Origin of the sequence: Halomonas getboli, assembly GCF_023094245.1 — a bacterium.
GTDB classification, from domain to species: domain Bacteria; phylum Pseudomonadota; class Gammaproteobacteria; order Pseudomonadales; family Halomonadaceae; genus Halomonas; species Halomonas getboli.
In genome coordinates this window covers 1-222,447 of sequence record NZ_JALMEW010000001.1, presented here as the reverse complement: position 1 = coordinate 222,447, position 222,447 = coordinate 1, and the positions used below count along the sequence as shown (strand labels likewise).

The 222,447-nt window shown below is 68.9% G+C and carries 213 protein-coding genes, 7 tRNA genes, 1 rRNA gene, 1 pseudogene and 2 riboswitches (1 of these 224 only partly in view); of the genes and pseudogenes, 93 read left to right on the top strand and 129 right to left on the bottom strand.

The window, feature by feature from the left end:
- The 7 genes from murA to MYL53_RS01075 all read right to left on the bottom strand — a co-directional run.
- A protein-coding gene (murA, locus tag MYL53_RS01105) for a UDP-N-acetylglucosamine 1-carboxyvinyltransferase (RefSeq protein WP_247851517.1) crosses the window boundary here: on the bottom strand, nucleotides 1-343 show its 5' end (the start). Its footprint begins 920 nt before the window's first position; only the first 343 of its 1,263 coding nucleotides appear in the window; it begins with the start codon at nucleotides 341-343; the stop codon falls past the left edge of the window.
- Between the two features lie 13 nt (nucleotides 344-356).
- Complete coding sequence (locus tag MYL53_RS01100) at nucleotides 357-611, bottom strand: BolA family protein (RefSeq protein WP_247851516.1); 255 nt, start codon at nucleotides 609-611, stop codon at nucleotides 357-359.
- 190 nt (nucleotides 612-801) lie between these two features.
- A complete protein-coding gene (locus MYL53_RS01095) occupies nucleotides 802-1,140 on the bottom strand; it encodes an STAS domain-containing protein (protein WP_247851515.1) in 339 nt (112 codons plus the stop codon).
- Nucleotides 1,137-1,793, bottom strand: a complete 657-nt coding sequence (locus tag MYL53_RS01090; RefSeq protein ID WP_247851514.1) for an MlaC/ttg2D family ABC transporter substrate-binding protein — start codon at nucleotides 1,791-1,793, stop codon at nucleotides 1,137-1,139. The genes MYL53_RS01095 and MYL53_RS01090 overlap by 4 nt, the downstream gene beginning before the upstream one ends.
- Before the next feature lie 5 nt (nucleotides 1,794-1,798).
- Nucleotides 1,799-2,263, bottom strand: a complete 465-nt coding sequence (mlaD, locus tag MYL53_RS01085) for an outer membrane lipid asymmetry maintenance protein MlaD (RefSeq protein WP_247851513.1) — start codon at nucleotides 2,261-2,263, stop codon at nucleotides 1,799-1,801.
- A 58-nt stretch (nucleotides 2,264-2,321) separates the two neighbouring features.
- The gene (mlaE, locus tag MYL53_RS01080; RefSeq protein WP_247851512.1) at nucleotides 2,322-3,104 is read right to left on the bottom strand and encodes a lipid asymmetry maintenance ABC transporter permease subunit MlaE; all 783 of its coding nucleotides are present in this window, start codon (nucleotides 3,102-3,104) and stop codon (nucleotides 2,322-2,324) included.
- Nucleotides 3,101-3,913: an ABC transporter ATP-binding protein gene (locus MYL53_RS01075; RefSeq protein WP_247851511.1), complete on the bottom strand. Its 813-nt coding sequence runs from the start codon at nucleotides 3,911-3,913 to the stop codon at nucleotides 3,101-3,103. Before MYL53_RS01075 ends, mlaE begins: the two co-directional genes overlap by 4 nt.
- Before the next feature lie 187 nt (nucleotides 3,914-4,100).
- Here MYL53_RS01075 and MYL53_RS01070 point away from each other — a divergent pair, with 187 nt between their 5' ends.
- From MYL53_RS01070 to MYL53_RS01025, 10 genes are all read left to right on the top strand, one after another.
- On the top strand, nucleotides 4,101-5,084 hold the full coding sequence (locus tag MYL53_RS01070) for a KpsF/GutQ family sugar-phosphate isomerase (RefSeq protein ID WP_247851510.1): 984 nt from the start codon (nucleotides 4,101-4,103) through the stop codon (nucleotides 5,082-5,084).
- Nucleotides 5,085-5,098: 14 nt separating this feature from the next.
- Nucleotides 5,099-5,656, top strand: coding sequence for a KdsC family phosphatase (locus tag MYL53_RS01065; protein ID WP_247851509.1), 558 nt, complete (start codon nucleotides 5,099-5,101; stop codon nucleotides 5,654-5,656).
- A gap of 4 nt (nucleotides 5,657-5,660) precedes the next feature.
- Complete coding sequence (lptC, locus tag MYL53_RS01060; protein ID WP_247851508.1) at nucleotides 5,661-6,245, top strand: LPS export ABC transporter periplasmic protein LptC; 585 nt, start codon at nucleotides 5,661-5,663, stop codon at nucleotides 6,243-6,245.
- A complete protein-coding gene (gene lptA / locus MYL53_RS01055; RefSeq protein WP_247851507.1) occupies nucleotides 6,242-6,769 on the top strand; it encodes a lipopolysaccharide transport periplasmic protein LptA in 528 nt (175 codons plus the stop codon). The genes lptC and lptA overlap by 4 nt, the downstream gene beginning before the upstream one ends.
- Nucleotides 6,766-7,491: an LPS export ABC transporter ATP-binding protein gene (gene lptB, locus MYL53_RS01050; protein WP_247851506.1), complete on the top strand. Its 726-nt coding sequence runs from the start codon at nucleotides 6,766-6,768 to the stop codon at nucleotides 7,489-7,491. Before lptA ends, lptB begins: the two co-directional genes overlap by 4 nt.
- A 158-nt stretch (nucleotides 7,492-7,649) precedes the next feature.
- The gene (locus MYL53_RS01045) at nucleotides 7,650-9,050 is read left to right on the top strand and encodes an RNA polymerase factor sigma-54 (RefSeq protein ID WP_247851505.1); all 1,401 of its coding nucleotides are present in this window, start codon (nucleotides 7,650-7,652) and stop codon (nucleotides 9,048-9,050) included.
- A 113-nt stretch (nucleotides 9,051-9,163) separates the two neighbouring features.
- Nucleotides 9,164-9,475, top strand: a complete 312-nt coding sequence (hpf, locus tag MYL53_RS01040; protein ID WP_247851504.1) for a ribosome hibernation-promoting factor, HPF/YfiA family — start codon at nucleotides 9,164-9,166, stop codon at nucleotides 9,473-9,475.
- Nucleotides 9,476-9,481: 6 nt separating this feature from the next.
- A complete protein-coding gene (locus tag MYL53_RS01035; protein WP_247851503.1) occupies nucleotides 9,482-9,967 on the top strand; it encodes a PTS sugar transporter subunit IIA in 486 nt (161 codons plus the stop codon).
- 27 nt (nucleotides 9,968-9,994) lie between these two features.
- Nucleotides 9,995-10,894 (top strand): RNase adapter RapZ, encoded by a 900-nt coding sequence (gene rapZ, locus MYL53_RS01030; RefSeq protein ID WP_247851502.1) that lies wholly within the window; start codon nucleotides 9,995-9,997, stop codon nucleotides 10,892-10,894.
- A gap of 4 nt (nucleotides 10,895-10,898) precedes the next feature.
- The gene (locus tag MYL53_RS01025) at nucleotides 10,899-11,168 is read left to right on the top strand and encodes an HPr family phosphocarrier protein (RefSeq protein ID WP_247851501.1); all 270 of its coding nucleotides are present in this window, start codon (nucleotides 10,899-10,901) and stop codon (nucleotides 11,166-11,168) included.
- Nucleotides 11,169-11,255: 87 nt separating this feature from the next.
- Here MYL53_RS01025 and pmbA read toward each other — a convergent pair whose 3' ends face one another.
- Nucleotides 11,256-12,596, bottom strand: a complete 1,341-nt coding sequence (gene pmbA / locus MYL53_RS01020) for a metalloprotease PmbA (protein ID WP_247851500.1) — start codon at nucleotides 12,594-12,596, stop codon at nucleotides 11,256-11,258.
- Nucleotides 12,597-12,721: 125 nt separating this feature from the next.
- On the opposite strand from pmbA, the gene yjgA reads away from it, so the two are divergent.
- Complete coding sequence (gene yjgA, locus MYL53_RS01015) at nucleotides 12,722-13,225, top strand: ribosome biogenesis factor YjgA (protein ID WP_247851499.1); 504 nt, start codon at nucleotides 12,722-12,724, stop codon at nucleotides 13,223-13,225.
- Between the two features lie 287 nt (nucleotides 13,226-13,512).
- On the opposite strand, the gene tldD is transcribed toward yjgA, so the two are convergent.
- From tldD to MYL53_RS00980, 7 genes are all read right to left on the bottom strand, one after another.
- Nucleotides 13,513-14,967 carry a metalloprotease TldD gene (tldD, locus tag MYL53_RS01010; protein ID WP_247851498.1) on the bottom strand — a complete coding sequence of 485 codons (1,455 nt, stop codon included), beginning with the start codon at nucleotides 14,965-14,967 and terminating at the stop codon, nucleotides 13,513-13,515.
- Nucleotides 14,964-18,863, bottom strand: a complete 3,900-nt coding sequence (locus MYL53_RS01005; RefSeq protein ID WP_247851497.1) for a YhdP family phospholipid transporter — start codon at nucleotides 18,861-18,863, stop codon at nucleotides 14,964-14,966. Before MYL53_RS01005 ends, tldD begins: the two co-directional genes overlap by 4 nt.
- Nucleotides 18,864-18,867: 4 nt before the next feature.
- Nucleotides 18,868-20,331, bottom strand: a complete 1,464-nt coding sequence (rng, locus tag MYL53_RS01000; RefSeq protein ID WP_247851496.1) for a ribonuclease G — start codon at nucleotides 20,329-20,331, stop codon at nucleotides 18,868-18,870.
- 68 nt (nucleotides 20,332-20,399) lie between these two features.
- On the bottom strand, nucleotides 20,400-20,999 hold the full coding sequence (locus MYL53_RS00995) for a Maf family protein (RefSeq protein ID WP_247851495.1): 600 nt from the start codon (nucleotides 20,997-20,999) through the stop codon (nucleotides 20,400-20,402).
- A gap of 12 nt (nucleotides 21,000-21,011) precedes the next feature.
- Nucleotides 21,012-21,500 carry a rod shape-determining protein MreD gene (gene mreD / locus MYL53_RS00990; RefSeq protein ID WP_247851494.1) on the bottom strand — a complete coding sequence of 163 codons (489 nt, stop codon included), beginning with the start codon at nucleotides 21,498-21,500 and terminating at the stop codon, nucleotides 21,012-21,014.
- Entirely contained in the window at nucleotides 21,500-22,378 is an 879-nt protein-coding gene (gene mreC, locus MYL53_RS00985; protein WP_247851493.1) for a rod shape-determining protein MreC, read from the bottom strand. Before mreC ends, mreD begins: the two co-directional genes overlap by 1 nt.
- 256 nt (nucleotides 22,379-22,634) lie before the next feature.
- On the bottom strand, nucleotides 22,635-23,672 hold the full coding sequence (locus MYL53_RS00980) for a rod shape-determining protein (RefSeq protein ID WP_016854442.1): 1,038 nt from the start codon (nucleotides 23,670-23,672) through the stop codon (nucleotides 22,635-22,637).
- A gap of 160 nt (nucleotides 23,673-23,832) precedes the next feature.
- Between MYL53_RS00980 and gatC the strand changes: the two genes are divergently transcribed.
- From gatC to MYL53_RS00955, 5 genes are read left to right on the top strand one after another with little or no spacing between them, the layout of a single operon-like run.
- A complete protein-coding gene (gene gatC, locus MYL53_RS00975; RefSeq protein WP_247851492.1) occupies nucleotides 23,833-24,120 on the top strand; it encodes an Asp-tRNA(Asn)/Glu-tRNA(Gln) amidotransferase subunit GatC in 288 nt (95 codons plus the stop codon).
- Between the two features lie 51 nt (nucleotides 24,121-24,171).
- A complete protein-coding gene (gatA, locus tag MYL53_RS00970) occupies nucleotides 24,172-25,632 on the top strand; it encodes an Asp-tRNA(Asn)/Glu-tRNA(Gln) amidotransferase subunit GatA (RefSeq protein WP_247851491.1) in 1,461 nt (486 codons plus the stop codon).
- Entirely contained in the window at nucleotides 25,632-27,098 is a 1,467-nt protein-coding gene (gene gatB / locus MYL53_RS00965) for an Asp-tRNA(Asn)/Glu-tRNA(Gln) amidotransferase subunit GatB (protein ID WP_247851490.1), read from the top strand. The genes gatA and gatB overlap by 1 nt, the downstream gene beginning before the upstream one ends.
- Before the next feature lie 55 nt (nucleotides 27,099-27,153).
- Nucleotides 27,154-27,705, top strand: coding sequence for a cupin domain-containing protein (locus MYL53_RS00960; RefSeq protein ID WP_247851489.1), 552 nt, complete (start codon nucleotides 27,154-27,156; stop codon nucleotides 27,703-27,705).
- Nucleotides 27,706-27,761: 56 nt separating this feature from the next.
- Complete coding sequence (locus MYL53_RS00955; protein WP_247851488.1) at nucleotides 27,762-27,971, top strand: tautomerase family protein; 210 nt, start codon at nucleotides 27,762-27,764, stop codon at nucleotides 27,969-27,971.
- Between the two features lie 134 nt (nucleotides 27,972-28,105).
- Here the strand turns inward: MYL53_RS00955 and MYL53_RS00950 are convergent, their stop codons facing one another.
- Genes MYL53_RS00950 through MYL53_RS00940 form a run of 3 tightly spaced genes read right to left on the bottom strand, consistent with a single transcriptional unit; the run spans nucleotide 28,106 to nucleotide 31,827 of the window.
- Complete coding sequence (locus MYL53_RS00950; protein ID WP_247851487.1) at nucleotides 28,106-29,623, bottom strand: aldehyde dehydrogenase; 1,518 nt, start codon at nucleotides 29,621-29,623, stop codon at nucleotides 28,106-28,108.
- A complete protein-coding gene (locus tag MYL53_RS00945) occupies nucleotides 29,620-31,014 on the bottom strand; it encodes an aspartate aminotransferase family protein (protein ID WP_247851486.1) in 1,395 nt (464 codons plus the stop codon). Before MYL53_RS00945 ends, MYL53_RS00950 begins: the two co-directional genes overlap by 4 nt.
- Before the next feature lie 39 nt (nucleotides 31,015-31,053).
- Nucleotides 31,054-31,827 carry a gamma-glutamyl-gamma-aminobutyrate hydrolase family protein gene (locus tag MYL53_RS00940; protein ID WP_247851485.1) on the bottom strand — a complete coding sequence of 258 codons (774 nt, stop codon included), beginning with the start codon at nucleotides 31,825-31,827 and terminating at the stop codon, nucleotides 31,054-31,056.
- Between the two features lie 259 nt (nucleotides 31,828-32,086).
- On the opposite strand from MYL53_RS00940, the gene MYL53_RS00935 reads away from it, so the two are divergent.
- Both MYL53_RS00935 and MYL53_RS00930 read left to right on the top strand, forming a co-directional pair.
- Nucleotides 32,087-33,463: a glutamine synthetase family protein gene (locus MYL53_RS00935; RefSeq protein WP_247851484.1), complete on the top strand. Its 1,377-nt coding sequence runs from the start codon at nucleotides 32,087-32,089 to the stop codon at nucleotides 33,461-33,463.
- Between the two features lie 146 nt (nucleotides 33,464-33,609).
- Nucleotides 33,610-35,100, top strand: a complete 1,491-nt coding sequence (locus MYL53_RS00930) for a Na+/H+ antiporter NhaC family protein (protein WP_247851483.1) — start codon at nucleotides 33,610-33,612, stop codon at nucleotides 35,098-35,100.
- 58 nt (nucleotides 35,101-35,158) lie between these two features.
- On the opposite strand, the gene MYL53_RS00925 is transcribed toward MYL53_RS00930, so the two are convergent.
- On the bottom strand, nucleotides 35,159-36,220 hold the full coding sequence (locus MYL53_RS00925; protein WP_247851482.1) for a substrate-binding domain-containing protein: 1,062 nt from the start codon (nucleotides 36,218-36,220) through the stop codon (nucleotides 35,159-35,161).
- A gap of 130 nt (nucleotides 36,221-36,350) precedes the next feature.
- Between MYL53_RS00925 and MYL53_RS00920 the strand changes: the two genes are divergently transcribed.
- Genes MYL53_RS00920 through MYL53_RS00900 form a run of 5 tightly spaced genes read left to right on the top strand, consistent with a single transcriptional unit; the run spans nucleotide 36,351 to nucleotide 42,359 of the window.
- Nucleotides 36,351-36,845, top strand: coding sequence for a formate dehydrogenase subunit gamma (locus MYL53_RS00920; protein ID WP_247851481.1), 495 nt, complete (start codon nucleotides 36,351-36,353; stop codon nucleotides 36,843-36,845).
- Nucleotides 36,842-38,398, top strand: coding sequence for a formate dehydrogenase beta subunit (locus MYL53_RS00915; protein WP_247851480.1), 1,557 nt, complete (start codon nucleotides 36,842-36,844; stop codon nucleotides 38,396-38,398). The genes MYL53_RS00920 and MYL53_RS00915 overlap by 4 nt, the downstream gene beginning before the upstream one ends.
- Nucleotides 38,395-41,274, top strand: coding sequence for a formate dehydrogenase subunit alpha (gene fdhF, locus MYL53_RS00910; RefSeq protein ID WP_247851479.1), 2,880 nt, complete (start codon nucleotides 38,395-38,397; stop codon nucleotides 41,272-41,274). Before MYL53_RS00915 ends, fdhF begins: the two co-directional genes overlap by 4 nt.
- Complete coding sequence (fdhD, locus tag MYL53_RS00905; RefSeq protein ID WP_425591726.1) at nucleotides 41,271-42,110, top strand: formate dehydrogenase accessory sulfurtransferase FdhD; 840 nt, start codon at nucleotides 41,271-41,273, stop codon at nucleotides 42,108-42,110. The genes fdhF and fdhD overlap by 4 nt, the downstream gene beginning before the upstream one ends.
- Nucleotides 42,111-42,113: 3 nt before the next feature.
- Nucleotides 42,114-42,359, top strand: coding sequence for a formate dehydrogenase subunit delta (locus MYL53_RS00900; RefSeq protein WP_247851478.1), 246 nt, complete (start codon nucleotides 42,114-42,116; stop codon nucleotides 42,357-42,359).
- Nucleotides 42,360-42,476: 117 nt separating this feature from the next.
- Here MYL53_RS00900 and MYL53_RS00895 read toward each other — a convergent pair whose 3' ends face one another.
- The 11 genes from MYL53_RS00895 to tdh all read right to left on the bottom strand — a co-directional run bounded on the left by MYL53_RS00895 (nucleotide 42,477) and on the right by tdh (nucleotide 55,449).
- Nucleotides 42,477-43,025, bottom strand: coding sequence for a glycine zipper 2TM domain-containing protein (locus MYL53_RS00895; protein ID WP_247851477.1), 549 nt, complete (start codon nucleotides 43,023-43,025; stop codon nucleotides 42,477-42,479).
- A gap of 229 nt (nucleotides 43,026-43,254) precedes the next feature.
- Nucleotides 43,255-44,547, bottom strand: coding sequence for an NAD(P)/FAD-dependent oxidoreductase (locus MYL53_RS00890; RefSeq protein ID WP_247851476.1), 1,293 nt, complete (start codon nucleotides 44,545-44,547; stop codon nucleotides 43,255-43,257).
- A gap of 182 nt (nucleotides 44,548-44,729) precedes the next feature.
- Nucleotides 44,730-45,803 carry an ABC transporter substrate-binding protein gene (locus MYL53_RS00885; protein ID WP_247851475.1) on the bottom strand — a complete coding sequence of 358 codons (1,074 nt, stop codon included), beginning with the start codon at nucleotides 45,801-45,803 and terminating at the stop codon, nucleotides 44,730-44,732.
- Between the two features lie 58 nt (nucleotides 45,804-45,861).
- A complete protein-coding gene (locus tag MYL53_RS00880) occupies nucleotides 45,862-47,226 on the bottom strand; it encodes a glutamine synthetase family protein (RefSeq protein WP_247851474.1) in 1,365 nt (454 codons plus the stop codon).
- A gap of 55 nt (nucleotides 47,227-47,281) precedes the next feature.
- Nucleotides 47,282-48,346, bottom strand: a complete 1,065-nt coding sequence (locus MYL53_RS00875; protein WP_247851473.1) for an ABC transporter substrate-binding protein — start codon at nucleotides 48,344-48,346, stop codon at nucleotides 47,282-47,284.
- Nucleotides 48,347-48,384: 38 nt separating this feature from the next.
- Nucleotides 48,385-49,182: an ABC transporter permease gene (locus MYL53_RS00870; protein ID WP_247851472.1), complete on the bottom strand. Its 798-nt coding sequence runs from the start codon at nucleotides 49,180-49,182 to the stop codon at nucleotides 48,385-48,387.
- Nucleotides 49,179-50,102 (bottom strand): ABC transporter permease, encoded by a 924-nt coding sequence (locus tag MYL53_RS00865; protein WP_247851471.1) that lies wholly within the window; start codon nucleotides 50,100-50,102, stop codon nucleotides 49,179-49,181. The genes MYL53_RS00870 and MYL53_RS00865 overlap by 4 nt, the downstream gene beginning before the upstream one ends.
- Nucleotides 50,103-50,112: 10 nt before the next feature.
- The gene (locus tag MYL53_RS00860) at nucleotides 50,113-51,237 is read right to left on the bottom strand and encodes an ABC transporter ATP-binding protein (protein ID WP_247851470.1); all 1,125 of its coding nucleotides are present in this window, start codon (nucleotides 51,235-51,237) and stop codon (nucleotides 50,113-50,115) included.
- Between the two features lie 30 nt (nucleotides 51,238-51,267).
- Nucleotides 51,268-52,557, bottom strand: a complete 1,290-nt coding sequence (locus MYL53_RS00855; RefSeq protein ID WP_247851469.1) for an NAD(P)/FAD-dependent oxidoreductase — start codon at nucleotides 52,555-52,557, stop codon at nucleotides 51,268-51,270.
- 476 nt (nucleotides 52,558-53,033) lie between these two features.
- Nucleotides 53,034-54,239 carry a glycine C-acetyltransferase gene (gene kbl, locus MYL53_RS00850; protein ID WP_247851468.1) on the bottom strand — a complete coding sequence of 402 codons (1,206 nt, stop codon included), beginning with the start codon at nucleotides 54,237-54,239 and terminating at the stop codon, nucleotides 53,034-53,036.
- 184 nt (nucleotides 54,240-54,423) lie between these two features.
- On the bottom strand, nucleotides 54,424-55,449 hold the full coding sequence (tdh, locus tag MYL53_RS00845) for an L-threonine 3-dehydrogenase (RefSeq protein WP_247851467.1): 1,026 nt from the start codon (nucleotides 55,447-55,449) through the stop codon (nucleotides 54,424-54,426).
- A gap of 157 nt (nucleotides 55,450-55,606) precedes the next feature.
- Here tdh and MYL53_RS00840 point away from each other — a divergent pair, with 157 nt between their 5' ends.
- Nucleotides 55,607-56,200 (top strand): helix-turn-helix domain-containing protein, encoded by a 594-nt coding sequence (locus MYL53_RS00840; protein WP_247851466.1) that lies wholly within the window; start codon nucleotides 55,607-55,609, stop codon nucleotides 56,198-56,200.
- A gap of 108 nt (nucleotides 56,201-56,308) precedes the next feature.
- On the opposite strand, the gene MYL53_RS00835 is transcribed toward MYL53_RS00840, so the two are convergent.
- The 5 genes from MYL53_RS00835 to hemA form a co-directional block, all read right to left on the bottom strand.
- Nucleotides 56,309-57,058, bottom strand: coding sequence for a HesA/MoeB/ThiF family protein (locus MYL53_RS00835; protein ID WP_247851465.1), 750 nt, complete (start codon nucleotides 57,056-57,058; stop codon nucleotides 56,309-56,311).
- Nucleotides 57,059-57,063: 5 nt separating this feature from the next.
- Nucleotides 57,064-57,564: an Lrp/AsnC ligand binding domain-containing protein gene (locus MYL53_RS00830; protein ID WP_247851464.1), complete on the bottom strand. Its 501-nt coding sequence runs from the start codon at nucleotides 57,562-57,564 to the stop codon at nucleotides 57,064-57,066.
- 244 nt (nucleotides 57,565-57,808) lie between these two features.
- Entirely contained in the window at nucleotides 57,809-58,651 is an 843-nt protein-coding gene (prmC, locus tag MYL53_RS00825; RefSeq protein WP_247851463.1) for a peptide chain release factor N(5)-glutamine methyltransferase, read from the bottom strand.
- Nucleotides 58,651-59,742: a peptide chain release factor 1 gene (gene prfA / locus MYL53_RS00820; protein ID WP_247851462.1), complete on the bottom strand. Its 1,092-nt coding sequence runs from the start codon at nucleotides 59,740-59,742 to the stop codon at nucleotides 58,651-58,653. The genes prmC and prfA overlap by 1 nt, the downstream gene beginning before the upstream one ends.
- 10 nt (nucleotides 59,743-59,752) lie before the next feature.
- Nucleotides 59,753-61,021 (bottom strand): glutamyl-tRNA reductase, encoded by a 1,269-nt coding sequence (gene hemA / locus MYL53_RS00815; RefSeq protein WP_247851461.1) that lies wholly within the window; start codon nucleotides 61,019-61,021, stop codon nucleotides 59,753-59,755.
- A 226-nt stretch (nucleotides 61,022-61,247) separates the two neighbouring features.
- Between hemA and MYL53_RS00810 the strand changes: the two genes are divergently transcribed.
- The 9 genes from MYL53_RS00810 (at nucleotide 61,248) to MYL53_RS00770 (ending at nucleotide 68,449) form a co-directional block, all read left to right on the top strand.
- Entirely contained in the window at nucleotides 61,248-62,987 is a 1,740-nt protein-coding gene (locus MYL53_RS00810; RefSeq protein WP_247851460.1) for a tetratricopeptide repeat protein, read from the top strand.
- Nucleotides 62,988-63,016: 29 nt separating this feature from the next.
- Nucleotides 63,017-63,637, top strand: a complete 621-nt coding sequence (gene lolB / locus MYL53_RS00805; protein WP_247851459.1) for a lipoprotein insertase outer membrane protein LolB — start codon at nucleotides 63,017-63,019, stop codon at nucleotides 63,635-63,637.
- Nucleotides 63,630-64,487, top strand: coding sequence for a 4-(cytidine 5'-diphospho)-2-C-methyl-D-erythritol kinase (ispE, locus tag MYL53_RS00800; protein ID WP_247851458.1), 858 nt, complete (start codon nucleotides 63,630-63,632; stop codon nucleotides 64,485-64,487). The genes lolB and ispE overlap by 8 nt, the downstream gene beginning before the upstream one ends.
- 51 nt (nucleotides 64,488-64,538) lie before the next feature.
- Nucleotides 64,539-64,613 (top strand) — tRNA-Gln (locus tag MYL53_RS00795).
- A gap of 61 nt (nucleotides 64,614-64,674) precedes the next feature.
- Nucleotides 64,675-65,616 carry a ribose-phosphate pyrophosphokinase gene (locus MYL53_RS00790; protein ID WP_247851457.1) on the top strand — a complete coding sequence of 314 codons (942 nt, stop codon included), beginning with the start codon at nucleotides 64,675-64,677 and terminating at the stop codon, nucleotides 65,614-65,616.
- 123 nt (nucleotides 65,617-65,739) lie between these two features.
- Nucleotides 65,740-66,399 (top strand): 50S ribosomal protein L25/general stress protein Ctc, encoded by a 660-nt coding sequence (locus tag MYL53_RS00785; protein ID WP_247851456.1) that lies wholly within the window; start codon nucleotides 65,740-65,742, stop codon nucleotides 66,397-66,399.
- A gap of 147 nt (nucleotides 66,400-66,546) precedes the next feature.
- A complete protein-coding gene (pth, locus tag MYL53_RS00780; protein WP_247851455.1) occupies nucleotides 66,547-67,131 on the top strand; it encodes an aminoacyl-tRNA hydrolase in 585 nt (194 codons plus the stop codon).
- A gap of 94 nt (nucleotides 67,132-67,225) precedes the next feature.
- Nucleotides 67,226-68,317, top strand: coding sequence for a redox-regulated ATPase YchF (gene ychF, locus MYL53_RS00775; RefSeq protein WP_247851454.1), 1,092 nt, complete (start codon nucleotides 67,226-67,228; stop codon nucleotides 68,315-68,317).
- Nucleotides 68,318-68,372: 55 nt separating this feature from the next.
- A tRNA-Met gene (locus tag MYL53_RS00770) sits at nucleotides 68,373-68,449 on the top strand.
- 161 nt (nucleotides 68,450-68,610) lie between these two features.
- Here the strand turns inward: MYL53_RS00770 and MYL53_RS00765 are convergent.
- Nucleotides 68,611-69,909 (bottom strand): M18 family aminopeptidase, encoded by a 1,299-nt coding sequence (locus MYL53_RS00765; RefSeq protein WP_247851453.1) that lies wholly within the window; start codon nucleotides 69,907-69,909, stop codon nucleotides 68,611-68,613.
- A 137-nt stretch (nucleotides 69,910-70,046) separates the two neighbouring features.
- Between MYL53_RS00765 and MYL53_RS00760 the strand changes: the two genes are divergently transcribed.
- Nucleotides 70,047-72,101 carry a carboxy terminal-processing peptidase gene (locus tag MYL53_RS00760; protein WP_247851452.1) on the top strand — a complete coding sequence of 685 codons (2,055 nt, stop codon included), beginning with the start codon at nucleotides 70,047-70,049 and terminating at the stop codon, nucleotides 72,099-72,101.
- A 196-nt stretch (nucleotides 72,102-72,297) separates the two neighbouring features.
- Here MYL53_RS00760 and MYL53_RS00755 read toward each other — a convergent pair.
- The 5 genes from MYL53_RS00755 to MYL53_RS00735 form a co-directional block, all read right to left on the bottom strand.
- Nucleotides 72,298-72,373 (bottom strand) — tRNA-Asn (locus MYL53_RS00755).
- 75 nt (nucleotides 72,374-72,448) lie between these two features.
- Nucleotides 72,449-72,524: transfer RNA gene (locus MYL53_RS00750), tRNA-Asn, on the bottom strand.
- A 62-nt stretch (nucleotides 72,525-72,586) separates the two neighbouring features.
- A tRNA-Asn gene (locus tag MYL53_RS00745) sits at nucleotides 72,587-72,662 on the bottom strand.
- Nucleotides 72,663-72,796: 134 nt separating this feature from the next.
- A tRNA-Met gene (locus MYL53_RS00740) sits at nucleotides 72,797-72,873 on the bottom strand.
- A gap of 88 nt (nucleotides 72,874-72,961) precedes the next feature.
- Nucleotides 72,962-73,906, bottom strand: a complete 945-nt coding sequence (locus MYL53_RS00735) for a choline ABC transporter substrate-binding protein (protein WP_247851451.1) — start codon at nucleotides 73,904-73,906, stop codon at nucleotides 72,962-72,964.
- 175 nt (nucleotides 73,907-74,081) lie between these two features.
- Between MYL53_RS00735 and betI the strand changes: the two genes are divergently transcribed.
- The 4 genes from betI (at nucleotide 74,082) to MYL53_RS00715 (ending at nucleotide 80,711) form a co-directional block, all read left to right on the top strand.
- Nucleotides 74,082-74,696, top strand: coding sequence for a transcriptional regulator BetI (betI, locus tag MYL53_RS00730; RefSeq protein ID WP_282103351.1), 615 nt, complete (start codon nucleotides 74,082-74,084; stop codon nucleotides 74,694-74,696).
- A gap of 12 nt (nucleotides 74,697-74,708) precedes the next feature.
- Entirely contained in the window at nucleotides 74,709-76,175 is a 1,467-nt protein-coding gene (betB, locus tag MYL53_RS00725) for a betaine-aldehyde dehydrogenase (RefSeq protein WP_247851449.1), read from the top strand.
- A gap of 254 nt (nucleotides 76,176-76,429) precedes the next feature.
- Complete coding sequence (gene betA / locus MYL53_RS00720; protein WP_247851448.1) at nucleotides 76,430-78,121, top strand: choline dehydrogenase; 1,692 nt, start codon at nucleotides 76,430-76,432, stop codon at nucleotides 78,119-78,121.
- A gap of 142 nt (nucleotides 78,122-78,263) precedes the next feature.
- The gene (locus MYL53_RS00715; protein WP_247851447.1) at nucleotides 78,264-80,711 is read left to right on the top strand and encodes an acyl-CoA dehydrogenase; all 2,448 of its coding nucleotides are present in this window, start codon (nucleotides 78,264-78,266) and stop codon (nucleotides 80,709-80,711) included.
- A gap of 81 nt (nucleotides 80,712-80,792) precedes the next feature.
- Here MYL53_RS00715 and MYL53_RS00710 read toward each other — a convergent pair whose 3' ends face one another.
- The 3 genes from MYL53_RS00710 to MYL53_RS00700 all read right to left on the bottom strand — a co-directional run bounded on the left by MYL53_RS00710 (nucleotide 80,793) and on the right by MYL53_RS00700 (nucleotide 84,700).
- On the bottom strand, nucleotides 80,793-82,637 hold the full coding sequence (locus MYL53_RS00710; RefSeq protein ID WP_247851446.1) for an SLC13 family permease: 1,845 nt from the start codon (nucleotides 82,635-82,637) through the stop codon (nucleotides 80,793-80,795).
- Between the two features lie 121 nt (nucleotides 82,638-82,758).
- Complete coding sequence (locus tag MYL53_RS00705) at nucleotides 82,759-83,343, bottom strand: carboxymuconolactone decarboxylase family protein (protein ID WP_247851445.1); 585 nt, start codon at nucleotides 83,341-83,343, stop codon at nucleotides 82,759-82,761.
- A 28-nt stretch (nucleotides 83,344-83,371) separates the two neighbouring features.
- Nucleotides 83,372-84,700, bottom strand: a complete 1,329-nt coding sequence (locus MYL53_RS00700) for an aspartate aminotransferase family protein (protein ID WP_247851444.1) — start codon at nucleotides 84,698-84,700, stop codon at nucleotides 83,372-83,374.
- Between the two features lie 69 nt (nucleotides 84,701-84,769).
- Here MYL53_RS00700 and MYL53_RS00695 point away from each other — a divergent pair, with 69 nt between their 5' ends.
- On the top strand, nucleotides 84,770-85,771 hold the full coding sequence (locus tag MYL53_RS00695) for a MurR/RpiR family transcriptional regulator (protein ID WP_247851443.1): 1,002 nt from the start codon (nucleotides 84,770-84,772) through the stop codon (nucleotides 85,769-85,771).
- A 78-nt stretch (nucleotides 85,772-85,849) separates the two neighbouring features.
- Here the strand turns inward: MYL53_RS00695 and MYL53_RS00690 are convergent, their stop codons facing one another.
- Nucleotides 85,850-86,827: a quinone oxidoreductase family protein gene (locus MYL53_RS00690; RefSeq protein ID WP_247851442.1), complete on the bottom strand. Its 978-nt coding sequence runs from the start codon at nucleotides 86,825-86,827 to the stop codon at nucleotides 85,850-85,852.
- Nucleotides 86,828-86,993: 166 nt separating this feature from the next.
- Here MYL53_RS00690 and azu point away from each other — a divergent pair, with 166 nt between their 5' ends.
- Nucleotides 86,994-87,470, top strand: a complete 477-nt coding sequence (gene azu, locus MYL53_RS00685; protein WP_247851441.1) for an azurin — start codon at nucleotides 86,994-86,996, stop codon at nucleotides 87,468-87,470.
- A gap of 45 nt (nucleotides 87,471-87,515) precedes the next feature.
- On the opposite strand, the gene MYL53_RS00680 is transcribed toward azu, so the two are convergent.
- Together MYL53_RS00680 and MYL53_RS00675 are read right to left on the bottom strand one after the other, a co-directional pair.
- A complete protein-coding gene (locus MYL53_RS00680) occupies nucleotides 87,516-88,100 on the bottom strand; it encodes a hypothetical protein (RefSeq protein ID WP_247851440.1) in 585 nt (194 codons plus the stop codon).
- A gap of 77 nt (nucleotides 88,101-88,177) precedes the next feature.
- Nucleotides 88,178-88,957: a YiiX/YebB-like N1pC/P60 family cysteine hydrolase gene (locus tag MYL53_RS00675; protein ID WP_247851439.1), complete on the bottom strand. Its 780-nt coding sequence runs from the start codon at nucleotides 88,955-88,957 to the stop codon at nucleotides 88,178-88,180.
- Nucleotides 88,958-89,215: 258 nt separating this feature from the next.
- Between MYL53_RS00675 and ugpB the strand changes: the two genes are divergently transcribed.
- The 5 genes from ugpB to MYL53_RS00650 all read left to right on the top strand — a co-directional run bounded on the left by ugpB (nucleotide 89,216) and on the right by MYL53_RS00650 (nucleotide 94,213).
- Complete coding sequence (ugpB, locus tag MYL53_RS00670; protein ID WP_247851438.1) at nucleotides 89,216-90,532, top strand: sn-glycerol-3-phosphate ABC transporter substrate-binding protein UgpB; 1,317 nt, start codon at nucleotides 89,216-89,218, stop codon at nucleotides 90,530-90,532.
- 71 nt (nucleotides 90,533-90,603) lie between these two features.
- Nucleotides 90,604-91,479, top strand: coding sequence for a sn-glycerol-3-phosphate ABC transporter permease UgpA (gene ugpA, locus MYL53_RS00665; protein ID WP_247851437.1), 876 nt, complete (start codon nucleotides 90,604-90,606; stop codon nucleotides 91,477-91,479).
- Between the two features lie 16 nt (nucleotides 91,480-91,495).
- On the top strand, nucleotides 91,496-92,341 hold the full coding sequence (gene ugpE, locus MYL53_RS00660) for a sn-glycerol-3-phosphate ABC transporter permease UgpE (protein WP_247851436.1): 846 nt from the start codon (nucleotides 91,496-91,498) through the stop codon (nucleotides 92,339-92,341).
- Nucleotides 92,342-92,369: 28 nt separating this feature from the next.
- The gene (locus tag MYL53_RS00655; RefSeq protein ID WP_247851435.1) at nucleotides 92,370-93,500 is read left to right on the top strand and encodes a sn-glycerol-3-phosphate import ATP-binding protein UgpC; all 1,131 of its coding nucleotides are present in this window, start codon (nucleotides 92,370-92,372) and stop codon (nucleotides 93,498-93,500) included.
- Entirely contained in the window at nucleotides 93,473-94,213 is a 741-nt protein-coding gene (locus tag MYL53_RS00650) for a glycerophosphodiester phosphodiesterase family protein (protein ID WP_247851434.1), read from the top strand. Before MYL53_RS00655 ends, MYL53_RS00650 begins: the two co-directional genes overlap by 28 nt.
- A gap of 39 nt (nucleotides 94,214-94,252) precedes the next feature.
- On the opposite strand, the gene panP is transcribed toward MYL53_RS00650, so the two are convergent.
- The 8 genes from panP to cbiE form a co-directional block, all read right to left on the bottom strand.
- Complete coding sequence (gene panP, locus MYL53_RS00645) at nucleotides 94,253-95,908, bottom strand: pyridoxal-dependent aspartate 1-decarboxylase PanP (RefSeq protein WP_247851433.1); 1,656 nt, start codon at nucleotides 95,906-95,908, stop codon at nucleotides 94,253-94,255.
- Nucleotides 95,909-95,955: 47 nt separating this feature from the next.
- Nucleotides 95,956-97,461, bottom strand: a complete 1,506-nt coding sequence (locus tag MYL53_RS00640; protein WP_247851432.1) for a cobyric acid synthase — start codon at nucleotides 97,459-97,461, stop codon at nucleotides 95,956-95,958.
- Entirely contained in the window at nucleotides 97,458-98,183 is a 726-nt protein-coding gene (bluB, locus tag MYL53_RS00635; protein ID WP_247851431.1) for a 5,6-dimethylbenzimidazole synthase, read from the bottom strand. The genes MYL53_RS00640 and bluB overlap by 4 nt, the downstream gene beginning before the upstream one ends.
- 464 nt (nucleotides 98,184-98,647) lie before the next feature.
- Entirely contained in the window at nucleotides 98,648-99,253 is a 606-nt protein-coding gene (gene cobO, locus MYL53_RS00630; protein WP_016854515.1) for a cob(I)yrinic acid a,c-diamide adenosyltransferase, read from the bottom strand.
- Between the two features lie 229 nt (nucleotides 99,254-99,482).
- Entirely contained in the window at nucleotides 99,483-100,280 is a 798-nt protein-coding gene (gene cobF / locus MYL53_RS00625; protein WP_247851430.1) for a precorrin-6A synthase (deacetylating), read from the bottom strand.
- Entirely contained in the window at nucleotides 100,277-101,098 is an 822-nt protein-coding gene (gene cobM / locus MYL53_RS00620; protein ID WP_247851429.1) for a precorrin-4 C(11)-methyltransferase, read from the bottom strand. Before cobM ends, cobF begins: the two co-directional genes overlap by 4 nt.
- Nucleotides 101,095-101,487 carry a cobalamin biosynthesis protein gene (locus MYL53_RS00615; RefSeq protein WP_247851428.1) on the bottom strand — a complete coding sequence of 131 codons (393 nt, stop codon included), beginning with the start codon at nucleotides 101,485-101,487 and terminating at the stop codon, nucleotides 101,095-101,097. The genes cobM and MYL53_RS00615 overlap by 4 nt, the downstream gene beginning before the upstream one ends.
- Nucleotides 101,484-102,704: a precorrin-6y C5,15-methyltransferase (decarboxylating) subunit CbiE gene (gene cbiE, locus MYL53_RS00610; RefSeq protein WP_247851427.1), complete on the bottom strand. Its 1,221-nt coding sequence runs from the start codon at nucleotides 102,702-102,704 to the stop codon at nucleotides 101,484-101,486. Before cbiE ends, MYL53_RS00615 begins: the two co-directional genes overlap by 4 nt.
- 1 nt (nucleotide 102,705) lies before the next feature.
- On the opposite strand from cbiE, the gene MYL53_RS00605 reads away from it, so the two are divergent.
- A complete protein-coding gene (locus MYL53_RS00605; protein WP_247851426.1) occupies nucleotides 102,706-103,470 on the top strand; it encodes a cobalt-precorrin-6A reductase in 765 nt (254 codons plus the stop codon).
- Here MYL53_RS00605 and cobJ read toward each other — a convergent pair.
- The 8 genes from cobJ to MYL53_RS00565 all read right to left on the bottom strand — a co-directional run bounded on the left by cobJ (nucleotide 103,428) and on the right by MYL53_RS00565 (nucleotide 115,112).
- Nucleotides 103,428-104,237, bottom strand: a complete 810-nt coding sequence (gene cobJ, locus MYL53_RS00600) for a precorrin-3B C(17)-methyltransferase (RefSeq protein WP_247852350.1) — start codon at nucleotides 104,235-104,237, stop codon at nucleotides 103,428-103,430. The two genes, MYL53_RS00605 and cobJ, sit on opposite strands and share 43 nt — an antisense overlap.
- A 103-nt stretch (nucleotides 104,238-104,340) precedes the next feature.
- Nucleotides 104,341-105,105 carry a precorrin-2 C(20)-methyltransferase gene (cobI, locus tag MYL53_RS00595; protein WP_247851425.1) on the bottom strand — a complete coding sequence of 255 codons (765 nt, stop codon included), beginning with the start codon at nucleotides 105,103-105,105 and terminating at the stop codon, nucleotides 104,341-104,343.
- Complete coding sequence (locus tag MYL53_RS00590) at nucleotides 105,102-105,731, bottom strand: precorrin-8X methylmutase (protein WP_247851424.1); 630 nt, start codon at nucleotides 105,729-105,731, stop codon at nucleotides 105,102-105,104. The genes cobI and MYL53_RS00590 overlap by 4 nt, the downstream gene beginning before the upstream one ends.
- Complete coding sequence (locus tag MYL53_RS00585; RefSeq protein WP_247851423.1) at nucleotides 105,715-106,923, bottom strand: cobalamin biosynthesis protein CobG; 1,209 nt, start codon at nucleotides 106,921-106,923, stop codon at nucleotides 105,715-105,717. Before MYL53_RS00585 ends, MYL53_RS00590 begins: the two co-directional genes overlap by 17 nt.
- Nucleotides 106,924-106,949: 26 nt before the next feature.
- Entirely contained in the window at nucleotides 106,950-110,846 is a 3,897-nt protein-coding gene (gene cobN, locus MYL53_RS00580) for a cobaltochelatase subunit CobN (RefSeq protein WP_247851422.1), read from the bottom strand.
- A complete protein-coding gene (gene cobW / locus MYL53_RS00575) occupies nucleotides 110,846-111,958 on the bottom strand; it encodes a cobalamin biosynthesis protein CobW (RefSeq protein WP_247851421.1) in 1,113 nt (370 codons plus the stop codon). Before cobW ends, cobN begins: the two co-directional genes overlap by 1 nt.
- Nucleotides 111,955-113,373: a cobyrinic acid a,c-diamide synthase CobB gene (locus MYL53_RS00570; protein WP_247851420.1), complete on the bottom strand. Its 1,419-nt coding sequence runs from the start codon at nucleotides 113,371-113,373 to the stop codon at nucleotides 111,955-111,957. The genes cobW and MYL53_RS00570 overlap by 4 nt, the downstream gene beginning before the upstream one ends.
- Complete coding sequence (locus MYL53_RS00565) at nucleotides 113,370-115,112, bottom strand: AAA family ATPase (protein ID WP_247851419.1); 1,743 nt, start codon at nucleotides 115,110-115,112, stop codon at nucleotides 113,370-113,372. Before MYL53_RS00565 ends, MYL53_RS00570 begins: the two co-directional genes overlap by 4 nt.
- Before the next feature lie 123 nt (nucleotides 115,113-115,235).
- Nucleotides 115,236-115,449, bottom strand: a riboswitch (cobalamin riboswitch).
- Between the two features lie 256 nt (nucleotides 115,450-115,705).
- Here MYL53_RS00565 and MYL53_RS00560 point away from each other — a divergent pair.
- The 5 genes from MYL53_RS00560 to MYL53_RS00540 are packed head-to-tail and all read left to right on the top strand — an operon-like array spanning nucleotide 115,706 to nucleotide 119,146.
- A complete protein-coding gene (locus MYL53_RS00560) occupies nucleotides 115,706-116,722 on the top strand; it encodes an ABC transporter substrate-binding protein (RefSeq protein ID WP_247851418.1) in 1,017 nt (338 codons plus the stop codon).
- 29 nt (nucleotides 116,723-116,751) lie between these two features.
- Nucleotides 116,752-117,807 (top strand): FecCD family ABC transporter permease, encoded by a 1,056-nt coding sequence (locus MYL53_RS00555; RefSeq protein ID WP_247852349.1) that lies wholly within the window; start codon nucleotides 116,752-116,754, stop codon nucleotides 117,805-117,807.
- Nucleotides 117,804-118,568 (top strand): ABC transporter ATP-binding protein, encoded by a 765-nt coding sequence (locus MYL53_RS00550; RefSeq protein WP_247851417.1) that lies wholly within the window; start codon nucleotides 117,804-117,806, stop codon nucleotides 118,566-118,568. Before MYL53_RS00555 ends, MYL53_RS00550 begins: the two co-directional genes overlap by 4 nt.
- A gap of 39 nt (nucleotides 118,569-118,607) precedes the next feature.
- Nucleotides 118,608-118,970 carry a hypothetical protein gene (locus tag MYL53_RS00545; protein ID WP_247851416.1) on the top strand — a complete coding sequence of 121 codons (363 nt, stop codon included), beginning with the start codon at nucleotides 118,608-118,610 and terminating at the stop codon, nucleotides 118,968-118,970.
- Complete coding sequence (locus MYL53_RS00540) at nucleotides 118,970-119,146, top strand: DUF1289 domain-containing protein (protein ID WP_247851415.1); 177 nt, start codon at nucleotides 118,970-118,972, stop codon at nucleotides 119,144-119,146. The genes MYL53_RS00545 and MYL53_RS00540 overlap by 1 nt, the downstream gene beginning before the upstream one ends.
- A 1-nt stretch (nucleotide 119,147) precedes the next feature.
- On the opposite strand, the gene MYL53_RS00535 is transcribed toward MYL53_RS00540, so the two are convergent.
- The 11 genes from MYL53_RS00535 to cobT all read right to left on the bottom strand — a co-directional run bounded on the left by MYL53_RS00535 (nucleotide 119,148) and on the right by cobT (nucleotide 129,606).
- Nucleotides 119,148-119,915: an ABC transporter ATP-binding protein gene (locus MYL53_RS00535; RefSeq protein ID WP_247851414.1), complete on the bottom strand. Its 768-nt coding sequence runs from the start codon at nucleotides 119,913-119,915 to the stop codon at nucleotides 119,148-119,150.
- Nucleotides 119,912-120,922 carry a FecCD family ABC transporter permease gene (locus MYL53_RS00530; protein ID WP_247851413.1) on the bottom strand — a complete coding sequence of 337 codons (1,011 nt, stop codon included), beginning with the start codon at nucleotides 120,920-120,922 and terminating at the stop codon, nucleotides 119,912-119,914. Before MYL53_RS00530 ends, MYL53_RS00535 begins: the two co-directional genes overlap by 4 nt.
- Nucleotides 120,909-121,832 carry a cobalamin-binding protein gene (locus MYL53_RS00525; protein WP_425591725.1) on the bottom strand — a complete coding sequence of 308 codons (924 nt, stop codon included), beginning with the start codon at nucleotides 121,830-121,832 and terminating at the stop codon, nucleotides 120,909-120,911. Before MYL53_RS00525 ends, MYL53_RS00530 begins: the two co-directional genes overlap by 14 nt.
- Nucleotides 121,829-123,655, bottom strand: coding sequence for a TonB-dependent receptor domain-containing protein (locus MYL53_RS00520; protein ID WP_247851412.1), 1,827 nt, complete (start codon nucleotides 123,653-123,655; stop codon nucleotides 121,829-121,831). Before MYL53_RS00520 ends, MYL53_RS00525 begins: the two co-directional genes overlap by 4 nt.
- 89 nt (nucleotides 123,656-123,744) lie before the next feature.
- A riboswitch (cobalamin riboswitch) is annotated at nucleotides 123,745-123,910 on the bottom strand.
- Between the two features lie 266 nt (nucleotides 123,911-124,176).
- A complete protein-coding gene (locus MYL53_RS00515; RefSeq protein WP_247851411.1) occupies nucleotides 124,177-124,599 on the bottom strand; it encodes a bifunctional adenosylcobinamide kinase/adenosylcobinamide-phosphate guanylyltransferase in 423 nt (140 codons plus the stop codon).
- Complete coding sequence (locus tag MYL53_RS00510; RefSeq protein WP_247851410.1) at nucleotides 124,551-125,189, bottom strand: histidine phosphatase family protein; 639 nt, start codon at nucleotides 125,187-125,189, stop codon at nucleotides 124,551-124,553. Before MYL53_RS00510 ends, MYL53_RS00515 begins: the two co-directional genes overlap by 49 nt.
- On the bottom strand, nucleotides 125,141-125,899 hold the full coding sequence (cobS, locus tag MYL53_RS00505) for an adenosylcobinamide-GDP ribazoletransferase (protein WP_247851409.1): 759 nt from the start codon (nucleotides 125,897-125,899) through the stop codon (nucleotides 125,141-125,143). Before cobS ends, MYL53_RS00510 begins: the two co-directional genes overlap by 49 nt.
- On the bottom strand, nucleotides 125,896-126,438 hold the full coding sequence (locus tag MYL53_RS00500; RefSeq protein WP_247851408.1) for a bifunctional adenosylcobinamide kinase/adenosylcobinamide-phosphate guanylyltransferase: 543 nt from the start codon (nucleotides 126,436-126,438) through the stop codon (nucleotides 125,896-125,898). The genes cobS and MYL53_RS00500 overlap by 4 nt, the downstream gene beginning before the upstream one ends.
- Nucleotides 126,435-127,568, bottom strand: coding sequence for a threonine-phosphate decarboxylase CobD (gene cobD / locus MYL53_RS00495; protein ID WP_247851407.1), 1,134 nt, complete (start codon nucleotides 127,566-127,568; stop codon nucleotides 126,435-126,437). Before cobD ends, MYL53_RS00500 begins: the two co-directional genes overlap by 4 nt.
- Nucleotides 127,565-128,545, bottom strand: a complete 981-nt coding sequence (gene cbiB, locus MYL53_RS00490; RefSeq protein WP_247851406.1) for an adenosylcobinamide-phosphate synthase CbiB — start codon at nucleotides 128,543-128,545, stop codon at nucleotides 127,565-127,567. Before cbiB ends, cobD begins: the two co-directional genes overlap by 4 nt.
- Nucleotides 128,542-129,606 carry a nicotinate-nucleotide--dimethylbenzimidazole phosphoribosyltransferase gene (gene cobT / locus MYL53_RS00485; RefSeq protein WP_247851405.1) on the bottom strand — a complete coding sequence of 355 codons (1,065 nt, stop codon included), beginning with the start codon at nucleotides 129,604-129,606 and terminating at the stop codon, nucleotides 128,542-128,544. Before cobT ends, cbiB begins: the two co-directional genes overlap by 4 nt.
- A gap of 253 nt (nucleotides 129,607-129,859) precedes the next feature.
- Between cobT and MYL53_RS00480 the strand changes: the two genes are divergently transcribed.
- From MYL53_RS00480 to MYL53_RS00470, 3 genes are all read left to right on the top strand, one after another.
- Entirely contained in the window at nucleotides 129,860-131,185 is a 1,326-nt protein-coding gene (locus tag MYL53_RS00480; protein WP_247851404.1) for a sulfite oxidase, read from the top strand.
- A 10-nt stretch (nucleotides 131,186-131,195) separates the two neighbouring features.
- The gene (locus tag MYL53_RS00475; protein ID WP_247851403.1) at nucleotides 131,196-131,627 is read left to right on the top strand and encodes a hypothetical protein; all 432 of its coding nucleotides are present in this window, start codon (nucleotides 131,196-131,198) and stop codon (nucleotides 131,625-131,627) included.
- Nucleotides 131,628-131,694: 67 nt separating this feature from the next.
- Nucleotides 131,695-132,765, top strand: coding sequence for a PA0069 family radical SAM protein (locus MYL53_RS00470; RefSeq protein ID WP_247851402.1), 1,071 nt, complete (start codon nucleotides 131,695-131,697; stop codon nucleotides 132,763-132,765).
- A gap of 21 nt (nucleotides 132,766-132,786) precedes the next feature.
- On the opposite strand, the gene MYL53_RS00465 is transcribed toward MYL53_RS00470, so the two are convergent.
- Nucleotides 132,787-133,719, bottom strand: a complete 933-nt coding sequence (locus MYL53_RS00465) for a LysR family transcriptional regulator (protein WP_247851401.1) — start codon at nucleotides 133,717-133,719, stop codon at nucleotides 132,787-132,789.
- Nucleotides 133,720-133,886: 167 nt separating this feature from the next.
- Here MYL53_RS00465 and aptA point away from each other — a divergent pair, with 167 nt between their 5' ends.
- Nucleotides 133,887-135,230, top strand: coding sequence for an omega-aminotransferase AptA (gene aptA, locus MYL53_RS00460; protein ID WP_247851400.1), 1,344 nt, complete (start codon nucleotides 133,887-133,889; stop codon nucleotides 135,228-135,230).
- Between the two features lie 180 nt (nucleotides 135,231-135,410).
- Nucleotides 135,411-136,901: a CoA-acylating methylmalonate-semialdehyde dehydrogenase gene (locus MYL53_RS00455; protein WP_247851399.1), complete on the top strand. Its 1,491-nt coding sequence runs from the start codon at nucleotides 135,411-135,413 to the stop codon at nucleotides 136,899-136,901.
- Nucleotides 136,902-136,958: 57 nt separating this feature from the next.
- Here the strand turns inward: MYL53_RS00455 and MYL53_RS00450 are convergent, their stop codons facing one another.
- From MYL53_RS00450 to MYL53_RS00415, 8 genes are all read right to left on the bottom strand, one after another.
- The gene (locus MYL53_RS00450; protein WP_247851398.1) at nucleotides 136,959-137,966 is read right to left on the bottom strand and encodes a zinc-dependent alcohol dehydrogenase family protein; all 1,008 of its coding nucleotides are present in this window, start codon (nucleotides 137,964-137,966) and stop codon (nucleotides 136,959-136,961) included.
- Between the two features lie 70 nt (nucleotides 137,967-138,036).
- Nucleotides 138,037-138,828: a DUF2797 domain-containing protein gene (locus MYL53_RS00445; protein WP_247852347.1), complete on the bottom strand. Its 792-nt coding sequence runs from the start codon at nucleotides 138,826-138,828 to the stop codon at nucleotides 138,037-138,039.
- Between the two features lie 31 nt (nucleotides 138,829-138,859).
- Entirely contained in the window at nucleotides 138,860-139,144 is a 285-nt protein-coding gene (locus MYL53_RS00440) for a YeaC family protein (protein WP_247851397.1), read from the bottom strand.
- 33 nt (nucleotides 139,145-139,177) lie between these two features.
- Entirely contained in the window at nucleotides 139,178-140,035 is an 858-nt protein-coding gene (locus MYL53_RS00435) for a rhomboid family intramembrane serine protease (protein ID WP_247851396.1), read from the bottom strand.
- Between the two features lie 194 nt (nucleotides 140,036-140,229).
- A complete protein-coding gene (locus MYL53_RS00430; RefSeq protein ID WP_247852345.1) occupies nucleotides 140,230-141,216 on the bottom strand; it encodes a metallophosphoesterase in 987 nt (328 codons plus the stop codon).
- 16 nt (nucleotides 141,217-141,232) lie between these two features.
- Nucleotides 141,233-142,144, bottom strand: coding sequence for an NAD(+) kinase (locus tag MYL53_RS00425; RefSeq protein ID WP_247851395.1), 912 nt, complete (start codon nucleotides 142,142-142,144; stop codon nucleotides 141,233-141,235).
- Nucleotides 142,145-142,208: 64 nt separating this feature from the next.
- On the bottom strand, nucleotides 142,209-143,078 hold the full coding sequence (locus tag MYL53_RS00420) for a carboxylate/amino acid/amine transporter (RefSeq protein ID WP_247851394.1): 870 nt from the start codon (nucleotides 143,076-143,078) through the stop codon (nucleotides 142,209-142,211).
- Between the two features lie 66 nt (nucleotides 143,079-143,144).
- Entirely contained in the window at nucleotides 143,145-143,717 is a 573-nt protein-coding gene (locus MYL53_RS00415; protein WP_247851393.1) for a YqaE/Pmp3 family membrane protein, read from the bottom strand.
- Nucleotides 143,718-143,961: 244 nt separating this feature from the next.
- Here MYL53_RS00415 and MYL53_RS00410 point away from each other — a divergent pair, with 244 nt between their 5' ends.
- Nucleotides 143,962-144,369, top strand: coding sequence for a CBS domain-containing protein (locus MYL53_RS00410; protein ID WP_247851392.1), 408 nt, complete (start codon nucleotides 143,962-143,964; stop codon nucleotides 144,367-144,369).
- 356 nt (nucleotides 144,370-144,725) lie between these two features.
- On the opposite strand, the gene MYL53_RS00405 is transcribed toward MYL53_RS00410, so the two are convergent.
- From MYL53_RS00405 to MYL53_RS00395, 3 genes are all read right to left on the bottom strand, one after another.
- A tRNA-Gly gene (locus tag MYL53_RS00405) sits at nucleotides 144,726-144,799 on the bottom strand.
- 63 nt (nucleotides 144,800-144,862) lie between these two features.
- The gene (gene fnr / locus MYL53_RS00400; protein ID WP_247851391.1) at nucleotides 144,863-145,591 is read right to left on the bottom strand and encodes a fumarate/nitrate reduction transcriptional regulator Fnr; all 729 of its coding nucleotides are present in this window, start codon (nucleotides 145,589-145,591) and stop codon (nucleotides 144,863-144,865) included.
- Between the two features lie 256 nt (nucleotides 145,592-145,847).
- Nucleotides 145,848-146,696 carry a Crp/Fnr family transcriptional regulator gene (locus MYL53_RS00395; protein ID WP_247851390.1) on the bottom strand — a complete coding sequence of 283 codons (849 nt, stop codon included), beginning with the start codon at nucleotides 146,694-146,696 and terminating at the stop codon, nucleotides 145,848-145,850.
- A 283-nt stretch (nucleotides 146,697-146,979) separates the two neighbouring features.
- On the opposite strand from MYL53_RS00395, the gene MYL53_RS00390 reads away from it, so the two are divergent.
- From MYL53_RS00390 to putP, 5 genes are all read left to right on the top strand, one after another.
- Nucleotides 146,980-147,357: a hypothetical protein gene (locus MYL53_RS00390; RefSeq protein ID WP_247852344.1), complete on the top strand. Its 378-nt coding sequence runs from the start codon at nucleotides 146,980-146,982 to the stop codon at nucleotides 147,355-147,357.
- 63 nt (nucleotides 147,358-147,420) lie between these two features.
- On the top strand, nucleotides 147,421-148,221 hold the full coding sequence (locus MYL53_RS00385; protein ID WP_247851389.1) for an AraC family transcriptional regulator: 801 nt from the start codon (nucleotides 147,421-147,423) through the stop codon (nucleotides 148,219-148,221).
- A 186-nt stretch (nucleotides 148,222-148,407) separates the two neighbouring features.
- The gene (putA, locus tag MYL53_RS00380) at nucleotides 148,408-151,599 is read left to right on the top strand and encodes a bifunctional proline dehydrogenase/L-glutamate gamma-semialdehyde dehydrogenase PutA (protein ID WP_247851388.1); all 3,192 of its coding nucleotides are present in this window, start codon (nucleotides 148,408-148,410) and stop codon (nucleotides 151,597-151,599) included.
- 42 nt (nucleotides 151,600-151,641) lie between these two features.
- On the top strand, nucleotides 151,642-151,764 hold the full coding sequence (locus tag MYL53_RS17230) for a hypothetical protein (RefSeq protein ID WP_282103350.1): 123 nt from the start codon (nucleotides 151,642-151,644) through the stop codon (nucleotides 151,762-151,764).
- Nucleotides 151,765-151,779: 15 nt separating this feature from the next.
- Nucleotides 151,780-153,273, top strand: a complete 1,494-nt coding sequence (putP, locus tag MYL53_RS00375; RefSeq protein WP_247851387.1) for a sodium/proline symporter PutP — start codon at nucleotides 151,780-151,782, stop codon at nucleotides 153,271-153,273.
- Between the two features lie 77 nt (nucleotides 153,274-153,350).
- On the opposite strand, the gene MYL53_RS00370 is transcribed toward putP, so the two are convergent.
- On the bottom strand, nucleotides 153,351-153,656 hold the full coding sequence (locus MYL53_RS00370; protein ID WP_247851386.1) for a hypothetical protein: 306 nt from the start codon (nucleotides 153,654-153,656) through the stop codon (nucleotides 153,351-153,353).
- Nucleotides 153,657-153,949: 293 nt separating this feature from the next.
- Between MYL53_RS00370 and MYL53_RS00365 the strand changes: the two genes are divergently transcribed.
- Both MYL53_RS00365 and MYL53_RS00360 read left to right on the top strand, forming a co-directional pair.
- A complete protein-coding gene (locus MYL53_RS00365) occupies nucleotides 153,950-154,558 on the top strand; it encodes an OmpW/AlkL family protein (RefSeq protein ID WP_247851385.1) in 609 nt (202 codons plus the stop codon).
- Between the two features lie 165 nt (nucleotides 154,559-154,723).
- Nucleotides 154,724-155,350 carry an OmpW/AlkL family protein gene (locus MYL53_RS00360; protein ID WP_247851384.1) on the top strand — a complete coding sequence of 209 codons (627 nt, stop codon included), beginning with the start codon at nucleotides 154,724-154,726 and terminating at the stop codon, nucleotides 155,348-155,350.
- Nucleotides 155,351-155,418: 68 nt separating this feature from the next.
- On the opposite strand, the gene MYL53_RS00355 is transcribed toward MYL53_RS00360, so the two are convergent.
- The 5 genes from MYL53_RS00355 to MYL53_RS00335 form a co-directional block, all read right to left on the bottom strand.
- Nucleotides 155,419-155,919, bottom strand: a complete 501-nt coding sequence (locus MYL53_RS00355) for a gamma-glutamylcyclotransferase family protein (protein WP_247851383.1) — start codon at nucleotides 155,917-155,919, stop codon at nucleotides 155,419-155,421.
- Between the two features lie 6 nt (nucleotides 155,920-155,925).
- The gene (locus tag MYL53_RS00350) at nucleotides 155,926-156,258 is read right to left on the bottom strand and encodes a YqcC family protein (protein WP_247851382.1); all 333 of its coding nucleotides are present in this window, start codon (nucleotides 156,256-156,258) and stop codon (nucleotides 155,926-155,928) included.
- A 65-nt stretch (nucleotides 156,259-156,323) separates the two neighbouring features.
- Nucleotides 156,324-157,070 (bottom strand): amino acid ABC transporter ATP-binding protein, encoded by a 747-nt coding sequence (locus MYL53_RS00345; protein WP_247851381.1) that lies wholly within the window; start codon nucleotides 157,068-157,070, stop codon nucleotides 156,324-156,326.
- Nucleotides 157,067-157,741 (bottom strand): amino acid ABC transporter permease, encoded by a 675-nt coding sequence (locus MYL53_RS00340; protein WP_247851380.1) that lies wholly within the window; start codon nucleotides 157,739-157,741, stop codon nucleotides 157,067-157,069. Before MYL53_RS00340 ends, MYL53_RS00345 begins: the two co-directional genes overlap by 4 nt.
- 15 nt (nucleotides 157,742-157,756) lie before the next feature.
- Nucleotides 157,757-158,515, bottom strand: coding sequence for an amino acid ABC transporter substrate-binding protein (locus MYL53_RS00335; RefSeq protein WP_247851379.1), 759 nt, complete (start codon nucleotides 158,513-158,515; stop codon nucleotides 157,757-157,759).
- Between the two features lie 324 nt (nucleotides 158,516-158,839).
- Between MYL53_RS00335 and MYL53_RS00330 the strand changes: the two genes are divergently transcribed.
- From MYL53_RS00330 to MYL53_RS00315, 4 genes are all read left to right on the top strand, one after another.
- On the top strand, nucleotides 158,840-159,865 hold the full coding sequence (locus tag MYL53_RS00330; RefSeq protein ID WP_247851378.1) for a DUF3549 family protein: 1,026 nt from the start codon (nucleotides 158,840-158,842) through the stop codon (nucleotides 159,863-159,865).
- Between the two features lie 23 nt (nucleotides 159,866-159,888).
- Nucleotides 159,889-160,326, top strand: a complete 438-nt coding sequence (locus MYL53_RS00325) for an ATP-dependent zinc protease family protein (RefSeq protein WP_247851377.1) — start codon at nucleotides 159,889-159,891, stop codon at nucleotides 160,324-160,326.
- Nucleotides 160,327-160,352: 26 nt separating this feature from the next.
- Entirely contained in the window at nucleotides 160,353-161,261 is a 909-nt protein-coding gene (gene rimK / locus MYL53_RS00320) for a 30S ribosomal protein S6--L-glutamate ligase (protein ID WP_247851376.1), read from the top strand.
- A gap of 89 nt (nucleotides 161,262-161,350) precedes the next feature.
- Nucleotides 161,351-161,797, top strand: a complete 447-nt coding sequence (locus MYL53_RS00315; RefSeq protein WP_247851375.1) for a hypothetical protein — start codon at nucleotides 161,351-161,353, stop codon at nucleotides 161,795-161,797.
- Here the strand turns inward: MYL53_RS00315 and MYL53_RS00310 are convergent.
- The 7 genes from MYL53_RS00310 to MYL53_RS00280 form a co-directional block, all read right to left on the bottom strand.
- Nucleotides 161,718-162,476, bottom strand: coding sequence for a SanA/YdcF family protein (locus MYL53_RS00310; protein WP_247851374.1), 759 nt, complete (start codon nucleotides 162,474-162,476; stop codon nucleotides 161,718-161,720). The genes MYL53_RS00315 and MYL53_RS00310 overlap by 80 nt on opposite strands.
- Nucleotides 162,477-162,560: 84 nt before the next feature.
- Nucleotides 162,561-163,133 carry a putative Fe-S cluster assembly protein SufT gene (sufT, locus tag MYL53_RS00305; protein ID WP_247851373.1) on the bottom strand — a complete coding sequence of 191 codons (573 nt, stop codon included), beginning with the start codon at nucleotides 163,131-163,133 and terminating at the stop codon, nucleotides 162,561-162,563.
- Nucleotides 163,134-163,151: 18 nt separating this feature from the next.
- Nucleotides 163,152-164,393, bottom strand: coding sequence for a cysteine desulfurase (locus MYL53_RS00300; protein WP_247851372.1), 1,242 nt, complete (start codon nucleotides 164,391-164,393; stop codon nucleotides 163,152-163,154).
- Between the two features lie 3 nt (nucleotides 164,394-164,396).
- The gene (sufD, locus tag MYL53_RS00295; RefSeq protein ID WP_247851371.1) at nucleotides 164,397-165,746 is read right to left on the bottom strand and encodes a Fe-S cluster assembly protein SufD; all 1,350 of its coding nucleotides are present in this window, start codon (nucleotides 165,744-165,746) and stop codon (nucleotides 164,397-164,399) included.
- Nucleotides 165,743-166,495 (bottom strand): Fe-S cluster assembly ATPase SufC, encoded by a 753-nt coding sequence (gene sufC, locus MYL53_RS00290; protein WP_247851370.1) that lies wholly within the window; start codon nucleotides 166,493-166,495, stop codon nucleotides 165,743-165,745. Before sufC ends, sufD begins: the two co-directional genes overlap by 4 nt.
- Nucleotides 166,496-166,574: 79 nt before the next feature.
- Nucleotides 166,575-168,017, bottom strand: coding sequence for a Fe-S cluster assembly protein SufB (gene sufB / locus MYL53_RS00285; RefSeq protein WP_247851369.1), 1,443 nt, complete (start codon nucleotides 168,015-168,017; stop codon nucleotides 166,575-166,577).
- A 69-nt stretch (nucleotides 168,018-168,086) separates the two neighbouring features.
- Complete coding sequence (locus MYL53_RS00280) at nucleotides 168,087-168,548, bottom strand: SUF system Fe-S cluster assembly regulator (protein WP_247851368.1); 462 nt, start codon at nucleotides 168,546-168,548, stop codon at nucleotides 168,087-168,089.
- A 394-nt stretch (nucleotides 168,549-168,942) separates the two neighbouring features.
- Between MYL53_RS00280 and MYL53_RS00275 the strand changes: the two genes are divergently transcribed.
- The 7 genes from MYL53_RS00275 (at nucleotide 168,943) to MYL53_RS00245 (ending at nucleotide 175,444) form a co-directional block, all read left to right on the top strand.
- Complete coding sequence (locus MYL53_RS00275) at nucleotides 168,943-169,608, top strand: ABC transporter permease (protein ID WP_247851367.1); 666 nt, start codon at nucleotides 168,943-168,945, stop codon at nucleotides 169,606-169,608.
- Nucleotides 169,609-169,653: 45 nt separating this feature from the next.
- Nucleotides 169,654-170,814 carry an ABC transporter ATP-binding protein gene (locus tag MYL53_RS00270; protein WP_247851366.1) on the top strand — a complete coding sequence of 387 codons (1,161 nt, stop codon included), beginning with the start codon at nucleotides 169,654-169,656 and terminating at the stop codon, nucleotides 170,812-170,814.
- Between the two features lie 4 nt (nucleotides 170,815-170,818).
- Entirely contained in the window at nucleotides 170,819-171,550 is a 732-nt protein-coding gene (locus tag MYL53_RS00265; protein WP_247851365.1) for an ABC transporter permease, read from the top strand.
- Nucleotides 171,551-171,613: 63 nt separating this feature from the next.
- The gene (locus MYL53_RS00260; protein ID WP_247851364.1) at nucleotides 171,614-172,495 is read left to right on the top strand and encodes a glycine betaine ABC transporter substrate-binding protein; all 882 of its coding nucleotides are present in this window, start codon (nucleotides 171,614-171,616) and stop codon (nucleotides 172,493-172,495) included.
- Between the two features lie 83 nt (nucleotides 172,496-172,578).
- A complete protein-coding gene (locus MYL53_RS00255) occupies nucleotides 172,579-173,889 on the top strand; it encodes an MmgE/PrpD family protein (protein ID WP_247851363.1) in 1,311 nt (436 codons plus the stop codon).
- Between the two features lie 45 nt (nucleotides 173,890-173,934).
- Nucleotides 173,935-174,777, top strand: coding sequence for a nitrilase-related carbon-nitrogen hydrolase (locus tag MYL53_RS00250; RefSeq protein WP_247851362.1), 843 nt, complete (start codon nucleotides 173,935-173,937; stop codon nucleotides 174,775-174,777).
- Between the two features lie 160 nt (nucleotides 174,778-174,937).
- Entirely contained in the window at nucleotides 174,938-175,444 is a 507-nt protein-coding gene (locus MYL53_RS00245; protein WP_247851361.1) for a gluconokinase, read from the top strand.
- Nucleotides 175,445-175,635: 191 nt separating this feature from the next.
- Here the strand turns inward: MYL53_RS00245 and MYL53_RS00240 are convergent, their stop codons facing one another.
- From MYL53_RS00240 to MYL53_RS00225, 4 genes are all read right to left on the bottom strand, one after another.
- Nucleotides 175,636-176,940, bottom strand: coding sequence for a TRAP transporter large permease (locus MYL53_RS00240; RefSeq protein ID WP_247851360.1), 1,305 nt, complete (start codon nucleotides 176,938-176,940; stop codon nucleotides 175,636-175,638).
- Nucleotides 176,940-177,536, bottom strand: coding sequence for a TRAP transporter small permease subunit (locus MYL53_RS00235; protein WP_247851359.1), 597 nt, complete (start codon nucleotides 177,534-177,536; stop codon nucleotides 176,940-176,942). The genes MYL53_RS00240 and MYL53_RS00235 overlap by 1 nt, the downstream gene beginning before the upstream one ends.
- An 82-nt stretch (nucleotides 177,537-177,618) precedes the next feature.
- Nucleotides 177,619-178,638, bottom strand: coding sequence for a TRAP transporter substrate-binding protein (locus tag MYL53_RS00230; protein ID WP_247851358.1), 1,020 nt, complete (start codon nucleotides 178,636-178,638; stop codon nucleotides 177,619-177,621).
- The gene (locus MYL53_RS00225; RefSeq protein WP_247851357.1) at nucleotides 178,635-179,438 is read right to left on the bottom strand and encodes a FadR/GntR family transcriptional regulator; all 804 of its coding nucleotides are present in this window, start codon (nucleotides 179,436-179,438) and stop codon (nucleotides 178,635-178,637) included. Before MYL53_RS00225 ends, MYL53_RS00230 begins: the two co-directional genes overlap by 4 nt.
- 200 nt (nucleotides 179,439-179,638) lie before the next feature.
- Between MYL53_RS00225 and MYL53_RS00220 the strand changes: the two genes are divergently transcribed.
- On the top strand, nucleotides 179,639-180,544 hold the full coding sequence (locus MYL53_RS00220; RefSeq protein WP_247851356.1) for a complex I NDUFA9 subunit family protein: 906 nt from the start codon (nucleotides 179,639-179,641) through the stop codon (nucleotides 180,542-180,544).
- Between the two features lie 41 nt (nucleotides 180,545-180,585).
- Here the strand turns inward: MYL53_RS00220 and MYL53_RS00215 are convergent, their stop codons facing one another.
- A complete protein-coding gene (locus tag MYL53_RS00215; protein WP_247851355.1) occupies nucleotides 180,586-180,924 on the bottom strand; it encodes a zinc ribbon domain-containing protein YjdM in 339 nt (112 codons plus the stop codon).
- 131 nt (nucleotides 180,925-181,055) lie between these two features.
- Between MYL53_RS00215 and MYL53_RS00210 the strand changes: the two genes are divergently transcribed.
- Nucleotides 181,056-181,259, top strand: coding sequence for a putative motility protein (locus tag MYL53_RS00210; protein WP_247851354.1), 204 nt, complete (start codon nucleotides 181,056-181,058; stop codon nucleotides 181,257-181,259).
- A 54-nt stretch (nucleotides 181,260-181,313) separates the two neighbouring features.
- Here the strand turns inward: MYL53_RS00210 and MYL53_RS00205 are convergent, their stop codons facing one another.
- Nucleotides 181,314-181,751: a nucleoside deaminase gene (locus tag MYL53_RS00205; RefSeq protein WP_247851353.1), complete on the bottom strand. Its 438-nt coding sequence runs from the start codon at nucleotides 181,749-181,751 to the stop codon at nucleotides 181,314-181,316.
- Between the two features lie 409 nt (nucleotides 181,752-182,160).
- On the opposite strand from MYL53_RS00205, the gene MYL53_RS00200 reads away from it, so the two are divergent.
- The 3 genes from MYL53_RS00200 to MYL53_RS00190 all read left to right on the top strand — a co-directional run bounded on the left by MYL53_RS00200 (nucleotide 182,161) and on the right by MYL53_RS00190 (nucleotide 186,931).
- The gene (locus MYL53_RS00200) at nucleotides 182,161-183,732 is read left to right on the top strand and encodes an arylsulfatase (protein WP_247851352.1); all 1,572 of its coding nucleotides are present in this window, start codon (nucleotides 182,161-182,163) and stop codon (nucleotides 183,730-183,732) included.
- Nucleotides 183,733-183,868: 136 nt separating this feature from the next.
- A complete protein-coding gene (locus MYL53_RS00195; protein WP_247851351.1) occupies nucleotides 183,869-186,268 on the top strand; it encodes a tetratricopeptide repeat protein in 2,400 nt (799 codons plus the stop codon).
- Nucleotides 186,269-186,349: 81 nt separating this feature from the next.
- Complete coding sequence (locus MYL53_RS00190; protein WP_247851350.1) at nucleotides 186,350-186,931, top strand: NADPH-dependent FMN reductase; 582 nt, start codon at nucleotides 186,350-186,352, stop codon at nucleotides 186,929-186,931.
- A gap of 19 nt (nucleotides 186,932-186,950) precedes the next feature.
- Here MYL53_RS00190 and MYL53_RS00185 read toward each other — a convergent pair whose 3' ends face one another.
- The gene (locus MYL53_RS00185; RefSeq protein WP_247851349.1) at nucleotides 186,951-187,235 is read right to left on the bottom strand and encodes a DUF2798 domain-containing protein; all 285 of its coding nucleotides are present in this window, start codon (nucleotides 187,233-187,235) and stop codon (nucleotides 186,951-186,953) included.
- A 132-nt stretch (nucleotides 187,236-187,367) separates the two neighbouring features.
- Here MYL53_RS00185 and MYL53_RS00180 point away from each other — a divergent pair, with 132 nt between their 5' ends.
- Complete coding sequence (locus tag MYL53_RS00180) at nucleotides 187,368-188,303, top strand: LysR family transcriptional regulator (RefSeq protein WP_247851348.1); 936 nt, start codon at nucleotides 187,368-187,370, stop codon at nucleotides 188,301-188,303.
- A gap of 18 nt (nucleotides 188,304-188,321) precedes the next feature.
- Here the strand turns inward: MYL53_RS00180 and MYL53_RS00175 are convergent, their stop codons facing one another.
- From MYL53_RS00175 to MYL53_RS00165, 3 genes are all read right to left on the bottom strand, one after another.
- Nucleotides 188,322-188,930, bottom strand: coding sequence for an O-methyltransferase (locus MYL53_RS00175; RefSeq protein WP_247851347.1), 609 nt, complete (start codon nucleotides 188,928-188,930; stop codon nucleotides 188,322-188,324).
- Between the two features lie 51 nt (nucleotides 188,931-188,981).
- Nucleotides 188,982-189,557 carry a retropepsin-like aspartic peptidase RloA3 gene (gene rloA3, locus MYL53_RS00170; protein WP_247851346.1) on the bottom strand — a complete coding sequence of 192 codons (576 nt, stop codon included), beginning with the start codon at nucleotides 189,555-189,557 and terminating at the stop codon, nucleotides 188,982-188,984.
- A gap of 193 nt (nucleotides 189,558-189,750) precedes the next feature.
- Nucleotides 189,751-190,263 (bottom strand): Hsp20/alpha crystallin family protein, encoded by a 513-nt coding sequence (locus tag MYL53_RS00165; protein ID WP_247851345.1) that lies wholly within the window; start codon nucleotides 190,261-190,263, stop codon nucleotides 189,751-189,753.
- A 262-nt stretch (nucleotides 190,264-190,525) separates the two neighbouring features.
- Between MYL53_RS00165 and MYL53_RS00160 the strand changes: the two genes are divergently transcribed.
- A complete protein-coding gene (locus MYL53_RS00160) occupies nucleotides 190,526-191,470 on the top strand; it encodes a zinc metalloprotease HtpX (RefSeq protein ID WP_247851344.1) in 945 nt (314 codons plus the stop codon).
- Between the two features lie 35 nt (nucleotides 191,471-191,505).
- On the opposite strand, the gene MYL53_RS00155 is transcribed toward MYL53_RS00160, so the two are convergent.
- The 7 genes from MYL53_RS00155 to MYL53_RS00125 form a co-directional block, all read right to left on the bottom strand.
- Nucleotides 191,506-191,790 (bottom strand): YrhK family protein, encoded by a 285-nt coding sequence (locus MYL53_RS00155; RefSeq protein WP_247851343.1) that lies wholly within the window; start codon nucleotides 191,788-191,790, stop codon nucleotides 191,506-191,508.
- A gap of 36 nt (nucleotides 191,791-191,826) precedes the next feature.
- Nucleotides 191,827-192,453 carry a cell division protein ZipA C-terminal FtsZ-binding domain-containing protein gene (locus MYL53_RS00150; RefSeq protein ID WP_247851342.1) on the bottom strand — a complete coding sequence of 209 codons (627 nt, stop codon included), beginning with the start codon at nucleotides 192,451-192,453 and terminating at the stop codon, nucleotides 191,827-191,829.
- Nucleotides 192,454-192,632: 179 nt separating this feature from the next.
- The gene (locus MYL53_RS00145; protein ID WP_247851341.1) at nucleotides 192,633-193,568 is read right to left on the bottom strand and encodes a ribose-phosphate diphosphokinase; all 936 of its coding nucleotides are present in this window, start codon (nucleotides 193,566-193,568) and stop codon (nucleotides 192,633-192,635) included.
- A gap of 19 nt (nucleotides 193,569-193,587) precedes the next feature.
- Nucleotides 193,588-195,171 carry a thymidine phosphorylase family protein gene (locus MYL53_RS00140; RefSeq protein WP_247851340.1) on the bottom strand — a complete coding sequence of 528 codons (1,584 nt, stop codon included), beginning with the start codon at nucleotides 195,169-195,171 and terminating at the stop codon, nucleotides 193,588-193,590.
- Nucleotides 195,172-195,378: 207 nt separating this feature from the next.
- Entirely contained in the window at nucleotides 195,379-196,884 is a 1,506-nt protein-coding gene (locus tag MYL53_RS00135; RefSeq protein ID WP_247851339.1) for a CoA-acylating methylmalonate-semialdehyde dehydrogenase, read from the bottom strand.
- Between the two features lie 121 nt (nucleotides 196,885-197,005).
- Nucleotides 197,006-198,289 (bottom strand): M24 family metallopeptidase, encoded by a 1,284-nt coding sequence (locus MYL53_RS00130; RefSeq protein ID WP_247851338.1) that lies wholly within the window; start codon nucleotides 198,287-198,289, stop codon nucleotides 197,006-197,008.
- A 90-nt stretch (nucleotides 198,290-198,379) separates the two neighbouring features.
- Nucleotides 198,380-199,264, bottom strand: coding sequence for a HalD/BesD family halogenase (locus MYL53_RS00125; RefSeq protein WP_247851337.1), 885 nt, complete (start codon nucleotides 199,262-199,264; stop codon nucleotides 198,380-198,382).
- 103 nt (nucleotides 199,265-199,367) lie between these two features.
- Between MYL53_RS00125 and MYL53_RS00120 the strand changes: the two genes are divergently transcribed.
- On the top strand, nucleotides 199,368-200,267 hold the full coding sequence (locus MYL53_RS00120) for a LysR family transcriptional regulator (RefSeq protein ID WP_247851336.1): 900 nt from the start codon (nucleotides 199,368-199,370) through the stop codon (nucleotides 200,265-200,267).
- Between the two features lie 71 nt (nucleotides 200,268-200,338).
- On the opposite strand, the gene MYL53_RS00115 is transcribed toward MYL53_RS00120, so the two are convergent.
- Nucleotides 200,339-200,815: a YbhB/YbcL family Raf kinase inhibitor-like protein gene (locus MYL53_RS00115; protein ID WP_247851335.1), complete on the bottom strand. Its 477-nt coding sequence runs from the start codon at nucleotides 200,813-200,815 to the stop codon at nucleotides 200,339-200,341.
- A 123-nt stretch (nucleotides 200,816-200,938) separates the two neighbouring features.
- Here MYL53_RS00115 and MYL53_RS00110 point away from each other — a divergent pair, with 123 nt between their 5' ends.
- Nucleotides 200,939-201,400 carry a flavodoxin family protein gene (locus tag MYL53_RS00110; RefSeq protein WP_247851334.1) on the top strand — a complete coding sequence of 154 codons (462 nt, stop codon included), beginning with the start codon at nucleotides 200,939-200,941 and terminating at the stop codon, nucleotides 201,398-201,400.
- Between the two features lie 37 nt (nucleotides 201,401-201,437).
- On the opposite strand, the pseudogene MYL53_RS00105 reads toward MYL53_RS00110, so the two are convergent.
- Nucleotides 201,438-201,782: pseudogene (locus MYL53_RS00105) on the bottom strand (AMP-binding protein); the annotation flags it as partial.
- Nucleotides 201,783-202,000: 218 nt separating this feature from the next.
- Between MYL53_RS00105 and MYL53_RS00100 the strand changes: the two are divergent.
- The gene (locus tag MYL53_RS00100; RefSeq protein WP_247851333.1) at nucleotides 202,001-202,672 is read left to right on the top strand and encodes a GntR family transcriptional regulator; all 672 of its coding nucleotides are present in this window, start codon (nucleotides 202,001-202,003) and stop codon (nucleotides 202,670-202,672) included.
- Between the two features lie 92 nt (nucleotides 202,673-202,764).
- Here the strand turns inward: MYL53_RS00100 and fadA are convergent, their stop codons facing one another.
- Both fadA and fadB read right to left on the bottom strand, forming a co-directional pair.
- Nucleotides 202,765-203,943 carry an acetyl-CoA C-acyltransferase FadA gene (fadA, locus tag MYL53_RS00095; protein WP_247851332.1) on the bottom strand — a complete coding sequence of 393 codons (1,179 nt, stop codon included), beginning with the start codon at nucleotides 203,941-203,943 and terminating at the stop codon, nucleotides 202,765-202,767.
- 20 nt (nucleotides 203,944-203,963) lie between these two features.
- Nucleotides 203,964-206,129 carry a fatty acid oxidation complex subunit alpha FadB gene (gene fadB, locus MYL53_RS00090; RefSeq protein WP_247851331.1) on the bottom strand — a complete coding sequence of 722 codons (2,166 nt, stop codon included), beginning with the start codon at nucleotides 206,127-206,129 and terminating at the stop codon, nucleotides 203,964-203,966.
- A gap of 189 nt (nucleotides 206,130-206,318) precedes the next feature.
- Here fadB and MYL53_RS00085 point away from each other — a divergent pair, with 189 nt between their 5' ends.
- Nucleotides 206,319-207,479 carry a DUF5924 family protein gene (locus tag MYL53_RS00085; protein ID WP_247851330.1) on the top strand — a complete coding sequence of 387 codons (1,161 nt, stop codon included), beginning with the start codon at nucleotides 206,319-206,321 and terminating at the stop codon, nucleotides 207,477-207,479.
- Between the two features lie 71 nt (nucleotides 207,480-207,550).
- A complete protein-coding gene (gene slyA, locus MYL53_RS00080; RefSeq protein WP_247851329.1) occupies nucleotides 207,551-207,991 on the top strand; it encodes a transcriptional regulator SlyA in 441 nt (146 codons plus the stop codon).
- A 53-nt stretch (nucleotides 207,992-208,044) separates the two neighbouring features.
- Here the strand turns inward: slyA and MYL53_RS00075 are convergent, their stop codons facing one another.
- The gene (locus MYL53_RS00075) at nucleotides 208,045-208,575 is read right to left on the bottom strand and encodes a preprotein translocase subunit YajC (protein WP_247851328.1); all 531 of its coding nucleotides are present in this window, start codon (nucleotides 208,573-208,575) and stop codon (nucleotides 208,045-208,047) included.
- A 105-nt stretch (nucleotides 208,576-208,680) separates the two neighbouring features.
- On the opposite strand from MYL53_RS00075, the gene MYL53_RS00070 reads away from it, so the two are divergent.
- The gene (locus tag MYL53_RS00070) at nucleotides 208,681-209,133 is read left to right on the top strand and encodes a universal stress protein (protein WP_247851327.1); all 453 of its coding nucleotides are present in this window, start codon (nucleotides 208,681-208,683) and stop codon (nucleotides 209,131-209,133) included.
- A 76-nt stretch (nucleotides 209,134-209,209) separates the two neighbouring features.
- Here the strand turns inward: MYL53_RS00070 and MYL53_RS00065 are convergent, their stop codons facing one another.
- A complete protein-coding gene (locus tag MYL53_RS00065; RefSeq protein WP_247851326.1) occupies nucleotides 209,210-211,156 on the bottom strand; it encodes an ATP-binding cassette domain-containing protein in 1,947 nt (648 codons plus the stop codon).
- A 136-nt stretch (nucleotides 211,157-211,292) separates the two neighbouring features.
- Between MYL53_RS00065 and MYL53_RS00060 the strand changes: the two genes are divergently transcribed.
- Both MYL53_RS00060 and MYL53_RS00055 read left to right on the top strand, forming a co-directional pair.
- A complete protein-coding gene (locus MYL53_RS00060; protein WP_247851325.1) occupies nucleotides 211,293-212,174 on the top strand; it encodes a TatD family hydrolase in 882 nt (293 codons plus the stop codon).
- Nucleotides 212,167-212,649, top strand: coding sequence for a hypothetical protein (locus MYL53_RS00055; RefSeq protein WP_247851324.1), 483 nt, complete (start codon nucleotides 212,167-212,169; stop codon nucleotides 212,647-212,649). Before MYL53_RS00060 ends, MYL53_RS00055 begins: the two co-directional genes overlap by 8 nt.
- 4 nt (nucleotides 212,650-212,653) lie before the next feature.
- Here MYL53_RS00055 and MYL53_RS00050 read toward each other — a convergent pair whose 3' ends face one another.
- Both MYL53_RS00050 and MYL53_RS00045 read right to left on the bottom strand, forming a co-directional pair.
- Nucleotides 212,654-213,262, bottom strand: a complete 609-nt coding sequence (locus MYL53_RS00050) for an elongation factor P hydroxylase (RefSeq protein WP_247851322.1) — start codon at nucleotides 213,260-213,262, stop codon at nucleotides 212,654-212,656.
- Nucleotides 213,263-213,397: 135 nt separating this feature from the next.
- Nucleotides 213,398-214,822 carry an FAD-binding oxidoreductase gene (locus MYL53_RS00045; protein ID WP_247851320.1) on the bottom strand — a complete coding sequence of 475 codons (1,425 nt, stop codon included), beginning with the start codon at nucleotides 214,820-214,822 and terminating at the stop codon, nucleotides 213,398-213,400.
- 247 nt (nucleotides 214,823-215,069) lie between these two features.
- Here MYL53_RS00045 and MYL53_RS00040 point away from each other — a divergent pair, with 247 nt between their 5' ends.
- From MYL53_RS00040 to MYL53_RS00030, 3 genes are all read left to right on the top strand, one after another.
- Nucleotides 215,070-216,518: an MATE family efflux transporter gene (locus tag MYL53_RS00040; RefSeq protein ID WP_247851318.1), complete on the top strand. Its 1,449-nt coding sequence runs from the start codon at nucleotides 215,070-215,072 to the stop codon at nucleotides 216,516-216,518.
- Entirely contained in the window at nucleotides 216,490-217,518 is a 1,029-nt protein-coding gene (locus tag MYL53_RS00035; RefSeq protein ID WP_247851316.1) for a DUF3080 family protein, read from the top strand. Before MYL53_RS00040 ends, MYL53_RS00035 begins: the two co-directional genes overlap by 29 nt.
- Nucleotides 217,519-217,636: 118 nt before the next feature.
- Nucleotides 217,637-218,353, top strand: coding sequence for a hypothetical protein (locus MYL53_RS00030; protein ID WP_247851314.1), 717 nt, complete (start codon nucleotides 217,637-217,639; stop codon nucleotides 218,351-218,353).
- Between the two features lie 15 nt (nucleotides 218,354-218,368).
- On the opposite strand, the gene tusA is transcribed toward MYL53_RS00030, so the two are convergent.
- From tusA to rrf, 5 genes are all read right to left on the bottom strand, one after another.
- A complete protein-coding gene (tusA, locus tag MYL53_RS00025) occupies nucleotides 218,369-218,620 on the bottom strand; it encodes a sulfurtransferase TusA (RefSeq protein WP_247851312.1) in 252 nt (83 codons plus the stop codon).
- A 97-nt stretch (nucleotides 218,621-218,717) separates the two neighbouring features.
- Nucleotides 218,718-219,785, bottom strand: coding sequence for a 23S rRNA (cytidine(2498)-2'-O)-methyltransferase RlmM (gene rlmM / locus MYL53_RS00020; protein WP_247851310.1), 1,068 nt, complete (start codon nucleotides 219,783-219,785; stop codon nucleotides 218,718-218,720).
- Nucleotides 219,786-219,832: 47 nt separating this feature from the next.
- Complete coding sequence (locus MYL53_RS00015; protein WP_247851309.1) at nucleotides 219,833-220,288, bottom strand: DUF2721 domain-containing protein; 456 nt, start codon at nucleotides 220,286-220,288, stop codon at nucleotides 219,833-219,835.
- A 139-nt stretch (nucleotides 220,289-220,427) separates the two neighbouring features.
- The gene (locus tag MYL53_RS00010; RefSeq protein ID WP_247851307.1) at nucleotides 220,428-222,008 is read right to left on the bottom strand and encodes a BCCT family transporter; all 1,581 of its coding nucleotides are present in this window, start codon (nucleotides 222,006-222,008) and stop codon (nucleotides 220,428-220,430) included.
- Between the two features lie 318 nt (nucleotides 222,009-222,326).
- Nucleotides 222,327-222,441, bottom strand: a 5S ribosomal RNA gene (gene rrf, locus MYL53_RS00005).
- Nucleotides 222,442-222,447: the final 6 nt, after the last annotated feature.

Here is a 222,447-nt window from a genome sequence, read left to right as displayed (position 1 = left end):
CGGGCAGCGACACGTCGGCCTGGCCGAAGTGCGCCAGCAGCGGGCCGAGCACCAGGATCGAGGCGCGCATCTTCTTGACCAGCTCGTAGGGCGCGTGACAGTCGGTCACCTGGGCACCGTTGAGCTGGATGCTCATGCGTTCGCCCATCACCGGCTGCACGCCCATGTGGCCGAGCAGCTCCAAGGTGGTGGTGATGTCCTGCAGGTGCGGCAGGTTCCCGATGGTCACCGGCTCGTCGGCCAGCAGGGTGGCGCAGAGAATCGGCAGGGCGGCGTTCTTGGCGCCGCTGGCCCAGACCTCGCCGTCGACGGGGCCGTTGCCGGTAATGATCAGCTTGTCCATGTCACCTCGAGCCTCAGGCCCCCTTGTTCTCGGCGGCACCCTGCCACTGCTCGGGCGTGTAGGTCTTGATGGTGACGGCATGCAGCGCGCCGGAGGCGATCTCGTCGGACAGCGCGCCGTAGATCAGCTGCTGACGCTTGACGCGGGACAGCCCCTCGAAGACCTCGCCGACGGCGGTCACCTGAAAGTCGCAGCCCTCGCCCTGGATATGGAATTCGCAGCCATCGAGCCGGCTCTCGAGCAGCGCCTTGACCTCAGTGGGAAGCATCGAACCCTCGCTAGAAATTGGTTGATCCGTGAAAGCGCCATCGCGCGGGGCGATGGCGGGACGAACAGGCCGACCATGGTAATGAAAAGCGGCGCCGTTGGCGACGGGCATGTCGACAGGGGCGAGGAGGAAGGAGCGAGGCGCGAGGAACCTCTAACCTCGCCCCCTCCCCTGATCTCGAACCTCGAACCTAAGCCCCGACCCTCACCTCCACCGGCAGCAGGGCATCGACCCCGGCGACCTCGGTCAGCCGCGCCAGCGGTGCAGAGAGCCTGACCGACTCGACGTCGAGCCGGCTTTCCCGGCTCTGGCGTGTCCATTCCAGCAGCACGCTGACCGCCGCGCTGCTGACGCGCCCCACCCCGCCGAGGTCGAAGATCACGCGGCTGCCTTCGTTCAGGCCGGCGAGCCAGCGCTGGCCGGCCGCGGCAATCTCCGCCGCACCGTCGAAGTCGACCTCGCCGGAGACCGACAGCACCTCGCCGTCGACCTCGAGGCGATTGGCGCCGTTTTCCAGCAGCACGCTCATCCCTGGTCGCCCTGCTCCAGTTCGTCGACGGCGAGCTCCGGCGCCCAGCCGTCGATCACGGCGTCATAGTCGCGATTCTGGTCGCGCATGGCCTGGTCGAACTGGTTGCGGAAGGTCAGCCCCAGGTTGATGCCGTTGACGATGACGTTGACCACCTTCCACTGGTCGTCGTGCAGACGCAGCGAATAGCTCACCGGGTAGACGGTACCGTCGCTGGCCACCACTTCCATCTCGACGCTGGCCTGGTCGTCGTAGCGCGAGGCCTCCTGCTTGTCGAGGACGCGGATCTCCTGATAGTCAAAGGTCACCAGCCCCTTGGCGTAGGTGTCGATCAGCGTCTGACGGAAGGTGTCGACGAAGCGCGAGCGCTGCGCCGGCGTGGCGTTGCGGAAATAGCGCCCCATCACGCTGGCACCGATGTAGCGAAAGTCGGCCACGTCCTCGAGGCTGTCGTCGACCACGGCCTCGAGCTCGCCGGGATGCGCGCGGTAGTAGTCCTTGCGCCCCTCGATGTCGCCCATCAGCTCATCGACGCTGTCGCGAATCAGCTGCTCGGGGGTGTTGGCCTGGGCCATTGCCGGCAGCGCCGCCAGCAGCAGCGCCATGATCGCCATGGCGGCCGTCAGGCGCTTGGAAAGCATCGTTGCGTTCATGGTGTTCACTCCTTGGCCATGTTGGACACGAACTGCTGGATGAGTTCTTCCAGCACCAGGGCGGACTGGGTATCGCGGATGCGATCGCCGTCCGCCAGCGTATTGGGGGCGCCGCCTACCGACAGCCCCACGTACTGCTCGCCGAGCAGGCCCGACGTCAGGATCGCCGCGGTGCTGTCCTCGGGCAGCTTGTCCTCGAGCTCGTCGTCGAGCGTCAGCACCACCCTGGCGTCGTACCACTCGGGGTCGAAATCGATGCTCTCGACGCGGCCGACGGTGACCCCGGCCATGGTGACCCGGGCGCGCGGCTTGAGTCCGCCGACGTTGGCGAAGTTGGCCTCCAGGTGGAAGTCGTCACCCGGGGGCTCGAGGCTCAGGCCGCTGACCCTCAGGGCGAGGAACAGCAGCCCCAGGATGCCGGCCAGCATGAACAGGCCGACGCCCAGTTCCATCGTCTTGCTGCGCTTCATTCCATGTCTCCACAAATCCGCGGCGGCGCCAGGCCGCCGTGTTACCCGTCTTCGCGGCTCAGGAGAGCCCGCCGAACATCAGGGCGGTCAGTACGAAATCCAGCCCCAGCACCGCCAGCGAGGCGTACACCACCGTCCGCGTGGTGGCGCGGGCAATGCCTTCCGAGGTCGGCACCAGGGCATAGCCCTGGTAGACCGCGATCCAGGTCACCACCAGGGCGAACACCAGACTCTTGATCAGCCCGTTGAGCACGTCGTCGACGAAGGCGACGCTGGCCTGCATGTTGCCCCAGTAGGAGCCCTCGAAGACGCCCAGCCACTTCACCCCGACCAGCTCGCCGCCCCAGATGCCGATCACGCCGAAACCGATGGTCAACAGCGGCAGCGCGACGAAGCCCGCCCACAGGCGCGGGGCGACCACCCGGCGCAGCGGGTCGACGCCGATCATCTCCATGCTGGTGAGCTGCTCGGTGGCCTTCATCAGGCCGATCTCGGCGGTCAGCGCCGAGCCGGCGCGGCCGGCGAACAGCAGCGCCGCCACCACCGGCGCCAGCTCGCGCAGCAGCGACAGCGCCACCATCTGCCCGAGCGCGTCCTCGGCGCCGAAATCGACCAGGATGGTGTAGCCCTGCAGGCCCAGCACCATGCCGATGAACAGCCCCGAGACCAGCACGATGGCCAGCGACAGCACGCCGACGAAATACATCTGGCGCAGCCACAGGCGGACGCCCTCGCCGGAGGGCGCGCCGACGGCCGACTGGACGAGCAGCAGGGTGGCCTGGCCGAGCCCCTCGGTCAGGTCGCAGCCCAGGCGCCCCAGGCGCCGAATCAGAGCGGTCATCGCGGCCCTCCCGTGCCGAGCAGGTCGTCGTAGAAATCCCTGGCGGGATAGTGGAACGGCACCGGGCCGTCCGGCTCGCCGTGGATGAACTGGCTGACCCTGGGGTCGCGATCCACGTCCAGGCTCTGCGGCGTGCCCTGGGCCATCACCCGGCCGTCGGCGATCACGTAGACGTAGTCGGCGATGGACAGCGTTTCCTTGATATCGTGCGACACCACCACCGCGGTGAGTCCCAGGGCATCGTTGAGGCGGCGGATCAGCTGCACCAGCACGCCCATGGAGATGGGATCCTGGCCGACGAAGGGCTCGTCATAGAGGATCAGCTCCGGATCCAGGGCGATCGCCCGGGCCAGCGCCACGCGCCGCGCCATGCCGCCGGAAAGCTCCGACGGCATCAGCGCCCGGGCGCCGCGCAGCCCCACGGCCTGGAGCTTCATCAGCACCAGGTCGCGGACCATCGATTCGGGCAGGTCGGTGTGCACGCGCAGCGGGAAGGCCACATTCTCGAACACGTCGAGGTCGGAGAACAGCGCCCCGCTCTGGAACAGCATGCCCATGCGTCGGCGCAGCCGGAACAGCGCCTTGCGCGACAGCGCGTGCACGTCCTCACCGGCGATCCGCACCCGCCCGGCATCGGGCGCGAGCTGGCCGCCGATCAGCTTGAGCAGGGTGGTCTTGCCGGTGCCGCTGGGGCCCATGATCGCGGTGATCTTGCCGCGGGGCACCACCATGTCGAGGCCGCGGAAGATCTCCGTTTCTCCGCGAGAGAAGCGCAGGCCCTCCACCTCGATGAGAGGGGATTCACTCATCCATTGAACTTCCTTCAAGATTATCGAACATCGTATCCTAACCCGCCCCCGAGGCGCCAGCACGGCGCTTGCCCGGTTGCGCCACGCCCGCGCAAGGGGTTCAATGAGCGCCCTCTTGCGCGGCCCGCCTGCAGCGGCGGGAGCGACCGCCCTTGAGCCCAACACCGCAACAGGCAACAATCCCCCCATGACAGACGAATCCTCCTCCGCCGGCCTGCTGGCCAGCGCAGAACGCACCCTGCGCCTGGAGCAGCAGGCCATCGGCGCCCTCATCGAGCGCCTCGACGGCGACTTCGAGCGCGCCTGCGAGCTGATCCTGGCCTGTCGCGGCCGGGTGGTGGTCACCGGCATGGGCAAGTCCGGCCACGTCGGCGGCAAGATCGCCGCCACCCTGGCCAGCACCGGCACGCCGGCGTTCTTCGTGCATCCGGGCGAGGCCAGCCACGGCGACCTGGGCATGATCACTCCCGGCGACGTGGTGCTGGCGCTGTCGAACTCCGGCGAGACCGCCGAGGTCACCGCCCTGCTGCCGCTGCTCAAGCGCCTCGGCACGCCGCTGATCAGCATGACCGGCCGTCCCGGCTCGACCCTGGCCCGCCACGCCGAGGCCCATCTGGACGCCGGCGTCGAGCGCGAGGCCTGCCCGCTGGACCTGGCGCCGACCTCATCCACCACCGCCGCCCTGGCGCTGGGCGATGCCCTGGCCGTGGCGCTGCTCGAGAGCCGCGGCTTCACCGCCGAGGACTTCGCGCTCTCACACCCCGGCGGCAGCCTCGGCAAACGCCTGCTGCTCCAGGTCTCGGACCTGATGCACCAGGGCAGCCGGCTGCCGAAGGTGGCGCTGGGCAGCCCGTTGCGCGACGCCCTACTGGAGATCACCCGCCAGGGCCTGGGCTTCACCTGCGTGATCGCCCCCGACGGGCGGCTGGCCGGCGTCTATACCGACGGCGACCTGCGCCGCACCCTGGATCAGTTCAGCGACCTCTCGTCGCTGACGGTGGATCAGGTCATGACCGTGCCCGGCAAGCGCGTCGCGCCCGACACCCTGGCCGCCGAGGCCGTGAGGCTGATGGAGGACAATCGCATCACCGCGCTGGCGGTGGTGGACGACGACGACCGCCCGGTGGGCGCCCTGCACATGCACGACCTGCTGGCCAGCGGCGTCATCTGACCCTAGGAGATTCCATGACCCTCGACGCATTCCCGCTGCCCCCGGACCTGCTCGAGCGCCTGCGCCGGGTGCGCCTGCTGGCCCTGGACGTGGACGGCGTGCTCACCGACGGCCGCCTCTATTTCGAGGCCGACGGCGACAGCATCAAGGCCTTCCACACCCTCGACGGCCACGGCCTCAAGCTGGTCCAGCGCGCCGGCATCCAGGTGGCGCTGATTACCGGCCGCGACTCGCCGATGGTCAGCCGCCGCGCCAGCGCGCTCGGCATCAAGCATCTCCATCAGGGCGTCGAGAAGAAGCTGCCCACCCTGCGCCGGCTGTGCCAGGACCTCGGGCTCGACCTGTCCCAGGTCGCCTACTGTGGCGACGACCTACCCGACCTGGCGCCGATCCATCAGGCCGGGGTCGGTATCAGTGTGCCCGGCGCCCCGCGCTACATGCGCCAGCACGCCGACTGGGTCACCGAGCGCGAAGGCGGCCATGGCGCTGTGCGCGAGATCTGCGATGCGCTGCTCCAGGCCCAGGGCCATCTGGACGCCATGCTCGACACCTACCTGAACGGTCAGGGCTGACGCCATGCGCCTGCCCCGCCCCGGTTTTCGCACCTGGCTGTTCCTGCTGCTGCTCGCCCTCGGCGGCGGCCTGGCGCTGCTCGACCAGCGCTCCGTGGCGCCGCCCGGCCCCGCGCCACAGGGCGCCACCGGCGAGCCCGACTACTACCTCGAGAACGCCCACCTGACGCGCTTCGACGCCCAGGGCAGGCCCCATCAGCGGCTGACCACGCCGCGCCTGGAGCACACCCCCGAGGACGACGTCACCCGCCTGACCACCCCCCACGCCCAGCTGCGCGACAGCGAAGGCCGGCTATGGCTGGCCGACGGCAAGAAGGGGCGGCTAGAGAACGGCGGCCACCTGCTCACCCTCGAGGGCCAGGCGGTGCTGACCGCGCCCGAGGAGCGCTGGCGGCTCGAGACCGAGCGGTTGCACTATGACAGCGACACCGGCCACGCCTGGAGCGACACCCCGGCGCGGCTGAGCCAGCCGCCGCAGTGGATGCGCGGCGAACGCTTCGACGCCTGGCTCGATGACAACCGCGCCAGACTGACCGACAATGTGCGCGGCCACCACCCGCCGGACACCCAGGAGGACCCCGAGCCATGACGCGACCCTTCGCCTCGCTGCTCGCCGCGGCGCTGCTCACCACGGCGCTGACCGCCCCCGCCGCCCTGGCGCTGGAAGGCGATGCCAGCGCCCCCATCCAGGTCGAAGCCGACCGGCTGGACCTCGACGATCGCGCCGGCACCGCCGTCTATCAGGGCGACGTCAGCGTCCTGCAGGGCAGCATGAAGCTGACCGGCGACCGCGTCGAGATCCAGCGCAACGCCGCCGGCCAGCTGACCACCGCCACCGCTACCGGTCAGCGCGCCTACCTGGAGCAGAAGCCAGCGCCCGACGAGCCCATCGTCCGCGCCTGGGGCCGCACCGTGATCTATCACGTGGCGGAGCGGCGCATCGAGCTGGTCGACCAGGCCGAACTCCACAAGGGCGGCGACACCTTCGACGGCGGCTATCTGGAGTACTTCCTCGATCGCCGCGTCGTCCAGGCCCGCTCCGACGCCCAGGGCGTCGGCGACAGTCAGCGCGTGCGCATGACCCTGGAGCCGGCACAGCAGGACAACCCATGAAGACCCTGAGCGCCCAGCATCTGGCCAAGAGCTACAAGCGCCGTCGCGTGGTCCAGGACATCAGCCTCGAGATCCGGCAGGGCCGCATCGTCGGCCTGCTAGGCCCCAACGGCGCCGGCAAGACCACCTCCTTCTACATGATCGTCGGCCTGGTACGGGCCGATGCCGGCAATGTCAGCATCGACGACCGCGACCTGTCCGGCGCGGCCATGCACCAGCGCGCCCAGGCCGGCATCGGCTACCTGCCTCAGGAAGCCTCGATCTTCCGCAAGCTGTCGGTGGCCGATAACATCATGGCGATCCTCGAGACCCGCCGCGACCTCGACCGCGCCGGCCGCCAGGCACGCCTGGAGACGCTGCTGGAGGAGTTCCACATCACCCATATCCGCGACAACCTGGGCATGAGCCTGTCCGGCGGCGAGCGCCGACGGGTGGAGATCGCCCGGGCGCTGGCCACCGAGCCCGACTTCATCCTGCTCGACGAGCCCTTCGCCGGGGTCGACCCGATCTCGGTAGGTGAGATCAAGGGCATCATCCGCCAGCTCAAGGCCCGCGAGATCGGCGTGCTGATCACCGACCACAACGTGCGCGAAACCCTGGATATCTGCGACGCCGCCTATATCGTCGGCGACGGCCAGATCATCGCCGAGGGTGACGCCGAGGAGATCCTGGCCAATCAGCGGGTACGCGACGTCTATCTGGGTCAGGACTTCCGCCTCTGAGCTCAGCAAAGCTTCGCAAGTCACTGATATACTGTCGCCATGCACAGACGGGCACGGTGATTGCCATTGGCATACTAATTGCTTTACACGGACTTGCATCGCGCCCGCCCGCCCACTAGGGTGGAAGGCCCTTCGCCGCAGGACCGGACCGCTTTCCCATGGCCATGAAGGCATCCCTTCAACTGCGTGTCGGCACTCAGCTGACCATGACGCCCCAGCTGCAGCAGGCGATCGGCCTGCTGCAGCTCTCGACCCTCGACCTGCGCCAGGAGATCCAGCAGGCCCTGGAGGGTAATCCCATGCTCGAGCTCGAGGACGACTTCGGCGAGCAGGCGGTCGGCGAGACGCCGGAAGACGACTGGTCCGACGAGATCCCGGAAGAGCTCAGCGTCGACAGCGACTGGTCCGATACCTTCCAGGACGCCGGTGGCAGCGGCGAGGGTCCCGACTTCGAGCGCCAGGCCGCCGGGCAGAGCCTGCAGGGCCACCTCGCCTGGCAGCTGGCCATGAGCGAGCTCGGCGAGCGCGAGATCCGCATCGCCGAGAGCCTGATCGATGCCGTGACCCCGGACGGCTACCTGGACCAGCCGCTGGACGAGCTGCGCGACGGCCTGCGCGCCCAGGGCCTCGAAGGGCTCGCCACCCGCGAAGTGGAGGCGGTACTGCTGCGCCTGCAGCAGTTCGAGCCCACCGGCGTGTTCGCCCGCGACCTGCGCGAATGCCTGCTGCTGCAGCTCGCCACCCTGCCCGACGACACCCCGCTGCTGCCCCAGGCGCGGCGCCTGGTGCGCCAGTTCCTCGAGGCCCTGGGCGGCAACGACCGCAAGCTACTCAAGCGGCGCCTGGGGCTCGACGACGACACCCTCGACGAGGTGATCGGCCTGATCCGCAGCCTCGATCCGCGCCCCGGCAGCGAATTCTCGAGCGGCGACAGCGACTACGTGATCCCCGACCTGGTGGCTCGCCACACCCCCCAGGGCTGGCGGGTCGAGCTCAATCCCGAGGCGATGCCTCGGCTGCGCATCCAGCCGGACTACGCGGCACTGATCAAGCGCGCCGACAAGAGCGACGACAACCAGTTCCTCAAGGACCACCTGCAGGAGGCACGCTGGCTGATCAAGAGCCTGGCCAGCCGCAATGACACCCTGCTGCGGGTCGGCCACGAGGTGATGACCCGCCAGATCGACTTCCTCGAGCGCGGCGAGGAGGCCATGAAGCCACTGATCCTGGCCGACATCGCCCAGGCGGTGGAGATGCACGAGTCGACCATCTCGCGGGTCACCACCCAGAAGTTCATCCACACCCCACGCGGCGTGTTCGAGCTCAAGTACTTCTTCTCCAGCCAGGTCGGCGACGGCGAGGACGCACACTCCAGCACCGCGATCCGCGCCCGCATCCGCAAGCTGATCGAGGGCGAACCGCCGCGCAAGCCGCTGTCCGACAGCAAGCTGGTCACCCTGCTCGCCGAGGAGGGCATCGAGGTCGCCCGACGCACCGTCGCCAAGTACCGCGAGGCGATGCAGATCCCCTCTTCCAGCCAGCGCAAGCGGCTCGGCTGACAGGGCCTTCGGAGGGCGTCTCGGGGACGTGAAAACGGGCTCGGCGCAGGGGGTTTGCAAGGCACCAAAAAGGGTTACAATCGAGTCACCACCCAAGGAGCAAGGAGCGTGTCATGCAAGTGAACCTCACCGGACATCACGTGGAATTGACCGACCCGCTGCGTGACTACGTGCAGGAGAAGCTCTCCCGCCTGGAACGCCATTACGACAACATCACCACCGTTCAGGTCACGCTCTCCGTCGAGAAGGAACGCCAGCAGGCCGCCTGCACGCTGCATGCCGCCGGCGCCGATCTGCACGCCGAAGCGATGGACGCCGACATGTACGCCGCCATCGACGCCCTTGCCGACAAGCTGGATCGCCAGCTCGTCAAGCACAAGGAAAAGACCCAGGCCCGCGCCCAGGGCGCCGCAAGCGTCCGCTGAGCCATCATGTCACTCGAATCCATCCTGCCCCCCGAGCGCACCCTCTTCGGCGTGCCCGGGGGGAGCAAGAAACGGGTGCTGGAATTCTTCAGCACCTTCATCGCCCAGAACATTCCGAGTCTCGACAGCCAGGAGGTCTTCAGCCGGCTGATCGGGCGTGAGCGTCTGGGCAGCACCGGCATCGGGCACGGGGTCGCGATCCCGCACTCCCGCAACCCGCACTGCAAGGCGCCCATCGCCGGCTTCCTCAAGCTCGACGAGCCGATCGACTTCGACGCCATCGACGGCGAACCCGTCGATCTGGTGTTCGTGCTGCTGGTCCCCGAAGAGGCCGATGACGCCCACCTCGCGCTGCTCGGCCAGGTCGCCAGCGTGATGAACGACGCCGAGACCCGCAGCGCCCTGCGCCGAGCCGGCAGCCAGCGCGAACTGCATGACTGCCTCCTCGAGGCCATTCGGCGGCAGGCACCGGCCCCCAGCGGACGCGGCTGACGTCCGGCCCGACCAGGAGACCCGTTCATGCAGCTCGTCATCATCAGCGGACGCTCCGGCTCCGGCAAGTCGATCGCCCTGCAGGCCCTGGAGGACCTGGGCTTCTACGCCATCGACAACCTGCCGGCGATGCTGCTGGGCCCCTTGATGGACGAGCTGCGCGACGGCCAGTCGCTACGCAGCGCCGTCGCCGTCAGCATCGATGCCCGCAACCTGCCCCACGCCCTGGAGCGGTTTCCGACGCTGCTGGAGGACGTGCGCTCCCGCGACATCCACTGCCAGGTGGTCTATCTGACCACCGACGCGCGCATCCTGCTGGAGCGCTACTCCGCCACCCGACGTCGCCATCCGCTGACCCGCGACACCGAGATGACCCTGGCCGAGGCGATCGACCGCGAAGAGGACGCCCTGGGAGAGATCCGCGACCTCGCCGACCTGCTGATCGACACCTCTCGGCTCTCGGTGCACGATCTGCGTGGCCGCATTACCGATCAGGTGGCCGGCCATCGCCGCGAGGGGCTGACCCTGACCCTCGAATCCTTCGGCTTCAAGCGCGGCGTGCCGCTGGATGCGGATATCGTGTTCGACGTTCGCTGCCTGCCCAACCCCTACTGGGACCCGCAGCTGCGCGACGCCACCGGTCGCGACGACAGCGTCATCGCCTTCCTCGAGCGCTATCCGGTGGTCGACGAGATGGCCGCCGACATCCTCGCCTGGATCGAGCGCTGGCTGCCCCGCTACCGGGCCAGCCAGCGCAGCTACCTGACCGTGGCGATCGGCTGCACCGGCGGCCAGCATCGTTCTACCTACCTGGCCGAGCGGCTGTCCCGTCGCCTCGCCGAGAAACACGCCGGCGTGCGCCTGCGTCACCGCGAGCTCGGCCTGCAACTCACCCTCCCTGCCCCGAACGACGCCAAGGACCGCTAGTCACGTGCCCAGCCGCAAGCTCACCCTGACCAACAAGCGCGGCCTGCACGCCCGCGCCGCCACCCGCCTGGTACAGTGCTGCCAGCCCTACGCCTCTCGGGTCATTGTCTGCCACGGCGACCAGCAGGCCGATGCCACCAATATCATGGCGCTGCTGATGCTGGCCGCCCCCTGCGGCACCGAGCTGGTCCTGAAAGCCGACGGCGACGACGGCGAAGCGGTACTGGACGCCCTGGAAGCGCTGTTCGAGGCGCGCTTCGACGAGGAAGCCTGACGAGGAGCGAGGAGCAATATGTTGTCCTGAAGCAAGGAGCCCGCGACTCTGTCGCGGGCTCCTTGCTCGAACCTCGAACCTCGAACCTCAGCTACCGGCCACGGTCATCTCGTCGATCAGCCAGCTGCCGGTGTGGATGCTGCCGCGGGTATCGATATCGTCGCCAACGCCGATCAATCCCTGGAACATCGTCGCCAGATTGCCGGCGATGGTGAACTCCTCCACCGGATGCTGGATGCGGCCGTTCTCGACCCAGAACCCCGCCGCACCGCGGGAGTAATCACCGGTGACGCCGTTGACGCCCTGGCCCATCAGCTCGGTGACCAGCACCCCGCGATCCATGCGCGCGAGCAGCGCCTCCCGGGACTCGAGCGGCGCGGTGAGGCGCAGGTTGCGGGCGCCGCCGGCGTTGCCGGTGGTCTCCATGCCCAGCCGCCGCGCGCTATAGGCAGACAGCATGTAGCTGGCCAACCGGCCCTGGTCGACGAAGACGTTGTCGCGGGTCGCCACGCCGTCGCCGTCGAAGGCGCTACTGGCCATGCCGCGCATCAGCTGCGGCTTCTCCTGCAGCGAGAACCACTCGGGGAAGAGCGCATCGCCCAGGCGGTCGCAGAGGAAGGACGACTGGCGATAGAGGGCGCCGCCGGCGATGGCGCCGAGGAAGCTGCCGACCAGCCCCGTGGCCAGGCTCGGATCGAACAGCACCGGCATCCGCCCGGTGGCCGGGCGCTGGCCGCCGAGGCGGCGCAGGGTACGTCGGGCGGCGCTCTCGCCCACCGCCTCGGGCGCCAGCAGCTCGCGGGGATCGCGGGCGCTGGTGTAGTCGTAGTCGCGCTGCATGCCGTGCTCGTCCTCGGCGATCAGCATGCAGGACAGCGAGTGGCGGCTGCCGCGCTGGCTGCCCAGGAAGCCGTGGCTGTTGGCGTAGACGCGCACGCCCTCGCCGCTGGACAGTCCGGCGCCATCGGAGCTCTTGATGCCCGCCTGACCGCGACCGGCGCTCTCGCAGGCCAGCGCCAGCTCGACCGCCTCCTCGGTGGACAGCGCCCAGGGATGATGGACGTCGAGGTCCGGCAGCTCCCGGGCCATCAGCTCGGCCGGGGCGAGCCCGGAGGCCGGGTCCTCGCCGGTGTAGCGGGCGATGGCCATGGCCTTCTCGACCACATCCCTGATCGACGCCTCGGAGGCGTCGGTGGACGAGGCGCTGCCCTTGCGCTGGCCGACGTAGACGGTCACCGCGATGCCCTGGTCGCGGGACAGCTCGACGGTCTCGACCTCGCCCTCGCGCACGTTGACGCCCACGCCCTGGTCGACGCTGGCGCCCACCTCGCAGGCATCGGCACCGAGCCGGCGGGCCAGCGCCAGGGCCGCCTCGGCGCGGGTTTCCAGCAGCGACTGCTGGGCGACGGCATCGAAAGCCTGTGTCATCGTCTTGACTCCTCACTCGACCGGCCACGCGGCCGATACACAACATGGTCGTTTGGCCAGCCCGACGCGGCGGGCTGGTATACTGGGCCGATGCCTAACGCCCCTCTCATGAATCAGGACGCCGCATGACCCAGGATGATTTCTCTCCGGCCGACGAACGGCCCAGCAAGTCGCAGCTCAAGCGCGAGATGCATGCCCTCCAGGAGCTCGGCGAACGGCTGATCGCCATGCGCGAGGCCGAACGCGACCGCTTCCCGCTGTCCGACGACCTGCTGGCGGCCATCGAGGAAACCGGCCGCATCCGCGCCCGCGAGGCCCGTCGCCGGCACATGCAGTACGTCGGCAAGCTGATGCGCCGCGAGGACCTCGAGGGCATCCAGGCGGTGTTCGACGAGATGGACCGCGAGCAGCTGCGCCGCGACCACGCCTTCCATCGCCTGGAGCAGTGGCGCGACCGCCTCATCGAGGACGACGACGCCCTCGAGGCCTTCATCGCCGACTACCCCGACGTCGACCGCCAGGCCCTGCGCCAGCTGATCCGCAACGCGCGCCGCGAGCGCGATCAGGGCAAGCCGCCGACCAACGCCCGACGGCTGTTCAAGCTGATCCGCGACACCGCCGAGCTGTAAGACACCTCAACAAGCTCCAGACGCTATCTCTCTGCCGACCAGCCATGGATGGGCTTTCCCGGCGACAAGGCCCGGGGTGCCGGACCATCGCGAGGCGCTGTGAACCCATCCCTGGGCGCTACTTTTGCCCTGCGACGCTCTCGCATCCTGCTTCGCTTGCAGGACCGGTTCTGGCCATCCATGGCCAATCCGTTCGGCGAGAATCACCTCACCCATGGCAAAAACCCTCGCTTCACCTTGTCCCCGGCGCCCATCCCCATCAGTTCCGTTCCGCAGCGGCTTCCGTGCTAGGACTGGGTGCCGCCGACCGTGAGCTCGTCGAGCTTCAGCGTCGGCTGGCCGACGCCCACCGGCACGCCCTGTCCTTCCTTGCCGCACACGCCGATGCCGGTATCCAGCGCCAGGTCATGGCCGATCATCGACACGCGGCCCATGGCCTCCGGACCGTTGCCGATCAGCGTCGCGCCCTTGACCGGCGCGGTGATGCGGCCGTCCTCGATCAGGTAGGCCTCGCTGGCCGAGAACACGAACTTGCCGGAGGTGATGTCCACCTGGCCGCCGCCGAAGCTCACGGCATAAATGCCGCGGGAGACGCTCTTGATGATGTCGGCGGGATCGTCCTGGCCGGCGCGCATGTAGGTGTTGGTCATGCGCGGCATCGGCATGTGGGCGAAGGACTCGCGGCGCGCGTTGCCGGTGGGCGCCATGCCCATCAGCCGGGCGTTGAGCTTGTCCTGCATGTAGCCGGTGAGGATGCCGTCCTCGATCAGCGTGGTGCACTGGGTCGCCGTGCCCTCGTCGTCGACCGACAGTGAACCGCGGCGATCGGCCAGGGTGCCGTCGTCGACCACGGTCACGCCGGGGGCGGCTACCCGCTCGCCCATGCGACCGGCGAAGGCCGAGCTGCCCTTGCGGTTGAAGTCGCCTTCCAGGCCGTGGCCCACCGCCTCGTGGAGCAGGATGCCCGGCCAGCCGGCGCCCAGCACCACCGGCATCTGGCCGGCCGGGGCGTCCACGGCGTCGAGGTTGACTAGCGCCTGGCGTACCGCTTCCTTGGCGAAGCGCTCGGGGGCGTGCTCGTCGCGCAGCCGCACCATCGGATGTCGGCCGCCGCCGCCGGCACTGCCGCGCTCACGGCGGCCGTCGCGCACGGCGATCACGCTGACGTTGAGCCGCACCAGCGGACGCACGTCGGCGGCCAGGGTGCCGTCGCTGGCGCGCACCAGCACCACCTCGTAGACGCCGGTCAGCGAGGCGCTGACCTGGCTCACCGAGGGATCGGCGGCCCGGGCCACGCGATCGGCCTCCTTGAGCATGGCGACCTTCTCGTCGGCGGACAGCCCGGCCAGCGGATCGATGCCGGCATAGCGAGACGTCGACGCCGTGACGACGCGCGGCGCGACGGCCTGCCGCTGGCCGCTGCGCACGATGCCGGCGGCGGTGCGGCCGGTCTCGGCCAGGGCTTCCATGGTGATCTGGTTGGAGTAGGCGAAGCCGGTCTTCTCGCCGGCCAGGGAACGCACGCCCACGCCGCCGTCGATGTTGTAGCTGGCCTCCTTGACCTCACCGTCCTCCAGCACCCAGGCCTCGTGCCAGCTGCGCTGGAAGTACAGATCGGCATAGTCGATGCCGGCCCCCAGCGCGTGGCCGAGGCCGGCGTCCAGGGCATCGAGGTCGAGCCCGCCGGGGGTCAGCAGCGCCTCGGCGGCCTGATCGAGCAGGGGTTGCGTGTGTGATGTCATTCGGCACTTTCCAGAGCGATGCGCGGCGAGGTCCAGGGCCCCTCCACGCGATAGTGAATTCGGGTCACGCGGTCGAGGGCGTCGCCGAACAGCTTGTCGGCGATGAACAGCGCCCCTCCGACCACCGGCGCCCCGGCGATCACCGCCGCCAGGGGCAGGTTGTTGCTCACCGGCAGTGTGACGCCCAGGCGCTGGTCGAGTTCCCGTCGGGCCAGGTCGACGCTGCCGTCGAGGGTGAAGTGGGTGGCCGGGCCGTCGATCTCGACCGGACCGCGGGTCTCCAGCACCCCACCATACAGGGTCGCCTCGCCGCTGACACGATCGAAGGCGGTGCCCTGCCCGGTGACGTCGGAGAAGTCCAGGGTCAGGCGGCGCAGCAGATTGTCGACGTTGAGCAGGCCGACCAGGCGTGCCGACGGCGACTCCAGATTGACGAAGCGACCGTCGCGCAGCTCCACCGCCAGGTTGCCCCGGGAACGCGCCAGGGCGAACTGCCAGGGCGCGCCGGGCCAGGCCAGCTGGCTGTCGACCCGGGTCTCGGCGCTGCGGATCGCCACCGGCTGGCCGAGCGCCTCCAGGGCCGTGCCCAGGTCGCGGCCGTCCACGCTCATGCGTGCCCGGGTCAGGCTGGCCTCGGCACCGGCGGCCTCCCAGGTCAGGTTGCCCCGAGCGTCGATCTCGCCCAGGGTCAGGGCCAGCGGATCGATCACCAGGCGGTCCGGCGCGACTCGCCACTCGGCGTTCAGCGGGCCGAACGTGCGGCCCTGATAGCTCAGCGCGTCGACGCTCAGCGTGCCTGCCGGCAGCGCGCCAAGCGACGCCGGCATGGCGGCCGGCGTCGGCGGCACCTCGAGCTCCTCGAGCAGGCGGCCGCCGCTGGCGGTATCGCCGCCTGACCCGGTGATCGATGCCGTCTCTGCCGGCAGCAGGCCGTCGAGACGCAGGCTCGACAAAGACACATCCAGCGGCTGCGACAGGCTCGGCCGATAGTCCAGCCGGCCGGTCGCCAGGCTGCCGTCCAGCGCCAGCTCCCAGCCGCCGGACACCAGCGGCTGTCCTTCGACGATCATCGAGCCCAGGCAGTGCTGCTCGACGCTCAGGCAGTCGGTATCCAGCATCAGGTGGGCGACGGAGCTGCGCGCCTTCGGGCTGCCGGTGGAACCGCCGAGCGCCTCGTTGGACAGCGGCGCCAGGGCACGGCCCCAGGCCTGCGCCTCGAAGCGCGGCAGATAGGCCTGCAGCGACCAGCCGGATTCCCCGGGCCAGGTCGCGGGCGCCTCGCGCCCCAGCCAGGCCTGGCCCTGACCGCCGCGCTCGGGGCGCCAGCGCCAACCCAGATTCGCGCCCAGACGGCCCGACCAGGGCCCGGACTCGGCCAGGGCGAAGGTCAGCCGCAGGTTCCGCGGCGTACCGGCCGCCTTGCCCAGCGGCGCCGGCAGGTCGATGACCAGGTCGCGAAGCTCGCTCGAGAGATGCAGGGTCGGCGTCGCGGCGTCGAGGTCGACGCCGCCGTGCCAGGCCAGCGGGCCACTCAGCACCTCCCCGATGCCGGCCGGCGCCCCCAGTTCGGTGAGCGCTCCGGCCTCGGCGGTACCCGACAGCGTGACGCGCCCCTCGCCGGTCGCGAGCTCGGCGCTGACCGGCCCGCCCAGCAGCCGCCCGTCCAGCCGGCCCTCCAGAGAGCCGTCTTCGCCACGCTGATGCCAGGCCAGCGGCCCCGAGATGTCCTGGAAGACCAGTCCGCTGGCCAAGTGGGTCAGCCGCGGCAGGTCGACGTCGCCGGCGATGTCCAGGCGCAGCGACCCCGGATCGTCCGGTGCCAGCTCGAGGTCGAGATCGGCCGCGACGCTCCCCTCGCCCTGCCAGTCGGACACCGCCCCGATGCCGTCCACCGGCAAGGCGGCGAGATAGTCGGTCAGCGCCGGCGCCTCGGCGACCAGCGGGCCGCGTACCGAGAGCCGATCGTCCTCGAAATGCACCCGGGCGTCATGGGTCTGGACACCCCGGCTCTCGGCGCGGTCCACCTCGGCGTCGAGGGTCTCGTCACGCAGCCGCAGCCGGCCGGCGACGTTCTCCAGCGCCGGCCAGCCGTCGGCATAGGGCAGCCGCCCCTCGTCGATCGCCAGGTCCAGGTTCAGCGTGGGATCGATGGGCGACAGGCCGGACGTCTTGTCGCTCAGCGGCACGTGCAGGCGCAGCGAGCCGTCGGCTACGCGGCCTGCCAGGCCACCGGCCAGCCAGTCGGCAAGCTCGGGCGTCTCCTTGCGCAGTACCACCATCGGCAGCCAGTCGGTCAGCGGCCGCGAGCGGGCGTCCACGTCGCGAAAGTCCAGCGTCAGGCCGAAGCCGCCGCGGCCCTCTCCGCCGGTGGCGAGGCCGAAGTTGCCGTTCACTTCCGCGCCGCGCCAGCCCACCGCCAGGTCGTGACCGCTGACGAAGCCGCGCTCGCCGTCATAGGTCCAGCTCACCTCGCCGCTGGCGTGGTCGAGCGACATCGGCTCGGCGAAGACTTCGGGGAAGAACAGCTCGGTATCCTCGTCGCCGGCGAAGCGCACCCGCGCGCTGTGGCCGTCGGCGGTCAGCCACAGCGCCAGGGGGCCGCCGCCCGGTGCCTCCTCCCAGGGGTCCACGCTCACCTCGTGGGCCGCGAGCCGGGCCTGCCACTTGCCGTCCTTGCGACCGGCGTCGAGGGCGTCGATGCGCCCCCGCGGGGCGAGCGACGCCACGCCACGATCCAGCGCCTCGGGCAGCGGCAGGCGCGTGCGCCAGGCGGCCAGGGCGGCGAGATCGAAGGGGCCGGTGGTGAGCCACCAGTCGCTGTCGTCGCCGCGCAGGTACCAATCCCGCGGCAGCGGGCGCGCCTCGGCGGAGGCCTCGGGGCCGGCGATCTGATCGGCATCGGCCTGTATCCAGGCCTGCCAGTCCTGGGCGCCGGCCTCACGCCGCCACTGACCGCGCAGCATGGCGTTGTCGAGCACGATCTCCGCAGACGCGGCCTCCTCCGAGCCCGCGACATCGCCTTCCGGCGCGCTCAGCGCCAGGCGCGGCGCGGTGACGTCGAGGCGCGCGTCGGCCAGGCGGCCGTGGGTCCAGCGCCCCCACAGCCGCGCCTCGCCGTTCAGGTCGTCGAAGCTCGGCAGCGACGCGACGCCGAGCAGCGACGACAGCCCGGTCAGGCTGTCGAGGCTCATGGTCGCCTGCAGGGCGGCGCCGAAATCGTCGAGCCCCTCGCCCGGCACCAGTTCCATGACCACCGAAGCCACCTCGCCGGCACGTCCGCTCAGCCGCACCTGGCCCTCGAGATGGGCGCTGCGGTCGTCGCCGACCATCAGCAGCCGCGGCGCTTCGAGCGTCGCCTCGCGCTCGCGGCCGTGGAGCACCAGCCGAATGTCCTCGGCCCAGGCGCGCTGGCGCAGCAGCACGCCGACCCAGTAGTCCAGGCGGTCGAGGCCGAAGCGACTCTCGGGGATCAGCTCGGGGGGGACGTCGGCGGGCCGAGGCCAATGCCAGCGGCCGTCCGCGGCCTGATAGAGATGAAGGGTGAGGCCGGACAGGCGCGCATCGGCCACCACCGGCATGCCGTCGCGCAGGCTGGCACCGGCATCGAGACGCAGTCGGGCATCGTCGAGCTGGAGCAGCGGACGATCGCCGTTGGCGGCGCGCAGCGACAGCCCGTGCACCTCGAGTTCGGGATCGAAGCCGGCCAGCCGGCCTTCGACGCCGTCCAGCCCCACGGCGGCCTCGAAGCGCGCCGAGAGCAGCGCTTCCAGCCGCGGCGTGAGCTGATCGGCCTGGCCGAGCAGCAGCCGCAGCACCAGGGTCAGCAGCGCCACCAGGGTCAGCGCCGCCGCCAGCAGCGTCAGGGTCCAGCGAATGGCCAGGCGGATCCTCGACATGGGCTCACATCAGCACGATGTCGTACTGCTCCTGGGAGTAGTGAGCCTCGACCTGAAAGCGGATGGTCTTGCCGATGAACTCTTCCAGGTCGGCCACCGCCGCGGACTCCTCGTCGAGCAACCGGTCGACCACCGCCTGGGAGGCCAGCACGGTATAGGTCTCGGCGCTGTAGGCCCGCTCCTCGCGCAGGATCTCGCGGAAGATCTCGTAGCACACCGACTCCGGCGTCTTGAGGGTGCCGCGCCCGTGGCACGACGGGCAGGCCTCGCACAGGGTCTGCTCGAGGCTCTCCCGGGTGCGCTTGCGGGTCACCTGCACCAGCCCCAGCTCGGTGACGCCGGTGCACTTGGTCTTGGCGTGGTCGCGCTCCAGCGACTTCTCGAGCACCCGCAGCACCTGGCGCTGGTGCTCGGGATCCTCCATGTCGATGAAGTCGATGATGATGATGCCGCCGAGGTTGCGCAGCCGCAGCTGGCGGGCGATGGCGGTGGCGGCCTCGAGGTTGGTCTTGAAGATGGTCTCCTCGAGGTTGCGATGCCCCACGAAACCGCCGGTGTTGACGTCGATGGTGGTCATCGCCTCGGTGGGATCGATCACCAGGTATCCGCCGGACTTGAGCTGCACCTTGCGGCCCAGCGCCTTCTGAATCTCGTCCTCGACGCTGAAAAGATCGAAGATCGGCCGCTCGCCGGCATAGTGCTCGATACGCTCCACCGCCGAGGGCATGAACTCCTCGGCAAATTCCAGCAGCTTGACGTGGTTCTCGCGGGAGTCGATGCGTACCTTCTCGATGTCGTCGCGCATCACATCGCGCAGGGTGCGCATGAACAGCGGCAGATCGTCGTAGATGACGCTGGGCGCCGAGGCAGTGATCTTGCGCTCGCTGACCTTGCGCCACAGCCGCAGCAGGAAGTGCATGTCGCCGGCCATTTCCTCCTGGCTGACGCCCTCGGCGGCGGTGCGCACGATGAAGCCGCCGGTCACCTCCAGGGTCTGCTGGGCCTGAGCGGCCTCGACCAGCTCGCGCAGCCGCTCGCGCTCACGCTCGTCCTCGATGCGTTGCGAGACGCCGTTGTGCGGCGAGTCCGGCATGTAGACCAGGTAGCGCGACGGCACCGAGAGATGGGTGGTCAGGCGCGCGCCCTTGGAGCCGATGGGATCCTTGGTGACCTGCACGACCAGCGACTGGCCCTCGTGGAGCAGATGGCCGATGGAGACCTGTTCGTCGGTCGGCGTACCGGACGGCATCACCTCGTGGGCGTGGATGAAGGCGGCCCGCTCGAGGCCGATATCGACGAAGGCGGCCTGCATGCCCGGCAGTACCCGGACCACCTTGCCCTTGTAGATGTTGCCGACGATGCCGCGGCGCCGGGCCCGCTCGATGAAGGCTTCCTGGAGCACGCCGTTCTCCACCACGGCGACCCGGGTCTCCATCGGGGTCAGGTTGATCAGTACTTCACCGCTCATGCGGAAATCCTTGTCCAGAGGAAACTCGAGGCATTATGACATAGCCCGGACCTGACGCGACGCGTTCCTCAGCTCTCGCACCACAAGGGCACGCCCTGCCGGGCCAGCAGCTCGGCGGTCTCGAACAGCGGCAGGCCGACCACCGCGGAGTGGCTGCCCTCCAGGCGCGACACGAACAGCGCCGCCCGCCCCTGGATGGCATAGCCGCCGGCCTTGTCGACGGGCTCGCCGGTGGCCCAGTAGGCGGCGATCTCGGCGTCCGATATCTCGCGCAGCGTCACCCGGGTGGTCACGCAGACGCTCAGCAGGCCCGCCGGACCGGTCACGGCCACCGCGGTCAGCACCCGATGGGATCGCCCGGACAGCGAGCGCAGCATGGCGGCGGCGTGCTCGCGGTCGCGCGGCTTGCCGAGGATGGCGTCGTCGCACACCACGGCGGTGTCGGAGCCGAGCGTCGGCAGCGCGCTGCCCGCCGCTCCGGCTCGGGCCTTCTCCTCGGCCAGGCGTTGCACATAGGCCTCGGGGGCCTCACCGGGCAGCGGCGTCTCGTCGAGATCGACCGGATGCACCTCGACCGGCAGGTCGATGCCGGCCAGCAGCTCGCGGCGCCGCGGCGAAGCCGAGGCCAGGCGGATCAGCGGCGCGTCGGGATCAGTCGTGTGGGGCATGGGCACCTCGTGTCACTCCTCGCTGGGGCGACGCCGAAAGACCCGGAACAGCGTGGTCAGCCAGGGCCACAGCAGCGCCCCGATCACCGAGGGCAGCAGGAAGGAAAGATGGATCGCGAACGGTCCCAGCAACGTGCGCAGCCACTGCTCCACCAGCTGCACCGTGCCCAGCAGCACCAGGATCAGCACCGCCTGCTGGAGCAGCGAATAGGCGCGGAAGCGCGGATAGACCAGAGCACACAGGAAAGCCAGCAGCGACAGCAGCAACGCATTCTGGCCCAGTGGCGCACCCTGAATCAGGTCGAGCAGGATACCCATCACGAAGCCGTGGAAGACCCCGACCTTCTGCGGCGCCTTCATGCACCAGTAGATCAGCATCAGGCCCAGCCAGTCGGGGCGCCATATCTGCCAGCCGTCGGCCAGCGGCATCACCTGCAGGCACAGCGCCAGCAGCAGGGTCAGCCAGATCCAGGGCAGGCTCGCCGTCGAACGCGTCGCCATCACTGCACCTCCTCGACGGGGCCGATCATCTGCAGCGCGGCCTCGACGGCCGCCGGGTCGAGCGCGACCGTCCAACCGCCGCGACCCGGCGCTTCGGGAGGCTCGGGCGGAAACAGCAGCAGGAAGTGGCGGGCACGCTGCAGCTGGGCCACCGGCCGCGCTTCCACCTGGGCGAAGGGCTCGCCGGGATCGTGCACCACCGAGGTGACCCGCCCCACCGGATAGCCGGGCGGAAAGCGCCCGGCCAGCCCCGAGGTCATCAGCAGGTCGCCCTCGCGAATGTCGGCGGTGTCCGGCACGTGCAGCACGCTCAGCGTATCGTACTGGCCGGTGCCCTGGAGGATGAAGCGCAGGCCGTTGCGATTGACCTGGACCGGCAGCGAGTGGCTGGCGTCGGACACCATCAGTACCCGGCTGGCGTAGGCCGAGACCGAGGTCACCTGCCCCACTAGCCCGGCGGCATCCATCACCGGCTGGCCGACGAAGACGCCGTCGCGGCGCCCGCGATCGACCACCATGCGATGGCTGAAGGGATCCGGATCGAGCGACAGCAGTTCGGCGGTGATGAAGGGAATATCATGCTCGCGGGTGGCATCGAGCAGCTCGCGCAGCCGAACGTTTTCGGCGGTCAGGCTGGCCATGCGCTGGACCCGATGCGAAAGGGTCAGGATCTGCTCGCGCAGCTGGCGGTTCTCGTCCAGCAGCTCGCGCTGGTCCGAGAACGCCAGCGCGCCCCAGTTGAGGGCGTCGCTGGGCAGGCTGACCAGCCACTGGATCGGCGCCACCAGGGTCGACAGCTGGGCCCGCACGGGCTCCATCCGCGTGAAGCGCAGATCGGCAAACATCAGGGCCACGGCCAGAAGCGCGCACAGCAGCATGCGATACCCCGGCACCGAGCCGTGCGAGAACAGCGGTTTGATGGCGTCCTCTCCCTATTTCCTTGCGGCGTCGGCTGCATGCCGAATCGCCCAAACCCCTAGCGTTTCTCGTTCCCGCGGGAGAGCGCTGATTCATGTCGTGAACGATGAGGAAGCGGGAGCGCCTGACATGGACAGGTTCGTTGCCGACGAACCTGGCCTTGCACACGCCCCTGTGAGCCATCGAGCGCCGCCATCAATCAGCGCTGCCCCGGGATCAGTCGCTGGAGAGCAGCTCGAACGTGTGCTGATCGATCATCTCGAGGGCCTTGCCGCCGCCCCGGGCGACGCAGGTCAGCGGGTCCTCGGCGACCACCACCGGCAAGCCGGTCTCCTCGGCGATCAGCTTGTCGAGATCGCGCAGCAGCGCGCCGCCGCCGGTCAGCACCAGGCCGCGCTCGGCGATGTCGGAGGCCAGCTCGGGGGGGGATTGCTCGAGCGCGCTCTTCACCGCGGCGACGATCGAGCCCAGGGTCTCCTGCAGGGCGTCGAGGATCTCGTGGGAATTCAGGGTAAAGCTGCGCGGAATGCCCTCGGCCAGGTTGCGGCCGCGCACGTCGATCTCGCGCAGCTCACCGCCGGGGTAGGCGCAGCCGATCTCTTCCTTGATCCGCTCGGCGGTGGACTCGCCGATCAGGCTGCCATAGTGGCGACGCACGTAGGCGATGATCGCCTCGTCGAAGCGGTCGCCGCCGACGCGGATGGACTCGGAGTAGACCACGCCGTTGAGCGAGATGATGGCGATCTCGCTGGTGCCGCCGCCGATGTCGACGACCATCGAGCCCTGGGCCTCCTCGACCGGCAGACCGGCACCGATGGCCGCGGCCATGGGCTCCTCGATCAGGAACACCTCGCGGGCCCCGGCGCCCTCGGCGGACTCCTTGATGGCGCGACGCTCCACCTGGGTCGACATGCAGGGCACGCACACCAGCACCCGCGGGCTGGGCGTCAGGAAAGTGCTCTGATGGACCTTGCGGATGAAGTACTGCAGCATCTGTTCGGTGACGGTGAAGTCGGCGATCACGCCGTCCTTCATCGGCCGGATGGCGGTGATGTTGCCGGGGGTGCGGCCCAGCATGCGCTTGGCGTCGGCGCCCACCGCGGCCACGCTGCGCATGTTGCCGGACTGGCGAATGGCCACCACCGACGGCTCGTCGAGCACGATGCCGCGCCCGCGGACATAAATCAGCGTATTGGCCGTCCCCAGGTCGATCGACAGATCGCTGGAAAACAGCCCCCTCAAACGTTTGAACATGAAGTCGTTACCTAGTGCGGACCGGGAACCCTGTGCGGGGGCAAACCGTATCACTGCACCCCCCGGGCGGCAAGCGCAGAGCCCACGGCCCCTGCCCGCCGTGACGCGAATGTGGTAACTTCTGCGGTCTTTTCCCCCACCCTTGCGAGGACACCCGATCATGGCGCTTGAACACGCAGACGTTCTCCGGGCCGCCCATCTGGCCCGACTCGGCCTGGACGAGGGTGAGGCCGACCGCTATCGCGACGATCTGGGCCGCATCCTGGAGATGGTCGACCAGCTGCAGTCGCTCGACACCGACGGCGTCGCCCCGCTCGCCCACCCGCTGGACGCCACCCAGCGCCTGCGCGCCGACGAGGTCACCGAGCCCGACCAGCGCGAGACCTTCCAGCGCTGCGCCCCGGCGGTGGAAAACGGCCTCTACCTGGTGCCGCGGGTCGTCGAGTGACCGCCTCCTTTCCTGTTCGTCAATGACCTGTCATCACGGAGCCCCGGCCCCATGCACGACCAGACACTGACCGGACTCGCCGCCGCCCTGACGGCCGGCGAGTTCTCCAGCCGCGAGCTGACCGAGCATCTGCTCGCGCGCATCGAGCGCCATGACGGCGCGCTCAACAGCTTTATCACCGTGACCGGCGACCAGGCCCTGGCCGCCGCCGATGCGGCCGACGCCGCCCGTGCCCGCGGCGAGGCCGGCCCGCTGACCGGCCTGCCGCTGGCGCTGAAGGACATCTTCTGCACCCGGGGCGTGAAGACCAGCTGCGGCTCGCGGATGCTCGACAACTTCGCCGCGCCTTACGACGCCACCGTGGTCGAGAAGCTCGCCGCCGCCGGCACCCTGAGCCTCGGCAAGACCAACATGGACGAGTTCGCCATGGGCTCGTCCAACGAAAACAGTCACTACGGCCCGGTGAAGAACCCCTGGGACCTCTCCGCCGTGCCCGGCGGCAGCTCCGGCGGCAGCGCCGCGGCCGTGGCCGCAGGCCTGGTGCCGGCCGCGCTCGGCACCGATACCGGCGGCTCGATCCGCCAGCCGGCGGCCTTCTGCGGCATCACCGGCCTCAAGCCGACCTACGGCCGCGTCTCGCGCTACGGCATGGTCGCCTACGCCTCGAGCCTCGACCAGGCCGGCCCCATGGCCCGCACCGCCGAGGACTGCGCCCACCTGCTCGGGGCCATCGCCGGCCACGACCAGCGCGACTCCACCAGCGTGGCGCGCGGCGTACCGGACTACGTCGAGGGCCTCGAGGCCCCGCTGTCCGGACTCAAGATCGGCCTGCCGAAGGAGTACTTCGGCGACGGCCTGTCCGCCGAGGTGGCAAGCGCGGTGCGCGAGGCGATCGCGGTCTACGAATCACTCGGCGCCACGGTGCGCGAGGTCAGCCTGCCGCACACCCACTACGCGATCCCGGCCTACTACGTGATCGCCCCGGCCGAGGCCTCCTCCAACCTGTCACGCTATGACGGCGTGCGCTTCGGCCACCGCTGCGAGAACCCGAGCGACCTCATCGACCTCTACAAGCGCTCGCGGGCCGAGGGCTTCGGCGAGGAGGTCAAGCGGCGCATCCTGATCGGCACCCACACCCTCTCCGAGGGCTTCTTCGACGCCTACTACAAGCAGGCGCAGAAGGTCCGCCGCCTGATCCGCCAGGACTTCCTCGACGCCTTCGAGGAGGTCGACGTGCTGATGGGCCCGGCCGCGCCGACCCCGGCCTTCGACCTGGGCGCCAACAAGGACCCGGTGTCGATGTACCTGCAGGACATCTACACCATCGCGGTGAACCTGGCGGGCATCCCCGGCATCAGCGTGCCGGCCGGCTTCGCCGGTGGCCGCCCGGTGGGCCTGCAGATCCTCGGCACCCACTTCGCCGAGGCCCAGCTGCTCAACGTCGCCCATCAGTTCCAGCAGGCCACCGACTGGCACCTGCGTCGTCCCGCCTTCGCCGAGGAGACCGCCTGATGCAATGGGAAACCGTGATCGGGCTGGAGGTCCACGTCCAGCTCGCCACCCGCTCCAAGATCTTCTCCGGCGCCTCCACCGCGTTCGGCGCCGAGCCCAACACCCAGGCCTGCGCCGTCGATCTGGGCCTGCCGGGCGTGCTGCCGGTGCTCAACGAGCAGGCGGTGGCCATGGCCGTGCAGTTCGGCCTGGGCATCCACGCCGAGATCCCCGAGGTCTCGGTGTTCGACCGCAAGAACTACTTCTACCCGGACCTGCCCAAGGGCTATCAGACCAGCCAGATGTATGAGCCGATCGTCGGCCCGGGCGAGGTCGAGATCCTGCTCGAGGACGGCGAACGCAAGACCGTGCGCGTGCACCACGCCCACCTCGAGGAAGACGCCGGCAAGTCGCTCCACGAAGACTTCCACGGCATGACCGGCATCGACCTCAACCGCGCCGGCACGCCGCTGCTGGAGATCGTCTCCGAGCCGGACATGCGCAGCGCGAAGGAGGCCGCCGCCTACCTCAAGGCGATCCACTCCATCGTCACCTATCTGGGCATCAGCGACGGCAACATGGCCGAGGGCTCGATGCGCTGCGACGTCAACGTCTCGGTGCGCCCCAGGGGCCAGGAGGCCTTCGGCACCCGCGCCGAGATCAAGAACGTCAACTCCTTCCGCTTCGTCGAGCGCGCCATCGAGTTCGAGGTCGAGCGCCAGATCGAGCTGCTCGAGGACGGCGGTACGGTGGTCCAGGAGACCCGCCTCTACGACCCCGAGGCCGACGAGACCCGCAGCATGCGCACCAAGGAGGAGGCCAACGACTACCGTTACTTCCCCTGCCCGGACCTGCTGCCGGTAGTGCTCGACCAGGCCTACGTCGACCACCTGCGCGGCCAGCTGCCGGAGCTGCCGGCCGCCAAGCGTGAGCGCTTTCAGGGCGAGCTCGGCCTCTCCGCCTACGACGCCGGCGTGCTCTCGGCGAGCCGCGCCATGGCCGAGTACTTCGAGCGGGTCCACGCGGTCTGCGGCGACGCCAAGCAGGCCGCCAACTGGGTCCAGGGCGAGCTGTCCGGCGCGCTGAACCGCGAGGGCCTGGCGATCGTCGACAGCCCGGTCAGCGCCGACCAGCTCGGCGGCCTGATCGTCCGCGTGCTGGACGACACCATCAACGGCAAGGCCGCCAAGCAGGTCTTCCAGGCGCTGTGGCACGGCGAAGGCGGGGACGAACACAACAGCGCCGACGCCATCATCGAGGCCAAGGGCCTCAAGCAGGTCACCGACACCGGCGCCATCGAGGCGATGATCGACCAGGTGATCGCCGACAGCCCGGCCCAGGTCGCCCAGTACCGCGACGCCGAGCCGGACAAGCGCGGCAAGATGATCGGCTACTTCGTCGGCCAGGTGATGAAGGCCTCGCGCGGCACCGCCAACCCCCAGCAGGTCAACGCGCTGCTCAAGGAAAAACTCGACGCCCTGTGCTGAGGGCCGCGGGGACGAGCCCTCGCCGGCTCGTCCCATCGATTTCAGAGGACGAACCATGGCAGACGATGTCGGCGCGCGGCTGCGCGCCCTGCGCAACCTGAGAGGCATCTCCCAGCGCGAGCTGGCCAAGCGCTGCGGCGTGACCCACTCCAGCCTGTCGCTGATCGAACAGGGCAAGGTCAGCCCCTCGGTGAGCTCGCTGAAGAAGATCCTCGACGCCATCCCCATGAGCGTCGGCGATTTCTTCACCATGGACCTGGAGAGCCGCGACCAGGTGTTCTATTCGGCCGACGAACTGGCCGATGTGGGCACCGGCGACGTGATCTACAAGCTGGTCGGCGGCAACCGGGCGACCCGGGCGCTCAACTTCATGGTCGAGACCTATCCCTCCGGGGCCGACACCGGCCGCGAGATGATCGCCCATCAGGGTGAGGAAGCCGGCGTGGTGCTGGAAGGCGAGATCGAGATCACCATCGGCGCGGAGACCCGCGTGCTGGGCCCGGGCGAAGCCTACTACTTCGACACCAACGTCCCCCACCGCTTCCGCAACGTCGGCGAGGTCGCCTGCCGACTGGTCAGCTGCGCCACGCCCGCCCGCAGCTTCTGATGCCGGCGACACCGCCCCGGCGCTCGCCATCCCACCCGGCACATGAGGAGACGCTTATGCCAAACGTCAATATCCAGCTGATCGAGGGCCGCAGCGCCGAGCAGAAGGAAGCGCTGATCGAGAAGATCACCGCCGCCTGCGTCGACGCCATCGACTGCACCCCGGAGAGCGTGCGCGTCGTGCTCTCCGACATCGAACCCCAGGACTTCGGCCTCAGCGGCGAGTCGGTCGCCAAGCGCCGCGCCGTCAAGGAAGCCGCGTCCTGACCGACCCCAGGCGCGCCAAAAAGGCCGGCCGCGGTTAACCGCGGCCGGCCTTTTCGTCTCGCGCGGGAGCGGCTCGGTTCACGTCTCGCGCCTTACTCCTCGCTCCTCACGCCTTTCTCCTCACACCTCGCTCCTCACGTCGCGAGCGTCATCCATACGCTCTTGAGATCGGAATACTCCTCCAGCGAGTGGTGCGACTTGTCGCGGCCGTTGCCTGACTGCTTGACGCCGCCGAAGGGCACCGTCTGGTCCATGTCCGCCCAGTTGTTGACGAACACCTGCCCCGAGCGCAGCTTGCGCGTGACGCGCATGATGCGATCGATGTCCTGGCTCCACAGCCCGGCCGCCAGGCCGTAGTCGCTGTCGTTGGCCAGCCGCACCGCCTCGTCCTCGCTGTCGAAGCCGAACACCGACAGCACCGGGCCGAAGATCTCCTCGCGGCCGATCGCCATGGCCTCGGTGACGCCGTCGAACACCGTCGGCGGAATAAACAGCCCCTTGCCCTCGATCGCGGCGGCCTCGCCGCCGGCACGCAGGGTCGCGCCCTCCTCCACGCCGCGGCGGATATAGTCGAGCACCCGCTCGTGCTGGGCCTGATCGACCATCGCGCCCATGAAACTGTCCGGGTCCAGCGGGTCGCCGGGCTGCATGCGCTCGGCGGCGGCCAGCACCTTGTCGACGAAGGCCTCGCGGATCGAATTCTCGACCAGCAGGCGCGAGCCGGCGATGCACACCTCGCCCTGGTTGTGGAAGATCGCCCCGGCGGCGTGCTCGGCGACCCTGTCGAGATCCTTGCAGTCGGCGAACACCAGGTTCGGGCTCTTGCCGCCACACTCCAGGAACACCTTCTTGAGGTTCGACTGGCCGGCGTACTGCATCAGCTGCTTGCCGACCCCGGTGGAGCCGGTGAAGGCCAGGCAGTCGACGTCCATCGACAGCGCCAGCGCCTTGCCCACGGTGTGGCCGAAGCCCGGCAGCACCTGGAACACGCCGCGCGGCAGGCCGGCCTCGCGGGCCAGGCTAGCCAGGCGCAGCGCCGACAGCGGCGACTTCTCCGAGGGCTTCAAGATCACGCTGTTGCCGGCGGCCAGCGCCGGGGCGATCTTCCAGGCGGTCATCATCAGCGGGAAGTTCCACGGCACGATGGAGGCCACCACGCCCAGCGGCTCGCGCAGCACCAGGCCCAGGGCATCGTTGCCGGTGGGCGCGACCTCGCCGTAGAGCTTGTCGATCGACTCGGCGTGGTGGCGCAGGCAGCCGATGGCGCCGGCCATGTCGCCCAGCGAGCTGGAAACGGGCTTGCCCATGTCCAGGGTGTCGAGCAGCGCCAGCTCGTGCCGGTGGGCCTCCATCAGCTCGGCCAGGCGCAGCAGCACGGCCTTGCGGCCGGCCGGGGCCAGGCGCGACCACTCGCCGGCGTCGAAGGCGCGGCGGGCGGCCGCCACCGCCGCCTCGGCGTCGGCGGCGTCGCAGCTCGCCACCTCGGCGAGCGTCTCGCCGGTGGCCGGATTGATCGTGGTCAGGGTCGCGCCATCGGCGGCGTCGACGAAGGCGTCGTCGACGTAGGCGCGGGTCTCGAGGCCTTGCTCGACCAGCGAGGCGGCCAGCGCCTGCCAGTCGGCGCGGGTGGTCGGTTGATTGTCGGCGCTCATGCGCGAATCTCCTCTCGTTGGGCGTCGGTCACCACATGCTCGGCCAGGCGGCGAGCCGTCTCGTCGAGCGCCTGGCGCGCCAGGCGCACCAGCTCGTCGATCTCGTCGCGGGTGATCACCAGGGGCGGCGAAATGATCATGGTATCGCCTACCGAGCGCATCACCAGCCCGGCCTCGAAGCACAGGTCACGGCACAGGTTGCCGGCGGCCAGCGACTTGTCGAAGCGGGTGCCGGCGACCTTGTCGGCGACCAGCTCCAGGGCGCCCATCAGGCCCAGCGAGCGCGCCTCGCCGACGATGGGATGCTCGGCAAGCGTGGCCCAGCGCCGGGCCAGGTAGGGCCCGACGTCATCGCGCACGCGTTCCACCACGCCTTCGGCCTCGAGCAGCTCCAGGTTCCTGAGCGCCACGGCGGCACAGGCGGGATGTCCCGAGTAGGTGAAGCCGTGGAAGAACTCGCCGCCCTCGTCGATCAGGGTATCGGCCACCCGGTCGCCGACCAGCACGCCGCCGATCGGCAGATAGCCCGAGGACAGCCCCTTGGCGATCGGCATCAGGTCCGGCTCGAGGCCGAAGTGCTGGCTGCCGAACCACTCGCCGAGACGGCCGAAGCCGCAGATCACCTCGTCGGCGACCAGCAGGATATCGTACTTCGCCAGCACGGCCTTGACCGCCGGCCAGTAGCTGTCCGGCGGCATGATGGCGCCGCCGGCGCCCTGCACCGGCTCGGCGATGAAGGCGGCGACGTTCTCCTCGCCGAGCTCGAGAATCTTGTCTTCCAGCGCCTCGGCGCAGTGGCGACCGAAGGCCTCCGGCGACAGGTCGCGCCCTTCACCAAACCAGTAGGGCTGCGCGACGTGGGCGATCTCGGGCACGCAGGGCCCACCCTGCTCGTGCATGGGCGCCATGCCGCCGAGGCTCATGCCGGCCACGGTGGAACCGTGGTAGCCGTTCTCGCGACCGATGATCCAGCGCTTGCCGGGCCGGCCCTTGAGCGCCCAGTAGCGTCGCACCATGCGCAGCACGGTGTCGTTGGCCTCGGAGCCGGAACCGGTGAAGAAGACGTGATTCATGTGCGCCGGCGCCAGCGAACAGAGCTTCTCGGCCAAGCCGAGCGCCGGCGGATGGGTCGTCTTGAAGAAGGTGTTGTAGTAGGGCAGCTGCTCGAGCTGGGACGTCGCCGCCTCGACCAGTTCCCGACGGCCGTAGCCGAGGTTCACGCACCACAGCCCCGCCATGCCGTCGAGAATGCGATGCCCCTCGCTGTCATGGATATAGACGCCCTCGGCGTGGGTGACGACACGACTGCCCTCCTCGCCCAGCGCCTTGAAATCGGTGAACGGATGCAGGTGATGCGCGCGGTCGCGGGCCTGATATTGCGATGTCTGCATGATGAGTCTCCTGTCAGAACGCCAGTCGGCTCGGGCCGATCAGGCCGGGGTCGCGTTAGAGGCGCCGACGCGCGCATGGTCGCGGCAGGCCGCGGCGAAACCGCGGAAGATGGCGTCGTAGAGTGGATGCTCGCGCGGCTGCCATTCGGGATGCCACTGCACGGCCAGGGTGAAGCCCGGCGCGTCGGTCACCGAGATGGCCTCGACCAGGCCGTCCGGCGCCCGGGCCTCGGCGGTCAGGCCCTCGCCGAGGCGATCGACGCCCTGCTGATGCAGGGAATTGACCCGCGACACGGTCTCGGGGTGCAGCGCCGCCAGGCGCCCGCCGGGCAGGATCGACAGCTCGTGCGCCGGGGCGTACTGCGCCGCCCGGTCGCCGGCCGGCTCGCGATGGTCAAACATGCCGGGCACGCTCTGCACCGCCTGGTGGAGGCTGCCGCCAAAGGCCACATTGAGCTCCTGGAAGCCACGGCAGATGCCCAGCAGCGGCAGGCCAAGATCCAGTGCCGCCGGTACCCAGGCCATGGCGGCAGCATCGCGGTGGCGATCGTCGCGCGTGTTCTCGGGAGCCCGCTCGGCGCCGTAGCGGGCCGGCTCGACGTTGGTGTAGCTGCCGGTCAGCACCAGGCCGTCCAGGCGCGCCAGCAGCGGTGTCACCCCGGCCGCGTCGAGATCCTCCCACACCGGCAGGACGACCGGCTCGAGGCCGTACTCCCGCAGGGCGCTCAGGTACTTGTCGGTGACCATGTGGGCGGGATGCCCCTCCACCTCGCGGCGACAGGCGATCACCCCCACCAGGGGTCGGCTCTGCATGGCAGCCTCCTCGAAACGACATGACAGAAAGTTGTTATGGTTTGCTCAACATATCTCGGTTGATTAATCTTGCCAACCCATACCAAGGAATCCATCCGAAAAAACAACAATAAATTATTGATTTTAAATATTTTTACCCCATGAAATTGCCATCATCTGCCACATCCCATCCCGACAAATTCGTAAAAGATTTGACAACAAACACTAACACCACCAATGATGACGACCATGCCAACGTCCGAAGGAAACAGGTGTCATCATGCCCTCTCACCCCGTCGACGAAGCCCGTGATTTCCTGGCCCGTCACCCCGACATCGCCAGCATCGACCTGCTGATCAGCGACCTCAACGGCGTGATGCGCGGCAAGCGCATCCCCCGCGGCAATCTGGAAAAGGCCTTCGAGCACGGCATCAACCTGCCGGCCTCGGTGTTCGCCCTGGACATCCTCGGCAATACCGTGGAAGCCACCGGGCTGGGCCTGGAAACCGGCGACGGCGACCGTGTCTGCCGCCCCGTGCCGGGCACCCTGATGTCCACGCCCTGGCTGCGCGACGGCCGCCAGGCCCAGGTGCTGATGACCATGGAAGACGGTCACGGCGGCCCCTATCCCGTCGATCCGCGCCAGCTGCTCGCCGGCGTGCTCGGCCGACTGCGCGGCAGCGGCCTCACCCCGGTGGTGGCGGTGGAAATGGAGTTCTACCTGGTGGATCGCGCCCGCAACGAGCTGGGCATGATCCAGCCGCCCTGCTCGCCGGCCACCGGCGAGCGCGCCAGCCACAGCCAGCTCTACTCGATCAGCGAGCTCGACGAATACGCGGACTTCCTCGAGGACGTGCACGCCGCGGCCGAGGCCCAGGCCCTGCCGCTGGATACCGCGCTCAAGGAATGCGCCCCGGGTCAGTTCGAGATCAACCTGATCCACTGCGACGACGCCCTGGCGGCCTGCGACAGCGCGGTGCTGCTCAAGCGCTTGATCAAGGGCGTCGCCCTGCAGCACGGCTTCGAGGCCACCTTCATGGCCAAGCCCTACGGCCAGGAGGCCGGCAACGGCACCCATGTGCACATCAGCCTGCTCGACGACGACGGACGCAACGTCTTCGCTGCCGAGGACGGCGACCCGCTCGGCACCCCGGCGCTCAAGCAGGCGGTCGCGGGGCTGCTGGCGATGATGCCGGCTTCCATGGCGCTGTTCGCGCCCAACCTCAACTCCTTCCGCCGCTTCCAGCCGGGGCTCTACGTGCCCATGGCGCCGACCTGGGGCTTCGACAACCGCTCGGTGGCCGTGCGCATCCCCTCCGGCCCCAACGCCGCGCGGCGCCTCGAGCATCGTGTCGCCGGCGCCGACGTCAATCCCTACCTGCTGGTGGCGACGCTGCTGGCCGCCATCGACCACGGCCTGCAGCAGCGACTGACCCCGCCGCCGGCCATCACCGGCAACGCCTACGACCAGGTTGCGCCCAGCCTGACCAACAGCTGGAGCCAGGCGCTGGATCTGCTCGAGGAAAGCGACGCGCTCACCGAGGCCCTGGGCCCGGAATTCCTGCGCGTCTTCCTCGCCAACCGCCGCGCCGAACGCGACCAGGCCATGCAGGCGGTCAGCAAGCTGGAATACGACTGGTACCTGCGCCACGTCTGAGCCACGCCGACGCCGCCCACGCACACCTCTACCGCGGACGATTCGGCCTTCCGCCGGGACGCGATGCCCGTCGCGCCACCCACGATGACAACGACCCCGGGCCCGACGCGGCCCGAACCTCACAACACCACAAGATGGAGGTCGTCATGAGCGCTTCCCAGCCCTCGCCACATCCCTTCTCGCCCTCGCTGCCCGCCCGCGACGGCAGCGGCCGCACCCTGCTGCTGGTGCTCGCCGTGCTGGGCACGGTCGCCGGCCTGACGCTGACCCACGACCCCGGCAACGACTACGGCTGGGCCAGCCTGGTGCCATCGCTGATCGTGCTGGTCGTCGCCATCGCCACCCATCGCACCCTCGAGGCGCTGGCCATCGGCGCCCTGTCGGGCCTGATCATGCTTCAGCCGCAAGACTTCGTCGGCGAGCTGGCCGACATCTCGCTATCGGTGATGACCAACGAGACCATCGGCTGGCTGATCCTGGTCTGCGGCCTGATGGGCGGCTTCATCGCCATGCTCGAGAAGTCCGGCTGCACCCTGAGCTTCAGCCACTTCATGACCAAGCTGGTCAAGACCCGCCGCCAGTCGCTGCTCAGCACCGCGCTGCTGGGCGTGCTGATCTTCATCGACGACTACCTCAACGCCCTGGCCACCTCCGCGGCCATGAAGCGCCTCACCGATCGCTTCGGCGTCTCGCGCGAGAAGCTGGCCTACATCGTCGACTCCACCGCGGCGCCGATCTGCATCCTGGTGCCCGTCTCCACCTGGGCGGTGTATTTCGCCGAACTGCTGGAGACCAACGGCGCCACCGAGGGCCCCGGCATGGGCCTCTATATCGCCTCGATCCCGTTCATGCTCTACGGCTGGGTCGCCATGGGGCTGGTGGTGCTGGTGGCCACCGGCAAGCTGCCCGATATCGGCCCGATGAAGGCCGCCGAGGCCCGCGCCCGGGCCGGCCAGCCGATCCCCGACGGCGCCCCGGACGAGCCGCTGGACACGGCGGCGCCGAGCCAGTCGCCCTGGCGCGGCGTGTTCAACTTCCTGGCGCCCATGGCGGTGCTGATCGGCGCCAGCGCCTACTTCGAGATCGACCTGCTCAAGGGCGTGATGGTCGCCACCCTGTTCACCCTGGTGCTCTACCTCGTCCAGCGTCTGGCCACCTTCGCCAGCCTGATGGACGGCATCATGGACGGCTTCCGCACCATGATGCTGCCGCTGGCCATCGTCGCGGTGGGCTTCGTGCTGCGCGAGGTCAACGATCAGCTCGGCATGACCCAATTCATGATCGACGCCCTGGCCCCCTATCTGACGCCGGCACTGCTGCCCGCCCTGGTGTTCGTCTCCATGGCCGTGGTGGTGTTCGCTACCGGCTCGTCCTGGGGCGTGTTCGTGATCTCGATCCCGATCGTGGTGCCGATGGCCCAGCACATGGGCGCGCCGATGCCGCTGATGGTCGGCGCCCTGCTCTCGGCCTCGAGCTTCGGCAGCCACGCCTGCTTCTTCTCCGACTCCTCGGTGCTGTCCTCCCAGGGCAGCGGCTGCCTGCCGATGCAGCACGGCCTGACCCAGTTCCCCTACGCGCTGATCGGCGCCCTGGTCACCGCCGCCGGCTTCCTGGCACTGGGCTTCGCCATGACCTGAGTCTCGCCTCTGCGTGACCTCCCCCCCGGCGCGGCGCCTCTCGGCGCCGCGCCAAGTGTCATTCCGGCCACAGGGCCTCCACGCCCTCCACCTCGCCGCAGCGATCCGGCGCATAGCCCGGCAGCGCGGCCACCTCCGACCGGAAGGCCTCGCTGGCCAGCACCCGACGCAGCGCCTCGAGCTTGGGCTCGGCCAGGCTGCGGCGATGGCACACCAGCAGGTAGTCCTCCCGCGCCAGCGGCACGAACTCGAGCCCGAAGCGCCGCGCCGCCGCCTCGACGCCGAAGCCGGCGTCCGCCATGCCGGCGGCGACGTAGGCCGCCACCGCCGAATGGGTGTACTCCTCCAGTGCATAGCCGCGCAGGCGCCGCCTCGACAGCCCGGCCTCGGCCAGCAGGCCATCCAGCAGCGCCCGGGTCCCCGAGCCGGCCTGGCGATTGATGAAACGGGCCTCGCCCGTGGCCAGATCACTCAGCCCCTCGATACCCAGCGGATTGCCTGCCGCCACCATCAGTCCCTGCCGCCGAGTGATGAAACGGATGACTCGATAGCTGCGCGGCTTGAGCAGGTCACGATACCCCCGGCTCACGCGACGGCCGACCTCGCCGTGGGGCAGGTGGAAACCGGCCAGGTCGCAGGCGCCACGGTGCAGCGCCGAGAGGGCCTCACGGGAACTACAATATTGGAGATCGAGGCGCAGCTCATCGAGATAGGTCGGCAGCCGCTCGATGGCGTAGCCATGGGTGGCGTAGAGCCGCAGCACCGGCTTGACGCCCTCCAGGGTCTGCTGGATCGCCAGGTTGAGCTCCGAGCCCAGGCTCTCCAGCTGCGGCCCCAGCCGGGCGATCACACGCTGTTCGGCCCACAGCAGCTTCTCGCCCAGGGCCGACAGCCGTGCTCCCCGGCCGCGCTCGAGATCGACCAGGCCGATGCCGAAGAACTCGCCCCACTTGTTGAGCAGGTTCCAGGCATGGCGATAGGAGACGCCGACGTCCTCGGCGGCCCGGGTCAGCTTGCCGTGGCGATGCACCGCCTCGAGCAGCGCGAACAGCTTGGGATCGAGCTGATTGCCGGCCTCATCGCTGAAGTGCCAGGCCGGCGTGATGCGGATTCGTTTCATGTGAAGCAAGTTTCATATTTTGCCGCCGAAACACCGATGCTAGCGTTACTGCGACCGTGATGCACGCGCCCCGATGAATATGAACAGTCGTGCCTATAAGATGCCAGCCAACAACAACCGGGGGGATTCGATGAACGATTCCCGAGAGTGGACGCCCCAGGCGGTCCAGGCCGAGATCGACGCCCTGAAGCACAAGCCCGGCGCCCTACTGCCGATCCTGCACGCCCTTCAGGACCGCTTCGGCCACGTGCCCGAAGGCGCGGTGCCGATCATCGCCGAATCGCTGGGCCTCACCCGCGCCGAGGTGCACGGGGTGATCAGCTTCTACCACCATTTCCGCACCGCGCCGCCGGGCCGCCACGTGGTTCAGGTGTGCCGCGCCGAGGCCTGTCAGGCCCGCGGTGCCCGCGCCCTGGAGGCCCATGCCCAGGCCACCCTCGGCGTCGACTACCATCAGACCACCGCCGACCGCGAGATCACCCTCGAGGCCGTCTACTGCCTGGGCAACTGCGCCTGCGGCCCCTCGGTCCGCATCGATGATCAGATCCTCGGCCGGGTCTCTCCCGACGCCTTCGATGCCCTGGTCGATGAACTCCGCACCCAGCCGCTGGAGGTGCTCGGATGAGCGTCCGCGTCTTCGTTCCCCGTGATACCACCGCCCTCTCGCTGGGCGCCGACGCCGTCGCCACGCGCCTGGAGCGCGAGGCCGAACAGCGCGGCCTCGCGCTGACCGTGGTGCGCAACGGCTCCCGCGGCCTGGCCTGGCTCGAGCCGCTGGTCGAGGTCGAGACGCCGGCCGGCCGCGTCGCCTATGGCCCGGTGACGCCCGCCGACGTGCCGTCGCTGCTCGACGAGGGCCTGCTCGAGGGCCGCGACGGCCACGCGCTGGCTAAGGGGCCGACCGAGGCGATCCCCTATCTCGCCCGCCAGCAGCGCCTGACCTTCGCCCGCATCGGCGTGACCGATCCACTGTCGGTCGAGGACTACAAGGCCCACGACGGCTTCCGCGGCCTCGAGGCCGCACTGGCGCTCGAGCCCCAGGACATCGTCGAGGAGGTCAAGGCCTCCGGCCTGCGCGGCCGCGGCGGCGCGGCCTTCCCCACCGGCATCAAGTGGCAGACCGTGCTCGACGCCCCGGCGGACCAGAAGTACATCGTCTGCAACGCCGACGAAGGCGACTCCGGCACCTTCGCCGACCGCCTGGTGATGGAGTGCGACCCCTACGTGCTGATCGAGGGCATGGCCATCGCCGGCCTCGCCGTGAACGCCACCCAGGGCTACATCTACCTGCGCTCCGAGTACCCGCTGGCCAAGCAAATCCTCGACGACGCCATCGCGCGCGCCGAGGCCGCCGGCTATCTGGGCGACGATATCCAGGGCAGCGGCCGCGTCTTCCATCTGGAAGTGCGCCTGGGCGCCGGCGCCTACATCTGCGGCGAGGAGACCTCGCTGCTGGAGAGCCTCGAAGGCAAGCGCGGCCTGGTGCGCTTCAAGCCGCCGCTGCCGGCCATCGAGGGCCTGTTCGGCCGCCCCACCGTGGTCAACAACGTGCTGTCGCTGGCCGCCGTGCCCTTCATTCTCGCCGAGGGCGCCCAGGCCTACGCCGACCACGGCATGGGCCGCTCCCGCGGCACCCTGGCGCTGCAGCTGGCCGGCAACGTCAAGCGCGGCGGCCTGATCGAGCTGGCCTTCGGCACCACCCTGCGCACCCTGATGGAAGACTTCGGCGGCGGCACCGCCAGCGGCCGTCCGCTGCGCGCGGTCCAGGTCGGCGGCCCGCTGTGCGCCTACCTGCCCGAGAGCCAGTGGGACATGCCGCTGGACTACGAGACCTTCGCCGAGGTCGGCGCGGGCGTCGGCCACGGCGGCGTGGTGATGTTCGACGACAGCGTCGACATGGCCGAGCAGGCCCGCTTCTCGATGGAATTCTGCAAGGAAGAGTCCTGCGGCAAGTGCACCCCCTGCCGCATCGGCTCGACCCGCGGCGTGGAGGTCATCGACCGCATCCGAGCCGGCCGTGATCGCGACGCCAACCTCGAGCTCCTCGGCGAGCTCTGCGAGACCATGGAAGACGGTTCGCTGTGCGCCATGGGCGGCATGACGCCCTTCCCGGTGCAGAGCGCCCTGAAACACTTCCCCGACGACTTCCAGCGCGCGCCGGAAGGAGACCGCTCATGATTCAGCACTTCGACCCCAGCCAGCACGACAAGGCGCTGGCCAAGGACCTGGGGACTCCGGCACCGGCCGCCGACGCGGCGCCGGTGAGCGTCGAGATCGACGGCGTCGAGATCACCGTGCCCGAGGGCACCTCGGTACTGCGCGCCGCGGCCCTGGCCGATATCAACATTCCCAAGCTGTGCGCCACCGACAGCCTGGAAGCCTTCGGCTCCTGCCGGCTGTGCGCCGTCCAGGTCGAGGGCCGGCGCGGCACGCCGGCGGCCTGCACCACCCCGGTCGCCGAGGGCATGAAGGTCACCACCCAGAACGACCGTCTGGCCCGGCTGCGCCGCAACATCATGGAGCTCTACATCTCCGACCACCCGCTGGACTGCCTGACCTGTCCGGCCAACGGCGACTGCGAGCTGCAGGACATGGCCGGCGCGGTGGGCCTGCGCGAGGTGCGCTACGGCTTCGAGGGCGAGAACCACTTGGCCGCCGAGACCGACCACTCCAACCCCTACTTCAGCTTCGACCCGAGCAAGTGCATCGTCTGCTCGCGCTGCGTGCGGGCCTGCGAGGAGGTGCAGGGCACCTTCGCGCTGACCATCGACGGCAGAGGCTTCGATTCGACCGTCGCCGCCGGCCAGGACGAGGCCTTCATGGACTCCGAGTGCGTGTCCTGCGGCGCCTGTGTCCAGGCCTGCCCGACCTCGACGCTGATGGAGAAGAGCGTCATCGACGCCGGCCAGCCCGAGCACAGCGTGGTCACCACCTGCGCCTACTGCGGCGTCGGCTGTTCCTTCGAAGCCCAGATGAAGGGCGATCAGCTGGTGCGCATGGTGCCCTGGAAGGGCGGCGACGCGAACCACGGCCACTCCTGCGTCAAGGGCCGCTTCGCCTTTGGCTACGCGACCCATCCGGACCGCATCACCACGCCGATGATCCGCGATGCCATCGACCAGCCCTGGCGCCCGGTCGAATGGGACGAGGCGATCGCCTTCGCCGCCAAGCGCCTGACCGCGATCCAGGACGAGCACGGTCGCGAGAGCATCGGCGGCATCACCTCCTCGCGCTGCACCAACGAGGAAACCTACCTGGTGCAGAAGCTGATCCGCGCGGCCTTCGGCAACAACAACACCGATACCTGCGCCCGGGTCTGTCACTCGCCCACCGGCTACGGCCTGAAGACCACCCTGGGCGAGTCCGCCGGCACCCAGACCTTCGACTCGGTGATGGAAGCCGACGCCATCATCGTGATCGGCGCCAACCCCACCGACGCCCACCCGGTGTTCGGCTCGCTGATGCGCAAGCGCCTGCGCCAGGGCGCCTCGCTGATCGTCGCCGACCCGCGTCGCATCGACCTGCTCAAGACGCCGCACCTGGCCGACGCCCAGCACCTGCCGCTGCGCCCGGGCACCAACGTGGCGCTGGTCAACGCCCTGGCCCACGTGGTGGTCAACGAGGGGCTCGAGGACCACGACTTCATCGCCGGCCGCTGCGACACCGAGGCGTATCGCGCCTGGCGAGACTTCATCAGTGAGGAGCGTCATTCCCCGGAGGCCACCGAGTCGGTCACCGGCGTGCCGGCCGAGGCCGTGCGCCGTGCCGCCCGCACCTACGCCACCGCCGGCAACGGTGCCATCTACTACGGCCTGGGCGTCACCGAGCACAGCCAGGGCTCGACCATGGTGATGGGCATCGCCAACCTGGCCATGGCCACCGGCAACATCGGCCGCGAGGGCGTGGGCGTGAACCCGCTGCGCGGCCAGAACAACGTGCAGGGCTCCTGCGACATGGGCTCCTTCCCCCATGAGCTGCCGGGCTACCAGCACGTCGCAGACGCCGATGCCCGCGGTCGCTTCGAGGCTGCCTGGGGCGTCAGGCTCGACGACGAGCCGGGCCTGCGCATCCCCAACATGTTCGACGCCGCCATCGAAGGCAGCTTCAAGGCGCTCTACGTGCAGGGCGAGGACATCGCCCAGTCGGATCCCGACACCCAGCACGTCGAAGCCGCGCTGCGCTCGCTGGACTGCCTGATCGTCCAGGACATCTTCCTCAACGAGACCGCCAAGTTCGCCCACGTGCTGCTGCCGGGCTCGAGCTTCCTGGAGAAGGACGGCACCTTCACCAACGCCGAGCGCCGCATCAACCGCGTGCGCAAGGTGATGCCGCCGCTGGCCGGCAAGGCCGACTGGGAAGTCACCGTCGACCTGGCCCGGGCACTGGGCTACCCGATGGCGTACACGCATCCGTCCGAGATCATGGACGAGATCGCGCGACTCACGCCGACCTTCGCCGGGGTCAGCTATGACAAGCTCGACGAGCACGGCAGCCTGCAGTGGCCGTGCAATGCCGAGCATCCCAACGGTACTCCGACCATGCACGAGGTGGACTTCCCGATCGGCCGTGGCCGCTTCGCGATCACCGAGTACGTGGCCACCGAGGAGCGCGCCAGCCGCCGCTTCCCGCTGCTGCTGACCACCGGGCGCATCCTGTCGCAGTACAACGTCGGCGCCCAGACCCGGCGCACCGACAACCAGGTGTGGCACGACGAGGACGTGATCGAGGTGCATCCCTCCGACGCCGAGGTGCGCGGCATCCAGGACGGCGACTGGCTGGGCGTCTCCAGCCGCTCCGGCCAGACGGTGCTGCGGGCGCGGCTCAGCGAGCGCATGCAGCCGGGCGTGGTCTACACCACCTTCCACCACCCGGGCAGCGGCGCCAACGTGATCACCACCGACAGCTCCGACTGGGCGACCAACTGCCCCGAGTACAAGGTGACCGCGGTGCAGGTCGAGAAGGTCAGCCAGCCGTCGCAGTGGCAGCGCCGCTTCGACGAGGACGATCGCCGGCAGCGTGAATACCTGGCCACGGCCCGGGAGGCCGCTTCATGACACGAGAGGCAGACACGCCGCTGCCGCTGATGCACCGGCGCGTCGAGGTGTATCGCGACGCGTCGGGCCAGGCCGGCGACGAGGCCGAGGATGCCCTGGCCCTGGAGGTGCCGGTGGCGCTGGTCTACAACGGCATCTCCCACGCGGTGATGATGGCCAGCCCCGCCGACCTCGAGGAGTTCGCGCTGGGCTTCAGCCTCACCGAGGGTATCCTCGCGCATCCCCACGAGTGCTACGACCTGGAGGTGCTGGAGGCGTCCGACGGGCTGACGGTGCAGCTGACCATCGCCAGTCAGCGGCTGGCGGAGCTCAAGCAACGCCGCCGCAGCCTGGCCGGGCGCACCGGCTGCGGCCTGTGCGGCACTGAGGCGCTAGATCAGGCGATCCGCCCGATCCCGCGGGTCCGGGCACCGGCACTGAGCGACGATGCTATCCAGCACGCCCTCGGCGCCCTTGCCGAGCACCAGCGGCTACAGGCGGCCACCGGGGCCACCCACGCCGCCGCCTGGTGCGACGCCGACGGCCGCATTCGCCTGGCACGCGAGGACGTGGGGCGTCACAACGCCCTCGACAAGCTGATCGGCGCCCTGGCCCGCCAGGGCGGCCCGAGCGAAGGCGGCTTCGCGCTGGTCTCGAGCCGCGCCAGCTACGAGATGGTGCACAAGAGCGCCAGCGCCGGCATCGGCGCCCTGGTGGCCGTCTCGGCGGCCACCTCGCTGGCGGTGGAACAGGCCCGCAAGGCCGGGCTGATGCTGGTCGGCTTCGCCCGGCCCGGCCGCCATCTGATCTATCATCGCCCCGCCGCCGTGGCGCCGGGGACCCTGGCCGAGGAGTAACCCATGTCCCACGATCGAGACGAGACCCTGGTGCATATGGTCAACCAGATCGCCACCAACCTGAGCGGCGGCCGCAGCGAGGCCGAGGCCGTGGAAGGTGTCTGCAGCCATCTGGAGAAGTTCTGGGCCAGGGCCATGAAGCAGCGCATCGTCGCCTGCCTCGACGAGCCCGATGCAGGCGGCCTGGAGCCGGTGGCTCGCCAGGCCGTGGCGCAGCTGGCCGAGCGCCAGACGCCCAAGGCCGGCTGACACCGATCACGCCGCTCCGTGGAGCAGGCACAACGCAGAAGGGCCGCCCCAATGGGGCGGCCCTTCTGTTTCCTGCCTTGGCCTTGGCGCCTGCAGGCGACAGACCTCACGGGCGAATCAGCCCTGGCTGCGGGGCTCGCCCCACTGCGGCTCGCCGTTCACGACGCGCACCGTCTCGCCCTGGGGGCGCTGGTCCAGTCGGCTGGTGTGGGACTGGCCGTCATAGCGCCAGCTGACCTCGTAGCCGGTGGTCTCCTGATGCGAATCGGTGACGGTGTGGCAGCGCTGCTCGGTGGTGGAGACGGTCTGGCCGGCCTCCACCCGCTGCTGAACCTCGCGACCGGCGAAGCCGCCGCCGATGGCGCCGGCCACGGTGGCGATCTTCTTGCCGCTGCCGCCGCCGACCTGATTGCCCAGCAGCCCGCCGACGATGGCGCCGGCCGCGGTGCCGACCACGCTGTGCGGATCGCGGGTCGGCGCCTGGCGCTGCACCACCACGTCCTCGCACACCTGGCGCGGCGTCTCCACCGTGCGGGTCAGGGTCTCCACGCCGGTAATGTCCGCGAACTGCGGCTGGCGGCTTTCCTGGACCTGCCAGGCGCCGAAGGCCATGCCACCGAGTCCCAGCACCGCCAGGACGCTACCCACCACGATCGACTTGCTCATGTCATCTACCTCTCGTCGGGCGCCTGGGGCGCCCTTCGCTGGAATCCGGGGAATGCGCTCCAGCGGCTGCGATGGTCGGCGAGGCCTCCTGCCCCGCGCGGATGACGACAGTATCGACCGCGCCCGCCCGCCGCTCCAGGCCTGACGACGAGGTTTCACACTTGCTGCGCCGCTGTCGGCCAACGGCGACATCGGCGCGAGTCCCGGCTGGCCGGGCTCGCCCCCAGGCTCAGATCCCCAGGCGGTCCCGGGTCTCGTAGTACCAGGCGCCCATGGCCGAGAGCGGCACGCGCAGCATGCGTCCGCCCGGGAACGGCAGGTGCGGCAGGCCGGCGAAGGCGTCGAAGCGCTCCTCGCGCCCGGTCATGGCCTCGGCGATCAGCCGGCCGGCCAGGTGGGTGCAGGTCACGCCGTGGCCGGAATAGCCCTGGGCGTAGTAGACGTTGTCGTTGATCACGCCGAACTGCGGCAGGCGGTTGAGCGTCATCAGGAAGGTGCCGCTCCAGGCGTAGTCGACGCGCACGTCCGAGAGGCCCGGAAAGGTCTTGAGCATCTTGGGCCGGATCACCGCCTCGATGTCGGCCGGATCCTGGCCGCCGTAGTTGACGCCGCCGCCGTAGATCAGCCGGTTATCGGCGGTCAGCCGGAAATAGTCGAGCAGATAGTTGCAGTCCTCGACGGCCAGGTTGTTGGGCAGCAGTGCCCGGGCGCGATCCTCGGCCAGCGGCTCGGTGGTGATGATCTGGGTGCCGCAGGGCATGGACTTGCCCTCCAGCGCCGGCATGATGCCCTGGTGGTAGGCATTGCCCGCCATCACCACCCGCTCGGCGCGGACCGTGCCGCGGGGCGTGGACAGCACCACCGGCGAGCCGTGCTCGATGTGGGTGACCGGCGTCTGTTCATGGATCACGCCGCCCAGCGACTCGATCGCCGCGGCCTGGCCCAGCACCAGGTTGAGCGGATGGATATGCCCGCCGGAGTGGTCGACCAGCGCGCCCACGTAGCGCTCGGTGCCCACCTCGCGCTTGACCTCGCGCCCCTCCAGCAGCTCCAGCTCGCGGTTGCCATAGCGCTCCCACAGCGCCTTGTGCTCCACCAGCCCCTTCATCTGCTTGGCATTGCAGGCGGCGAACAGGTTGCCCTCGCGCAGGTCGCAGTCGATGCCGTAGCGCGCGATCCGCTCGCGGATGATGCGATTGCCCTCGAAGGCCATGTCGCCCAGCGCGCGCGCCGTGCCGGCGCCGTACTTGTCCTCGATGACGTCCATGTCGCGGCTGTAGCTGTTGACGATCTGGCCGCCGTTGCGCCCGGAGGCCCCGAAGCCCACCCGCGCCGCCTCCAGCACCCTCACCTTGAGGCCTTTCTCGGCCAGATGCAGGGCCGCGGAGATACCGCTGAAGCCGGCCCCCACCACGCAGACGTCGCAGCTGACCTCGCCTTCCAGGGCGGGCCGCTCGGGGGCGGCATTGGCCGTGGCCGCGTACCAGGATCCGACGTGTTCGGTTTCGTTCGAGACGCTCATGGGGCCTCCAGAGTGGTTATTTTATTCAACACATGGACCCCATCATACGGCGCAATCGGGCACAATTCCAATAGTCGAGACATGCTTTTATTGCCACCACACCCCTCCTGGAAACGCAAAAGGGGCGCCGGCATGGCCGGCGCCCCAGAACAACCACGAGGAGCAGCACCGATGACGCGAGCTCAGCGACTGCGGGCCTCGCTCCAAAGCTGCTGCAGCAGCTGCAGCTGATCGCCGCTCACCGAGGGCGTGAAGAACAGGTGCTGTCGCGTGTCGGCCGCGGGCATCACCGGCGGCTCGCGCAGGGCGGGATCCACCAGGGGCAACGCCGCCTCGTTGGGCGTGGTGTAGAAGTTGTGGTTCGACAGGCGAGCGGCCACCTCGGGGCGCAGCAGATACTCGATGAAGGCTCTGGCCGCCTGCGGATTGGGCGCATGCGCCGGCACGGCCATGACGTCCACCCAGCGCTGGGAGCCTTCCTCAGGCACGAAGAAGCCGAGATGGCCATAGATCTCGGGGTCCGCCGCACGCTTGGCCGCGACATCGCCGTTGTAGGCCACGCCGGCATGGATCACGCCCGAGGCCACCTGTTCGATGGCCGCCGTCGCATCGACGAAGCCGACGAAGTTGTCCCGACGGCGGGTCTCGATCAGGCCGCCCGCCGCCTTTACCCAAGGCGCTTCGCCCACGCAGTCGAAGCCCGCGCCCTGAAAGGCGCAGAGGGTGCCGAAGGTGAACTGGGCATCGCCCTTGAGCAGGGCAAAGGGATAGGCGTCATTGACCTCGGGGTCATACAGCAGCGACCAGCTGGGTTCGGGGTCGGGGAAGGTCTCGGTGTTGTAGACCACGCCCGTCACGCCCCACTGATACGGCACGGTATAGCGCCCCTCGGGATCGTAGGACGGGGTACGAAATTCCTCCAGGATGTTGTCGCGCCCCGTCAGCGTCTCCCCCTCCGGGGTCAGCGGCTGGATGAGGCCGGCATCGATGAGCCGGGGCACGAAGTAGTCGGAGGGCACGACCAGGTCATACTGGGCATCGCCACCGGCGGTCAGCTTCGATAGCAGCTCGGCATTCGAGTTGTAGTAGTTCTGGACGACCTCGATGCCGGTCTCGGCCTCGAACCCCTCGATGATCGAGGGGGCCATGTAGTCCGTCCAGTTGAACAGGCGCAGCTTGCCCTCTTCGGCGTCGGCCAGCGTGCTGGCCGCCAGCAGACCGAGGCCGGCGACGCCGACCAGGATGGGGTGCCTCATGAATCGCCTCCTTGCCATGGGGTCGGGCGAGCATGCGTCGCCCTTGTTGTCGGAACGCCTAGACGCGCAGCAGCAGATGCTCGCGCTCCCAGGAGCTGATCACCTGGAAGTATTCCCGGTGCTCGGCGCGCTTGACCGCCAGATAGCTGTGGGTGAAGCGTTCACCGAGAATCTCGGCCAGCGGCGAGCAGTCGTGCAGCAGGTCCAGCGCCGGGCCGATGTCGTCGGGCAGCTTGTGGCCGCCGGACCAGGCCGAGCCCACCACGGCGGGGCGGGGCTCGAGCTGGCCCAGCATGCCAAGATAGCCGCAGGCCAGCGATGCCGCCATCACCAGATAGGGATTGGCGTCGGCCCCGGCCAGGCGGTTCTCGACGCGGGTCGCCTCGGGCGACGACACCGGTACACGCAGGCCGACGGTGCGGTTGTCGGTGCCCCACTCGACGTTGATCGGCGCCGAGCCGCTGGTCTCGGTGCGCATCAGCCGGCGATAGGAGTTGACGTTGGGCGCCAGCAGCGGCATTGCCGCCGGCAGGTAGCGCTGCAGCCCGCCGATGAACTGCTGGAACAGGCGGCTGGGCCGGCCGTCGTCGTCGGCGAACAGGTTGTGGCCTTCGGCGTCCACCAGGCTCTGGTGCAGGTGCATCGAGCTGCCAGGCTCGTTGGCCATCGGCTTGGCCATGAAGGTCGCGTACATGCCGTGGCGCAGCGCGGTCTCGCGCAGGGTGCGCTTGAACATCACCACCTGATCGGCCAGCCGCAGCGGGTCGCCGTGCTGGAAGTTGACCTCCATCTGCCCGGCCCCCTCCTCGTGGATCAGGGTGTCCAGGTCGAGGTCCATGGCATCGCAGTAGTCGTACATCTCCTCGAACAGCGGGTCGAACTCGTTGACCGCATCGATGGAGAACGACTGACGGCTGCTCTCCTGGCGGCCGTTGCGGCCCACCGGCGGCTCCAGCGGATAGTCGGAGTCGGTGTTGGTCTTGACCAGAAAGAACTCGACCTCGGGGGCCACCACCGGCTGCCAGCCGCGGGCCTCGTAGAGCGACAGCACCCGCTTGAGCACGTGGCGAGGCGAGAGCTCCACCGGCTCGCCGGTCAGGTAGTAGCAGTCGTGGATGATCTGAGCCGTCGGATCGTCGGCCCAGGGCACCATGAAGATGGCATTGGGGTCGGGCACCAGCTCCATGTCCCGCTCGGCGGGATTCCAGAAGTGGCTGTCCTCGTCGTCGGGATAGCCGCCGGTGACGGTCTGGATGAAGATCGAGTCCGGCAGACGCGGGCGGCCGCCGCCCAGATACTTGCCGGCGGGCATGATCTTGCCCTTGAGGATACCGGTGAGATCGGAGACCAGACATTCGACCTCGGTGATGCCGCGGGTCTGGAACCAGTCGTTGAAATTGGGATTTTCCTGGCGGTTACTCATGGGGTTTCCTTGCTCTGGAGCAGGGGCCCCGGCCGCCCGGCCGGGGCCCGTCGTCTCACCGCGCCTTGACCTCGGACCACAGCTGCTGGAAGGTCTGCAGCTGATCGCCCTCGAGGCTCGGGGTGAACCTCAGCCGTTGCATGTCGTCGTCGGAGGGCATGATCGGCGGCTGGGTCAGCACCTCGTCGAGATAGGGCTCGGCCGCGGCGTTGGGGCTCGCGTAGTAGTTGTAGTTGGACAGCTGGGCGCCGATCTCGGCATCGAGGATGAAGTTGATGAACTTGTACGCCAGGTCCGGATTCGGCGCCTCGGCCGGGATCATCATGGCGTCGACCCACATCTCGGCGCCCTCGTCGGGGATCATGAAGTCGAGGCTCTCGAAGGCCTCCGGGTTCTCGCTCTTGTAGTAGAAATAGTCGCCGTTGTAGGACAGGCCGGCGTGGATCACGCCCCGGGACAGCTGCTGCAGCGCCGGGGTGCCATCGGAGAAGCCGCTGAAGGTGTCGCGATTCTTGGTCTGGATCAGCAGCTGCGCGGCCTCGCGCCAGTCGTCCATGTCGGTGCAGTCATAGCCCTTGCCGAGGTAGGCGCAGGCGCTGCCCATGCTGACCTGGCCGTCACCCATCAGGGCGAAGGGATGGCTCGGGTTGACCTCGGGATCGAACAGCAGCGACCAGCTCTTGGGCGCGTCGGGGAAGGTCTCGGTGTTGTAGATGATGCCGGTGGTGCCCCACTGGTAGGGCGCGCTGTAGCGGCCGCCGGGATCGTAGGCCGGGTCCTGGAACTGCGCCATGACATTGTCGAGATTGGGCAGCTTCGACTTGTCGAGCTCCTGGACCAGGCCGGTCTTGATCAGCCGTGGCACATAGTAGTTGGACGGCACGATGATGTCGTACTGCGAGACGCCGCCGGCGTTGAGCTTGGCGAACATCTCCGGCAGCGAGTTGAAGTAGTTCTGCACCACCTCGACGTCGTACTTGTCCTCGAAGGCCTGGATGATGGCCGGGTCCATGTACTCGGTCCAGTTGAAGAGATAGAGCTTGCCCTCCTCGGCCTGGGCGTGCCCGGCAAGGGCGAGCCCGCCCAGCGACAGGGCCATGGCGATCTTGTTGAATTTCATTGATGGCTCTCCTTCGTTCCCTAGGTGATGGTGCCGGCTCAGGTCGGCCGACGGCGACTGAATGCCAGACTCAGGATGGCGGCCAGGGCAACGGCGGCGATCATCAGCGCGGCGATGGCATTGATCTCCGGCGAGACCCCCTTCTTGATCGCGCCCCATATGTAGATCGGCAGGGTCGCGCTCTCCGGGCCGGCGGTGAAGAAGCTGATGACGAAGTCATCCACCGACAGCGTAAACGACAGGAAGAAGGCGGATATCAACGCCGGCTTGATGGTCGGCAGCATGAAGTGCACCACCCGCTTGACCGGGGTCGCGTAGAGGTCCTTGGCGGCCTCGAACAGCGTCGGATCCAGGCCCACGAAGCGCGAATAGACGATCAGCGCCACGAACGGGATCTGGAAGGTCACGTGGGCGATGATCATGGTGCCGAGCCCCGGCTGCAGCAGCCCGGTCCACTCGTGGATCTGCACGAAGAAGGCCATCTCCGAAATGCCGAACACGATGTCGGGCAGCACGATCGGCAGGTAGATCAGCACGATCAGCCAGCCCAGCTTGCGGTGGCGATGCCGGTACATGCCGTAGCCGAACACGCAGCCGACCACCAGCGCGATCAGCGAGGAGCTGATGGCCAGCACCAGGCTGTTGCCGAAGGCCGAAAGGATCGCCTCGTTGCCCAACAGCCGGTGATACCAGCGCAGCGAGAAGCTCACGAAGTTGGCCGAGCTGTTGGCCGAATTGAAGGAGTACAGCACCACCACCGCCAGCGGCAGGTAGAGGAAGGTCAGGGTCAGCCACCAGAAGGCGGTCAGGCCACGATGCAGGGTCCGCTTTCTCATATCACCACCTCCTCACCGCCGCCCAGACGCTTGCCGAGGCGCCGCATCACGTAGAGCCCGAGAAACGTGGCCAGCAGCATCAGGATCGCGCCGGCCGCGCCCAGCGGCCAGTTGGAGGCGCCGGCGAACTGGTTGGCCACCAGGTTGCCGAGCATCATGCCCTTGCCGCCGCCGAGCAGCTCGGGAATGACATACATGCCGAAGGCCGGGATCGCCACCAGCACGATGCCCGCCAGCAGCCCCGGCAGGGTCTGCGGGAACACCGCATGCCAGAAGGCGCGCATCGGGCTGGCATAGAGGTCCTGGGCGGCCTCCACCTGGGCGGTATCGAGCTTCTCGAAGGCACCGTAGAGCGGCAGCACCATGAACGGCAGGAAGTTGTAGACCAGCCCCAGGGTGACCGCGAAGTTGGAGGGATAGAGCCCCATGTTGGGTGCCACCAGTCCCAGGCTCTCGGCCAGCCCGGACAGCGGCGTGCCCGGGGCCAGCAGGTTCATCCAGCCGAAGGTGCGGATCACCTGGTTGGTCCAGGACGGCACCACCACCGCCAGCAGCAGCAGCGGGCGCCACTTCTCGCGGCAGGTGGTGATGTAGTAGGCGATGGGATAGGCCACCACCACGACCAGGGCGGTGGAGACCAGGGTCTGCCACAGCGAGCGCAGCAGGGTATAGAGATTGCCCGGACTCCAGCCGAGGAAGCCGAAGCCGGCCAGGCGCTCGAAGGAGTCCAGCGACAGCGGCATCTGCGGCAGGCCGTAGGGCCCGTTGGTCATGAAGGCCACGCCCATCAGATAGGCGCTGGGCAGCACCAGGAAGATGAAGATCCAGAACGCCCCCGGCGTCACCGTGAACAGCAGGTGACGGGTCTCGCGAACCATGGCCCGGCTGCGGGCACTGGGCATTACGCCGGAATAGGACATGTCCGCCTCCTTACTCGCTCAGGGTGACCAGGTCTTCCGGCGCTACCACCACCGTCACCGTCTCGCCCACCTCGGGCAGGTGACGGCCGCGGTTGTTGACCGTGGCCTGCAGGGTGGTATCGCCGATCTCCAGGCGGAACTCCGCATGGCTGCCGCGATAGAGCCGCTCGCCCACCGTCGCCGTCAGGTGGTTGTCGCCCGCGACCTCGCCGGGCAGCAGGTCCAGCGTCTCGGGACGGATCAGCAGCAGGTCGCCGGCGCCGGCGTCCTCGGCGGTCAGCTCGCCCAGCGACGTGGTCAGCCGATCCCCCTGGCGGGCGCTGATCGGATACAGGTTGTCATGGCCCATGAAACGCGCCACGAAGGCGTTCAGCGGGCGCTCGTAGACCTCCCGCGGCGCCCCCACCTGCTGGATGTTGCCGCCGTTGAGCACGGCGATGCGGTCGGACATCACCATCGCCTCGTCCTGATCGTGGGTCACGAACACGAAGGTCATGCCGAGACGCTTCTGCACCCGCAGCAGCTCCACCTGCAGCTGGCTGCGCAGTCCGGCATCCAGCGCCGACAGCGGCTCGTCGAGCAGCAGCACGTCGGGCTCGCAGACCAGCGCCCGCGCCAGGGCGATGCGCTGGCGCTGGCCGCCGGAGAGCTGATCGACGCGTCGCTCGACCAGGTCGCCCAGCTTGATGAACTCGGCGATCTCGTCGACCTTGGCGTTGCGTTCGGCGGCGGGCAGGCCGCGCATCTTCAGCCCGAAGGCCAGGTTGTCGCGTACCGAGAGATGCGGGAACAGCGCATAGGACTGGAAGACGGTGTTGACGCTGCGCTGATGGGGCGGCACCTCGGTGACGTTCTTGCCGCCCACCACCAGTGTCCCGTCATCCGGCTCCTCGAGGCCGGCGAGGATGCGTAGCAGCGTGGTCTTGCCGCAGCCGGACGGCCCCAGCAGGGTGAAGAACTCGCCGGCCCGGATGTCCAGATCGACCCCGTCCAGGGCCACGGTGTCGCGCCCGAAGCGCTTGTGCAGCCCCTGCATCTCGATCGAGGATGCCTTGCGGCTCGCACGGTCCTGCTCGTCGGCGACCGGGCGAATGCCCGGATGGTCGGCAATCTCCGCCGTCATGGTCTCGCTCATGGGGATACCCTCTCGCTTGTCGGCGGCCTCTCAGAGCCGGTCGCGCAGTTTGTAGAAGTTGGTCGCCAGCACCAGCAGCGGCTTGCGCAGAGCGCGGCCGCCGGGAAACTGGCGGTGCGGCATGGCCGAAAAGACGTCGAAGCGCTCGCTCTGGCCGCTGATCGCTTCGGCCATCAGCTTGCCGGCCAGCCCCGCCAGGGCCATGCCGTGCCCGGAATAGCCCTGGGCATAATAGAGATTGTCGCCCAGGCGGCCGAAATCGGGGGCCCGATTGAGCGTGATCGCCACATCGCCGCCCCAGCGATACTCGATCGGCACGCCCTTGAGCACCGGGAAAAGCCGGGCGATCTTGGCGTCCATGCGCTCCTTCAGGCGCGGCGGCTCGCGGCCGTCGTAGCTGACCTCGCCGCCGTAGATCAGGCGGCGGTCGGCGCTGAGGCGGTAGTAGTCGAGCACGAAGTTGGCGTCGGACAGGGCATCGTTCTTCGGCAGCACCTGCGCCGCCTGGTCTTCGCTCATCGGTGCGGTGGCGATCATGTAGTTGGCGGCGCGCATGATGCGGCCGGACAGCTCCGGGATCAGGCCAGCCTGGTAAGCATTGGTCGCCAGCACCACGAAGTCCGCGGTCACGCGTCCCTGCTCGGTCACGACGGTCGCCGGCCGGCCGCGCTGGACCTCGAGGGCGGCACTGCGAGGATGCAGGCTCACGCCGGCTCGCTGGGCCGCCCGAGCCAGACCCAGGGTGTAGTTGAGGGGATGAAGGTGGCCGCCTTCGCGATCGTAGAGGGCGGCCGGATAGGCCTCGGTGACCACGTGCTCGCGCAGGGCATCGCCTTCCAGCCACTCGAGCGCGTCATAGTCGTAGTCGCGGGACATCTGCTCGCGGAACGCCTCGAGCTCCTTGACGTGGCGCGGCTTGACGGCCGCGTGCAGATAGCCCCAGGCCAGCTCGCAGGGAATGGCATGGCGCTCGACCAGCTCGGCGGTGAGGCGCACCGCCTCGCGGCTCATTTCCCACACCTCGCGCGCCCGGGGGAGCCCGAGCGCCTGCTGGACGGTGGTGATATCGGTTCCCAGCCCCGGCAGGATCTGCCCGCCGCTGCGGCCGGACGCGCCGTGACCGATATCACCGGCCTCGAGCAGCACCACCGAATAGCCGCGTTCTGCCAGGTGCAGGGCGGTCGAGCAGCCGGTTACCCCGCCGCCGATCACGCACACATCCGCGCGCGTCTCGCCTTGCAGCGGCCGACAGGACTCGAGCTCGACGGCGACCGAGGCGCGATACCACGAGGCCGGGCCGTCGGAGACGGAACTGTGCATACGTTGCATCCTGTTATTGTTGTTGAATACTTTTACCATGATATTGCCCTGGCATGTCGCCGGCCGGGCAAGATTCTGGCTAACAGTCTGCCACCTGACGCCACATAGATGTCAAGTATTCAACAACGACATTTTAAACTATTGGAAAAAATATCTATAAATCAGAATTTTAAAAAACCATGAATGCAATTTCGTCAAGAAAAGAGCGCCTAACCAAAGACGGCGACGACGACGGTCCCGGCTCTGCTCCGGCATGCCAGGGCGTTGAAAATACCCGAAATCGCATGAAACGATGCCGCCCCGAGGCGGGCATGATGGCCAACACCTTGTTGTGCTTCGAAAAATGGGCAGCGCGTCGATTTTCACGGACGCGAGGATCGGCGGCAAGCGCCGCCGGAGAAAAGGCCGACGAGGGAACGCCGGCCAGGCAGGCAAGGCGCCTCCCGCTCTCGGGAGGCGCAGCGAGGTGAGGGCAATCAGCTCTCCGGGGCGGCATCTTCCAGGCGTGCCTTGACCCGCCCGAAGGCGGCCAGGGCAGCGTCCAGGTCCTCACGGGTCAGCGCCGCCGAGACCTGGGTGCGAATGCGCGCGCGGCCCTTGGGCACCACCGGATAGGAGAAGGCGATCACATAGATGCCCTCCTTCAGCATCTCATCGGCGAAGCGCGCCGCCAGGGCCGCGTCATGCAGCATCACCGGCACGATGGGGTGCTCGCCCGGCAGCAGCTCGAAGCCCCGATCCTCGAGCCCACGGCGGAAGTAGGCGGTGTTGTCGCGCAGCCGGTCGCGCAGCTCGCGGGACTCGCCGGCCAGCTCCAGCGCCTTGAGCGCGCCGGCCACCACCGGGGGCGCCACGGTGTTGGAAAACAGGTAGGGCCGCGAGCGCTGGCGCAGCAGTTCGACGATTTCGCGCCGGGCGCTGGTATAGCCGCCGCTGGCCCCGCCCAGGGCCTTGCCCAGGGTGCCGGTGAGGATATCGATCCGGCCCAGGCAGCCGCGATACTCGTGGCTGCCGCGGCCGCCCTCCCCCAGAAAGCCGGTGGCATGGCAGTCGTCGACGTGCACCAGAGCTCCGTAGCGCTCGGCCAGATCGCAGATCTCATCGAGTTTCGCGATGTAGCCGTCCATCGAGAACACGCCATCGGTGGTGATCAGCTTGAAACGCGCCCCGGCGGCATCGGCGGCCTGGAGCTGAGCCTCGAGATCGGCCATGTCGCTGTTGCGGTAGCGATAGCGGCTCGCCTTGCACAGCCGCACGCCGTCGATGATGCTGGCGTGGTTGAGCTCGTCGGAGATCACCGCGTCCTCGGGGCCCAGCAGGGTCTCGAACAGCCCGCCGTTGGCGTCGAAGCAGGACGGATAGAGGATGGTGTCCTCGGTGCCCAGGAACTCGCTGAGCTTCGCCTCGAGGGTCTTGTGCAGGGTCTGGGTGCCGCAGATGAAGCGCACCGAGGCCAGGCCATAGCCCCACTCGTCCAGCCCCTGCCTGGCGGCCGCCTGGACCTCGGGGTGCTGGGCGAGCCCCAGATAGTTGTTGGCGCAGAGGTTCAGCACCTCGCCGTCGTTCGCCACGCCCACGTGGGCGCCCTGGGGGGTCGCCAGCTCGCGTTCGTACTTGGTCAGGCCCGCCTGCTCGATGGCCGCGAGCTCGTCGCGCAGATGCCGCTGAAAGTCGCCGTACATGGTGTCGTATCCCTTCTTGTTTCTTGACTCATCGGGTCTCGAGGCGTCGGGACGCGACTCGCTGCTCCGGCGGCAAGCCTCCGCGAGGCACTGTGAACCCATCCCTGGGCGCTAACTTTTGCCATCCTTGGCAAAAACCCTCGCTGCGCCTTGCCCCCCGGCGCTCATCGCGTACCGAGAATTCTCACTCCCAGTTCAGAATCACCTTGCTAGCCTCGCCGGCCAGCATGGCCTGGAAGCCCTGCTCGAAGTCGGTATAGGGCAGACGGTGGGTGATCACCGGCGAGATATCCATCCCCGATTCCACCAGCACCGACATCTTGTACCAGGTCTCGTACATCTCCCGGCCGTAGACGCCCTTGAGGGTCAGCATGTTGAAGATCACCGTGTTCCAGTCGATGGCCGTCTCCTCGGTGGGAATGCCGAGCATCGCCACCTTGCCGCCGTGGCACATGCTGGCCAGCAGATCCTTGAAGGCCGCCGAGCTGCCGGACATCTCCAGCCCCACGTCGAAGCCCTCGGCCATGCCCAGCTCGGCCTGCACGTCCGCCAGGCTTTCCTCCGCGGCGTTGACGGTGCGCGTCGCGCCCAGCGTGTCGGCCAGCGCCAGCCGCTTGGGATTGAGGTCGGTGACCACCACGTGGCGCGCCCCGGCGTGGCGGCACACCGCCGCGGCCATGGCGCCGATCGGCCCGGCACCGGTGATCAGCACGTCCTCGCCCAGCACGTCGAACTGCAGCGCGGTATGCACGGCGTTGCCGAGCGGGTCGAACAGCGCCGCCACGTCCAGGTCGATACCCGGGCGATGCTCCCAGACGTTGGACATCGGCAGCGCCACGTACTCGGCGAAGGCGCCGGGGCGATTCACCCCGATGCCGCGGGTATGGGCGCACAGGTGACGGCGGCCCGCCAGGCAGTTGCGGCAGCGTCCGCAGACCACATGCCCCTCGCCGGAGACGATCTGCCCGGGATGGAAGTCATTGACGTTGGAGCCGACCTCGACGATCTCGCCGACGAACTCGTGGCCGACCACCATCGGCGTCGGGATGGTCTGCTGCGCCCAGGCGTCCCATTTGTAGATGTGCAGATCGGTGCCGCAGATGGCGGTGCGCTTGACCCGCACCAGCACGTCGTTGATGCCGACTTCCGGCTCGGGCACGTCCTCGAGCCAGAGTCCGGGGGCCGCCTCTCGCTTGACCAGCGCCTTCATGTGCGTCTCCTGCTTGAGATGAATGGCTTCCCTGAATGCCCCCATGGCTGGCAATCCGCGCCGGGATGACTACCATGGAGGAATTAATTCCAGCATAGTGGACAAAATCCTCTATGCAAGAATAAATTCCATCATACTGAACATCAGGAGTCCTCGGGTGACTACCACGCCCCCCGATGCACCGACGCCAGCGCCCTCCCAAGGCGGCCAGCTGCTCTGCGACCGCGTCATCGAGCTGCGCAAGCGGCGCGGTCTGACCCTGGACCAGCTGGCCTCGGCCTGCGGCGTCAGCCGCTCGATGCTGAGCCAGATCGAGCGCGGTCGCGCCAACCCCACCCTGGCGGTGACGCTGCGCATCGCCCAGGCCTTCGGTCTCAGCATCGGCGACCTGGTCGATCAGCCCTGGACCGCCTCCACCATCGAGGTGGTACGTGGCGACGACGCTACTCACCTGTTCCGCGACGACCGGGAATGCCGCATCCGCACCCTCTCGCCGCTGCATCTGGAAAAGCACGTGGAGTTTTACGAGCTGCGCATCGCGCCTCGGGCCAGCCTGCGCAGCGCGCCGCACTTCGAGGGGACAAGGGAATTATTGACCATCACCCGGGGTGCCGCCCGAGTGGTCGCCGGCGACAGCGACTGCCGGCTGGCGGTAGGGGATTCGGCGCACTATCACGCCGACCAGGAGCACGTCATCGAGAACGTCAGCGACGACGAGCTGCTGGCCTTTCTGGTGGTGACTTATGAGTAGGGCGAGGGGCGAGGGGCGAGGGGCGAGGGGCGAGGGGCGAGGGGCAGGAGGGTGAACAGCCAGGAGTGAGATGCGAGGCACCCGATGCGGCCCCTCGCGAACGACCGCTCACTCGTCGCTGCAGACCGGACAGGCGGGATCGCGGGGCACGCGGAAGTGGCGCCACTGGCCGCTGAGGCCGTCGAAGGTGGAGAGTCCACGATGCACCTGGCCGGCATGAGCGACTAGCTTCATCGCCTCGAGCGCCTGGAAGCAGCCGATCAGCCCCACCAGCGGCGCCACCACCCCGCTCTCGGCGCAGCTCAGCGCTTCGTCGCCGCCGTCGTCCGGCGGATAGAGACAGGCATAGCAAGGGCTCTCGGCATCGCGCGGGTCGAACACCGCGAGCTGGCCGGAGAAGCGGATCGCCGCGCCCGAGACCAGCGGCACGCCGGCGGCCCGGCAGGCGGCGTTGATCGCGTAGCGGCTCGAGAAGCGGTCGGTGCAGTCGAGCACCACGTCGGCCTCGGCTACCGCCGCGGCCAGCGCCTCGCCCTCGAGGCGCTCGGTGACGGCGCGGATCTCGCAGTCGGGGTTGAGCGCCAGCGCCGCCTCGCGGGCCGACTCGGCCTTGGCGCGCCCCAGATCCGCCATGCCATGGGCGATCTGGCGCTGCAGGTTGGAGAGCTCCACCGCGTCGTCGTCCGCCAGCGTCAGCCGCCCCATGCCGGCAGCGGCCAGGTACAGCACCACCGGCGAGCCCAGGCCACCGGCGCCGATCACCAGGGCATGGCCGGCGAGCAGGCGTTCCTGGCCGGCGATATCGATCTGCTCGAGCAGGATCTGGCGGCTGTAGCGCAGCAGCGCATCGTCGTTCATGGCGCTCACTTGCCCTCGAACTCCTCGATGTCCGGCACGTGGAGGGAGAACTCCTCCTTGACCTCTTCCATCACCACGTAGCTCTTGGACTCCTTGACCCCGGGCAGGGTCAGCACCACCTCGCCCAGCAGCTGGCGGTAGGCCGACATCTCGGGAATCCGGCACTTGAGGATGTAGTCGAACTGGCCCGACACCAGGTGGCATTCCTGGATCTGCGGCAGCTTGGCCACCGCACGGCGGAACTCGTCGAATACCGAGGGCGACTGGGTCTCCAGGCTGATCTCGACGAACACCAGCAGGTTGGCCTTCAGCGCCCGCGGATCGAGCAGCGCCTTGTAGCCGCGTATCACCCCCGCACGTTCGAGGCGCTTGACCCGTTCCAGGCAAGGCGTGGTGGACAGGCCGACCTGGGAGGCCAGGTCGACGTAGGAGATGCGGGCGTTGTCCTGCAGGCAGCGCAGGATCTTGAGGTCGATACGATCGAGCGAACGGGTCTTGGTTTTCATTGTGGTCCTGGCACGTCGAACGGGGTACCGCCGAATCTTCCACTGAAAATCACCGCCAAACGGCGAGCTTTCGGGGATTCATCAATGAATAGTCGGCACTGGTTGGCATTTTTTTCTGTTTTCAGATGTACCACAAGCCCCCTGGCCGACTCCAGCCCCGCCCCGCAGGATGCCACTCACGATGTCGCTCACGAGCGGCCGGCCGGCGTCGCCACGCAAGCCGAGTCACCCGACGCGGAGCCGCTCAGCGCCGGCCCAGGCTGATCCGCTCGTGCCCGCCGAGATCACGGCGGCTCGAGACATCGCGATAGCCGGCCGCGGCGAGGGCCTCGCGCACCGCCGCGCCCTGCCCCGCGCCGTGCTCCAACATCAGCCAGCCGTCGCTGGCCAGATAGACGCGCGCCGCCACCACCAGATGGCGCAGGTCGGCCAGGCCGTCGTCGGCCGCCACCAGGGCGCTGCGCGGCTCGAAGCGCACGTCGCCGCGCGCCAGGTGCGGATCGTCGTCGGCGACGTAGGGCGGGTTGGAGACGATCAGCGCGAAGCGGGCAGCGCCGCCCTCCTCGTCCAGCGCCGTAAACCAGTCGCTGACCAGGAAGCGGACATTGGTGATCCCCAGCCGCTCAGCGTTGCCGGTCGCCAGGGTCACCGCCTCGGGGCGCAGGTCGACCCCGGTCACCGCCCAGCCCGGCCGTTCGCTGGCGAAGGCCAGCGCCACCGCGCCGGTGCCAGTGCCCAGATCGAGCAGCCGGCCCGACTCGCCGGCCACGGCCAGCGCGGCCTCGACCAGGGTCTCGGTGTCCGGGCGCGGAATCAGGGTCGTCGGCGAGGTGGCCAGGCGCAGCCCCCAGAACTCGCGCTCGCCGGTCAGGTGCGCCACCGGGCGGCCAGCCTCGCGCTCGGCGACCAGCGCCTCGAAACGCGCCTCGGCATCGCCCTCGGCCTCGCGGTCGCCCCAGGTGTAGAGCCAGGTGCGATCGACCTCGAGCACGTGGCACATCAGCACCTCGGCGTCGAGCCGGGCGCTCGGCGAGCCGGCGTCCAGCAGCCGCTGGGCGGCCCGGGCCAGCAGCAGATCGAGGCGCATCAGGCCTCCTGCTGCAAAGCCGCGAGCTGGTCGGCCTGGTGCTCCTGGATCAGCGGCTCGATCACCTCGTCGAGCTGTTCACCGCCGATCACCTCGCCCAGCTTGTAGAGGGTCAGGTTGATACGGTGGTCGGTCACCCGGCCCTGGGGGAAGTTGTAGGTGCGGATGCGCTCGCTGCGATCGCCCGAGCCCACCAGCGAACGGCGCTCGTCCGCCTGCTGCTGGCGCTGGCTGTCCTGGGCCGCCTGCTTGAGGCGCGCGGCGAGCAGCGACATGGCCTTGGCGCGGTTCTTGTGCTGGCTGCGCTCCTCCTGGCACTCCACCACCACGCCGGTAGGCAGGTGGGTGATGCGGATGGCGGAGTCGGTGGTGTTGACGTGCTGGCCGCCGGCGCCGCTGGAGCGGAAGGTATCGACGCGCAGGTCGTTCTGGTTGATATCGACGTCGCCGACCTCGTCGGCCTCGGGCATTACCGCCACGGTGCAGGCCGAGGTGTGGATGCGACCCTGGGACTCGGTGGCCGGCACGCGCTGCACGCGATGGGCACCGGACTCGAACTTGAGCCGCCCGAAGACGCCCTCGCCCTTGATGCGCGAGATGATCTCCTTGTAGCCGCCCATGTCGCCATGGCTGGCGCTGACCACCTCGACCTTCCAGCCGTGCTGCTCGGCGTAGCGGGAATACATGCGGAACAGGTCGCCGGCGAACAGCGCCGCCTCGTCGCCGCCGGTGCCGGCGCGGATCTCGAGGAAGACGTTGCCGGCATCGTCCGGGTCGCGGGGAATCAGCAGCTGCTTGAGGCGCGCCTCGAGCTCGACCAGCCGCGCCCGCCCGTCTTCCCGCTCCATCTCGGCCAGCTCGCGCATCTCGGCGTCGGCGTCGTCGGCCATGGTCTCCGCGGCCGCGATGTCGTCCTCCACGCCGCGATGCTCGCGCCAGGTCTCCACCAGGGGCTCGAGCTCGGTGTATTCGCGGGAGTAGTCGCGGAAGCGGGCCTGGTCGGTGATCACCTCGGGATCCGCCAGCAGGACCGCGAGCTCCTCGAAGCGCTCGGCAAAGGCGTCGAGGCGCTGACGCAGGGAAGCTTTCATCAAGGATGTCCTATCGGGAAGTGTCGGAAGAGTCGTCGAGCAGCAGGGACGCGGCGGCCTCCAGCAGTTCGCGCTGCTCGCCGGCAGCGGCCTCGCGCAGGGCCACGGTGGGCCGGTGCAGCAGGCGGTTGGTGAGCTGATGGGCCAGCCGAGCCACCACCTCTTCGGGATTCTCGCCCCGAGCCAGGCGCTCGAGGGCCTGGTCGCGCGCCTCGTCGCGCAGAGCCTCGCCCCGGGCGCGCACGTCGCGAATCAGCTCGCCGCCGCTGCGCAGGCGCCGATCGTGCTGCCAGCCGTCCACGCCCTGTTCGATCAGCGCTTCGGCCTGGTCGGCGGCGACCTGGCGATGACGACGATTCTCCTCGATGACCTCCTCGAGGTCGTCGACGGTATAGAGGAAGACGTCGGCGAGATCGCCGACCTCGGGCTCGATATCACGCGGCACGGCGATGTCGACCATGAACACCGGGCGATGGCGGCGCTTCTTCAGCGCCCGCTCCATCATGCCCTTGCCGAGGATCGGCAGCGGCGCGGCGGTGGAAGAGATCACGATGCCCGCCTCGACCAGCGCCTCGGGAATCTCGTCGAGGGTGATGGCCTGGCCGCCCAACGGCGCGGCCAGCTGCTCGGCCCGCTCGCGGGTGCGGTTGGCCACCGTCAGCTGTCGCACGCCGGCCTCGTGCAGGTGGCGCGCCACCAGTTCGATGGTCTCGCCGGCACCGATCAGCAGCGCCGGGGAGCGGGAGAAATCATCGAAGATGCGGCTGGCCAGGCTGACCGCGGCATAGGCCACCGACACCGGGTTGCGACCGATGCCGGTCTCGGTGCGCACCCGCTTGGCCACGGCGAAGGTCTGCTGGAAGAGGCTTTCGAGCTCGCCGCCCATGCCGCGCGCCTGGCGCGCGATCTGGTAGGCATCCTTGATCTGGCCGAGGATCTGCGGCTCACCGAGCACCATGGAGTCGAGGCCCACCGCCACCCGCATCAGGTGGCGGGCGGCCTCGTCGTCCACATAATGATAAGCGCAGCGGGTCAGCGCCACGGTCTCGAGACCGTGGAAACGGCTCAACCAGTCGAGGACCTCGCCTTCCCCGACATCGCCGGTCACGCAGTACAGCTCGGTGCGGTTGCAGGTCGACAGCACCGCGGCCTCATGCACGTCGGGCAGCCCGCGCAGCTCGACCAGCGCGGCTTCGAGCTGCGCGGGCGAAAAGGCGACCTGCTCGCGCACCTCGACGGTGGCGGTCCGATGGTTGATTCCCAGGGCAAGAAGCGTCATGCGTATCGGCGTCTTCGCGATCGTGTGTCGGCGTTATCGAGAGCGGCCCGGCGAGCCATCGTCTGCCGCTCCAAGGCGCTGCATTCTACCACAGGCCGTGGACCTGCGGCGCCTCCCCGGACTATCGAGGACATTGACGCCGGCCATCGACACCCGCGCCATTGCGTCTTTGCCCCGCGCGGTCAAGCCGTTATGCTGGCATCACGCCCGACTTCGCGAGACCGGCATGCCCCGAGGATCCCCCAAGACGCTTGTTCGCCGACACCCCCTCGTCGCCTTCGGCCTGGCCATGGCGCTCGGCGGCTGCCAGAGCCTGTCCGCCGTGTCGGCGCCGACCCAGGACGATCCGCTGGCCGATGCCCCGCCGGTCACGCGCGGCCTCGACGCCACGGGCCTGTCGACGCTGCTGGTCGCCGAGATCGCCGGGCAGCGCGGCGACTATCGCCGCGCCGCCCGCGGCTATCTGGCCACTGCCGAGCGTTACCGTTCTGCCGAGCTGGCCAAGCGGGCCGCCCTGGCGGCCCGCTTCGACGACGATCCAGCGCTGCTCGAGGAAGCCGCCCGCCGCTGGCAGGCCCTGGAGCCCGGTAGCGAGGCCCCGGCCCGCCTGCTCTCGAGCCTGGCCATGCAACGCGGCGACTGGGCGAGCGCCCTGGAACAGCGTCTGGCGCTACAGGAGGCGCAGGACGACGGCGAACTGCTGGGCTTCGTCGAGGATGCCCTCGCGGCCGGCGCGGCTCCCGAGCCGCTGCTGAAACGCCTGCGACAGGATGTCGCTGCGGACGTGTCCGTCGACCGCGAGCTTTCTCTGGCGCTGCTGGAAGCCGCCGCTGGCGAGACACCCTCGGCGCGGCGGCGTCTCGACCGGCTGACCGCCACGCACCCGGACGATCCCGCGGTGCAGCGCATCGACGCCGCCCTGGCGCTGGAGATGGATGATACGGCACGCGCCGAGACGGCCGCCCAGCGTGGGCTCGCAGCCTCGCCGGGCGATCCGCGCCTGATGCTGCTGCTGGCCCGGGCCCAGATTCGCCAGGGCCGACTGGAGGCCGCCAAGGTCACCACGGATGCGCTGCTCGAGGACCAGGGCGACCGCCCCCAGCTGCGCCTGGCCCTGGCACGCCTCTATCTCGAGGAACAGCATCCCCGGCCGGCTCGCCGCCTGCTGCTGCCGCTGCTGGAAGAGGACGACACCCCCGCCCTGGCCTTCCTGATCCTGGGCAGCATCGCCGAGCAGCAGGGCGAGGTCGACAACGCCCTGCTTTATTATCGCCAGGTGCCCGAAGGCGACAGCTTCCTGCTCGCCCGGGCGAGCGCCGCCCGCATGCTGATCGAGGACGGCCGTCTGGTGGACGCCCGCACCTTCCTGCGCAACGAACGCCTCGAGCATCCCGACGCCGCCTCCCGGCTCACCGGCCTGGAGGTCGAACTGCTCGACGGCGCCGACGCTGGCGCCCAGGCCGACGCCCTGCTCGACAGTTATCTCGCCCGCCATCCCGACGACGCCCAGCTGCGCTACCAGCGCGCCATGCGCGCCTATGCCGACGGCGACCTGGCCGCCATGGAACGCGACCTGCGCACCATCTTCGAGCGCGATCCGGACAACGCCAATGCCATGAACGCGCTGGGCTACACCCTGGCCGACGAGAACATAGAAGGAAGACTCGAGGAAGCCCGCACGCTGATCGAGCGGGCCCTGGAGATCGAGCCGGACAACCCGGCAATCCTCGACAGCCGCGGCTGGGTCGCCTATCGGCTCGGCAACATCGACGCCGCCGTTCCGTGGCTGGAGCGCGCCTGGGATGCCATGCCCGACCAGGAAATCGCCGCTCACCTGATCGAGGTGCTGTGGATGGCAGGCGAGCGCGAACGCGCCCGAGCGCTGGCGGCCGAGGCCATCGAACGCTTCGAGCCGCGCCCGCGGATCGACGAGCTGCTCGAGCGCCTGCCCGCGCTCGCCCCCTGATGCCCCGCGACGGAGAAGGAACCCCGACCATGCGACGCCCGACGATTCCCCTGCTGTCCGGCCTGGCCCTCGTCCTGATGCTGCTCGGCGGCTGCGCCACCCAGGGCACGGCACCCGAGGCGACACGCAGCGCCGACGACTGGCAGGCCCAGAAGACCCGCGTGGAGGCCATGCAGACCTGGGAGCTGACCGGCAAGGCCGGCCTGCGCACCCCCGAGGACAGCACCAGCGCCAACCTCGACTGGAACCAGACCCCCTACCATTTCCGCATGCTGCTCAGCGGCCCCTTCGGCAGCGGCCGCAGCGTGCTGGAAGGCCGCGAGGGTCGCGTGTCGCTGACCACCGGCGAGGGCCGCTTCGAGGCCGAGAGCCCAGAGGCGCTGATGAACCAGCGGCTCGGCTGGTCGCTGCCGGTGGCCGCGCTCGGCGACTGGGTCCGCGGCCTGCCCGCCGACGACAGCCCGCACCGAATGAGCCGCGACGCGCGCGGTTTCCCGACTCGCCTGGAACAGGATGGCTGGATCATCGACTATCAGGACTGGATGCGCGTCGAGGACCTGTGGCTGCCGCGCCGCATGAAGATGCGGTACGGCGACCTGAACGTCACCCTGGTGGTGACCCGCTGGCAGCCGGAGACCACCGATGCCTGATACCGGCCGCCTGATCCTGCCGGCACCGGCCAAGCTCAACCGGATGCTGCATATCACCGGCCGGCGCGAGGACGGCTACCACGAGCTGCAGACGCTGTTCCAGTTCCTCGACCACGGCGACACCCTGACTCTCTCGCCCCGGGACGACGGCGAGCTGCGCCTGACGCCGGCGCTTGCCGGCGTCGCCCCGGCGGACAACCTGATCCTGCGCGCCGCGAAGATGCTGCACGAGGCCACCGGCTGCCGACAGGGCGCCGACCTTCACCTCGACAAGCGCCTGCCGATGGGAGGCGGCCTCGGCGGCGGCAGCAGCGATGCCGCCACCGCCCTGCTCGGGCTGAACCGGCTGTGGAACCTCTCCCTCTCTATAGAGGCGCTGGCCGAGCTGGGCCTGGCGCTGGGCGCCGACGTGCCGGTTTTCGTGCGCGGCCATGCCGCCTGGGCCGAGGGCGTGGGCGAGCGCCTGACGCCGGTGACGCTCGATGCGCCCTGGTTCGTGGTCGTCCATCCCGGCGTGAGCGTCTCCACGCCGGCGGTGTTCCAGGCGCCGGAATTGACACGGGACACGCCCCCCATTACTATGGCGCGCGCACTTCAGGGGGGAACGGCGAGCTGGCGCAACGACTGCGAGCTCACGGTCCGGGAGCTGTATCCCGAGGTCGCGAGTGCGCTCGACTGGTTGAGCGACAGGGCACCGGCCATGCTGACCGGCACCGGCGCCTGTGTATTCGCCCGACTGGACCATGAAGCCGATGCCACGGCGCTGCTGGACGACATGCCCGGCCGCTGGACATCCTTCAAGGCCCGAGGGCTGAATCGCTCTCCTCTCCATGATGCACTGGATCGATGATCGCCACTGAGATGGCCGCATCATGCATCGGTCCGGTACGGCAAAGGTTGCTGGGGTATAGCCAAGCGGTAAGGCACCGGTTTTTGGTATCGGCATGCGCAGGTTCGAATCCTGCTACCCCAGCCATATCCCTTCCCGAACATCCGATCCAAACCCTGATGACCCAACACTGCAAAGGTGGCTGCGCGTGTCTAAATTGATGGTTTTCGCCGGGAACGCCAATCCCGAACTCGCCCAGAAGGTTGCCGAGAGCCTGGATACCCGGCTCGGCAATGCCACGGTCGGCCAGTTCAGTGACGGCGAAGTTGCGGTCGAGATCAACGAGAACGTGCGCGGCAAGGACGTCTTCGTCCTGCAGCCCACCTGCGCCCCGACCAACGACAACCTGATGGAAATGGTGCTGATGGTGGACGCCCTGCGTCGCGCCTCCGCCAGCCGCGTCACCGCCGTGGTGCCCTACTTCGGCTACGCCCGTCAGGACCGTCGCGTCCGCTCCGCCCGCGTGCCGATCTCGGCCAAACTGGTGGCCGACATCATGGTCAAGGCCGGCGTCGACCGCGTCATGACCATGGATCTCCACGCCGACCAGATCCAGGGCTTCTTCGACGTGCCGGTGGACAACGTCTACGGCTCGCCGATCCTGCTCGACGACATCGAGCGTCAGAACTACGACGACCTGGTGGTGGTCTCCCCCGACGTGGGCGGCGTGGTTCGCGCCCGGGCCATCGCCAAGCAGCTCAACGCCGACCTGGCGATCATCGACAAGCGCCGCCCCCAGGCCAACCAGGCCCAGGTGATGCACATCATCGGCGACATCCAGGACCGCACCTGCGTGGTGGTCGACGACATGATCGATACCGCCGGCACCCTGTGCAAGGCCGGCGAGGCGCTCAAGGAGCACGGTGCCCGCCGCGTGGTGGCCTACGCCACCCACCCGATCCTGTCCGGCCCGGCCGTCGACAACATCACCGGTTCGGTACTCGACGAACTGGTCGTCACCGACACCATCCCGCTGACCGAAACCGCCCGCCGCAGCGGCAAGATCCGCCAGCTGAGCGTGGCCGGCCTGATCGCCGAGGCGATCCGTCGGGTCAGCAACGAGGAATCCGTCAGCGCCATGTTTCACTGACGGCAGCGTCGTCAGCGCATCGCGCGGATAGCGTGCTCCGGTTCGCCGGGGCGATTGGAAACCACCGCTCTGTCTGGTCGCGGACGACGGTGGTTTCCTGACTTTCTACCAAGAGGCAACATCATGTCCGAATACACTCTCACAGCTAACGTCCGCAACGACCTGGGGAAAGGTGCGAGCCGCCGCCTGCGTCGTGCGAACGAGCAGGTCCCGGCCATCATCTACGGTGGTGAGCAGGCCCCGCAGCCGATCGCCGTCGACAAGACCGCCTTCTACAAGGCGCTCGAGGACGAGGCGTTCTTCGCTTCCGTCATCAACCTCGAGCTGGATGGCAAGCCGCAGCAGGTCGTGGTCCGCGATCTGCAGCGTCACCCGTACAAGCCGCTGGTGACCCACGCCGACTTCATGCGCGTCGACGCCACTCACGCGATCACCATGCGCGTGCCGCTGCACGTGCTGAACGCCGAGACCGCGCCGAGCATCAAGGATGAGGGCGGCGAACTGCACGTCCTGGCCAACGAAGTCGAAGTCAGCTGCCTGCCGAAGGACCTGCCGGACTACCTGGAAGTCGACGTCGCCAACGTCGCTCTGGGCAGCACCCTGCACCTGTCCGACCTGAGCCTGCCGGCCGGCGTGACCTCCGTCGAGCTCAGCCACGGCGAAGACCACGACCAGGCCATCCTGAGCATCACCGCGGCCAAGGTCAGCAGTGAGCCCGAGGAAGGCGAAGAAGGCGATTCCGCCAACGGCGAGTCCGCCGAAGGCGAGGACAGCGCCGAGTAAGTCCGGCACTGTTCAGGGCCGCGCCGCACGGCGCGGCCCTCATCCTTCCGATCAAGCGCTCCGGCGCTTGATTTTTTTTGTGGCCCGCCAGCGCCCGCGCTGACGCCACGCCACAGCGTTCCGGATGACTGTTTGGAGGCAGTGAAGATGAGTCAGGTCAAAGCCATCATCGGACTGGCCAATCCCGGCGCCGAGTACGAGGCCACCCGCCACAATGCCGGCGCCTGGCTGCTCGAGGCCCTGCTGCGCCGGGCCGGCGGCGAGCTGCGCGCGGAGAAGAAGTTTCTCGGCCGCTACGCCCGCATCCACCTCGACGGGCAGGAGCTGCATCTGCTCGAACCCACCACCTTCATGAACCGCAGCGGCGGCGCCGTGGCGGCGATGGCGAAGTTCTTCAAGCTCGCCCCCGACGAGCTGCTGGTCGCCCACGACGAGCTCGACCTGGACCCCGGCACCGCCCGCTACAAGACCGGCGGCGGCCACGGCGGTCACAACGGCCTGCGCGACATCATCCAGGCGCTGGGCAACGACAAGGGCTTCCACCGCCTGCGCATCGGCATCGGCCACCCCGGTGACGCCCGCCAGGTGACCAACTACGTGCTGGGCCGCCCCGGCAAGGCCGAGCGCAGCGCCATCGATGCCGCCATCGACGAGTGCCTGGCCACCCTGCCCCAGGCCGTGAGCGGCGACTGGACGAAGGCCATGCAGCGACTGCACAGCTTCAAGCCCTAGGCATTGCCCGAAGGGTGGCGGCTTACAGCCGCGCCGTTATCTCGTAGAATACCGGCCAATCACACGCCTCGAACTCTCTTTCCAGGAAGATCCCATGGGTTTCAACTGCGGTATCGTCGGCCTGCCCAACGTCGGCAAGTCCACCCTCTTCAATGCCCTGACCAAGTCGGGCATCGACGCCGAGAACTTCCCCTTCTGCACCATCGAGCCCAACGTCGGCATCGTGCCGATGCCGGACCCGCGGCTCGACCGGCTGGCCGAAATCGTGAAGCCCGAGAAGACCATCCCCACCACCATGGAGTTCGTCGACATCGCCGGCCTGGTGGCGGGCGCCTCCAAGGGCGAGGGCCTCGGCAACCAGTTCCTGGCCAACATCCGCGAGACCCAGGCCATCGCCCACGTGGTGCGCTGCTTCGATAACGACAACGTCATCCACGTGGCCAACGAGGTCGATCCGCGCGCCGACATCGAGACCATCAACCTCGAGCTGGCGCTGGCCGACCTGGACACCGTCGAGCGCGCCATCCAACGCCTGGTGCGCGTGGTCAAGGGCGGCGACAAGGACGCCATCGCCACCAAGGCGATCCTCGACCGCATCCAGCCGCATCTGGCCGAGGGCCAGCCGCTGCGCAGCTTCGGCCTCGACGACGACGAGAAGCAGCAGCTCAAGAGCTTCGGCTTTTTGACCCTCAAGCCGACCATGTACATCGCCAACGTCAACGAGGACGGCTTCGACGACAACCCCTACCTCGAGACGGTCAAGCAGATCGCCGCCGAGGAAGGCGCCGTCGTGGTCCCGGTGTGCAACCAGATCGAGGCCGAGATCGCCGAGCTCGACGACGAGGAACGCGCCATGTTCCTCGACGAGATGGGCATGGAAGAGCCCGGCCTGGACCGCGTCATCCGTGCCGGCTACGAGCTGCTGGGCCTGCAGACCTACTTCACCGCCGGGGTGAAGGAAGTCCGCGCCTGGACCGTCAAGATCGGCGCCACCGCCCCGGAAGGTGCCGGCGTGATCCACACCGACTTCCAGAAGGGCTTCATCCGCGCCGAAGTGATCGCCTACGACGACTTCGTGTCACTGGGCGGCGAACAGGGCGCCAAGGATGCCGGCAAGTGGCGTCTGGAAGGCAAGGACTACGTGCTCAAGGACGGCGACGTGGTGCACTTCCGCTTCAACGTCTGATGCAAAAAAGTTTGACGACACGGGGCGTTATCCGTAATATACGCCTCCGTTGTCCGGCTACGTAGCTCAGTTGGTTAGAGCACATCACTCATAATGATGGGGTCCCCTGTTCGAGTCAGGGCGTAGCCACCAAACATCGAAAATCCCGCCTGGTTCGCCAGGCGGGATTTTTGCGTTTTTGAGCGTGAGGCGTGAGGCGCGAGGTAGAATGATGACGCCTCATTGCTGATTCGCAAACCACCTTGCTTGCTCAACTCCTGCCCCTCACCCTTTTCACCTCACACCTCACCGCCTCAGGGCAACTCGCGCCGATCGACGAAGGCGGTCAGCACCCGGGTCAGGTGCGCCACGTCGCTGGCGCCCGCGGTCTCGCGGACCGAGTGCATGGCCCACTGGGGCACGCCCACGTCCAGCGTCGGCACGCCGAGCTCGGTGGCGGTGATCGGGCCGATGGTGCTTCCGCAGCCCATGTCGGCACGGGTGACGAAGGTCTGCACCGGCACCTCGGCCTCCTGGCACAGCGTCCGGAACAGCGCCGCGGTAGCGCTGTTGGTGGCGTAGCGCTGATTGGCGTTGACCTTGATCACCGGCCCCGCGTTGAGCGCCGGACCGTGGGCGGCATCGTGCTTGTCGAGGAAGTTAGGGTGCAGGGCGTGAGCGTTGTCGCAGGAGATCATCCGCGAGGCCTGGATCAGGCGGATATAGCCCTCCTCGCTGCCATCGCCCAGCTGGGCGTTGACCCGCCGCAGCACGTCGCCCAGGAAGGGCCCCTGGGCGCCGCAGGCGCTGGCACTGCCCACTTCTTCATGGTCGTTGGCCACCAGCACCGCCCCCTGGCTGCCGTCGCTTTCCAGCAGCGCCTCGAGGCCGATAAAGCAGGACAGCAGGTTGTCGAGCCGCGCCGAGGCGATCAGCTCGCCCTCCACGCCGACCCGGGCCGGCGGCTGCATGTCGTGGAAGCCGAGCTCGAAGTCGACGATCTCGACGCCGTCGAGACCGTGCTCGGCCGCCAGCCAGGTCCGCAGCAGCCGATCCAGGTCGGCCGACTCGCCGCCCTGCAGGAAGACCGGCGCCATCTGGGTCTGGGCGTTGATCGCCCGACCGCTGTTGGCCTCGCGATCGAGATGGATCGCCAGGCTCGGAATGATCGCCACGGCGCGGTCGACGTTGAGCAGCACGCCTTCCAGCCGACCGTCGGGGTGGCGCACGTGGACCCGCCCGGCGAGCCCCAGGTCTCGATCGTACCAGGGCGCCAGCAGTGCCCCGCCGTAGACCTCGACGCCGAGCTGCAGCCAGCCGGCGGAGGTCTGCGGCGCATGAGGCTTGAGGCGCAGCCCGGGGCTGTCGGTGTGGGCACCGATCATGCGCAGCGCCGCCAGCGGCTCGCGCGGCAGCTGCAGGGCAATGATCGACGAATCGTTGCGCGTCACGTAGACGCGCTCGCCGGGCGTCAGCTGCCAGGCCTGAGTCTCGTCGAGGCGACGGAAACCGGCGGCCTCTAGGCGCTCGGCCATGTTGGCCGTGGCATGCCAGGGGGTGGGAGAGCGGCGCAGGAAGTCGAGCAGTCGCTCGAGCAGGTCATCCTGGGACATGGGACTCCTCTAGGTGTCGCACTTGGGGTCATGGGAACTCGACCGAGCTGCTACAATGGCGGCTCTGTCCTTGCAACTCGTGAGCCGAATCACGGTCTGGACGCTAGAGTGTACATGAATCCGGGAGTGCTTCATCGATGAGCCTGTTTGTGACCCTGGGTCGTACCACGGCCCTGGCCCTGCTGCTGGGCGCCGGCACGGCCCAGGCGGCGATCACCGCCACCGACGACCAGCGCGAGGCAGCCGTGGAAGTCGCCGAGTCATTGCGCTACGGCCACTACGAGGACATCAACCTCGACGACGACTGGTCCCGCCAGGCCTATGCCCGCTACCTGGACCTGCTCGACGGCCAGCGCGCCTACCTGCTCGACAGCGACGTCGACGACTTCGATGACCTCTCGACCACGCTGGACGACGCCATCCTAGACGGCGACCTCAGCCGTCCCTATGCCCTCTACGAGCGCTACCAGGAACGCGCCGAGGCGCGCCTGGAATGGCTGCTCGCGCGCCTCGATGCCGGGCTCGACTACGACTTCGACGGCAGCCAGCGCATGGCGCTGGACCGCGAGGACGCGCCCTGGCCGCATCGGGAAGCGGCGCTGGACGAACTGTGGAAGAAGCGCCTCGAGAACGCGGCCCTGACGCTGTCGCTCAGCGACCAGTCGCCCGAGGAGATCGAGAAGACGCTCCACCAGCGCTACGAGAACCAGCTCAACCGGCTGCATCAGACCAACGCCGAGGACGTCTTCGGCCTGGTCATGGCCGCCGTCACCGGCAGCATCGATCCCCACAGCGAATATCTCTCGCCGCGCCAGAGCGAGTCCTTCGACATCCAGATGAAGCTCTCCCTCGAGGGCATCGGCGCCCTGCTGCAGGCCGACGGCGAATACGTCAAGGTCGCCAGCCTGGTGCCCGGCGGCCCCGCCGAGAAGACCGGCGTGCTCAAGCCCGCCGACCGCATCATCGGCGTCGGCCAGGAGGGCGAGGAGATGATCAACGTCGTCGGCATGCGCCTCGACGACGTGGTCGACATGATCCGCGGCGCCAAGGGCTCGGTGGTGCGCCTCGACGTGGTGCCCGCCCAGGCCGTCGACACCACGCGCTCCAAGGTCGTCGAGATCACCCGCGACACGGTCAAGCTCGAGGACCAGGCCGCTCAGAGCGAGGTCGTCGACGTCGAGCGCGACGACGGCGTGCACCGCCTCGGCGTCATCGAGGTGCCGGCCTTCTACGTCGACTTCGATGCCTGGCAGGCCGGCGAGCCGGACTACCGCAGCACCACCCGCGACGTGGCCAAGGAAATCGAGCACCTCAAGGACGAGAACGTCGAGGGCATCGTGCTCGACCTGCGCAACAACGGCGGCGGCGCCCTGCAGGAGGCCAACTCGCTGATCGGGCTGTTCATCGACCGCGGCCCCACCGTCCAGGTGCGCGACGCCCAGGGCCGCATCAGCCTGTACGGCGACACCGACAGCGGCACGCTCTACGACGGCCCGCTGGCGGTGCTGGTCAACCGCCTCTCGGCCTCGGCCTCGGAGATCTTCGCCGGCGCCATCCAGGATTACGGCCGCGGCCTGGTGATCGGCAGCGACACCTTCGGCAAGGGCACCGTGCAGACCCTCAGCGACCTCAATCACGGCCAGCTCAAGCTGACCCGCGCCAAGTTCTATCGCATCTCGGGCGAGAGCACCCAGCATCGCGGCGTCACCCCCGACATCCTCTTCCCGAGCCTGATCGACCCCGACCGGATCGGCGAGAGCAGCCTCGACAACGCCCTGCCCTGGGACCAGGTGCGCAAGGTGCAGTACCGCCGCTACGGCGAGCCGGAACGCTATCTGGACACCCTGCGCCAGCGCCATCGCCAGCGCGCCGACGCCCACCCCAACTTCCACTATCTGGAGCGCGAGGCCCAGCTCGCCGATCGCCTGCGCGAACAGCAGACCAGCGTCAGCCTCAACCGCGAGCAGCGCCAGCGCGAAGCCGAGGCCCAGGAAGCCGAACAGCTGGCGCTGGAGAACCAGCGCCGCGAGGCCCTGGGGCTGGACCCGCTGGATGACTGGACGGACGCCCGGGACGAGGACACCGAGCAGCCACAGCCCATCGATCGCGCCCAGGTCATGGAAAGCGCCGAGATCCTGCTCGACTACTCCCGCCTGGACCACGGGCTGCGCCTCGCCGACTACGACAGCTGATGCCCTCATCTACCGCCAACGCACGACGCCGGGCCATGCGCCCGGCGTCGTCGTATGGCATGAAGCACATCACGCAGACGAAACGGACAGACACGACAAATGCCGGCAGAAGGCCGGTGGTAGCACACTGATATCGAGAAAGACGTCAGAGCGGAGAATTCAGGGAATCAGTGGAAAACGGCTGAAGAACAAGCATTGGCTCCCCGAGCAGGACTCGAACCTGCGACCCAATGATTAACAGTCATTTGCTCTACCAACTGAGCTATCGGGGAACGACTTGTGCGCCCGGACGGGCTGACCTCAGAGGCCTGATGGCCGGAACCTGACGGTCTGGAAGAGGTAAAAGGTGGCTCCCCGAACAGGACTCGAACCTGTGACCCAATGATTAACAGTCATTTGCTCTACCAACTGAGCTATCGGGGAATGACCTTTTATTACCGATGGCACCTTTCAGCGCCGCTGTGCTCGTTGCTCTGGGATGAAGCTGGCTCCCCGAACAGGACTCGAACCTGTGACCCAATGATTAACAGTCATTTGCTCTACCAACTGAGCTATCGGGGAATGGCCTCGAGCACGGGGCGTAGTATACGGATCGGCTTGTAAACGTCAAGACCCAAAACCCGCACGCGCCGCTTCCGGCCCCGAAAGCAAGACGCCCGCCAGGCGATGTGCCGGGCGGGCGTCTCATGCTGTTCTGGTGGCTACGCCCTGACTCGAACAGGGGACCCCATCATTATGAGTGATGTGCTCTAACCAACTGAGCTACGTAGCCATTTTTTCATCTCAAGGTGCGAGCCCTGACGACGGGTGGGGATTATGCACGGCGGCTCGCCCCAAGGCAAGCCCGCCGTGCATGACGTTTATCCGTCGATGGACAGCGCCGCCTTGACCGCCGGCAGACCCGGCTCGCCATCGGCGGTGGTCACGCCCTCGAGCCAACCGTCGAGCACGTCGGGATGCGCCTGCAGATAGCTGCGGGCCGCCTCGCGCGGCTTGGCACCCTCGTCCATGATCTCGCCCATCAGCTGGTTTTCCATCTCCAGGGTGAAGGTGAGGTTGTTCAGCAGCGCGCCCACGTTGGGGCAGGCGTCCGCATAGCCGGCACGAGTGTTGGTATAGACGGTCGCTCCGCCCAGGTTCGGACCGAAGTAGTCGTCGGCGCCTTCCAGGTAGGCGATATCGAAATTGGTGTTCATCGGATGCGGCTCCCAGCCGAGGAACACCATCCACTTGTCGTTGGCCACGCTCGCCTTGAGCTCGGCCAGCATGCCGGCCTCGCTGGAATCCACCAGCTGCCAGTCGCCCAGGCCGAAGGCGTCGTCGTCGATCATGTCCTGGATCAGCAGGTTGCCGTCGTTGCCGGCCTCGATGCCGTAGAGCGTGGATTCGAACTGATCGGCATGCGCGTCCAGGTCGGCCACCGAGGTCACGCCGGCGTCGTGGACGTACTGCGGCACCGCCAGGGTGTACTTCGCTCCTTCCAGGTTGGCCCCCAGGCGATCCACCTGGCCGCGCTCGACGTAGGGGTCGCTGATCGAGGCCATGGACGGCATCCAGTTGCCCAGGAAGACGTCGAAGTCGCCGTTCTTCATCCCGGAATAGGCAATCGGCACCGAAACGGTGTCGACTCGGGTATCATAACCCAGTGCTTCCAGCACCTCGGTGGTCAGTGCCGTGGTGGACGTGATGTCCGTCCAGCCAACCTCGGCGAACCGCACCGGCTGACAGCCTTCCTCGGCCGCCATCAGCGGCGTGGAGGCCACCGCCAGCGCCGCGGTCGCCAGGCCCATGGTCATCTTGTTCATTGCGTATCTCCCTTGGTTGCGTGAAGCCTGTTATTCGAGGAATGAAACGAGCCGCCGTTTTTATTGATTGAACGTTCAATAAAAAAATGGCAAGCTACCGCTATCTTAACCATGCTCCAGGGCATGGTAGCAAGACACACTCGGGAGAGGAGTCCGCGAAGTGCCAAAGGTCGGAATGGAACCCATCCGTCGTCAGCAGCTGATCACGGCCACCATGGCGGCCATCGACGAGGTCGGCCTGGCCGATGCCACGGTGGCACGCATCGCCCGTCACGCCGGCGTCTCCGCCGGCATCATCAGCCACTACTTCGGCGGCAAGGACGGCCTGCTGGAAGCGACGATGCGCCAGATCCTCAACGATCTCGGCGAGGCGGTGGCCCGGCGTCGCAAGGCGCTGACCACCGACACGCCGGAAGCGCACCTGGCGGCCATCATCGACGGCAACTTCGACCGCACCCAGGTCTCCGGACCGGTGGCCAAGACCTGGCTGGCCTTCTGGGCCAGCAGCATGCATCGCCCCGCCCTGGCGCGCCTGCAGAACGTCAACGACCGGCGCCTCTATGCCAATCTCAGCCATGAGTTCCGGCGCCTGCTGCCCAAGGACAAGGCCCGCGACGCCGCCCGCGCCCTGGCCGCCATGATCGACGGCCTGTGGCTGCGCGGCGCCCTCGCCACCGAGGGGCTGGACAGCGAACACGCCCGGCGCCTGGCCCGCGACTACCTTGAGCAGCTGCTCAAGGCCCACGACCTCGCGCTCCCTCACCCCGAGACGCTTTCCCTCGAATCCTGACAGGAGGCTTCCATGACCCACGCAATCGAAACCCTCTACATCGACGGCCGCCGGGTGGATGCCACCTCCGGCGAGACCTTCCCGGTCGTCAATCCCTATGATGGCAGCGTCCTGGCCGACGTCCAGCAGGCCAGCGAGGCCGACGTCGACACCGCCGTCGACGCCGCCCGCCGTGGCCAGCGCGTCTGGGCCGCCATGACCGGCATGGAGCGCAGCCGAGTGCTGCAGCGCGCCGTGGCGCTGCTGCGCGAGCGCAACGACGAGATCGCCGAGCTGGAAAGCCGCAACACCGGCAAGCCGGTCAGCGAGACCCGCGAGGTCGACATCGTCACCGGCGCCGACGTGCTGGAGTACTACGCCGGCCTGGCGCCGGCCATCGAGGGCAGCCAGATCCCGCTGCGCGACGCCTCCTTCGTCTATACCCGCCGCGAGCCGCTGGGCGTGATCGGCAGCATCGGCGCCTGGAACTATCCGATCCAGATCGCCTGCTGGAAGTCCGCTCCGGCGCTGGCCGCCGGCAACGCCGTGGTCTTCAAGCCCAGCGAGGTCACCCCGCTGACCGCCATGGCGCTGGCCCAGATCTTCACCGAGGCCGGCCTGCCGGACGGCGTGTTCAACGTGGTCCACGGCGACGCCCGCGTCGGCCAGCTGATCACCGGCCACGGCGACATCGACAAGGTCTCCTTCACCGGCGAGGTGGGCACCGGCAAGAAGGTGATGTCCGCCTCCGCCGCGTCCAGCCTCAAGGACGTGACCATGGAGCTGGGCGGCAAGTCGCCGCTGATCGTGTTCGACGACGCCGACCTGGACCGCGCCGCCGACGCCGCCATGATGGCCAACTTCTACTCCAGCGGGCAGATCTGCACCAACGGCACCCGGGTGTTCGTGGCCAGCGCCGTCAAGGACGCCTTCGAGGCCAAGATCGCCGAGCGCGTGGCACGCATCAAGGCCGGCGACCCGATGGATCCGGCGGTCAACTTCGGCCCGCTGGTCAGCTTCGAGCACCAGGAGAAGGTGCTGTCCTACATCGCCATCGGCAAGCAGGAAGGTGCGCGCGTGCTGGCCGGCGGCGAGGCCTGGGACCAGGGCGACTGGGCGAAAGGGGCCTGGGCCGCGCCCACCGTGTTCACCGACTGCAGCGACGAGATGCGCATCGTGCGCGAGGAGATCTTCGGCCCGGTGATGTCGATTCTCGCCTTCGACGACGAGGAAGAAGTGATCCGCCGCGCCAACGATACCCACTACGGCCTGGCCGCCGGCGTGTTCACCGAGGGGCTGAACCGCGCCCACCGCGTCATCCACCGGCTGGAAGCCGGCATCTGCTGGGTCAACACCTGGGGCGAATCCCCCGCCGAGATGCCGGTGGGCGGCTACAAGCAGTCCGGCGTCGGCCGCGAGAACGGCGTCGAGACCCTGGCCCACTACACCCAGACCAAGTCGGTGCAGGTCGAGATGGGCCCCTTCGAGTCGGTGTTCTAAGGCCTGCTCTGGACCGCCGAGCGAGATGAGCTGATTCGGCGACGAGCCTGCGCGAGGGCGCTGTGAATCCATCCATGGGCGCTACTTTTGCCGTCCATGGTCAAAAGACCCTCGCTACGTCTCATCCCCGACGCTCATCTCGCCGGTGCCGCTGCACGACCGCTTTCTCAGGCGCGCCCTCACCCGCGCCTGGCCTGATCGGCGAGCCCCGACGCCTCGCCACGAGACCCTTTTGACTGTTTCAGGGAGGCTCCATGTCGCAGTCCCGTGAGTTCGATTACGTCATCATCGGCGCCGGTTCGGCCGGCAACGTCCTGGCCACCCGCCTGACCGAGGACCCGAACGTCAGCGTGCTGCTGCTCGAGGCCGGCGGCAAGGACCACCGCTTCGACTTCCGCACCCAGATGCCGGCGGCGCTGGCCTATCCGCTGCAGGGCAAGCGCTACAACTGGGCCTTCGAGACCGACCCCGAGCCGCACATGGACGGCCGGCGCATGGAGTGCGGCCGCGGCAAGGGCCTGGGCGGCTCCTCGCTGATCAACGGCATGTGCTACATCCGCGGCAACGCCCTGGACTACGACAACTGGGCCAAGCGCTCGGGCCTCGAGGACTGGACCTACGCCGACTGCCTGCCCTACTTCCGCAAGGCCGAGACACGAGACATCGGCCCCAACGACTATCACGGCGGCGACGGCCCGGTCAGCGTGACCACGCCGAAGGAAGGCAACAATCCGCTGTATCACGCCTTCATCGAGGCGGGCCAGCAGGCCGGCTATCCGGCCACCGAGGACGTCAACGGCTACCAGCAGGAAGGCTTCGGCCCCATGGACCGCTTCGTCACGCCGAACGGTCGCCGCGCCTCCACCGCCCGCGGCTACCTCGACCAGGCCCGGCCGCGCCCGAACCTGACCATCGAGACCCGCGCCACCACCGACGTGATCACCTTCGAGGGCAAGCGCGCCACCGGCGTGCGCTACCAGCGCGGCGGCCAGCCCCAGGAGGTCAAGGCACGTCGCGAGGTGCTGCTGTGTGCCGGCGCCATCGCCTCGCCGCAGATCCTGCAGCGCTCCGGCATCGGCCCGCAGGACGTGCTCGACGAGCTCGGCATCACCCCGGTGCAGGTCAACGAGAACGTCGGCCAGCACCTCCAGGATCACCTGGAGATGTACATCCAGTACGAGTGCAAGCAGCCGATCTCGCTGTATCCGGCGCTGAAGTGGTACAACCAGCCGAAGATCGGCGCCGAGTGGATGCTGTGCGGCACCGGCGTGGGCGCCAGCAACCAGTTCGAGGCCGCCGGCTTCATCCGCACACGCGACGACGAGGAGTGGCCGAACCTGCAGTACCACTTCCTGCCGATCGCCATCAGCTACAACGGCAAGAGCGCGGTTCAGGCCCACGGTTTCCAGGCCCACGTCGGCTCCATGCGCTCCGAGAGCGAGGGCCGCGTGCGCCTGACCTCGCTCGATCCCAAGGCCGCCCCCTCGATCCTGTTCAACTACATGTCCACCGAGAAGGACTGGCAGGAGTTCCGCGACGCCATCCGCCTGACCCGCGAGATCATCGAACAGCCGGCCATGGACGAGTACCGCGGCCGCGAGATCTCCCCCGGGCCGGACGTGAAGACCGACGCCGAGCTCGACGCCTTCGTCCGCGAACACGCCGAGACCGCCTACCACCCCTGCGGCAGCTGCCGCATGGGCGACGGTGACGACGCGGTGGTCGACGGCGCCGGCCGGGTTCACGGCGTGGAGGCCCTGCGGGTGGTCGACGCCTCGCTGTTCCCGGTGATCCCCACCGGCAACCTCAACGCGCCGACGATCATGCTGGCCGAGAAGATGGCCGACAAGATCCGCGGCCGCGAGGCCCTGCCGAAGAGCGACGCGCCCTACTACGTGGCCAACGGCGCCCCCGCCCGGCAGGAGCCGCAGCGCCGCACGGCCTGATCGCGCCACCGGCAGCACCGAGACGCCCCGCCTTTTGAGCGGGGCGTCCTGCGTTGAGCGATAAGGTATTGGCTGCGAGGCCTCTGATGGGCTAGGCTGAAGGCATTCAAACAAGTGTTTAAATGTCACGGAGCCGCCCACCATGCTGACCCTGATCCTGCTGCTGCTGGCCGTTACCGGCCTGCTCATCGTGATGCGCCGGGAGGCCGGCGCCCTGCCCGCCCTCGGCGTCACCGGCCTGCTCGGCCTCGCCGGCCTGGCCACCGGCGCCGCGGTGATCGGCGTGCTGCTGCTGGTCGCCACCGCGGCGATCGCCGCCTGCGGCCTGCCGACCCTGCGCCGCCGCTGGCTGACGCCGAAGCTGTTCGCCATGTTCAAGCGCGTCGCGCCGAAGGTCTCGGACACCGAACGCACCGCGCTGGAGGCCGGCAGCGTGGCCTGGGACGGCGAGCTGTTCACCGGCCGCCCCGACTGGCAGCGGCTGCTCGACTATCGCGACGACGGCCTGTCCGACGCCGAACGCGCCTTCCTCGATCACCAGTGCGGCGTGGCCGCCGGCATGTGCAACGACTGGGACATCGCCCGCGAGCGCGCCGACCTACCCCAGGAGCTGTGGGACTACCTCAAGCGCGAGCGCTTCTTCGGCATGATCATCCCGCAGGAATACGGCGGCCTCGGTTTCTCCGCCAAGGCCCAGTCGATGGTGCTGCAGAAGCTCTCGGTCAACGAGACGCTGATGGTCACCGTCGGCGTGCCCAACTCCCTCGGCCCGGGCGAGCTGCTGCTCAAGTACGGCACCGAGGAACAGAAGAATCACTACCTGCCGCGGCTGGCCGACGGCCGTGAGATTCCCTGCTTCGGCCTGACCGGCCCCCGCGCCGGCTCTGATGCCACCTCGCTGCCCGACGTCGGCACCGTGGTACGCCGCGAGATCGACGGCGAGATGGTGCTGGGCCTCGAGCTGACCTTCGAGAAGCGCTGGATCACCCTGGCGCCGATCGCCAGCGTGGTCGGCCTGGCCTTCCGCCTGTTCGATCCCGACCACCTGCTCGGCGAGGAGGAGGACCGCGGCATCACCCTGGCGCTGGTGCCCCGCGACACCGAGGGCATGCAGATCGGCCGCCGCCACCATCCCATCGGCAGCCCCTTCCTCAACGGCCCGATCAAGGGCGAGAACGTCTTCGTGCCGCTGTCCACCATCATCGGCGGCGAGGCCATGATCGGCCAGGGCTGGCGCATGCTGGTCGAGTGCCTGTCGGTGGGCCGCTGCATCACCCTGCCCTCCGGCGCCACCGGCACCGCCCGCTACGCCCTGGGCTGGAGCGGCGGCTTCGCCCGCATCCGCCGCCAGTTCAACGTCCCGGTGGCCGAGATGGAGGGCGTCCAGGAGCCGCTGGCGCGCATGGCGGCGCTCGGCTATATCGCCCAGGCCGCGGTCTACCAGACCGCCAACACCATCGACCACGGCGAGAAGCCGGCGGTGCCCTCGGCGATCCTCAAGAGCCAGCTCACCGAGTTCCAGCGCGTGATCCTGGCCGACGCCATGGACATCCACGGCGGCAAGGCGGTGACCCTCGGGCCGCGCAACTACCTCGGCATCGGCTACAGCGCCAACCCGGTGGCGATCACCGTCGAGGGCGCCAACATCATGACCCGCAACCTGATGATCTTCGGCCAGGGGGCGATCCGCTGCCACCCCTACGTGCTGGAGGAGCTGGCCGCCAAGGACGCCGACGACGTCAACGCCTTCGATACGGCCTTCTTCGGCCATGCCGGCCTGATCCTCGGCAACGCCGCCCGCGCCCTGACCCAGGGTCTGGGCATGGGCCAGCCGGACTCGCCCTTCGACGACGTCGCCGCCCCCTACGCCAAGGAGATCGCGCGGCTCTCCGCCGGCTTCTCGCTGACCGCCGACGCCGCCATGGCCAGCCTCGGCTCGAAGCTCAAGCAGCGCGAGATGCTCTCCGCCCGCCTCGGCGATGTGCTGTCCAACCTCTACCTGGCCAGCCTGATGCTCAAGCAGTGGCATGAGGGCGACAAGGTCGAGCAGGAAGACGCCCTGCTCCACTACGCCGCCCGCTTCCTGCTGGGCCGCACCGAGCAGGCCTTCGACGAGCTGTTCGACAACCTGCCGAACCGCGCCCTGGGCCGCCTGCTGCGCCTCGTGGTGATGCCCCGCGGCCGCCGCTGGGCACGCCCGACCGACGACCTGACGCGCACCATCGCCCAGGCCGTGACCCGCGACAGCGCCCTGCGCCAGCGCCTGCTGACCAACACCTGGGACGCCGACGACGGCCCCCAGGACAATCCGCTGGCCCGCTACAACGCCCTGCTGGCCACCCAGGAGCGCGCCGAAGCGCTGTATCGCACCGTCGGCAAGGCCCACGCCAAGGGCGAGATTCCGGCCGAGGCCCTGCATCCCGAACAGCAGGTCGACGCCGCCCTCGCCGCCGGCCTGATCAGCGAGGACGATGCCGCCTTCATGCGCCAGCGCGAGGCCGAGGTGCTGGACATGCTCACCGTCGACGACTTCGACTACGACGCCTTCGTCACCGACAAGAGCAAGGTGCTGCGCCACCATCCGGCTTAGGCCGGTGTGAGGTGTGAGGGGGTGAGGCGTGAGGAGAAACCCTGCCCCTCACTCCTTACCCCTCACTCCTGCCTCACCCGGTCACAGCGGCCAGACGATCAGGATCAGCGGGATCGCCACCGCCATCACCGCCAGCGACAGCGGCAGGCCCAGCCGCCAGTAGTCGCCGAAGCGATAGCCGCCGGGGCCCATCACCAGGGTGTTGGACTGATGTCCGATCGGCGTCAGGAAGGCGCAGGAGGCGCTGACCGCCACCGCCATCAGGAAGGGGTCCACCGAGGCCTCGAAGCCTTCGGCCAGGCTAGCCGCGATGGGCGCCATCAGCAGCGCCGCGGCGGCGTTGTTGATCACGTTGGACAGCAGCAGGCCGAGCGCGAACAGACCGGACAGCGTCAGCGCCACCGGCCAGTCGCCGCCCAGCACCAGCAGCGTCTCGGCGATCAGCGCCGCCCCGCCGCTGGTCTCCAGCGCCTGACCCACCGGGATCATCGCGCCGAGCAGCACGATTACCGGCCCGTCGATGGCCTGGTAGGCCTCGCGCAGGGTCAGCACCCCGGCCAGCAGCGAGGCCAGGGCGGCGCCGCTCAACGCCACCGCGGCGGGCAGCCAGTCGAGCATCATCGCCATGATCGCCGCGGCGAAGATCGCCACCGACAGCGCCAGCCGACGCGGCTGGCCCAGGGCCAGATCGCGGCTGGCCAGCGGCAGGCAGCCCAGCGTCGTCAGGCTCTCGCCGATGTCGCCCTCGCCGCCCTGCAGCAGCAGCACGTCGCCGGCACGGAAGCGGATGTCCCGCAGCCGCTGCCGCAGCCGGCCGCCGTCCCGGGCCACCGCCACCAGATGCAGGCCGAACTGGTTGAGCAGGCGCAGCTGGCCGACCGTGCGCCCCTGCATCATCGAATCGTTGCGCACCACGGCCTCCACCAGCTGCAGGCCCTCGGTGTCCGTCGCGGCCTTGTCCTGCCTGGGGTTTCCGCCGTTCTTGTCGGCTTTCCCGCTCTCCTCGGCGTCCTGGGTTTCCTGTTCGGCCTCCTGCTCCGCCTCGGCGCCCACCGCCAGCCCGGCCTTGTCCTCGAGCAGCCCCATCTCCTCGGGACCCGCCTCCACCAGCAGGATGTCGTGGGCCTGCAGCGCACCGAGGAAGGTATGACCGGGATGGCGCCGCTCGTCGCGCACCACCGCCAGTACCGGGATCGGCTCCTCCACGGCCTCGAGCAGGTCGCGCAGCGACCAGCCCACCGCCTTGCCATCCTCGGGCACGCGCAGCTCGACCAGGTAATGAGCGGTGTCGAACATCGCCTCCATCGACGCCTGGCCGGCCCGCTGGGGTACCAGGTAGCGGCCGGCCAGCACGATCACGACGAGCCCCGCCAACGCCACGCTGGCGCCGACGGGGAAGAAGTCGAACATGCCGAAGCCCTCGCCGATCAGCGTGCGGCGGTAGGCGGAGATGATGATGTTGGGCGGCGTACCGATCAGGGTGGTCAGCCCGCCGAGCAGCGAGCCGAAGGCCAGCGGCATCAGCAGCAGCGATGGAGGGGTATCGTGCTCACGGGCCAGGCGCAGCGCCACCGGCAGCATCAGCGCCAGCGCGCCGACGTTGTTCATGATGCCGGAGAGCACCAGCACGGTGCCGGAGAGCACCAGGGTCTGCAGCATGATCCGGTCGCCGACGCGCAGTGCCTGCTCGGCGATCAGGTCGACCAGCCCCGAGCGCTCGAAGCCGCGACTGAGCACCAGCACCGCGGCCACGGTGATCACCGCCGGATGGCCGAAGCCGGCGAAGGCGCCCTCGGCGGGCACCAGGCCCAGCCCCACCGCGGCCAGCAGCGCCGCCAGGGCCACCAGGTCGTAGCGGAAGCGGCCCCAGACGAAGGCCGCCAGGGTCGCGCCAAGCAGGAGAAAGATCAGAGTGCTGTCGGCCATGACGGCTCACCTCCCTGTGGATGACACGTGAAACGACGGCGGCGCCGTGCAAGAACGCCCGCTGCCTCCAGCATCGTCGCTCGCGCGTCATCCCTCCAGTGAAGCTGCCATCAACGCGTCGTCAGGCCCGAGAGGGGCGCACAGGCGGCTCGGGAAACGGCAGCGCCCCGTCGCCGCGGCGCACCGCGAAGACGTTGAGGGTCATGGCCACCAGGGCGTAGTAGCCGAACACGCCGACCAGCTCGACCACCGCCGGCTCGCCGAAGGCCTCGACCGCCTCGGCGTAGAGCGCATCGTCGACGCGCCGGGTGGTGTAGAGCGAGTGTCCCAGACGCACCACCAGCGCCTCGTCGTCACGCTCGAAGGTCGGTTCCTGGTGGCCCTCCTGCAACGCCTCGATCAGCGACGCCGAGACGCCGGCCTCCCGGGCGATGGGTTCGTGGATCTGCCATTCCGCCTGGGACTGCCACCAGGACGCGGTGAAGAGGATCGCCAGCTCGGTGAGCCGCAGCTCCAGCCGCGTGCCGTAGCGACAGAAGGCGCCCAGGCGCTGGGCGTGATCCGCCAGTTCCGGACTGTGCACCCAGGCCAGGAAGGGGCCGTCGAGATTGCCGCGGGGGCCGGCGAGAATGGCGTCCAGCACGCGGCGCTGCTCCGGCGATGCGGTGGCGACATCGAGTGCCGGCAGACGCGAAGTGATCGACATGTCGAGCTCCTGTGTCATGAGGTCCTGATCAAGAGGATCCGAGGACGGACCGGAGGGTCGCGTCGAGCTTGTCGACGATCTCGTCGAGCTGGCCGTCCTCGAGGATAAAGGGCGGCGCCAGCAGGATATGGTCACCGCGGCGGCCGTCGAGGGTGCCCCCCATGGGATAGCACATCAGGCCGTGGTCCATGGCCGTGCGCTTGATGACGGCATGCAGCTTGCGCTCGGGATCGAACGGCGCCTTCGTCTCGCGGTCGGCGACCAGCTCGAGGCCGCGGAACAGCCCCCGGCCGCGAATGTCGCCGATGTGGGGATGGTCGCCGAAGCGGTCCTCGAGCCGCTGCTGGAGGCCGTCGCCCAGTTGCCGCACGCGGGGCAGCAGGTCGCGGGACTCGATGGCGCGCTGCACGGCCAGGGCCGCGGCGCAGGCGGTGGCATGGCCGATATAGGTGTGGCCGTGCTGGAAGAAGCCCGAGCCCCCGGCGATGGTCGCACGGATACGCTCGCTGACCAGGGTCGCGCCGATCGGCTGGTAGCCGGCCCCGAGCCCCTTGGCGATGGTCACCAGATCCGGCGCCACGCCCTCCTGTTCGGCGGCGAACAGGCTGCCGGTGCGGCCCATGCCACACATCACCTCGTCGAGGATCAAGAGGATGCCGTGGCGATCGCAGATCTCGCGCACGCGCCGGAAGTAGCCCGGCACCGCGGGCACCGCGCCCAGGGTCGCACCCACCACCGGCTCGGCGACGAAGGCCATCACCGTCTCCGGTCCCAGGCGCTGGATCTCGTCCTCGAGCTCCCGCGCCAGCCGCTCGCCGTAGGCCTCCGACGTCTCGCCCTCGGCCTGGCCGCGGTAGGCGTAGCAGGGGCTGACGTGGCTGACCTCCACCAGCAGCGGCTCGAACTGCCGACGCCGCCAGGCATTGCCGCCGGTGGCCAGCGCGCCGAGGGTATTGCCGTGGTAGCTCTGGCGCCGCGCGATCAGATGCCGGCGCTCGGGCTCACCGCGCTCGATGAAGTACTGGCGAGCCAGCTTCAGCGCCGCCTCCACCGCCTCGGAGCCGCCCGAGACGAAATAGACCGAGGACAGCCCCTCCGGCGCACGCTCGAACAGGAAGTCGGCCAGCGCCTCCATCGGCTCGGTAGTGAAGAAGGAGCTGTGGGCGTAGGCCAGCTTGCCGACCTGCTCGCGCACGGCCTCGATCACCTCGGCGTCGCCGTGCCCCAGACAGGAGACCGCGGCGCCGCCGCAGGCGTCCAGATAGCGCCGCCCCTCGGCGTCGATCAGATAGGCGCCGTCGCCGCCGACGGCAGTGGGGTAAGTGTGAGACAGGTGACGATGGAAGACGTGGCTCATGCGACCCTCCCCGGGTCATTTTGCAAACACATTTGCCATTTTGTTTAATCGCAAAGATATTTGCAATAAGTGCCACACCACCCTGACGCCAGGTGCCGCGGCCGCTACAATGCCCTGCCCTTCCTCGCCAGCGAACCGGAGCCCACGCCCTTCATGACCGCCGCCTCGCCTTCTCGACCGGATGCACGCCTCGATACGCTCGACGACCTCGAGCGCCTGCTCGCCGACCTCGAGGCGGGAGACGCCGAGCTTCGCCTGGGCAAGCGATCGCAGCAGGTGCTCTCGGCGCTGGTCGGCATGCCCCAGCAGGCCGCGGTGTCGTCGATCAGCGATCTGGCGGAGCGCCTCGGCGTCAGCCCCTCGACGCTGTCGCGGCTGGCCCAGCGGCTGGGCTTCGAGGGCTTCGCCGGGCTGCAGGCGGTGTTCCGCCGCCACGTCACCGAGGGAACGCACTTCTACAGCGATCAGGTCTCGCGGCTGCTGGAGGGCGAACGGGACGACGACGCCCTCGGCCGGCTGACCCGACTGGGCCGCCAGGAGAGCGCCAACCTCGGCGACCTGGTGGCGGGAATGGACGGTGAGGCCTTCACCCGTGCCGCGCGGCGGCTGGCGGAGGCCCGGCGGGTGCGGATTCACGGCCGTCGCCAGTTCGCCTCGCTGGCCTCGTTCATGGCCTACGGACTCGGCATGCTGCGTCCCGACGCCGCTGCGCTGGACGCCGCCGGCCACGGCATCGCGGACGCCCTGGCCCGGCTCGACGACAACGACGTGCTGGTGGTGATGAGCGCCTTCCCCTACACGCCGAGCGTGCTGACCGCCGCCCAGGTGGCGGCCCGCCAGGGCGTACCGGTGATCGCGCTGACCGATGCCGCCAGCTCGCCGCTGGCGCGCGCCGCCAGTGAGCGCTTCGCGGTGCCCAACCACAGCCTGTTCTTCAGCAACGGCATGTGCGCCTTCATGCTGCTGGCCGAGGGACTCCTGAGCGAGGCGGCACGCCTGCTGGGCGAGGCCGGGCTGGCCTCGCTCGAGCGCCGGGAGCGGATGATCGACGAGCTCGGCGACGCGCTGTAGCGCCCCGGACGCTCTCCCCAGAACGACGACGGCCCCGCGTCCGGCAAGACGCGAGGCCGTCGGCAGAAGCGCAGACGCTTACGGGATAAGCACGGTCGAGCCGGTGGTCTTGCGGCCGGCCAGCGCCTCCTGGGCCCGGGCGGCCTCGGCGAGCGGATAGCGCTGGCCGATGTCGATGGTGATCTGGCCGCTTTCCAGCATCGCAAACAGGTCGCCGGCCATGGCCTCGAGGCGCTCGCGGGTGTCGGCATAGCCGTTGAGGCTCGGGCGAGTCACGAACAGCGAGCCCTTCTGGTTGAGGATGCCGATGTTGACGCCCTCCACCGGGCCCGACGCATTGCCGAAGCTGACCATCAGGCCGCGCGGCTTCAGGCAGTCCAGCGAGGCCTCCCAGGTGTCCTTGCCTACCGAGTCGTAGACCACGTCGCACATGGCACCGCCGGTCAGCTCGCGGACCCGTTCCGCCACGTCCTCGCGGGTGGTGTCGATGGTCGCCCAGGCGCCGTTCTTCTCGGCCAGCGCCGCCTTCTCCGGCGAGCTCACCGTGCCGATCAGCTTCACCCCCAGCGCCTTCGCCCACTGGCAGGCGATGGAGCCCACGCCGCCGGCCGCGGCGTGCCACAGGATCGTCTCACCGCCCTGAAGCGGACAGGTCTGGCGCAGCAGGTACTGCACGGTCAGGCCCTTGAGCATGGCCGCCGCCGCGGTCTCGGCGTCGATGCCCTCGGGCAGCGCCACCACCTTCTCCGCCGGCAGCACGTGGAGCTCGGCGTAGGCGCCCAGCGGGCCCTGGGCATAGGCCACGCGATCGCCCACCGCCAGATGCTCGACGCCCTCGCCCACCGCCTCGACGACGCCCGCGCCCTCGGTGCCGAGCCCCGACGGCAGAGACGGCGCCGGATACAGCCCGGTGCGGAAGTAGATGTCGATGAAGTTCAGGCCCACCGCCTGATTGCGGACCCGCACCTCGCCGGGGCCCGGCTCGGCGGGCGTGACATCGACGACCTCGAGGACCTCGGGGCCGCCGGTGCGGGCGAACTGGATACGCTTGGCCATGCTGAACGTCCTTTTCTTGTCACTGCGAAACAGACGCCCAGTCAAGCGCTCTCGCCGCATGGCGTCAAGCCATGGCCCCGCGCGACTTGACAGCCCGGGAGATGTGGGCAAAGAATAAAATTGTACACATTATCTATCACAAAGTGACGACAATAAGGATCAAGCCATGAAAGCTCGCCACACCGCCTGGATGCTCGCCACCTCGGCCCTCGCCGCTGTCCTGTCCGCCTCGCCCGCCATGGCGCAGGACGACGAGAGCTGCCAGCTGACCATCGAGGCCAACGACCAGATGCAGTTCGACCAGGACGCCATGAGCGTGCCGGCCAGCTGCGATGAAGTGACCGTGACACTGGAGCACACCGGCCAGATGCAGGCCAGCGTGATGGGCCACAACTGGGTGCTCAGCGACACCTCGGACTACCAGGCCGTGGCCCAGGCGGGCATGAACGCGGGGCTGGAAAACGACTACCTGCCGGCGGACGACGACCGCGTGCTGGCTGCCACCGAGGTCATCGGCGGCGGCGAGAGCACCAGCGTCACCTTTTCCACCGAGGGCCTGGCCGGTCGCGACCTGACCTTCTTCTGCTCCTTCCCGGGCCACTACAGCATGATGAAGGGCACCTTCACGGTGACCGAAGAGTAAGACGCCGCCCGCCGTGCGCCGCCGGGCGGCGGCGCACGTCTCGCGTCAGTGGCGCGCCGACAGCGTGGCGGGAAAGTTCTCCAGGCCCTTCACGAAGCGCTGCTTGTAGTCCTCGAACTGCGCTCGGTCGCGCTTGAACGACTGCACCACGCCCGGCTCGTCCACCGTCAGGGTGCGCGGCAGATCGTCGAGGCCGGTCGCCGGATGACGCTTCGACAGCCCGATGCGCACCCCGGCCTTGCCGCTGAACCAACGTTCGATGCCGGCCTCGCGGAAACGCGCTTCCTGGGCCTCGTCGACCGCGTCCACCCGCAGCGGCGCGCGCAGCGCCAGCTCGCCCACCAGCCGCATGGCCGGCGCCTTCACGGTCTCGGTGTCCAGATCCGCCAGCTGCATGAGCGTCATGCCCTCGCCGGACTCGTCCAGCGCCAGCAGCGCCAGCGCCAGCGGCTTGCCCTGGTCGTCGGCCAGCGCCAGCAGCCGCGCGGCCTCCTGCGGAAACAGCACGCCCGTCACGCCGGCGAAGGTCACCAGCGGCGCGATGCCCGCCTCCTGGCCATAGGCCTCGGCGCACAGCCGCGCCAGACAGGCCTCGCGGTGGGCCGCGTTCTTGATATGCACCACTTTCATCGCTTCCGGCTCTCCTTCATGGCTGCCTTCGATGCCCGGCGCGACCGGGCACGAAATCGGGCAGCCTAGCACAGTCGTCACCTCGCGTCCGGGCCGGGGCGGCCGTCATCCGGCGCCGCGCCCCAGATCAGCCGCCGGTGATCGAAGTGCCGGTCCAGGGTCGGCTTGATGACCTGGAAATAGGGCGAGACATCGAAGTCGCGCGGCACGAAGTGGCTGTAGTGGCGGGGATAGAGCACCCGGATCTCGACCTCCCGGCCGCCGGAAAGCGGCGACTCGACCGTCACCGCCCGCGGCAGGATCGGATAGCGAATCGACTGGAAGGCCTGGGCGATCAGGGTGGAGCAGATCGCCCGGGTGGGATCGCCGCTGCCCAGTGACAGCAGCGGGCGCCGCCAGCGCGAGGGGACGGGCGGCGTCGGCATCAGGTAGCGCGCCAGATCGAGCACATGGCCGAGATCATAGCGCTCCCCGAGGCGCTCGCCGGCGAAGGCGATCAGCCGCGCCACCTCGTCGTCATCGAGCCCCACCGGGCGGCAGATGCGGCTGTGCAGCCCCGCGAAGTCATCCAGCCCGACCCGGCGCACGCCCTCGCGCACGTCGGCCTCGATCAGCCCCTGCGGCCCGCCGCCGGCGTCCCGGTAGGCCTCGCCCACGTAGAGCGCGGCATGGGACCAGGTCGACTGGGTAAGGTACTTGATCGCCGTGCTGATGCGGGTGTTGCCCTCGACCACCAGCACGTCACCGGGCCGCAGGCAGGCGGCGAGTCGCTCGATATCCACCGGTTCCAGGGTCTTCAATCCCGGCCGCGGCCGGGTCAGATAGCGACTCAGCCAGTCGCCGATCACGCGTCGCATGGTCACCTCCTGCCACCGCCTGGGCACCATCTTCTCGCCGCCCGCGGCATGGCGTCCAGGCCTGCCACGGGCGTCGCCCCGACGCCCGATCGCTCCACCGACGCATCTCGCGTCCGCAGCATGGCGGCACTCGACGGCATGATCTAGCTTTCACTGGACTGTCATTGGCAGGAGCTAATGTCGCCGTGCCCGACCGCGGAACTCGCCGCCTGGCTCGGGCTGACGCGATGCCAAGACTCAGTGGAAAAGGAGATCCCGATGCCACGCCTGTACGCTGGAGCACTGACCCTGGGAATGGCCGCCGCCGGCCTGTCGATGTCGGCTCAGGGGGCCACCGAGATCGCCTGGTGGCACGCCATGGGCGGCGAGCTGGGCAACAAGGTCGACGAGATCGCCGCCGACTTCAACGCCTCGCAGGACGACTATGTCGTCAAGCCGTCCTTCCGTGGCAACTACTCCGAGACCATGACCGGCGCCATCGCCGCCTTCCGCGCCGGCGAGGCCCCGGCCATCGTGCAGATCTACGAGGTCGGCACCGCCACCATGATGAACGCCGAGGGCGCCATCGTGCCGGTCCACCAGCTGATGAGCGACTCAGGCCTGGACTTCGACCCCGCGGCCTTCCTGCCCGCCGTGACCGGCTACTACACCGACGCCGACGGCCGCATGCTGTCGATGCCGTTCAACTCCTCGACGCCGGTGGTCTACGTCAACCGAGACATCCTCGCCGAGGCCGGCGTGGAGGAGGTACCGACCACCTGGCAGGGCCTCGGCGAGACCCTGGGCCGGATCGTCGACTCCGGCGCCGCCGAGTGCGGCATGACCACCACCTGGCCGTCCTGGATCCAGCTCGAGAACTTCTCGGCGCGCAACGACCTGCCCTTCGCCACCGAGCAGAACGGCTTCGGCGGCCTCGACGCCCGCCTGACCATCAACCAGACCGCCGCCGTCGACCACATCCAGCGCCTGGCCGACTGGCAGCAGGACGGCCGCTTCGACTACGCCGGCCGCTTCGACGAGGCCGCGCCGGCCTTCTACACCGGCCGCTGCGCCATGCTGATGGCGTCCTCCGCCTCGCTGGCGGGCGTGCGCGCCAACGCCGAGGACTTCGACTTTTCCGTCGCCCCGCTGCCCTACGACAGCGAGCTGGTCGACACGCCGCAGAACAGCATCATCGGCGGCGCCTCGCTGTGGGTGCTGGCCGGCAAGAGCGACGGGGTCTATCGGGGCGTGGCACGCTTCTTCGACTACCTGTCCTCCGCCAAGGTCCAGGCCGACTGGCACCAGTTCTCCGGCTATCTGCCGATCACCCAGGCGGCCTACGAGCTCGGCCAGCAGCAGGGCTTCTACGAGCAGAATCCGGGCAGCGCCGTGGCCATCGAGCAGATGACCGGCGTCACGCCCACGGCCAATTCCAAGGGCCTGCGCCTGGGCAACATGCCGCAGATCCGTGACGTCATCGAGGAGCAGCTGGAGCGCATCTTCAACGGCGACGTGAGCGCCCAGGACGGCCTGGACGAGGCCGTGCGCCGCGGCAACGCGCTGCTGGAGCGCTTCCAGCAGGCCAACGGCTGATCCGCCCTCCGCCCCGTGCCGGCACGCCGCCCTGGCGTGCCGGCCCTTTTCCTCTCCAGCGATGAACGACCATGGCGACCTTCCAGCGACACCGCGTCACGCCCTGGCTGCTGCTGACGCCGCAGATCGCCGTCGTGGCGATCTTCTTCTTTTGGCCCGCCGCCCAGGCCATGCTCCAGGCCTTCTACGTCGAGGACCCCTTCGGCCTCGGCCGCACCTTCGTCGCCTTCGAGAACTTCGCGCGGGTGCTGGCCTCGGCGGAGTACTACCGAGCGCTGGGCATCACCGTGACCTTCAGCGCCGGCGTGGCGCTGGGCGCCATGGCGCTGGCGCTGCTGCTGGCGGTGCTCGCCGACCGGGTGATCAAGGGGGCCGGCGCCTACAAGGCGCTGCTGATCTGGCCCTATGCGGTGGCGCCGGCGGTGGCCGGCGTGCTGTGGGGCTTCATGCTCGACCCGGAGCTCGGCCTGATCAGCGCCGGGCTCGGCGCGCTCGGCATCGACTGGAACCACCAGCTCAACGGCGGCCAGGCCATGGCGCTGGTGGTGATGGCCTCGATCTGGAAGCAGATGAGCTACAACTTCGTGTTCTTCCTGGCCGGCCTGCAGGCGATTCCCAGGAGCCTGCTGGAGGCCGCCGCCATCGACGGCGCCGGCCCCTGGCGGCGCTTCTGGACCATCACCTTCCCGCTGCTGTCGCCGACCAGCTTCTTCCTGCTGGTGATGAACAGCGTCTACGCCTTCTTCGAGACCTTCGGCACCATCGACGCCACCACCGCCGGCGGGCCCGGCGGCGCCACCCGTACCCTGGTCTACAAGGTCTTCGAGGACGGCTTCATCGGCTACGACCTGGGCTCCAGCGCCGCCCAGTCGGTGCTGCTGATGGGGCTGGTGGGCCTGCTCACCCTGCTGCAGTTCCGCTACCTCGAGCGCAGGGTCCAGTACTGACACCGGAGAGACGCCCATGCGCTATCGCCGCCGCGGCCTGGACATCGCCAGCCACGCGCTGCTGATCCTGGCCCTGATCGCCTTCTGCCTGCCGGTGTGGCTGGCCATCACCGCCGCCACCCACGACCAGGCCTCGCTGTATACCGGCACCGCGCCGCTGTGGTTCGGCTCCGAGGGCCTCGGCAACTTCCGCGCCGTGCTCACCGAGCCGGTCGGCCGGCTGGGTACCGACGTCACTCGGCTGCTGCTCAATTCCACGGTCATGGCGCTGGGCATCGCCGTCGGCAAGATCGCCATCGCCATCCTGGCCGCCTACGCCATCGTGTTCTTCCGCTTCCCGCTGCGCCGGCTGTGCTTCTGGCTGATCTTCATCACCCTGATGCTGCCGGTGGAGGTGCGCATCATGCCCACCTACAAGGTGGCCGCCGATCTGGGACTGTTGAACTCCTACGTCGGGCTGATCCTGCCGCTGATCGCCAGCGCCACGGCGACCTTCCTGTTCCGGCAGTTCTACCTCACCGTGCCGCCGGAGCTGCTCGAGGCCGCCCGGGTCGACGGCGCCGGTCCCTGGCGCTTCCTCAGGGACATCCTGCTGCCGCTGTCGAAGACCAACATCGCCGCCCTGTTCGTGATCATGTTCCTCTACGGCTGGAACCAGTATCTCTGGCCGCTGCTGATCACCACCGAATCCGACCACATGACCATCGTGGTCAGCCTCAAGCGCCTGCTCTCCTCGGCCGACAACCTGGTGCCCTGGCAGACGGTCATGGCCACCGCCCTGCTGGCCATGCTGCCGCCGGTGGCGGTGATCGTGCTGATGCAGCGCTACTTCGTGAAGGGGCTGGTCGACGCCGAGAAATGACACACTCCAACGGACACGAGAGACGCCTATGGCCACGCTTCGCCTGAACGCCCTGCGCAAGACCTACCCCAACGGCGTCACGGCCCTGCACGGCGCCGACCTCGAGATCGCCGACGGCGAGCTGATCGTGGTGGTCGGCCCCTCGGGCTGCGGCAAGTCCACCCTGCTGCGGATGCTCGCCGGCCTCGAGTCGATCAGCGACGGCGAGCTCGCCATCGACGGACGACGCGTCAATGACCTGGAGCCGGCCGAGCGCGACATCGCCATGGTGTTCCAGAACTACGCCCTCTACCCGCACATGAGCGTGGCCGACAACATGGGCTATGCGCTGAAGAACCGCGGCGTGCCCAAGGCCGAGCGCCGCCGCCGGGTGGAGGAGACGGCCAGGCTGATCGGCCTCGAGGACCTGCTCGACCGGCGCCCCAAGCAGCTCTCCGGCGGGCAGCGCCAGCGGGTGGCCATGGGCCGCGCCATCGTCCGCGAGCCCAGGGTGTTCCTGTTCGACGAGCCGCTGTCGAATCTGGACGCCAAGCTGCGGGTGCAGATGCGCCTCGAGATCCGCCGCCTGCAGAAGCGCCTCGGCGTCACCGCGGTCTACGTCACCCACGACCAGGTCGAGGCCATGACCCTGGCCGACCGGCTGGTGGTGATGAACGGCGGGCGCATCGAGCAGGTCGGCACGCCGATGCACCTCTACGCTCGCCCCGCCAGCCGCTTCGTGGCCGGCTTCATCGGCTCGCCGGCGATGAACTTTCTCAACGCCCGTCTCGACGCCCGCCTCGGGGGCGACATCCTGACGCTGCCCTGCGGCACCCGGCTGGCCTCGCCCATACCGGCATCCGGAGAGGCGAAGACGGTGTGCCTGGGCATCCGCCCGGAGCACCTGGCCGTGGTGCCCGAAGGCGACGTTATCGATGGCGACCTGTCCGTCCGGGTCGAGCTGGTCGAGCCGCTGGGCGCCGACACCCTCGTCCACGCGCGGCTCGACGGTCAGGACGACCTGGTGGTGGCGCGCATCGACGGTATCCGCGCGGTGGCCGAAGGCGATAGTCTGACCCTGCGGCCGGATCCCGGCCGCCTGCATCTCTTCGACCCCGAGACCGGGCAGCGCCTGGCCCCCATGGAGCCCGAATGCCAGCACTCGACCTGCCCCGCCTGATCGCCCATCGCGGCCTCTCCGCCCGCGCCCCCGAGAACACCCTGGCGGCGGTGCGCGCGTCCCACGCGGCCGGCTTCGACTGGGTGGAGCTCGACGTCCAGCGCCTCGGCGACGGCACCCCGGTGATCTGGCACGACCGCGACGTGTCGCGCTGCTCGGACGGCCGCGGCCGGCTGGCCACGCTCGACCTCGCCGCGGCGCGCCGACTGGACGCGGGCGCCTGGTTTGCACACGCCTTCGCCGGCGAGCGGATGGCGACCCTCGACGAGATGCTCGCGCTGCTCGTCGACCTCGACATGGGCATGAATCTGGAGCTCAAGGTCAATCGCGGCCACGACCCGGTGGCGCTGGCCGAGGCGGCGGTGCCGGCGGTGATGGAAGCGCTGCCGTTCGAGCGGCGGCTGGTGTCGTCCTTCGACGAGCGGGCGCTGAGGGCCAGTCGCGCGCTGGCCGGCCCCGAACGGCTGGCCCTGGGGGCGCTGTTCGACCGCGTGCCGCGCGACTGGCAGGCCCGCGCCGAGGCGGTGCAGGCCGTCAGCGTACACGCCAACTGGAAGCCGCTGAGGGCTGAACGCGCCAAGGCGATCAAGGCCGCGGATTATGCGCTGGTGTGCTACACCGCCAACGACCCGGCCGCCTTCGCCCCGCGCTGGGACTGGGGCGTCGACGCGGTGATCAGCGACGACCCCACGCGCTTCGACACGGCCTCCTGAGCGGCCTACCGGCGGACCGGTGTCGGAGCGCGGACACGATCACCCCTGGCGACGATAGGAGGCCAGCAGCGCCTTCAGCTCGGCGAAGTCGGGGTCGTCCAGGTGCTCCGCGGCGATCCGGCGCTGCTCCTCGATGAGCTCGCGCAGCACCTGGTCGGTGGTCAGGGGATTGGCCAGCACGACGCGGAAGACCGTGACGGCCTGGCCGCCGTGGCGCTCGGGCGTGAGGCGGGTGCGTGACACGAAGGCCTTGCCACGCTCGCGCTGAATCTTCTGGATGGCCTGGGTCATGCGATTCAGCAGGTCGTTGATGCGCTGACGCAGCGCCTCGTCGGCGTCCTCCAGCCGCGCCTGCACCTCGGCGGGCACCCAGCGATAGGTGAGGATGTTGAGCTCCGGCGCGGTGATCAGCTCGAAGTCCTCGAGCGCCGCGATCCGCTCGGCGAAGCGTCGCGCCATGTCGATGCCGTTGTCGATCAGCATCGCATAACCCTGACGCCCGATGATCTTCAGCGCCGACTGCACCAGCATCGCCATGCCGGGACGCGAGCCCTCCAGGGTGGTGCTGCCCAGGTCCCGGGATCCCTGCCGAATGATGTACTGGGCGTGGTGCTCGATGCTGCCGAGGGCGGACGGCTCGCGGAACAGCACCATGCCCGCCCCCATCGGCACATAGAGCTGCTTGTGGGCATCGATGGTGACCGAGTCGGCCCGTTCGATGCCGGCGAGACGCGGCCGGTAGCGCTCCGAGAACAGCGTCGGCCCGCCCCAGGCGGCATCCACGTGGAAGTGGATGCCATGCTCCGCGGCGATGTCGGCCAGGCCGTCCAGCGGATCGATGTTGCCGGTCTCGGTGGTGCCGGCGATACCGACCAGGGCAAACGGCCGTATCCGCTGCCGCTGGAGCCGCTTCAGCGTGGCGACAAGGGCATCGGGCCGGATGCGGTTGTACCCGTCGGTCTCGACGGCCACCATCTGGTCCCGCCCGATCCCCAGTACATCGGCCGCCTTGGAGAGCGAGTAGTGACCGCGCTCGGAGACCAGCACCGCCGCGCCCTCACACTCATAGTGCCGCATGGCGCTGAACACGCCGCCGCGGCTGATGCCCGGGAAGTCGCCGTCGGGGCCGAAGGCCCGGTTCCGTGCGGCCCACAGCGCGGTGATATTGGCCACGGTGCCGCCGGAGCAGAAGGCGCCGAGGCGACGCTCGCTGTGGTGCAGCCAGCTGTCGTAGAAATCATCGGGCTGCCCGTAGATCAGACGATGCAGCATGCCCAGCACCTGACGCTCCAGCGGCGTGAAGGCCTTGGAGGTTTCGGTCTTCACCAGGTTCTGGTTGAGCGCGATCATGATCTTCGACAGCGGGATCATGAAGTACGGGAGTGCCGACGTCATGTGGCCGACGAAGCTGGGCGAGGCGGTATGCACCGACTGCGAGACCACCTTGTCGAGCAGGAACTGGGTCTGCTCCGACACGAAGGCGGGCGCTTCCGGGATCCTGGCATCGCTGAAGTCCTGCTCGATGATGGCCAGGTCGTTCTCTTCCGCGACGATATGCTCGCCGAGGAAGCCGGAGAGATTCGTCGAGATCTCACGGTCCAGACGGTTCAGCGTCGATCCCGGCGCCTCGGGGACGGTGAAGATCCTCAGCAGGTTTTCCCAGCTGCTCTCGGCGACCTTTGATTGCTTGCCCATGGAACCCTGTTGTCTTTGGAGGTTGGAAACGCCGCGAGGGCCGCTGTTTACCGATGCGCGCGATGGTAGCCGAGGACCCTGCCCATCGCCAGCGCCTCGATAGCGGCCGGATCGAGATGCTCCTCCAGGGTATCGGCCAGCCGGTCGAGCTGACGCTCGCGGTGGGCGGCCAGGTCCACGGCCCCACCCTCGCCGGCAAGCCCCAGCATGGCCAGCAGCGCGGCGGCCGCCGGCGCCTCGTCGAACAGGCCGTGCAGGTAGGTGCCCATCACCTGTCCATCCTCGCTCACCGCACCGTCCGGGCGACCGTCGAGGTCGAGCAGCGGCCGCGCCAGCGCCGGGCCCTCGCTGACACCGTTGTGGATCTCGTAGCCGCTTACCGCCACGCCTTCGCCGGCCGGGGAGCCCGCATGAAGGGCAGTGAGCGTCCCGCGCACGTTGCGCAGCTGCTTGCCGGCCACCATGCGGGTGCGCATCGCCAGCAACCCCAGCCCCGGCACGCTGCCGGCCTCGCCCTCGAGGCCGTCCGGGTCGTCGATGGCCTCGCCGAGCATCTGGAAGCCGCCGCAGATGCCGAGCACCCGGCCGCCGTAGCGCAGGTGGCGGCGGATCGCCGGCTCCCAGCCCTCGCGACGCAGCCAGGCCAGGTCGCTGGCGGTGCTCTTGCTGCCGGGCAGCAGGATGACGTCGGCCGGCGGCATGGCCCGGCCCGGGCCCACCAGCGTCAGCTCGACCCGCGGATGCAGGCGCAGCGCGTCGAGGTCGGTGTGGTTGCTGATCCGGGGCAGCGCCGGCACCGCCACCCGCAGCCCCGGCGCCTCGGCCGCGCTCTCGGTGAGCCCCAGGCCGTCCTCGGCGTCGAGCAGCAGGCCGTTCAGGTGCGGCAGCACGCCGGTCACCGGCTTGCCGGTGCGCTCGGTAAGCCAGTCCAGTCCCGGCTCGAGCAGCGCGATGTCGCCGCGGAAGCGATTGATCACGAGTCCGGTGGTGCGCGCGCGCTCGCTTTCACTCAGCAGCTCGAGGGTGCCGACCAGCTGGGCGAAGACGCCGCCGCGGTCGATGTCGGCCACCAGCCACACCGGGCAGTCCACCGCCTCGGCGAAGCCCATATTGGCGATATCATTGGCACGAAGATTGATTTCAGCAGGACTCCCCGCCCCCTCCGCAATGACGAGATCATGGCGTGAAGTCAGCCGCGCCCAGGCCGCCAGCACGGTCTCCCGGGCCTGGCGCTTGAAGGCGTGGTAATCCAGCGCGTCCATGTGGCCGTGGACCCGACCGTCGAGGATCACCTGGGCGCCGCGGTCGGTCTCGGGCTTGAGCAGCACCGGATTCATGTCGGCATGAGGCGCCAGCCCGCAGGCCACCGCCTGCAGCGCCGTGGAGCGGCCGATCTCGCCGCCCTCCGGCGTCACGGCGCTGTTCAGCGCCATGTTCTGGGGCTTGAAGGGCGCCACCGACACGCCGCGCCGCGCCAGCAGACGGCACAGCCCCGCCACCACCGTGCTCTTGCCGGCGTCCGAGGTGGTGCCCTGGATCATCAGCGCCTTCATCCCTCGCCCTCCCGCGCCGAGAGCGCCTCGAACAGCGCCGGCGCGTCGGCCGCCTGGCCCCAGCCGTTGCCGTGCACCCGCTCGGCCAGCGGCAGGCGCTGGCGCCAGCCGGCGCGGGCCAGCTCGGGGCGGTCGAGGAACTCGTCGACGTAGCCCAGGCACAGGTAGGCGAGCGGATAGACGCTCTCCGGCAGGCCCAGCACCTCGGCCAGCTCATCCTGATCGAGGATGCTGACCCAGCCCACGCCGATGCCCTCGGCCCGGGCCGCCAGCCACAGGTTCTGGACCGCCAGGCAGGTGCTGAACAGGTCCATCTCGACGATGCTCTGGCGGCCCAGCACGTGCTCGCCGCCGCGGCTGCGGTCGCAGGTGATGCACAGATTGAGCGGGCTATCGAGAATGCCCTCCAGCTTGAGCCGGCGATACAGCGCGCCGCGCTCGCCGGTGTGGGCCTCGGCCGCCTTGGCGTTCTCGCGCTCGAAGATGGCGTGCACGCGGCTTCGCACCGCGCGGTCGTCGATCAGCAGGAAGTCCCAGGGCTGCATGAAGCCCACCGAGGGCGCGTGGTGGGCGGCCTCGAGCAGCCGCGCCAGCACCGCGGGCGGAATCGGGTCCGGGCGGAACTGGGCGCGCACGTCGCGACGCTCGAAGATGGCCCGGTAGAGGCCCTCGCGCTGCGCCTCGGGGAAGGCGTGATCGGGTCGCCCGGTCGGGTCTGCCATGCGGCGGTCTCCTGGAAATCGTGATGGTGGAATAGCGCGGCCTCGGCGAACGATGAGCTTGCCCGGCGCCAAGCCGTCGCGAGGGCGCTGTGAACCCATCCCTGGGCGCTAACTTTTGCCCAGCGGCGCTCTCGCATCCTGCTCCGCTTGCTGGGCCGGTGCTGGCCATCCATGGCCAGCCCGTTCGGCGGAATCCGCCTCACCCCTGGCAAAAACCCCTCGCGCCGTCTCGCCCCCGGCGCTGATCCAGCCACTCCCCACGAACCTGGCAATATCGTTAGTGGCGCAGCTACGGAACGGGAACAGGCTAGGCCGAGCCTGAAAGTCGGCGAGCGAAGGCTAGACAAGGCAAAAATCAGCGAAAAGCCGGAGTTTAGGAGCCCTAAATGAGGACTTTGACCGGGCTCGCGCACGAGCTGATTTTTAACGCCGTATAGCCGAGCGCAGCCACTTCTCAGGCCGGCCTAGAGTTCGACGCCCTTCTGGGCCTTGACGCCCTGATCCTTGAAGGCATGCTTGACCACCTTCATCTCGGTCACGGTGTCGGCCAGCTCGATCAGCGCCTCGGGGGCGTGGCGGCCGGTGACCACCGCGTGCTGCATGGCCGGGCGGCCCTGGAGGTCGTCGAGCACCCGGTCGAGCTCCAGATAGCCGTGGCGCAGGGCGATGTTGAGCTCGTCGAACAGCACCAGGGCATAGTCCGGGTCGGCCAGCATGCGACTGGCCTCGGCCCAGGCCGCCTCGGCGGCACGCACGTCGCGCTCGCGATCCTGGGTGTCCCAGGTGTAGCCCTCGCCCATGACGTGGTAGTCCACGCCCGGCAGCGAGCGATAGAAGGCCTCCTCGCCGGTCTGGAACTTGCCCTTGATGAACTGCACCACGCCGACCTTCATGCCGTGGCCCAGGGCGCGTGCGACCATGCCGAAGCCGGAGCTGCTCTTGCCCTTGCCGGGACCGGTGAGCACCAGCAGCACGCCCTGCTCCTTGTCGGCGGCGGCGATCCGCTCGTTCATGATCTTCTGCTTGTGGGCCATGCGCACCGCATGGCGCTCGGGGTCGACGTGCTTCATCGAGGTCTCCAGCGATCGAGGGAATGACGTGGTGTTTCTGGGAGAATGCCGGGGACAAGCCTACGCGGAGACGCGATGAATACATCCTTGTAGCTCCCGACGCCCTGCCGCGCTCTCGCATCCTGCTCCGCTTGCAGGTCCGGTGCTGGCCATCCTTGGCCAGCCCGTTCGGAGCAAGGCTCCTCACCCATGGCGTAGGAGCTCCGCTGCGGCTTGTCCCCTATATCAATCATTCGATAGGCCCCGGCAGCAGCGGCTGACGCGCCAGCAGATAGACGTCCATGATCCAGCCATGGCACTCGCGCAGCGCGGCGCGGCGCTCGACGATGGTAGGGCCGACCTCGGCCAGCGGGCCGTCGATCAGGCACTGCTTGTCCATGCCGAGATAGGCGCCCCACCAGATATGCAGGCCCTCCGGGGCCAGCGTCTGGAAGGCGCCGCCGGCGTCGAGCATCACCGCCACGCTGGCGGCGTCGCCGGGCCAGCCGCGCTCGCGCAGGCGCCGCCCGGTGGTGATCTGCACCGGCTCGGCCAGGGCGTTCAAGGGGATGCGATGCTCGGCGGTCAGCACCTGCAGGCTGGTGATGCCGGGCACCACGCTCACCTCGAGCGCCATGCCGCCTTCGTTCTCGGGCCCCGCGCCCTTGAGGCGTGCGGCGATGCGCAGGCTGCTGTCGTAGAGCGAGGGGTCGCCCCAGATCAGCATCGCGGCCTGCCCGCCCTCGGGCAGGTGATGCGCCATCTGCTCGCGCCAGGTCTCGGCGATGGCGGCGTGCCAGTCGTCCACCGCGCCCAGGTAGTCGTCGCGGACGTCGCGGCGCGGCAGCTCGAACTCCACCACCCGCGTGAGCGCGGATTCATCGAGCAGGTGTCGGCACAGCAGCCGGCGCAGGTCGACCAGGTCCGAGCGGGCCTCGCCCTTGCGCGGCAGCAGGATCAGCTCGGCCTCGCGCAGCGCGCGCACGCCGGCCAGGGTGATGTGATCGGGGTTGCCGGTGCCGATGCCGATCAGCGACAGATGAATCATGCGCCGCCCTCTCGTGCCGCGCGCTCTTCCTCAAAGGCGCCACCCTCGGCGAAGGGCGAGTCCGCCGACTGGGGCCGGAAGCGGCGGTCGTAGCCGATGGCGTAGAGGCAGCTGTCGTCGAAGTCGTCGCTTGCCAGCGCCGGGCCGACCAGGATCAGCGCGGTGCGGTTCATGGCCGGATCGAGGCGTGCGGCGATGGTGTCGAGCCGCCCGCGGATCACCTTCTGATCGGGCCAGCTGGCGCGCCAGACGATGGCCACCGGGCCGTCGGCACCGTAGAAGGGAACAAGATTCGCCACCACCTGCTCCAGGTGATGGATGGATAGGTGGATCGCCAGCGTCGCCCCGGTGCGGGCGAAGTTGGCCAGGGTCTCGCCGTCCGGCATGGCGCTGGCGCGGCCCGGCGTGCGGGTCAGCACCACCGACTGCGCCACGCCCGGCAGCGTCAGCTCCTGGCCGAGGGTGGCGGCGGCCGCGGCGAAGGCCGGCACCCCGGGCGTGATGGCGTAGGGAATGCCCAGCGCGCGCAGACGGCGCAGTTGCTCGCTCATGGCCGACCATACCGACAGGTCGCCGGAGTGCAGCCGGGCCACGTCCTGGCCGGCGGCGTGGGCCGCGGCGATCTCGTCGATGATCTCGTCAAGCGACAGCGGCGCGGTGTTGATGACGCGAGCGTCCGCCGGGCAATGGGCGAGGATCGCCTCCGGCACCAGTGAGCCGGCGTAGAGGCAGACGGGGCTCGCGGCGATCAGGTCGCGCCCGCGCAGCGTCAAGAGGTCCGGCGCGCCGGGGCCGGCACCGATGAAATGAACGGTCATGTCGTGTCTCCTGCCGGGATGTCTCTTGTCATAGCGGCGCTGGCCATCGCGGCGGTGGCGCATCGATCCGGGGAAACCAGCCGCGGGCCGAGCAGCGTCGCGCCCGGCTCGGCCGCCAGTACCGCCACGGCCTCGGCGACGCTGCCGGTGCCGCGGGCCTGCCGGCTGTGCGGGGAATGCGTCAGCGTCTCGGCCGCAGCCAGCGCCGCGTCGGGTACGGCGAGCGTCTCGAGGCCCCGCGCCTCGCCCAAGCACTCCACCAACTGATACATACTTTCGGCCACTGCCAGCCGGTCGGCCGGGCCGTATTGCGCCTCAAGCCGCTCCAGCGCCTCGGCAAGCGAGGCGAGCGTGGCCGAGCGGCGCATGCCGAAACCCGCCACCCTCATCTCACGACCCGCCACTGCACGATGGGATAGGCGGCCTTCCAGCCGCGGCGGCTGCCGAGGGCGGTCGCCGACGACAGCTCCAGCCGTACCAGCTCGCCGCCAAGTTCGCGCTGTCGGTGGGCCAGCAGTGCCTCGGATTCGAGCGTCACCGCATTGGCCACCAGCCGCGTGCCCGCCGGCAGGCGCGGCCAAAGCGCGTCGAGCAGCGCCTCGGATAGCCCACCGCCGATGAAGACCGCATCGGGCGGCGGTGCGTCGGCAAGCTCATCTGCCAGCAGCGCCGCGGCGTCGCCCTCGATTACCTCCAGCCAGTCGACGCCGAGTTCCCGGGCGTTGCGGCGGGCGCGCTCGGCGCGCTCGGCATCGCGCTCGAGGCCCAGGGCGCGGTTGTCCGGATGGGCCAGCAGCCACTCGATGGCCACCGAGCCGGAGCCGGTGCCGATGTCCCACAGCCGCTCGCCCGGCATCGGGGCCAGGGCGGCAAGCGTGGCGGCGCGCACCGCCCGCTTGGTGATCTGGCCGTCGTGGGAAAACCAGCAGTCCGGCCGCCCCGGCGTCAGCGGCAGCGCCGGTCCGTCGCCGTCGACCTCGAGCCCCACCGCCACCGGATGGGCGATGTCGTCCGGCAGCTCGGCGTCGGCACGCAGGCAGCGCACGCGTTCTTGATCGCCGCCCAGCGCCTCCAGCACGTGAAGTTGGCTGGCGCCGAAGCCGACGCGCCCGAGCCAGTCGGCCAGCGCCGCCACCGCCGCGCCGTCCCGCAGCAGTACCAGCAGCCGGCGGCCGCGATGCAGGTGCGGGCGCAGGCGCGTCAGCGGCCGGGCGTGAAGGCCGAGGCAGGTTACGCCCTCCAGCGACCAGCCGAGCCGCGAGGCCGCCAGGCTGAAGGTCGAGGGCGACGGCAGCGAGCGCCACTCGCCCGGTGCGAGATGCCGCGCCAGGGTCGCACCGGCGCCGAACCAGAAGGGATCGCCGGAGGCCAGCATCACCGTGCGCCGGCCGCGCTCGGCCAGCAGTTCGGGGATGCCGTCGGCGAAGGGCACCGGCCACTCGCGCACCTCGGCGGCGAGCGGCGGCAGCAGGCGCAGGTGGCGACGGGCGCCGAATACCACCTCGGCGGCCTCCAGCGCCTCGCGGCTTGCCGGCGTGAGCCCGGCCGTGCCACTCTCGCCCCAGCCCACCACCGTCAGCCAGGGAGCGTCGTTCGCGTCAGTCATCATGAAGGTCCTGATTCTGGGTGGCACCACCGAGGCCAGCGCCCTGGCCCGCGCGCTCGCCGAGGGCGACATCCCCGCGCTGTTCAGCTATGCCGGCCGCGTCGCCGCGCCGAAGCCCCAGCCGCTGCCGACCCGGGTGGGCGGCTTCGGCGGCGTGGACGGGCTGGCCGCCTTCCTCGAGGCCGAGCGCATCACCCATCTGGTCGATGCCACCCATCCCTTCGCCGAGCGGATGAGCCGCCACGCCGTGGCCGCCGCCGAGCGAACCGGCACCGCGCTGATCGCCCTGACCCGGCCGCCGTGGGCGCCGCAAGATGGAGATCGCTGGCAGCGCGTCGCGAGCATCGAGGCGGCGGTGGACGCGCTCGCCGGCCCGCCCCAGCGGGTGCTGCTGGCCATCGGGCGCATGCATCTGGCCGCCTTCGCCGCCCGGCCCGAGCACCACTACGTGCTGCGGCTGGTCGACCTGCCCGAGGAGGCGCCGCCGCTGCCGCGCCATACCCTGACCGTCGACCGCGGCCCCTTCACCCGGGAGGGCGACCTGGCCCTGCTGCGCGAGCACGGCGTCGAGCGCCTGGTGTGCAAGAACGCCGGCGGCGCGGGGGCGGCGGCCAAGCTCGAGGCCGCCCGCACGCTGGGGGTTCCGGTGCTGATGATCGACCGCCCGGCGCTGCCGGCCCGCCGCGAGGCGCATAGGCCCGATGCGGTGCTGGACTGGCTGGGTCATCGATCCCCCTCGAATGACGGCACCGACCGCGGCGTATAGACCCATTCGCCCGCGCCGTCGCCTTCGACGGGAATCCGCCGCGTCAGACTCGAGCCCACCATCACCAGGGTGCGCATGTCGGCCATCTCCGGCGTCGCCTCGCCGAGGGTGACGACCCGCAAGCGCTCCTCCGGCGTGGAGACGGCGCGGGCGAACATGATCGGGCGATCAAGGCCGCAGGCCTCGCGCAGCACGTCCAGGGCGCGGGCGAAGCCCTCCGGCCGCGAGCGGGAGCGCGGGTTGTAGAAGGCCATGGCGAAGTCGGCATCAGCGGCCAGCCGCAGGCGCTTCTCGATCAGCGCCCAGGGCTTGAGGTTGTCGGAGAGGTTGATGCAGCAGAAGTCGTGGCCCAGCGGCGCGCCGAGCCGCGCGCCGGCGGCGAGCATCGCCGAGACCCCCGGCAGCACCTGGATGTCCAGCGCCCGCCAGGCCGGCTCGCCTGCCTCCAGCGCCTCGAACACCGCCGCGCCCATGGCGAACACGCCGGGGTCGCCCGAGGAGACCACCGCCACCCGGCGGCCGGCGGCGGCCATCTCGAGGGCCTGCTCGGCGCGGCGGATCTCCTCGCGGTTGTCCGAGCCGTGGCGGGTCAGCCCCGGCCGCGGCGCCACCCGCTCGACGTAGGGTACGTAGCCCACCACGTCGGTGGCCTCGGCAAGTACGCCCGACGCCTCCGGGGTGATCAGCGCCTCGCTGCCGGGGCCAAGACCGACAATCCTCACCCACCCTCCACGGCCGGCTGCGCATCGGCCATACGGCGTTGGCATCGTCTTCGAAATGCTCATTTAGCCCCTCTAAACTGCGCTGTCTCAGACGCTGCCGCCTGGTCTGTCGCTAGCTCGCCAGGCCGTGATTCGACGTTTTTTTCGCTCATGGCCGCCTCCCGTTGCCGTGGATCACCAGGATCGAGAAATAGGGCACGCTCTCGCCGACCTCCGCCAGCGGCACCACCCGCTGCCGGCCCATGGAGGCATACTCGATCAGCCAGGCCTCGTCTTCGCGGCCGGCGCTTGCCAGCGCGCGGCGCAGCTTGTCGAGGTGGCGGCCGATCTTCATCACCACCAGGGCGTCGGTGCGCGCGATGCGCTCGGCCAGCCGGCCCTCGGGCTGGGTCGCGGTCAGCACGGTCAGCACGTCGTCGCCCCAGGTGATGGGCCGGCCCGTGGCCGTCCAGGCGGCGGACATACCGGTGATGCCGGGCACCACCTCCACGGCCACCCTGCCCTGCAAGCGGGTATAAAGGTGCATAAAGGAGCCGTAGAAGAAGGGATCCCCCTCGCACAGCACCGCCACGTCGTGGCCCGCCCCGGCGATCTCGACGAGCTGGGCCACCTGGCGTTCGTAGAAGGCCGCCAGCCACTCGTTGTAGCGCGGATCGTCGAAGGGGATCTCGGTGGTGACCGGATACTCCATCGGCAGCTCCACGGCGCCGGGCGCCAGCATGCCCTCGACGATGATGCGGGCGTGGCCGGTGCGGCCCTTCTTGCGGAAGTAGGCGACGTGGCTGGCGCCGCGGATCAGCCGGTCGGCGCGCACGCTCATCAGGTCCTGGCTGCCGGGGCCGAGGCCGACGCCATAAATCGTGCCGGGGATAGTGCTGGGGAGAGTGCAGGAGAGAGACTCGGGCATCGTCATTCGCTGCGATCCGCCATGGCGTTGATGGCGGCCACCGTCACCGCGCTGCCGCCGAGTCGGCCCTCGACGATGGCGCAGGGCGCCGCGCCGCTCTCCCACAGCGCCTGCTTGGACTCCGCCGCGCCGACGAAGCCCACCGGGCAGCCGACGATCGCCGCCGGGCGCGGGCAGTCCGGGGCCTCGAGCATGTTGAGCAGGTGAAACAGCGCGGTCGGTGCGTTGCCGATCGCCACCACTGCGCCCTCGAGCTGCGGCCGCCACAGCTCCAGCGCCGCCGCCGAGCGAGTGTTGCCCATCTCGCGCGCCAGCCCCGGCACCCGCTCGTCGTGCAGGGTGCAGATCACGGCATTGTCCGCCGGCAGACGCTTGCGGGTGATGCCCTCGGCGACCATGCGCGCATCGCAGAGGATCGGCGCCCCGGCCTCCAGCGCCGCCCGGGCCGTGTTCACGGCGTCGTCGCGGAAGTGGACATGCGGCGCCAGCGCCACCAGGCCGGCGGCGTGGATCATGCGCACGGCGACCGGCTCCTCCTCGGGCGAGAAGCGCGAAAGCTCGGCCTCGCGCCGTATGATGGCGAAGGACTCCCGGTAGATCGCCGGTCCGTCGGTTTCATAGACGTGAGGCATCACGTGTCTCCCAGTATTCGATGACGTCGGATTCGCCGAGGCCGGTCGCGACCGGCACGTCGTCGGCGCATCCGTTCAGGATCAGGTCATAGCGGCCGTCGCGCCCGGTCAGGCAAACCGCGGCCGGGCCGCTGCGGGCACAGCCCTTGGCGCAGCCAGAAATATGCAGCCGGCCCGCGGCTGATTCGCCCGAGCCCTCGCGGCGCCGCTCGGCCAGCGCCTGAGCCAGGCCTTGGGTCGCCACGCTGGCCTGGGCGCAGTAGGGCGCGCCGGGGCAGGCGTCCATGGCCAGGCGCGGGTCGCGGGCGTCATGGATCAGGTCCTCGTCCGGCGCGCTTTCTTGTGTGTTCAGCGTCGGATTCGCCGGCTCGCCTTCCAGCAGCAGGCGCCGCCAGGGCGTGACGCGAACGCCGGTGATGTCGTCGCGGAGGACAGCGCGCAGCGCCGAGGCCGATGCCCGGCCGAAGGGCAGCCCGACCACCCGGCCGTGCGGATGCGGCCCCGGCGTCAGGATCGGCGTGTCGTCGGACGACTCGGCCCACGCGGCCGTCGCCGCGGCCCAGCCCGGCAGCGGCGCCGTGAGGCGGCGCATCCGCCCGGCCGCGAGGCCGCCCGTGTCGACGAACCAGTGCGCCAGCCGCGTCATCAGTTCGACCGCGGCCTCGAGGTCGGCGACCGGCGTGGCGAGATCGCGCCCGTCGGCCCGCACCAGCAGGCCGCCCTCGATCGAGCGCTCCAGCCGCAGGTCGGCGGGCACGTCGGCGAGCACCGGCGCCGGGCCGGCGTCCAGCGCCAGCCCCCACTTGTCCGGCAGCGCCGGCCAGTCGGCCAGGCGACGCTCCAGCAGGCGCGCCGCCTCGACGGTGGCATCGCCGTCGCGCCAGTCCGGGGCAAGCAGCAGCGCCGGGCGGCGCTCGCCCTCGGCGTCCGGGGCCGCCAGGCCGTGCTCGACCAGAAATGCCATCAGGTCGGGCCAGCCGGCCTCGGTCACGCCGCGCAGCTGCAGGTTGGCGCGACGGGTCAGCTCGATCAGGCCGCTGCCCCAGTTCTCGGCGGCCTCGCACAGCGACAGCATCCGGGCCCGGGGGAGCCGACCCAGCGGCGGACGCACGCGCACCAGCAGGCCGTCGCCGGTGGCCATGGGCCGCCAGGCACCGGGGCACCAGCCGCGCACGCGGGGCGAGGCGCGCAAGCTTTTCTCCTTCACGCCCTGTTCTTTCAAGACATGCCCTCCCGCCGCTCGTCGAACTCGAGCAGCAGGTCCTGCAGGGCCTCGCCGCGCTCGCCGGGGTCCTGCCACAGGCCGCGCTGGACGGCCTCGAGCAGCCGCTCGGCCATTTCCTCCAGCGCCGCGGCGTTGTGCTCGCGCAGGAAGCGCTGGTTGGCGTCGTCGAGCACCAGGGCGTCGCTCACCCGGGCGTACTGGTAGTCGGCCACCAGCTCGGTGGTGGCGTCATAGGCGAACAGGGTGTCCACGGTGGCGGCCATCTCGAAGCCACCCTTGTAGCCGTGCTCGCGCATGGCCTCGATCCACTTGGGATTGAGCACCCGGGAGCGGATCACCCGCGCCAGCTCCTCCTTCAGGGTGCGCACCCGCGGCCGCGCCGGATCGGCGTGGTCGGCGTGGTAGACGGCCGGCGCCTCGCCGCCCAGGGCACGGCCGGCGTTGGCCATGCCGCCCTGGAAGGCGTAGTAGGCGTTGGAATCGAGGATGTCGTGTTCGCGGTTGTCCTGGTTGTGCAGCACCGCCTGCAGGCCCTCGAGCCGGTGCGCGAAGGCGCGGCGTGCCCCGGCGCCGGACTCGGCGAACTGGCCGTAGGCGTAGCCGCCGGCGGCGAGATAGGCCTCGGCCAGCTCGTCGGCGTCGTCCCAGCCGCGGCCGTCGATCAGCCGGTTCAGCCCGGTGCCGTACTCGCCGGGCCGGCTGCCGAACACCCGGTAGCCGGCCTCGCGCTCGGCCGCCTCGGGCGAGAGCCCGGCGGCCTCGAGCTCGCCACGGCGGGCCTCGACCGCGGCGCGGATGGTGTTGCCGTCGCCCGGCTCATGGTAGTCGGCCACCGCGCGCACGGCGGCATCGAACAGCTTGATGACGTGGGGGAAGGCGTCGCGGAAGAAGCCGGAGATGCGCAGGGTGACGTCCACCCGGGGCCGGCCGAGCAGCATGGTGGGGATCACCTCGACGTCGACCACCCGCCGCGAGCCCAGCGACCAGATCGGCCGCACGCCCATCAGCGCCAGCGCCTGGGCGATGTCGTCGCCGCCGGTGCGCATGGTGGCGGTGCCCCAGATCGACAGCCCCAGCCGACGCGGATAGTCGCCGTGGTCCTGCAGATAGCGCTCGACGAAGGCCTGGGCCGAGGCCTCGCCCAGCGACCAGGCGGCGGGCGACGGCACGGCGCGGTTGTCGACGCTGAAGAAGTTGCGGCCGGTGGGCAGCACGTCGAGCCGGCCGCGGCTGGGCGCCCCGCTCGGCCCCGGCGGCACGGCGCGGCCCGCCAGGCCGTCGAGCAGCGCGCCGATCTCGCGCTCGGCGCCGTGGCGCATGGCGGCCCACAGGCCGTCGCGGGCGTGGCGACACAGCGCCGCGGTGGCCGGCCAGTCGCGGGCCAGCGCCTCGGAGTCGGCGTCTTCCAGCACGTACGCCTCGACCAGCCGCTCGGCCAGCCGCTCGAGCCGCTCGCGGGTGTCGGCGGCACTGCGCCAGGGCGCGTCATCCAGCTCGGGCAGCGCGCTCAAGGCCGCCGGGCGCGGCCCCTGCCAGGGCTCGGCGCCGGCGGCCAGCGGATCGAACGCGCCAGCCGGATCGCTCAGCCCCAGGTCGTCGGCCAGCGCGTGCAGCAGGCCCCGCTGCGTCGGCCCGTCGCCCCGGGGCAGCCGCAGGATGGCGACCAGGGTTGCGGCCCGCTTCTCCGCCGGCGGCAGGGTGCCGAGCACGTGCAGGCCGTGGCGGATCTGGGCCTCCTTGATGTCGCAGAGGAAGGTGTCGAGCTCGGTCAGCAGGCGCTCGTCGTCGCCCAGGCCGGCAGCGTCACCCTCGCCCGTCGACCGGGCCAGCTCGGCGTCGATGCCGGTGCGCTTGAGGTGCTCGAGGATGCGCTCGCGCAGCAGCGCCTCGCGGCGCGGGTCCATGCCCAGCGCCTGGTAGTACTCGTCGGTCAGCGACTCGAGCTCGGCCAGCTCGCCGTAGAGCTCGGCCCGGGCCAGCGGCGGCATCAGGTGGTCAACGATCACCGCCTGGCTGCGGCGCTTGGCCTGGGCGCCCTCGCCCGGGTCGTTGACGATGAACGGATAGAAGTGCGGCAGCGGCCCCAGGGCCACGTCCGGCCAGCACTCGGCCGAGAGCGCGGTGCTCTTGCCGGGCAGCCACTCCAGGTTGCCGTGCTTGCCGACGTGGATCACCGCGTCCACCCGGTAGTGCTCGCGCAGCCAGAGATAGAACGCCAGATAGCTGTGGGGCGGCACCAGCTCGGTGTCGTGGTAGCTCTTGACCGGATCGGCGTCCGGGCCGGTATCGATGTCGCGTGCCGGCTGGATGCCGACGAAGGTCTCGCCGAGGCGGATGCCAGCGATCAGGAGCCGGCCCTGGCGGTGCTTGGGATCGTCCTCGGGGGCGCCCCAGCGCCGCCAGACCGCCTGCTGCAGCGAAGCCGGCAGGGTGCGGAACCAGGCCAGGTAGTCGTCGACGCCGAGGCTCTGCCAGCTGCCGCGCCAGGCGAGCGACTGCGGATCGTTGGTCACGCTGCCCTGCAGCCGCCGGATCAGGTCGTCGCCGTCTTCGGGCAGGTCCTCCAGCGGATAGCCGGCACCTTCCAGCGCGCGCAGCAGCTGGACGGTGGAGGCCGGGGTGTCGAGGCCGACGCCGTTGCCGATGCGGCCGTCCCGGGTGGGATAGTTGGCCAGCACCAGCGCCAGGCGCTTGTCGGCGTTGGCGGTGTGGCGCAGTCGCGCGTAGCGCCGGGCCAGTTCGGCGACGAAGGCGGCGCGCTCGGGATGCGGCTCATGGCGGGTCACCGACAGCTGGCAGCGCTCGCTGTAGTGGGCCTCGGCCTTGAAGCCCACCGCCCGGGTGATGACACGCCCGTCCATCTCCGGCAGCACCACCTGCATGGCCACGTCGCGGCTGTGCAGGCCGGCGGCCTTGTCGCGCCAATCGTCCTCGGGGCTGCTGGCCAGTATCGCCTGCAGCACCACAGGGCGGCCGGCGAACAGGCCGCTCGCTTCGTCGGCCCCGTCGTCGCCGAACGCGCCGCCGGTGACCTCGCCCTCATCGGGCTCGCGGTTGACCGAGAAGCCGGTGGTGTTGACCACCAGCCCGGCGCCGGTGCGCTCGAGCAGGTGGTTGACGAAGGCCACGCAGGCGTCTTCCTTCAGCGAGGCCACCGCTACCGCCAGCGGCGCCAGGCCCTCGGCCTCGAGTGCGGCGATCAGGCCGTCGACCACTGCGGTGTTCGCCCCCTGCAGGTGGCTGCGATAGAACAGCAGCAGGCAGACCGGGCGCGCGGGATCGCGCTGCGCCTCCCAGTCCGAAAGCGACGCCTCGGGCCGCCCCGGCAAATAGACTAACGCCGGGGGAATCGCTCGCGGTTCGCGCCAGTCGAGCGGCGCGGCCGTGCCCCGATCCGGGGCCAGGCATTCCGCGCCGACGAAGCGCAGCAGTTGCTCGGCGTTGTCGGCGCCGCCTTCGCGCAGGTAGCGCCACACGCGATGCGCCGACTCGAACGGCACGCTGGAGGCCTCCAGCAGGGCGTCGTCCGGGGCGTCGCAGCCCGGCACCAGGATCAGCCGACGCTCGGCATCCGCCGCCGCCCAGGCCAACAAGCGCTCATGGCCGTACTGCCAGTAGGCGCTGCCGCCGAGCAGCGAGACGATCACCAGCCGCGCGTGGTCCAGCACCCGATCCTCATAGAGGTCATAGGCGGCAGGCTTGACCAGATTCATCCAGTTGGCCAGACGCACCGACGGACAGGCATCGCCCAGCCGCTCGGCCGCCTGAGCCAGCGCCGACAGGCTGCTGTCGGCGGCGGACAGGATCACGATCTTGGCCGGACTCTGCTGTAGGTCGACGATGCCTTCCTCGTCGACGAAACCTCCGGGCTTGGCGGCGAACAGGTGCATCAGGCGGGCGTCGCGCGCTCGGCGCCGGCCAGCGCCGCCTCCAGCGCCTCGCGGTGCAGGTGCCGGCCGATGATCACCAGCTCGGTGCGGCGCGGCTCGTCCTGGGCCCACAGCCGGTCAAAGTAGCCGTCCAGCCGCTCGCCAACGGCCTGGATCACCCGGCGCATGGGCTTGCCGGGAATCGCCGCGAAGCCCTTGGCGCGATAGATCTCGTGGGCCTTCAGCAGCGCGGCCAGACGCGCCTCCAGCGCCTCGGCGTCGACCTCGCCCAGGCGGATCGTCACGCCGTCGAAGTAGTCATGGGCATGGTCGTGATGGGCGCCCTCGGCATGATGGCGGTCGTGATGGTTGTCGATGCGGTCGATGCCCTCCTCGCTCGCCGCGCCGATGCCCATCAGCGCCTCCAGGCGGGCCGGATCGTCGGCCAGGCTCGCATCGGTGTAGAGCGTCTTCACCGACGCGGGAACCCAGTCTGCCACCAGCGCCTCGACCCGCGCCCGCTCGTCGGCCGAGAGCAGGTCGTTCTTGCTGACCAGCACCAGGTCGGCGGCGCTCAGCTGGTCGTCCAGCAGCTCGCGCAGGCTGGGATCGTGATCCAGGCTGTCGTCGGCGCGGCGCTGGGCCTCGACCCGCTCGACGTCGCTGGCGTAGCGGCCGGCGGCCACCGCCGGGCCGTCGACCACGGTGATGATGGCGTCGACGGTGCAGTGCCGGCGCACCTCCGGCCAGTTGAAGGCCTGCACCAGCGGCTTGGGCAGCGCCAGGCCGCTGGTCTCGATCAGGATATGGTCGATGTCGTCGCGGCGCTCGACCAGCTTCTTCATCACCGGCAGGAACTCCTCCTCCACCGTGCAGCAGATGCAGCCGTTGGCCAGCTCGAAGATGCTGCCGTCGTCGTCGAGCGCCTGGGCGCCCTGTCCATCAGGGCCGTCCTCGCAATTCAAGGCGCAGCCGCGCAGCAGGCTGGAGTCGATGTCCTGCTCGCCGAACTCGTTGACGATCACGGCGATGCGCTTGCCGGTGACCTGGCGCAGGATGCCGGCCAGCAGCGTGGTCTTGCCGCTGCCGAGGAAGCCGGTCACCACCGTGGCGGGAATCTTGTCGAGTTTCATGCGTGGCATTCCTTTGTCAGATCGCTAGGCGGAGCGTCGGGAGAAAAAGACGAAGCGTCAGCGACCGCGGCCGCGCCGAACAGGCGGGCCACGGCGGCAGGGTTGTCGGGGAAGAACAGGTGCAGGTAGGACGCGGTCAGGCAGCGCGCGCGATAGATCGCCTCGCCGGGCGCGGGATGGCGCTGGCGGCGACCAAAGGCGATGGGCTCGGGCGTGCCGCTGGCCTGGGAGCGGTGATGGGCGTGGCCGCGCACCGGCCCCTCGGGCAGCTCGGCGGTCTGCATGCCCTGGCAGCCGCGACGCCCGCGCATGGCGCCGGCCCCGGGCAGCAGGCCCAGCATGGCGTGGGTCTCGCCGGCCTGATCGGTCAGGGTCTCCAGGCAGTAGAGCAGCCCGCCGCACTCGGCAAGGATCGGCAGCTCGTCCTCGAAGGCGCGGCGCAGGGCGTCGCGCATCCCGGCGTTGGCGGCCAGCCGTTCGGCGTGCAGCTCCGGGTAGCCGCCCGGCAGCCACAGGGCGTCGCAGGCCGGCAGGCGCGTCTCGGCCAGCGGCGAGAAGAAGCGCAGCGTCGCGCCCATGCGCGCGAGCAGATCGAGGTTGGCCTGATAGACGAAGCTGAAGGCGGCATCATGCGCCACGGCGACGGTGCGCCCGGCAAGCCAGGCCGGCGGCGCGGTCGCCTCGACCGGCGCCGCCTCGAAGGCCACCGGCGGCAGCGCCAGCAGGGCCTCGGCCAAGCCCTCGGCGGCGAGCGCCTCGGCGCCGGCGTCGAAGCGGGCCTCCAGATCCTCGCGGATCTCCTCGGCCTGGACCAGCCCCAGATGACGCTCGGGCAGCGCCAGGGCCGGGTCGCGGGGCACCGCCGCCAGCAGCGGCACGCTGGCCGGCAGCGCGCCCTCGATCAGCTCGCGATGCCGAGCCGAGCCGCAGGCGTTGGCGATCAGCCCGGCGATGCGCACGTCGTCGCGGAAGCCGGCCAGGCCGGTCACCAGCGCCGCCGCGGTCTGGGCCATGCCCTTGACGTCCATGACGATGACCATCGGCAGGCCGAACAGCGCAGCCAGATCGGCGCTGGAGGGCGTGCCGTCGAACAGCCCCATGGCGCCCTCGACCAGTATCAGGTCGGCCTCCCGGGCGGCCTCGAACAGCCGCCGACGGCAGTAGGCCTCGCCGGCCATCCACAGGTCGAGCGGGTCCACCGGCCGGCCGGAGGCCTGCTCCAGCACCCGCGGGTCGAGGTAGTCCGGGCCGGTCTTGAACACCCGCACCACGCGCCCTTGGCGGCGCAGCATCCGCGCCAGCGCCGCGGTCACGGTGGTCTTGCCCTGGCCCGAGGCCGGCGCGGCGACGAACACCGCCGGGCAGCTCACGCGCTCCGGTGTCTCGTGCCTCGCGTTCGCTTCCTTCACGCTCATGTTCCGGCCTCCAGCCCGGCCAGCGGCCGGTAATCGGCGCCCAGCGCCCGGGCGATATCGCGGCCGCGACCGCGCTTCACGGCGGCGGATTCGGTGTCGACGACCACGCAGTCGCCGAGCGGCGGCAGGCCGCTCAGCGGCTGGCGGGTGCGGCCGTCGGTGATCAGGTAGGTGCGCACCTGCAGGCCGGCATCCTGGCGGCGCCAGCGGCGGATCAGCGTGGCGGCGTGGCGCACGGCCTCGCGCAGCGGCGTGCCGCCGCCGCCGGGCACGGCGTCGAGGCGCTCGAGCAGGTCCTTGGGCGCGCGGCGCCGGAGCTGGAGGGTCTCGATGCCGTCGTTGCCGAAGCCCAGCACCGCGATCTGCTCCCGGGCGGCGTAGGCCCGGCGCGCCAGCGCGTCGACCGCGCCCTTGGCCCGGCCCAGCAGGCGCCGGCCGAGGGTCGAGGCGGAAGTGTCCAGCAGCACCAGGTGCAGCATCGGCTGGCCGGAGCGCGGGCGGCGATAGCACAGGCGGCGCCAGGGCCGACGGCCGCGATGCTCGACCAGGGTCGCGAACCAGTCCGGGCGCGGCGCGGGATCGCCAGACTCGGCCTGGCGACGATCCCGGCGCCGGCCGACCTGGCGGCCGGGGCGCCGGCTCGATGAGACCGAAGCCGAGGCCCCTCCGGCCTTGGGCGCGGGCGTCGACTCAGGCAGCGACGGCATCGGCGTGGTCACGCTCGGCTGGACCACCGGCGGCATGGCGCCCCATTGGCCCTGCGGTTGCGAATCGGTCCCGGGGGCCGTTTCGCTATCGGCGCCCGACGACGACGAGCCGCCGGCACCGCTGCCGTCGTCGTCGGGCGGATGCCGGTCCTCGGCCTCGGGCGCGACGGTGCGGCGATGGGCCAGCACCCAGGGCTCGACGGCGTCGAGGTCTTCACGCTCGACGCGGGCCGCGCCGCGCCAGGCCGCGTGGGCTCGGGCGGCACGGTGCCAGGTGACGTCGGCGCGCAGTCCCTCGACCCCGGCGGCGGCGCTGCGCTCGGCGATGCGCTCGTAGACTCGGTCGTCGGCGACGATCTCGGGAAGGCGCTCGCGGGCCTCGGCCAGGCGCCGAGCCAGCGCGTCCTGTTCGGCCCGGTGGGCGGCGACGAAGGCGTGCGAGTCGCGGTCGAAGGCCTCGCGCTGGCGCAGGATCGCCACCCGTTCGGCCACGCCGGGGGCGTCCGCCAGCTCGACGCACAAGCCGAAGCGGTCGAGCAGCTGCGGGCGCAGCTCGCCCTCGTCGGGGTTCATGGTGCCGATCAGGCTGAAGCGGGCAGCATGGGCGTGGCTCAGGCCGTCGCGCTCGACCCGGTTGACGCCACTGGCGGCCACGTCGAGCAGCAGGTCGACCAGCGCGTCCGGCAGCAGGTTGACCTCGTCGACGTACAGCAGGCCACCGTGGGCGCGGGCCAGCAGGCCCCCGCGAAAGCGCGCCTCGCCGTCGGCGAGCACTCGCTCGAGGTCGAGGCTGCCGGTCAGGCGCTCCTCGCTGGCGCCCAGCGGCAGGGTCACCAGCGACGGGCGCCGACCCTCGGCATCCGCCGGCAGGATCGCCGCCAGCGCCCGGGCCAGGGTCGACTTGGCGCTGCCCTTGGGGCCGCTGATCAGCACGCCGCCGAGGCGCGGCTCGATCACATTGAGCAGCAGCGCGGTCTTGAGCGCCGGCTGGCCGACGACGGCGACGAAGGGGAACTCGGGGATATCGCTCATGGCGCCACCGCCGGGCAGCGGCGGACAGACGCGAAACGCGCATCACGGCGGAGACTCCGCCGGGAAGGGGAATCGACAAACACGGGCATGTTGATCCTCTCGGTGCCCACCGCACCGGCATGGAATGACTCGACGTGACAGGCCGGTCTCCGGGCTCAGAAGGGGCACTCGCCAGAGGCGTCGTGCCGTGATCCGCACCTTCCCGGCATGTCGCCAGTGGTCATCGCGGATCGCGCTTCATTACCGTTGCGGGGGCAGCGCTGGGATCGGCCGTGGCCTCACCAGACTTCCCGATTATCCCCTGGACCTCAGGGGCACCTGTCTTCGGAGGGATATCGTAATGGACCGAACCTATCCCGCGCAATCGACCAGACACTCGACCATCGACGGCAAGCAAGCCCCTTGCTGGATATGATTGATATGTTATAACATAGCTATTCCTTTTCGCGGAAAAGCCTCGCGCGCAGGTAGCCGGCCTCTCCTCAAAGTCGGCGTCGACGCAGGCCTCGATGGGAGTGGAAAACGCCTCGAAACTCGTGGCAATCTCCCGTCGCCGGTCGGCCACTTCCGCTCCCCCACCTGGACATCGACGCATGACGCTCGCTCGCAGACTCCTGGCAGTGCTCTCGCTCATCCCCGCCACATCGGCGGTGGCAGAGGCGACGCAGTATCCGCTGACGATGATGAATTGCGGCCGCGACATTCACGTCGATGCCGCGCCGGAACGCACCGTCACCGTCGGTCAGTCGGCAACCGAAATTCTCTATGCTCTGGGTCTCGCCGATCGCGTCGTCGGCACCTCGGTCTGGTTCACGCCGGTGCTGCCGGAATTCCGCGAAGCCAACGCCGATATCGAGCGCATCGCCGACAATGCCCCAAGCTTCGAGGCGGTGGTGAACAAAAGGCCCGACCTGGTCGCCGCCCAATATGAGTGGCATGTCGGCCCCACCGGCAATGTGGCGACCCGCGACCAGTTCAAGGATCTTGGCATCGCTACCTACATCATGCCCGCCGACTGCGATACCAAGGACAATGCCACCGGCGGCGACGGCACACGTACGGCCGCCTTCTCCACTGATTCGGTGTACAAAGGCATCCAGGAACTGGCCACCATTTTCGACGCCAATGATGCCGGGGATGAGCTAATCGATGAGCTGAAAGGGCGCGAGGAAAATGCCATTTCCCGCGCCGAATCGCTGTCGCTTCCGGACGATCTTTCGGCGGTATTCTGGTTTTCGTCTCCCGACGGATCATCGGATCCCTACGTCGCGGGAAGGCTCGGCGCTCCCGGCTACATGATGGACAAGCTTGGCATCCATAACGTGATCCAGTCCGACGAGGAATGGCCGACCGTGGGCTGGGAAACGATCGCCCGCGCCGACCCGGACCTCATCGTGATCGCGACAATGGATCGCCGCCGCTATGCGGCGGACAGCGTCGAAACCAAGCGCGACTTCCTGCGCCACGATCCCGTGGCCAGTCAGATGTCGGCGGTGAAAAGCGGCCACATCATCGAGCTGGATGCCCACGCCATGAGTGCGACGATGCGCACGATCTACGGCCTCGAGACGCTGGTGGATGCCCTGTCCGGGATGTCCTTCGCGCGATGAGTGACACCGTTCGACTATCGCGCCCGTCCATGGCCAGGGTAAGCGTCTCGCACTCCGCCTGGCACTGGGGCTGGCTGGCACCGCTGCTGCTGTTCGCCGCGGTGATGGCGGGCACCGCCATCGGCGAGACCGCGATTCCGCTCGACACCATCCTCAAGGTGCTGGCCAACCATCTCGGTGGCGCGGCCTTCGCGGTGGATCGCATCGATGCCGGCATCGTCTGGGAATACCGTCTGAGCCGGGCGGTCCTCGCCGCCTGCTGCGGCGCCGGCCTGGCGCTCGCCGGCGTGGTGCTGCAGGCACTGCTGCGCAATCCGCTCGCCGACCCCTTCCTGATGGGCATCTCCGCCGGCGCCTCCACCGGCGCGGTGTCGGTGGCCATCCTCGGCCTCGGCGCCGGCACCCTGACGCTGTCGCTCGGCGCCTTCGCCGGCGCCGGCCTGGCCTTCGGTCTGGTGGTGTTGCTGGCCCATGCCGCCGGCAGTGGCACCGGCGGCGGCCGCGCGACCCAGGCCGCCGGCGCCATCATCCTCGCCGGTATCGCCGGCTCGCAGTTGTTCAATGCCCTCACCGCACTGTTCATCGCCAAGTCAGCGAGCGCCGAGCAGGCCCGCGGCATCATGTTCTGGCTGATGGGGAATCTCTCCGGGGTGCGCTGGGGCGACGTCGCCCTGGGGCTGCCCGCCGCCCTGGCGGGCCTGGCGATCTGCCTTTGGTACCGACGCGCTCTGGATGCCTTCACCTTCGGCGCCGACAGTGCAGCCTCCCTTGGCATTCCCGTGCGCCGGGTGCGCGGCGTGCTGATCACCGCCATGGCGCTGGTCACCGCCGTCATGGTGTCCATGGTCGGCGCCATCGGTTTCGTCGGGCTGGTGATTCCCCATGCCATGCGCTTTCTGGTCGGCAGCCGCCACACCCGGCTGGTGCCCGCCTCGGCGCTGGCCGGGGCGGTCTTCCTGATCGGCGCCGACGTGCTGTCGCGCACCCTGGTGGCCGGCCAGGTGCTGCCGATCGGCGTGGTCACGGCGCTGATCGGCGCCCCGGCCTTCGCCCTGATCCTGATCCGCGGCGCGAGGACGCGATGAGACTCTGCGTCGAACGCGTCGACTGGCGGGTCCAGGGCCACCGGCTGCTGGACGACGTCAGCCTGACGGTGGAACCGGGCGAGACCCTCGGCCTGGTCGGCCCCAACGGCTCGGGCAAGACCACCCTGCTGCGCGTGCTGGCCGGGCTGCGGCGGCCGAAGACCGGCCGCGCACTGGCGGACGGCCGGCCGATGCAGGCCATGAAACCTCACGAGATCGCCCGCGCCATCGCCTTCGTCGAGCAGCAGGCCGACACCCAGGAGCGCCTCGAGGTGCGCCAGGCGGTGGCGCTGGGCCGCACGCCCTTCCTCTCGCCGCTGCGGCCGTGGTCCGAGGAGGACGACGCCATCGTCGACCGGGCCCTGGCCGAGGTCGACCTGCAGCCGCTGGCCGACCGGCTGTGGCACACGCTGTCCGGCGGCGAGCGCCAGCGCGTGCACATCGCCCGGGCCCTGGCCCAGCGGCCCCGCGCCCTGCTGCTCGACGAGCCGACCAACCACCTGGACATCCGCCACCAGCTGTCGATCCTGCGCCTGGTGCGGCGGCTGCCGATCACCGTGGTCGTCGCCCTGCACGACCTCGACCAGGCCATGGACTGCGACCGCATCGGGGTGATGGACGGCGGCCGCCTCGTCGACATCGGCCCGCCCCGGGAGGTACTGACCCTCGAGCGGCTGCGCCACACCTTCGGCGTGCACGCCGACTTCCTCGACGATCCCGAACAGGGTCGACCGGTGCTGCGCTTCCGCCGCGCCCTGTAGATCGCTACCCTGCCACACCTCACGAAAAGAGAGCCCGATATGCTCGACAAGAAAGCCAGCCGGCAGATGGAGCGCCGACTGACCCAGGCCCTGACCGACGCCTGCGAGACCGCCAAGCCGCTGCTGCCGGGCTTCGCCTGGCTGACCCACCTGGTGGACTACCGCCGCTTCCCCGACAGCCTGCGGGTGGTGTGGGTCTTCGAGACTCAGGACGACCTGGCCCGCGCGCTCAAGGGCGACGGACGCCGGCGCATGCGCGAGCTGACCGAGGCTGCCTTCTTCGAGGTGGGCGTGGAGGTCGACGACATCGACGCCCATCTGGACGCCGACAGCGAGGAGGAGTGCCGGCGCGTGCACGGCGGCGACTGGGAGCGGCGGCTGGCCGTGCTGGAGCGGCACTGATGGCCAAGCGCATCGAGAGCCCCTGCGTCTCGATCTGCCAGCTCAAGGGCGGGCTGTGCGTGGGCTGCGGCCGCACCACCGACGAGATCACTCGCTGGCAGTCGATGAAGCGCCCGGAGCGCATGAAGACCAATCAGCTCGCGACGCAGCGACTGAAGAAGCTGAACAAGGACTGAGTCAGCGGGTCGGCACGAAAACCAGCGCCCCGTTGACTTCGACACACATCAGTTTCTGGTGATAGAGGCTTTCGAGGGCCTCGACCGTCAGCATGGCCTCCGCCTCCCCCCAGCAAGCCTCGCCGTCGGGATAGAGCAGCAGCAGATGACTGCACCAGCGCGCCGCCAGGTTGAGGTCGTGCAGGCACATCATCACGCCGTGGCCGCGGTCGGCCTGCTCGGCGAGCAGCGCCATCGCCGCCACCTGGTGATGCAGGTCGAGGTGATTGGTGGGCTCGTCGGCGAGCCAGACGTCCGGCGCCTGGGTCAGCACCGTGGCCAGGCTGACCCGCTGGCGCTCGCCGCCGGAGAGCGTCGCCAGCTCGCGCTCGGCCAGGTGCGAGAGCTCGAGGCGCTCCAGCGCCGCTGCCGCGCGGGCGTGATCCTCGGGGCCTTCCTGGCGCCAGGGCGAGAGGAACGGATGGCGGCCGATCAGGGCGGTCTCGCGCACCGTGGCCGGAAAGTCGTCGTGGCGGTCCTGGAACACCACGCCCAGCCGCCGCGCCAGCGCGCGGCGCCGCCAGTGCGCGAGCCCGCACCCGTTGAGGCGCACTTCCCCCGCCCGCGGCGGCCGCAGCCCGGCCAGGGTATGCAGCAGCGTGGTCTTGCCGGCGCCGTTGGGGCCCAGCACGCCCCAGCGCTGACCGGGTTCGACGGCCAGGTCGAGCGGCCGCCCGTCCGGCCGTCCCGGCACGTCGATCACCAGCTCGTCTGCCGAGAGCACGCTCATCGCCGGCTCCGCTGCAGCAGGAAGAGGAAGGTCGGCACCCCGATCAGCGCGGTGATCACGCCCACCGGCAGCTGCTGCGGGGCGATCAGGGTGCGCGCCAGGGTATCGGCCAGGGTCAGCAGGGTGCCGCCGGCCAGCAGGCTCGCCGGCAGGATGCGCCGCTGGTCGTTGCCGAGCCGCAGGCGCAGCATGTGCGGCACCATCAGGCCGACGAAGCCGACGCTGCCGGCGGTGGTCACCGCCACCGCGGTGACCAGGCTCGCCAGCAGGTAGAGGGCCCACTCCAGCGGTCGCACCGCCACCCCCAGCGCGGCGGCCTGCAGCCCGCCGCGGGCCAGCACGTTGAGCGTGCGCCCCAGCGGCATCACCGCGGCCAGCGCCGCCGCGGCCGTCACCAGCACCGGCCAGGGGCTGCCCGCATAGGCCAGATCGCCCATCAGCCAGTAGAGCATGCCGGGCAGCCGCTCCACCGGGCTGACCGCCAGCAGGAAGCTGATCAGCGCGCCCCAGCCCGAGGCCATGACCACACCGGTGAGCAGCAGTCGCGTCGGCGTCCAGCTGCCGCCGCCGTGGGCCAGGCCGAACACGATCAGCGTCGAGGCCAGCGCCCCGGCGAAGGCCGCACCGCCCACCAGGGTGGCGCCGAGCCCGGCCAGCATGGCGACTAGCGCCGCCACCGAGGCCCCACCGGAGAGCCCCAGCACGTAGGGATCGGCCAGCGGATTGCGCAGCAGGATCTGCATCAGCGCCCCGGCCATGGCCAGCAGCGCGCCGGTGCCGAAGGCCGCCAGCGCCCGGGGCAGGCGCAGCTCCAGCACCAGGGTGCGATGCAGCGCCTCGCCGCCGCCGGTCAGCACCCGGACGAGCTCGTCCGGGCCGATCGACACGCTGCCGAGCGCCAGCGCCACCCCCTGGGACAGCAGCGCGGCCAGCGCCAGCCATACCAGCGGATGGCGCCACCGTGGCGACAGGCCCGGCGACAGACCACGCGACCTAGCGCCGCTCACGGGCCGTCTCCAGATGCGCGCAAAGCGCCCGGGTGCCCTCGACCAGCCGCGGCGTGGCGCGCTGGACCAGGTCGGGATCGACGAAGAACAGGTTGTCGCGGCGCACCGCGGTCAGCTCGGGAAAGTCGCGCCAGGCGTCGAGCCAGCTGGAGTCGGCCTTGCCCATGCCGCCGGTGATGATGGCCTCGGGATCGCGGGCCAGCACGGCTTCGCGGCCGATGCGCGGCACCAGCGGCGACTCGTCGGCGAACGGGTTCTCGCCGCCGCACAGCGACAACGCACGGCTGATCCAGTGATCGCCGTTGACCGTCATCAGCGGCTCGTCCCAGACCTGGTAGAAGACCGACACCGGGACGGCGTCTGCATATCGGCTGCGCAGCTCGGCCACCTCGCCGCGCAGCCTATCGGCCGCGGCCCGGCCATGCGCCTCGCTGCCGGCCAGCGCGCCCAGGCGCTCGAGGCTCGTGGCGATGGCGGCGAAGTCGCCGGCATCGGAGAAATACACCGGCAGGCCGAGCGCGGCCAGGCGCTCGACCTGCTCGCGGGGATTGCCGCCGGCCCAGGCCACGATCAGGTCGGGCGCGAGGGCCAGCAGCGCCTCGAGATCGAGGCGGTCGTAGCTGCCGACCCGGGGCAGGTCCTCGGCCGCGGCGGGATAGTCGCTGAAGCTGACCGCTCCCACGACCCGCTCGCCGGCGCCTGCGGCGAACAGCAGTTCGGTGACGCCGGGCGAGAGCGCCACGATGCGCGTCGCCGGAGCGCCCAGGCAGACCTCGCGCTCGGCATCGTCGGTGACGCAGATGCCATCGGCGGGCTGGGCATGAGCGGCGCCGACGACGCCCGGCACCATGCCAAGCCCCAGCCAGACGGCCAGGACCGTCGCGCGCAGCGTATCGCGTTTCGCCGTCATCGGCCGCCGAAGCTCACGCTGACAAAGGCCGCACGGCCGGCGCTGTTGTAGCCATTCACGGTCTGGTACTGCTTGTCGAGCAGGTTCTCCAGCGTCAGGCGGGTCGACCAGCCCGGCGCAAAGTCCCAGCCGGCGCGCAGGTCGAGGGTGGCGAAGCCGCCGAGGCGCTCGGCGTTGTCCGCATCGTCATAGCGCTCGCCCTGGGCAATGACCGAGCCGCCCAGGCTCCAGTCGCCCAGGGCACGGTCGGCGTCGAAGCGCAGGCTGCGCGAGGCACGATGCTGCAGGCGCTTGCCGGTCTCGCGGTTCTCGGGATCGGTGTAAGTCAGGGCGGCGCGCAGCGTCCAGTTCTCGACGTCGGCGCCGGTGGCGAGCTCGACGCCGCGAATCCGTGCCCGCTCGACGTTCTCGGGCGTATCCAGGTATCCATCGCCGTCGGTATCGATATTGACGATCAGGTCGTCGACCTCGGTCCGGTAGACCGCGAGGTCCCAGAAACCGCGGCCGAGCTGTCCACGAATACCCAGCTCATAGCTCTCGGAGGTCTCCGGGTCGAGGTCGGCATTGCTGAAGTCGGGGTAGTAGAGCTCGTTGAAGGTCGGCGCGCGGAAGGCGGTGCCGTAGCTGGCGCGCAGGGTATGGATATCGTCGAGGGCGACACCCAGCGCCAGGCTGCCGGTCGTCTCCTCGCCAAAGGCCTCGTTATCGTCGTGGCGCAGCGAGGCCTGGACGGTCAGCGGCGAGAAATCCAGCAGCGCCTGGGTAAAGACGGCGGCGTTGTCGCGGCGGTCTTCGGCATAGTCGACGGTGGAATCGACGTCATCGCGGGCGTACTCGGCGCCGGCGACCAGCTCGTGGCGGCCGAGGACCAGGGTATTCTCCCAGCGGGCAGTGCGCGTGCGGGTATCGAAGACCGACTCCCCGGTGCCGCCGTGGGTCTCGCGCTCGTCCCGCGCCTCGCTGAGGGTCAGGCGGCTGCGCCAGGTCTCGGTGATCGGAAGCTCGCCGTAGACGCCGGCCACCTGCTGGGCGTAGTCGGTGTCGCTGGGCGTGCCGAAGCTGTCGAACTCGGTATTGCCGCGGGCCCGCAGCGCCAGCACGCCCAGCTCGGCGCCGCCGGCGAAGGTGTGCGAGAGGCGCATCAGGCCGGTGGTGTTGTCGTAGCCCTTGTCGCCCTCACCGTCGACGATCTCGTAGCCGTCGCTCTCCAGTCGGCTGGCGGCCACATAGTAGCGAGTGCCGCCCTCGCTGCCGGACAGCGAGGCGCTGGCGCGGCGGGTGTCGAAGCTGCCGCCGCCGATCGTGATGCGCGGAGTGGGCTCGCCCTCGCCCTGCGGCGTGAACAGCTGGACCACGCCGCCCACGGCGTCGGCGCCGTAGAGGCTGCCGCGCGGGCCGCGCACGATCTCGACGCGATCGAACAGGCGCGGCTCCAGGAACTCCCAGGACGGCGTGCCAGCGGTGGCGGAGCGCAGCCGGATGCCATCGATCATCAGCGGCGTGGACTGGCTGCCGGTGCCGCGCAGGTAGATGCCGGTGTTCTTGCCGAAACCGCCGTTGGTGGTCACGTCGACGCCGGGCCGGGCACGCAGCACCTCGGTGATGGCCGTCGGGTCCTGACGGCGCAGCTGTTCCTCGTCGATCACGGTGACCGAGGCCAGGCTCTCGTCGGCGGTTCGCGGCGCCAGGGCGGCGGTCACCACCAGCGGATTGAGGGTCTCGGAGGCGTCATCAGAGTTGGCGGCGTCGGTCTGGGCCTGGACGGCCAGCGGCAGCGCGGCCAGGGCAAACGCCAGGCCGCGTGAGGGATGGGGCTTGTTCATGGGAATCCTTGCTCGCCGGGCTCACCCGCACGGCGTCTCGGTTGTTATCGAGCCGCGAGACGATCTGTGCATCGCGGCGTTGGCTCTCGGGCCGGTCTCCGGGCTGACGAGCAGGCGCCTGTGCGCCTCGTCACCGCCGCCTTCCCGTGCGTGGCACAGTGGCATGTGGCGGTGGCTGACTCGATCACCGTTGCGGGGGCAGCGTCGGACTGGATCACCGACTTCCCGTTTACCCTGGTCCTTCTTGTCGGGGCCTTTTGCGCCTGCCGACAGGGCAGACTGGCGGGTCACCTGAGAGTGCGGCGTAAGCTAGCAATCGCCCACCGGGGCGTCAACGCGGCATGGGATTCTGCTCCAGTGCCGCCGCCAACCGATACGCTCGGGGCTATTCCGGTGACGGCTCTACGCGGGGCGCTGTGAACCCATCCCTGGGCGCTAACTTTTGCCATCCCTGGCAAAAACCCCCGCTACGAGCCGTCCCCAGTGCCCCTCACTCGCTGGCCTCGCCTTCACCTAGACACCTAGAACCGGCGCGCGAGGCCATGGCGCACGTACCAGACCGCGTCGGCGCGGGCGGCGGCGTCCTGGGCCAGCCAGCCGGCCAGGTCGCGCAGGCGCCGGTCCGCCGCGTCCATGGGCACGATGCCGCGGCCCATCTCGGGCAGGATCAGCACGATCTCTCCCCTCGCCTCGCGCTCGGCGTTCCTCAGCGCGTCGAGCGCCGCGACCAGCCGCTCGCGCAGCCGGTCGTCGTCGGGCTCTGTGGCGAGCGCCTGCGCCAGCCAGCGCGTCCAGCCGGTCAGCACCCGCACCGCGCCCGGGCGAAGATGGTGCTCGGCGCCGTCGAGTCCCATCTCGTCGATCCGAGACCAGCCGGCGTCGGGGAAGCGTGCGGCTACGAGGTCGCGCTTGCCGGCGCAGGCACCGCCGATGAAGAGCTGCATGTCCAGCCGTCCTCCTCGAGTGTGAACGTAAAGAGACGCCCCTGGGCCTGGCCGACCACGCCGTCCCAGAAATCCGCCGCCTCCAGGCGCCGGCGCAGCTCGCGGATGGCACCGCCGTGGCTCACCGCCAGCACCCGGCGATGGCCCGCCGTCCGCGCCTCGGCCAGCACCTCCTCGAGCCAGGCCGAGAGCCGCGCCCAGAGGTCGTCGGCGGACTCGCCGCCGGGCGTGGCCAGCTGGCCCTGGCTGTCGACCCAGGCGCGATAGTCGGGGTCGTCCTTGAGCTCGGCCCAGGTCCGGCCCTCGTAGTCGCCGAAGGCCAGCTCGCGCAGCCGGGCATCGAGGCTTGGCACAGGATCGGCTCGCCCTTCGAGCACATGGGCCAGGGTCTGGCGGCAGCGGGTCAGGTCGCTGCAGTGCACGGCGTCGAAGGCGACCTCGGCCAGCGCCTCGCGCAGGCGGTCGAGATCGGGCTCGGCGTCCGGCAGCAGCAGCGGGATGTCACGGTGGCCCTGGTAGCGGCGTTCTCTGTTCCAACGGGTCAGGCCATGACGAACGACCACCAGCTCCAGGCGATCAGCAGCAGCCATAGTTCTCCTCCTTCGATGGCGGCGCCGACGATGTCGCCGTTGATGCCGCCGAAGGCCCGGCGCACCGCCCGGCCGTAGATGATGACGAAGCCCGCCAGCCCGGCCAGCAGCCAGGCCAGCGCGGGCACGAACACGAGACACGCCAGCGCCGGCAGCGCCGCCAGCGCCAGGTCGCGCCGGCCGAGGCTCTGCTGCCAGGCGTGGGCCAGGCCCTCGGCGCGGGCGGCGGGCTGGCTCACCAGCAGGCCGACCGCGGCCAGCCGGCCCAGCGCTACCACCGGCACCAGCCACCAGGGGCTCGCCCCGGCGGCCAGCAGCGCCCACAGCAGCGCCGCCTTCCAGGCCAGCTGGAAGACCAGCGCCAGCATGCCGAAGCTGCCGACCTGCGGGTCCTTCATGATCGCCCAGCGCTTCTCGAGCGGGGCGTTGCTGCCCAGCGCGTCGGCCAGGTCCATCAGGCCGTCGAGGTGCAGCCCGCCGGTCAGCGCCACCCACAGGCTGAGCAGGGCAAGCGTGAGCAGCGGCAGCGGCAGCCACCCCTCGAGCAGCGTGCCGGCAAGGGCCACGATGGCCCCGACCAGGGCGCCGACCAGCGGATAGGCCCGCGCCGCCCAGCGCCGGGTGGCCGGCGTCCAGGGGCAGGCCAGCGTCACCGGCAGCCGGGTCAGAAACTGGATCGCCAGCAGCGCGCCGAAGCCCGCGTCCTTCATGAAGCGTCTCCTTTCCAGTCGATGGCGCGGCCGGCCACCACCTCGATCACGCGGTCCGACGCCGCGGCCAGATCGCGGTGCAGGGCCTGCAGGAAGGCCAGGTAGCGCCACACCAGGGCATCGCGGGGCGGCAGATCCTCGTTGAGGTCGTTGGAGACCACCACCAGGGCGAGGTCGCGGCGGCGGGCCTCGTCGAGCCCGGCCGCCAGCATCGCCCGGCCCTCGGCCTCGGCCTCGGAGAATCCGGCCTCGAACATCACCCGGCTGGCCCACAGGGTCAGGCAGTCGAGCAGCGCCGTGCTGCCCGGGGGCATCGTGGCGAGCGCCTCGGCGAAGGCCAGCGGCGGCTCGCGGGTCAGCCAGTCGTCGCCGCGCTCGCGGCGATGGCGGGCGATGCGGGCGGCCATCTCGCCGTCGCCGGCCCGGGCGGTGGCGAGATAGTAGCGCTCCCCGCCGCGGGCCGCGTGCGCCTCGCGCGTCAGCGCCTCGGCCACGCCGCTCTTGCCTGAGCGGGCCCCGCCGGAGACGAAGGCGATCATGGCCGCCGCCATGCCGCGAGCGCCTCGAGCAGCCGGACGTTGTCGTCGGCGCCGCGCAGCGCCAGGCGCAGCCAGGCGCCGTCGAGACCGGGAAAGCCGTGGGTGTGGCGGGCCAGCAGCCCACGCTCGAGCAGGAAGGCGAACAGCGCCCCCGCTTCCTCGGCGTCGCTCCCGCCGCGCAGTAACAGGAAGTTGGCGTGGGTCTCCGGCACCGTGTGGCCCAGCGCCCGCACGCGCTCGGGCAGGTCGCGCTCGGCCGCGAGCCAGGCACGGGTCCGGGCCAGATAGTCCGCGTCGGCGAGCAGCGGCGCCGCGAGCCCGAGGGCCAGGGCGTTGACGCTCCACGGCATCTGCAGCGTGGCCAGCCGCGCGACGGCCTCGGGGGCGCCGAGCAGGTAGCCGAGCCGGAGCCCCGGCACGTCATAGAGCTTGGTCAGCGAACGCAGCAGCAGCAGGTGGCTCGACCGCTCGAGCAGCGGCGTGAGGCGCTCGTCGCGCTCGGTGAAGTCGACGAAGGCCTCGTCCACCACCAGGGTGCTGCCGGTCTCGTCGGCCCGCGCCAGCAGCCGCTCGACCTCGGCGCGCGGAATCAGCGTGCCGGTGGGATTGTTGGGCCGGCACAGGAAGGCCACATCGACACCGGCCAGGGCGGCCTCGGCGGCGTCGGGATCGAGCCGGAACTCGGGCGCTTCCAGCGCCAGCCGCTCGACGGAAAGGCCGTGCCGACCGCAGGCCAGGGCATACTCGCTGAAGGTCGGCTCGATCACCAGCGCCCGGCCGCCGGCATGCAGCGCGGCGGCGAGATGGATCGCCTCGATGCCGCCGTTGGTGACCAGCACCCGCTCCGGTGCCACGCCGTCGTGGGCGGCGATGGCGCGACGCGCGCGGTCGTCGTCCGGGTCCGGATAGCGGGCCAGCGACTCGCCGGCGCCGGTCGAGGGTTCACTCAGCCAGTCGCTCACCCACTCGCCCAGCCAGGACGGCGGCCCCAGCGGATTGAGGTTGGCGCTGACGTCGATCACCGGGTGGTCGGCCGGCAGCCCGAAGCGCGCCAGCAGCGGCGCGATGCGCCCGCCGTGGGCGGGCCAGCCCGGTGTGCTGTTCGTATCCGGTCCTGCGTGTGCCGTCATGCCAGCCACTCCCGCAGCAGCACCAGCGGCGCCAGCAGCGCCAGCACGCCGATCCAGCCGCCGTGCATATGATGGATGGCGCGTTCGATATGGGCGACGGTCAGCGGCTCCAGCGCGCGGCCGAGGACGGCGCGATGCGAGGGGCGACCGTCGTAGTGGTTGAGCCCGCCGAGCTGGACGCCCAGCAGGTGCGCCACCATGGCCTCGGGCCAGCCGGCGTTGGGGCTCGGGTGACGCGGCGCCTCGCGGCGGGTGGCGGCCATGGCCCCCTGCGTGCGGCCGCCGACGACGAGCCGCGCGGCCAGCCACATGGCCAGGACCGTGAGCCGCGCCGGCACCCAGTTGACGGCGTCGTCGAGGCGCGCCGAGGCGCGGCCGAAGTCCTCGAAGCGCGGGCTGCGATAGCCGACCATGGAATCCAGCGTGTTGACCGCCTTGTAGGCCAGCGCCAGCGGCGCGCCGCCGAGCAGCGCCCAGCACAGCGGCGCGGTGATGCCGTCCACGGTGTTCTCGGCCACGGTCTCTACTGCACCGCGGGACAGCCCCGCCTCGTCCAGCGTCTCGGTATCGCGGCCGACGATCCCACCCAGCGCGCGGCGGGCCGCCGGCAGGTCGCCCTGCCCGAGCGGCGCGGCCACCGCCCGGGCCGCCTGGGCGAGCCCGCGGGTGGCGAAGGCCGTGGCCAGCAGCACGAGCTCGGCGGCAAGCGACAGCGCCGGCGACAGCCAGGCCAGCACCGTCAGCAGGCCCCAGACCAGCGCCCAGGTGCCACCGACCACCACCACCGCCAACCATACGCCGCGCCGACGGCGAGCCTCGGCGGGACCATGGTTCCAGGCGCGCTCGAGCCTCGCGATCGCCCGGCCGATGCCCACCACCGGATGGGGCAGCCAGGCCGGGTCGCCCAGCACGAGGTCGATGGCCAGCGCCGCGCCGATCAGCGCCAGCAGCTCCCAGGACAGCGGATCCAGCGTCATGCTCGAGGCTCCTCGTGCTCGCTGCGGTCGTCGACGCCGGCGGCGTCGAAGGTGGCCATCTCGGCGAGCATCGCCGTGGCCGCCTCGAGCAGCGGATAGGCCAGGGCCGCACCGCTGCCCTCGCCCAGGCAGAGTTCCATGGCCAGCAGCGGCTCGGCGTCCAGCGCCGCCAGGGCGTGGGCGTGGCCGGGCTCGCGGGAGCGATGGCCGAAGATCAGGTAGGGGCGCAGCGCCGGGGCGAGCCGGCAGGCCGTGAGGGCGGCCACCGTGGCGATGAAGCCGTCGACGAGACAGGGAAGGCGCCTGGCCGCCGCCTCCAGGTAGGCCCCGGCCATGGCGGCGATCTCGAGCCCGCCCAGCCGGGCGAGCACGTCCAGCGGATCGTCGGGGTCCGGCGCGCGCTTGGAAAGCGCCGCCTCGATCACCGCGCACTTGTGGACCAGCGCCTCGCCGGCCACGCCGGTGCCCGGGCCGACCAGCTCGGCCACCGGCACGCCGGTCAGCGCGGCCAGCATGGCGCTGCTGGCGGTAGTGTTGGCGATGCCCATCTCGCCGGCGATCAGGCAGCGGCAGCCCGCCTTGGCGGCCCGCTCGGCGGCGCGACGGCCGGCGGCGATGGCGGCCAGCGCCTCGTCGCGGCTCATGGCGTCCTCGCGAGCCAGGTTGCCGGTGCCGGAGCGGATGCGCTCCTGGACGACGCCCTCGGCGGGCAGCGCATTGGCCACGCCCACGTCGACCACCTCCATCCGGGCGCCGATGCGGCGCGAGAAGGCGTTGATCGCCGCGCCGCCGGCGACGAAGTTGGCCACCATCTGCGCCGTCACCGTCTGAGGAAAGGCCGAGACGCCCTCCGCCGCCACGCCGTGGTCGGCAGCAAACACCACCACTGCGGGCGGCGCCACCCGCGGGAAGTCCTCGCCGGTGATCCCGGCCAGGCTCACCGCCAGCGCCTCCAGACGTCCCAGGCTGCCCGGCGGCTTGGTCAGGGTATCGAGATAGCGCGTGACGCGTCCGGCGCAGGCGGCATCGAGCAGGGCGATCTGGGGCAGGATGTCGTTCATGGCGGGCTCCGGGCGTCCTTGTCGAGGCAGGCATTCTATCAGAGGCGGACTCGACAACGCGGACCTCGGCAGCGTCTGAAAAGTGCCTGCGCTCGCCGAGCTTTCAGACACTGCCTAAGCTGATCAAGGCCAGACCGTGACAGGCGAGCGCGTCTGTCTGTCCTTCATAGTGCGCTCCCACGACAACCGCTCACGACAACAGCCCGGCCTTCGACGCCTGCGCCGCCCGCCGGGCGCTTCAGGAGTCAGCGACATGACCAGGAAGCTTCCACGCACCCGCGGCCTCCATGAGCTCTACGCCGAAGACCCGCAAAATGCCGACCGACTGCTCTGGGGCCGCGACGTCGATCCCGTCACCCGACGCGGTTTCCTCAAGCGCTCCAGCCTGCTGGCGATGGCCGCCGCGGTGGGCGCCCAGATTCCCTTCGCCGACCGCATGCCCGGCGGGCTGATTCCCGCCGCCCTGGCCCAGAGCGATGAGCCCTTCACGCTGCAGGGCAAGGAGGGCCTGACGGTGCTCAACGACCGGCCGATCAACGCCGAGACGCCGGCCCACCTGCTCGACGATGACGTCACCCCTGCCGAACGCATGTTCGTGCGCAACAACGGCATTCCGCCAGCGATGGACGCCATCGACGTCGCCGCCTGGCGGCTGGAGGTCGCCGGGGAATCCTGCGTGACGCCCATGACCTTCTCCATCGCCGAACTCAAGGAGCGCTTCGAGCATCACACCTACCAGCTGCAGGTGGAGTGCGGTGGCAACGGCCGCAGCGAATACGTGCCGGCGGCCAGCGGCAACCAGTGGACCACCGGCGCGGTGGCCTGCCCGCGCTTCACCGGCGTGCGGCTGCGCGACGTGCTGGAGGCCTGTGGCATCGCCGACGACGCCGTCTACGTGGGCTATTACGGCGCCGACGCCCATGCCAGCGGCGATCCGAGCAAGGCACCGATCTCGCGTGGCGTGCCGATGGACAAGGCGCTGGAGGACGAGTCGCTGATCGCCTGGGCGATGAACGATGCCGACATCCCCTACCTGAACGGGCATCCGCTGCGTCTGGTGTGCGGCGGCTGGCCCGGCTCGGTGTCGGGCAAGTGGCTCGAGCGCATCGTGATCCGCAACCGCAAGCACGATGGTCCCAAGATGGGCGCGCCCTCCTACAGCGTGCCGAAGCATCCGGTCGCCCCCGGCACCGACGTGCCGCTGGAGGACTTCGAGACCATCCAGTCGATGCCGGTGAAGTCGCTGGTGACCTTCCCCAAGTCCGGCATCACCCACCCCCTGGGCAAGCCGCTGACGGTGCGCGGCCACGCCTGGGCCGGCGATCTCGCGGTCGAGGCGGTCCACGTCTCGATCGACTTCGGCGCCACCTGGCAGCCGGCCGAGCTCGGCGCCGCGCCCAACCGCCTGGCCTGGCAGCGCTGGACCAGCGCCCTGGACGTCCCCGAGCCCGGCTACTACGAGGTCTGGGCCAAGGCCACCGACAGCCAGGGACGCACGCAGCCCATGGTCGTGCCGGGCTGGAATCCCAAGGGCTATCTCAACAACGCCTGCCACCGCATCGCCGTTCAGGTGGCCTAGGGGGAATGCCATGACACGCACCAACTCCCGCCGGCATCCGGCGCTGGCCGCGGCGCTGCTGCTGTCCATCGGGGTCTCCTTTCAGGGAGGCGCTTTTCAAGGGGCTTGGGCCCAGGACGACGCACCGGCCACCGATCCGGACAGCGGCCTGATCCAGGCCGAGGGCTGGCAGGTGGTCAAGGCGAACTGCACGGTGTGCCACTCCGCCAGGCTGATCACCCAGAACAGTGGCTCGCGCAACCACTGGGAGCAGCTGATCCGCTGGATGCAGGACACCCAGGGCCTGTGGCCGTTCCGCCCTGAGATGGAAGCGACCATCCTCGACTATCTGGCCGAGCACTACGGCCCCAAGGAAGACGCCCGACGCGCGCCGCTGCCGCGTCAACTGATGCCGGACAATCCCTATGCCAGCCCCACGGACACCGACGCGCCCTCCGGCTAGGCCGCCGGGATGAATGATGCCGCCATCGCCGCTACACTGTATATATAGACAGCATAAGGAAGCCGGCATGGCGACGTCATTCTCGAACGCCGTGGCCCGCAAGGGCCGCGGCGCCACCTTCGATCCCGACAACCGCTTCGCTCCCACCCGGGTGGAAGCCGTCGACGACGGCTGGTGGCAGGAAGCCGTGCCCGAGCGGCTGGCCACCGAGGTCACCAAGGAGCGGGCCCGCAGCGCGCTGGCCTGGAACCGCTCGCCGGACCTGCCCTTCGACCGCTCGCTGAATCCCTACCGCGGCTGCGAGCACGGCTGCATCTACTGCTACGCCCGCCCCAGCCACGCCTACTGGGATCTCTCCCCCGGGCTCGACTTCGAGACCCGGCTGATCGCCCGCCTCGGCCTGGTCGAGCGTCTGGAAGAGGAGCTGGCCCGCCCCGGCTACGAATGCCGCCCGATCAATCTGGCCGGCAACACCGACGCCTACCAGCCACTGGAGGCCGAGCGCGGCACCACGCGCCGACTGCTGGCATTCCTGCTCACATGCCGCCATCCCGTCACCCTGGTGACCAAGGGCGCGCTGGTGCTGCGCGATCGCGACCTGCTCGCCGAACTGGCCGAGCGGCGGCTGGTGCGAGTGCTGATCAGCTTGACCAGCCTGGACACCGACCTGAAGCGCACCCTGGAGCCCCGCACCGCCGCCCCGGCGACGCGTCTGAAGATGATCGAGACGCTTACCGAGGCCGGGATACCGACGGGCGTGCTGGTCTCGCCGGTGATTCCGGGGCTGACCGATCACGAACTGGAGCGACTGCTGGAAGCCGCAAGGAACGCCGGCGCCATGGATGCGCGCTGGATGCTGCTGCGCCTGCCGCGGGAGGTAGCACCGCTGTTCGAGGACTGGCTGGTACAGCACTATCCCGATCGGGCCGCCAAGGTGATGAGCCTGATCCGGCAGTGCCGCGGCGGGCGCGACTACGACTCGCGCTTCGGCCACCGCATGCGCGGCCAGGGGGTGTTCGCCGACCTGCTCGAGCAGCGCTTTCGCCAGGCTTACCGACGGCTCGGCTTTCCCGGGCTGCCCTCTCTGGACTGCGAGTCCTTCCGTCCGCCGCGCCGCCAAGGCGAGCTGTTCGACTAGCCCCGCCCCTCGCCTTTTGGACTAGGCCCGTCCCTCGCCTTCGATCTGTCTATTCAGCTCTTCGAGGTAGCTCTCCAGCACCAGATTGGGCGGCGACCCCTTGCGGGTGATGGCGCTGTAGCGGGTCAGGTAGTGCCGGGTCTCGGGATTCAGCCCCCGCATTCGCCCATCGCGCACCCAGCGCTCGGCATAGTGGTTCGGCAGGTAGCCGATATAGCGACCGGACAGGATCAGGAAGGCAATGCCTTCGCGGTCGCTGGCCGAAGCGGCCGCCCTGAGCGGTTCCTGACAGGCCTTGATCTCCGGCGTCTGGGCATAGGCCGGCACCACCGCATCGCATTCGGCCAGCTGACGCTCCGTCACCTCGGCGACATCGAACAGCGGATGGCCGACGGCGCAGTAGAGCCGCGAGGCCTCTGCGTACAGCGGCAGGTACTCGAGCCCGGCGAGCGGCTTGAGCGACGGAATCACGCCGGTGTGCAAGCGCCCGTCGAGCACCCCCAGCTCGATGTCGCTGGGCGGCATCATGCGGATGTTGATGCGCACCTCGGGGCCGCGTTCCTTGAGCGCGCTGAGCGCGTGGGTGATGTGCATCTCGGGCATGCTCACCAGGTTGTCGGTGATGCCGATGTTGAGCTCGCCGCGAAGATGGGCGTGCAGGCCGTTGATCCGGGTACGAAAGCCCTCTACCGCTGCCTGCAGCTGCAGGGTGGCCTCGAAGACCTCGGCGCCCTCGTCGGTCAGGGCAAAGCCGCCGCGCCCGCGCTGGCAGAGCCGCATGCCAAGCCGCGTTTCCAGATCGTTCATGGCCATGCTGATCGCCGCGCGGCTGATGTTCAGCTCCACCTCGGCGGCGGAGAAGCCGCCGCACTCCACGACCTTGCGATAGATGCGCAGCAGCCTCAGATCCGCATCGACAAGCTGTCCGCTCAGGGTCTCACTGCGACGTGTCACGACATGGTCTCCGCTGGGTTGGGCGCGCGACCGAGGCCGGACGCGCCCAAAAAGTTAACCCTCTGCTTACATGAAATTCAATAGAGCGGAATTTAACTTATTCAGGTGCTCCACCAGGCTGATCCTGAACGGCCACGCACACGACAACGACCAACGAGGGTGGTGCCATGTCAGATCGCTTCTCCCGACAGGCCGCCGGCCTGACCGACGAACAGCTGGACGCCTACTGGATGCCGTATACCGGCAATCGCCAGTTCAAGCGCGATCCGCGCATCATCACCGGCGCCCGGGGCAGCTATCTCACCGACGCCGAGGGACGACGCGTCTTCGACGGCCTCTCGGGGCTGTGGACCTGCGGCGCCGGCCACTGCCGTCCGGAGATCGCCGAGGCGGTATCCCGACAGCTCGGCGAGCTGGACTATGCCCCCGCCTTCCAGTACGGCCACCCCAAGGCGTTCGAGCTGGCCCATCGCATGCGGGAGCTGACGCCCGAGGGGCTCGACCACGTCTTCTTCACCGGCTCCGGCTCGGAGAGCGCCGACACCGCGCTGAAGATCGCCCGCGCCTACTGGCGCAAGAAGGGCCAGCCGACCAAGACCAAGCTGATCGGCCGTTCCAAGGGCTATCACGGGGTCAACTTCGGCGGCTTCAGCCTCGGCGGCATCGGCGCTAACCGCAGCCTGTTCGGCCAGGGCGTGGATGCCGACCACCTGCCCCATACCCTGCTCAAGGAAAACGCCTTCACCCGTGGCATGCCGGAGCGCGGCGCCGAACGTGCCGACGAGCTGCTGGAACTGATCGCCCTGCACGATGCCTCCAACATCGCCGCGGTGATCGTCGAGCCGCTGGCCGGCTCCGCCGGGGTGATCCCACCTCCCAAGGGGTATCTCAAGCGCCTGCGCGAGATCTGCGACCAGCACGACATACTGCTGATCTTCGACGAGGTGATCACCGGGTTCGGCCGCATGGGGTCGATGACCGGCGCCGAGGAGTTCGGCGTGGTGCCGGATATCCTGAACGTCGCCAAGCAGCTCACCAACGGCGCGGTGCCCATGGGCGGCGTCATCGTGAAGGGCGAGATCTACCAGACCTTCATGGAGCAGGGCGGCCCCGACTACATGATGGAACTGCCCCACGGCTACACCTATTCGGGCCATCCGGTGGCCTGCGCCGCGGCGCTGGCATCGCTCGACGTGCTCGAGAACGATCGCCTGATCGAACGGGTGAAGGAGATGGCGCCGATCTTCGAGAACGCTCTGCACGGCCTCAAGGGCACACGCTACATCAGCGATATCCGAAATTACGGCCTCGCCGGTGCCCTGCAGATCGAGTCCTACCCCGGCGAGCCGGCCCGGCGCCCTTACGAGATCGCCATGAAGTGCTGGGACAAGGGGTTCTACGTGCGCTACGGCGGCGACACCATCCAGCTCGGCCTGCCTTTCATCGTCGAACGCGAAGAGATCGACCGGCTCATCAATACCCTGGGCGACGCCATCGGCGAGCAGGATTGAATCAGGCGCCCCTGAGATGCGCGCCGGGGACAAGGCGAAGCGGGGGGCACCCCCATGGATGGCGGATGTGGCGCCCAGTGAAGGGTTTACAGCGCCCTCGCGGAGGCTTGTCGACGCAACAGCGCATCGGTCCGTCAGCACCAAATCTTTCTCCTAGAAGCTGCATTCAAGAGGTAATACATGACCACACTCGGCCATCTGATCAACGGCACCCGGGTCGACGACGACGCGCGCACCCAGGACATCTACAACCCCTCCACCGGCGAGGTCGGCGGCCAGGTCGCCCTGGCCAGCAAGGCCACCGTCGAGCAGGCCATTGCCGCCGCCCAGGCCGCCTTCCCGGCATGGCGCGATACCCCGCCGGCCAAGCGGGCCCGCATCCTGTACCGCTTCAAGGCACTGCTGGAGCAGAACGCCGATGAGATCTGCCGGCTGATCGGCCAGGAACACGGCAAGATCGTCCACGACGCCAGGGGCGAACTGCAGCGCGGCATCGAGAACATCGAGTACGCCTGCGGCGCGCCGGAACTGCTCAAGGGCGAGTACAGCAAGAACACCGGCCCCGGCATCGATTCCTGGAGCGACTTCCAGCCGCTGGGCGTGGTCGCGGGCATCACGCCGTTCAACTTCCCGGCCATGGTGCCGCTGTGGATGTACCCGATGGCCATCGCCTGCGGCAACACCTTCGTGCTCAAGCCCTCCGAGCGCGACCCGACCTCCACCCTCTACATCGCCGAGCTGGCACTGGAGGCGGGCCTGCCCGCCGGCGTGCTCAACGTGGTCAACGGCGACAAGGAGGCCGTCGATACCCTGCTCGACGACGGCCGCGTCCAGGCGGTCAGCTTCGTCGGCTCGACGCCGATAGCGGAATATATCTACGGCCGCGCCAGCGCCAACGGCAAGCGCTGCCAGGCGCTGGGCGGCGCCAAGAACCACGCCATCGTGATGCCCGATGCCGACATGGACAACGTGGTCAGCTCGCTGACCGGGGCCGCCTTCGGCTCCTCCGGCGAGCGCTGCATGGCGCTGTCGGTGGCCGTGGCGGTGGGCGACGAGGCCGCCGATGCCCTGATTGCCAAGATGCAGTCGCAGATGACCTCGCTGAAGGTCGGCCCCTTCCATGATGCCGACAACGACTTCGGCCCGGTGATCACCAAGGCACACAAGGAGAAGGTCTGCGGCTACATCGACAGCGCCGCCCAACAGGGCGCCGAGATCGTCGTCGACGGTCGCGGCGTCCAGGTGCCGGGGCACGAGCGGGGCTTCTACGTCGGCGGCACCCTGATCGACCGCGTGACGCCGGACATGACCTGCTACCTCGAGGAGATCTTCGGGCCGGTGCTGCTGGTGGTGCGCGTCGATTCCATGGAAGCCGCCATGAAACTGATCGACGACCACGAGTACGGCAACGGCACCTGCATCTACACCCGCGACGGCGAGGCGGCCCGCTACTTCAGCGACCGCATCCAGGTGGGCATGGTCGGCATCAACGTGCCGCTGCCGGTGCCGGTGTCCTACCACAGCTTCGGCGGCTGGAAGCGCTCGCTGTTCGGCGACCTCTCCGCCTACGGCCCGGACGCCGTGCGCTTCTATACCCGGCGCAAGACCGTCACCCAGCGCTGGCCGTCGACCGGCGTCCGCGAGGGAGCGCAGTTCTCCTTCCCTTCCTGAGCGACCTGAGCCATCCAGCAGACGCCGAACCGGGCCGCCCGGTTCGGCTTTTGTGCGTCAGGGCACCAGCACCGCGGCGCCGGACAGGCGCCCGGCGCGCAGGTCGTCGAGGGCGCGATTGGCATCTTCCAGCGGATAGGCGACGGTCTCGGTGCGGATCGGCACCTTCGGCGCCAGCGCGAGGAACTCGTCGCCGTCGCGACGGGTGAGATTGGCCACCGACCTGACGCTGCGCTCTTGCCACAGCAGCCGGTAGGGAAAGGACGGGATGTCGCTCATGTGAATGCCGCCGGAGACCACGGTGCCGCCGGGGCGCACGTGGGACAGCGCGATCGGCACCAGCTCGCCCACCGGGGCGAACAGCAGGGCGGCGTCCAGCGGCTCGGGCGGGGCCTCGTCGCTGCCGCCTGCCCAGACGGCGCCGAGACGCCGGGCGAAGGCCTGGGCCTCGCGGTCGCCGGGGCGGGTGAAGGCATAGAGGATCTGGCCGCGAGAGAGTGCCAGCTGGGCCAGGATATGCGCCGCGGCGCCGAAGCCGTAGAGGCCCAGCCGCCGGGGTGCGTCGCCGCCGGCCAGCCGCCAGGTGCGATAGCCGATCAGCCCCGCACACAGCAGCGGGGCGGCGGCCTGAGCATCATCGTCGTCGAGCGAGAAGCAGTAGCGGGCATCGGCAACGCAGTACTCGGCGTAGCCGCCGTCACGGGTGTAGCCGGTGAACTCGGCGCGCTCGCAGAGGTTCTCGCGCCCGGCCCGGCAGGACTCGCACTTGCCGCAGGTCCAGCCCAGCCAGGGCACGCCGACCCGCTGGCCTCTCTCAAACCCTGTCTCAAGCCCGGCGACACCCTCCCCTAGCGCATCGACCACGCCGACGATCTCATGGCCGGGAATCAGCGGCAGCCTGGGATGCTCCAGCTCGCCGTCGACCACGTGCAGGTCGGTGCGGCACACCCCGCAGGCCAGCACCCGGACCCGGACCTCGCCAGGGCCGGGCTCGGGAATCGGCACGCGCTCGAGGCGCAGCGGCTGGTGGGCTGCGTGCAGGCGCATGGCGCGCATCTCGCTCATGGGAGGCTCCTCGTGCGGATCACCTCCCGAGCATAGCGCAGCCACACATCTCACTCGGGCCTGGCGGTGCCTAGGCCTCGACGGTGACCTCGTAGCCCGTAAACTTGCGCAGGTTGATCACGCCGCTGTCGAGGATCAGGTACTGGCCCTTGATGCCGAGCAGGGTGCCGGCGACCTCGGGCTGCTTGTCGAAGTTGTGCGAGACCACTTTGGTGGGATGCTCCAGCACCGGATATTCGAAGGCCCAGGGTGCGGCGTCGAGCTCGCGGATGGCGTCATGGCCGAAGCGCTCGCGCAATTCGAGCAGCCCCGGCGCGAGGCGCTCGAGCAGGCGGTCGCGCTCGCCGGGCAGGTCGAGCTCCATGGTGTCGCCCTTGAGCATGGCGCGCCAGTTGGTGCGATCCGAGACCTCGTCCTTGAACAGCACCTCGACGAAGCCGGACTGCTGGCGGGAGTCGACCTCGAGAATCGGCAGCGCCTGGACGGCGCCCTGGTCGAGCCAGCGGGTCGGCACCTGGGTGTCGCGGGTGATGCCGACCTTGAGCCCGGAGGCGTTGGCCAGGTAGACCACGTGAGGCCGGAAGCAGTGGCTCTCGCCCCATTCGGGCTCGCGGCAGGTGCCCTGGAAGTAGTGGCACTGCTCGGGCTTCATGATGCAGCTGTCGCAGCTCGCCAGCTTCTTGAAGCAGGGGTAGCAGTGGCCCTGGCCGAAGCTCTTCTTCGTCGCCCGCCCGCAGTGGGTGCAGGCGATGGCGCCGGTCCAGGTCAGCCGCAGCGGCTGGCCGAGCCGGGCATTGAGGTCGAGGCGCTCGTCGCCGGCGCGCAGCGTGTAGCGCGCCGGGGAACCCGGCTCCACGGCCATCTTGGTCAGGCAGCCCGTCAGAGCAACGGCATCAGCCACGGCCGACGTCCCGACCGAGGCCGGCCTGCTGCGGGGAGACCCCGGCACCGCTGCTGTCGGCGCCGCAGGTGCGGCGTTCCAGATAGCCGACGCGCTCCTCGGCGGGCACGTTGTTCTCGGCCTCGTAGCGCATCACCGCCTCGAGACACAGCTCGGTCTGCTCGGCGGTCAGAAAGCGGCCGTCCGGCCACTTGCGCAGGGCCACCGCCTGCTTGAGGCTCTCGTAGATGGCCGGCGTCATCTGCTGGATCATGCGCTCGAAGGTCATATCGCTCATGGCAGGCTTCTCTGGAGGAAACGTAACGGGAGATCAGCGCCGGGCACGGCGCGCCCGAGAATGATACCAGCCAAACAATAGTCCCACGACCAGCCCGCCCAGGTGCGCCTCGTTGGCCACGTTGCCGAAGCCAAACAGGTCGGCCACGTCGGTCATGGTGAAGACCATCCAGCCGAGCATGAACACCACCAGCATCTGGGGCACGAAGAAGCCGTCGTCCGGGCGCCGCCGCGCCATCAGCCAGACGTAGCCGAGCAGCGCGAAGTCGACGCCCGACATGCCGCCGAACAGCACCGTGCCGGTAGCGTACTGGGCCAGGTTGCCGCCGATGCCGGCGGCCAGCAGCAGCGTCAGCATGCGCCCGCGGCCGTGGAGCGACTCGACCTGACGGCCAAAAACCCACAGCCACAGCATGTTGAAGATCAGATGCATCCAGCCGAAGTGCAGGAAGGCAGGCGACAGCAGCCGCCACACCTGCCCGGAGGCCAGCATCTCACCTAGGCTGCCGAAGGCCAGCTGGCCGCCGGCCACACCCACCGGCACGATGGTCATGGCAGCGATCACACGGTCCCCGAGCACGCTCATCACCGCAAACACCGCCAGGCACAGCCCCATCGCGACCGCGGTCACCGGCACCTGACGCAACGACGCCAGCCAGTCCGGCGTCTCGCCCCGCGGGCGAAGCACCTTCCCCCCCTCCGGCATCAGCGACTCGCCGCGCTGCCAGCGCAGCACCAGGCGCTGCATGGTCTCCTGCTGGCGGGGATCGACCAGCCACAGCACCTGTCCCTCCGCTTCGTCGGTGTAGCGATGGCCGATGCGATGTGCCCAGAGGGCCTGACGCAACTCGCGGGTGTCGGTGTCGCGGGGCAGCAGCATCACCCGATACATGGTCTCTCCTCTGGCGGGCGCATCACGGGGCGAACTGGGCGGGTCGGGGCGGGTACCCACCGGGCGCCCAATAAAAAGTCCGGCGGAGGGGGCCGCCGGACAAGAGCAAGGGATCGTTCAAGGGAACACTTACTCTGATGGCCCGCAGGGCGACAAGTTCGCAACGTTGCGCGGTGATTAGGTAACGTTTTGTATCAGTCGAAATCGATTTCCCAGGGCTGCGGCCGGGCCTGCTCTTCCCGGGGTACGCGAATCCACACGAAATTATCGGCGTCGAGGCGCGCCTCGCCGCTCCAGCGATAGGCCACCAGGCGGCCGAACTTCACCGCGCTGTAGTCCAGGCAGGCGATGTTGGGCGCCGGCAGCGCCGGAATGCCCTCACACCAGTAGTGGCCGATGAACAGCGGCGGCTCGTCGGGGCCGTAGTGGGTCAGGCGCGCGGCCTCGGCCGCGCTCAGCGGGCGCAGCTCCAGGTCGCCCGGCAGGTTGTCGGGCTGGAACACCACGTCGCCCCAGGTACGGGGTCGATGCGCCCAGAAATGGGCGCGAAAGCTGCGCCGGGTGAAGCCGTCGCCGGACTGGATCTGCACGCCCTCGGGCAACGTGATATGGCTGCCGCGGGTGAGCCGGTCGAGAATCTCGAACTCGCGCGTGCCGTGGCGCACGGCGGCGGTCAGGAAATCGAGGTCGATGCGGCCGTCCGGGCGCGAGACACAAAGCTCGTCGATCCGCGGCTGATCCCAGCAGGCATGCACCACCCGCAGGCCGTCGAGCTCCAGGAACAGCGGGATGTCGAGGAACCAGGCCAGCGTCTCGTCCCACTCCTGGGGATGATCGCGGTACTGCTCGAGGGTCTCGCGGACGATGCGGTTGTGGCGCGGAGTGTGCTCGCGCAGCCATTCGCGGCCCAGCTCGGCGGGGGCACGATGGTGATAGGCCAGGGCGTTGATCTCGTGATTGCCCATCACGATCAGCGCCTCGCCCTCCTCCACCATGCGCCGGGCGATGGTCACGGCCAGGCGGATGCGCGGGCCGCGGTCGATCAGGTCACCGAGGAAGATCACCTTGCGCCGCGGATGGCGATAGACGCCGCCACGCTGGTGGTAGCCGAGGCGTTCAAGCAGGGCCGCCAGCGTGGCGCCGCAGCCGTGCACGTCGCCGATCAGGTCGTAGCCTTCCAGGGGCGCTCTGCTCACCTCAGTCTCCCAGGCGGTTGCTCCAGCCCAGCTTGCTGCGCAGGACCTCGTAGAAATTGTGCCCCATCGGGTGAACGAGCTGCACCCGCTGCGGCTTGCGGCGGATCACGAGCACGTCGTCGGGCTTGGCCACGGCGCGGGTCTGGCCGTCACAGCTGATATGCGGGTAGGTCTGGTTGGTCTCGCCGATGTGGATGCGGATCTCGCTGGCCGCGTCGACGGCGATCGGCCGGCTCGACAGCGTGTGCGGGAACATCGGCACCAGGGTCACGACCTCCAGCCGAGGATGCATGATCGGCCCGCCGCCGGACAGCGCATAGGCCGTGGAGCCGGTGGGCGTGGCGATGATCAGGCCGTCGCTGCGCTGGCTGTGCACGAACTGGTCGTCGATGAACAGCTCGAACTCGATCATGCGCACCGCCTTGCCGGGGTGCAGCACCACCTCGTTCAGGGCGTCGCCGTCGCCGACCAGCACGCCGTCGCGATAGAGCTCGGCGTCGAGCAGGAAGCGCTCCTCTAGCTCGTACTGGCCGGCCAGCACCTCGCCCACGCGCTCCTCGAGCTCGTCGGGGGAAATGTCGGTGAGAAAGCCCAGCCGGCCGCGGTTGACGCCCAGCACCAGGGTGCCGCTGTGGCACAGGGTGCGGGCGGCACCAAGCAGGCTGCCATCACCGCCGACCACGATCACCAGATCGCACAGTTCGCCCAGCCGACGGCGGCTGGCCTCGGGATGGCCGTGGCCGAGCAGCACGGTGGCGGTGCGATCCTCGAGGATGACGTGATAGCCGGCGTCGTCGAGGAAGCGGCTCAGCCGCTTGAGGGTCTCGACCACCTTGGCGCTGCCCAGGCGGCCGATCAGGCCGATGTTCTTGAAAGCCTGCTTCTTGGAGGCCTGATGATTAGAGGCGTGCATGAGCGGGTCCTTCGCGTCGCGACGGCTCATTATGGCGACTGGCTGGCGGCCGGGCAAACCGCCCTCAGGCGCTGCGCGGGGCGCGACGGCGCTGCCACCACTCGTTGATCAGCAGCGAAGCCAGGATGATGGCCCCGCCCAGCGCCAGGCGCGGCAGGTCGGCGCCGTGATTCCAGATCAGCAGGTTGACCAGCAGGCCCGCGGGCACCAGGGCGTTGTTCATGACCGCCAGCGCGCCGGCATCGACCCGGGTCGCGCCGATGTTCCACAGGAAGTAGCCCACGCCCGAGGCCACCAGCCCCAGCCAGGCCAGCACGCCCCACTGCAGCGGCGTGGCGGGCAGCGCCGAGGCATCGCCCCAGAGCAGGAACGCCGGCAGCGCCACGACCGCAGCCCCCAGGTAGAACCACCCGAACACCGACAGCCGCGGCAGATCGTCGGGCAGCCCGGCCGAGAGCCGGCGATAGCCGACCTGACCCAGGGCGAAGCACAGGTTCGCCCCCTGCACCACTAGGAAGCCCAGCCAGTAGCCGCCGTCCAGGCCACGATAGCGAATCACCGCCGCGCCCAGCACCGCCAGGGCGGCCGTCAGCAGGTGAAACGGCGAGAAACGCTTGAACATCAGATCGTCGAGCACGGTGATATAGAGCGGCGTGAGCACCGTGAACAGCAGCACCTCGGGCACCGAGAGCAGCAGGAAGGACTGATAGAAGAAGATGTACATCATGCCGAGCTGCACGGCGCCCAGACCCATCAGGGTCAGCCGCTGGCGTCCGCGCAGCAGGCGCGGACGCAGCAAGGGCAGGAACAGCAGGGCCGCCAGCACGATGCGGGTCATCACCGAGAAGTAGCTGTCGACCTGGCCAGCCAGATAGACGCCGATCAGCGAAAAAGAAAAGGCCCAGAGGACGGTGATGCCGACGAGATAGCCCAAGGTTCCACTCCATTTGGAAAAGCGAGGCGCCGGGGATTATACCGGCGGCATCCGGCCTGCCAACCGTCAGCCGCGAGCGCGAAGCAGCGTATGCAGCACGTAGGCCATGCCGGGCAGCCAGCCGAGCAGCGTCAGCCCCACGGCGATCCACACGCGACGGGAACCACCGCCGGCAAGCCCCATGGCCAGCGGCGGCAGCAGTAACGCCAACGCCAGCAGGGCGCCGAAGGGCTCGGGCCGACCCGGTGCCGGCTCGGATGCCGACGAAGACGTCGATGTCGACGGAGAAGAGGACGCCGGCTCGGCGGTCGACCGCGCAGGTTCGGTCGATGCCGAGGGCACCGACTCGGGCGTCCATTCGCCGACCGCGGAGGCCGCAGGCCGTGCCGACGTCGATTCGTGTTCCAGGGCCTGGCGATGGGCCTCGTGATCGATCTTCTGCGTCAGGCCGTCGGCCCCCTCGGCGAGCTCGTCGTGGTAGCGCTCCCAGTCCTCCCAGTCGTGAGGCGTCCCCGCCCGGGGACGATGATCACCGGACTCCCGGGCACGCTCCCAGGCCTTCTCTTCCAGGGTATTGGGGCGCTCGCGGTCACGCTCGCCGTCCAGCCCCTTGCGGGCCAGGTATTCTCGGGCATCCATGGTGGATCTCCATCGCTCGACAGTGGCGGCATTGTGCCTCATTGGAGCAGCGTCTCAAGGGGCGGGTTCCTGTTGCACCGGCAACCGTTGGTGGCCGCCGACATGCAGCGCATCGGGAGTTGGCTATGATGAACGCGAGACAAGCCGTGCTCTATCCGGGTCCGATGGGCATCGGCGGAGCACGGTAGGCGCGTCCGGGCCGAGGCCCCCGGCGAGAGGTTTCACCGGCACGAGGAGAACCGCCATGCCCAGCAAGGCTCCCACCATCGTACGCGAGATCATGTCGCGAGACTGCTATCGGGTCACCGGCAAGACGTCCGCTACCACCCTGGCCCAGGGCCTGGCCCTGCACCGGCTGCCCGGGGCACCGGTGGTCGACGAGCGCGACCACCTGATCGGCTTCATTTCCGAGCAGGACGTGCTCGGCAAGCTGCTGGAAAGCGCCTACCTCGACGACGAACCGCCGCTGGTCAGCGAGCTGATGCGCAATGAAGTGCTCTCCGTGGCCCCGTCCAAGAGCATCACCGACCTGGCCCAGGAGATGCTGGGCGCCAAGCCCAAGATCTACCCGGTCACCGAGCAGGGACGCCTGGTGGGCATCGTGACCCGGCGCGACGTACTCAACGCCATCCTGCGCATGCGCCACGCCTGACGTCCCGACGGGCCTTCCCTCACCTTATGACACCCGGCGCCGCCGGGTGTCGGCATTTGGCGCATATAAAAAAACCGCCTCATCGAGGATGAGGCGGTCAAGGATCGAATCGCAAGCCAGAGCGACAGTGCTAGCGACTGCCATCGCCGCTGTCGTCTGCACCTGTTATGACAGTCTTGGCAGGAAAAGTTCAGACCGCGCCATAAAAATTCCACGCTACCTATCCGGTGCGCCACTTGCCCCACATGGCAAGCCCTGCAGGTAAGGCTACGATCATGGCGATGTCACAAAACGGGATCGAGAGACGCTGGCGCGACAGAGTCGACTCGGTATTCGAACAATGCAGGGAGGGAAGCTGGAGCGGGTGAAGGGAATCGAACCCTCGTCTTAAGCTTGGGAAGCTTCTGCTCTACCATTGAGCTACACCCGCAGGGCAGTTTCGCCAGTATATCCAGCAGCTTAAGGATTACAACCCCGACCCTCCCCGCATCCCTCAGCCCTCGTCCTCCTCGCTGACCTCGACCAGTGCAGGCAGATCGAGGATATGAATCTCACGCCCAGAGACGCGAATCAGCCCCTGCTGCTGGAAGCGGGTCAGCACGCGACTGATGGTCTCTACCGCCAGGCCGAGATAGTTGCCGATATCCGCTCGGGTCATCGACAGCCGGAAGCTGTACGGCGAGTAGCCCCGGCGTCGGAAACGGTCGGAGAAGTTGACGAAGAAGGTGGCGAGGCGCTGGTCGGCGTTCTTGTGCGACAGCAGGCGAATCATTCGCAGATCCTCGCGCATCTCCTTGCTCATGCTGCGATAGAGCTGATTCCGCAGCATCGGCATGCGCTCCGAGAGCGCATCGAGACTGTCGAAGGGGATTTCGCAGACGGTCGACGTCTCCAGGGCCACCACCTGCCCGGGGTAGACGCCCTCATCGAGGCCGTCGAGCCCGATCAATTCGCTGGGCAGGTAGAAATGGGTCAGCTGGTCGTCGCCCCCCTCGGTGGTGACCTGCTTGAGACTTCCCGAGCGCACCGCATAGACTCCCACGAAGGGGCTGCCCTGACGCAGCAGCGGCTCGCCCTTCTTGAGCGGCGCACGCCGCCGAATGATCGTCTCGAAGCTCGCCATGTCATCCAGCTCGAGCGCCACCGGCAGGCAGCGCGTGCGATGAGAACAGCCCTGGCAGCGGCTGTCCTGCTGGGGCGCACACAGAGGATGAGGCCTCATGAGATTCCTCCCCCGCATCCCGGCCCCATGACGACGCGGGTCGCGTAGCGCCCCCATCGTCCGGCTGGCAAGCGGCCAAGCCGGTCACGCGCTCGAGCGCGCAGTATGACTGCTGACATGCTGATTCCCCCCTGCCTTCCGCCTGTCGTTGTATATGACGCCCCAGCGTTGTGCGAGGTCCGGGGACGGTGCCGGGCCCGCTGCTGTCAGCTCGTCAACGCTACCCTCGACGAGAAAGATGCCTCCATAACATTGGTTAAGAATGCTGTACGATCCGGTCCGACAATGGCGGCCTCGCGGCCTGCGCCGAGGCGCGCTTCAGCATCGCCAGCCGCTCCGCGAGGCCATCCATGCGGTCATCCAGGTAGCCGCCATCGAAGTCCGCTTCCTTGCGCAGCCGGCGCGTGTCGCGGATGACGACATGATCGCGATGCTTCTTCAGCACGCCGTCTCGCTCGAGGGCCATCAGGGTGCGATTGATGTGCACCGACGACTGGCCGAGGATCTGCCCCAGCAGCTGCTGGGAGAGGGGAAACGGAATGCACTCCGGCACGACGCGACTCACCTTGCCGAGGCGCATCAGCGTCTCGAGGACGAGATGGCAGATCTGGCTCCGTGCGGGACGATGCAGCCTGACCATCATGCGCTCGGCGAGCAGCGCCTCCTGACGGCTGGTGGCGGCGAACAGCGCAATCGCCAGCGACGTCGAGGCCCCGATCAGGTCGACGATCTCATGATGCGGGAAGCGGCATAGGGTGCCGGCCGTGATCATCCTGGCCTCGCTGATATGCCGCGGGAAAGTGAGCTCCCGCAGGCCGACGATATCCCCCGGCAGCAGTAGCTCGATGATCTGCCGCTCGCCGTCGCAGGTATCGCGGAAGGTACACGCCCAGCCATCCTGAAGCACGAACAGGTCCTCGACCCGGTCGCCGGATGCCCACAGCCATTCCCCCTTGGCGGCCGCGGCGGCACGATGCTCGAGCCGCGCCAGCAGGCGCTGCTCCTCGTCGTCCAGATCGAGATAGCGGCCCATCGAGGCCGGCAGGCGATTGACGCTACCCATGTCGACGGCATCGGCCATCCCGGCGCTTGCATGCAGCAGCACGGGATGCCCTTTTCCCCCTGGATGTCTGGTCCGTGAATGAATATCCCGCACTTGAAGCATAGACCCCGAGGTTGCCCCGGCAACAAGCCCCACCTGCCGCCCACGGTGTCAACTCGTCCCCTTTCGCCATGCCCCTGCCACGCCGCCGCCCGCTCTGGCCCACCATCGCCCGAGGCCTTACAATCCAGGCTCGTTCTCGCTGCAGGACGATGCGCCCGGGAAAGGCACGCCCTGCCCGCCTTCATTCCGTCTCGCCGTCGCGAGCCGAACCGCCGGCATGCCCATGGCCCTATTCCTGACTGTACTCGCCGTCTGCCTGCTGATCATCGGCGGCATGGTCGCCATCCTGATGACCACCCGCACGCCCCGCTACCGCACCGAGCCCGAACATCTGATCGCGCTGTTCGATCAGGCGCTGGACAGCCGGGTCAACGAACACGAGTGGAACGCCGTCGTTGGCTATCCGATTCGCCATGACGAGTACCTGGAAGGTGTGCGCCGCCGTGCCCAGCGACTGATGGACGATCACGGCCGCCACGGGCGGGTGGCGCGAGGCAAGCCGCTCCTCGACGACGAGGGCCACGCCGAGCTGACCGTGCTGCGCGACCACCTTGCCGCACGCACGGCCCTGCGCCACCGGCGTAGCGAAGGCCGGGAATGAGCCACGACGCAGAATTCGATACACTGGTCGCCTTGTCGTGAACGCCGCGCCGGAGGCCGGACGATGACCAGCGCCATCCGCCAGATCCCTCTCGATACCGCCATCCATCACCATGCTCACGATTATCATCAGATCGTGATCGGACTCGACGGCCGGGCAGACTTCGAGATCGAGGGTCTCGGCGGCTCCATCTCGGCGTTCTCGGGCTGCATCGTGCCGGCCAACCACCTGCACTACTATGCCGGCACCGGTGACAATCATCAGCTGATCCTCGACCTGCCCCAGAACGCCCTGTCGCTGACCGGCCACCACCACGAACTGGTGCGCCTGTTCGATGCGCCGCGCTTCTTCGACCTGGACGCCTCGCTGGCTCGCTATCTGGATTTCCTGCTGCAGGAGTTGCGGCTGCTGGCCAGCCAGGGATCACTCAGCGGCCTGCAGCAGGAGCGCCTGGCCGCCACCCTGCTCGGCTCGCTGCATGCCCGGCTGTCCGGCGAGGCCTCGCCGACGGGGCGCCCCCTCGATCTGGCGGCGCTCGACCGCTATATCGATCAGCATCTCGCCGGCGGTCTGCGGGTCGCCGACCTGGCGGCACAGGCCTGCCTCAGCGAGGCGCATTTCACCACCCGCTTCCGCACCCAGACCGGCCTCTCGCCCTGGCGCTACGTGATGCGTCGGCGCCTGGAGACGGCTCGGCGGATGATCCACGAGAGCCATCTGCCGCTCTCGGAGATCGCCGCGCTGACCGGCTTCACCAACCAGAGCGCCCTGTCCCGCGCCTTCCGCCGAGACTACGGCCACCCTCCCAGCCAGCTGCGCCGCGCAACGAGGCGGCATCTCGCCAGCGGCATGCCGACACCTTAGACGAAGGTCGAAAAAAGACTGTCATCCAACGGCAACATCCGCGAATTCGTCAAATCCCCCAACGGAATCGACAAGCAGAGCTCACGCAGTGGCCCTACGCTTGCAAGATACCGTGATTTCGTCGAAGCCCCTGGCGCAGAAACGAAATCGCGACCCTGTGACGACCGGCTTCCATCGGGGAACGACATGCTCAACGCCAACAACATGCTGGAGGACGCCACCTGGCGTCAGGATCTCGACACCCTCTTCGCGCGCATCAGCGAACACTACGTGATCGACGAAAACGACTACGTCGAGGAGCTGATCCAGGCGCTCGGCGCAGGCCGCCAGGACTTCGCCCGCACCGCCGAGAAGACCGCCGAGCTGGTGCGCGAGATCCGCGAGATGGACACCGCCGTCGACACCATCGACGAGCTGCTCCAGCAGTACAGCCTGGATACTCATGAAGGCCTGATGCTGATGTGCCTGGCCGAGGCCATGCTGCGCATTCCCGACAAGGCCACCGCCGACGCCCTGATCGAGGACAAGCTCGGCCCCGCCGACTGGAAGGCGCACCTGGGCAAGAGCGAGTCCTGGATGGTCAACGCCTCCACCTGGGGCCTGCTGATGACCGGCCGCGTGGTGACCCTGGACAAGCCCCAGGAAGGCCGGCCGTCCGGTTTCATCAACAAGATGGTCAACCGCATGGGCGAGCCGGTGATCCGCCGCGCCATGGTCGAGGCCATGAAGGTGATGGGTAAGCAGTTCGTGCTCGGCCGCGACATCGACGAGGCGCTGAAGCGCTCCAAGCCGCTGTTCGACAAGGGCTACACCTACTCCTACGACATGCTCGGCGAGGCCGCCCGCACCCGCCGGGACGCCCAGCGCTACTTCGATGACTACGCCCGTGCCATCGAGCGGGTCGGCAAGACCAGCCGGACCCTGTCCGACAGGACGCCCACCCCGTCGATCTCGATCAAGCTCTCGGCGCTGCATCCGCGCTATGAGTTCGGCCGCCGCGAGCAGGTGCTGCGCGAGCTGGTGACCACCGTCCGCGAACTGGCCCAGATGGCCCGAGAGCGCGACGTGGCGGTGACCATCGATGCCGAGGAGGTCGATCGCCTGGAGCTGTCGCTGGAGGTGTTCCGCGCCGTCTACGAGAGCGAGACCTGCCGCGGCTGGGGCAAGTTCGGGCTGGTGGTTCAGGCCTATTCCAAGCGTGCCCTGCCGGTGCTGCACTATCTCAACCGCCTGTCCGAACACCAGGGCGACGAGATCCCCCTGCGCCTGGTCAAGGGCGCCTACTGGGACAGCGAGATCAAGGAATCCCAGCAGCTCGGCGTGGACGGCTACCCGGTCTACACCCGCAAGTCCGCCACCGACGTGGCCTACCTGGTGTGCGCCCGCTTCCTGCTCTCCGATGCCACCCGCGGTCGCATCTTCCCGCAGTTCGCCACCCATAACGCCCACACCATCACCAGCATCCTCGAGCAGGCCAACGCCGCCGACCGAGCCTTCGAGTTCCAGCGCCTGCACGGCATGGGCGAGGCGCTCTACGACGCGGCGCTCGAGCGAGCCCCCCAGGGCACATACTGCCGCATCTACGCGCCCACCGGCGCCCACAAGGATCTGCTGCCCTATCTGGTGCGCCGGCTGCTCGAGAACGGCGCCAACTCGTCGTTCGTCCACCAGCTGGTCGATCCAAAGGTGCCGGTGGAATCGCTGTGCGTGCACCCGGCGGAGACCCTCCGCCAGTACGACAGCCTGGCCAACAACCGTATTCCCCTGCCCCGTGCCATCTACGGCCCCAACCGCCTCAACTCCCGGGGCGTTAACCTCAACATCCGCAGCCAGTATCGGCCGCTGATGGACGCCATGGCCAAGCACATGGAGACCGACTACGAGGCGCGCCCGCTGCTGGCCTTCGATGTCGCCACCGACCCGGCCATGGTCCACGAGGTCACCGCGCCCTACGACCGCAGCCGACGCGTCGGCAGCGTGCTGTGGACCAGCAAGGCGCAGGCCGAGCAGGCCCTGGACGCCGCCTGGGCCGCCTTCCCGCGCTGGGAGACGACCCCGGTGGCCGAACGCGCCGCCATCCTGCGCCGCTTCGCCGACCTGATGGAAGAGCACCTGGCCGAGCTGATGGCGCTGTGCTCCCGCGAGGGCGGCAAGCTGCTCACCGATGGCGTCGACGAGATCCGCGAGGCGGTGGACTTCTGCCGCTACTACGCCATCCGCGCCGAGGAGCTGTTCACCGAGCCGACCCGCCTGCCGGGGCCGACCGGCGAGTCCAACGAGCTGATGATGGGCGGCAAGGGCGTGTTCGCCGCGATCAGCCCGTGGAACTTCCCGGTGGCGATCTTCTGCGGTCAGGTCGTGGCCACCGCCGTGGCCGGCAACACCGTGCTGGCCAAGCCCGCCGAGCAGACCTCGATCGTCGCCCATCGCGTCATCGAGCTGCTGCATGAGGCCGGCATGCCCCGCGACGTGGTCCAGCTGCTGCCAGGCGACGGCCCCACCGTGGGCAGCGTGCTGACCAGCGACCCGCGCATCACCGGCGTGGTTTTCACCGGCGGCACCGACACCGCCCAGATCATCAACCGCGCCCTGGCCAACCGCGAGAACGCCGCACTGCCGACCCTGGTGGCCGAGACCGGCGGCATGAACGCCATGATCGTCGACTCCACCGCCCTGCCCGAGCAGGTGGTGGCCGACGTCATCCACTCGGCCTTCCAGAGCGCCGGCCAGCGCTGCTCCGCACTGCGCGTGCTATACCTCCAGGACGACGTCGCCGACCGCGTGATCGAGATCCTCGAGGGCGCCATGGCCGAGCTGCACGTGGGCGACCCGCGTGACCTGGGCACCGACGTGGGCCCGGTGATCGACGAGGACGCACGCAAGAGCCTGCAGGCGCACATCGATCGCCTCAAGGGCGAAGGCCGCCTGCTGGCCGAGACAAAGCTCGATCCGGCGCACACCGCCGAGGGCACCTTCATCGCGCCCACCGCCTTCCAGATCGATGGCATCGATGCCCTGGAGCGCGAGCAGTTCGGCCCGGTGCTGCACATCGTGCGCTACAAGTCGAAGGACCTGGATCGGGTCATCGAATCGATCAACGGTCGCGGTTACGGCCTGACCTTCGGCGTGCACAGCCGCAACGAATCCTTCGCCAATGAGATCGCGCAGAAAATGCGCGTTGGCAACGTATACGTGAATCGCAATATCATCGGAGCCGTCGTCGGGGTCCAACCCTTTGGCGGTCAGGGCCTTTCCGGCACCGGCCCCAAGGCGGGCGGCCCCCATTACCTGTTGCGGTTCGCCACGGAAAAGACAGTGACGGTCAATACCGCCGCCCTCGGCGGTAACGCCTCGCTGCTTGCGCTGGGAGACGAGTGATCCCCGCTCGTCCGTAACGACAAAAAACTGAAGGAAGTTCCCATGATCGACAACAACGCCACCATCGGCTCCACCTCAGCGTTCTCCTCGATCGCGATGCCCGCCGGCACCACGGCGGCCGGCATCGATGCCAACAATTCGTCGAAAAACGCTTCGGCTCAATAAAAGGGAGACGTCTTTATGGCTATTGGAGTTTGGATCAGTCTGTTTGCGTACTTTGCGCTCATGATCGCCATCGGCGTGTATGCGATGCGCAAGGCAACCTCCACCTCCGAGGATTACATGCTGGGGGGACGTGGGCTCAGCCCTCAGGTCGCCGCCCTCTCGGCCGGCGCCTCGGACATGAGCGGCTGGCTGCTGCTGGGCCTGCCCGGGGCCATGTTCGTTTCCGGCCTGGGCTCGGCCTGGATCGGCATCGGCCTGCTCGTGGGGGCTTTCTTCAACTGGCTGCTGGTCGCCCCTCGCCTGCGTGAACAGACGGTTCACTACGGCAACGCGATCACCATTCCGGAGTTTCTGGCCAACCGCTTCCCGACCCGGGCCATGTCGCTGCGGACGGTCTCCGCCATCGTCATCGTGGTGTTCTTCTCGGTCTATACGGCGTCGGGCCTGGTGGCCGGCGGCAAGCTGTTCGAGAGCGCCTTCGCCGGGGTGATCAACATCGGCGGCCTGAGCGACTACGCCACCGGCATCATCATCACGCTGGGCGTGGTGCTCGCCTATACCGTGGTCGGCGGCTTCCTGGCCGTGAGCATGACGGACTTCGTCCAGGGCTGCATCATGATGCTGGCGCTGGTGATCATGCCCGCGGTGGTGCTGTTCGGCGAAGGCGGCGGCGGTTTTTCCCAGGCCTCGCAGACCCTGAACGAGGTCGACCCCACGCTGCTGTCGTGGACCGACGGGCTGACCCTCATCGGCTGGCTGTCGGCGGTCACCTGGGGGCTGGGTTACTTCGGCCAGCCGCACATCATCGTGCGTTTCATGGCCATCCGCAGCCTCAAGGACGTGCCGATTGCCCGCAACATCGGCATGAGCTGGATGCTGATCTCCCTGATCGGCGCGATTTCGCTGGGCATCTTCGGCCGCGCCTATGCCGTGCGCAATGGCATGAACGTCGAGGACCCGGAAACGATCTTCATCATCCTGGCCGACCTGCTGTTCCATCCGCTGATCACCGGCTTCCTCTACGCCGCTCTGCTCGCTGCCATCATGAGCACCATTTCCAGCCAGCTGCTGGTGGCGTCTTCCTCGCTGACCGAAGACTTCTACCGCCTGTTCCTGCGCAAGGAAGCGACCGACCGGGAAACCGTGACCATCGGCCGCATCAGCGTCGTGCTGGTGGGCGTAGTGGCCGCCATCATCGCCTCCGATCCGGACTCCCAGGTGCTGGGGCTGGTCAGTAACGCCTGGGCCGGCTTCGGTGCGGCCTTCGGCCCGCTGATCATCCTGTCACTGATGTGGTCTCGCACCAACGGCGCCGGTGCCATTGCCGGCATGGTCGTGGGTGCCGCCACGGTGATGATCTGGATCTCGCTGGGCTGGAACGGCTCGTTCCTGGGCGGCCCGGGCGTCTACGAGATCATCCCGGGCTTCATCGCCGCCTTCGTCGCCATCCTGGTGGTGAGCAGCATGACCGCCGACGCCGGGGAATATCGGGCCATCTCTCGCTCATAGCGCGCGACGCTCACTCACCTCGGCAAAAAGGGCTCCTTCGGGAGCCCTTTTTCGTCTCTGGCCGCGGCTACTCCGACTCAGCCCAGCAGGCCGCGCCCCACCAGCAGCAGCGCGAACAGCGGCAGCGCCGCCCGGCTCCAGCGCGTGTGGACCAGCCGCCAGGCACCCCGCTCGCCGACCGTCATGGCCAGCGGACGGGCGAAGGCACAGCCCATCGCCCAGGCCCCCAGCAGCGCCATCGCCCCTCGCCAGGGCCAGGCCAGCTCCTGCACCAGCCCCGGGTGATAGAGCAGCCAGATGGCCAGGCCCGCCGCCGCCAGAAGCGCGTTCAAGGGCCGGTCACTCCGGCGGCGGACTTCGGAGAAGAAAGTGCTGACGCTCATGAACGATGGCTCCTGCTGGCGCCCGTGCGTTACTGCATCAGTGAAGCCGAAAACCCGCGATTCGGCGAACCATGTGCAGGAAATGTGAATCCTGTACAGCGTCTATACCTTTCAAGTCCCTGTCAGCAGGCGCTTTCATAAGAAATGGGGATATATCGCCGTGCAATTGATAGAGAAATCCTACAAGACATTTAGAAACAGTGTTTTTATACTCGTGATCACGACATGCAAGGACGCCGAAGACGCCGAATCACTCGGCGCCGGCATTCAGGAAAACCACGGGAGGCTTCCCCATGAAAATGACTCGCCTGATCACCGCTAGTGCCTTCGCCGCTGCCGGCCTCGTCGCCACCCAGTCCGCCCTCGCCTACCAGGCCGGCGACGTCTATGTGCGCGGCGGCATCGCCAAGTCCGAAGTCAACGACGACATCGGCTCCTACAACGGCGACGACATCGACGTCTCCGACGAGCGCGGCTTCACCTACGGCCTGGGCTATCTGTTCAGCGACAAGCTCGGCGTCGAGCTCAACGGCAGCCAGGACGTCGAGCACGACGTGGCCATCGGCGGCGCCGACGCCGGCTCCGTGGATCGTCGCCCGGTCAACCTGATGCTCAACTATTACCCGCTGGGCGGCACCGGCTCCCGCATCCAGCCCTACGCCGGCGCGGGTCTGAACTACACCGACTTCAACGACGAAACGGTCGCCGGTCTCGATGTGGACGACTCCTACGGGGCCGCCGCTCAGGTCGGCGTGGACTTCGCCCTGACCGATCACTTCATGGTCGGGGCCTTTGCCAACTACGCCGACGTGAGCCCGGACATCGAGATCAACGGTCAAGATGCGGGCGACGTCGATGTCGACCCGGTCACCGTCGGCGGCGGCTTCACCTACCGCTTCTGATCATTGCCTCTGGCATGATCAGCCTGACGCCGGGCCCCGCGCCCGGCGTCATTTCGTTGATTGAAGTCAATTTCACTAATTAAGCATTTTGCGCTGGATCAACATGACCGGGAGATGCGCGCCCTAGACTGGAGCCTCGTTTACCTTCACCGAGGAGCCAGCCTCATGCGCCGCCCCCGCCTCTTTCCCCTGATTTCCACCCTGCTCGCGGCCACCGGCCTCGCCGCCAGCGGCCAGGCCCTCGCCTACGGCGCCGGCGATCTCTACACCCGTGTCGGCGTGGCCAAGGTCGCACCCGAGAGCGATAACGGCGAGCTTGCCGATGGCGCCTACGATGTCGACGTGCAGGACGACAACGGCTTCGCCTTCACCCTGGGCTATCGTTTCACCGACACGCTGGGCCTGGAGCTGCTGGCGGCCCAGCCCTTCGAACACGATATTCGGCTCAACGGCGACAGCATGGCGTCCACCCAGCACCTGCCGCCGACCCTGACCCTGCAGTACTACCCATTCGGCGGCACCCAGGCGCGGGTGCAGCCCTATGCCGGCGTGGGCGTCAACTACACCCACTTCTCCGACGAGACGATCGACGCCGGCGACCTGGAGCTGGACGACTCCTGGGGCGCGGCCGCCCAGCTGGGCGTCGACCTGCTGATCGACGAGCACTGGGCGCTCAACGCCGCCGCCTGGTACCTCGACATCGACACCGACGCCGAGCTGAACGGCGCCGACATCGGCACCGTCGAGATCGACCCGGTCGTGGTAATGGGCGGCGTCAGCTTCCGCTTCTGACGGCACGGCGCATCACGCAAGAGGCCCGCCGGATGGCGGGCCTCGTCGGTGTCAGGAAAGCGGTCGGATCAGCGCGCCGAATGGCGCGACAGCCCCAGCGCCTTCAGGGTCTCGTCATCGAGGCCGTGGACGGCTTCCACGCCGGACAGGCGGGCATGATAGTCCGCACTCAGGAAGGGTTTCCCGGCCAGCAGGTGCTCGAGATACTCCCGCGCCGGCCGCAGCGCGTCGCCGGTGGTGCCCGGCGCGGCCATATAGACCCAGGCCTCGATGGCCCCCTGGGCGGTGTGGATGGGCAGGCGATGCCGGTCGTAGTCGTGCGGATACCCCTCGAACGGGTCCATGCATTCGATCTGCTCGGGCTCGAGCAGCTCGAACAGCGCCCCCTCGACACGCTCTCCCGGCGCGGCGACCACGTTGGCATGGCTGATGCCGGCGATGCGCGAGGCCTTGTCGAAGCGCAGCGCGTGTTCGCGCAGCACGCCGGACAGCACCCGGCGAGTGGCCCCGATCCGGGCCTCGACCCGGGCCGGATTCATGTTGCTGCCATAAGCGAAGTAGAAAGGCATGGACGATCAGTTCTCGGTGACCAGCTGATCGATCCGCTCCACCGCCTTGCCCATCAGCACCCGCTGGCTGGTCTTGGCGCCTTCCTGGATCAGGTAGGCGTCGACCGCGGGGGCCACGTCACAGCTGGCCGGCATCGGTGCGCGCGCCTCGACCAGCGCCTCCAGCCGGGCGATGAAGACGAAGCGCAGCCACTGGGGCAACGACATGGTGTCGACGCAAAACGGCTGGGTGCTGTCGAAGGCCTTCGGCGCGGGGCGCTCCATCCGCCACAGGTCGGATGCCTTCATGGTGGACTCGAGCTCGCGCAGCGCCTGCCCGAGTTCCTGGTGAACGGTCATGGGAAATACCTCCTGTCTGACAATGCCCCCATTATCCCGCGCCGACCGCCCACGGGCCACCCCGGTCAGGCCGGGGCGTCGGGCAGCACCTTGCGCAGGAAATCGCGGGTGCGCGGATCCTCGGGGGCCTGAAACAGGCGCGAGGGCGGCCCCTGCTCGACGATACGCCCGCCTTCCATGAACACCACCCGGTCGGCGACGTCACGGGCGAAGGCCATCTCGTGGGTGACGACGAGCATGGTCTGGCGCTCGGCGGCCAGCTGCTTCATCAGCCCCAGCACCTCCTCGACCCACTCCGGGTCCAGCGACGAGGTCGGTTCGTCGAACAGGATCACCTCGGCCTGGGCGGCCATGGCCCGGCCGATGCCGACCCGCTGCTGCTGGCCACCGGACAGCGAGGCCGGATAGGCATCGGCCTTGTCGGCCAGACCGATGCGCTCGAGGATCTCGCGGGCCCGGGCGTGCGCCTTCTCCCTGGGCCAGCGATTGACCACGATCAGCCCCTCGGCGATGTTCTCCAGCGCCGTCTTGTTGGCGAACAGCGCGTAGTTCTGAAACACGAAGGCCGTGCGCCGCCGCGCCGCCAGGATATCGGCGCGGCTGGCCCGGATGACGTCGACCTCCAGATCGCCGAGGGTCAGCCGGCCGGCATCGGGCCGCTCGAGGAAGTTCAGGCAGCGCAGCAGGGTCGACTTGCCCGTGCCCGAGGGGCCGATCACCACGATGATCTCGCCCCGCTCGATCTCCAGGTCGATGCCGTCGAGCACGGTGCTGTCGCCGAAGCGCTTGACGAGTTGATGCACCTTGATCATCGGCGATAGGCCTCGTTGAGTCGGTGTTCCAGGCGCCGCTGGCACCAGGCCAGCAGCTCGACGATGCCCCAGTAGATCACCGCCACGGTGATGAAGGCCTCGAAGTAGAGGAAGCTGCCCGCCGCTTCCTTCTGGGTCGCCCCCATCAGCTCGGTGACGCCCAGCGTGAACGCCAGGGAGGTGGCCTTGATCATGTCGATGAAGTAGTTCATCAGCGTCGGCACCGCCACACGGGTCGCCTGGGGCAGCACGATGCGGCGCATCAGCTGGCCGTTGGTCATGCCGATCGACAGCGCCGCCTCGGTCTGGCTGCGGTCCACGCCGACGATGGCGGCGCGGATCGACTCCGCCATGTAGGCGGAGAAGTGCAGCGTCAGCCCCATGATGGTGGCGGTGATGCCGCCGATCTGAGTCAGGAAGCTCAGCACCTGAGGCAAGCCGTAGTAGAACAGGAACAGCTGCACCAGCAGCGGCGTGCCACGGAAGAAAGAGATGAACAGCAGGGTGGCGGCGTTCAGCCCCGGGATCTTCAGCACCCGGATCACCGCCAGCCCGCAGGCCAGGGCCAGGGCCAGCACCATGCCCGCCGCGGCCATCGCCAGCGTCAGCGGCAGGTAGCTCAGCAGGATGGGCACCAGCCCCAGCATGTAGTCGAGATCAAGCACGCTCATGTCGGGCACGCCGCCTCAGGGCCGGGTGATGTCGGTGCCGAACCAGCGCTCGGAGATCTCGCTCAGGGTACCGTCATCGCGCAGGGCATCGAGCGCCGCGTCGACGTCGTCGCGCAGGGCGCGCCCTTCCTCGGTGTCGCGGAACGGCAGGGCATTGTGGATCTCGGAAAACGGCTGGCCGGCCAGCTGCAGCGGCAGCGGCTTCTCCTTGATCACCTGGCTGGCGCTGACGCGGTCCATGACGAAGGCGTCCACGCGGCCGAGCGCGGTGTCCTGCTCGATGTTGCTCTCGTAGGTGCGGATGTCGATGTCGTCGGCGTAGGGCAGCTCGCGCAGCAGCTGCTCGTAGTTGGAACCGAGGTTCACCGCCACGCGCTTGCCGCGCAGGTCCTCGACGCCGGAGATCTCGTCATTGCCGCGCTTGGTCACCACCTGGGCCCCGTCATAGACGTAGGGCTTGGTGAAGGCATACTTCGCCTCACGCTCATCGGTGATGGTGATCTGGTTGGCAATGGTATCGATGCGCCCCGACTCCAGCATGCCGAACAGGCCGGAGAAGTTGGCGGTCACGAAGGCCACCTCGCGGCCCATCTCTTCCCCTACCGCGTTCATGACGTCGACCTCGAACCCCTTGAGGGTGTCCTGCTCGACAAAGGTGAACGGGAAATAGCCGCCCGACATGCCGACCCGAAGCGGCGACTCCTGGGCGAGAGCCAGACCGGAGACGGCGATGGCGCCGACGGACAGCAGCATCAGGGTGAGACGACGAATCATGATGACCCTCCTTGAAAATCCTGTTTTGGAATAAAAGACAGTGTTTAATATTCCATTTTCGCAAAAACGATAGAGAAAGTCCCGGGCACTCGCCAATAGTGGCTCATTATGGCTGCCATAGCGGAAATGCGGCGTCGATTCATTCACAGCAACGCTGAATGTTCCTGTGGATAAGCACTGGAAAGCCGCCACGGAGCCCGATACGGTGGGGCCAGGGAGCGATTGTTCAGGAATTGATCAGCCTGCTCATCATCGCCCGTCGCCACGGGCTGACAGCGTCAGGGCACCACGGTAGAGTGCACGCTCGGAAACGAGGGACACAGCATGCAGCCGATCGACAGCTTTCACGACTTCTTCGCACGCACCGGGGCCGACGTACGCCTCTATCACCTCGGGCGCCGCGTGGAGCCCTGTGAGCTCGCCACCCTGACGGCCCTGGAACAGGACGAGCAGCCCTGGCCGCAGCCCTGGCAAGGCAAGGCCCGGCTGGCGATGGTGTTTCGTCTCGGCGACATGGAAGACCCGCTGATCTGGTTCCTGGCGCTGCCGCTTGACGAACAGGGCCGGCTCGACCCGGCGCCCCGCGACGCCTTCCTCCAGCGCCTGCTGGAGACCCTGGGTCGCAACGTCCAGGGCCTCGGTCGCGAGGACGGCGAGGCAATCGACAACCTGATGCAGGACAATCCCCTGGCCTTCACGCCCTCCCTGCCCTTCCAGGCCGTGCTGCACGCGCGTGCCGGCCGCGACATGGGCCAGCCGGCCAGCCAGCACATGGAGCCGGCCGAGGCCTATCTGGAGGGCCAGCAGGACCTGGACTGGCGGGCGCTGGGCCTCCAGGGCCTGGCCGACGTCGCGGTGCGCATGGACGACGCCCAGGCCGAGCGTGTGGCGGCTCACCTGCCGGCCCTGCCCGGCGAAGTGCTGGCCTCGCTGTGCTACTGTCTGGAGCACGTGGCTATTGGCCGCGCCCTGGCCGAGGCGCTCCGCGCCCGCGGCGAGGCGGCCGCCGAGGCCGGCGATATCGAAGTCTTCTGCGCCTGCGTGCGCGCCGTGTCCGGCGCCGAGGTCGAGATCGCCGGCCCCTGGCTCGATGCCCTGCTGGCCGATCCGGAGGCCTGCGGCCCGGACCTGCTGGCGGCCATCGCCGGACGCGGCTGGCGACACCTGGAAGACGGCGAGCGACTGCCGCGCTTCCTGGCCCGGCTGGCCGAAGCCCCGAACGCGGACTTCACCGCCGTGGCCCGCGACCTGGCGCTGATTCCGCGCCTGCGGCTGCCGGTGCTGATGACGCTGCGCGAGGCCGACGCGGACTCCGCCATCGGCCGCCGACTGGCAGGCCTGTCCCGCTGAACGAGGACACGAGGAGCGATGTGATGAAGGAGCTGCCCTACCAGGCCAAGGCGGTGATCGGCCGCCGCGAGATGGTGACCCTGCCGGAGCTCGGCCTGACGCTGTGCGCCAAGGCCGACACCGGCGCGCGCACCTCGGCGCTGCACGCCGAGGATATCGAATCCTTCGAGGAGGACGGCCACCTGTGGGTCAGCTTCACCACCCGCGGCGGCGGGCCGTCGAGCCCCGCGCACGTCCACTGCCTGCATCTCTACGACCGACGCCAGGTCACCAGCTCCAACGGCCAGGCCGAGTGGCGCTACGTGATCCGCACACCGATGCGGCTCGGTGAACTGGAATTCCACGTCGAACTGACGCTGACCGACCGTCGCCAGATGCGCCACCCCATGCTGCTCGGCCGCCGCGCGCTGCGGCGGCTGCTGGTGGCACCCGGCGCCGGTTTCCTGCACGGCGAACCCTGACCCGCCCCAACGGCATCGGAGGCCCTATGCATATCGCGCTGCTGTCCCGCAATCGCAGACTCTATTCCACTCGCCGGCTGATCGAAGCCGCCGAGCAGCGGGGCCACACCACTCGCGTGGTGGACACCCTGCGCTGCTACATGAGCATCGCCTCCCACCAGCCCTCGATCCACTACAAGGGCGAGCAGCTCGAGCCCTTCGATGCCGTGATTCCACGCATCGGCGCCTCGGTCACCTTCTACGGCTGCGCCGTGCTGCGTCAGTTCGAGATGATGAACACGCCGGTGCTCAACGACAGCGTGTCGATCACCCGCTCGCGGGACAAGCTGCGCTCGCTGCAGCTGCTGTCGCGCAAGGGCATCGGCCTGCCGGTCACCGGCTTCGCCCACTCCCCCGACGACATTCCCGATCTGATCACCATGGTTCGCGGTGCCCCGCTGGTCATCAAGCTGCTGGAGGGCACCCAGGGCATCGGCGTGGTGCTGGCCGAGACCAACCAGGCCGCCGAATCGGTGATCCAGGCCTTCATGGGCATGAAGGCCAACATCATGGTCCAGGAGTACATCAAGGAGGCCAAGGGCGCCGACATCCGCTGCCTGGTGATCGGCGACAAGGTGGTGGCGGCGATGAAGCGCCAGGCCGCCGAGGGCGAGTTCCGCTCCAACCTGCACCGCGGCGGCAGCGCCAGCGTGATCCGCATCACCCCGGAGGAACGCTCCACGGCGATCCGCGCCGCCAAGGCCATGGGCCTGCGCGTGGCCGGCGTCGACCTGCTGCGCTCGAACCATGGTCCGGTGATCATGGAGGTCAATTCGTCGCCCGGGCTGCAGGGCATCGAGACCGCCACCGGCAAGGACATCGCCGGGCTGATCATCGAGCATCTGGAGAAGAGCTCGACGCCGCGACGCAAGGCGCCGCCCAAGCCGAAAGGCTAGGGAGAAATCCGCTAAATATTTGACGGCAGGGGGTGGCAAAAGCCCGTCGACACCCCCACAATCTGCGTCACCGGAGGAGGTGACCGCCCATGTTTCTCGACAATCGCCAGGTGGCGATGGACAGCGTCCTCGAGGCGCTGGCCGACAGCATCGACTATTTCCAGGACAACCACGAGCGCCTGCGGCCGAGCCTGCGTCAGGCGCTGCAGCCCTATTTCGATACCCGGAAAGCGTTGATGCGCAAGCTGCAGGAGCTGGCCCGCAAGCATCTCGCCCTCCTCCCCCGCGATGCCGACGTCGAGCGCGACGACTACATGTGGCTTTGGAGCCGCCTGAAGAGCTTCGTCGGCGATGACAGCCAGGTCCTGATCAACGAGCTGCTGGAGCAGGAGCGGGTGCTGATGCAGGCGCTGTCGACCCTGTACACCCACCCGCTGCCCGACGCCATCGAATCGGTCATCGAGGAGTGCTGGAAGCACTGTCGCTCGCTGATTCGCGAACTGTATCGGCAGCAGAAGAAGCATCAGCGTCGCTGAGCACCTCCTCCCTCGGCACGATATTCAGCGGTTCCTCGGGCCCCAGGAAATGCGGGTCCCGCCCCCAGACATAGAGATCGCCCAGGGTCGCCACTCGCGCGACCCACTCCCGCGCCCTTAACCACAGCACACCCTCCGAGGCCCGCTCCGGCGCCGCACAGCCGTGGGCCTCAATACCCAGCGCCTCGGCGATGAACAGCGCCCGCGGCAGATGCCAGGACTGGGTGACGAGCAGCGCCCGATCGACGTCGAAGACGTCCCGGGCCCGGGACAGGGTGTCGAAGGTGCTGAAGCCGGCGTAATCCAGCGTCATGGCGGCGTCAGGCACCTCGCGGCCGCGCAGGTCGCGCCACATGGTCACCGGCTCGTTGTAGTAGCGGGTGCTGTTGTCGCCGGACAGCAGCAGATGCTCCACCCGCCGATCACGATACAGCCGCGCTGCCGCCTGCATGCGCCCCTCGAAGTGCGGGTTGCGATGGCCGCTGCGGGTCCAGTGGGAGGTACCGAAGACGATGCCCACCCGCTCGGGGCCGCACTGGTCGATGCCATGATCGATGCGTCCGCGGGTCTCGGCCAGCATCCACAGGTTGATCCCCACGAACAGCAGGATCGCCAGGAGCGCGAGCACTCCCAGCGACATCAACAGCCCCCTGACACCTTTCCACAATGAGATGGGCATCCGCCTTTCCTGATTGGCCGACCCGGGCGACGATGCGTCAAGGGCGGTCAGTCCTGCGCCGCGCCACCTTGCATCGTGCGCCGGTTAAAACATGCCGAGCTCGAGCTTGGCCTCGTCGCTCATCATCTCGCGGCTCCAGGGCGGGTCGAAGACGATCTCGGTGTGTACTTGGCTGATCTGCGGGGCGCCGAGGATCTTGTGGCGCGCGTCGGCGGCGATCACGTCGCCCATGCCGCAGCCCGGCGCAGTCAGCGTCATGCGGATGGTGACGATGCGCTCGCCGGTGATCAGCCGCTCGATACGACAGCCGTAGACCAGCCCGAGTTCGACGATGTCGACCGGAATCTCGGGATCGAAGCAGGTCCGCAGCTGGTCCCAGACGAACTGCTCGATCGCCTCCTCGGAGGCGTCCTCGGGCAGCGTCGGACGCGGCACGGCCTCGAGCCCCAGGGCGTCGAGGTTGCTGCCCTCGATCAGGTAGAGCCTCCCTTCATGGCCAACGCTGACCGAGTTGCCCTTGGCCTGCATCACGCTGACCTCGCTGTCCTCGGGCAGCGTGATGGTCTTGCCGAAGGGAATGGAGATGACCTCGACGTCGCGCTGTAGGGGCAGGGTCTGCCCCTTGCTCAGCGCCGCCAGTGGATCGGTATCGCTCATGTCGCTCCCTGGCTCGGTTTAACGCAGCATGCCCACGACCCGCTCCAGGCCGTCGACGAAGACGTCGACCTCCTCGGGGGTGTTGTAGGCGGCGAAGGAGGCGCGGCAGGTGGCGTCGACGCCGAACGAGGACAGCAGCGGCTGGGCGCAGTGGTGGCCGGTGCGGATCGCCACGCCGAGCTGATCGATCAGCAGGCCGATGTCCTGGGAGTGGGCGCCCTCGACCACGAACGACAGCACGCCGGCCTTCTCCGGGGCGGTGCCGAGGATGCGCAGGCCGTCGATGCGCGACACGCTGCGCGTGGCGTGCTCGAGCAGCCGCGACTCCCAGGCGCCGATCAGCGGCAGGCCGATCTCCTCGACCCACTCGAGCGCGCGGCCCAGGGCGATCACCTCGGCGATGGCCGGGGTGCCGGCCTCGAACTTGTGGGGGATGCCGGCGAAGGTGGTGGGTGCCTCGAAGGACACGGTGGCGATCATCTCGCCGCCGCCCTGCCAGGGCGGCATGGCCTCGAGCAGCTCGGCGCGGCCGTAGAGCACGCCGACGCCGGTGGGGCCATAGACCTTGTGGCCGGAGAAGGCATAGAAGTCGGCGCCGAGCGCCTGCACGTCGACCTCCTGATGCGGCGCGCCCTGGGCGCCGTCGACCAGGATCAGCGCGCCGTGCTCGTGGGCCACCCTGGCCATGTCGGCCACCGGGTTGACGGTGCCCAGGGCATTGGAAACGTGATTGACCGCCACCAGCCGGGTGCGCTCGGAGATCAGGTCGCGGTAGGCGTCCTGGTCGAGCACCCCACGCTCGTCCACCGGGATCACCTTGAGGGTGAAGCCCTTCTCGGCGGCCAGCATCTGCCAGGGCACGATGTTGGAGTGGTGCTCCAGGCGCGAGATCAGCACCTCGTCGCCCTCGCCCAGGTTGGCACGGCCCCAGCTGTTTGCCACCAGGTTGATCGCCTCGGTGGTGCCGCGGGTGAAGACGATCTCGCGGCGCTCGGCGGCGCCGAGGAAGGCACGCACGGTGTCCCGGGTGCCCTCGTAGGCCGCGGTGGCCTCGTCGGCCAGGGTGTGCAGGCCGCGATGGATGTTGGCGTTGTAGCGCCCGTAGTAGTCGTCGAAGACCTCGATCACCTGACGCGGGGTCTGGCTGGTGGCCGCGTTGTCGAGATAGACCAGCGGCTTGCCGTGGACCTCCCGATCGAGGATCGGGAAGTCGCGGCGGACCCGCGCCACGTCGAGCAGCAGATCGCTGAAGTCGACCATGGATCAGTCCTCGTTGAGCGCCGCGGCGGCTTCCACCAGCCCGGCCAGGTTGAAGCGCTCCGGCAGCTTGCCGGCGACGGTGAGCTCGACCCGCTCGGCCACGGCGTCGAGGTCGACCAGCTCCATGACCTCGCCGGCGAAGGCCAGCGTCAGCAGGCCGCGGGCGGTCTGCTCGTCGATGCCGCGGGCCCGCAGGGCGTAGACCGCCTCCTCGTCGAGCTGGCCGGTGGTGGCACCGTGGGCGCACTTGACGTCGTCGGCGTAGATCTCGAGCTCGGGCTTGGTGTCGACCTCGGCACGGTCGGAGAGCAGCAGGTTGGCGTTGCTCTGCTCGGACTCGATCTTCTGGCTGTCGCGCTTGACCACCACCCGGCCGTTGAACACGCCATGGGCGCGGTCGTCGAGGATGCCCTTGTAGTTCTCGCTGGAGCGGGTGTGCGGCGCGTTGTGGTTGACCTCGGTGTGGTTGTCCACGTGCTGTCGGCCCTGGCCGTAGAACAGCCCGTGCAGGGTCGCCTCGGCGCCCTCGCCGTTAAGGTCGCTGACCACGTCGTTGCGCACCAGGCCACCGCCCAGGTTCAGGTTGAACGAGGTGTAGCGGCTGTCGCGACCCTGCTCCACCTGGATGCTGGCGATGTGGCGGTCCTTGAGCGGCGCTTCCTGCAGCTTGTAGTGGGTCAGGATGGCGCCGCGATCGAGGATGATCTCCTCCACCAGGTTGGTGAAGTTGGCCGCTCCCTCTTCACCGGCATGGTGCTCGATCAGGGTCGCCTCGCTGCGGCCGCCGGCCTCGACCAGGATGCGCGGATGGCTCATCACCGGCTGCTCGCCGGCCCGGGACAGGAACTGCAGCACGATGGGCTTGTCGACCACGGTGCGCGGCGCCAGGCGGACCAGGGCGCCCTCCTCGAAGAAGGCGGTGTTGAGCGCGGCGAAGGCCGAGAAGTCGACGCCGGTGAGACGGCCGAGCGGACCGCCCACGGCCTCGTGGTTCTCTTCCAGGGCCTGGGACAGCGGCAGCACCTGCACGCCGGTCGGCAGATCGCCGAGGTCGGACAGCGCCGGGGCGAAGACGCCGTCGACGAAGGTCAGGCGATACGCGTCCAGCGGCAGGGTCAGCGCCGCCGCGGTGGCCGGCGAGAATTCGGCGTCGTCGGTCAGCGCGAAGTCGGTGCGGGCGATGTCGCGCACGTCGGTGTACTTCCAGGCCTCGACGCGGCGGTGCGGGAAGCCCATCGCCTCGAAGCGGGCGGCGCCGGCCTGGCGCCGGGCGGCGATCCAGGTCGGCTCCTGGCCGCGCTGTGCGCTGCGCTCGCTCAGGCGGTCGAGGAAGCGTTGCACGTCGTCATTCATGCCGCGGAGCCCTCCAGCAGCCAGTCATAGCCGCGGTCCTCGAGTTCGCGCGCCAGCTCGGCGTCGCCGCTCTTGACGATGCGGCCGTCGACCAGCACGTGTACGCGATCCGGCACGATGTAGTCGAGCAGACGCTGATAGTGAGTCACCAGCAGGATGCTGCGATCCTCGGCGCGCAGCGAGTTGACGCCCTCGGCGACGACCTTCAGGGCGTCGATGTCGAGGCCGGAGTCGATCTCGTCGAGCATGGCGAGCTTCGGCTGCAGCACCAGCATCTGCAGGATCTCGTTGCGCTTCTTCTCGCCGCCGGAGAAGCCCTCGTTGACGGCGCGCTGCAGGAAGCTGGCGTCCATCTTCATGAAGGCGATCTTCTCCTTGATCAGCTTCATGAACTCGGGCGCCGGAATCTCGCCCAGGCCCTCGGCCTCGCGCTTGGCGTTGAGCGCGGCCTTGAGCAGGTAGATGTTCTTCACCCCCGGGATCTCGACCGGGTACTGGAAGCCCAGCAGCAGGCCGACGCGAGCGCGCTCCTCGATCTCCATCTCGAGCACGTCCCGGCCCTCGAAGGTGATCGAGCCGGCGGTGACCTCGTAGCCGTCCTTGCCGGCGATCACCGCGGACAGCGTGGACTTGCCGGCCCCGTTGGGGCCCATGATGGCGTGGACTTCACCGGCGCCGATGGTCAGGTTGAGGCCCTTGAGGATCTCGGAACCCTCGACCGTGACGTGCAGATCCTTGACTTCGAGCATCTTGACTACCTTTCGATCTTTGGGCCGCCGCGGCGGCTCGCAATAAGTTGATTCGTTTCCAACCCGCACCAGACGTGGTCTAGCCGACGGCCCCTTCGAGGGTCACGTTCAGCAGTGCCTCGGCCTCGACGGCAAACTCCATCGGCAGCTCCTGGAAGACGTCCTTGCAGAAGCCGTTGACGATCATGTTCACCGCGTCCTCCTCGGAGATGCCGCGGCTCTGGCAGTAGAACAGCTGGTCCTCGCCGATCTTGGAGGTGGTCGCCTCGTGCTCCACGGTGGCGGTGCTGTTGCCGATCTCCTGATAGGGGAAGGTATGGGCCCCGCAGGTGTCGCCGATCAGCAGCGAGTCGCACTGGGTATAGTTGCGCGCACCCTTGGCCCGCGGCCCCACCTTGACCAGGCCGCGATAGGACTGCTCGGAGCGGCCGGCGGAGATGCCCTTGGAGACGATGGTCGAGCGCGAGCCCTCGCCGATGTGGATCATCTTGGTGCCGGTGTCGGCCTGCTGGCGGCCGTTGGTCACCGCCACCGAGTAGAACTCGCCGACGCTGTCCTTGCCGCGCAGCACGCAGGACGGGTACTTCCAGGTGATGGCGGAACCGGTCTCGACCTGGGTCCAGCTGATGTGGGAGCGGTCGCCGCGGCAGTCGCCGCGCTTGGTGACGAAGTTGTAGATGCCGCCCTTGCCGTCCTCGTCGCCGGGATACCAGTTCTGCACCGTGGAGTACTTGATGGAGGCGTCTTCCAGCGCCACCAGCTCGACCACCGCGGCGTGCAGCTGGTTCTCGTCACGCTGGGGCGCGGTGCAGCCTTCCAGATAGGAGACCTGGGCACGGCTCTCGCAGACGATCAGGGTGCGCTCGAACTGGCCGGTGTTGGCGGCATTGATGCGGAAGTAGGTGGACAGCTCCATGGGGCAGGTCACGCCTTCCGGCACGAACACGAAGGAGCCGTCGGTGAACACCGCGGAGTTCAGCGCTGTGAAGTAGTTGTCGCCCTGGGGCACCACGCTGCCGAGATACTGCTTGACCAGTTCCGGGTAGTCGCGGATCGCCTCGGAGATCGAGCAGAAGATCACGCCCGCCTCGTGCAGCTTCTCCTTGAAGGTGGTGGTCACGGACACGGAGTCGAACACCGCGTCCACCGCCACGCCGGCCAGCGCTGCCCGCTCGTGGAGCGGGATGCCCAGCTTCTCGTAGGTCTCGAGCAGCTTGGGGTCGACCTCGTCGAGGCTCTGGGGCTTGTCCTCGTCGCGCTTGGGCGCGCTGTAGTAGGAGATCGCCTGGTAGTCGATCGGCGGGTAGTCCAGGTGCGCCCAGGAGGGCGGCGTCATCTTCAGCCACTGGTGATAGGCCTGGAGGCGCCACTCCAGCATCCACTCCGGCTCGCCCTTCTTCTTGGAGATGAAGGCGATGGTGTTCTCGTCCAGACCCGGCGGTACCGTATCGCTCTCGATGTCGGTCACGAAGCCTTCCTTGTATTCGCGACGGACAAGCTGTTCCATTTCCTGACTTGCCATGATGTCTCCCCTCCCGGGCTGGTTGGGTCGGCGAGTCGGGCTCGCCTCGGGTGGTGAATCCGCGGGTGATCAGGCCTCGGCGGCCAGACTCACGCCTTGTATGGGCAGCTGCACCGGCAGCTTGATCGGGGTGGTGTCGGCCAGATGGGCCAGGGTCACGCTGTGGAGCAGGGTCTGCATCGCCAGCGACACCCGCTGCCAGTTGTCGGACACCCCGCAGGTGTCCACCAGCTCGCAGTCGCCCTCGGCCTGGCTGCATTCGGTCATCGCCACCGGCCCCTCGATCGCCGCGATGATGTCGCCGGCGGTGATCTGCGACGCCGGCCGCGCCAGGGAGTACCCCCCCTGAGCACCGCGACGGGATTCCAGCAGCCCGGCGCGCACCAGCATCTTCAAGGTCTTGCTGACCGTCGGGCGCGGCACCTGCACGGCCTCGGCGAGCTCCGCCGCCGCATGCGGCTGCTCGGGATGACGGGCGATCTGCGCCATCACCACCGCCGCGTAGTCGGTCAGTCTGGACAGCTTCAGCAAGGCAAGCCTCCCCGGGGACACCCTCTGGTGATCGATTGCGGACCATTTTAGTCCTGTATAGCGGCGATGTGAACCCTGCCGCGCCTTCCTGGCGCCCCTTAGCACGGACTTGTCGGCACGTTCGACGCCATTCACATCAAAAACGACAATCATTCTCATTGATGTGTGCTATGGGCCACGCCACGCCACGCCACGCCGCATGCATCAGGCTCCGCAATTTGCCTTATTGCGTATCGTCATCCATGAAAAAACAAATAGATATGGAGCTTTGCTAAGCTGAGTCACCGTTTCACGGCCTTCCAACGCGGCCTGCGGGCCAGCGGAAGCCACAGCGACGTCAACGCATGCCGGCGACTATGCTTCTGCGGCATGGGAACGACCAGGAGATAGGGATTTGGAGCTGATTCAATACGCCTTCGACAACCTCGACCTGCTGCTCTCGAGGACGCTCGAGCACATCGCGCTGGTCGCGGTCGCCGTGGGCATCGCGACCCTGACCGGGGTCCCCATCGGCATCGCCATCACCAAGAACGAGCGCCTGGCCAAGGCCGTGCTCTACGCCGCCTCGATCATCGTCACGGTGCCGTCCATCGCGCTGTTCGGGATCATGATCCCGGTGCTGTCGCTGATCGGCCAGGGCATCGGCTATCTGCCGGCGGTGATCGCCGTGCTGCTCTATTCGCAGCTGCCGATCATCCGCAACACCTACACCGCCATCCACAACGTCGACCCGGCCCTGCGCGAGGCGGCTCGCGGCATCGGCATGAGCCAGAACCAGCGCCTGCGGATGGTCGAGATCCCGCTGGCGGTGCCGGTGATCATGGCCGGGGTGCGCACCGCCGTGGTGCTCAACATCGGCGTCATGGCGATCGCCGCCTATATCGGCGCCGGCGGACTCGGCACCTTCATCAGCCGCGGTATCTCGCAGTCCGATCCTCGCCAGCTGATCGTCGGCGCCGTGGCGGTCAGCCTGCTGGCGATCATCGTCGACTATGGCCTGCTGGCACTGCAGAAGCGCCTGACGCCCCTGGGCATGGAGCGCGCCGCCGAGACGGCCTGATCCCGTCCCGCGCGACGCCGGCTCACCAAACAAGGATTCCCCTGCATGATTCGACTCGACAACCTGACCAAGGTCTTCGACACCCCCAAGGGCGCGGTGACCGCCGCCGACCATATCAACATGGAGGTGCCGGCCGGCGAGATCTGCATCCTGCTCGGCCCCTCCGGCTGCGGCAAGACCACGACCCTGAAGATGATCAACCGCATCATCCGCCCCACCTCGGGCAAGGTGTTCATCAACGACGAGGACACCACTGATCTGAACACTCAGGAACTGCGCCGCAACATCGGTTACGTGATCCAGCAGATCGGCCTGTTCCCCAACATGACCATCGAGGAAAACATCACGGTGGTGCCCAAGCTGCTGGGCTGGGACAAGGCGAAGTATCGGGAGCGCGCCCGTGAGCTGATGGACATGATCGCGCTGGACCCGGACGCCTTCCTCAAGCGCTATCCCAACGAGCTGTCTGGCGGCCAGCAGCAGCGCATCGGCGTCGCCCGGGCGCTGGCCGCCGATCCGCCGGTGATGCTGATGGACGAGCCGTTCGGCGCCATCGACCCGATCAACCGCGCGGTGATCCAGGACGAGTTCCTCAAGATGCAGCAGGCGCTCAAGAAGACCATCATGTTCGTCAGCCACGACATCGACGAGGCGATCAAGATGGGCGACCGCGTGGCCATCTTCCGCGCCGGCCGCCTCGAGCAGTACGCCACGCCCGACGATCTGCTGGCCGCACCCAAGGACGAGTTCGTCGAGTCGTTCCTCGGCGAGGACCGCGCGCTCAAGCGCCTCAATCTGGTCAAGGTGCGCGACGTGGTGTCCGACGAGATCGGCACCGTGTCCCCCGGCGACACCCTGGAGACTGCCCTCGCGCGGATCGACGACTTCGGCTACCAGAACGCCATTCTGGTGGTGAACGACCGGCGCCAACCGGTGGGGCTGATCACCCGCGCCCAGGCACGCACCACCAAGGGCTACTGCCGCGACCACTTCCAGAACGTGCCGGCCACCGTGTCGCTGGACGACGACCTGCGCAAGGTCGCGTCACTGATGTTCTCCAACGACATCACCTGGCTGCCCTGCGTCGACGAGGCCGGCCGCGTGTGCGGCCAGATCACCCAGCGCGCCATGACGCACCACCTGGGCTCGCGGTTCCGTCCCAAGGAGGAAGCCCCCGCGACCGCCGCCTCTGCGACCAAGGAGTAAGCCGATGCCGATCCGGAGCCTGAAGGGGGCCCTGCGCATTGCGCTGCTCATCGCCATCTTCTTACTGGGCGTGTGGAGCCAGTCCAGCGGGGTCATCGACGACTTCATCTTCTATCTGCCCGACGTGCAGTTCCTGGCCGTGCAACACCTGTGGCTGACGCTCATTTCCGGGAGCCTGGCCATCCTGGTGGCCATTCCGCTGGGGGTGGTGCTGTCGCGGCCCAGCATGGCGCGGTTCGCCGAATCGGCCATGCAGGTCCTCAACGTGGGTACCACCATTCCGACCCTGGCGGTGCTGGCGCTGTCGATGAGCTTTCTCGGCATCGGCACCGTGCCGGCGGTGTTCGGGCTGTTCGTGGCCACCCTGCTGCCGATCACCCGCAACACCTACGCCGGTCTCAAGGGCGTCAACCCGGCGCTGATGGAGGCCGCCGCCGGCATCGGCATGTCGCCGGCCCAGCGCCTGCTCAGGGTCGAGCTGCCCAACGCCCTCTACGTGATCTTCGCCGGCATTCGCACGGCGCTGACCATCAACGTGGGCACCGTGCCGCTGGCCTTCCTGATCGGCGCCGGCGGGCTGGGCGAGCTGATCTTCACCGGCATCGACCTCTACGATCCGGTGATGATGCTCTCCGGCGCCATTCCCACCGCCCTGCTGGCGATCGTGGTCGATGCCATCGTGGCGACCACCGCCTTCCTGGTGGTGCCGCGCGGCGTCAATCCGTCGCGCGCCTGAACGCACTCAACGCTTCATTGACGGCCGCCTCGGGCGGCCCCCAGCAACAACAAGGAGATCACCATGAAACGCCTGATGATGACGCTTTCCGGCCTGGCCCTGGCCGGCGCCATGACCACCGCCCAGGCCAACGAGATCGTGGTCGGTGGCAAGAACTTCACCGAGCAGCAGATCCTGGCCAGCATGACGTCCCAGTACCTGAGCGGGCTCGGCTACGATGTCGAGACCCGTGCCGGCATGGGCTCCGCCGTGCTGCGCCAGGCCCAGGAGAACGGCCAGATCGACCTCTACTGGGAGTACACCGGCACCTCGCTGATCAACTACAACGACGTCACCGAGTCGCTGTCGCCCGAGGAGACCTATCAGCGGGTCAAGGAACTCGACGGCGAGAAGGGTCTGGTGTGGCTCGAGCCCTCGGCGGCCAACAACACCTACGCCCTGGCCATGCGTGAGGACAGTGTCGAGGAGACCGGCATCGACTCGCTCTCCAAGCTGGCTCAGGCGGTCAACGACGGTGACGAGCTGACCTTCGCCATGAACGCCGAGTTCTATGCCCGCGAGGACGGCTGGCGGCCGCTGCAGCAGGCCTATGACTTCCGCGTCGGCCGCGGAGACGTCAAGCGCATGGACTCCGGCCTCGTCTATCAGGCGCTGCGCGACGGCCAGGTCGACGTGGGCCTGGTGTTCGCCACCGACGGCCGCATCCCGGCCTTCGACTTCCAGGTGCTGGAGGACGACCAGAACTTCTTCCCGGCCTATGCCCTGACGCCAGTGGTGCGCCAGGAGACCCTCGAGGCCAACCCGGACCTCGCCGAGCAGATGAACGCGCTGTCCGCGCTGCTCGACGACCAGACCATGGCCACCCTCAACGCCCGGGTCGATGTCGAGCGCGAGACCATCGAGGACGTGGCCCAGAGCTTCCTCACCGACCACGAGTTGCTGTAAGCCAGCCCTCTCGTCACCAGACCGCATCGGAGGCCGCCCCAGGGCGGCCTTCGTCGTTCATTCCCACGCTCCGGGAGATCGTCATGCCTCAGCCCACCGCCGTGCTCGACTGGATGCTCGGCGCCGACCCGCTCCCCGATGACGCCCTGTTGGCCCAGGCCAAACGCTGCCTGCTGGACCTCGTCGGCGTGGCCGCCGGCGCCACCCGCACCGAACTCGCCGTGCCTGCCCGGTGCTTCGCCATTTCCCAGCACGGCGGCACGCGGCCGCTGCTGTTTGCCGAAGGCCGCGCCTCGCCCACCGGCGTGGCCCTGCACGGCGCCTGGCTGATCGATGCCCTGGACGCCCACGACGGCCAGGTGCTGACCAAGGGGCATGCCGGGGTCGCCCTGCTACCGGGGCTGCTCGCCCTGCCCGAGGTGGATCGCCTGTCCGGCCACGACTTTCTCGCCCTGCTGGCCATGGGCTACGAGATCGCCACCCGCGCCGGCATCGCGCTGCATGCGACCAGCCCCGACTATCACACCTCCGGCGCCTGGAACGCCCTGGGCGTGGCGGCCATGACCGGACGCCTGATGGGCCTGGACCGAGCACGACTCCACCACGCCCTGGGCATCGCCGAGTTCTACGGCCCACGCAGCCAGATGATGCGCTGCATCGATCATCCCACCATGCTCAAGGACGGTTCGGGCTGGGGCGCCATGACCGGCGTCTCCGCCGCGCTGCTGGCCCGCGACGGCTTCACCGGCGCCCCGGCGCTGACCGTCACCGCTCCCGAGGTCGAACAGCGCTGGGCCGATCTGGGTCAGCGCTGGTACCTTCACGAGCAGTACTTCAAGGCCTACCCGGTGTGCCGCTGGGCCCAGCCGGCGGTGGAAGCGGTCCTGTCGCTGCGTGATCGGATCGACGACCCGGCGACGATCTCGCGCATCGAGATCACCACCTTCCACGAGGGCCGACGGCTGCATGTGGTGCACCCGGACAGCACCGAGCAGGCCCAGTACAGCCTGCCCTGGTCGGTGGCCTGCGCGCTGGCCCTCGGCACCCTGGACGCCGAGGCCGTCACCGCGCTCGAGGCGCCGCTGCCCCGCGCCCTCGCCGAGCGGGTCGAGATCCACGAGAGCGACGCCTTCAATGCGCGCTTCCCGGCCGAGCGCTGGGCCTCGGCGCGGCTGCACCTGGCCGACGGCGGGATCATCGAGAGCGAGCCCTGCGAGGCCCGCGGCAATCCGCACAATCCGCTGTGCGACGACGCGCTGGTCGCCAAGTACCGCGCCCTCGCCGGCCCGGCGCTCGGCGAGCGCGCCGAGCGCCTCGAACGCGTCATCCAGACCCTTGAGACGCGCCCGGCCAGTGACCTGCTCGCCCTGCTCGGCCCGCCCGGGGCAGAATGACGCCAGGCAACGCCTTCCCTCCCGCTGCAACGACGAGGCCGTGACATGCACTATCAGAACGAGCTCCATGTGGCCGCCGCCCAGATCAACGCCGCGCTGGGCGAGGTCGACGCCAACCTCGAGCGCCATCTCGAGATCATCCACGAGGCCGGCAAGCGCGGCGTCGCGCTGCTGGTCTTCCCCGAGCTCTCGCTGACCGGCTACGGGCTCGGCGGCGAGGTCATGCGCGTCGCCATGCCGGTCGAGGACCCGCGCCTCGCCCGGCTGGCCCGCGCCTGCGGCGAGATGCAGGCGGTGGTCGGCTTCGTCGAGGAGGCCAGCCCCGGCGAATACTACAATGCCCTGGCGATCCTCCAGCACGGCAGGATCGTCGCCGTGCACCGCAAGCTCAACCTGCCCACCTACGGCGGGCTCGAGGAAGGCAAGTGGTTCACCCACGGCAGCGAGCTGACCCGCGCCGAGGTACGCCCCGGCTGGTCCGCGACCCAGCTGATCTGCGCCGACCTGTGGAATCCGGCGCTGGTGCACGCCGCCCTGCTGCCTCGCCCCACGGTGCTGTGCGCGCCGATCAACTCGGCCTCGGGCATCGTCAGCGAGGACTTCTCCAACGAGCAGAACTGGGCGCTCAACGTGCGCTTCTACGCCATGACCTACGGCACTCCGGTGATCATGGCCAACCGCTTCGGGCCGGAAAACGGCAGCCACTTCTGGGGCGGCTCACGCATTCTCGGCCCGCGCGGCGATGTCCTGGCCGAGGCCGAGGACGGAGAGGGGCTGATCACCGCGACCCTGTCGCGCACCGCCATCGCCCAGGCCCGCTTCGAGCTGCCGACCCTTCGCGATGCCGACACCCCGCTTATCCGCGAGCTGATGGACGGCTACCGCTGAGGCCGTCCGGCCGGCGTGCCGACGCCAGCCGCGCGATGACTTCCTGCGGATATGCCGAACGAGGGGCGCCTTTTCGGGTGCCCGTTTCGCCTGCCCATGGTGAAAAAAAATGCTAGAATCCTCGCCATCCTTTCGACGCCATCACAGGGCAGACTCTCGCATGAAGACGATCGCCAAGAGCCTTCTCGTCATGGGCGTTTCCGGATCGGGGAAGTCCCATATCGGGCGCCAGCTGGCCGCCGCCCTCGGGGCCACCTTCATCGACGGAGACGATCACCACGGCCCGGACAATATCGCCAAGATGAGCCGCGGCGAACCCCTCAACGACGACGATCGCGCCGCCTGGCTGGCCACCCTCGCCGACCTGTATCGCCAATACCGCGACGCGGGCCGCGATCTTGTCATCGGCTGCTCGGCGCTCAAGCGCCGCTATCGCGACCAGCTGCGCGAAGCCGCCCCCGACCTGGCGATCCTCTATCTGGCCGGCAGCCGCGAGGTGCTGCTGGAGCGCCTGGGCTCTCGCGGCGACCATTTCTTCGCCGGCGATCACATGCTCGACAGCCAGCTCGCCACTCTGGAGGCGCCCGGCGAGGACGAGGCCGTGCTGGCCGATATTCGTCGCCCGCCCCAGGAGATCGTCGACGCCTTTCTGGCGACGCTGGAGTGAATCGCATATGACATGACGAGAAACGGCGCCGAGGCGCCGTTTCTTTTTCCTGGAGGAATCCTCCATTTTAAGCATGAAAAAAACGCCATATCGTCATGCGATATGGCGTTTTTATACGCCGGCTTTCTAGAAAAAATGGCGAGCCATCGTCACCACGATGGCTCGCCATTTCGATCAGCCTCTCAACGCTATCATCCTACCAACCACATGGCCATATTGGGCCAGAACAGCAGCGCGAACAGCACGCACAGCTGCAGGGCGATGAAGGGCAAGAGCGAGACGAAGATGTCCTTCAGGCTGACCTCGGGCGGCGCCACGCCCTTGAGGTAGAAGGCGGCCGGGCCGAACGGCGGCGACAGGAACGACACCTGCATGTTCACCGCGAACAGGATCCCGAACCACACCGGGCTGTAGCCCAGCTGCTCGACGATCGGCACGAAGATCGGCAGCGTCAGCATCGCCACGCCGATCCAGTCGAGGAACATGCCCAGCACCAGCAGGATCGCCATCATCACCAGGATGATTACGATCGGCGCCACGTCGAGGCCCATGATCATGCCCGAGATGAAGCGGTTGCCGCCCATCAGGTTGTAGACCCCCACCAGCGCCGCGGCGCCGATGCCGATCCAGATGATCATGCCGCAGGTGGTCAGGGTCTGGCTGAGGCTCTCGTGCAGCGTCTTGAGCGAGAACTCGCCGCGGGCGACCACCGCCAGCAGCACGCCGAACACGCCCATGGCCGCCGCCTCGGTGACCGAGGCCACGCCGCCGTAGATCGAGCCCAGCACCAGCCCGGCGATCAGCGCCGGCACGATGATGGCGCGCAGCGCCTGGCCCTTGGAGGAGAAGCCTTCCTCGCGGTCGGCGTCGGTCATCGGCGGGCCCATGGACGGGTTCTTCAGGCAGCGAATCAGCACGTAGCCGATGTAGCAGGCCATCAGGATCACCGCCGGAGTGATGGCCGCGGTGAACAGGTCGGCGATCGACTCGGAGGCGATCAGGCCGTAGATGATCAGCACGATCGACGGCGGCATCATGGTGCCCAAGGCGCCGCCGGCGCAGACCACGCCGATGGAGAGGTGCTTGTCGTAGCCCAGTCGCAGCATCTGCGGCAGCGCCAGGATGCCCAGCAGCACGATCTCGCCGCCGATGATCCCGGACAGCGCGGCCAGGAAGAAGGCCACCACGATGGTCTGCACCGCCACGCCGCCGGGCAGGCGGCCGGCGAACACGCGCATGGCGTTGAACAGGTCCCTGGCGATCCCCGATCGGTCCAGTAACGAGGCCATCAACACGAACATCGGCACCGCCACCAGCGAATATTCGGTGACGAAGCCGTAGACCCGGCTGGTGACCAGCGGCAGGGCGTTGGGCCCGAACCAACCGAAGGTGAAGGAGAGCGCGACCAGGCCGGTGATGAAGGCCAGCGGCAGGCCGGTGACCAGCAGGGCGAAGATCAGCCCCACCAGCAGCAGCGTTCCGGTACCGATATCCATCAGGCGGTGCCCTCCGTGTCATCGGGTGTGGGGGCGAGTTTGCCGCGCAGGGACTGCACCATGTGCAGGAAGGCCTGGACGCACATGATGGCCAGCGCCAGCAGGATCACGCCCTTCACCAGCGCCGGGAACGGCGGGTTCCAGGAGGTGCCGGAGCGCTCCAGCTGCCACTCGCCCAGCGGGTTGTGGGAAGCGCCCCAGAACATTTCGAAGGCGGCGTAGGTCATGCCCAGGCAGAAGCCGAAGGTCACCAGATCGTTGAAGCGGTCGAGCCACAGTCGCAGGCGCGGGCCGGCGCTGTCGTAGAGCACGCGCACCCGGATATGGCGGTTGCAGGCCAGGGTCGCGGGACCGCCCAAGGCGAAACTCACCGCCACCAGCATCACCACGCTCTCATGGACCCAGGAGGTCGGCGAGTCGAAGCCGTAGCGCATGATGACTTCATAGACGCTGATCGCCATGGCGATCAGCACCAGCCAGGCCGCCACGCGACCGCCGGCGATGATGGCGCGATCGAAGGCGTTGCGTGCCGAGTCGGGCGGGCCAGCCTCGTCGGAGGCCGAGTCGCCCTCCGGGCGACGAGACGCTTGAGTCATGGGTCTTCCTCGATGCAGGAGCGGGCCACGTCCCGTGGCCCGTCGTCATGAAAGCCAGCACCGGGCGGTGCCGGCGGGTGAATCACATCAGGTTGTGGTTTTCCAGGTAGCCGACCACGGAGTCATAGAACTCCTGGGTGATCTCGTTCTTCTCGGCCCAGTTGGCCCACTCTTGCTTGGCGATGTTGCGGAACTTGACGCGTTCCTCGGCCGGCAGGTCGATGATCTCGATGTCCGGGTCCTGACGCGCCTCGCGCACGGCCTCGAGGTCGCGGGTCTTGAGTTCGGCGACCATTTCGTAGGCGAGCTGGTCCACGGAGGTCTCGAGGATCGCCTGCAGGTCCGCCGGCAGACCGTCCCAGATGTCCTTGTTCAGGGAGACCGAGACCATCGGCAGGGAGTGGAAGCCCGGGTACAGCGGATACGGCGCGAACTCGTGCAGGCCCTGAGCCTGATTGGTGGCGAAGACCGTGTAGTCGGCGGCGTCGATCACGCCCTTCTCCAGGCCGGTGTAGACCTCGGAGCCCGGCAGGTTGACCGGGGTCGCGCCGGCGGCCTCGAAGATGTTGTAGACCATACCCTCGGGCGCGCGCAGCTTGAGGCCCTTCATGTCCTCGACGGAATGGATCGGCTTGGTCGACGGCAGCGACTCGAGGCCGGTAGCGGCGGCGCCGATCAGGTGCAGGCCGTAGGGCTCGACCAGCTCGTTGTACAGCTGTTCGCCGCCGGCGTTGTTCATGTAATCGAGGAAGTCGTAGGGATCGCTCCAGGCGCCGACCAGGTTGCCGATCATGCCGAAGGCCGGATTCTGGCCGGTAAAGTAGCTCGGATCGGTCATGTGGCCCTGGAGGATGCCGGAGGACACCGCCTGCAGGGTCTGGTTGGCCTGGACGACCGAGTTCACCGGCAGGATCTCGATGCTGATGCGGCCATCGGACATCTGCTCGACGTTGTCGGCCCAGGCCTTCTTCATCTCGAACTGCGGCTCGCCGGCGGTCTCGGAGGTCTGGAAGGTCCACTCGTAGTCGGCGGCCTGGGCGTTGACGGCCATGGCACCGAGCACGGCGGCGGTCAGGGTCTTGAGAGGCATGCGTGTGATCATGAGGCTTCCTTATCGCTGCTTGTTGTTGACACGTCGGTTGTCGGGACATCGAGGGTGGGAAGGGCCGGCAGCAAGGCCTCCAGGCCCAGATCCCGGCCGGTGCGTTCCAGCACCTTGAGAGCCGCCGCGGCGGCCTGCTCGGGCTGACGCAGGCGGATCGCCTCCATCATCCGGCGATGGCGTTCCATGCTGTCATGGAGCTCGTCGGCGCTATGGTTGGAGCGCTCGACCAGCAATGCGATGGCCGGCTTCAGCACATGGCTGATCTGGGCCCAGACCAGATTGTGCGATGCCGCAAAGATGGCCTCGTGGAAGGCCACGTCGTAGTCGTCATGGGAGATGCCCTCCCAGTGCAGATCGTCATGTTCCAACGCGTGGATCATGCCTTCGTAGGCGGACTCGATGGCCAGCAGGTCGGCGGCAGTGGCGTGCTCTGCCGCCAGGCGCGCGACGAAGGGCTCCACGGCGACCCGGAAGGCGAAGATCTCGCGCTGGATGCGCGGATTGGGCTGGGCGAAGCGCGCCATCCAGCCGCTCACTCGCGGGTCGAGCAGATGCCATTCGGTCAGCGCCCGCACCCGGGTGCCCTGACCGGATATGCGCGTCAGCAGGCCCGCCGTGACCAGGGTCTGCAGCGCGCTGCGCACGGTGCTGCGGCTGACGCCGAAGCGCTCGCAGAGGTCCAGCTCCTTGGGCACGAAGTCGCCCGGCCCGTAATGGCCGCTGAAGATGGCTTCGGCGAGCTCATCGGCGATATCGGGCCGCGTAGAGCGGCGCGTGTGGTCGGCGGCGTGTGACATGATCGGCGGTTCCGCTGTTTCCGGAGCCCTGTCGGACTCCTGTGTCGTTATGTCGGACATAGACTCGAACAAAAACGGACTTGATGCCTTTAGACTTTGGTCTTCTTTCGCTGCCGGCGGGCATCGCGCCCCGCCGCTTGCGACCCGGCGGACGTCAGGCACAATGCCCCGATGCATCCTGAACAGCGGCAAGGAACGATATGACCCGACCGATCGTCGTCTTCGGCGGCAGCGGCTATCTCGGCAGCGCCCTGGTACGCGAACTGGTGGAAGCCGGCCGGGCGACGCGGCTGGTGGCCCGCCACCCGGCCTGGCCGCACTGGGCCGAGAGCGGCGACCCGCTGGAGCTGATGGCGGCCGATATCCGCCGCGAGGACGAGGTGGCCGCGGCGCTCGAAGGCGCGGCGGCGGTGGTCAACGCGGTGAGCCTCTACGTGGAGACCCGCGAGCTCGGCTTCGAGGCGATTCATGTGGAAGGGGCCAGCCGGCTGGCGCGGCTGGCGAGGGAGGCCGGCATCGACCGGCTGGTGCAACTGTCGGGGATCGGCGTCGAGGAAGGCTCGCCTTCGACCTATATACGCGCCCGGGTACGGGGCGAGCGCGCGGTGCTGGCGGCCATGCCCAGGGCGATTATCGTGCGGCCGAGCGTGCTGTTCGGGCCGGATGATGCGTTTCTCGGCGGCCTGGCGCGGCTAGCACGACTGCCGGCGATCCCGCTGTTCGGCCGCGGCGAGACCCGCCTGCAGCCGGTGCACGTCATCGACGCGGCGCGCGCCCTCGCCCGCCTGACCGGCCCCGAGGCGCCGGTCAGGCGGCTGTTCGAGCTGGGCGGCGGCGACGTGCTGCGCTATCGGGAGATCGTCGAGCTGGTGATGGCCCGACTCGGCCGGGAACGCCCGCTGGTGCCGGTGCCCTTCTGGCTGTGGCGCCCCCTGGCCGGCGGGCTCTCGCTGCTGCCGAACCCGCCGCTGACCCGCGACCAGGTCATCCTCATGCAGCACGACAACGTGGTCGCCGACGGCGTCGGCACCTTCGACGACCTGGGGCTCAGGCCGCGCTCGCTGCGCGAAGGCCTGCCGAACAGCCTGGCGTCGCCTGCCCGCTGAGGCCCGCTCGGTGAGACCCGCCGCGCGGCGGCGGGTGAGGCTCAGGCCTTCTTGACGAACTCCGACTTCAGCTTCATCGGGCCGATGCCGTCGATCTTGCAGTCGATGTCGTGATCGCCGTCGACCAGGCGAATGCCCTTCACCTTGGTGCCCACCTTCACCACCGAGGACGACCCCTTGACCTTGAGGTCCTTGATCACGGTGACGGTATCGCCGTCGGCCAGCACGTTGCCGTTGGCATCGCAGATCACCGGGGCGTCGTCTTCCGCTTCCGGCACCGCGTCCGACCACTCATGAGCACACTCCGGGCACACGTATTGCAGGCCGTCGTGATAGGTGAACTCGGAGGCGCACTGGGGGCACTGGGGCATATCGCTCATGGAAAAAACCTCAGGGGGGTTCGGAGAGCGCGCAAGCCTACACCTTTGGGCGCGCGAACTCCATGTCGCCGTTGCACCCGGTCAGGATCCTGCTAGGGTGAGACCGACATTCTCTTATGCAGGAGATCGCGATGGATTCATCCGTCAACAACGTCGTCGCCCAGTCGCAGATGCTGGCGCACTACCAAACCGCCCAGCAGGCCCAGATGCAGGTGTTCAAGGAAGCCCTCGACACCCAGCAGCAACAGGTCACCGCGCTGGTGGAATCCGCCTCCGCCGAGCCCCAGCTCGCCCAGGACGGCAGTCTCGGCACCCAGGTCAACACCTACGCCTGATGCCTCCGGCCTCACGCTCCCGGGCGCGAGGCCATCCCCCCCCTCCCCGATCCGCTATTCGCCGATGTCCTCGTGCCAGAGCCCGGGCTTCTCGGCGATGAAGGCCTCCATCAGTGCGATGCAGTCCGGGTCCTGCAGCACCTCGACCTCGACGCCGCGCTCGCGCAGCAGCGCCTCCTCGCCGAGGAAGGTGCGGTTCTCGCCGATCACCACCCGCGGGATGCCGTAGAGCAGGATCGCCCCGGTGCACATCGCGCAGGGCGACAGCGTGGTATAGAGGGTCGACTCGCGATAGATATCGGCCGACTGCCGCCCGGCGTTCTCCAGGGCGTCCATCTCGCCGTGCAGGACGGTGCTGCCGAGCTGCACGCGCTGGTTGTGGCCGGTACCGAGGATCACCCCGCGATGCACCAGCACCGATCCGATCGGAATGCCGCCCTCGTCGCGGCTGGTCCGCGCGGCCTCCAGCGCCGCCCTCATGAAATGCTCCATGTCAGATGCTCCCTGTGTCGCGATGCCCGACGGCCCGGCGCCGCTCGGTGACCACCAGCCTATTCTCTCCTCTGCCTGCTCGACCAGCATCGACTCGCGCGCCTGTCCACGACATCCGATCCGACATGGCCGCGCGGCCTCTTCTCTACCCCGACGCTGCCAGAGCGAGCCTCCACGGGAACGGATGAATAGCATAAAACACTGTTTTAAAGCCATTTACCCCATAAACCTTGATCTCGATCACCCAGCTTGCGCCCCCCTCGCTTTCAACTAGCTTTACCTAGGGGGTCGACGCATTCGCCTGGAACGCTGCGCGCGCCGCCACGAGACCATTCCACAAGGGACGGGTAAAAGGGGTGAAGGACACATGAAGCACACGACATTAGGGATAGCGGCAGCGGGGATCGCCATGTCCATGGTCGGCACGGCCTGGGCGCAGGAGGAGGCCTCGCAGGAATCGCAGGGCGGTGACGGCCCGCCGAACATCCTGGTGATCTGGGGCGACGATATCGGCTGGAGCAACGTCTCGGCCTACGGCCAGTCGGTGATGGGCTATTCGACCCCCAACATCGACCGCATCGCCGACGAGGGCGCGCTGTTCACGGATCAATACGCCCAGCCGTCCTGCACCGCGGGACGCGCGGCTTTCATCACCGGGCAGTATCCGATCCGCTCGGGCATGACCACGGTCGGCCAGCCTGGCTCGCCGCTCGGCCTTCAGGCCGAATCGCCGACACTGGCCGAGCTGCTGAAGGAGGAAGGCTATCGCACCGGCCAGTTCGGCAAGAACCATCTGGGCGATCGCAACGAGCACCTGCCCACCGTGCACGGCTTCGACGAGTTCTTCGGCAACCTCTACCACCTCAACACCCAGGAAGAGGCCGAACAGCGCGACTACCAGCGCTTCGGCGAAGCCTTCTCCGGCTCGCTGGAGGCCTACGAGGAACGGTTCGGCACCCGGGGCGTGCTGCACAGCTACGCTACCGACGAATTCGATGACACCGAGATGCCGCGCTTCGGCGTGATCGGCGCCCAGACCATCGAGGACACCGGCCCGCTGACCCGCAAGCGCATGGAGAACTTCGATGCCGACGAAGTGATCCCGATGGCCCTGGACTTCATGGAGGAGGCCAAGAATGCCGGCGATCCCTTCTTCGTGTGGCTGAACACCAGCCGCATGCACCTGTACACGCACCTCGACGACGAATGGCGTTACGCCGCGGAAGAGTACACCTCCGAAGCCGACATCCACGGCTCCGGCATGCTGCAGCACGACCACGACATCGGCACGGTGCTGGACTGGCTGGACGAGCAAGGGCTGGCCGACAACACCATCGTCTGGTACTCCACGGACAACGGTCCCGAGCACAGCTCCTGGCCGCACGGAGGCACCACGCCCTTCCGCGGCGAGAAGATGACCACCTATGAGGGCGGCGTCCGAGTGCCGTCGATGCTCCGCTGGCCCGATCACGTCCCGGCCGGCAGCGTCCTCAACGGCATCCAGGGCCATCAGGACATGTTCACCAGCCTGGCCGTCGCCGCCGGCATCGATGACCCCGCCGAGCGCGTGATGAGCGAAAAGCATCAGTACATCGACGGCGTCAACAACCTGCCCTACTGGCTGGGCGACAGCGACCACTCCGCCCGCGACCACATCTTCTACTACTACGAGAACAAGCTCACCGCGGTGCGCATGGGGCCTTGGAAGTTCCACTTCTCCACCAAGGAGGACTACTACGCCAACGTGGTGCCGCGGACCATGCCGCTGATCTTCAACCTGCGCATGGATCCCTACGAGAGCTACGATTCGACCGACAGCTACGGGCATCTGACGCAGAAGGTCTCCTGGCTGTTCCAGCCGATGACGGTGCTGATGGAGGAACACCTGGCCTCGCTGGCGGAGTATCCGCCGGTGCAGGGCGGCGCCTCCTTCGACATGTCCAACGTGGTCGAGGACGTGCTGAGCAAGGCCGTCCAGTAAACCCGCCCCCGCCTGCCGCCCTGGCCACCCTCGGGTGGCCAGGGCGGTGTCATGTCTGGACGTCATGATGGCAACACGACAGGATGATCACCGTGGCCGGCCACCGAGGCGCCACGACACAGGGAGTGTCATCGCATTGACCGCTTACCGCTCGCTACGACCGCGTCTTGAACCGATCGCCCTTGCCTGGCTGCTCGGGCTGCTGACCCTGCTGATCGTCGGCAGCGCCCAGGCCGCCTCGCCACGACTGGCCAGCGACACCGACGGCTATGCCCCGGAAGGCAGCTGCGCCGGCTGCCACCAGGCCGAGGCCGATGCCTGGGAAGACTCCGACCACGGCTGGGCCATGCGCCCCGCCACGCCGGACAACGTGCTCGGCGACTTCGCCGACGCCCGCTTCACCGATAGCGGGGAAGCCGGTGACATCCAGGCCCGGTTCCACCGCGAGGATGAGCGCTTCCTGGTCACCCTCGACGGCCCCGGCGAGCCCGAGGCCACCCACGAGATCGCCTACACCTTCGGCCACTATCCCCTCCAACAGTACCTGATCGAGATGCCGGGCGGCCGGCTCCAGAGCCTGACCATCGCCTGGGACTCTCGTTCGGCGGCGGAAGGGGGCCAGCGCTGGTTCTCGCTCTATCCCGGCCAGACCTTCACCCCGGACGATCCGCTGCACTGGCAAGGCCGCTACCAGAACTGGAACGCCATGTGCGCCGACTGCCACTCCACCAACCTGCAGAAGGGCTATGACCCGGTAGAGGACGTCTTCGACACCACCTGGCACGAGCAGAGCGTCGGCTGCCAGAGCTGCCACGGCCCGAGCCAGGCGCACCTCGACTGGGCCCGGAACGCCCCCTGGGCACAGCAGGATGCACCGACAGCCGCCTCGACCGCCGAGCCGAGCGCCGCCTCCAGCGACACGCCTGGCACGTCGAACAGCGCCGAGGATATCGGCCTGGGCGTTGATCTCGCCGACATGTCCGGCCAGGAACTGGTCGGCCAGTGCGCCCGCTGCCACAGCCGGCGCACGACCCTCGGCGCGGGCCCGGTCCAAGGCGCGCCACTGCTCGACAGCGCCCTGCCCAGCCTGCTGACGGAGGGGCTCTACCACGCCGACGGCCAGATCCAGGGCGAGGTCTATGTCTACGGCTCCTTCGCTCAGAGCCGGATGTACCAGGCGGGCGTTACCTGCACAGACTGCCACGATGCGCACACCGGTCGCGTACGGGTCGAGGGCAACGGGCTCTGCACCCAGTGCCACAACAGCGCCCCCTCGCCCCGCTTCCCGGAACTCGAACCCGGCGACTACGACAGCGTCGAGCACCACCATCACACGCCCGGCAGCGAAGGCGCCCAGTGCGTGAACTGCCACATGCCGGAGACCACCTACATGGTGGTGGATCCTCGCCGCGACCACGCCTTCCGCGTGCCGCGTCCGGACCTGACCGAGGCCACCGGCAGTCCGGATGCCTGCACCCGCTGCCACGACGGCATGTCGCCCGACCGTGCGGCCGGCAGCATCAAGGAATGGTTCGGCGATCTTGCCCGCAGCGAGCGCGACGACACGCACTACGGCGAGGTCTTCGCCGCCGCCCGCCAGGGCCGAGGCGACGCTCTTCGGCCGCTGCAGCGGCTGGTCGCGGACGACGACACGCCGGATATCGTGCGCGCCACGGCCATCGACGCCCTGGCCGACCTCGGTCCGCCGGCGCTGCCCACCCTCGAAGCCGCGCTGGAAGACGACAGCGGCCAGGTGCGCGCGGCCGCCACGCCGGCCTTCGCCAGCGCCCCGGACGCGCTCAGGGTGGAACGCCTGCTGCCGCTGCTCGACGATCCTCTGCGGGCGGTGCGGGACGAAGCCGTCCGGGCCCTGGCCGGCATCTCGCCGCAGGCGCTGCCCGAGAATCGCCGCGAGGCCTATCGCGCCGCCCGCGAGGACCAGGAACGCCGCCTGCGCGCCAATGCAGACCTCCCGGGCAACCGCCTGACCCTGGCGGTGCTGCTCGAGCGCAGCGGCGAGCGCGACGAGGCCATCGAACAGTACCGCGCGGCCCTGGCGATGGATCCGTACTTCCTGCCCGCCCGGGTCAATCTGGTCACGCTGTATTCGCGCGGCGGCGACACGGCGGCATCACGCCGACTGCTGGAGGACGGGCTCGCCCTCGACGACATGCCGCGCACCGACCGTGGCCACCTGGCCTACCTGCTGGCCCTGTCGCTGGCGGAGACGCAGCAGTTCGACGAGGCCCTGGACTGGCTGTCGAAGGCCGCCGAGTGGCGCCCCGGGCACGTGCGCACCCACTACAACCGCGCCCTGATCCTCGACCGCCTGGGCAACAAGCCCCAGGCCCTGGTGGCGCTGGAACAGGGTCTGCGACTGGCGCCGGACTCGCCGGACCTGCTCTACGCCGCCGTCTATCTGAACGCCGCCGCGGGCCGGATTCCCCAGGCGCTGTCGGCCCTGGAGCGGCTGCGCCGCCAGCGCCCGAACGACCCCCGCCTGCAGCAGCTCGAACGTCAGCTGCGCGCCCGGTGACAAGGCGACCGGCGACGCCGCGGCAACGACGGCGCCCGCGGGGTCGCCATTCTTGAGACATGGCCACAGAAGGAGTCTTTCATGAGTCAGTCCCCCCGCATCCTGGTCTTCGCCGGCAGCGCCCGCCGGGGCTCGTTCAACAAGCGCCTGGCCAAGCTGGCCACCGAACGCATCGAGGCCCACGGCGGTCGGCCGACCCTCATCGACCTGGCCGACTACCCGATGCCGCTCTATGACGGCGACCTGGAGGACGCACACGGACTGCCCGAGTCCGCTCTGGCCCTGCGCGAGCAGCTGGCCGAGCACCAGGGCCTGCTGATCGCCTCGCCGGAATACAACGGCTTCATCACGCCGCTACTCAAGAACACCATCGACTGGCTGACCCGCCCCCATCAGGGCGACAGCGGGCTGGCGCTGTTCCAGGGTCGGCTGGCGGCGGTGGTCTCCGCCTCGCCGGGCGGGCTCGGCGGACTGCGCGGCCTGGCGCTGATCCGCCAGCTGCTGGGCAACATCGGCGTCACGGTACTGCCGGACCAGCTCGCCGTGGCCCGGGCCGGCGACGCCTTCGACGACAGCGGCCGGCTGGTCCAGGAAGGCCAGCGCGAAATCCTCGACGGCATCTGCCGCCGGCTGGTCGCGGACCTCGAGCGGCTTCACGGCTGATCTCGGCGATGCGGCGCCCTCAGCGGGCGCCGTCGTCGGCCAGGGTCCAGCCCACCAGCCGCACCACCAGCGGCCGCACGCTCAGCACCCCGATGAAGGCCACCGGCACGGCCCGCACGTAGGCCTGAGCCACCGCCGCGGGATAGCCGGCGTCCACGCCGGCGTTCACCGCGGTGATCACCAGGCTCATCAGCAGCGTCATCAGTGCGGACATGTAGAAGGCGAAGACCACCGGCGCGAAGCGGATCGGCACGCCACGGCGGCGTGTCGCGCCGGCGGCGTCCTGCGTAGGGCGTGAAGGCATGATGCTGTCCTCTGTCGGTGAATCGAACGCTTCCAGCCTAGGGAAGGACAGCGGGCATCAGTAGACGCCCCGGCCTTGGTTCACTATAAAGCTTTATTGACGAATCAACGCCCGCATTACGAGATATACCCAATGGATACCCTGCGCGCCATCGAGAGCTTCGTGAAGGCCGTCGAGGCCGGCAGCATCGCCGGTGGCGCCCGGCGCCTCGGCATCAGCCCGGCCGCGGCCAGCCAGGCCATCGCGCGGCTCGAGGCCACGGTGGGCACTCGGCTGCTGGCCCGCACCACGCGACGCATGTCGCTGACCGACAGCGGGGAGCTCTACTACCAGCACGTGCGACACGTGGCCCGCGACCTGGAGCGCGCCCACGGTGCCGTCTCCACGCTGCAGGCCGAACCCCGCGGGCGGCTACGGATCACCTCCACCGCCGCCTTCGGCCGCCACGTGCTGGCACCGCTGATGCCGGGATTCAACACCCGCTATCCGCATCTGGCCCCGGAGCTGCTGACCACCGACCGCCGCGTGGACCACATCCACGAGGACGTGGACGTCAGCATTCGCTTCACGCCCCAGCTCGAAGAGGGGCTGGTGGCCCGGCGCATCGCCTCGATCCCCTTCCTGATCTGCGCCTCGCCGGAATACCTGGCCCACGCCGGCCGTCCACAGAGCCCCGAGGCGCTGCGCGACCATGATTGCCTGGTGTTTCGCTTTCCCACCGACGGCCGCTTCCTGAGCTGGGGCTTCATTCGTGACGGGATGCGCTTCGAGGCGGACTTCCGGGCCGCCCTGATCAGCGACGATATCGACGTGCTGGCGAGCATGGCGCTGGCCGGCGGCGGCATCACCCGACTGGCGGACTTCATCGCCGCCCCGCACATCGCCGCGGGACGCCTGGTGCCGCTGTTCGAAGACGTCGAGCAAGGAGACGGCAGCGGCACCCGCGCGGTGTCGGAACCGATGGAGATCTATCTGTGCGTGGACGACCGGCTGGCGCTGACGCCCAAGGTCAACGCCTTCATGGACTATCTGGTCGAGCATCTGCCGGCGGCCTGGCGGCCACGCTGACAGGCGCCCGCAACCGGCTCAGGCGGAAGCGGCCGCCGGGGTCCGGGTGGCCAGGAACTCGCCCTTGCCTACCGGCACCAGGCTGGTGGTGAAATCGTCATCCGCCTCCACCAGATCGATGAAGGGCGCCAGCTCGTCGGCATGGGAGGTGGCATTGTCCACCACCAGCAGCCCGCCCGGCGCCAGGGTCTCGCGCACCACGGGCCACCAGTCGACGTAGCGCTCCCGATCGGCATCGAGGAACACCAGGTCCCGCGAGGCCGGGGCCTCGCGGTCGAGCACCCGGCCGGCCTCGGCGTGCAGCGATTCGATCACGTCCGTCAGCCCGGCACGGGCGAAGTGCTCGCAGGCCATGCCCCAGCGGCCGGCGGCCCACTCCACCGTGGTGACCCGGCCGCCGAGCGCCCGGGTCGCCTCGGCCAGCCACAGGGTGGAGTAGCCGTTGGAGGTGCCGATCTCGAGGATGCGCCGCGCGCCGGTCGCCCTGACCAGCACGGCGAGGAACTCGCCGGTATCGCGGGTGATGTTGCGCAACCGCTCGTCCGGTGCGGCGACGCTCCGGTCGTGGCGCTCGCCGAGGCTCTCCAGCTCGGTCAGCAGGGCCTCGAAGGGCGTGACGTGCTCCATGGCCATCTCCCTCTGGCATATCGTGTCGTGGTCGTCGCGCGGCTATCGATGTCAGACGCCGATCTTGTCGGCGTATTCCTTGTCGGCATGACGATGCAGCGGAGAGTCGTCGTTGCAGCTCGGCGACTGCAGGAAGGTCTCGGTGACGTCGAGGTCGCCGAGGCTCTGGATGGTGCGGCGACCCAGCAGCACCGGATAGTTCATGTCGTCGCGATCCTCGAGGCTGAACTGCTCCTCGAAGCGTTCGTCACCCATGCAGATCGTCATCAGCACCACCGGGCGATGATCCCGCCCGCCGGCGCCGACGACGGTAAGGTCGCGAAAGATCGGGCGCTCGAATTCACGGCTGACGATCTCGCCACTCTCCTCGTCCTCGACTTCGACCTCGAAGCGCACCCAGTCGTCGCCATCGCGCTGGAATTCCTCGATGTGCTCCGCCTGCATGGAGGACGTGAGGGCGCCGCTGTCGAGCTTGGCCTTCACTTCCACGCCCCAGTCGGGGTCGATCAGGGTCTTCTCCACCCAGCCGTAGACTTCCGGCGAGTCGGCATCGCTGGCCAGGACAGTGCCGGACATCAGGCCGGCACCCAACAGGGGCATCAGAAAGCGGGACAGGGAAGTGCGCATGTTCTCTCCTTCGAAGCGGCACAGGAAAACGGGACGCCGGATCACGCCGACGTTCTCGAGTGTCCTGTGACAAGCCCTCGACGTCCAGGGTTCCAGGCCTGACGGGGTGCCGAAAGGCATGGGGCCCGTACCGCCCGCATCGACGCGTCGCGGACGGCACGGGCCGCGTTCACGAGGGCTCAGCCCGTCGCGCTCAAGCGCGGATGTCCAGCCGCCGACGATGGGCCTCCTTGATCTTCGGCAGCGTCAGCTCCAGCACCCCGTCGCGGAAGCTCGCCTCGGCCTTGTCGGCATCGATGTCGCAGGGCAGTTCCACGGTGCGCAGCACGCTGCCGCGGGAGATCTCGCAGCGATAGTACTCCTCGTCTTTCTCTTCGCTCTTCTTGTGGCTCTCGCCCTTGATGGTCACCGTGCGGTCGGTCACCGAGACATCGAGATCCTCACGGGCGATGCCGGGCACCTCGGCCCGCACCACCACCTCGGCGTCCTTGTCGAGGATATCGACCCGCGGCATCCGCGGCTCCAGGGACGACAGCCGCTCCCAGCGCAGCGGATGCATCCAGTCCCGGGCCATCAGGCCGTCGAACAGGCGATCCAGCTCCCGGAACGGGCTGCTGGAACGTGACACGGGTGACCTGGCTTCCGGCTGGTCGGCCGCGGCCGACGGGCTGGCGGAAGCCGCCTCCTGGAACTTCTTGTTGGCCATGACGTTACACCTCGACACCTTCGATCTATCCACGACGCTCGACGAGGTCCGACCTGTTGCGATTCACCGCCTGTCGACCTCGTCGGCATGAATGCGAGCGCTCACTTCTCCCGCCTGTTCAAGCGTAGGCGAGCGACCGCTCGCGGCGCTGACGCCGGTCAAGGTTTGCGCGGCTTCACCCCGCGCGAATGCCGCGAACGGGTCTAGCCTTGAGAGAGAGCAACGGAGCAGGAACGCGGGGCAACGACGGAGGCATGGCGCCATGATGCTGGAACACGAACTCGGTCGACATCGCCTGTTCAACGGGCTTCAGACGCTACTGATCTTGGGCGGACTGACGCTGACGCTGTCGCTGCCCGGCTATCTGCTGGCCGGTCCGGGCGGTGTGCTGATGAGCCTCTCGGCGGTGATCGTGGCGGCGCTGCTGACGAGCTGGGTGCCGGCCCGGATGATCCTGGCCCGGGCCGGCGCCGAGCGGCTGCCGGCGTCCCGGGCGCCGGAGCTCCATGCACTGCTGGCACGGTTCTATGCCGGTGCCGGTCTGACGATCGAACCGCGGCTCTATTACGCCCCCTCGCCAGACCTCAATGCCTTCGCCGTGGGCGGTCCTCACGACGGCGGCATCGCGGTGACCGACGGGCTGCTGCGCTCGCTGACGCTGCGCGAGCTGGGCGGGGTGCTGGCCCATGAGGTCAGCCACCTGCGACGCGGCGACACCCGGGTGATGTCGATCGCCGCTGCCATGACCCGAATGACGCTGTGGCTGACCACGGCGGTGCAGCTGGCGATCCTGATCAGCCTGCCGATGATGCTGACCGACGCGGGCGGCCTGCCCTGGCTCAGCCTGCTGGCGATCGCCGTCGCGCCGACGCTCAGCGTGCTGCTGTCCCTGGCGCTGTCGCGCAATCGCGAGTACACCGCCGACCTGGAGGCCGTGGCGCTCACCGGCGATCCGGCGGGGCTGGCCTCGGCGCTGGTGGTACTGGAACGGCGCCGCAGCGGCTGGCTGATGAGCCTGTTCGGCCGCCGCCCGGCAATGGAAGCCACCTGGCTGCGGACTCACCCCTCCACCGAGGCGCGCATCCGGCGCCTGTCCGAGCTGGACGGAGGGCCCGACTCGCCCCACCTCGACGAGACCGACACGCCCACACCGACGCCACGGCGCCCGGCACCTCACCCGCGTGCTGTCAGGCACCGCTGGCATTGAGCCCTAAGCCGTGCCTGAAGGCATCGGGGCGGCCGTCAGTCCTGACGTCCCTCACGCTCCAGATCCTCCACGTCGCCCATGGACGCCAGCTTGAGGTCGCGCAGGGTGCGGATGGTGGGCTTGAAGGCGAACATCGCCGACCCGACGATGAAGAACCAGGTCGCAAGGGTCTGCTGGCTCTCGTAGAGAAACAGCACCGAGCCGACCAGGAAGGCCGCCGCGGCACCGAAGTCGACGAAGGTGTAGACCAGCTCCCACAGGGCGTAGAGCCGGCGGGTGCGCGGGTTTTCCTCGCGCCGGTCACGATCGAATAGCGCCATGCGCGTCTCCTCCTTGGACGATGAAAGGACAATGTCTCAGGGAGCGGCGCGTCGCAGCTGTTCGAACGCCTCGTCGCTGACCTCGTGACGCTCGGCATCGAGGATCCGGCCGCCCAGCGCGGCCACCGAGCGGGTGAAGTCGATCAGCGCATCGGGGCTGTGGGCGACCCGCCGCTTGTTGCGAAAATGCACCAGAATGGAGATGCCGTCGACCACCGGATGCTCGCCGTCCTCGTGCAGCGGCGGCAGCGCCCCCGGCGGCGTGCTGTTGGCGATCACCATGCGATAGCCGGTGCGCGGCGGGTGAATGTTGTAGACCTTGCGCTTGGCATCGTAGACCGCCTCGGCCTCCTCCAACCGGCGTCGCAGGCGGCGATTGGTATCGAGCCCCGGCCAGTCCAGCACCACGAACAGGCACTGGCGCACCTCCGCGCCCTTGGCGACGCGGAAGCGCTGCGCGACCTCCTCGGGCTCGGGCGTCGCCGGCGCGCTCGGGGTCGGTTCGGGCTCGGCCGACGGCGCGGACGCGACCGGTGGCTCGGCATCGGGTTCGGCGGAGGCCTCGACTCGGTCCCGGCGCAGATACCAGAACAGCCCCAGGGCCATGAGCGCCAGCACCAGGGCCATCCCGGCCAGCAGCATGGCACCGCTCGTCATGTTCATTGCCCGTCACTCCCTCGACTCGTTATCTCTCCGAAAGAAACACGCTCACCCGCTCGGCACAACGCTTCCATGCCGGGAACATGCCCCGGAAATCACGGCATTTCGCGGCTTTGCCTGAGCGAATAAATAACCTTTTGTTTTAAATGGAAAAACTTGACATTACCGGACCGGACCGCCCGTCAATCAGAAGCCGCTCGCTGGTCGAGCGCCGCCAGCACCTCCGACAGCGCCGGCGCCAGCAGCGGTGCCATGGAAATGGCATTGCTGGCATGAACGATGCAATCGGTGCTCCACACCTCCCCCACCCCCGCGGCCTCGATCACCGCCAGGGCATCGTCGGCGAACAGCGCATGGGTCACGGCCAGATCCACCGAGGCCGCGCCGGCGGCGAGCAGCGCCTCGGCGGCCCGGGCCACGGTGTGGCCGGAGCTGGCCACGTCGTCCATCAGCACCGTTCGACGGCCGCGCAGCGCGATATCGGGCAGCGCGATCGCCACCTCGCGATCGCCGCGGCGGGTCTTGTGGCAGACGCCGAAGGCGAAGCCGGTGGCGCCGGCGGCCTGCTGCACCCACTGCCGGGATTCCGCGTCGGGGCCGATCAGCAGCGGCTCTTCGCGCCGCTCGGCGATCAGCTCGCCGAGGCGCACGGCCCCCGACAGCGCGACGGCCCGCTCGAGCGGAATCGCCTGGTCGAGGCGATCGATGCGATGCAGATGCGGGTCGACGGTGATCACGGCGTCGAACAGCTCGGCCAGGAAGGCGCCGATCAGCGTCTGGCTGACGATCTCGCCGGGATGAAAGGCGATGTCCTGGCGCATGTAGGCCAGATAGGGCGCCACCAGCACCAGGCGGCGAGCGCCCTGCTGGCGGGCGTGGCGGGCGATCAGCCACAGCTCGACCAGCTTGTCGTTGGGCCGGTCGAGGCTGCGATAGACCACCAGGGTCAGCGGCATCGGCTCTGGGGATGCGACGGTGCCGGCGAAGGGCAGCGTCAGGCGCAGCTCGCGGTCGGGGAAGCGGTGCTCCACCACGGCCCGAGCCTCGAGTCCGGCGGCCTCGGCCAGCCGCCGGGCCGGTCCCGCCTCGTCGTCGACGTAGAGCAGCATGATGCTCATGGGCGTGTCTTCCCTCGCTTTACCCTTCCACGTTGAGCCGCACGATGCCGTCGGGCGAGCCGATGGCGACGCCGCGATCGCGCTCGCAGGCCTGCCGGGCGAAGGTCAGCTCATTGGGCGAGGCGGCGTAGACGCGATACAGCGGCTGGCCGACGCTCACCCTGTCGCCGATGCGCACCGCCAGGTCGACGCCGGCACCGATCGCCCGCGGCGCTCCGGCGAGCCGGGCGATGCGCGCCAGCTGCAGGTTGTTCAGGGCGGTCACCGCGCCGTCGCAGTGAGCGGTCACTTCCAGGGCATGCGGCGCCAGCTGCGGATGCTCGGGATCGAAGGCATGCGCCCCCTGGGCCTGGATGATGGCCTGCATCTTGTCGAGGGCGCGGCCGGCGTCGAGGATGTCGCGGGCCAGGCCGAAGCCGTCGCCGCCGCGCACGTCGGGGTCGAACTCCAGCATCCGCCCGGCCAGGCGCAGCGCCTTCTGGCGCAGGTCCATGGGCGCCTCGGGATGGTTGGTGAGCACTCGCATCACGTCCCGAGCCTCCAGGGCGGGCCCGATGCCGCGCCCCACCGGCTGGCTGCCGTCGGTGATCACCACGTCCAGGGTCAGGCCCAGGCGCCGGGCCACGAACTCGAACAGCTGGCGCAGCCGATGGGCCTCGGGCATGGAGCGCACCTTGGCGTGGGGCCCGATGGGCAGGTCGAGCAGCAGGTGGGTCGAGCCGGCGGCGATCTTCTTGGACAGGATCGAGGCCACCATCTGGCCCGGCGAATCCACCGACAGCGGCCGCTCGACCGAGATCAGCACGTCATCGGCGGGCGACAGCTCGCTGGTGCCGCCCCAGGCCAGGCATCCGCGGTGAGTCCGCACCAGCTCACCCAGCTCGTCGAAGGGCATGTCGACCCGCGCCAGCACCTCCATGGTATCGGCGGTGCCGGAGGGCGAGGTGATCGCCCGGGACGAGGTCTTGGGGCACAGCAGGCCGTGGGCGGCGACGATCGGCACCAGCAGCATCGAGGTGCGATTGCCGGGCACGCCGCCGATGCAGTGCTTGTCGACCACCGGCTGCTCGTGCCAGTCCAGCCGCCGCCCCACGCGGCTCATGGCGTCGCTGAGGTAGAACACCTCCTCGCGGTCGAGCTCGCCCAGGTCGCAGGCCACCACGAAGGCGGTGAGCTCGATCTTGGAATAGCGCCGCTCGGCGATGTCGCGGATGATGCCGCGGAAGTCGTCTCGGGTCAGGCGCTCGCCGGCGAGCTTGCGGTGCATGGCGGGAATCGAGGCCGGCGGCTCGGCCTGGCGGATGCTGACCGGGCAGCCCTCCGCCGCGTCCAGCGAGGCGAAGGCATCCTCGGAGAGGCCGAGCTCGCCGCAGCCGACGATGGCCGCGTCGTCGACCACGTTGAGCGTGGCCAGGATACGCCGGCCGTCGGCGCGCACCTCTACCTTGGCCAGGGCCTGGAAGCCCTCGGCCCGATAGCGGTCGCACTCGCGGTGCATGTAGGCCACGTTTTCGCGATAGGTGTCGATGCCAACGCGCTTGAGCGTCAGCGGCGTCAGCGTATCGTCCTGTTCGGCGGGCTCGGTGGCGGGCGATCCATTCATGCCGTCATGGCACCCCGGTGATCGGTCCATGACGACAGCCTAGCAGCGCCTGGAAGATGCCTCCCATGACGCCGGACAAGCCGCCGGCAGAACGCAGCGCGCCCGCTGCATCCCGAGATACGGGGTGAAGCGGGCGCGCTGGTGGCGTCACGTCAGCCGCAACGCTCGGCCAGGGTCTCTCGATTCGCGGTGGTCAGCTGGATGCGCTCAGTTTGACGGGAAGTTGAACTGGGCGCGTTCCTGCTGGGCGCGCTGCGGCCAGCGCTGGGACACCGCCTTGCGACGAGTGTAGAAGCGCACCGCGTCGGGGCCGTAGGCGTGCAGATCACCGAACAGCGATTCCTTCCAGCCGCCGAAGCTGTGGAAGGCCACCGGCACCGGCAGCGGCACGTTGATGCCGACCATGCCGACCTCGATGGCATCGGCGAAGCGGCGTCCGGCCTCGCCGTCGCGGGTGAACACGCAGGTGCCGTTGCCGTACTGGTGGGCGTTGATCAGCGCGATGGCCTCCTCGAAGGTCGCGACGCGCACCACGCACAGCACCGGGCCGAAGATCTCGTCGCGGTAGATGTCCATCGCCGGCGTCACCCGGTCGAACAGGGTCGCGCCCAGGAAGTAGCCCGGAGAGCCCTCGACCAGCGGATGCTCGCGGCCGTCGACCACCAGCTCGGCGCCGGCCTGCTGGCCACGCTTGATATAGCCGGCGACCCTGTCGCGGTGGCCGGCATTGACCAGCGCGCCCATGTCCAGGCCCTTCTCGGTGCCGGGGCCGATCTTCAGGGTACGGGCCTGGTCGGCGAGGCGCGAGACCAGGGCGTCGGCGGTGTCATCGCCCACGCAGACCGCCACCGAGATCGCCATGCAGCGCTCGCCGGCGCTGCCGAAGGCGGCGCCGATCAAGGTGCTGGCGGCGTTGTCCAGGTCGGCGTCAGGCAGCACGATGGCGTGGTTCTTGGCCCCGCCCAGGGCCTGCACGCGCTTGCCGTTCTCGGCGCCGCGGCGATAGATGCTCTTGGCCACCGGCGTGGAACCGACGAACGACAGCGCCTTGACGTCCGGCGCGTCGATCAGCGCCTCCACGGTCTCGCGGTCGCCGTGGACCACGCTGAAGAGGCCACGCGGCAGCCCGGCCTCGTCGAGCAGCTCGGCCATCTTGATCGCGGTCGAGGGCACCTGCTCGGACGGCTTGAGGATGAAGGCGTTGCCGCAGGCGATGGCCATCGGGTACATCCACAGCGGCACCATGGCCGGGAAGTTGAACGGCGTGATGCCGGCCACGATGCCCAGCGGCTGGTGATTGGACCAGGTATCGATGCCCGGCCCGGCGTTGTGGGAGTACTCGCCCTTGAGCAGCTCCGGCACGCCGCAGGCATACTCGACGTTCTCGATCCCGCGCTTGAGCTCGCCCATGGCGTCCTCGAGCACCTTGCCGTGCTCCTCGGCGACCAGCCGGCAGATCTCGTCGGCGTCACGCTCGAGCAGCGTCTTGAAGCGGTACATCACCTGGGCGCGCTTGGCCGGCGGCAGGTCGCGCCAGGCCGGCTGGGCCTCGCGAGCGGCCTCGATCGCCTGATCCACGCTGGCGGCATCGCCCAGCGTCACCCGGCGCACGGCCTCGCCGGTGGCGGGGTTGAACACCTCTAGCGAACAATGGCCGGCCACGCGCTCGCCGGCGATCCAGTGGTTCACCTGTGTCTGGGTCACGTCTGTCATGGGGTCTCTCTTGTTCAGTCACTCGGCGCGCGCTCGGATCGAGCGCGCGCCTTGCTTGATTCGGCAGATAGCGACAGGCGGGTTCCGCGGCCGGCCCGTCAGGGAGGCAATGTCGTCGCGCTTAGACTTCCCGGTCGAGCAGGGCCTCGTCGAACGGATAGCGCGACAGCTTCTCGATGCCGGTGTCGGTGACCAGCACCTCTTCCTCCAGCTTGACGCCGTCGGCGGCGCCGACCTCGCCGATGTAGCTCTCCACCGAGACGACCATGCCGGGCTCCAGGATGCCGTCCTTGGAGAAGCGGTCGAAGTCCATGTGGTGGGCGACCAGCGGCGTCTCACCGTGCATGCCCACGCCGTGGATGATCGAGGGATAGCGGCGGTCGAGGAAGCGCTCGGGAATCTTCCACGCCTGTTCGGCGATCTCGCGGTAGCTCATGCCCGGCTTGAGGATGCCCATGTTGTGGTGCACCTGGTCATAGGCCATGCGATAGAGGCTCTTCTGGTAGGCGCTGGGCTTGCCCGGGCCGACGTGGAAGGTGCGCGAAAAGTCGGAGTAGTAGCCGTGGCAGCCGATGGTATCGGTGTCCAGCGCCACCAGCTCGCCGGGGCGGATCACCCTGTCGCTTGCCTCGTTGAACCAGGGGTTGGTGCGCGGCCCGGAGGACAGCAGCCGGGTCTCGATGAACTCGCCGCCCTGGCGGATGACGTCGCCGTACATGATGGCGAACAGCTCGTTCTCGGTGACGCCGGGCTTGATGGCGGCCTCGACCTCGGCCACCGCGGCCTCGCTGCCGGCCATGGACTGGGCCAGGCAGGCGATCTCCTCGGGGGTCTTGATGCGACGGCAGTGCAGGGTGTCCTGCATGCAGTCGTAGACCTCCAGCCCCTGGGCCTCCAGCGAGCGCGCCAGGTTCAGGGCGCAGCGATCCAGGCCGATCTTCCTGTTGCCGCGGCCGTGCTCCTCGATCAGCTCGGCGATCTCGACGCCGAAGGGATCGGAGGACAGGTTGTCGCGCTGGTTGACCGCCGACCACACCACCTTGGAGGTGCGCGACTCGTCGATGGTCTCCAGCCAGGTGGAGACGTGGGCGCTGCCCGGGTACTCGAACAGGATCACCGGGCCGTCAAGCGGCACGTAGACGTAGCGGGTCGAGTTGCGCAGGAAGTAGCCGAACATGTTGCGCGAGCCGGTGGCATAGCGCTGGTTGTACGGGTCGAACAGCACCACGGCGGCATAGCCCTGCTCGGCCATCATGGCGCGCAGGCGCGCGAGGCGGCCGGCGCGCAGCTGCTTCGGGTCGAAGGCGGTGGGGATGCTGTCGCCGTTGGCCATGGGGGCCGAGGGGATCACCGGGATCTGTTCCGGTTCGTTGTCGGTCAGCTTCTCGAAATCGACGATGCTCATGTCAGGTCTCTCGGGCGTGATGGGGCGAAGGGGCGGCGCCGGACCGGCCGGCGCCGCGGGCATGCAGGGCGTAGCGGGCGCTGGGCGCGATCAGTCGACCAGGGCGTCGCTGCGCTGCATGCCCTCTTCGAGCAGCCGCTCGTGAACCGGCGCCATGCGGCCGAAGATGCGGCGGGCGCGTTCGGGGCGGCCGATGAAGCCCGGCTCCTTGGCGTAGGCGAAGATCACCGTGTGGCGCTCCTTGTCGCCCTCGACCGGGGTGACCCGGTGCAGCGAGTAGCGGCCGAAGAAGATCTGCAGATCGCCGGGCTGGAGATCCAGCGACTTGAGCCGCGAACGATCGCCGTCGATGACCTCCTCGACCTCGTCGAAGTTCTCGCCCTCGGGGCTGCGGATGCCCGGGGCATACTCGAAGCGGCCGCCGCCGTGGGACTGGCGGGTCATCATGGTGACGATGAACTCGTTGGTGTCGTAGTGCCACGGATGCTGACAGCCCTCGCGCAGCACGTTGACCACCAGGTCGGCCAGCGGGTCGGCGTACTGGTGAATCTCCTCCATGCCGACCACGGTGGCGATGAAACGCTGGAAATCGGCGTTCTGGTAGACCTGGCGGATGATGGTGTCGCCGTCGATGCGGTCGCCGGCGACGAAGCCGTTGGTGCGATCGCCGAAGCGGTTCAGCGGGTGGCTGGCCGGCTTAGAGGGATCGGCGTCGCTGTTGTAGGGATTGGTCTCGGTCTGGTTGTAGTGCGCCTCGGGCGACAGGCGCTCTGTCTCACGCTCCAGGCGCTCGAGGGCCTCGTCGGGCACGAAGTGCTTAAGCACCACGCAGCCGTCGTCCTCCAGCTGGCGGCGGCAGCGGTCGATCAGCGCGCGTCCGGTGTCGCCGTCGAGATCGTCGAGGGGATAGCGTTGCAGATCGATGAGACCGTCGAGGGCGTTGGCGGGGGTCTCGACCGAGGGTTCCACAGGCATGGTTGTCTCCGCTGTCGTGTGCATGCTGGACAGCCTAGTGACGGCATCCCCATAATAAAAATGAATCATTGAGATACAACCAATTTCAAAGGCTCATTAATTTATGGATACGGACCTGCTCCGCGCCTTCGTCACCGTGGCCGAGTGCCAGGGGTTCAGCGCCGCCGGCAAGGTGCTGCATCGCACCCAGTCGGCGGTGAGCCTGCAGATCAAGCGCCTCGAGGATCAGATGGGGCAGTCGCTGTTCGAGCGCACCAGCCGCAGCGTGCTGCTGACCCGCCACGGCGAGCGGCTGCTGCCCTACGCCCGGCACATGCTGACCCTCGAGGACGAGGCGCGTGAGGCCCTGGGCGAGCGCCAGCGCGGAGAGCTGATCCGTTTCGCCACCTCCGAGGAACAGGCCAGTGCCTACCTGCCGGCACTGCTGGAGCGCTACGCCCGGCGCTTTCCGGACACGCGCCTCAACATCACCTGCGACATGAGCGCGGCGCTGGTCGGCCAGTTTCAGGAGGGCCTGCTGGACGCGGTGCTGTCGATCCGCCACGTGCCGACCCAGTCGGGACAGCTGCTGGGCTGGGAGCCGATGGTGTGGGTGGTCGCCGAGGACTGCCGGCTGGAGGAATGGGACGTGCTGCCGCTGGCGCTCAATCCGGAGGGCTGCACCTTCCGTGCCCATGCGCTGTCGGCGCTGGGTCGGGACGAACGGCGCTGGGAGATCCGCTACGCCAGCACCTCGCCCACCGGCATCAACCTGCCGGTCCAGGCGGGCCTGGCGATGACGGTGAAGACGCCGCGCAGTGTACCGGCGGGCTGCCGCATCGTCGGCGAGGCGGAGGGCCTGCCGGCGCTGGGACAGGTCGAGATCGAGCTGCATCGCCGCCCGGGCCATACCCGTGAGGCGCTGGACGCTTTTTGCGAGGAACTAGAGCGCATCGTCACCGAAAACGACGACATCGCCGCACCACTGGCGAGCGAAGCGAACGACCCGGCCGCCAACGACTGAGCCCCGCCGATGGCGGGGCTCGCAGGGGCGATCGGCCGGATCGCATCAACCGCACCGACGCAACGGATCGATCAGTCTCTCTGATAGGTGCCGATCAAGCGGTTCATGCCCAGCAGGTGCGGCTCGATCTGTTTCAGCAGCTCGTCCATGGAGATGCCCTCAGGCAGATCGGTGGGCTTGTCCAGCGCCAGCACCATGTAATAGTAAAGGTGCGTGCCGTGGCCCTCCGGCGGCATGGGACCGCCATAGTCGTTGCGCTGGAAATTGTTGCGCCCGCGGGTGCCCCGGGCGGACGCCTCCTCAAGCGAGGTGACGGAGGCCGGCAGGTTGTAGACCAGCCAGTGCACGAAGCCATAGTGGCCATGCTCCACCAACGGCGCATCGGGATCGTGGCAGATCACCGCATAGCCCTTGGTGCCCTCCGGCGGGTTCTCCCAGGCCAGGGGCGGCGAGACATCGTCCCCCTCGCCGGTATATTTGGCCGGGATCGGCTGAAGATTGTCGAAGGCGGAGCTGGTCACCTGCATCTTCGAAAGGGCAAAGGCCATGAGACGTTCTCCCTGATGGGGTCGTGAATACCGGATTCAGCGTCGGCAAGGCGTTCCCACCTGTCAACGCCGCTGTCTTATGTATGATGGCGACTCAGGCACTCTTCAACCCGGCTGGTTCCCATGAAGCGACTGCTGATCGTGGCCCATGCGCCCTCCCCCAACACCCGGCGCCTGCGCGAAGCCGCCGAGCGTGGCGCCCGCCACCCCGATATCGAGGCGATCGAGGTGGTCGTCAGGCCACCTCTCGAGGCCGGCCCGGACGACGTGCGCACCTGCGACGCCATCCTGCTCGGCACGCCCGAGAACCTGGGCTATATGAGCGGCGCCCTGAAGGACTTCTTCGACCGCAGCTACTACGCCGTGCTGGACGAGACCCGGGGGCTGCCCTGCGCGCTCTACATCCGCGCTGGCCATGACGGCACCGGCACCCGGCGCGCCGTGGAAGGCATCGTCACCGGGCTTGGCTGGAAGTGGGCACAGGCCCCGCTGACGCTGCGCGGCGACTGGCAGGACGCCTTCGAGACTCAGGTGGAAGAGCTCGGCATGGCAATGGCCGCGGGGCTCGAGGCTGGCGTGCTCTGACCCCGGTCACCGCCGACAGGCCAGGCATGGTTCTCCCTTATCCTGCCGTGGTAGCCGCCCCCTTCACGGCATAGAGATCGGCATAGGCGTCGCGCAGCCGATTCTTCTGCACCTTGCCCATCACGTTGCGCGGCAGCGCCTCGACGGTGAACACCCGCCTGGGCTGCTTGTAGCGCGCCAGCCGGTCAGCGAGCGCCGCCTCGCCGCCCGGCAGCGGAAAGCCGACCGTGCCGGGGCGGCGCTCGCCGTCGTACGGATTGGAGGTGTTCATGTTGGTCTCGGTCATGCCGTAGCGTTCGAGAATGACATGCCCGGTACGCGCGTAGAACTGCTCATGGGTCTCGGCCAGCAGCGGCGCCGAGCCGGAGACGAACAGCCTCATGCCGCGCCGCCCGGTCGCAGGCAGGACCGTCGCGCTATCCTGAACTGCGGGCCTGCCTGGACATCCATGTTCATCTTCATGCCGCGTCCTCCAGAGAGCGGGCCGCGCCCTTTACAGTGGCTGGTCGCGTTGACTCGACATATGGAATACATGAAGCCGGCTTGTTATATATAACAGATAGGATCACGATATAGTTGTGTCAAGCGGGAGGACAGCAAATGAGCAAGGTTTCCCAGGCGCAGCGACTGCGCGACCTGCTGGAAGACGCCATCATCGAAGGGCGCTACCCGCCCGGAGCGCGCCTCGATCCGGAGGCCCTGGAGCGAGAGTACGACTGCTCGCGCACGCCGGTACGCGAGGCGATCCAGCAGCTGGCGATGTCGGGCATGGTGAAGGTGGTACCGAAGCGCGGCACCTTCGTGACCCAGCTCAGCGTCGCCGAGCTGGTGGAGCGCTTCGAGGTGATGGCCGAACTGGAGGGCATGTGCGCGCGGCTGGCGGCGAGACGCATCGGCGCTGAGGAGCTGAAAGCCCTGCGCGAGGCCCACGAAGCCTGCCGACGCATGGCCGAGGACGGCGACGCCAACGGCTACTACTACGAGAACAGCGTCTTCCACCAGCGCATCTACGAGGCCAGCCACAACGCCTTCCTGGCTCAGGAGGCCACCCGGCTGCACGCGGTGCTGCAGCCCTACCGGCGCATGCAGCTGCACCTGCGCCACCGCCCGGAGCGCTCGCTGGCAGAGCACGAGGCGGTGCTGGACGCCATCGCCGCCGGAGACGAGCAGCGCGCCCAGACCGAGCTCGTGTCCCACGTGCAGATCCAGGGCGAGCGCTTCAACGACCTGGTCGCGTCGGTGCAGCAGCTCCAGCAGACCGGCAACGACTGAGCACAAAAGACGACGGCACCCCGAGGGGTGCCGTCGTCACGATGAGCGGGAAGATGAGCGCCGGGGACGCCGCTGCGCATGCCGCAAAAGCGCTACCTGAGGCGCTCGAACACCGTGGCCACGCCCTGCCCCATGCCGATGCACATGGTGGCGAGGCCGAGAGTGGTATCGCGTTCACGCATCACGTTGAGCAGGGTCGTGCAGATGCGCGCCCCGGAGCAGCCCAGCGGATGGCCCAGGGCGATGGCGCCGCCGTGCAGGTTGACCGCCTCGTCCATGCGGTCGCGCAGGCCCAGGTCCTTGAGCACCGGCAGCGACTGGGCGGCGAAGGCCTCGTTGAGCTCCACGGTCTGGATGTCGTCCATGGTCAGCCCCGCCGCCTTCAGCGCCTTCCTGGAGGCCGGCACCGGGCCGTAGCCCATGATCGAGGCATCGCAGCCCGCGACCCCGGTGGAGAGCACCCGAGCGATCGGCTCGAGGCCCAGCACCTCGGCCCGCTCGGCGCTCATCACCGCCATGCCGCTGGCACCCACCGACAGCGCCGAAGAGGTGCCGGCGGTGACCGTGCCGCCCTTCGGGTCGAAGGCCGGCTTGAGCTCGGCCATTGCCTCGAGGCTGGCGTCATCGCGGATCACCTCGTCACGGTCGACCCGCACCCGGTAGCCGCGCGCGTCATGACCCTCGACGCCGACGATCTCGCGGTCGAAGCCGCCGCCGTCCCGGGCCTCCCTGGCCAGCCGGTGGGAGCGCACGCCGAAGGCGTCCTGCTCCTCGCGCGAGATGCCGTGCATCTTGCCCAGCAGCTCGGCGGTCAGCCCCATCATCATCGCCGCCTTGGCGGCGTGCTTGCTGGCCGCCGGATTGACGTCGATGCCGTGAGTCATGGGCACGTGTTCCATGTGCTCGACGCCGCCGATCACGTAGGCATCGCCCATGCCGGCACGGATGTTGGCCGCGGCGATGTGCAGCGCACTCATCGAGGAGCCGCACAGCCGGTTGACGGTCTGGGCGGGCACGCTGCGGGGAATGCCGGTCATGATCGCCGCGTTGCGGGCGATGTTCATGGCCTGCTCAAGGGTCTGGTTGACGCAGCCCCAGATGACGTCGTCGACCTCTTTCGGATCGAGCCCCGGGTTGCGGTCGAACAGCGCCTGCATGACGGCGGCGGACAGGTTCTCGGCACGCACGTGGCGGAAGGCGCCGTTCCTGGCCTTGGCCATGGCGGTGCGCACGCCATCGACCACCACGATGTCTCTCGGATGCAAACTCATCGATACTGTCTCCCTGTGAATCAGGCCGGGTCGGCGTCGCGGTGGAAGCGCTGGCCGCTGCGCGCCATCTCGCGCAGCCCGTCGGTGGGCGCGTAGAGCGGCCCCAGCTCGGCGGCGAGCTCGTCCGCCTGGGCGACGAAGGCCTCCGCCCCCATGGCGTCGATGTAGCGCAGCGCCCCGCCGCGGAACGGCGGGAAGCCAATGCCGTAGATCAGCGCCATGTCGGCCTCGGCGGCGCTGCCGACGATGCCGTCCTCGAGGCAGCGCACCGCCTCCAGACACAGCGGCACCATCATCCGTGCGATGATCGCCTCGTCGGAGAAGTCCTGCTCGCCCTCGGCCACGCCGCGCACCAGCTCGAGAGCCGCGTCATCCTCGACCTTCTGCGGCTTGCCCTTCCTGTCTTCCTGGTAGGCGTAGAAGCCTTTACCGTTCTTCTGGCCGAGACGCTCGTGCTCGACCATCCGCGGAATCACGCCGCCACTCATGTCACTCATGCGATCGGGGAAGCCTTCCGCCATCACCTCGCCGGCGTGCAGGGCGGTATCCATGCCCACCACGTCGAGCAGGTAGGCCGGCCCCATCGGCCAGCCGAAGCGTTCCATCACCTTGTCGACCCGGCGGAAGTCGGCGCCCTGGGCCACCAGGGCGCTGAAGCCGCCGAAGTAGGGAAACAGGATGCGATTGACCAGGAAGCCCGGGCAATCGTTGACCACGATCGGCGTCTTGCCCATCTGGCGGGCATAGGCGACGGTGGCCGCCACGGCGGCGTCACCGGTCTTCTCGCCGCGGATCACCTCGACCAGCGGCATGCGGTGCACCGGATTGAAGAAGTGCATGCCGCAGAACTGCTCGGGCCGCGTCAGGTGTTCGGCCAGCCGGGTGATCGAGATGGTCGAGGTGTTGCTGGCAAGAATCGCGTCCTCACCCAGCGCCGCCTCGGCCTCGGCCAGCACCGCGCCCTTGACCTTGGGATTCTCCACCACGGCCTCGACCACGAGATCGACCTCGCCGAAGTCGCCGTAGGACAGCGTCGGGCGGATATGGGTCAGCCGTTCGGCCATCTGCTCGACGGTCAGTTTCTTGCGCTCGACCTGCTTGGCGAACAGCTTGCGCGCCTCCTTGAGGCCGAGGTCGATGGCCTCGGCCTTGATATCCTTCATCAGGATCGGCGTGCCCTTGGAGGCGCTCTGGTAGGCGATGCCGCCGCCCATGATGCCGGCGCCCAGCACCGCGGCATGCTCGACGGGGCGCGCCTGTTTCGCGTAGCGACCGCCGGCCTTCTTGACCGCCTGGTCGTTGAGGAACAGCCCCACCAGGTTGTAGCAGACGTCGGTCTTCGCCAGCTTGGCGAAGGACGCGGCTTCGATCGCCTGGGCGCGCTCGCGGGCCTCGCCGGCGCCCTTCTGGATCACCTTGATCGCCTCGATCGGGGCCGGATAGTGCGGCCCGGCCTTGCCGGCCACATAGCCCTTGGCGGTCTCGAAGACCATCATCTGCTCGATGGCGTCGAGCTTGAGGGGTGAGCGCTTCTCGGCGCGGCGGGCCTCGTGGTCGAGCTCGCCGCGGCGGCCACGATCGAGCAGGTCGCGGGCCGCGTCCATCAGCGCCTCATCGGGCACCACGGCATCCACGGCACCCATCCGGAGCGCCTCGTCGGCCTTGTTCTGGGTCCCGCCGGCGATCCATTCGATGGCGTTGTCGGCGCCGATCAGCCGCGGCAGGCGCACGCAGCCGCCCCAGCCGGGCAAGATGCCGAGCTTGGTTTCCGGCAAGCCGATCTGGGCCGAGTCGCTCATCACCCGGAAGTCGGTGGTCAGCGCCAGCTCGCAGCCGCCGCCCAGGGCCAGGCCGTTCAATGCGGTGACGGTGGGAAACGGCAGGTCCTCGATGGCGTTGAAGATGCCGTGCACCCGCTCGAGCATGGTGCGGATCTCGTCCTCGCCGCGCTCGAACAGGCCATGGAACTCGGTGATGTCAGCGCCGACGACGAAAGCTTCCTTGGCGCTGGTCAGGATCAGCCCCTGAAGGCCGGACTCGGCGCCGAGCGCCTCCACCGCCTCGGCGAGCTCGCCGACCACCGCCGACGACAGAGTGTTGACCGACTCGTCGCGGTGGTCGAGGGTCAGGGTGGCGACGGCGTCATCGTCGCGCGCCACGGTGATGGCATTGCCTTGATAGATCATCCACGAATCTCCGTGCAGAAATTCATACGGCCGTTTGATTCCCTCAGCTTGGGCCAGACTCCCGAAAGCGTCAAGCCCTGCCATGGTCTCGATACGCCACGTCATGAATCCTCACGGCATGGCGCCTCCACCGGGGCCGTCGCCTCGCGGCGACTCCCGCCGCGCCCGGCGCCCTGCTAGGATGCATCCATGACTGCTGACCGCCTGCCGCCACCTCCCGATCCCTCTGCTTCCCGCCTCGATGGCTGGCAGCGTCGCCTCACTCGACTGGCGGAGCGTGCCCGCCCATGGCACTGGCTGTGGCCGCCGATCGCCTTCCTCGCCGGCATCGCGAGCTTCTTCCTGGTGGAGCGTCAGCAGTGGCTGGGGGCGGCCCTGGCGCTGGGCATGCTGGTGGCCTGGGTGCTGCTGCTCTCGGAGAGCCTGATCGCCCGCTGGCTGACCCATCGCGGCTATCCTGCCCTGCCCCGCGGCATCACCACCTTCATCGCCCAGATGGTCCACCAGGAGACACTGTTCTTCACCCTGCCGTTCCTGCTGGCAACGACCGTCTGGACCAGCGGCCAGGGCATCTTCACCACGCTGATGCTGGGGCTGGCACTGCTGTCGATCCTCGATCCGCTCTACTATCGTCTGGCCGCCCGCCACCGCTGGCTCTACTTCGCCTTCCACGCCCAGTGCGTGTTCCTGGTGGTGCTGGTGACGCTGCCGACGATACTTCACCTGACCACCGGCCAGAGCCTGGCCATCGCGCTGGCCGCAATGATGGCATTCAGCCTGCCGAGTCTGATGCAGCTGCTGCGGCCGCTGAATCTCGGCCGCTGGCTGGCCATGCTGGCCCTGCTGCCGCTGCTGGCCGGCGTCGGCTGGCTGGGACGCGCCTGGGTGCCGCCCGCCAGCCTGTGGCTCTCGGGGCACGCGCTGTCTCCGTCCTTCGACGAACAGGCCCGGCGCCCGGAGGGCGAGCTACGGCTTACCCCCGAGGCACTGGCCGACCACGGCCTCTACGCCTATACATCGATTCATGCCCCACGGGGCCTCGAGGAGGAGGTGGTTCACGAATGGCGCCACGATGGCATGCTGGTGGACCGCATTCCGCTGCAGATCCAGGGCGGGCGCGAGGCAGGCTATCGCGCCTGGACCCACAAGCGTCACTTTCCCGAGGAACCGTCGGGCGACTGGCGAGTCGATGTGATGACGGCCAGCGGCCAGCGCATCGGCACGCTGCACTTCCGGGTGAGCGAATCGCCCGAACAGGCGACCCTCGCCGACGGCCACATTCGACCGCCGCCGGGACTGCCGGGCCTTGACGTGCGCCACCTGATTGCGCGTCCAGCGAAGACACCGTGATGGCGCACGACTTGCATTACACTCCGAGGCTTCGGACAATCCCTTCAGATTCACCGTTTGCGCAGACACTCATGCAACAAAATATCGGTTTTACGCTATCTCGCTTGCCGCGCCTCTGGCGCGCGGTCATCGACCGCCGCCTGGCACCGGAGGGGCTGACCCAGACGCGCTGGGTCACGCTCTACCATCTCTGGCAGATGGGCGATGACCAGCCCCAGTGCGACCTCGCCCGGACCATCGGCGTCGAGGCGCCGTCACTGGTGCGCACCCTTGATCAGCTCGCCGAACAGGGGCTGATCAAGCGCTGCCCCTGCGACAAGGATCGGCGCACCAAGCGCATCATGCTGACCCCCGAGGCCATGCCGCTGCTCGAGCGCATCGACGCCGTGGTCAGCCAGGCCCGGGAAGAGATGCTCGCCGGCCTCTCCACAGAAGAGATCGACCAGCTCGTCGAGCTGCTGGGCCGCATCGAGGCCAACGGGCTGGCCATCCAGGCCCGGGAAGAGGCCTGACGCGGAGCCTGCCCGGCTGGCTTCGCTCTCCTGCCCGACCCGAAGACGCCGCGCTAGACCCGCGGCGCTTTCGGGTCGGCGTGTTTTTCGGGCCGATCCGGCCGCCCCGCCAGGCCGTCGCGCAGCTCGGCCAGCTGATCGGCCAGCGGCATGAACGCCTCCTTCTCCAGCGATTCGTCCCACCACAGGGTCAGCGCCTCGGCACTCGACTCCACCGCCACCGCATCCTCGGGCAGCCGCACCAGCAGCGCCTCGAAGTGGGCACGCACGCTCGTCGGCATGGCCCGCAGCGGCTCGGTGCGCCAGCGCCAGCCGTCGACGAAGACCTTCAGCGCATCGCTGGCCTCGGCATCGCGCAGCAGCAGGAAATCCGGCCCCGGCTGGCGCGGCGGATAGGTCCATCGATAGGCAGGCAGCTTCTCATCGTCCTGATGCAGCGGCGAGGGATCGAGCCGCACCTGTAGGCCGGCCTGCTTGGCGGCGTCGCGCAGCGTCATGGTGCGCTGCTGGCGGAGACTGGGCCGCAGCCACATGGCCGGGGCGAACACCAGTCCCACCACCAGCGCGATGATCAACCAGATCATAAGCGTTTTCTGTTCCTGTCTTGATGCAAGTCGTTGTCTTGTCTCATCGTGCGTCCTAGAGTGGAAGTCAGCCACTCACCCTAATCCTCTGCCGGAGGCAATGCCATGAGCAACGAGTACAGCCACGTCCTGGTCGCCGTCGACCTGACCAAGGATTCCCACAAGGTGCTGGAGCGGGCGATGCAGATCGCCGACCGCAACAAGGCCAAGCTGTCCATCATGCACACCCTCGAGCCGCTCGGCTTCGCCTATGGCGGCGACATCCCCATGGATCTCACCAGCATCCAGGACCAGCTCGACGAGCACGCCAAGCAGCGCCTGGCCGAGATCGCCGATGCCCACGTGGCCAAGGAAAACCAGCACGTGGTGGTGGGCATGCCCGACACCGAGATCCACCGCTTCGCCGACGAGCAGAACGTCGACCTGATCGTGGTCGGCTCCCACGGTCGCCACGGCTTCGCGCTGCTGCTGGGTTCCACCTCCACCGGCGTGCTGCATGGCGCCCAGTGCGATGTGCTCGCGGTACGCGTCGGCAAGGACGGCGAAGCGGAGGAATAACCCGCCCGGCACACCGCATGAGCCATGTGAAAGGCGCCCCGAGGGGCGCCTTTCGCGTTGGGACTTCGCCGATGGCCTAGGCCTCGCCGGCAGCCATCGCTTCCAACTCCATCCACCGCTCCATGGCGGTCTCCAGCTCGGCCTGGCGGTCGCTCAGGGCCTGCAGGGTCGCGGTCACCGTGTCGTTGTCCTGCTGGTAGAAGGCCGGATCGCCGACCTGCTGCTCGAAATCGGCCACTGCCGCTTCCAGACGTTCGATCTCCGCCGGCAGGCCATCGAGCTCGCGCTGCAGCTTGTAGGACAGCTTGACGCGCTTGGGCGCGGCCTTGGCCGTCGCCGCGCTCTCGCTGGCCGATCCGGCCGGTTCGCTCACCACCGGGGCCTGCTCGGCCACCGGCTCCGCCGCCTGACGGGCCGCGCCTTCCCACGGCGCCGGCGGCAGCTTGCCGCCCTGTCGCACCCAGTCATGGTAGCCGCCCACGTACTCGCGCACGCAGCCCTGGCCCTCGAAGGCCAGCACGCTGGTCACCACGTTGTCCATGAAGGCCCGGTCGTGGGACACCAGCAGCAGGGTGCCGTCGAAGTCGAGCAGCAGCTCCTCGAGCAGCTCCAGGGTTTCCACGTCCAGGTCGTTGGTCGGCTCGTCGAGCACCAGCACGTTGGCCGGCTGGGTGAACAGCTTGGCCAGCAGCAGGCGGTTGGACTCGCCGCCGGACAGCGCCTTGACCGGCTGGCGCACGCGCTCCGGGGTGAACAGGAAGTCCTGCAGGTAGCTCATCACGTGGCGGTCGCGCCCGCCCACGGTGAGCCGGTCGCTGCCCTGAGCGACGTTGTCGTAGACGGTCTTCTCCGGCTCGAGGCCGGCGCGCAGCTGGTCGAAGTAGGCCACCTGCAGCTTGGTGCCCATGCGCACCTGCCCCTCACTGGGCTCGAGCTCGCCGAGCAGGATCTTGAGCAGGGTCGTCTTGCCGGCGCCGTTGCGCCCGATCAGGCCGATGCGGTCGCCGCGCTGCACCTCGAGGTTGAGGTCGCGAATGACCGCCTCGCCGTCGTAGTACTGGGTGACGTGGGACAGCTCCACCACCCGCTTGCCGCTGCGCTCGCCGGTATCCACCGAGAGGCTGGCGCGGCCCTGGCGCTCGCGACGCTCGCCGCGGTCGCGACGCATCTGCTGCAGGGCCCGCACGCGGCCCTCGTTGCGGGTGCGGCGGGCCTTGATGCCCTGGCGGATCCACGCCTCCTCCTGGGCCAGTTTCTTGTCGAACTCGGCGTTTTCGCGGGCCTCGACCTCGAGCTCGTGGGTCTTCTGCTCCTGGTACCTGGCGTAGTCGCCGGGATAGCGCCCCAGGCGGCCGCGGTCGAGCTCGAGGATGTTGGTGGCCAGCCGCGACAGGAAGGCGCGGTCGTGGGTGATGAACAGCACCGCGCCGTTGAAGGCGGACAGCTGTTCCTCCAGCCAGGCGATGGTGTCCAGGTCCAGGTGGTTGGTGGGCTCGTCGAGCAGCAGCAGGTCGGGCTCGACCACCAGCGCCCGGGCCAGCGCCACGCGCCGCCGCCAGCCGCCGGAGAGATCCTCCATGGCGGCATCCGCCGGCAGTCCCAGGCGCGTCAGCACCACGTCGATGCGCTGGTGGAAGGACCAGCCGTCGATGGCCTCGAGGCGGGTCTGCAGCTGGGCCATGCGCGTCATGTCGGGCTCGGCCTGCTGCACCAGATGGTGATACTCGGACAGCAGCTCGCCGGCCTCGGGCAGGCCCTGGGCGACCACGTCGAAGATGGTCTCGCCGGAGGCGGCCGGCAGGTCCTGAGCCAGCACGCCGATCTTGAGGCCGGGCGCGCGCCAGATGGAGCCGCCGTCGGGCAGGTTCTCGCCCGACACCAGCTTGAGCAGGGTCGACTTGCCGGTTCCGTTGCGGCCCACCAGCGCCAGACGCTCGCCCTTCTCCAGCACCAGATCGGCGCCGTCGAGAAGCACATGGGTGCCGTAGGCCAGTTGCAGCTGTTCCAGACGTAGCAGGGTCACGCATTCACCTCATCGTTCGATCAAGCCGCCAGTGTAACGCATGCCCGCCCCGACGTGGCCCCACCCCACCCTCCGCGGGTACAATGCGCGCCCGCTTCCCGCGCGCTAGACGAACCGCCCACAGGAGAGCTTCGCCTTGGCCGACGCCACGCCCCCCTTCGACGACGTGCTGCCCGAGGCGCTGAGATTCCGTTCGCCGGCCCCGCTGGTGGACATCGGCGCCAACCTGACTCACGAGAGCTTCGCCCGCGACCTCGAGGCGACGATCCAGCGCGCCCGCGCCGCCGGCGTCGACACGCTGATCCTCACCGGCACCGACCGCGAACACGCCGAGCAGGCCGTGACCCTGGCCCGCCGCTACCCGGGGCTGTATGCCACCGCCGGCGTGCATCCTCATGACGCCAGCCGCTGGAACACCGAGCTCGAGGCCGCCATGCGCGAGCTCCACCGCCAGCCGGAGGTCGTGTCGGTGGGCGAATGCGGCCTGGACTTCAACCGCAACTTCTCGACGCCGGCCGAGCAGCAGCACGCCTTCGAGGCGCAGCTGGCGCTCGCCGCCGAGAGCAGCCTGCCGCTGTTCCTCCACGAGCGCGACGCCGGGCCGCGCATGCGCGAGATGCTGCACGCCTGGCGCGACGACATCTCGAAGGCGGTGGTGCACTGCTTCACCGCCGACCGCGATACCCTCTACGGCTATCTGGATCTCGACCTGCACATCGGCCTGACCGGCTGGCTGTGCGACGAGCGCCGCGGCCATCACCTGCGCGAGCTGGTGGAGGCGATTCCCGCCGAGCGGCTGATGGTGGAAACCGACTGCCCCTACCTGCTGCCGCGCAATTTACCTGCCAAACTCAAGGGCAGACGCCACGAGCCGGCGCTGCTGCCCTGGATCGTGCGCGAGATCGCCCACTGGCGCGGCGACACGGAAGCCGACCTGGCCCGCACCACCACCGCCACCGCCCGGGCCTTCTTCGGCCTCGACGAGCCTGCCCGCGAGGAGGGGCAACAGAATGGATGATCTACCTGCGTTCATCGCCATCGAGACCGGCGACGACGGCGACCTGCCGCTGTCCATCGCCTGGACCCTGCCCGATGGCCGCGTCAAGCACACCCTGATCCAGCCCGACGACGAGTGGCTGGACGACGAGCTGGTCTCGCTGGGCGCCTACAGCCTGGAGGAGCTCTCCAGCATGGGCGTGAGCCCGCTGGACGTGATCCGCGAGCTGGAGACCGACCACTTCAACGCCACTCTCTACACCGCCGGCGTCGGCGACGACGAGGCGGCGCTGTCACGGCTGTTCGAGACCTACGGGCTGGACCCGTTCGTCGAGCTGGCCCCGGCCGAGAGCCTCTATGCCGATCTGGCGCCCGGCGACTGGTCACGTGCCCGGGGCGAGCTGTTCGGCGAGCTGGGGCTCGAACCGCTGCGCCCCGAAGAGGAAATCCAGGTGATGCTGACGCTGCATCAGCGACTCGGCAACGCCGACCTCTGAGCTCTCAGGCGGGATCGGCGACGGGCGCCTTGCGGCGCTCGAGACACGCCCGGCCCGCCGCCAGCGCCGCCTCGAGCGGCGCGCCCTCGCCTTTGGCCTCACCCGGGTTCTCCCCCCGGCCCTTGCCGTAGAAGACCGCCAGCGCGCTGCGAAAGGCCTCGGCCCGGGCCGGCAGGCCCTCGCGCTCGTAGCGCGCCGCCCGCGCCGCGACCCGCTCGGCGAAGCCCTCGCGGTCGACCTCCACCTCGCCCAGGTTGTCCACGCTGACCTGGAAACGATGCCCGCTGGCGGCGGCGAACAGGGACTCCAGCGCCTGGGGCGCCACCTCCACCGCCTCGAAGTCGCGTTGCTGGTCGGCGTCGCGGCCGTCGGGCAGGTACCAGTAGCCGTAGTCCTCGAGTTCGCGACGCCGCGCGCCGGCGATGCACCAGTGACTGATCTCGTGCAGCGCGCTGGCATAGAAGCCGCGGGCGAAGATCACCCGGTGCCAGGGCGTCTCGGCATCGGCGGGCAGGTACAGCGGCTCGTCGCCGCCGCGGATCAGGCGGGTGTTGCAGGCGGGCAGGAAGAGGCCGTCGAACAGGGCGATGACATCCTCGAGGCGGTGGCTCACGCGGGCTCCGGCGGGGTCGTGAATGGGCGGCACAGTATAGCGAGGCCGCCCCGGCGGCGAAAACCGCCGGGGCGGCCACTTGCACTTCCACTTCCCCCGTACTCCTCACAGCTTCCGCCTCACCGTTCACTCATCTCAGTCGACCCGCTCGGCCGGCGGGATATTGTGATTCAGCCGAAACAGGTTGCCGGGATCGACGCGGGCCTTGAGACGGGCCAGCCGGTCGTAGTGCTGGCGATAGTTGTCCGCCACCCGATGACCGTCGTCGTCGGCCATGAAGTTCACGTAGCCGCCGTCGTCGGTATGGGGACGCAGGGCGCGATAGTAGTCCCGCCCCCAGGCGATGTTGCGCTCGCTATCGGCAGGATCGGCCCAACTCGGGCCCAGCGCCGTGGCGAAGGCCGCATCGCGATAGGCGAAGGCGGTGGCATCGCTTGCGACCCGGCCGCAGGCCCCGTCGAGGGGGAACAGCAGCGTCGCCGTTTCCGCACTGGGCAGGCGCTCGCCGAAGTCCAGGTGCACCGCGATCGCCTCGTCCGTAGGTGCCCCCGAGAAGCAGCCCTTCCAGTAATGGTGAAGCCCCGGCGGCAGCAGCTCGTCGAACAGGGTGTTGATGACCGGATAGGGCATGCGCCGAAGCGCCTGCCCCACGACCTCGCCGAGATCAGCCAGCCACTCGCCGACCCGGGCGTCTTCCGCCTCCGGCCCGCTCCAGCAGCTCAGCACCGCCACCATCGGCCGACCGTGCCAGGCCTCGGGCAGAAACGGCAGCGGCGGCCCTCGGGTGATGGCCAGCAGCGCGCCCAGGGGCTCGGGCGCCTCAAAGATCCGCGCCACATAGCGTCGGATCACCTCGCCGTCGAGCGGATAGAAGGTCGGCCCGCCGAGGATGTCGGGCACCTCGTGCAGGCGATACTCGAAGGCGGTCACCACGCCGAAGTTGCCGCCGCCGCCGCGCAGCGCCCAGAACAGCTCGGTATGATCGTCCTTGCGGCAGCTCAGGCATTCGCCGTCCGCCGTGACGACATCGGCGGCGAACAGATTGTCGCAGGCGAGGCCGAAGCGCCGGTTGAGATAGCCGAGCCCGCCGCCGAGGGTCAGCCCCGCGATGCCGGTGGTGGACACGATCCCGCCCGGCGTCGCCAGCCCGAAGGCCGCCGCGGCCCGGTTGAGATCGGCCCAGGTCGCGCCGCCTCCGGCGCGCAGGGTGCGCGCCTCGGGATCGACCCGGCAGTCGTTCAGGGCTGCGAGGTCGAGCACCAGGCCGCCATCGCAGGTGGCGTACCCCGCCACGCTGTGGCCTCCCCCGCGCACCGCCAGCGGCAGCCCCGTGGTGCGGGCGGCCGCCAGCGTGGCCACCACGTCGGCGGTCTCCGCGGGCTGAACGATCAGCGCCGGATAGCGATCATGCAGGGCATTGTAGACGTGCCGCGCCGCCTCGTAGTCGGCGTCGCCGGGGCGAATCAGACGCCCCTTCACGCGCGACGCCAGCGCTTCGGCAGCGGCCTCGATCTGCGACGGCTCGCCCGGCCCCGACGCAGCCATATCGTGATCTGACATCTCGCACCTCCCGGCGCCCCGCGCCTGCGGATGGTGGATGACGGCCGTGTTCACGGCCCCTTCCCTTTTATCCTCCGTTGCTTCGCGTCCCTCTTTCCTTCACCCCCCTCTTTCTAGGTATAGCGCCAATCGCCGGGCATGGCGGCGCCTCGACGCAACGGCGGCGCGGCGCCGAGGGGCCTGCTAGACTGGCGCGTTCCCCCGACCGCATGGAGCACGGGGCCGACCCTTTCACGGAGCATGATCCTTGGCCCAGTTCATTTCTCAGCTGATCGCCACCACGCGACAGGAAACCCGCCCGCTGATCCGCCTGGCGCTGCCGATCTGCGGCGCCCAGCTCGCCCAGGCCGCCATGAGCACGGTGGACGTGATGATGACCGGGCGGCTCAGCGCCACCGACCTGGCCGCCGTCTCGGTGGGCTCGAGCCTGTGGATGCCGCTGATGCTGCTGATGACCGGCACCCTGATGGGGCTGACACCGGTGGTGGCCCATCTTCTCGGCGCCGGGCGCCGGGACGGCATTCGCCTGCAGGTGCACCAGGCGCTGTGGATCGGCGCGGTGCTGGGCGTGATCGCGGCGGCGCTGCTGTGGACGGCGGTGATGCCGGTGTTCCGGCTGATGTCGGTGCCCGAGGCGGTGGCCGAGCGCGCCGCGGGCTATCTGGGCGCCGTGGCCCTGGGACTGCCGGCGGTCGGCCTGTTCATGGCGCTGCGCGCCTTCTCCGACGGCATGAACCATACCCGCCCGGCGCTGTGGATCAGCCTGCTGGGGCTGGCCGTCAACGTGCCCAGCAACTACCTGCTGATCTACGGCGGCCCGGGGCTCGAGGCCCTGCTGGGCGGCTGGCTGCCGGCACCGATCGCGACCCTGCCGGCACTGGGGGCGGTGGGCTGCGGCATCGCCACCGCGCTGTCGATGTGGGTGATGTGCCTGGCCATGGTCGCCTACACCCGGCGCAGCCGGGCCTACGGCGAGGTCGAGCTGTGGCACTCGCCGACGCCGCCGCGCTGGAAGCCGATCCTCGAGCTGCTCTACGTGGGCGTGCCAATCGGCGTGGCGATCTTCATGGAGGTGACGCTGTTCACGCTGATCGCGCTGTTCATCGCCAGCCTCGGCGAGGTCGTGGTGGCCGCCCACCAGGTGGCCCTGAACTACACCAGCCTGCTGTTCATGCTGCCGCTGTCGCTCGGCATGGCGCTGACGGTGCGGGTCGGCAACGTGCTGGGCCAAGGGCGCCCCGAGGCCACACGCCTGGTGGCCTGCCACGGCCTGCTGATCGCGCTGGCGGTAGCGGTGATCAACTGCCTGCTGCTGTGGTTTACCGCCGAGCCGGTGATCGGCCTCTACACCCACGATCCAGCCGTCGCCCGGCTGACCCTGTCACTGGTGGGGCTCGCCATGATCTACCAGATCTCGGACTCGCTGCAGGCCAACCTGGCGGGCGCGCTGCGCGGCTACAAGGACACCCGCGTGATCATGCTGATCACCCTGATCGCCTTCTGGCTGGTCGGCCTGGGCGGCGGCCACTGGCTCGGCGATCACGGCCTGTTCGGGCTCGTCGCACCGCTCGGGGTCTATGGTTACTGGATCGGCCTGGTGGCGGGGCTGACGGTGGCCGCCCTGCTGCTGGGCGAACGATTGAGACGACGGAGCAAGGCGGTCATCGATGCGGATACCACGCCCCAGGCCTCCTAGGCTCGGCGCCCGGCTCGCGGCGGCGCTGATCGCCCTGCTGCCGCTCGCCGGCTGCGGCGACGGCCCCGTCGAGACGCTGCTGACCGACTATCAGCGGCGCCTGGCCGAACGCCTCGACCTGCCCGCCCCCGAGCGAACGGCGCCCGAGAACATCGGCGATTTTCCCGGTTCCGATGCCCGGCTGTTCGAGATTCCCGAAACCCGCGAGGGGCTGCTCGACGTCTTCGCCCTGCGCGGCTGCCATATCGCCAATCTGGTCGCGGCGCGCAACAACCAGCTCGGCAAGGTCGCCCTGCCCAGCCAGCGCTGGCTCTACGAGCTGGCCCTGTGGCGCCGCTTGAGCGGCTGCTGGAATACCGAGGTCCCGGAGACGCTCGGCGACGGCGACCGGGCGCGTCTCGAGCGGCTCACCCGGCTCAAGACCGAGCAGCTTCCGCGGGCCAGCTGGAACGCGCTGTTCGCCTCGGACGAATGGCTCGACAGCTTCTCCCGGGCCAGCTCGCCGCTACCGCCGGATGCCCTGCACGAGGTGAACGCCCAGTTGCCGGCACTTACCTACCTGCGCGAGGCCACGCTGCATCAGTTCGACCGCGCCTGGAGCGCCGATTCCTCGACGCTTGAAGGCCACCTCAAGACGCTGCGCGACCGGCCGCTGACCGCCGAGCTGCTGCGCGCCCTGATGCTGGCCGAGCGGCGACTGACGGAGAGCTCGCGGCTGCTGGAAACGGCGCTGATCGACGGCCGCTGTCCCGCCGCGACGGCCCGGCTGCCTCGCCCTCCCGAGCCCTGGCTCGACGGCCTGTCTCAGGCGGCGCGCCGCTGGTTCACGGCCATTCAACGCCTGTTCGAGGCCCACAAGGTCACCCCGCGCCCGGCCGTCGAAGGCTATCGGCAGCGCTGGCTATCGCTGGAAACGCCCGGCGCGCCCTGGCCCGCGCTGCAGGCGGCGCGCCTGTCCCATCATGCGCTGCGCGCCGAACTGGCACGTCGCTGCCGCTGAACGCCGGGGCTTAACCTCGGTCATCGGTCTGTGCTATTGATGGGATGACAGTGACGTCGTGCGCTGCCGACCGGCCCGAGGGCCAATGCCGTGATCAAGCCGCCGCTGGAGGGACTTCATGGGTATCCCGCTGTCATCTCGCCCCGCCCGGGTCATCGACCTGGAGACCATGCGCCAACGCCAGCAGGCTCGCAAACGCCTGATTCGCCTCGCGCCCGAGCTCGATGGCCTGGAAATGGTGTATCAACTGCCCGACGAATCCGAGTCCTACTACGGCATGCCCCTGCTCGCCTGGGGGCTGCGCGAGGATGGCGAAGTCGTCGGCCTCGTGCCCTGGATGGAACGCCTGACGCCCTGCCAGGCGCTTGACGACCCGGAACATGGCCACTTCATCGGCTATCGAGATCCGGAAACCGAGGAGCTGTTCGAGCTGCCCCCGGAGCACAAGGTACTGGAGCTCGAGCAGGCCGCCGCCTACTTCGACTACGAAGAGACCGAATCGCCGACGCTGATCCAGCAGCTTCCCGAAACCCAGGGCACACACGCCCTGTGCATGGACGAGGGCGACACGCCCTGGCAGCTCAAGCAGGTGTTCGGCTGGCGGCTCTACAGCGACGGCGCCGTGGAGGCGCTGCTGGCCGACGAACGGCAGGTCGAATCGACGCCGATACTGCCGTGCGACGCCTGCCTCTACCCCGGCCACAGCCGTCATCAGGTGGTGTATTTCTTTCAACGCCAGATCGCCAATCGCATCCGCCGCGAAGATCCCGCGACCCTCGAGGCCCTGGCGCTGATGGTGATGCCCGACGCCGCGGAGAACGGCGACGAGGCGTGACGCACTCGCCCGGGCTCAGCCCAGGCGAATCAGGTAAAGGTACTGGCCATCGGTCTCTTCCTGGGCCAGCAGCTCGTGGCCCAGGAAGCTGCAGAACTTGGGCACGTCGCGGGTGGTCGCCGGATCGCTGGCGATCACCTTGAGCACCTCGCCCGATGCCATGTCTCGCACCTTGTTGTGCATCAGCATGATGGGCTCGGGGCAGTAGAGCCCGGTCGTGTCCAGCTCGGCATCGCCGGCCGGCAGGGAATCCGTGGAAGTCGTCATCGATGACATCGCCTCGTGACACGGTGTGTGATGGAGAACTCGCCGGAATGACGCCGCCTCGGGGCGTCATTCCGTCACGCGGGGCACACGCTCGGGATCAATTGAACAGCCGGACGTGGACCGTCACCTCTTCGCGATCGTGATAGAGATGGCGGCAGGCGATCTCGGCGTCGACCCTCGCCTCACTCAGCGACCGATCGAGCCGTGCCAGGCCCTCGGACACCGCCTCCCAACGCCGCTTCATCGGCAGCTTGAGGTTGAACACCGCCTCGCGACACCAGCGCTTCACCAGCCAGCGCTCGACCATGTCGATCACCCGGGCCGGCTTGTCGACGATGTCGCAGACCAGCCAGTCCAGCCGCATCGGCGGCGCCCAGACGAAGCCATCCTCGCGCAGGTGCTCGACCAGCCCGGTTGCCATCAGGCCGCGGTCCATGGGGCCGTTGTCGATGGCATAGACCTGCATGCCGCGCTTGACCAGCTGCCAGGTCCAGCCGCCCGGGGCTGCGCCCAAGTCCGCCGCCTGCATGCCCTCGGACAGCCGCGTCTCCCACTGATCCCGCGGGACGAATTCGTGCCAGGCCTCCTCGAGCTTGAGGGTCGAGCGGCTGGGGGCGTCATGGGGAAAGCGCAGGCGGCGGATGCCGCCGGGCTGTTCGCTGCGATTGCCGGGAAAGCTCATGCCGAGCTGCACACGATCGCCGTCGGTCCACAGCAGATGCAGGCGTCGGCCGCCCGCCTTGCGGCGCAGGGCACCGCGTTTCTTGAGCATCGACTCGAGCGGACGCTGGAGCGCCTTGATCAGCCCGGACAGCGCCTTGGCATCGTTGGTATCCGGCGTTTCCTGCCACAGCGACTCGAAGCTCCAGCCGCTGGCCACCACCTGTTCGATGATGGGCGATAGACGGTCGTCCCTGGACAGCGCTTCCAGCGGCTCCAGGGCCACCAGACTCTGCCGGGCGAAGACCAGCGACTCGAGCGGCAGCGCGCGATGCAAGGCGTTGGCAGGCCGCTCCTCGGTCAGCACGAAGGCGACGTGGCCGGCCTGGGGCTGTGCCAGGGGATAGCCCTGCCAGCCGAGAGCGGATGCCTTGGCGACAATCTCACCGGCCAGATCGGACTCGAAGCCGGGGCGGCAATAGAACAGCAGCTGCTGAGGGGTCATGGGGCCTCCTGTGAAGGCCCGACAGTCTAGCCGGGCGCGCGCCGGGCTCACAAGTCGCGGGGTAGCTCGTCGTCCTCGGCATCGGCCTTGCGGGCCTCGCCGGACGCACGATGCCGGCTCAGCGCCTCCAGATCCTGGAGCTGGACGTTCAAGGCGTTGGTCGAGATCTTCACTTCCCACAGGGAAAAGAACAGCGAGACCGACAGGCTGATCAGGCTGATGCCGAACAGCACCATGCCCAGCAGCTTGAGCGACAGGAACAGCGCGAACATCGACAGCGTGCAGAGCAAAAAGCTCGATACCCCGGCCATCTGCATGCGCTTGGTCAGGGTGATGCGCTTGCGCAGCAGCAGGATCTGCCGCATCGCCACCTCGTGATGGGTATCGCGATCCTCCTCGGAGAGCTTGCGGATCAGCTGCGCCAGGGTCAGGAAGCGATTGGTGTAGGCCAGCAGCAGCAGGGAAATGGCCGGAAACAGCAGCGCCGGTGTGGTAAGGGTCAAGACATCGACTCCATCGTTGTTAGACTTTGGTCGCATTATACGCGATCCATCGCCCGTGACCGACCCCCGGAAACGCGCCGGCCCCCGAATGCAGCATTCGAGGGCCGGCGACGTCGTCTACACCCGAGACGCTCGAACGTCAGGCGCGCCGAGGTTCTGCGACGATGCCCTGCTCGCGGGCCATGGCCATGGCCGCCTGGGGGCCCGTCCACAGCGAGGGCAGCAGCACCAGCGAGACCGGAATGGCCGTGATGACGATGAACTGCTGCAGCGCACTGATCTGGCCGGCGCCCATGTACAGCAGGATAGCCGCCATCAGCGCCATGGCGATGCCCCAGAAGGCCCGCACCAAGACATTCGGCTCGTCATGACCGGCGCCTACGACCGAGATCGCGTAGCTCATGGAATCGCCGGTGGTGGCGACGAAGATGGTCGTCAGCACCAGGATCGCCAGCGCCATCAGCGGCCCACCCGGCAGCGCCTGGGCCACGGTCAGGGTGGCGACGTCGAACTGGAAGTCGTTGAGCGCCGCAGTCAGGTCGATGGCTCCGGTCAGCTGGTAATGAATGCCCGAACCGCCCAGCAGGGTGAACCAGATCGTGGTGGCGATGGGCGCCATGACCGCTACGGCCAGAATCATCTGGCGAACGGTGCGCCCGCGTGAGATGCGCGCCACGAAGATCGCCATCAGCGGCCCATAGCCGATGAACCAGGCGAAGAAGAACACCGTCCACCACTGCATCCACCAGGCCGGCGCGGTCTGCGATGTCATGGTCGCCATGGGGAAGAACGAATTCAGGTATTCGCCGAAGCCCTGGGTGAAGGCGTTGATCAGGAACTGAGTCGGCCCGAACAGGAAAATGACGGCGGCGATGGCCAGCGCCAGAATCACGTTGAAGCGGCTCAGCCACTGGATGCCACGATGGATGCCGGTCATGGCCGAGGTCACGTAGACCGCGCCCAGACCGATCAGGATCACCAGCTGGGTGCCATAGCCCTCGGGCAGCCCGAACAGCTCATGCAACCCGTAGCTCACCTGAGTCGCGAGGAAACCGATCGGTCCCACGGTACCCGCTACCACGGCAATCACACACAGGCCATCCACCACGCCACCGAACCAGCCATGCATCACACGCTCACCAAGCACGGGAGTCAGCAGGGTACGCGGCTGCAGGGGTAGCCCCCGCACGTAGTGGGCATGAGCCAGCACCACCGCCGTCAGCGAACCCAGCACCGCCCAGGCCAGAAACCCCCAGTGCATGAAGGACTGTGCCAGGGCACCGGCGATCGCCTCGGGCGTACCCGCTTCGGTGTCGAAGGCCGGTGGCGTGACCACGAAGTGATAGACCGGCTCGCCGGCGGCGAAGAACACCCCTCCCCCGGCCAGCAGGGTACACATGATGATCGACAGCCACTTGAAGGTACTCATCTCCGGCGCATCGAGATTGCCGACCTTGGCGCCGGCCGCCGGTGAAACGGCCACGCCCATGGCAATCAGGAAGGTCAGCAGCAGCAGCCACTGGAAATAGCTGCCCAACGTCTTGGCAGTCCAGGCAAAGCCGGCGGCAATGCCATCGGCCACCATGTTGACGTCATACAACGACAGGACGATGAAGCCCAGAATGAAGCCGATGCTGACGCCGAGCACGACCGGGTCGCCCAGCCGCCGGTCGGCGAAGGGCATGGCGCTCGTCGAGGAACGGGAGTGTGTTTCACTCATGCAATGCTGTCGGCCGAAGTGGGCCGCGCTCTCCTATCGATCAGGGGAATGAAGGGTGTGGATACATCGCGCGAGGCAGTCAGCTGTGGAAAAGACTCAGTCTGCCCATATGGCGGATATTGGACATGCCGATCCGGGTATCCGCGTCGGCCCTCTGTCAGTACGGAATCGCCAGACATGCGCCCGGCGGGCGACTCGATGGTCCATCGAAGCCGACATGCGCAGCGTCATGTTGATAACAGGACAGGAAAAAATCATCGAGCGGTGAAAAAGAAAAGCCCCGACCTCTGATGAGGCCGGGGCTTTTCCGGTATAAGTGCCTGACGATGACCTACTCTCACATGGGAACTCCCACACTACCATCGGCGCTGAGCGGTTTCACTGCTGAGTTCGGCAAGGGATCAGGTGGTTCCCGCACGCTATGGTCGTCAGGCGAAAA

Coding starts and splice junctions, on each gene's coding strand:
- betA (WP_247851448.1), top strand. CDS start 76,430: ATGTCGCAGTCCCGTGAGTTCGATTACGTCATCATCGGCGCCGGTTCG.
- sufB (WP_247851369.1), bottom strand. CDS start 168,017: ATGGCAAGTCAGGAAATGGAACAGCTTGTCCGTCGCGAATACAAGGAA.
- rlmM (WP_247851310.1), bottom strand. CDS start 219,785: ATGACCCCTCAGCAGCTGCTGTTCTATTGCCGCCCCGGCTTCGAGTCC.
- yjgA (WP_247851499.1), top strand. CDS start 12,722: ATGACCCAGGATGATTTCTCTCCGGCCGACGAACGGCCCAGCAAGTCG.
- MYL53_RS00760 (WP_247851452.1), top strand. CDS start 70,047: ATGAGCCTGTTTGTGACCCTGGGTCGTACCACGGCCCTGGCCCTGCTG.
- MYL53_RS00185 (WP_247851349.1), bottom strand. CDS start 187,235: ATGCCTTCACGCCCTACGCAGGACGCCGCCGGCGCGACACGCCGCCGT.
- MYL53_RS00245 (WP_247851361.1), top strand. CDS start 174,938: ATGAAGACGATCGCCAAGAGCCTTCTCGTCATGGGCGTTTCCGGATCG.
- MYL53_RS00230 (WP_247851358.1), bottom strand. CDS start 178,638: ATGATCACACGCATGCCTCTCAAGACCCTGACCGCCGCCGTGCTCGGT.
- hemA (WP_247851461.1), bottom strand. CDS start 61,021: ATGACGCTTCTTGCCCTGGGAATCAACCATCGGACCGCCACCGTCGAG.
- rimK (WP_247851376.1), top strand. CDS start 160,353: ATGCATATCGCGCTGCTGTCCCGCAATCGCAGACTCTATTCCACTCGC.
- ychF (WP_247851454.1), top strand. CDS start 67,226: ATGGGTTTCAACTGCGGTATCGTCGGCCTGCCCAACGTCGGCAAGTCC.
- gatC (WP_247851492.1), top strand. CDS start 23,833: ATGGCGCTTGAACACGCAGACGTTCTCCGGGCCGCCCATCTGGCCCGA.
- MYL53_RS00110 (WP_247851334.1), top strand. CDS start 200,939: ATGAAGCGACTGCTGATCGTGGCCCATGCGCCCTCCCCCAACACCCGG.
- aptA (WP_247851400.1), top strand. CDS start 133,887: ATGTCAGATCGCTTCTCCCGACAGGCCGCCGGCCTGACCGACGAACAG.
- MYL53_RS01090 (WP_247851514.1), bottom strand. CDS start 1,793: ATGAACGCAACGATGCTTTCCAAGCGCCTGACGGCCGCCATGGCGATC.
- MYL53_RS00705 (WP_247851445.1), bottom strand. CDS start 83,343: ATGTCGATCACTTCGCGTCTGCCGGCACTCGATGTCGCCACCGCATCG.
- MYL53_RS00445 (WP_247852347.1), bottom strand. CDS start 138,828: ATGGCCGTGGAGCCGGGTTCCCCGGCGCGCTACACGCTGCGCGCCGGC.
- MYL53_RS00240 (WP_247851360.1), bottom strand. CDS start 176,940: ATGGATATCGGTACCGGAACGCTGCTGCTGGTGGGGCTGATCTTCGCC.
- gatB (WP_247851490.1), top strand. CDS start 25,632: ATGCAATGGGAAACCGTGATCGGGCTGGAGGTCCACGTCCAGCTCGCC.
- fadB (WP_247851331.1), bottom strand. CDS start 206,129: ATGATCTATCAAGGCAATGCCATCACCGTGGCGCGCGACGATGACGCC.
- MYL53_RS00115 (WP_247851335.1), bottom strand. CDS start 200,815: ATGGCCTTTGCCCTTTCGAAGATGCAGGTGACCAGCTCCGCCTTCGAC.
- MYL53_RS00190 (WP_247851350.1), top strand. CDS start 186,350: ATGAGTCAGTCCCCCCGCATCCTGGTCTTCGCCGGCAGCGCCCGCCGG.
- cobW (WP_247851421.1), bottom strand. CDS start 111,958: ATGAAACTCGACAAGATTCCCGCCACGGTGGTGACCGGCTTCCTCGGC.
- MYL53_RS00180 (WP_247851348.1), top strand. CDS start 187,368: ATGGATACCCTGCGCGCCATCGAGAGCTTCGTGAAGGCCGTCGAGGCC.
- cobD (WP_247851407.1), bottom strand. CDS start 127,568: ATGACGGCACACGCAGGACCGGATACGAACAGCACACCGGGCTGGCCC.
- MYL53_RS00370 (WP_247851386.1), bottom strand. CDS start 153,656: ATGAGCGTCAGCACTTTCTTCTCCGAAGTCCGCCGCCGGAGTGACCGG.
- MYL53_RS00200 (WP_247851352.1), top strand. CDS start 182,161: ATGTCCATGGTCGGCACGGCCTGGGCGCAGGAGGAGGCCTCGCAGGAA.
- cobF (WP_247851430.1), bottom strand. CDS start 100,280: ATGATTCATCTGTCGCTGATCGGCATCGGCACCGGCAACCCCGATCAC.
- MYL53_RS00450 (WP_247851398.1), bottom strand. CDS start 137,966: ATGAGCGAGATGCGCGCCATGCGCCTGCACGCAGCCCACCAGCCGCTG.
- MYL53_RS00415 (WP_247851393.1), bottom strand. CDS start 143,717: ATGGATGCCCGAGAATACCTGGCCCGCAAGGGGCTGGACGGCGAGCGT.
- MYL53_RS00895 (WP_247851477.1), bottom strand. CDS start 43,025: ATGAGCAAGTCGATCGTGGTGGGTAGCGTCCTGGCGGTGCTGGGACTC.
- MYL53_RS00335 (WP_247851379.1), bottom strand. CDS start 158,515: ATGATTCGTCGTCTCACCCTGATGCTGCTGTCCGTCGGCGCCATCGCC.
- MYL53_RS01070 (WP_247851510.1), top strand. CDS start 4,101: ATGACAGACGAATCCTCCTCCGCCGGCCTGCTGGCCAGCGCAGAACGC.
- betI (WP_282103351.1), top strand. CDS start 74,082: ATGGAACCCATCCGTCGTCAGCAGCTGATCACGGCCACCATGGCGGCC.
- MYL53_RS00525 (WP_425591725.1), bottom strand. CDS start 121,832: ATGACGGCGAAACGCGATACGCTGCGCGCGACGGTCCTGGCCGTCTGG.
- MYL53_RS00175 (WP_247851347.1), bottom strand. CDS start 188,930: ATGGAGCACGTCACGCCCTTCGAGGCCCTGCTGACCGAGCTGGAGAGC.
- MYL53_RS00125 (WP_247851337.1), bottom strand. CDS start 199,264: ATGCCTGTGGAACCCTCGGTCGAGACCCCCGCCAACGCCCTCGACGGT.
- MYL53_RS00470 (WP_247851402.1), top strand. CDS start 131,695: ATGGCGACGTCATTCTCGAACGCCGTGGCCCGCAAGGGCCGCGGCGCC.
- tldD (WP_247851498.1), bottom strand. CDS start 14,967: ATGACATCACACACGCAACCCCTGCTCGATCAGGCCGCCGAGGCGCTG.
- MYL53_RS00030 (WP_247851314.1), top strand. CDS start 217,637: ATGGGTATCCCGCTGTCATCTCGCCCCGCCCGGGTCATCGACCTGGAG.
- kbl (WP_247851468.1), bottom strand. CDS start 54,239: ATGTACGGCGACTTTCAGCGGCATCTGCGCGACGAGCTCGCGGCCATC.
- MYL53_RS00875 (WP_247851473.1), bottom strand. CDS start 48,346: ATGAAATTCAACAAGATCGCCATGGCCCTGTCGCTGGGCGGGCTCGCC.
- mlaD (WP_247851513.1), bottom strand. CDS start 2,263: ATGAAGCGCAGCAAGACGATGGAACTGGGCGTCGGCCTGTTCATGCTG.
- ugpA (WP_247851437.1), top strand. CDS start 90,604: ATGGCGACCTTCCAGCGACACCGCGTCACGCCCTGGCTGCTGCTGACG.
- MYL53_RS00615 (WP_247851428.1), bottom strand. CDS start 101,487: ATGAGGGTGGCGGGTTTCGGCATGCGCCGCTCGGCCACGCTCGCCTCG.
- MYL53_RS00885 (WP_247851475.1), bottom strand. CDS start 45,803: ATGAGGCACCCCATCCTGGTCGGCGTCGCCGGCCTCGGTCTGCTGGCG.
- MYL53_RS00710 (WP_247851446.1), bottom strand. CDS start 82,637: ATGGCCGACAGCACTCTGATCTTTCTCCTGCTTGGCGCGACCCTGGCG.
- MYL53_RS01045 (WP_247851505.1), top strand. CDS start 7,650: ATGGCCATGAAGGCATCCCTTCAACTGCGTGTCGGCACTCAGCTGACC.
- cobN (WP_247851422.1), bottom strand. CDS start 110,846: ATGCACCTGTTCGCCGCCAAGCCCGGAGGTTTCGTCGACGAGGAAGGC.
- sufD (WP_247851371.1), bottom strand. CDS start 165,746: ATGAATGACGACGTGCAACGCTTCCTCGACCGCCTGAGCGAGCGCAGC.
- putP (WP_247851387.1), top strand. CDS start 151,780: ATGGCTATTGGAGTTTGGATCAGTCTGTTTGCGTACTTTGCGCTCATG.
- MYL53_RS00070 (WP_247851327.1), top strand. CDS start 208,681: ATGAGCAACGAGTACAGCCACGTCCTGGTCGCCGTCGACCTGACCAAG.
- MYL53_RS00765 (WP_247851453.1), bottom strand. CDS start 69,909: ATGTCCCAGGATGACCTGCTCGAGCGACTGCTCGACTTCCTGCGCCGC.
- MYL53_RS00890 (WP_247851476.1), bottom strand. CDS start 44,547: ATGAGCGTCTCGAACGAAACCGAACACGTCGGATCCTGGTACGCGGCC.
- MYL53_RS00235 (WP_247851359.1), bottom strand. CDS start 177,536: ATGACTCAAGCGTCTCGTCGCCCGGAGGGCGACTCGGCCTCCGACGAG.
- MYL53_RS00345 (WP_247851381.1), bottom strand. CDS start 157,070: ATGATCAAGGTGCATCAACTCGTCAAGCGCTTCGGCGACAGCACCGTG.
- cobJ (WP_247852350.1), bottom strand. CDS start 104,237: ATGCCAACGCCGTATGGCCGATGCGCAGCCGGCCGTGGAGGGTGGGTG.
- MYL53_RS00950 (WP_247851487.1), bottom strand. CDS start 29,623: ATGAGCGCCGACAATCAACCGACCACCCGCGCCGACTGGCAGGCGCTG.
- ugpB (WP_247851438.1), top strand. CDS start 89,216: ATGCCACGCCTGTACGCTGGAGCACTGACCCTGGGAATGGCCGCCGCC.
- MYL53_RS00650 (WP_247851434.1), top strand. CDS start 93,473: ATGCCAGCACTCGACCTGCCCCGCCTGATCGCCCATCGCGGCCTCTCC.
- MYL53_RS00045 (WP_247851320.1), bottom strand. CDS start 214,822: ATGTCAGATCACGATATGGCTGCGTCGGGGCCGGGCGAGCCGTCGCAG.
- lptB (WP_247851506.1), top strand. CDS start 6,766: ATGAAGACCCTGAGCGCCCAGCATCTGGCCAAGAGCTACAAGCGCCGT.
- MYL53_RS00085 (WP_247851330.1), top strand. CDS start 206,319: ATGACTGCTGACCGCCTGCCGCCACCTCCCGATCCCTCTGCTTCCCGC.
- MYL53_RS00540 (WP_247851415.1), top strand. CDS start 118,970: ATGGCCAAGCGCATCGAGAGCCCCTGCGTCTCGATCTGCCAGCTCAAG.
- MYL53_RS00455 (WP_247851399.1), top strand. CDS start 135,411: ATGACCACACTCGGCCATCTGATCAACGGCACCCGGGTCGACGACGAC.
- MYL53_RS00210 (WP_247851354.1), top strand. CDS start 181,056: ATGGATTCATCCGTCAACAACGTCGTCGCCCAGTCGCAGATGCTGGCG.
- MYL53_RS00880 (WP_247851474.1), bottom strand. CDS start 47,226: ATGAGTAACCGCCAGGAAAATCCCAATTTCAACGACTGGTTCCAGACC.
- MYL53_RS00250 (WP_247851362.1), top strand. CDS start 173,935: ATGCACTATCAGAACGAGCTCCATGTGGCCGCCGCCCAGATCAACGCC.
- MYL53_RS01075 (WP_247851511.1), bottom strand. CDS start 3,913: ATGAGTGAATCCCCTCTCATCGAGGTGGAGGGCCTGCGCTTCTCTCGC.
- MYL53_RS00035 (WP_247851316.1), top strand. CDS start 216,490: ATGCGGATACCACGCCCCAGGCCTCCTAGGCTCGGCGCCCGGCTCGCG.
- MYL53_RS00265 (WP_247851365.1), top strand. CDS start 170,819: ATGCCGATCCGGAGCCTGAAGGGGGCCCTGCGCATTGCGCTGCTCATC.
- MYL53_RS00140 (WP_247851340.1), bottom strand. CDS start 195,171: ATGAATGGATCGCCCGCCACCGAGCCCGCCGAACAGGACGATACGCTG.
- gatA (WP_247851491.1), top strand. CDS start 24,172: ATGCACGACCAGACACTGACCGGACTCGCCGCCGCCCTGACGGCCGGC.
- MYL53_RS00325 (WP_247851377.1), top strand. CDS start 159,889: ATGAAGGAGCTGCCCTACCAGGCCAAGGCGGTGATCGGCCGCCGCGAG.
- prfA (WP_247851462.1), bottom strand. CDS start 59,742: ATGAAAGCTTCCCTGCGTCAGCGCCTCGACGCCTTTGCCGAGCGCTTC.
- MYL53_RS00860 (WP_247851470.1), bottom strand. CDS start 51,237: ATGAGCGAGACCATGACGGCGGAGATTGCCGACCATCCGGGCATTCGC.
- MYL53_RS00520 (WP_247851412.1), bottom strand. CDS start 123,655: ATGAACAAGCCCCATCCCTCACGCGGCCTGGCGTTTGCCCTGGCCGCG.
- ugpE (WP_247851436.1), top strand. CDS start 91,496: ATGCGCTATCGCCGCCGCGGCCTGGACATCGCCAGCCACGCGCTGCTG.
- MYL53_RS17230 (WP_282103350.1), top strand. CDS start 151,642: ATGATCGACAACAACGCCACCATCGGCTCCACCTCAGCGTTCTCCTCG.
- tdh (WP_247851467.1), bottom strand. CDS start 55,449: ATGAAGGCGCTGGTCAAGCGAGAGGCGGCCCCCGGACTCTGGCTCGAG.
- MYL53_RS00435 (WP_247851396.1), bottom strand. CDS start 140,035: ATGTATCGGGTGATGCTGCTGCCCCGCGACACCGACACCCGCGAGTTG.
- fdhD (WP_425591726.1), top strand. CDS start 41,271: ATGACACGAGAGGCAGACACGCCGCTGCCGCTGATGCACCGGCGCGTC.
- MYL53_RS00940 (WP_247851485.1), bottom strand. CDS start 31,827: ATGCAGAGCCGACCCCTGGTGGGGGTGATCGCCTGTCGCCGCGAGGTG.
- MYL53_RS00915 (WP_247851480.1), top strand. CDS start 36,842: ATGAGCGTCCGCGTCTTCGTTCCCCGTGATACCACCGCCCTCTCGCTG.
- MYL53_RS00425 (WP_247851395.1), bottom strand. CDS start 142,144: ATGCACGCCTCTAATCATCAGGCCTCCAAGAAGCAGGCTTTCAAGAAC.
- MYL53_RS00355 (WP_247851383.1), bottom strand. CDS start 155,919: ATGCCTTTCTACTTCGCTTATGGCAGCAACATGAATCCGGCCCGGGTC.
- MYL53_RS00100 (WP_247851333.1), top strand. CDS start 202,001: ATGAGCAAGGTTTCCCAGGCGCAGCGACTGCGCGACCTGCTGGAAGAC.
- tusA (WP_247851312.1), bottom strand. CDS start 218,620: ATGACGACTTCCACGGATTCCCTGCCGGCCGGCGATGCCGAGCTGGAC.
- slyA (WP_247851329.1), top strand. CDS start 207,551: ATGCAACAAAATATCGGTTTTACGCTATCTCGCTTGCCGCGCCTCTGG.
- bluB (WP_247851431.1), bottom strand. CDS start 98,183: ATGGCAGACCCGACCGGGCGACCCGATCACGCCTTCCCCGAGGCGCAG.
- MYL53_RS00700 (WP_247851444.1), bottom strand. CDS start 84,700: ATGAGCCACGTCTTCCATCGTCACCTGTCTCACACTTACCCCACTGCC.
- cobS (WP_247851409.1), bottom strand. CDS start 125,899: ATGAAGGACGCGGGCTTCGGCGCGCTGCTGGCGATCCAGTTTCTGACC.
- fadA (WP_247851332.1), bottom strand. CDS start 203,943: ATGAGTTTGCATCCGAGAGACATCGTGGTGGTCGATGGCGTGCGCACC.
- MYL53_RS00675 (WP_247851439.1), bottom strand. CDS start 88,957: ATGCGACGCGTGATCGGCGACTGGCTGAGTCGCTATCTGACCCGGCCG.
- MYL53_RS00225 (WP_247851357.1), bottom strand. CDS start 179,438: ATGTCACACGCCGCCGACCACACGCGCCGCTCTACGCGGCCCGATATC.
- MYL53_RS00655 (WP_247851435.1), top strand. CDS start 92,370: ATGGCCACGCTTCGCCTGAACGCCCTGCGCAAGACCTACCCCAACGGC.
- MYL53_RS00385 (WP_247851389.1), top strand. CDS start 147,421: ATGACCAGCGCCATCCGCCAGATCCCTCTCGATACCGCCATCCATCAC.
- putA (WP_247851388.1), top strand. CDS start 148,408: ATGCTCAACGCCAACAACATGCTGGAGGACGCCACCTGGCGTCAGGAT.
- MYL53_RS00365 (WP_247851385.1), top strand. CDS start 153,950: ATGAAAATGACTCGCCTGATCACCGCTAGTGCCTTCGCCGCTGCCGGC.
- MYL53_RS00260 (WP_247851364.1), top strand. CDS start 171,614: ATGAAACGCCTGATGATGACGCTTTCCGGCCTGGCCCTGGCCGGCGCC.
- MYL53_RS00545 (WP_247851416.1), top strand. CDS start 118,608: ATGCTCGACAAGAAAGCCAGCCGGCAGATGGAGCGCCGACTGACCCAG.
- fdhF (WP_247851479.1), top strand. CDS start 38,395: ATGATTCAGCACTTCGACCCCAGCCAGCACGACAAGGCGCTGGCCAAG.
- MYL53_RS00360 (WP_247851384.1), top strand. CDS start 154,724: ATGCGCCGCCCCCGCCTCTTTCCCCTGATTTCCACCCTGCTCGCGGCC.
- MYL53_RS00535 (WP_247851414.1), bottom strand. CDS start 119,915: ATGAGCGTGCTCTCGGCAGACGAGCTGGTGATCGACGTGCCGGGACGG.
- MYL53_RS01100 (WP_247851516.1), bottom strand. CDS start 611: ATGCTTCCCACTGAGGTCAAGGCGCTGCTCGAGAGCCGGCTCGATGGC.
- MYL53_RS00135 (WP_247851339.1), bottom strand. CDS start 196,884: ATGACAGACGTGACCCAGACACAGGTGAACCACTGGATCGCCGGCGAG.
- panP (WP_247851433.1), bottom strand. CDS start 95,908: ATGGGCAAGCAATCAAAGGTCGCCGAGAGCAGCTGGGAAAACCTGCTG.
- mreC (WP_247851493.1), bottom strand. CDS start 22,378: ATGCTGCTGTGCGCGCTTCTGGCCGTGGCCCTGATGTTTGCCGATCTG.
- MYL53_RS00340 (WP_247851380.1), bottom strand. CDS start 157,741: ATGAGCGTGCTTGATCTCGACTACATGCTGGGGCTGGTGCCCATCCTG.
- MYL53_RS00690 (WP_247851442.1), bottom strand. CDS start 86,827: ATGGCCAAGCGTATCCAGTTCGCCCGCACCGGCGGCCCCGAGGTCCTC.
- MYL53_RS00350 (WP_247851382.1), bottom strand. CDS start 156,258: ATGACCGTTCACCAGGAACTCGGGCAGGCGCTGCGCGAGCTCGAGTCC.
- MYL53_RS00925 (WP_247851482.1), bottom strand. CDS start 36,220: ATGAAACGAATCCGCATCACGCCGGCCTGGCACTTCAGCGATGAGGCC.
- MYL53_RS00130 (WP_247851338.1), bottom strand. CDS start 198,289: ATGAGCATCGTCGATTTCGAGAAGCTGACCGACAACGAACCGGAACAG.
- MYL53_RS00560 (WP_247851418.1), top strand. CDS start 115,706: ATGACGCTCGCTCGCAGACTCCTGGCAGTGCTCTCGCTCATCCCCGCC.
- MYL53_RS00255 (WP_247851363.1), top strand. CDS start 172,579: ATGCCTCAGCCCACCGCCGTGCTCGACTGGATGCTCGGCGCCGACCCG.
- MYL53_RS00120 (WP_247851336.1), top strand. CDS start 199,368: ATGGATACGGACCTGCTCCGCGCCTTCGTCACCGTGGCCGAGTGCCAG.
- cobO (WP_016854515.1), bottom strand. CDS start 99,253: ATGAAGCACGTCGACCCCGAGCGCCATGCGGTGCGCATGGCCCACAAG.
- MYL53_RS00945 (WP_247851486.1), bottom strand. CDS start 31,014: ATGCAGACATCGCAATATCAGGCCCGCGACCGCGCGCATCACCTGCAT.
- sufT (WP_247851373.1), bottom strand. CDS start 163,133: ATGAGCGATACCGATCCACTGGCGGCGCTGAGCAAGGGGCAGACCCTG.
- fnr (WP_247851391.1), bottom strand. CDS start 145,591: ATGAGGCCTCATCCTCTGTGTGCGCCCCAGCAGGACAGCCGCTGCCAG.
- MYL53_RS00480 (WP_247851404.1), top strand. CDS start 129,860: ATGACCAGGAAGCTTCCACGCACCCGCGGCCTCCATGAGCTCTACGCC.
- MYL53_RS00270 (WP_247851366.1), top strand. CDS start 169,654: ATGATTCGACTCGACAACCTGACCAAGGTCTTCGACACCCCCAAGGGC.
- MYL53_RS00680 (WP_247851440.1), bottom strand. CDS start 88,100: ATGAAAGTGGTGCATATCAAGAACGCGGCCCACCGCGAGGCCTGTCTG.
- ispE (WP_247851458.1), top strand. CDS start 63,630: ATGCCTGATACCGGCCGCCTGATCCTGCCGGCACCGGCCAAGCTCAAC.
- cbiB (WP_247851406.1), bottom strand. CDS start 128,545: ATGACGCTGGATCCGCTGTCCTGGGAGCTGCTGGCGCTGATCGGCGCG.
- MYL53_RS00500 (WP_247851408.1), bottom strand. CDS start 126,438: ATGATCGCCTTCGTCTCCGGCGGGGCCCGCTCAGGCAAGAGCGGCGTG.
- lolB (WP_247851459.1), top strand. CDS start 63,017: ATGCGACGCCCGACGATTCCCCTGCTGTCCGGCCTGGCCCTCGTCCTG.
- MYL53_RS00565 (WP_247851419.1), bottom strand. CDS start 115,112: ATGAGCGATATCCCCGAGTTCCCCTTCGTCGCCGTCGTCGGCCAGCCG.
- MYL53_RS00220 (WP_247851356.1), top strand. CDS start 179,639: ATGACCCGACCGATCGTCGTCTTCGGCGGCAGCGGCTATCTCGGCAGC.
- MYL53_RS00930 (WP_247851483.1), top strand. CDS start 33,610: ATGAGCGCTTCCCAGCCCTCGCCACATCCCTTCTCGCCCTCGCTGCCC.
- cobT (WP_247851405.1), bottom strand. CDS start 129,606: ATGAACGACATCCTGCCCCAGATCGCCCTGCTCGATGCCGCCTGCGCC.
- MYL53_RS00855 (WP_247851469.1), bottom strand. CDS start 52,557: ATGCACAGTTCCGTCTCCGACGGCCCGGCCTCGTGGTATCGCGCCTCG.
- MYL53_RS00715 (WP_247851447.1), top strand. CDS start 78,264: ATGCTGACCCTGATCCTGCTGCTGCTGGCCGTTACCGGCCTGCTCATC.
- MYL53_RS00960 (WP_247851489.1), top strand. CDS start 27,154: ATGGCAGACGATGTCGGCGCGCGGCTGCGCGCCCTGCGCAACCTGAGA.
- azu (WP_247851441.1), top strand. CDS start 86,994: ATGAAAGCTCGCCACACCGCCTGGATGCTCGCCACCTCGGCCCTCGCC.
- MYL53_RS00590 (WP_247851424.1), bottom strand. CDS start 105,731: ATGCCTCACGTCTATGAAACCGACGGACCGGCGATCTACCGGGAGTCC.
- MYL53_RS00995 (WP_247851495.1), bottom strand. CDS start 20,999: ATGCCCCACACGACTGATCCCGACGCGCCGCTGATCCGCCTGGCCTCG.
- MYL53_RS00900 (WP_247851478.1), top strand. CDS start 42,114: ATGTCCCACGATCGAGACGAGACCCTGGTGCATATGGTCAACCAGATC.
- MYL53_RS00955 (WP_247851488.1), top strand. CDS start 27,762: ATGCCAAACGTCAATATCCAGCTGATCGAGGGCCGCAGCGCCGAGCAG.
- betB (WP_247851449.1), top strand. CDS start 74,709: ATGACCCACGCAATCGAAACCCTCTACATCGACGGCCGCCGGGTGGAT.
- MYL53_RS00310 (WP_247851374.1), bottom strand. CDS start 162,476: ATGCCCATCTCATTGTGGAAAGGTGTCAGGGGGCTGTTGATGTCGCTG.
- MYL53_RS01035 (WP_247851503.1), top strand. CDS start 9,482: ATGTCACTCGAATCCATCCTGCCCCCCGAGCGCACCCTCTTCGGCGTG.
- sufC (WP_247851370.1), bottom strand. CDS start 166,495: ATGCTCGAAGTCAAGGATCTGCACGTCACGGTCGAGGGTTCCGAGATC.
- hpf (WP_247851504.1), top strand. CDS start 9,164: ATGCAAGTGAACCTCACCGGACATCACGTGGAATTGACCGACCCGCTG.
- MYL53_RS00510 (WP_247851410.1), bottom strand. CDS start 125,189: ATGGCTGCTGCTGATCGCCTGGAGCTGGTGGTCGTTCGTCATGGCCTG.
- MYL53_RS00165 (WP_247851345.1), bottom strand. CDS start 190,263: ATGGCCAACAAGAAGTTCCAGGAGGCGGCTTCCGCCAGCCCGTCGGCC.
- MYL53_RS00735 (WP_247851451.1), bottom strand. CDS start 73,906: ATGAACAAGATGACCATGGGCCTGGCGACCGCGGCGCTGGCGGTGGCC.
- mreD (WP_247851494.1), bottom strand. CDS start 21,500: ATGGCGACGCGTTCGACGGCGAGCCTGCCCTGGATCTGGCTGACCCTG.
- MYL53_RS00550 (WP_247851417.1), top strand. CDS start 117,804: ATGAGACTCTGCGTCGAACGCGTCGACTGGCGGGTCCAGGGCCACCGG.
- MYL53_RS00605 (WP_247851426.1), top strand. CDS start 102,706: ATGAAGGTCCTGATTCTGGGTGGCACCACCGAGGCCAGCGCCCTGGCC.
- MYL53_RS01065 (WP_247851509.1), top strand. CDS start 5,099: ATGACCCTCGACGCATTCCCGCTGCCCCCGGACCTGCTCGAGCGCCTG.
- cobI (WP_247851425.1), bottom strand. CDS start 105,105: ATGACGATGCCCGAGTCTCTCTCCTGCACTCTCCCCAGCACTATCCCC.
- MYL53_RS00055 (WP_247851324.1), top strand. CDS start 212,167: ATGGATGATCTACCTGCGTTCATCGCCATCGAGACCGGCGACGACGGC.
- pth (WP_247851455.1), top strand. CDS start 66,547: ATGAGTCAGGTCAAAGCCATCATCGGACTGGCCAATCCCGGCGCCGAG.
- MYL53_RS00920 (WP_247851481.1), top strand. CDS start 36,351: ATGAACGATTCCCGAGAGTGGACGCCCCAGGCGGTCCAGGCCGAGATC.
- MYL53_RS01005 (WP_247851497.1), bottom strand. CDS start 18,863: ATGTCGAGGATCCGCCTGGCCATTCGCTGGACCCTGACGCTGCTGGCG.
- rloA3 (WP_247851346.1), bottom strand. CDS start 189,557: ATGCGCACTTCCCTGTCCCGCTTTCTGATGCCCCTGTTGGGTGCCGGC.
- MYL53_RS00145 (WP_247851341.1), bottom strand. CDS start 193,568: ATGAGCATCATGCTGCTCTACGTCGACGACGAGGCGGGACCGGCCCGG.
- MYL53_RS00570 (WP_247851420.1), bottom strand. CDS start 113,373: ATGAGCGTGAAGGAAGCGAACGCGAGGCACGAGACACCGGAGCGCGTG.
- rng (WP_247851496.1), bottom strand. CDS start 20,331: ATGAGCGGTGAAGTACTGATCAACCTGACCCCGATGGAGACCCGGGTC.
- MYL53_RS00300 (WP_247851372.1), bottom strand. CDS start 164,393: ATGGTCGACTTCAGCGATCTGCTGCTCGACGTGGCGCGGGTCCGCCGC.
- mlaE (WP_247851512.1), bottom strand. CDS start 3,104: ATGACCGCTCTGATTCGGCGCCTGGGGCGCCTGGGCTGCGACCTGACC.
- MYL53_RS00935 (WP_247851484.1), top strand. CDS start 32,087: ATGCCCTCTCACCCCGTCGACGAAGCCCGTGATTTCCTGGCCCGTCAC.
- MYL53_RS00870 (WP_247851472.1), bottom strand. CDS start 49,182: ATGAGAAAGCGGACCCTGCATCGTGGCCTGACCGCCTTCTGGTGGCTG.
- MYL53_RS01095 (WP_247851515.1), bottom strand. CDS start 1,140: ATGAGCGTGCTGCTGGAAAACGGCGCCAATCGCCTCGAGGTCGACGGC.
- MYL53_RS00555 (WP_247852349.1), top strand. CDS start 116,752: ATGGCCAGGGTAAGCGTCTCGCACTCCGCCTGGCACTGGGGCTGGCTG.
- cbiE (WP_247851427.1), bottom strand. CDS start 102,704: ATGACTGACGCGAACGACGCTCCCTGGCTGACGGTGGTGGGCTGGGGC.
- prmC (WP_247851463.1), bottom strand. CDS start 58,651: ATGCGCCTCGATCTGCTGCTGGCCCGGGCCGCCCAGCGGCTGCTGGAC.
- MYL53_RS00980 (WP_016854442.1), bottom strand. CDS start 23,672: ATGTTCAAACGTTTGAGGGGGCTGTTTTCCAGCGATCTGTCGATCGAC.
- pmbA (WP_247851500.1), bottom strand. CDS start 12,596: ATGACACAGGCTTTCGATGCCGTCGCCCAGCAGTCGCTGCTGGAAACC.
- MYL53_RS00865 (WP_247851471.1), bottom strand. CDS start 50,102: ATGTCCTATTCCGGCGTAATGCCCAGTGCCCGCAGCCGGGCCATGGTT.
- MYL53_RS00330 (WP_247851378.1), top strand. CDS start 158,840: ATGCAGCCGATCGACAGCTTTCACGACTTCTTCGCACGCACCGGGGCC.
- MYL53_RS00155 (WP_247851343.1), bottom strand. CDS start 191,790: ATGGCGCTATTCGATCGTGACCGGCGCGAGGAAAACCCGCGCACCCGC.
- MYL53_RS00150 (WP_247851342.1), bottom strand. CDS start 192,453: ATGAACATGACGAGCGGTGCCATGCTGCTGGCCGGGATGGCCCTGGTG.
- MYL53_RS00215 (WP_247851355.1), bottom strand. CDS start 180,924: ATGAGCGATATGCCCCAGTGCCCCCAGTGCGCCTCCGAGTTCACCTAT.
- MYL53_RS00205 (WP_247851353.1), bottom strand. CDS start 181,751: ATGGAGCATTTCATGAGGGCGGCGCTGGAGGCCGCGCGGACCAGCCGC.
- lptC (WP_247851508.1), top strand. CDS start 5,661: ATGCGCCTGCCCCGCCCCGGTTTTCGCACCTGGCTGTTCCTGCTGCTG.
- MYL53_RS00475 (WP_247851403.1), top strand. CDS start 131,196: ATGACACGCACCAACTCCCGCCGGCATCCGGCGCTGGCCGCGGCGCTG.
- MYL53_RS00830 (WP_247851464.1), bottom strand. CDS start 57,564: ATGAAAACCAAGACCCGTTCGCTCGATCGTATCGACCTCAAGATCCTG.
- MYL53_RS00410 (WP_247851392.1), top strand. CDS start 143,962: ATGCCCAGCAAGGCTCCCACCATCGTACGCGAGATCATGTCGCGAGAC.
- MYL53_RS00810 (WP_247851460.1), top strand. CDS start 61,248: ATGCCCCGAGGATCCCCCAAGACGCTTGTTCGCCGACACCCCCTCGTC.
- MYL53_RS00835 (WP_247851465.1), bottom strand. CDS start 57,058: ATGAACGACGATGCGCTGCTGCGCTACAGCCGCCAGATCCTGCTCGAG.
- MYL53_RS00785 (WP_247851456.1), top strand. CDS start 65,740: ATGTCCGAATACACTCTCACAGCTAACGTCCGCAACGACCTGGGGAAA.
- MYL53_RS00160 (WP_247851344.1), top strand. CDS start 190,526: ATGATGCTGGAACACGAACTCGGTCGACATCGCCTGTTCAACGGGCTT.
- MYL53_RS00640 (WP_247851432.1), bottom strand. CDS start 97,461: ATGAAGGCGCTGATGATCCAGGGCACCACCTCGGACGCCGGCAAGAGC.
- cobM (WP_247851429.1), bottom strand. CDS start 101,098: ATGACCGTTCATTTCATCGGTGCCGGCCCCGGCGCGCCGGACCTCTTG.
- MYL53_RS00440 (WP_247851397.1), bottom strand. CDS start 139,144: ATGAGCGATATGACCTTCGAGCGCATGATCCAGCAGATGACGCCGGCC.
- lptA (WP_247851507.1), top strand. CDS start 6,242: ATGACGCGACCCTTCGCCTCGCTGCTCGCCGCGGCGCTGCTCACCACG.
- MYL53_RS00010 (WP_247851307.1), bottom strand. CDS start 222,008: ATGAGTGAAACACACTCCCGTTCCTCGACGAGCGCCATGCCCTTCGCC.
- MYL53_RS00390 (WP_247852344.1), top strand. CDS start 146,980: ATGGCCCTATTCCTGACTGTACTCGCCGTCTGCCTGCTGATCATCGGC.
- rapZ (WP_247851502.1), top strand. CDS start 9,995: ATGCAGCTCGTCATCATCAGCGGACGCTCCGGCTCCGGCAAGTCGATC.
- MYL53_RS00515 (WP_247851411.1), bottom strand. CDS start 124,599: ATGCAGCTCTTCATCGGCGGTGCCTGCGCCGGCAAGCGCGACCTCGTA.
- MYL53_RS00315 (WP_247851375.1), top strand. CDS start 161,351: ATGTTTCTCGACAATCGCCAGGTGGCGATGGACAGCGTCCTCGAGGCG.
- MYL53_RS00075 (WP_247851328.1), bottom strand. CDS start 208,575: ATGATCTGGTTGATCATCGCGCTGGTGGTGGGACTGGTGTTCGCCCCG.